General features: G+C 70.8%; 222 protein-coding genes and 2 pseudogenes (2 of these 224 only partly in view). 108 read left to right on the forward strand and 116 right to left on the reverse strand.

All coding sequences use genetic code 11. The annotated features are described in order from the left end of the window. The 4 genes from Hrr1229_RS02775 to aglJ form a co-directional block, all read right to left on the reverse strand. Window positions 1-534: the 5' portion of a hypothetical protein gene (locus Hrr1229_RS02775; protein ID WP_123114303.1), read on the reverse strand. The gene continues 201 nt to the left of window position 1, outside the view; 534 of the gene's 735 nt are visible here — the first part of the coding sequence; it begins with the start codon at window positions 532-534; its stop codon lies off the left edge, out of view. 77 nt (window positions 535-611) lie between these two features. Continuing rightward, window positions 612-1,757, reverse strand: coding sequence for a cell division protein FtsZ (locus tag Hrr1229_RS02780; protein WP_123114302.1), 1,146 nt, complete (start codon window positions 1,755-1,757; stop codon window positions 612-614). Window positions 1,758-1,862: 105 nt separating this feature from the next. Beyond that, window positions 1,863-2,984 carry an AI-2E family transporter gene (locus Hrr1229_RS02785; RefSeq protein WP_123114301.1) on the reverse strand — a complete coding sequence of 374 codons (1,122 nt, stop codon included), beginning with the start codon at window positions 2,982-2,984 and terminating at the stop codon, window positions 1,863-1,865. A 152-nt stretch (window positions 2,985-3,136) separates the two neighbouring features. Next, the gene (gene aglJ, locus Hrr1229_RS02790) at window positions 3,137-4,120 is read right to left on the reverse strand and encodes an S-layer glycoprotein N-glycosyltransferase AglJ (protein ID WP_123114300.1); all 984 of its coding nucleotides are present in this window, start codon (window positions 4,118-4,120) and stop codon (window positions 3,137-3,139) included. 213 nt (window positions 4,121-4,333) lie between these two features. Between aglJ and Hrr1229_RS02795 the strand changes: the two genes are divergently transcribed. After that, on the forward strand, window positions 4,334-4,714 hold the full coding sequence (locus tag Hrr1229_RS02795; protein ID WP_123114299.1) for a hypothetical protein: 381 nt from the start codon (window positions 4,334-4,336) through the stop codon (window positions 4,712-4,714). A 45-nt stretch (window positions 4,715-4,759) separates the two neighbouring features. On the opposite strand, the gene Hrr1229_RS02800 is transcribed toward Hrr1229_RS02795, so the two are convergent. Beyond that, window positions 4,760-5,119: a response regulator gene (locus tag Hrr1229_RS02800; RefSeq protein ID WP_123114298.1), complete on the reverse strand. Its 360-nt coding sequence runs from the start codon at window positions 5,117-5,119 to the stop codon at window positions 4,760-4,762. Window positions 5,120-5,264: 145 nt separating this feature from the next. On the opposite strand from Hrr1229_RS02800, the gene Hrr1229_RS02805 reads away from it, so the two are divergent. Both Hrr1229_RS02805 and Hrr1229_RS02810 read left to right on the forward strand, forming a co-directional pair. Next, the gene (locus Hrr1229_RS02805; protein ID WP_123114297.1) at window positions 5,265-6,296 is read left to right on the forward strand and encodes a phosphate uptake regulator PhoU; all 1,032 of its coding nucleotides are present in this window, start codon (window positions 5,265-5,267) and stop codon (window positions 6,294-6,296) included. Window positions 6,297-6,449: 153 nt separating this feature from the next. Continuing rightward, window positions 6,450-6,632 carry a hypothetical protein gene (locus tag Hrr1229_RS02810; protein ID WP_123114296.1) on the forward strand — a complete coding sequence of 61 codons (183 nt, stop codon included), beginning with the start codon at window positions 6,450-6,452 and terminating at the stop codon, window positions 6,630-6,632. An 11-nt stretch (window positions 6,633-6,643) separates the two neighbouring features. On the opposite strand, the pseudogene Hrr1229_RS02815 reads toward Hrr1229_RS02810, so the two are convergent. Further along, a pseudogene (locus Hrr1229_RS02815) lies at window positions 6,644-7,979 on the reverse strand (transposase). Window positions 7,980-8,194: 215 nt separating this feature from the next. Between Hrr1229_RS02815 and Hrr1229_RS02820 the strand changes: the two are divergent. From Hrr1229_RS02820 to Hrr1229_RS02840, 5 genes are all read left to right on the forward strand, one after another. Next, window positions 8,195-8,422, forward strand: coding sequence for a hypothetical protein (locus Hrr1229_RS02820; protein WP_007998354.1), 228 nt, complete (start codon window positions 8,195-8,197; stop codon window positions 8,420-8,422). 94 nt (window positions 8,423-8,516) lie between these two features. Continuing rightward, on the forward strand, window positions 8,517-8,945 hold the full coding sequence (locus tag Hrr1229_RS02825) for an SRPBCC family protein (RefSeq protein WP_123114295.1): 429 nt from the start codon (window positions 8,517-8,519) through the stop codon (window positions 8,943-8,945). After that, complete coding sequence (locus tag Hrr1229_RS02830) at window positions 8,942-9,748, forward strand: carbon-nitrogen family hydrolase (RefSeq protein ID WP_123114294.1); 807 nt, start codon at window positions 8,942-8,944, stop codon at window positions 9,746-9,748. The genes Hrr1229_RS02825 and Hrr1229_RS02830 overlap by 4 nt, the downstream gene beginning before the upstream one ends. A 561-nt stretch (window positions 9,749-10,309) precedes the next feature. Continuing rightward, a complete protein-coding gene (locus Hrr1229_RS02835; RefSeq protein WP_123114293.1) occupies window positions 10,310-11,302 on the forward strand; it encodes a presenilin family intramembrane aspartyl protease PSH in 993 nt (330 codons plus the stop codon). 70 nt (window positions 11,303-11,372) lie between these two features. Next, a complete protein-coding gene (locus tag Hrr1229_RS02840; protein WP_123114292.1) occupies window positions 11,373-11,804 on the forward strand; it encodes a VOC family protein in 432 nt (143 codons plus the stop codon). Between the two features lie 24 nt (window positions 11,805-11,828). Here the strand turns inward: Hrr1229_RS02840 and metG are convergent, their stop codons facing one another. The 10 genes from metG to Hrr1229_RS02890 all read right to left on the reverse strand — a co-directional run bounded on the left by metG (window position 11,829) and on the right by Hrr1229_RS02890 (window position 21,817). Continuing rightward, a complete protein-coding gene (gene metG, locus Hrr1229_RS02845; protein ID WP_123114291.1) occupies window positions 11,829-14,024 on the reverse strand; it encodes a methionine--tRNA ligase in 2,196 nt (731 codons plus the stop codon). A gap of 209 nt (window positions 14,025-14,233) precedes the next feature. Continuing rightward, complete coding sequence (locus Hrr1229_RS02850) at window positions 14,234-14,686, reverse strand: pyridoxamine 5'-phosphate oxidase family protein (protein ID WP_123114290.1); 453 nt, start codon at window positions 14,684-14,686, stop codon at window positions 14,234-14,236. Window positions 14,687-14,766: 80 nt separating this feature from the next. Further along, window positions 14,767-15,666, reverse strand: a complete 900-nt coding sequence (locus Hrr1229_RS02855; protein WP_123114289.1) for a thiamine-phosphate synthase family protein — start codon at window positions 15,664-15,666, stop codon at window positions 14,767-14,769. Continuing rightward, a complete protein-coding gene (gene dcd, locus Hrr1229_RS02860) occupies window positions 15,663-16,295 on the reverse strand; it encodes a dCTP deaminase (RefSeq protein WP_123114288.1) in 633 nt (210 codons plus the stop codon). Before dcd ends, Hrr1229_RS02855 begins: the two co-directional genes overlap by 4 nt. Before the next feature lie 120 nt (window positions 16,296-16,415). Next, window positions 16,416-17,159 carry a Yip1 family protein gene (locus tag Hrr1229_RS02865; protein ID WP_123114287.1) on the reverse strand — a complete coding sequence of 248 codons (744 nt, stop codon included), beginning with the start codon at window positions 17,157-17,159 and terminating at the stop codon, window positions 16,416-16,418. A gap of 106 nt (window positions 17,160-17,265) precedes the next feature. After that, window positions 17,266-17,940 carry an NfeD family protein gene (locus tag Hrr1229_RS02870; protein ID WP_123114286.1) on the reverse strand — a complete coding sequence of 225 codons (675 nt, stop codon included), beginning with the start codon at window positions 17,938-17,940 and terminating at the stop codon, window positions 17,266-17,268. Between the two features lie 87 nt (window positions 17,941-18,027). Beyond that, window positions 18,028-18,312 (reverse strand): hypothetical protein, encoded by a 285-nt coding sequence (locus tag Hrr1229_RS02875; protein WP_123114285.1) that lies wholly within the window; start codon window positions 18,310-18,312, stop codon window positions 18,028-18,030. A gap of 68 nt (window positions 18,313-18,380) precedes the next feature. Further along, the gene (pyk, locus tag Hrr1229_RS02880; RefSeq protein WP_123114284.1) at window positions 18,381-20,138 is read right to left on the reverse strand and encodes a pyruvate kinase; all 1,758 of its coding nucleotides are present in this window, start codon (window positions 20,136-20,138) and stop codon (window positions 18,381-18,383) included. 127 nt (window positions 20,139-20,265) lie between these two features. After that, complete coding sequence (locus tag Hrr1229_RS02885) at window positions 20,266-20,778, reverse strand: metal-dependent hydrolase (protein WP_123114283.1); 513 nt, start codon at window positions 20,776-20,778, stop codon at window positions 20,266-20,268. Window positions 20,779-20,881: 103 nt separating this feature from the next. Next, window positions 20,882-21,817 (reverse strand): sulfide-dependent adenosine diphosphate thiazole synthase, encoded by a 936-nt coding sequence (locus Hrr1229_RS02890; protein ID WP_123114282.1) that lies wholly within the window; start codon window positions 21,815-21,817, stop codon window positions 20,882-20,884. Between the two features lie 390 nt (window positions 21,818-22,207). On the opposite strand from Hrr1229_RS02890, the gene Hrr1229_RS02895 reads away from it, so the two are divergent. From Hrr1229_RS02895 to Hrr1229_RS02925, 7 genes are all read left to right on the forward strand, one after another. Further along, window positions 22,208-22,474 (forward strand): hypothetical protein, encoded by a 267-nt coding sequence (locus Hrr1229_RS02895; protein ID WP_007994537.1) that lies wholly within the window; start codon window positions 22,208-22,210, stop codon window positions 22,472-22,474. Window positions 22,475-22,478: 4 nt separating this feature from the next. Continuing rightward, window positions 22,479-22,613, forward strand: a complete 135-nt coding sequence (locus tag Hrr1229_RS02900) for a DNA-directed RNA polymerase subunit P (protein WP_004049526.1) — start codon at window positions 22,479-22,481, stop codon at window positions 22,611-22,613. 18 nt (window positions 22,614-22,631) lie between these two features. After that, window positions 22,632-22,895 carry a KEOPS complex subunit Pcc1 gene (locus tag Hrr1229_RS02905; RefSeq protein WP_123114281.1) on the forward strand — a complete coding sequence of 88 codons (264 nt, stop codon included), beginning with the start codon at window positions 22,632-22,634 and terminating at the stop codon, window positions 22,893-22,895. A gap of 128 nt (window positions 22,896-23,023) precedes the next feature. Continuing rightward, window positions 23,024-23,410, forward strand: coding sequence for a prefoldin subunit beta (locus tag Hrr1229_RS02910; protein ID WP_123114937.1), 387 nt, complete (start codon window positions 23,024-23,026; stop codon window positions 23,408-23,410). A gap of 7 nt (window positions 23,411-23,417) precedes the next feature. After that, window positions 23,418-23,660, forward strand: coding sequence for a DUF3194 domain-containing protein (locus Hrr1229_RS02915; protein WP_123114280.1), 243 nt, complete (start codon window positions 23,418-23,420; stop codon window positions 23,658-23,660). 142 nt (window positions 23,661-23,802) lie between these two features. Then, window positions 23,803-24,000 carry an HVO_0649 family zinc finger protein gene (locus Hrr1229_RS02920; RefSeq protein WP_123114279.1) on the forward strand — a complete coding sequence of 66 codons (198 nt, stop codon included), beginning with the start codon at window positions 23,803-23,805 and terminating at the stop codon, window positions 23,998-24,000. Window positions 24,001-24,021: 21 nt separating this feature from the next. Beyond that, complete coding sequence (locus Hrr1229_RS02925; RefSeq protein WP_123114278.1) at window positions 24,022-24,468, forward strand: universal stress protein; 447 nt, start codon at window positions 24,022-24,024, stop codon at window positions 24,466-24,468. 11 nt (window positions 24,469-24,479) lie between these two features. Here the strand turns inward: Hrr1229_RS02925 and Hrr1229_RS02930 are convergent, their stop codons facing one another. From Hrr1229_RS02930 to crtI, 5 genes are all read right to left on the reverse strand, one after another. Beyond that, window positions 24,480-25,034 (reverse strand): GMP synthase subunit A, encoded by a 555-nt coding sequence (locus Hrr1229_RS02930; RefSeq protein WP_123114277.1) that lies wholly within the window; start codon window positions 25,032-25,034, stop codon window positions 24,480-24,482. Window positions 25,035-25,178: 144 nt separating this feature from the next. Further along, window positions 25,179-26,687 (reverse strand): tRNA pseudouridine(13) synthase TruD, encoded by a 1,509-nt coding sequence (gene truD / locus Hrr1229_RS02935; RefSeq protein ID WP_123114276.1) that lies wholly within the window; start codon window positions 26,685-26,687, stop codon window positions 25,179-25,181. Then, entirely contained in the window at window positions 26,688-27,026 is a 339-nt protein-coding gene (gene pth2, locus Hrr1229_RS02940) for a peptidyl-tRNA hydrolase Pth2 (RefSeq protein ID WP_123114275.1), read from the reverse strand. Between the two features lie 118 nt (window positions 27,027-27,144). Continuing rightward, the gene (locus Hrr1229_RS02945) at window positions 27,145-27,945 is read right to left on the reverse strand and encodes a bacteriorhodopsin (RefSeq protein ID WP_123114936.1); all 801 of its coding nucleotides are present in this window, start codon (window positions 27,943-27,945) and stop codon (window positions 27,145-27,147) included. Window positions 27,946-28,236: 291 nt separating this feature from the next. Further along, entirely contained in the window at window positions 28,237-29,760 is a 1,524-nt protein-coding gene (gene crtI / locus Hrr1229_RS02950; RefSeq protein ID WP_123114274.1) for a phytoene desaturase family protein, read from the reverse strand. A 136-nt stretch (window positions 29,761-29,896) separates the two neighbouring features. On the opposite strand from crtI, the gene Hrr1229_RS02955 reads away from it, so the two are divergent. The 5 genes from Hrr1229_RS02955 (at window position 29,897) to Hrr1229_RS02975 (ending at window position 35,661) form a co-directional block, all read left to right on the forward strand. After that, window positions 29,897-30,649: a helix-turn-helix domain-containing protein gene (locus Hrr1229_RS02955; RefSeq protein WP_123114273.1), complete on the forward strand. Its 753-nt coding sequence runs from the start codon at window positions 29,897-29,899 to the stop codon at window positions 30,647-30,649. 132 nt (window positions 30,650-30,781) lie between these two features. After that, complete coding sequence (locus Hrr1229_RS02960; protein ID WP_123114272.1) at window positions 30,782-31,210, forward strand: plastocyanin/azurin family copper-binding protein; 429 nt, start codon at window positions 30,782-30,784, stop codon at window positions 31,208-31,210. 130 nt (window positions 31,211-31,340) lie between these two features. Then, complete coding sequence (locus Hrr1229_RS02965) at window positions 31,341-32,177, forward strand: sulfite exporter TauE/SafE family protein (RefSeq protein ID WP_123114271.1); 837 nt, start codon at window positions 31,341-31,343, stop codon at window positions 32,175-32,177. Between the two features lie 22 nt (window positions 32,178-32,199). Then, entirely contained in the window at window positions 32,200-34,746 is a 2,547-nt protein-coding gene (locus Hrr1229_RS02970; protein ID WP_176329331.1) for a cation-translocating P-type ATPase, read from the forward strand. Between the two features lie 126 nt (window positions 34,747-34,872). Next, complete coding sequence (locus tag Hrr1229_RS02975) at window positions 34,873-35,661, forward strand: aldo/keto reductase (RefSeq protein ID WP_123114935.1); 789 nt, start codon at window positions 34,873-34,875, stop codon at window positions 35,659-35,661. A gap of 53 nt (window positions 35,662-35,714) precedes the next feature. Here the strand turns inward: Hrr1229_RS02975 and Hrr1229_RS02980 are convergent, their stop codons facing one another. Together Hrr1229_RS02980 and Hrr1229_RS02985 are read right to left on the reverse strand one after the other, a co-directional pair. Then, window positions 35,715-37,109, reverse strand: coding sequence for a PAS domain-containing sensor histidine kinase (locus Hrr1229_RS02980; RefSeq protein ID WP_176329332.1), 1,395 nt, complete (start codon window positions 37,107-37,109; stop codon window positions 35,715-35,717). 171 nt (window positions 37,110-37,280) lie between these two features. Continuing rightward, window positions 37,281-39,134 (reverse strand): S9 family peptidase, encoded by a 1,854-nt coding sequence (locus Hrr1229_RS02985; protein ID WP_123114270.1) that lies wholly within the window; start codon window positions 39,132-39,134, stop codon window positions 37,281-37,283. Between the two features lie 129 nt (window positions 39,135-39,263). On the opposite strand from Hrr1229_RS02985, the gene Hrr1229_RS02990 reads away from it, so the two are divergent. After that, window positions 39,264-40,310 (forward strand): glycosyltransferase, encoded by a 1,047-nt coding sequence (locus Hrr1229_RS02990; RefSeq protein WP_123114269.1) that lies wholly within the window; start codon window positions 39,264-39,266, stop codon window positions 40,308-40,310. A 66-nt stretch (window positions 40,311-40,376) separates the two neighbouring features. Here Hrr1229_RS02990 and Hrr1229_RS02995 read toward each other — a convergent pair whose 3' ends face one another. After that, window positions 40,377-41,006: a halocyanin domain-containing protein gene (locus Hrr1229_RS02995; protein WP_123114268.1), complete on the reverse strand. Its 630-nt coding sequence runs from the start codon at window positions 41,004-41,006 to the stop codon at window positions 40,377-40,379. A 129-nt stretch (window positions 41,007-41,135) separates the two neighbouring features. Here Hrr1229_RS02995 and Hrr1229_RS03000 point away from each other — a divergent pair, with 129 nt between their 5' ends. The 6 genes and pseudogenes from Hrr1229_RS03000 to Hrr1229_RS03025 all read left to right on the forward strand — a co-directional run bounded on the left by Hrr1229_RS03000 (window position 41,136) and on the right by Hrr1229_RS03025 (window position 45,419). Next, window positions 41,136-41,639 (forward strand): hypothetical protein, encoded by a 504-nt coding sequence (locus tag Hrr1229_RS03000; RefSeq protein WP_123114267.1) that lies wholly within the window; start codon window positions 41,136-41,138, stop codon window positions 41,637-41,639. An 82-nt stretch (window positions 41,640-41,721) separates the two neighbouring features. Then, window positions 41,722-42,045 (forward strand): hypothetical protein, encoded by a 324-nt coding sequence (locus Hrr1229_RS03005; RefSeq protein WP_123114266.1) that lies wholly within the window; start codon window positions 41,722-41,724, stop codon window positions 42,043-42,045. 78 nt (window positions 42,046-42,123) lie between these two features. Continuing rightward, the gene (gene mch, locus Hrr1229_RS03010; RefSeq protein WP_123114265.1) at window positions 42,124-43,062 is read left to right on the forward strand and encodes a methenyltetrahydromethanopterin cyclohydrolase; all 939 of its coding nucleotides are present in this window, start codon (window positions 42,124-42,126) and stop codon (window positions 43,060-43,062) included. A gap of 21 nt (window positions 43,063-43,083) precedes the next feature. After that, window positions 43,084-43,566: pseudogene (locus Hrr1229_RS03015) on the forward strand (hypothetical protein); the annotation flags it as partial. Window positions 43,567-43,860: 294 nt separating this feature from the next. Next, entirely contained in the window at window positions 43,861-45,066 is a 1,206-nt protein-coding gene (locus Hrr1229_RS03020; protein ID WP_123114264.1) for a potassium channel family protein, read from the forward strand. Then, entirely contained in the window at window positions 45,063-45,419 is a 357-nt protein-coding gene (locus tag Hrr1229_RS03025; protein ID WP_123114263.1) for a nuclear transport factor 2 family protein, read from the forward strand. Before Hrr1229_RS03020 ends, Hrr1229_RS03025 begins: the two co-directional genes overlap by 4 nt. 21 nt (window positions 45,420-45,440) lie before the next feature. Here the strand turns inward: Hrr1229_RS03025 and mfnA are convergent, their stop codons facing one another. From mfnA to Hrr1229_RS03050, 5 genes are all read right to left on the reverse strand, one after another. Beyond that, window positions 45,441-46,508: a tyrosine decarboxylase MfnA gene (gene mfnA, locus Hrr1229_RS03030; protein WP_123114262.1), complete on the reverse strand. Its 1,068-nt coding sequence runs from the start codon at window positions 46,506-46,508 to the stop codon at window positions 45,441-45,443. Between the two features lie 130 nt (window positions 46,509-46,638). Next, window positions 46,639-48,996, reverse strand: coding sequence for a phosphoenolpyruvate synthase (gene ppsA, locus Hrr1229_RS03035; RefSeq protein ID WP_123114261.1), 2,358 nt, complete (start codon window positions 48,994-48,996; stop codon window positions 46,639-46,641). 393 nt (window positions 48,997-49,389) lie between these two features. Continuing rightward, window positions 49,390-50,019, reverse strand: a complete 630-nt coding sequence (locus Hrr1229_RS03040) for a hypothetical protein (protein WP_123114260.1) — start codon at window positions 50,017-50,019, stop codon at window positions 49,390-49,392. 155 nt (window positions 50,020-50,174) lie between these two features. Beyond that, entirely contained in the window at window positions 50,175-50,861 is a 687-nt protein-coding gene (locus Hrr1229_RS03045) for a hypothetical protein (protein WP_123114259.1), read from the reverse strand. After that, window positions 50,858-51,625, reverse strand: coding sequence for an AAA family ATPase (locus Hrr1229_RS03050; RefSeq protein WP_123114258.1), 768 nt, complete (start codon window positions 51,623-51,625; stop codon window positions 50,858-50,860). Before Hrr1229_RS03050 ends, Hrr1229_RS03045 begins: the two co-directional genes overlap by 4 nt. 115 nt (window positions 51,626-51,740) lie before the next feature. Between Hrr1229_RS03050 and Hrr1229_RS03055 the strand changes: the two genes are divergently transcribed. After that, complete coding sequence (locus tag Hrr1229_RS03055; RefSeq protein ID WP_123114257.1) at window positions 51,741-53,036, forward strand: rhodanese-like domain-containing protein; 1,296 nt, start codon at window positions 51,741-51,743, stop codon at window positions 53,034-53,036. 15 nt (window positions 53,037-53,051) lie between these two features. On the opposite strand, the gene Hrr1229_RS03060 is transcribed toward Hrr1229_RS03055, so the two are convergent. From Hrr1229_RS03060 to Hrr1229_RS03085, 6 genes are all read right to left on the reverse strand, one after another. Then, entirely contained in the window at window positions 53,052-53,333 is a 282-nt protein-coding gene (locus tag Hrr1229_RS03060; protein WP_123114256.1) for a hypothetical protein, read from the reverse strand. 15 nt (window positions 53,334-53,348) lie between these two features. Further along, a complete protein-coding gene (locus Hrr1229_RS03065; protein WP_049906210.1) occupies window positions 53,349-53,621 on the reverse strand; it encodes a hypothetical protein in 273 nt (90 codons plus the stop codon). A gap of 143 nt (window positions 53,622-53,764) precedes the next feature. Beyond that, a complete protein-coding gene (locus Hrr1229_RS03070) occupies window positions 53,765-54,697 on the reverse strand; it encodes an endonuclease V (RefSeq protein ID WP_123114255.1) in 933 nt (310 codons plus the stop codon). Then, on the reverse strand, window positions 54,698-55,669 hold the full coding sequence (locus tag Hrr1229_RS03075) for a rhomboid family intramembrane serine protease (protein ID WP_123114254.1): 972 nt from the start codon (window positions 55,667-55,669) through the stop codon (window positions 54,698-54,700). It abuts the gene before it with no gap. Window positions 55,670-56,110: 441 nt separating this feature from the next. Further along, window positions 56,111-56,815 (reverse strand): type I 3-dehydroquinate dehydratase, encoded by a 705-nt coding sequence (locus tag Hrr1229_RS03080; RefSeq protein WP_123114253.1) that lies wholly within the window; start codon window positions 56,813-56,815, stop codon window positions 56,111-56,113. 84 nt (window positions 56,816-56,899) lie between these two features. Beyond that, window positions 56,900-57,874 carry a transcription initiation factor IIB gene (locus Hrr1229_RS03085; RefSeq protein ID WP_123114252.1) on the reverse strand — a complete coding sequence of 325 codons (975 nt, stop codon included), beginning with the start codon at window positions 57,872-57,874 and terminating at the stop codon, window positions 56,900-56,902. Window positions 57,875-58,096: 222 nt separating this feature from the next. Here Hrr1229_RS03085 and Hrr1229_RS03090 point away from each other — a divergent pair, with 222 nt between their 5' ends. The 3 genes from Hrr1229_RS03090 to Hrr1229_RS03100 all read left to right on the forward strand — a co-directional run bounded on the left by Hrr1229_RS03090 (window position 58,097) and on the right by Hrr1229_RS03100 (window position 59,932). Beyond that, complete coding sequence (locus Hrr1229_RS03090) at window positions 58,097-58,879, forward strand: cobalamin-binding protein (protein ID WP_123114251.1); 783 nt, start codon at window positions 58,097-58,099, stop codon at window positions 58,877-58,879. A 75-nt stretch (window positions 58,880-58,954) separates the two neighbouring features. Continuing rightward, window positions 58,955-59,509 carry an inosine/xanthosine triphosphatase gene (locus tag Hrr1229_RS03095; RefSeq protein ID WP_123114250.1) on the forward strand — a complete coding sequence of 185 codons (555 nt, stop codon included), beginning with the start codon at window positions 58,955-58,957 and terminating at the stop codon, window positions 59,507-59,509. Between the two features lie 168 nt (window positions 59,510-59,677). Continuing rightward, window positions 59,678-59,932, forward strand: coding sequence for a hypothetical protein (locus Hrr1229_RS03100; protein WP_123114249.1), 255 nt, complete (start codon window positions 59,678-59,680; stop codon window positions 59,930-59,932). Between the two features lie 32 nt (window positions 59,933-59,964). Here Hrr1229_RS03100 and Hrr1229_RS03105 read toward each other — a convergent pair whose 3' ends face one another. The 4 genes from Hrr1229_RS03105 to Hrr1229_RS03120 all read right to left on the reverse strand — a co-directional run bounded on the left by Hrr1229_RS03105 (window position 59,965) and on the right by Hrr1229_RS03120 (window position 64,482). After that, complete coding sequence (locus Hrr1229_RS03105; protein ID WP_123114248.1) at window positions 59,965-60,582, reverse strand: MarR family transcriptional regulator; 618 nt, start codon at window positions 60,580-60,582, stop codon at window positions 59,965-59,967. Window positions 60,583-60,709: 127 nt separating this feature from the next. Further along, complete coding sequence (locus Hrr1229_RS03110) at window positions 60,710-61,846, reverse strand: SPFH domain-containing protein (protein WP_123114247.1); 1,137 nt, start codon at window positions 61,844-61,846, stop codon at window positions 60,710-60,712. 175 nt (window positions 61,847-62,021) lie between these two features. Next, window positions 62,022-62,462, reverse strand: coding sequence for an SRPBCC family protein (locus Hrr1229_RS03115; RefSeq protein ID WP_123114246.1), 441 nt, complete (start codon window positions 62,460-62,462; stop codon window positions 62,022-62,024). A gap of 16 nt (window positions 62,463-62,478) precedes the next feature. Beyond that, window positions 62,479-64,482, reverse strand: coding sequence for a bacterio-opsin activator domain-containing protein (locus tag Hrr1229_RS03120; protein ID WP_123114245.1), 2,004 nt, complete (start codon window positions 64,480-64,482; stop codon window positions 62,479-62,481). Between the two features lie 121 nt (window positions 64,483-64,603). On the opposite strand from Hrr1229_RS03120, the gene Hrr1229_RS03125 reads away from it, so the two are divergent. Together Hrr1229_RS03125 and Hrr1229_RS03130 are read left to right on the forward strand one after the other, a co-directional pair. Then, window positions 64,604-65,647 carry a Brp/Blh family beta-carotene 15,15'-dioxygenase gene (locus Hrr1229_RS03125; RefSeq protein WP_123114244.1) on the forward strand — a complete coding sequence of 348 codons (1,044 nt, stop codon included), beginning with the start codon at window positions 64,604-64,606 and terminating at the stop codon, window positions 65,645-65,647. Window positions 65,648-65,726: 79 nt separating this feature from the next. Continuing rightward, complete coding sequence (locus Hrr1229_RS03130) at window positions 65,727-66,479, forward strand: protein sorting system archaetidylserine synthase (protein WP_123114243.1); 753 nt, start codon at window positions 65,727-65,729, stop codon at window positions 66,477-66,479. A gap of 132 nt (window positions 66,480-66,611) precedes the next feature. Here Hrr1229_RS03130 and psmB read toward each other — a convergent pair whose 3' ends face one another. Together psmB and Hrr1229_RS03140 are read right to left on the reverse strand one after the other, a co-directional pair. Next, on the reverse strand, window positions 66,612-67,343 hold the full coding sequence (gene psmB / locus Hrr1229_RS03135) for an archaeal proteasome endopeptidase complex subunit beta (protein ID WP_123114242.1): 732 nt from the start codon (window positions 67,341-67,343) through the stop codon (window positions 66,612-66,614). A gap of 186 nt (window positions 67,344-67,529) precedes the next feature. Then, a complete protein-coding gene (locus Hrr1229_RS03140) occupies window positions 67,530-67,703 on the reverse strand; it encodes a hypothetical protein (protein ID WP_176329333.1) in 174 nt (57 codons plus the stop codon). 317 nt (window positions 67,704-68,020) lie between these two features. On the opposite strand from Hrr1229_RS03140, the gene Hrr1229_RS03145 reads away from it, so the two are divergent. Beyond that, a complete protein-coding gene (locus Hrr1229_RS03145; protein ID WP_123114241.1) occupies window positions 68,021-68,758 on the forward strand; it encodes a uracil-DNA glycosylase family protein in 738 nt (245 codons plus the stop codon). A gap of 399 nt (window positions 68,759-69,157) precedes the next feature. Here Hrr1229_RS03145 and Hrr1229_RS03150 read toward each other — a convergent pair whose 3' ends face one another. The 4 genes from Hrr1229_RS03150 to Hrr1229_RS03165 form a co-directional block, all read right to left on the reverse strand. Further along, entirely contained in the window at window positions 69,158-70,372 is a 1,215-nt protein-coding gene (locus tag Hrr1229_RS03150) for an asparagine synthase-related protein (RefSeq protein WP_123114240.1), read from the reverse strand. A 5-nt stretch (window positions 70,373-70,377) separates the two neighbouring features. Further along, on the reverse strand, window positions 70,378-71,061 hold the full coding sequence (locus Hrr1229_RS03155) for a PHP domain-containing protein (RefSeq protein WP_123114239.1): 684 nt from the start codon (window positions 71,059-71,061) through the stop codon (window positions 70,378-70,380). A 502-nt stretch (window positions 71,062-71,563) separates the two neighbouring features. Further along, the gene (locus Hrr1229_RS03160) at window positions 71,564-71,830 is read right to left on the reverse strand and encodes a hypothetical protein (RefSeq protein WP_123114238.1); all 267 of its coding nucleotides are present in this window, start codon (window positions 71,828-71,830) and stop codon (window positions 71,564-71,566) included. Beyond that, entirely contained in the window at window positions 71,827-73,446 is a 1,620-nt protein-coding gene (locus Hrr1229_RS03165; RefSeq protein ID WP_123114237.1) for a Na+/H+ antiporter NhaC family protein, read from the reverse strand. Before Hrr1229_RS03165 ends, Hrr1229_RS03160 begins: the two co-directional genes overlap by 4 nt. A 354-nt stretch (window positions 73,447-73,800) precedes the next feature. On the opposite strand from Hrr1229_RS03165, the gene Hrr1229_RS03170 reads away from it, so the two are divergent. The 4 genes from Hrr1229_RS03170 (at window position 73,801) to Hrr1229_RS03185 (ending at window position 76,575) form a co-directional block, all read left to right on the forward strand. Then, a complete protein-coding gene (locus tag Hrr1229_RS03170; RefSeq protein WP_123114236.1) occupies window positions 73,801-74,271 on the forward strand; it encodes a 30S ribosomal protein S15 in 471 nt (156 codons plus the stop codon). A 140-nt stretch (window positions 74,272-74,411) separates the two neighbouring features. Then, window positions 74,412-75,623 (forward strand): exonuclease RecJ, encoded by a 1,212-nt coding sequence (locus Hrr1229_RS03175; RefSeq protein WP_123114235.1) that lies wholly within the window; start codon window positions 74,412-74,414, stop codon window positions 75,621-75,623. After that, complete coding sequence (locus Hrr1229_RS03180) at window positions 75,620-75,931, forward strand: KEOPS complex subunit Pcc1 (RefSeq protein WP_123114234.1); 312 nt, start codon at window positions 75,620-75,622, stop codon at window positions 75,929-75,931. The genes Hrr1229_RS03175 and Hrr1229_RS03180 overlap by 4 nt, the downstream gene beginning before the upstream one ends. Further along, the gene (locus Hrr1229_RS03185) at window positions 75,928-76,575 is read left to right on the forward strand and encodes a 30S ribosomal protein S3ae (RefSeq protein ID WP_123114233.1); all 648 of its coding nucleotides are present in this window, start codon (window positions 75,928-75,930) and stop codon (window positions 76,573-76,575) included. The genes Hrr1229_RS03180 and Hrr1229_RS03185 overlap by 4 nt, the downstream gene beginning before the upstream one ends. 488 nt (window positions 76,576-77,063) lie before the next feature. Here the strand turns inward: Hrr1229_RS03185 and Hrr1229_RS03190 are convergent, their stop codons facing one another. Then, complete coding sequence (locus Hrr1229_RS03190) at window positions 77,064-77,603, reverse strand: GNAT family N-acetyltransferase (protein WP_123114232.1); 540 nt, start codon at window positions 77,601-77,603, stop codon at window positions 77,064-77,066. 114 nt (window positions 77,604-77,717) lie between these two features. Between Hrr1229_RS03190 and Hrr1229_RS03195 the strand changes: the two genes are divergently transcribed. Beyond that, window positions 77,718-77,996, forward strand: coding sequence for a DNA-directed RNA polymerase subunit L (locus tag Hrr1229_RS03195; protein WP_123114231.1), 279 nt, complete (start codon window positions 77,718-77,720; stop codon window positions 77,994-77,996). 133 nt (window positions 77,997-78,129) lie between these two features. Then, window positions 78,130-79,158, forward strand: a complete 1,029-nt coding sequence (locus Hrr1229_RS03200; protein ID WP_123114230.1) for a glycosyltransferase family 4 protein — start codon at window positions 78,130-78,132, stop codon at window positions 79,156-79,158. 33 nt (window positions 79,159-79,191) lie between these two features. On the opposite strand, the gene Hrr1229_RS03205 is transcribed toward Hrr1229_RS03200, so the two are convergent. After that, complete coding sequence (locus tag Hrr1229_RS03205) at window positions 79,192-79,512, reverse strand: hypothetical protein (RefSeq protein WP_123114229.1); 321 nt, start codon at window positions 79,510-79,512, stop codon at window positions 79,192-79,194. 132 nt (window positions 79,513-79,644) lie between these two features. Between Hrr1229_RS03205 and Hrr1229_RS03210 the strand changes: the two genes are divergently transcribed. The 4 genes from Hrr1229_RS03210 to Hrr1229_RS03225 are packed head-to-tail and all read left to right on the forward strand — an operon-like array spanning window position 79,645 to window position 84,100. Continuing rightward, window positions 79,645-80,919, forward strand: coding sequence for a Single-stranded DNA binding protein (locus Hrr1229_RS03210; RefSeq protein WP_123114228.1), 1,275 nt, complete (start codon window positions 79,645-79,647; stop codon window positions 80,917-80,919). Beyond that, window positions 80,916-82,667 carry a hypothetical protein gene (locus Hrr1229_RS03215; RefSeq protein ID WP_123114227.1) on the forward strand — a complete coding sequence of 584 codons (1,752 nt, stop codon included), beginning with the start codon at window positions 80,916-80,918 and terminating at the stop codon, window positions 82,665-82,667. Before Hrr1229_RS03210 ends, Hrr1229_RS03215 begins: the two co-directional genes overlap by 4 nt. Beyond that, window positions 82,667-83,482, forward strand: a complete 816-nt coding sequence (locus Hrr1229_RS03220; RefSeq protein WP_123114226.1) for a metallophosphoesterase — start codon at window positions 82,667-82,669, stop codon at window positions 83,480-83,482. The genes Hrr1229_RS03215 and Hrr1229_RS03220 overlap by 1 nt, the downstream gene beginning before the upstream one ends. A 39-nt stretch (window positions 83,483-83,521) precedes the next feature. Next, complete coding sequence (locus Hrr1229_RS03225) at window positions 83,522-84,100, forward strand: putative phosphothreonine lyase domain-containg protein (protein WP_123114225.1); 579 nt, start codon at window positions 83,522-83,524, stop codon at window positions 84,098-84,100. Window positions 84,101-84,126: 26 nt separating this feature from the next. Here the strand turns inward: Hrr1229_RS03225 and Hrr1229_RS03230 are convergent, their stop codons facing one another. The 4 genes from Hrr1229_RS03230 to Hrr1229_RS03245 all read right to left on the reverse strand — a co-directional run bounded on the left by Hrr1229_RS03230 (window position 84,127) and on the right by Hrr1229_RS03245 (window position 89,963). Further along, window positions 84,127-84,597, reverse strand: a complete 471-nt coding sequence (locus Hrr1229_RS03230) for a hypothetical protein (RefSeq protein ID WP_123114224.1) — start codon at window positions 84,595-84,597, stop codon at window positions 84,127-84,129. After that, window positions 84,594-85,754, reverse strand: a complete 1,161-nt coding sequence (locus tag Hrr1229_RS03235; RefSeq protein WP_123114223.1) for a thiolase family protein — start codon at window positions 85,752-85,754, stop codon at window positions 84,594-84,596. Before Hrr1229_RS03235 ends, Hrr1229_RS03230 begins: the two co-directional genes overlap by 4 nt. A gap of 74 nt (window positions 85,755-85,828) precedes the next feature. Next, window positions 85,829-88,156: a DNA mismatch repair endonuclease MutL gene (mutL, locus tag Hrr1229_RS03240; protein WP_123114222.1), complete on the reverse strand. Its 2,328-nt coding sequence runs from the start codon at window positions 88,154-88,156 to the stop codon at window positions 85,829-85,831. Between the two features lie 673 nt (window positions 88,157-88,829). Continuing rightward, window positions 88,830-89,963 (reverse strand): ABC transporter ATP-binding protein, encoded by a 1,134-nt coding sequence (locus Hrr1229_RS03245; RefSeq protein WP_123114221.1) that lies wholly within the window; start codon window positions 89,961-89,963, stop codon window positions 88,830-88,832. A gap of 276 nt (window positions 89,964-90,239) precedes the next feature. Here Hrr1229_RS03245 and Hrr1229_RS03250 point away from each other — a divergent pair, with 276 nt between their 5' ends. From Hrr1229_RS03250 to Hrr1229_RS03260, 3 genes are read left to right on the forward strand one after another with little or no spacing between them, the layout of a single operon-like run. Next, a complete protein-coding gene (locus Hrr1229_RS03250; protein ID WP_176329334.1) occupies window positions 90,240-91,529 on the forward strand; it encodes an extracellular solute-binding protein in 1,290 nt (429 codons plus the stop codon). 21 nt (window positions 91,530-91,550) lie between these two features. Then, complete coding sequence (locus Hrr1229_RS03255) at window positions 91,551-92,546, forward strand: sugar ABC transporter permease (protein WP_123114219.1); 996 nt, start codon at window positions 91,551-91,553, stop codon at window positions 92,544-92,546. After that, entirely contained in the window at window positions 92,543-93,604 is a 1,062-nt protein-coding gene (locus Hrr1229_RS03260; RefSeq protein WP_123114218.1) for an ABC transporter permease subunit, read from the forward strand. The genes Hrr1229_RS03255 and Hrr1229_RS03260 overlap by 4 nt, the downstream gene beginning before the upstream one ends. Window positions 93,605-94,148: 544 nt before the next feature. Here Hrr1229_RS03260 and Hrr1229_RS03265 read toward each other — a convergent pair. After that, on the reverse strand, window positions 94,149-95,180 hold the full coding sequence (locus Hrr1229_RS03265; protein ID WP_123114217.1) for a glutathione S-transferase family protein: 1,032 nt from the start codon (window positions 95,178-95,180) through the stop codon (window positions 94,149-94,151). 108 nt (window positions 95,181-95,288) lie between these two features. Here Hrr1229_RS03265 and Hrr1229_RS03270 point away from each other — a divergent pair, with 108 nt between their 5' ends. After that, on the forward strand, window positions 95,289-96,539 hold the full coding sequence (locus Hrr1229_RS03270; RefSeq protein WP_123114216.1) for an FAD-dependent oxidoreductase: 1,251 nt from the start codon (window positions 95,289-95,291) through the stop codon (window positions 96,537-96,539). A 32-nt stretch (window positions 96,540-96,571) separates the two neighbouring features. Here Hrr1229_RS03270 and Hrr1229_RS03275 read toward each other — a convergent pair whose 3' ends face one another. Together Hrr1229_RS03275 and Hrr1229_RS03280 are read right to left on the reverse strand one after the other, a co-directional pair. After that, window positions 96,572-97,000 (reverse strand): Hsp20/alpha crystallin family protein, encoded by a 429-nt coding sequence (locus Hrr1229_RS03275; RefSeq protein WP_123114215.1) that lies wholly within the window; start codon window positions 96,998-97,000, stop codon window positions 96,572-96,574. A gap of 3 nt (window positions 97,001-97,003) precedes the next feature. After that, window positions 97,004-97,159, reverse strand: a complete 156-nt coding sequence (locus tag Hrr1229_RS03280; protein ID WP_176329335.1) for a hypothetical protein — start codon at window positions 97,157-97,159, stop codon at window positions 97,004-97,006. Between the two features lie 56 nt (window positions 97,160-97,215). Here Hrr1229_RS03280 and Hrr1229_RS03285 point away from each other — a divergent pair, with 56 nt between their 5' ends. Continuing rightward, complete coding sequence (locus Hrr1229_RS03285; protein WP_158606082.1) at window positions 97,216-98,193, forward strand: DUF429 domain-containing protein; 978 nt, start codon at window positions 97,216-97,218, stop codon at window positions 98,191-98,193. Window positions 98,194-98,216: 23 nt separating this feature from the next. Here the strand turns inward: Hrr1229_RS03285 and Hrr1229_RS03290 are convergent, their stop codons facing one another. Next, window positions 98,217-98,666 carry a hypothetical protein gene (locus tag Hrr1229_RS03290; protein ID WP_123114213.1) on the reverse strand — a complete coding sequence of 150 codons (450 nt, stop codon included), beginning with the start codon at window positions 98,664-98,666 and terminating at the stop codon, window positions 98,217-98,219. Window positions 98,667-98,758: 92 nt separating this feature from the next. Here Hrr1229_RS03290 and Hrr1229_RS03295 point away from each other — a divergent pair, with 92 nt between their 5' ends. Then, window positions 98,759-100,636, forward strand: a complete 1,878-nt coding sequence (locus tag Hrr1229_RS03295) for a radical SAM protein (protein ID WP_123114212.1) — start codon at window positions 98,759-98,761, stop codon at window positions 100,634-100,636. A 4-nt stretch (window positions 100,637-100,640) separates the two neighbouring features. Next, window positions 100,641-101,522 (forward strand): MBL fold metallo-hydrolase, encoded by an 882-nt coding sequence (locus Hrr1229_RS03300; protein WP_123114211.1) that lies wholly within the window; start codon window positions 100,641-100,643, stop codon window positions 101,520-101,522. A gap of 42 nt (window positions 101,523-101,564) precedes the next feature. Here Hrr1229_RS03300 and Hrr1229_RS03305 read toward each other — a convergent pair whose 3' ends face one another. Further along, on the reverse strand, window positions 101,565-102,185 hold the full coding sequence (locus Hrr1229_RS03305) for an HAD family hydrolase (RefSeq protein ID WP_123114210.1): 621 nt from the start codon (window positions 102,183-102,185) through the stop codon (window positions 101,565-101,567). Window positions 102,186-102,319: 134 nt separating this feature from the next. Further along, a complete protein-coding gene (locus Hrr1229_RS03310; RefSeq protein WP_123114209.1) occupies window positions 102,320-102,802 on the reverse strand; it encodes a hypothetical protein in 483 nt (160 codons plus the stop codon). A gap of 141 nt (window positions 102,803-102,943) precedes the next feature. Between Hrr1229_RS03310 and Hrr1229_RS03315 the strand changes: the two genes are divergently transcribed. The 7 genes from Hrr1229_RS03315 to Hrr1229_RS03345 all read left to right on the forward strand — a co-directional run bounded on the left by Hrr1229_RS03315 (window position 102,944) and on the right by Hrr1229_RS03345 (window position 107,299). Continuing rightward, window positions 102,944-103,798 carry a hypothetical protein gene (locus Hrr1229_RS03315; protein WP_123114208.1) on the forward strand — a complete coding sequence of 285 codons (855 nt, stop codon included), beginning with the start codon at window positions 102,944-102,946 and terminating at the stop codon, window positions 103,796-103,798. A gap of 95 nt (window positions 103,799-103,893) precedes the next feature. Then, complete coding sequence (locus Hrr1229_RS03320) at window positions 103,894-104,544, forward strand: plastocyanin/azurin family copper-binding protein (protein WP_123114207.1); 651 nt, start codon at window positions 103,894-103,896, stop codon at window positions 104,542-104,544. Next, window positions 104,541-104,930: a hypothetical protein gene (locus Hrr1229_RS03325; RefSeq protein ID WP_123114206.1), complete on the forward strand. Its 390-nt coding sequence runs from the start codon at window positions 104,541-104,543 to the stop codon at window positions 104,928-104,930. Before Hrr1229_RS03320 ends, Hrr1229_RS03325 begins: the two co-directional genes overlap by 4 nt. A gap of 7 nt (window positions 104,931-104,937) precedes the next feature. Continuing rightward, on the forward strand, window positions 104,938-105,747 hold the full coding sequence (locus Hrr1229_RS03330) for a cytochrome bc complex cytochrome b subunit (protein ID WP_123114205.1): 810 nt from the start codon (window positions 104,938-104,940) through the stop codon (window positions 105,745-105,747). A 4-nt stretch (window positions 105,748-105,751) separates the two neighbouring features. Beyond that, window positions 105,752-106,540, forward strand: coding sequence for a cytochrome bc complex cytochrome b subunit (locus Hrr1229_RS03335; protein WP_123114204.1), 789 nt, complete (start codon window positions 105,752-105,754; stop codon window positions 106,538-106,540). Window positions 106,541-106,584: 44 nt separating this feature from the next. Continuing rightward, on the forward strand, window positions 106,585-107,016 hold the full coding sequence (locus Hrr1229_RS03340) for a hypothetical protein (protein ID WP_123114203.1): 432 nt from the start codon (window positions 106,585-106,587) through the stop codon (window positions 107,014-107,016). Between the two features lie 4 nt (window positions 107,017-107,020). Further along, entirely contained in the window at window positions 107,021-107,299 is a 279-nt protein-coding gene (locus Hrr1229_RS03345; protein WP_123114202.1) for a hypothetical protein, read from the forward strand. Window positions 107,300-107,777: 478 nt separating this feature from the next. On the opposite strand, the gene Hrr1229_RS03350 is transcribed toward Hrr1229_RS03345, so the two are convergent. Together Hrr1229_RS03350 and Hrr1229_RS03355 are read right to left on the reverse strand one after the other, a co-directional pair. Next, window positions 107,778-108,212, reverse strand: a complete 435-nt coding sequence (locus Hrr1229_RS03350) for a universal stress protein (protein ID WP_123114201.1) — start codon at window positions 108,210-108,212, stop codon at window positions 107,778-107,780. 25 nt (window positions 108,213-108,237) lie between these two features. Beyond that, a complete protein-coding gene (locus Hrr1229_RS03355) occupies window positions 108,238-109,320 on the reverse strand; it encodes a sulfite exporter TauE/SafE family protein (protein WP_123114200.1) in 1,083 nt (360 codons plus the stop codon). 302 nt (window positions 109,321-109,622) lie between these two features. Here Hrr1229_RS03355 and Hrr1229_RS03360 point away from each other — a divergent pair, with 302 nt between their 5' ends. Beyond that, entirely contained in the window at window positions 109,623-110,177 is a 555-nt protein-coding gene (locus Hrr1229_RS03360) for a hypothetical protein (protein ID WP_123114199.1), read from the forward strand. A 236-nt stretch (window positions 110,178-110,413) separates the two neighbouring features. Then, a complete protein-coding gene (locus tag Hrr1229_RS03365; protein WP_123114198.1) occupies window positions 110,414-110,713 on the forward strand; it encodes a DUF4242 domain-containing protein in 300 nt (99 codons plus the stop codon). Between the two features lie 168 nt (window positions 110,714-110,881). On the opposite strand, the gene Hrr1229_RS03370 is transcribed toward Hrr1229_RS03365, so the two are convergent. From Hrr1229_RS03370 to Hrr1229_RS03405, 8 genes are all read right to left on the reverse strand, one after another. After that, entirely contained in the window at window positions 110,882-111,325 is a 444-nt protein-coding gene (locus Hrr1229_RS03370) for a hypothetical protein (protein ID WP_123114197.1), read from the reverse strand. Window positions 111,326-111,349: 24 nt separating this feature from the next. Then, a complete protein-coding gene (locus tag Hrr1229_RS03375) occupies window positions 111,350-112,120 on the reverse strand; it encodes an NAD(+)/NADH kinase (protein WP_123114196.1) in 771 nt (256 codons plus the stop codon). Window positions 112,121-112,178: 58 nt separating this feature from the next. Next, the gene (locus Hrr1229_RS03380; protein WP_123114195.1) at window positions 112,179-113,495 is read right to left on the reverse strand and encodes a M28 family peptidase; all 1,317 of its coding nucleotides are present in this window, start codon (window positions 113,493-113,495) and stop codon (window positions 112,179-112,181) included. 59 nt (window positions 113,496-113,554) lie between these two features. After that, window positions 113,555-114,217 (reverse strand): DUF420 domain-containing protein, encoded by a 663-nt coding sequence (locus Hrr1229_RS03385; RefSeq protein ID WP_123114194.1) that lies wholly within the window; start codon window positions 114,215-114,217, stop codon window positions 113,555-113,557. Between the two features lie 94 nt (window positions 114,218-114,311). Beyond that, window positions 114,312-115,364, reverse strand: coding sequence for an NAD(P)-dependent glycerol-1-phosphate dehydrogenase (locus Hrr1229_RS03390; protein ID WP_123114193.1), 1,053 nt, complete (start codon window positions 115,362-115,364; stop codon window positions 114,312-114,314). Between the two features lie 126 nt (window positions 115,365-115,490). Continuing rightward, window positions 115,491-116,189, reverse strand: a complete 699-nt coding sequence (locus tag Hrr1229_RS03395; RefSeq protein ID WP_123114192.1) for a LysE family translocator — start codon at window positions 116,187-116,189, stop codon at window positions 115,491-115,493. A gap of 123 nt (window positions 116,190-116,312) precedes the next feature. Further along, window positions 116,313-116,972, reverse strand: coding sequence for a metal-dependent transcriptional regulator (locus Hrr1229_RS03400; protein WP_123114191.1), 660 nt, complete (start codon window positions 116,970-116,972; stop codon window positions 116,313-116,315). Between the two features lie 140 nt (window positions 116,973-117,112). Beyond that, complete coding sequence (locus tag Hrr1229_RS03405; RefSeq protein WP_123114190.1) at window positions 117,113-117,880, reverse strand: DUF2103 domain-containing protein; 768 nt, start codon at window positions 117,878-117,880, stop codon at window positions 117,113-117,115. A gap of 134 nt (window positions 117,881-118,014) precedes the next feature. Between Hrr1229_RS03405 and Hrr1229_RS03410 the strand changes: the two genes are divergently transcribed. Both Hrr1229_RS03410 and Hrr1229_RS03415 read left to right on the forward strand, forming a co-directional pair. Further along, entirely contained in the window at window positions 118,015-118,725 is a 711-nt protein-coding gene (locus tag Hrr1229_RS03410; RefSeq protein ID WP_176329336.1) for a hypothetical protein, read from the forward strand. After that, window positions 118,722-119,375, forward strand: a complete 654-nt coding sequence (locus Hrr1229_RS03415) for a hypothetical protein (protein ID WP_123114189.1) — start codon at window positions 118,722-118,724, stop codon at window positions 119,373-119,375. The genes Hrr1229_RS03410 and Hrr1229_RS03415 overlap by 4 nt, the downstream gene beginning before the upstream one ends. Here the strand turns inward: Hrr1229_RS03415 and Hrr1229_RS03420 are convergent. Then, window positions 119,372-120,574, reverse strand: coding sequence for a TRC40/GET3/ArsA family transport-energizing ATPase (locus Hrr1229_RS03420; RefSeq protein ID WP_176329337.1), 1,203 nt, complete (start codon window positions 120,572-120,574; stop codon window positions 119,372-119,374). The genes Hrr1229_RS03415 and Hrr1229_RS03420 overlap by 4 nt on opposite strands. Before the next feature lie 469 nt (window positions 120,575-121,043). Further along, window positions 121,044-122,435 carry a 3-phosphoshikimate 1-carboxyvinyltransferase gene (gene aroA, locus Hrr1229_RS03425; RefSeq protein WP_123114188.1) on the reverse strand — a complete coding sequence of 464 codons (1,392 nt, stop codon included), beginning with the start codon at window positions 122,433-122,435 and terminating at the stop codon, window positions 121,044-121,046. A 143-nt stretch (window positions 122,436-122,578) separates the two neighbouring features. Here aroA and Hrr1229_RS03430 point away from each other — a divergent pair, with 143 nt between their 5' ends. Then, window positions 122,579-123,112 (forward strand): multiprotein bridging factor aMBF1, encoded by a 534-nt coding sequence (locus Hrr1229_RS03430; protein WP_123114187.1) that lies wholly within the window; start codon window positions 122,579-122,581, stop codon window positions 123,110-123,112. Window positions 123,113-123,141: 29 nt separating this feature from the next. Here Hrr1229_RS03430 and Hrr1229_RS03435 read toward each other — a convergent pair whose 3' ends face one another. Beyond that, window positions 123,142-123,945, reverse strand: coding sequence for a DICT sensory domain-containing protein (locus Hrr1229_RS03435; RefSeq protein WP_123114186.1), 804 nt, complete (start codon window positions 123,943-123,945; stop codon window positions 123,142-123,144). Between the two features lie 129 nt (window positions 123,946-124,074). On the opposite strand from Hrr1229_RS03435, the gene tpiA reads away from it, so the two are divergent. The 5 genes from tpiA (at window position 124,075) to Hrr1229_RS03460 (ending at window position 129,440) form a co-directional block, all read left to right on the forward strand. Beyond that, the gene (tpiA, locus tag Hrr1229_RS03440; RefSeq protein ID WP_123114185.1) at window positions 124,075-124,719 is read left to right on the forward strand and encodes a triose-phosphate isomerase; all 645 of its coding nucleotides are present in this window, start codon (window positions 124,075-124,077) and stop codon (window positions 124,717-124,719) included. Window positions 124,720-124,924: 205 nt separating this feature from the next. After that, window positions 124,925-126,865, forward strand: a complete 1,941-nt coding sequence (gene dnaK, locus Hrr1229_RS03445) for a molecular chaperone DnaK (protein ID WP_176329344.1) — start codon at window positions 124,925-124,927, stop codon at window positions 126,863-126,865. 169 nt (window positions 126,866-127,034) lie between these two features. After that, complete coding sequence (dnaJ, locus tag Hrr1229_RS03450) at window positions 127,035-128,198, forward strand: molecular chaperone DnaJ (RefSeq protein WP_123114183.1); 1,164 nt, start codon at window positions 127,035-127,037, stop codon at window positions 128,196-128,198. Window positions 128,199-128,254: 56 nt separating this feature from the next. Next, entirely contained in the window at window positions 128,255-128,575 is a 321-nt protein-coding gene (locus Hrr1229_RS03455) for a cupin domain-containing protein (protein WP_123114182.1), read from the forward strand. Between the two features lie 100 nt (window positions 128,576-128,675). Then, window positions 128,676-129,440 carry an AMP-binding protein gene (locus tag Hrr1229_RS03460; protein WP_123114181.1) on the forward strand — a complete coding sequence of 255 codons (765 nt, stop codon included), beginning with the start codon at window positions 128,676-128,678 and terminating at the stop codon, window positions 129,438-129,440. A 27-nt stretch (window positions 129,441-129,467) separates the two neighbouring features. Here Hrr1229_RS03460 and Hrr1229_RS03465 read toward each other — a convergent pair whose 3' ends face one another. From Hrr1229_RS03465 to Hrr1229_RS03485, 5 genes are read right to left on the reverse strand one after another with little or no spacing between them, the layout of a single operon-like run. After that, on the reverse strand, window positions 129,468-130,808 hold the full coding sequence (locus Hrr1229_RS03465) for an oligopeptide/dipeptide ABC transporter ATP-binding protein (protein ID WP_123114180.1): 1,341 nt from the start codon (window positions 130,806-130,808) through the stop codon (window positions 129,468-129,470). Next, window positions 130,801-131,841: an ABC transporter ATP-binding protein gene (locus Hrr1229_RS03470; protein ID WP_123114179.1), complete on the reverse strand. Its 1,041-nt coding sequence runs from the start codon at window positions 131,839-131,841 to the stop codon at window positions 130,801-130,803. The genes Hrr1229_RS03465 and Hrr1229_RS03470 overlap by 8 nt, the downstream gene beginning before the upstream one ends. Further along, window positions 131,841-133,025, reverse strand: coding sequence for an ABC transporter permease (locus Hrr1229_RS03475; protein WP_123114178.1), 1,185 nt, complete (start codon window positions 133,023-133,025; stop codon window positions 131,841-131,843). Before Hrr1229_RS03475 ends, Hrr1229_RS03470 begins: the two co-directional genes overlap by 1 nt. A 6-nt stretch (window positions 133,026-133,031) precedes the next feature. After that, window positions 133,032-134,006: an ABC transporter permease gene (locus Hrr1229_RS03480; RefSeq protein WP_123114177.1), complete on the reverse strand. Its 975-nt coding sequence runs from the start codon at window positions 134,004-134,006 to the stop codon at window positions 133,032-133,034. A gap of 38 nt (window positions 134,007-134,044) precedes the next feature. After that, entirely contained in the window at window positions 134,045-135,976 is a 1,932-nt protein-coding gene (locus Hrr1229_RS03485) for an ABC transporter substrate-binding protein (RefSeq protein ID WP_123114176.1), read from the reverse strand. Between the two features lie 226 nt (window positions 135,977-136,202). Between Hrr1229_RS03485 and Hrr1229_RS03490 the strand changes: the two genes are divergently transcribed. Then, window positions 136,203-136,700 carry an NYN domain-containing protein gene (locus Hrr1229_RS03490; RefSeq protein ID WP_123114175.1) on the forward strand — a complete coding sequence of 166 codons (498 nt, stop codon included), beginning with the start codon at window positions 136,203-136,205 and terminating at the stop codon, window positions 136,698-136,700. A gap of 103 nt (window positions 136,701-136,803) precedes the next feature. On the opposite strand, the gene Hrr1229_RS03495 is transcribed toward Hrr1229_RS03490, so the two are convergent. From Hrr1229_RS03495 to dapA, 6 genes are all read right to left on the reverse strand, one after another. Then, the gene (locus Hrr1229_RS03495; RefSeq protein ID WP_123114174.1) at window positions 136,804-138,015 is read right to left on the reverse strand and encodes a M20/M25/M40 family metallo-hydrolase; all 1,212 of its coding nucleotides are present in this window, start codon (window positions 138,013-138,015) and stop codon (window positions 136,804-136,806) included. Beyond that, the gene (dapF, locus tag Hrr1229_RS03500; RefSeq protein WP_123114173.1) at window positions 138,012-138,950 is read right to left on the reverse strand and encodes a diaminopimelate epimerase; all 939 of its coding nucleotides are present in this window, start codon (window positions 138,948-138,950) and stop codon (window positions 138,012-138,014) included. The genes Hrr1229_RS03495 and dapF overlap by 4 nt, the downstream gene beginning before the upstream one ends. Continuing rightward, window positions 138,947-140,323 carry a diaminopimelate decarboxylase gene (lysA, locus tag Hrr1229_RS03505; RefSeq protein WP_123114172.1) on the reverse strand — a complete coding sequence of 459 codons (1,377 nt, stop codon included), beginning with the start codon at window positions 140,321-140,323 and terminating at the stop codon, window positions 138,947-138,949. The genes dapF and lysA overlap by 4 nt, the downstream gene beginning before the upstream one ends. After that, window positions 140,320-141,159 carry a 2,3,4,5-tetrahydropyridine-2,6-dicarboxylate N-succinyltransferase gene (locus Hrr1229_RS03510; RefSeq protein ID WP_123114171.1) on the reverse strand — a complete coding sequence of 280 codons (840 nt, stop codon included), beginning with the start codon at window positions 141,157-141,159 and terminating at the stop codon, window positions 140,320-140,322. Before Hrr1229_RS03510 ends, lysA begins: the two co-directional genes overlap by 4 nt. Window positions 141,160-141,225: 66 nt before the next feature. After that, window positions 141,226-142,020: a 4-hydroxy-tetrahydrodipicolinate reductase gene (dapB, locus tag Hrr1229_RS03515; protein ID WP_123114170.1), complete on the reverse strand. Its 795-nt coding sequence runs from the start codon at window positions 142,018-142,020 to the stop codon at window positions 141,226-141,228. Next, window positions 142,017-143,030 carry a 4-hydroxy-tetrahydrodipicolinate synthase gene (gene dapA / locus Hrr1229_RS03520; protein WP_123114169.1) on the reverse strand — a complete coding sequence of 338 codons (1,014 nt, stop codon included), beginning with the start codon at window positions 143,028-143,030 and terminating at the stop codon, window positions 142,017-142,019. Before dapA ends, dapB begins: the two co-directional genes overlap by 4 nt. 327 nt (window positions 143,031-143,357) lie before the next feature. Between dapA and Hrr1229_RS03525 the strand changes: the two genes are divergently transcribed. Next, entirely contained in the window at window positions 143,358-144,212 is an 855-nt protein-coding gene (locus Hrr1229_RS03525) for an HD domain-containing protein (RefSeq protein ID WP_123114168.1), read from the forward strand. 55 nt (window positions 144,213-144,267) lie between these two features. Here Hrr1229_RS03525 and Hrr1229_RS03530 read toward each other — a convergent pair whose 3' ends face one another. Then, window positions 144,268-145,662 (reverse strand): aldehyde dehydrogenase family protein, encoded by a 1,395-nt coding sequence (locus Hrr1229_RS03530; protein WP_123114167.1) that lies wholly within the window; start codon window positions 145,660-145,662, stop codon window positions 144,268-144,270. A gap of 117 nt (window positions 145,663-145,779) precedes the next feature. On the opposite strand from Hrr1229_RS03530, the gene Hrr1229_RS03535 reads away from it, so the two are divergent. From Hrr1229_RS03535 to Hrr1229_RS03550, 4 genes are all read left to right on the forward strand, one after another. Then, window positions 145,780-149,454, forward strand: a complete 3,675-nt coding sequence (locus Hrr1229_RS03535) for a tetratricopeptide repeat protein (RefSeq protein ID WP_123114166.1) — start codon at window positions 145,780-145,782, stop codon at window positions 149,452-149,454. Between the two features lie 99 nt (window positions 149,455-149,553). Then, a complete protein-coding gene (locus Hrr1229_RS03540; RefSeq protein ID WP_123114165.1) occupies window positions 149,554-150,060 on the forward strand; it encodes a PUA domain-containing protein in 507 nt (168 codons plus the stop codon). A 41-nt stretch (window positions 150,061-150,101) separates the two neighbouring features. Beyond that, window positions 150,102-150,791 carry a 2,5-diamino-6-(ribosylamino)-4(3H)-pyrimidinone 5'-phosphate reductase gene (locus tag Hrr1229_RS03545; RefSeq protein WP_123114164.1) on the forward strand — a complete coding sequence of 230 codons (690 nt, stop codon included), beginning with the start codon at window positions 150,102-150,104 and terminating at the stop codon, window positions 150,789-150,791. Window positions 150,792-151,093: 302 nt separating this feature from the next. Then, complete coding sequence (locus tag Hrr1229_RS03550; protein ID WP_123114163.1) at window positions 151,094-152,017, forward strand: coiled-coil protein; 924 nt, start codon at window positions 151,094-151,096, stop codon at window positions 152,015-152,017. A 141-nt stretch (window positions 152,018-152,158) separates the two neighbouring features. On the opposite strand, the gene Hrr1229_RS03555 is transcribed toward Hrr1229_RS03550, so the two are convergent. After that, entirely contained in the window at window positions 152,159-153,688 is a 1,530-nt protein-coding gene (locus Hrr1229_RS03555; protein ID WP_123114162.1) for a solute carrier family 23 protein, read from the reverse strand. Window positions 153,689-153,928: 240 nt separating this feature from the next. On the opposite strand from Hrr1229_RS03555, the gene sppA reads away from it, so the two are divergent. From sppA to Hrr1229_RS03570, 3 genes are all read left to right on the forward strand, one after another. Then, window positions 153,929-154,864 carry a signal peptide peptidase SppA gene (gene sppA, locus Hrr1229_RS03560; protein WP_123114161.1) on the forward strand — a complete coding sequence of 312 codons (936 nt, stop codon included), beginning with the start codon at window positions 153,929-153,931 and terminating at the stop codon, window positions 154,862-154,864. Window positions 154,865-154,958: 94 nt separating this feature from the next. Beyond that, entirely contained in the window at window positions 154,959-156,086 is a 1,128-nt protein-coding gene (locus Hrr1229_RS03565) for a DUF373 family protein (protein WP_123114160.1), read from the forward strand. Between the two features lie 134 nt (window positions 156,087-156,220). Continuing rightward, window positions 156,221-157,045 (forward strand): shikimate dehydrogenase, encoded by an 825-nt coding sequence (locus Hrr1229_RS03570; protein ID WP_123114159.1) that lies wholly within the window; start codon window positions 156,221-156,223, stop codon window positions 157,043-157,045. A gap of 29 nt (window positions 157,046-157,074) precedes the next feature. Here the strand turns inward: Hrr1229_RS03570 and Hrr1229_RS03575 are convergent, their stop codons facing one another. Beyond that, a complete protein-coding gene (locus Hrr1229_RS03575; RefSeq protein WP_123114158.1) occupies window positions 157,075-157,533 on the reverse strand; it encodes a transporter in 459 nt (152 codons plus the stop codon). 184 nt (window positions 157,534-157,717) lie between these two features. Here Hrr1229_RS03575 and Hrr1229_RS03580 point away from each other — a divergent pair, with 184 nt between their 5' ends. The 6 genes from Hrr1229_RS03580 (at window position 157,718) to Hrr1229_RS03605 (ending at window position 163,898) form a co-directional block, all read left to right on the forward strand. Then, window positions 157,718-158,413 carry a helix-hairpin-helix domain-containing protein gene (locus Hrr1229_RS03580; RefSeq protein ID WP_123114157.1) on the forward strand — a complete coding sequence of 232 codons (696 nt, stop codon included), beginning with the start codon at window positions 157,718-157,720 and terminating at the stop codon, window positions 158,411-158,413. Window positions 158,414-158,484: 71 nt separating this feature from the next. Beyond that, window positions 158,485-160,251 carry an anthranilate synthase component I family protein gene (locus tag Hrr1229_RS03585; protein WP_123114156.1) on the forward strand — a complete coding sequence of 589 codons (1,767 nt, stop codon included), beginning with the start codon at window positions 158,485-158,487 and terminating at the stop codon, window positions 160,249-160,251. Next, a complete protein-coding gene (locus tag Hrr1229_RS03590; protein WP_123114155.1) occupies window positions 160,244-160,894 on the forward strand; it encodes an aminodeoxychorismate/anthranilate synthase component II in 651 nt (216 codons plus the stop codon). The genes Hrr1229_RS03585 and Hrr1229_RS03590 overlap by 8 nt, the downstream gene beginning before the upstream one ends. Continuing rightward, window positions 160,887-161,792: an aminotransferase class IV gene (locus Hrr1229_RS03595; RefSeq protein ID WP_123114154.1), complete on the forward strand. Its 906-nt coding sequence runs from the start codon at window positions 160,887-160,889 to the stop codon at window positions 161,790-161,792. Before Hrr1229_RS03590 ends, Hrr1229_RS03595 begins: the two co-directional genes overlap by 8 nt. A gap of 518 nt (window positions 161,793-162,310) precedes the next feature. Further along, window positions 162,311-162,781, forward strand: a complete 471-nt coding sequence (locus Hrr1229_RS03600) for a Rieske (2Fe-2S) protein (RefSeq protein ID WP_123114153.1) — start codon at window positions 162,311-162,313, stop codon at window positions 162,779-162,781. Window positions 162,782-162,848: 67 nt separating this feature from the next. Then, window positions 162,849-163,898 (forward strand): hypothetical protein, encoded by a 1,050-nt coding sequence (locus Hrr1229_RS03605; RefSeq protein ID WP_123114152.1) that lies wholly within the window; start codon window positions 162,849-162,851, stop codon window positions 163,896-163,898. A 45-nt stretch (window positions 163,899-163,943) separates the two neighbouring features. Here the strand turns inward: Hrr1229_RS03605 and Hrr1229_RS03610 are convergent, their stop codons facing one another. Further along, window positions 163,944-164,390: a DUF5788 family protein gene (locus Hrr1229_RS03610; RefSeq protein WP_123114931.1), complete on the reverse strand. Its 447-nt coding sequence runs from the start codon at window positions 164,388-164,390 to the stop codon at window positions 163,944-163,946. A gap of 137 nt (window positions 164,391-164,527) precedes the next feature. Here Hrr1229_RS03610 and Hrr1229_RS03615 point away from each other — a divergent pair, with 137 nt between their 5' ends. Further along, the gene (locus tag Hrr1229_RS03615) at window positions 164,528-165,337 is read left to right on the forward strand and encodes a YkgJ family cysteine cluster protein (protein WP_123114151.1); all 810 of its coding nucleotides are present in this window, start codon (window positions 164,528-164,530) and stop codon (window positions 165,335-165,337) included. 29 nt (window positions 165,338-165,366) lie between these two features. Here the strand turns inward: Hrr1229_RS03615 and Hrr1229_RS03620 are convergent, their stop codons facing one another. The 3 genes from Hrr1229_RS03620 to Hrr1229_RS03630 form a co-directional block, all read right to left on the reverse strand. Next, complete coding sequence (locus Hrr1229_RS03620; RefSeq protein ID WP_123114150.1) at window positions 165,367-166,272, reverse strand: dihydrodipicolinate synthase family protein; 906 nt, start codon at window positions 166,270-166,272, stop codon at window positions 165,367-165,369. Window positions 166,273-166,365: 93 nt separating this feature from the next. Continuing rightward, window positions 166,366-167,463 (reverse strand): polymer-forming cytoskeletal protein, encoded by a 1,098-nt coding sequence (locus Hrr1229_RS03625; RefSeq protein WP_123114149.1) that lies wholly within the window; start codon window positions 167,461-167,463, stop codon window positions 166,366-166,368. A gap of 55 nt (window positions 167,464-167,518) precedes the next feature. Then, window positions 167,519-169,216 (reverse strand): cytochrome P450, encoded by a 1,698-nt coding sequence (locus Hrr1229_RS03630; RefSeq protein ID WP_176329346.1) that lies wholly within the window; start codon window positions 169,214-169,216, stop codon window positions 167,519-167,521. A 93-nt stretch (window positions 169,217-169,309) separates the two neighbouring features. On the opposite strand from Hrr1229_RS03630, the gene Hrr1229_RS03635 reads away from it, so the two are divergent. The 3 genes from Hrr1229_RS03635 (at window position 169,310) to Hrr1229_RS03645 (ending at window position 172,707) form a co-directional block, all read left to right on the forward strand. After that, window positions 169,310-169,960, forward strand: a complete 651-nt coding sequence (locus Hrr1229_RS03635; RefSeq protein ID WP_123114148.1) for a helix-turn-helix domain-containing protein — start codon at window positions 169,310-169,312, stop codon at window positions 169,958-169,960. Between the two features lie 101 nt (window positions 169,961-170,061). Further along, complete coding sequence (locus Hrr1229_RS03640; protein ID WP_123114147.1) at window positions 170,062-170,478, forward strand: TRAM domain-containing protein; 417 nt, start codon at window positions 170,062-170,064, stop codon at window positions 170,476-170,478. Window positions 170,479-170,628: 150 nt separating this feature from the next. Next, window positions 170,629-172,707: an AAA family ATPase gene (locus tag Hrr1229_RS03645; protein WP_123114146.1), complete on the forward strand. Its 2,079-nt coding sequence runs from the start codon at window positions 170,629-170,631 to the stop codon at window positions 172,705-172,707. Window positions 172,708-172,743: 36 nt separating this feature from the next. On the opposite strand, the gene Hrr1229_RS03650 is transcribed toward Hrr1229_RS03645, so the two are convergent. Together Hrr1229_RS03650 and Hrr1229_RS03655 are read right to left on the reverse strand one after the other, a co-directional pair. Then, a complete protein-coding gene (locus Hrr1229_RS03650; protein WP_123114145.1) occupies window positions 172,744-172,968 on the reverse strand; it encodes a hypothetical protein in 225 nt (74 codons plus the stop codon). Window positions 172,969-173,032: 64 nt separating this feature from the next. Next, entirely contained in the window at window positions 173,033-173,719 is a 687-nt protein-coding gene (locus Hrr1229_RS03655) for a bacteriorhodopsin (protein WP_255212579.1), read from the reverse strand. A gap of 334 nt (window positions 173,720-174,053) precedes the next feature. Here Hrr1229_RS03655 and Hrr1229_RS03660 point away from each other — a divergent pair, with 334 nt between their 5' ends. Then, the gene (locus Hrr1229_RS03660; RefSeq protein ID WP_123114143.1) at window positions 174,054-174,431 is read left to right on the forward strand and encodes a hypothetical protein; all 378 of its coding nucleotides are present in this window, start codon (window positions 174,054-174,056) and stop codon (window positions 174,429-174,431) included. Window positions 174,432-174,563: 132 nt separating this feature from the next. Here Hrr1229_RS03660 and Hrr1229_RS03665 read toward each other — a convergent pair whose 3' ends face one another. Continuing rightward, window positions 174,564-175,280 carry a class I SAM-dependent methyltransferase gene (locus Hrr1229_RS03665; protein ID WP_123114142.1) on the reverse strand — a complete coding sequence of 239 codons (717 nt, stop codon included), beginning with the start codon at window positions 175,278-175,280 and terminating at the stop codon, window positions 174,564-174,566. Between the two features lie 76 nt (window positions 175,281-175,356). Then, a complete protein-coding gene (locus Hrr1229_RS03670; protein WP_123114141.1) occupies window positions 175,357-175,749 on the reverse strand; it encodes a PPOX class F420-dependent oxidoreductase in 393 nt (130 codons plus the stop codon). A gap of 151 nt (window positions 175,750-175,900) precedes the next feature. Between Hrr1229_RS03670 and Hrr1229_RS03675 the strand changes: the two genes are divergently transcribed. The 5 genes from Hrr1229_RS03675 (at window position 175,901) to Hrr1229_RS03695 (ending at window position 179,522) form a co-directional block, all read left to right on the forward strand. Next, a complete protein-coding gene (locus tag Hrr1229_RS03675) occupies window positions 175,901-176,173 on the forward strand; it encodes a winged helix-turn-helix transcriptional regulator (protein ID WP_123114140.1) in 273 nt (90 codons plus the stop codon). Window positions 176,174-176,255: 82 nt separating this feature from the next. Next, a complete protein-coding gene (locus Hrr1229_RS03680) occupies window positions 176,256-177,257 on the forward strand; it encodes a glycosyltransferase (RefSeq protein WP_123114139.1) in 1,002 nt (333 codons plus the stop codon). Between the two features lie 44 nt (window positions 177,258-177,301). Continuing rightward, window positions 177,302-178,120 carry an imidazole glycerol phosphate synthase subunit HisF gene (gene hisF / locus Hrr1229_RS03685; protein WP_123114138.1) on the forward strand — a complete coding sequence of 273 codons (819 nt, stop codon included), beginning with the start codon at window positions 177,302-177,304 and terminating at the stop codon, window positions 178,118-178,120. A gap of 118 nt (window positions 178,121-178,238) precedes the next feature. Continuing rightward, window positions 178,239-178,421, forward strand: coding sequence for a hypothetical protein (locus Hrr1229_RS03690; RefSeq protein WP_123114137.1), 183 nt, complete (start codon window positions 178,239-178,241; stop codon window positions 178,419-178,421). Between the two features lie 201 nt (window positions 178,422-178,622). Next, complete coding sequence (locus tag Hrr1229_RS03695; RefSeq protein WP_176329348.1) at window positions 178,623-179,522, forward strand: bile acid:sodium symporter; 900 nt, start codon at window positions 178,623-178,625, stop codon at window positions 179,520-179,522. Between the two features lie 20 nt (window positions 179,523-179,542). Here the strand turns inward: Hrr1229_RS03695 and Hrr1229_RS03700 are convergent, their stop codons facing one another. Next, the gene (locus Hrr1229_RS03700) at window positions 179,543-181,672 is read right to left on the reverse strand and encodes a glycoside hydrolase family 15 protein (RefSeq protein ID WP_123114135.1); all 2,130 of its coding nucleotides are present in this window, start codon (window positions 181,670-181,672) and stop codon (window positions 179,543-179,545) included. A gap of 103 nt (window positions 181,673-181,775) precedes the next feature. Here Hrr1229_RS03700 and Hrr1229_RS03705 point away from each other — a divergent pair, with 103 nt between their 5' ends. Further along, window positions 181,776-184,010, forward strand: a complete 2,235-nt coding sequence (locus Hrr1229_RS03705; protein ID WP_123114134.1) for an alpha-amylase family glycosyl hydrolase — start codon at window positions 181,776-181,778, stop codon at window positions 184,008-184,010. Window positions 184,011-184,090: 80 nt separating this feature from the next. Next, on the forward strand, window positions 184,091-185,191 hold the full coding sequence (locus tag Hrr1229_RS03710; protein ID WP_123114133.1) for a TrmB family transcriptional regulator sugar-binding domain-containing protein: 1,101 nt from the start codon (window positions 184,091-184,093) through the stop codon (window positions 185,189-185,191). A gap of 42 nt (window positions 185,192-185,233) precedes the next feature. Here the strand turns inward: Hrr1229_RS03710 and Hrr1229_RS03715 are convergent, their stop codons facing one another. From Hrr1229_RS03715 to Hrr1229_RS03755, 9 genes are all read right to left on the reverse strand, one after another. After that, on the reverse strand, window positions 185,234-186,262 hold the full coding sequence (locus Hrr1229_RS03715) for a hypothetical protein (protein WP_123114132.1): 1,029 nt from the start codon (window positions 186,260-186,262) through the stop codon (window positions 185,234-185,236). Between the two features lie 24 nt (window positions 186,263-186,286). Continuing rightward, the gene (locus tag Hrr1229_RS03720) at window positions 186,287-187,096 is read right to left on the reverse strand and encodes an FAD-binding protein (RefSeq protein ID WP_123114131.1); all 810 of its coding nucleotides are present in this window, start codon (window positions 187,094-187,096) and stop codon (window positions 186,287-186,289) included. A gap of 148 nt (window positions 187,097-187,244) precedes the next feature. Next, window positions 187,245-187,421 carry a hypothetical protein gene (locus Hrr1229_RS03725; protein ID WP_176329349.1) on the reverse strand — a complete coding sequence of 59 codons (177 nt, stop codon included), beginning with the start codon at window positions 187,419-187,421 and terminating at the stop codon, window positions 187,245-187,247. Beyond that, window positions 187,422-188,660: an ABC transporter substrate-binding protein gene (locus Hrr1229_RS03730; RefSeq protein ID WP_123114130.1), complete on the reverse strand. Its 1,239-nt coding sequence runs from the start codon at window positions 188,658-188,660 to the stop codon at window positions 187,422-187,424. It abuts the gene before it with no gap. Window positions 188,661-188,741: 81 nt separating this feature from the next. Further along, window positions 188,742-189,647 (reverse strand): ABC transporter ATP-binding protein, encoded by a 906-nt coding sequence (locus Hrr1229_RS03735; RefSeq protein WP_123114129.1) that lies wholly within the window; start codon window positions 189,645-189,647, stop codon window positions 188,742-188,744. Further along, window positions 189,648-190,820 carry an iron ABC transporter permease gene (locus Hrr1229_RS03740; RefSeq protein ID WP_123114128.1) on the reverse strand — a complete coding sequence of 391 codons (1,173 nt, stop codon included), beginning with the start codon at window positions 190,818-190,820 and terminating at the stop codon, window positions 189,648-189,650. Further along, window positions 190,817-191,800, reverse strand: a complete 984-nt coding sequence (locus tag Hrr1229_RS03745) for an FAD-dependent oxidoreductase (protein WP_123114127.1) — start codon at window positions 191,798-191,800, stop codon at window positions 190,817-190,819. The genes Hrr1229_RS03740 and Hrr1229_RS03745 overlap by 4 nt, the downstream gene beginning before the upstream one ends. Further along, on the reverse strand, window positions 191,797-193,059 hold the full coding sequence (locus tag Hrr1229_RS03750; RefSeq protein ID WP_123114126.1) for an ABC transporter substrate-binding protein: 1,263 nt from the start codon (window positions 193,057-193,059) through the stop codon (window positions 191,797-191,799). Before Hrr1229_RS03750 ends, Hrr1229_RS03745 begins: the two co-directional genes overlap by 4 nt. 192 nt (window positions 193,060-193,251) lie before the next feature. Beyond that, entirely contained in the window at window positions 193,252-194,166 is a 915-nt protein-coding gene (locus tag Hrr1229_RS03755; protein ID WP_123114125.1) for a serine/threonine-protein kinase RIO2, read from the reverse strand. 146 nt (window positions 194,167-194,312) lie between these two features. Here Hrr1229_RS03755 and Hrr1229_RS03760 point away from each other — a divergent pair, with 146 nt between their 5' ends. From Hrr1229_RS03760 to Hrr1229_RS03785, 6 genes are all read left to right on the forward strand, one after another. Further along, window positions 194,313-195,236 (forward strand): lipoate--protein ligase family protein, encoded by a 924-nt coding sequence (locus tag Hrr1229_RS03760; RefSeq protein WP_123114124.1) that lies wholly within the window; start codon window positions 194,313-194,315, stop codon window positions 195,234-195,236. Between the two features lie 74 nt (window positions 195,237-195,310). Continuing rightward, the gene (locus Hrr1229_RS03765) at window positions 195,311-196,186 is read left to right on the forward strand and encodes a deoxyribonuclease IV (RefSeq protein WP_123114123.1); all 876 of its coding nucleotides are present in this window, start codon (window positions 195,311-195,313) and stop codon (window positions 196,184-196,186) included. Window positions 196,187-196,280: 94 nt separating this feature from the next. Further along, window positions 196,281-196,763, forward strand: a complete 483-nt coding sequence (locus Hrr1229_RS03770; RefSeq protein WP_123114122.1) for a hypothetical protein — start codon at window positions 196,281-196,283, stop codon at window positions 196,761-196,763. Between the two features lie 66 nt (window positions 196,764-196,829). Then, window positions 196,830-197,636 carry a class I SAM-dependent methyltransferase gene (locus Hrr1229_RS03775; protein WP_123114121.1) on the forward strand — a complete coding sequence of 269 codons (807 nt, stop codon included), beginning with the start codon at window positions 196,830-196,832 and terminating at the stop codon, window positions 197,634-197,636. Between the two features lie 69 nt (window positions 197,637-197,705). After that, window positions 197,706-198,434, forward strand: coding sequence for a glucose 1-dehydrogenase (locus tag Hrr1229_RS03780; RefSeq protein WP_123114120.1), 729 nt, complete (start codon window positions 197,706-197,708; stop codon window positions 198,432-198,434). A 299-nt stretch (window positions 198,435-198,733) separates the two neighbouring features. Beyond that, on the forward strand, window positions 198,734-199,126 hold the full coding sequence (locus Hrr1229_RS03785; RefSeq protein ID WP_123114119.1) for a permease: 393 nt from the start codon (window positions 198,734-198,736) through the stop codon (window positions 199,124-199,126). Window positions 199,127-199,236: 110 nt separating this feature from the next. Here Hrr1229_RS03785 and Hrr1229_RS03790 read toward each other — a convergent pair whose 3' ends face one another. The 5 genes from Hrr1229_RS03790 to Hrr1229_RS03810 form a co-directional block, all read right to left on the reverse strand. Further along, the gene (locus tag Hrr1229_RS03790; RefSeq protein ID WP_123114118.1) at window positions 199,237-200,391 is read right to left on the reverse strand and encodes a pyridoxal phosphate-dependent aminotransferase; all 1,155 of its coding nucleotides are present in this window, start codon (window positions 200,389-200,391) and stop codon (window positions 199,237-199,239) included. An 80-nt stretch (window positions 200,392-200,471) separates the two neighbouring features. After that, window positions 200,472-201,122 (reverse strand): hypothetical protein, encoded by a 651-nt coding sequence (locus tag Hrr1229_RS03795; RefSeq protein WP_123114117.1) that lies wholly within the window; start codon window positions 201,120-201,122, stop codon window positions 200,472-200,474. An 82-nt stretch (window positions 201,123-201,204) separates the two neighbouring features. Beyond that, window positions 201,205-201,789 carry a Mut7-C RNAse domain-containing protein gene (locus Hrr1229_RS03800; RefSeq protein ID WP_123114116.1) on the reverse strand — a complete coding sequence of 195 codons (585 nt, stop codon included), beginning with the start codon at window positions 201,787-201,789 and terminating at the stop codon, window positions 201,205-201,207. Further along, window positions 201,790-203,562 carry a DNA polymerase/3'-5' exonuclease PolX gene (gene polX / locus Hrr1229_RS03805; RefSeq protein WP_123114115.1) on the reverse strand — a complete coding sequence of 591 codons (1,773 nt, stop codon included), beginning with the start codon at window positions 203,560-203,562 and terminating at the stop codon, window positions 201,790-201,792. It lies immediately after the preceding gene. A 95-nt stretch (window positions 203,563-203,657) separates the two neighbouring features. Beyond that, window positions 203,658-204,971, reverse strand: coding sequence for an MFS transporter (locus Hrr1229_RS03810; RefSeq protein WP_123114114.1), 1,314 nt, complete (start codon window positions 204,969-204,971; stop codon window positions 203,658-203,660). A gap of 170 nt (window positions 204,972-205,141) precedes the next feature. Between Hrr1229_RS03810 and Hrr1229_RS03815 the strand changes: the two genes are divergently transcribed. Further along, window positions 205,142-205,615, forward strand: a complete 474-nt coding sequence (locus Hrr1229_RS03815) for a DUF2237 domain-containing protein (RefSeq protein ID WP_123114930.1) — start codon at window positions 205,142-205,144, stop codon at window positions 205,613-205,615. Window positions 205,616-205,630: 15 nt separating this feature from the next. On the opposite strand, the gene Hrr1229_RS03820 is transcribed toward Hrr1229_RS03815, so the two are convergent. Then, window positions 205,631-206,041: a DoxX family protein gene (locus Hrr1229_RS03820; RefSeq protein WP_123114113.1), complete on the reverse strand. Its 411-nt coding sequence runs from the start codon at window positions 206,039-206,041 to the stop codon at window positions 205,631-205,633. Beyond that, window positions 206,038-207,090, reverse strand: a complete 1,053-nt coding sequence (locus Hrr1229_RS03825; protein ID WP_123114112.1) for a sialidase family protein — start codon at window positions 207,088-207,090, stop codon at window positions 206,038-206,040. The genes Hrr1229_RS03820 and Hrr1229_RS03825 overlap by 4 nt, the downstream gene beginning before the upstream one ends. A 150-nt stretch (window positions 207,091-207,240) precedes the next feature. Between Hrr1229_RS03825 and Hrr1229_RS03830 the strand changes: the two genes are divergently transcribed. Next, window positions 207,241-208,248, forward strand: coding sequence for a TatD family hydrolase (locus tag Hrr1229_RS03830; protein ID WP_123114111.1), 1,008 nt, complete (start codon window positions 207,241-207,243; stop codon window positions 208,246-208,248). A gap of 510 nt (window positions 208,249-208,758) precedes the next feature. Here the strand turns inward: Hrr1229_RS03830 and Hrr1229_RS03835 are convergent. Continuing rightward, window positions 208,759-209,652, reverse strand: a complete 894-nt coding sequence (locus Hrr1229_RS03835; RefSeq protein WP_123114110.1) for a fumarylacetoacetate hydrolase family protein — start codon at window positions 209,650-209,652, stop codon at window positions 208,759-208,761. Between the two features lie 41 nt (window positions 209,653-209,693). Then, complete coding sequence (locus Hrr1229_RS03840; RefSeq protein ID WP_123114109.1) at window positions 209,694-211,049, reverse strand: amidohydrolase family protein; 1,356 nt, start codon at window positions 211,047-211,049, stop codon at window positions 209,694-209,696. A gap of 101 nt (window positions 211,050-211,150) precedes the next feature. Between Hrr1229_RS03840 and Hrr1229_RS03845 the strand changes: the two genes are divergently transcribed. Continuing rightward, on the forward strand, window positions 211,151-211,765 hold the full coding sequence (locus Hrr1229_RS03845; RefSeq protein WP_123114108.1) for a TetR/AcrR family transcriptional regulator: 615 nt from the start codon (window positions 211,151-211,153) through the stop codon (window positions 211,763-211,765). A 23-nt stretch (window positions 211,766-211,788) separates the two neighbouring features. Here Hrr1229_RS03845 and Hrr1229_RS03850 read toward each other — a convergent pair whose 3' ends face one another. The 4 genes from Hrr1229_RS03850 to Hrr1229_RS03865 form a co-directional block, all read right to left on the reverse strand. After that, entirely contained in the window at window positions 211,789-213,015 is a 1,227-nt protein-coding gene (locus tag Hrr1229_RS03850) for an MFS transporter (protein WP_123114107.1), read from the reverse strand. A 143-nt stretch (window positions 213,016-213,158) separates the two neighbouring features. Then, the gene (locus Hrr1229_RS03855; protein ID WP_123114106.1) at window positions 213,159-214,553 is read right to left on the reverse strand and encodes a signal recognition particle protein Srp54; all 1,395 of its coding nucleotides are present in this window, start codon (window positions 214,551-214,553) and stop codon (window positions 213,159-213,161) included. 85 nt (window positions 214,554-214,638) lie between these two features. Next, a complete protein-coding gene (locus Hrr1229_RS03860; protein ID WP_123114105.1) occupies window positions 214,639-215,406 on the reverse strand; it encodes a DICT sensory domain-containing protein in 768 nt (255 codons plus the stop codon). Between the two features lie 31 nt (window positions 215,407-215,437). Further along, window positions 215,438-216,397, reverse strand: a complete 960-nt coding sequence (locus Hrr1229_RS03865; RefSeq protein ID WP_123114104.1) for a sugar kinase — start codon at window positions 216,395-216,397, stop codon at window positions 215,438-215,440. 125 nt (window positions 216,398-216,522) lie between these two features. Between Hrr1229_RS03865 and Hrr1229_RS03870 the strand changes: the two genes are divergently transcribed. Next, a complete protein-coding gene (locus tag Hrr1229_RS03870; protein WP_123114103.1) occupies window positions 216,523-217,026 on the forward strand; it encodes a DUF6677 family protein in 504 nt (167 codons plus the stop codon). Window positions 217,027-217,037: 11 nt separating this feature from the next. Here the strand turns inward: Hrr1229_RS03870 and Hrr1229_RS03875 are convergent, their stop codons facing one another. After that, window positions 217,038-218,288 carry an RNA-guided endonuclease TnpB family protein gene (locus tag Hrr1229_RS03875; RefSeq protein ID WP_123114102.1) on the reverse strand — a complete coding sequence of 417 codons (1,251 nt, stop codon included), beginning with the start codon at window positions 218,286-218,288 and terminating at the stop codon, window positions 217,038-217,040. A 219-nt stretch (window positions 218,289-218,507) separates the two neighbouring features. Between Hrr1229_RS03875 and Hrr1229_RS03880 the strand changes: the two genes are divergently transcribed. The 3 genes from Hrr1229_RS03880 to Hrr1229_RS03890 all read left to right on the forward strand — a co-directional run. Then, window positions 218,508-218,936: a pyridoxamine 5'-phosphate oxidase family protein gene (locus Hrr1229_RS03880; protein ID WP_123114101.1), complete on the forward strand. Its 429-nt coding sequence runs from the start codon at window positions 218,508-218,510 to the stop codon at window positions 218,934-218,936. A gap of 180 nt (window positions 218,937-219,116) precedes the next feature. Beyond that, the gene (locus Hrr1229_RS03885; protein ID WP_123114100.1) at window positions 219,117-219,833 is read left to right on the forward strand and encodes an SDR family NAD(P)-dependent oxidoreductase; all 717 of its coding nucleotides are present in this window, start codon (window positions 219,117-219,119) and stop codon (window positions 219,831-219,833) included. Window positions 219,834-219,906: 73 nt separating this feature from the next. Continuing rightward, window positions 219,907-220,087: the 5' end (the start) of an SDR family NAD(P)-dependent oxidoreductase gene (locus Hrr1229_RS03890; protein WP_123114099.1), read on the forward strand. Its footprint extends 731 nt past the window's final position; the window shows 181 of its 912 coding nt (coding positions 1-181); it begins with the start codon at window positions 219,907-219,909; its stop codon lies beyond the right edge, outside the window.

Consider the following 220,087-nt stretch of genomic DNA (forward strand, 5'->3'; position numbering starts at 1 on the left):
GTCGCCGTCGACGCGGGCGGTGTAGGTCCCGTAGTCGTCGCCCTCGTACCGGTGGATCTCGCCGGCCATGACGGTGCAGGCCTCGCGGATCGCGTCCAGCACGCGGTCGCGCTCGGCGACGACCCCGTCGGTCGAGGCGGGCTCCGGAAACTCGGCGCTCACGCCGTCGAGGACGCCCGACAGCGACGCGACGTACTCGTTCCAAGCGACGACGAAGTTCGCGTAGTCGTCGAGGGCGGCCGCGAGGTCCTCCGGGTCCGGCGGCTGCTTCGTCGAGATGACGTATACGTCGGAGCCGGACTTCGGCGAGAACAGCAGGAACTCCAGCTCTCCGGCCTCGTGTTTGACGGTCCACGTCCCGCCGGGCGTCGACAGCTCCCGACGGCCGTAGTCGCCCCCTTGGAGCTTGGCGAGTTGGTAGGCGATCGTTCCGGCGTGGTCGCGGACCGCGGCGACGAGCTCGTCGCGCCGGTCGGCGACCGCGTCCGTGTCGCGCACGTCGAGGTCGAGCCCGAGGTCGGCGTGGGTGGTCACGACCGATCTGGGCGCCACAAGCGGTTAATCGGTTCGGGTGGATGAAGTCCCCGCCGGCCCCGCCCGACGGGATGGGGTCACGCGATCGACTCCCGGATCTCCCGGATCCGCGCCGGTTCGTCGATCCCCGAGCGCAACACGACGGCGAACACCGCCTCGCCGTCCGGATCCGGCGCGTCCCCGCTCAGTATCGCGTCCGACCCGGTCTCCTCCGCGATCCATCGCCGGCCGTCGGCGATCGCCTGGCGGTTGAGCCACGGCGGCGGCCCGCCGACGACGAGCAGGGTCCGGTCCGCGCGCCCCTCGCGGACCTCGACCGTCGACTTCCCGCGGGTCGCCTTCCGGATCGCCGTCTCGATCGCCGACACCGCGGCGCTGGCGTCGACCTCGGCGGGCTCGTCCGAACCGAACAGCCCGAGCCCGAACCGCGACCCCGACTCCGGCGGGTCGACCGCCTGCGCGGCGTGGCCGACCGCGGCGAGCTCCCCGTCGTCACCGAGCACGCGGGCGACGTCGCTCGCGTCGAGCACCTGCTGCGGGGTCGACGTCCCGGCGTCCGACTCGCCGGCCCCGAACAGCGCCGCGGTCCGCTCGACGACGACCTCGTTCAGCCGGTCCCGAGCGTCGGCGAGGGTCTCCCCCGGGCGGAGCCACGCGTCGTTGTCGAAGGGGAACACGGCCGCACAGCGGTCGGAGAGGGCGTCGAGCGTCCGGGCCGCGTTCTTCTCCGCGAGCGGTCGCCGGGGCTCGCGCTCCCCGGGATCAGTCGCGCTCCCGCGGACGGGGTCGACCTCGCTGGCCGCCGACTCCGCCGGCGTCGGGAGCAGCCCGACGGCGTACACCGGCGCGTCGTAGAGACGCGACAGTTCCTCCGCGAGCGCGGGTGCCGCGCCCGCGCCCGCGGCGCCGCCGAGGCCGACGACGAGCACGAACGCCTCCGCGATCGACGGGTTCTCGTCGTCCATGACGCGACCGAGCTCGCTCGCGTGGGCCTCGCCGAGCCGGCGGCCGGCGTGGAGATCGCCGTCGAGGCCGCTCCCGTCGGCGGCATCGCCGAAGCGGTAGCGGCGCGACTCGTCGAGCGACCGGAGAGAGTCGAGGGCCGCCGCGTCCGTGTCGAACGCGTTGATCCCCTGCAGGAACCGGTCGCCGCCGTGGTCGGCCGCGAGCCGGTCGGCGATCCGGCCACCGGCGCCGCCGAGACCGATGACGTGAAGGCGCATACGTCACCCCGGTCGGCGAGCGGGGGCTTATCTCTTCGGCTCGACGGCGCAGGCGTCCCTTCGGCTCGGTGACACGGGAGACCCGCGCGCCAGCGCCGCCGTCGGTCAGAACTCGTCGAGCCGCCGTTGGCCTCGAGAGACCGCGGCGGAGCGACCGTCTGTACCGGTCTCGTCTGGGTCGGCGCCGAGCAACCGGATCAGCGCCGTGTCGGCGAACGTGAGCGCGAGCACCAACACGATCGGCGCGAGGAACAGGCCGTGGAAGCCGAAGACGACGGGGCCGAAGATGTACGCGAGCATGAGCAGCCCGACGTGAGTCGTCTTCCCGCTGAAGTACGGCCGGAGCACGATGTCGGGGATCGTGTCGACGACGACCGCCGCGACGACGAGGAAGCCGGCCACGTAGGCGAGCAGCGCGAAGTCGCCGCCGAGCACCGTCGGCACCGAGGCCGCCGCCGCCAGCGGGAGGTACACGATCTTCATCCCGATCACCGGAATCAGGCTCGCGATTCCGGTGAGCGCGCCCGCGAGCGCCGGGTACGGGACCTCGACCGGCGCCGGCGCGATCACGTTGTAGGCGGTGTACGTGACGACCGCGATGATGGAGATGGCGATGACGTTGAGCAGGTTCCCGTACAGCACCGCCTCCAGCTCGGCGTCGACCGTTTCGAGATACTCGCGGACCACCGCGTCGTCGTCGAATCTGAGCAGCCACTCGTGGAACTTCGACCCGTCGAGCAGCAGGTAGTACGTGACGACGACGACGATCAGGAGGTTGAGCGCGAGCCCGCCGAGCGTGCTCGCCAGCAGCCCCGCCTGCTCTGAGACGAACTCGATCAGCGGGTCGAGCTGGCCGGAGCGGTAGGCGGCGACGACCCCCTCGAGCGTCGGATTCGAGAGCTGTGCCAAGTCCCCGACCCAGGAGTTCTCGGCGCCGACCGTCTCGGCGACCGGATACCGCTCGATGAACCGGCGTGCCTCGATCAGCGACAGCAGTACGGTGTAGCTCAACAGGCCGATCAGCGGGACCCCGATGAGCGACAGGGAGACGACGGCCCGGACGCGTGCGGGGAGCCGAAACCGTTCCAACCGGTGAAAGAGCCGCCGCGTCGAGTAGTAGAGAAACACGGCGACCGTGAGCGGGGCGACGAACCGGTATCCGATGAATCCCACGATAAGCGCGACCGCGAGACCGAAGAGGGCGATGACGAACCGCTTCTCGTCCATGGCCGCTCGTCTCGGTCTCCCAACATAAACCATGCGCCTGATCCCGGACGAACCCCAGTCGCGGTCGCGGGCGACCGGCGGTCGGTCCCGGTCTTGTCGGACGATCGGCGGTCAGCCTCGGTCTCGTCGGACGATCGGCACCCGACCGGTCGTCAGTCGTCGTCGGCGTCTGCCGACCGCCCGACCTCGTCGCCGTCGCGCCGGTCGTCGACCCCGCGGGCCTCGATCGCCCGCTCGAATCGGTCCACCTGTTCGCGGTGCAGCGAGAGGATCATGTCCGCCAGGAAGCCGAAGATCAGCAGTTGGACCCCGAGGATCGCCGCGCCCACGGCGCCGATGGAGACGATCTCGTGGGTGATCCCGTACGCGAACCACTCGTAGAGGACGTACGCGGTCATGAGCGCGCCCGCCGCCGTCGACACCACACCGACGCTGCCGAAGTAGAACAGGGGGTTGTTCGTCTTCGCCTTGCGGTATAGCTCGAGGAAGATCACGCCTCCGTCGCGGATCGGGTGGAGGTTGGTCGCGGAGCCGCCAGGGCGCTCGCGGTAGGTGATCGGGACGACGGCGACGGGGACTTGATTCTTCACGCACTCGACGGCCATCTCGGTCTCGATCCCGAACCCGTCGGCGGTGAGGTGGAGCCGGAGGAACGACTCCCGGGTGAACGCCCGATATCCGGAGAGGATGTCTCGGTAGCCCTCGCCGTGGATCGTGCGGAAGGCGACGTTGATGATCCGGTTCCCGATCCGGTTCAGCCGGGTCATCGCTCCCGGGCGCATGTCGGCGAACCGGTTCCCGATGACGTGCTCGGCCTCGCCGTCGAACAGGGGGTCGAGCATCGCGTCGACGTCGCCCGCGTCGTACGTCGCGTCGGCGTCGGCCATCACGACGTACGGCGCGTCGATGTGGTCGCGCACCGCCTCGCGGACGGCCTGCCCCTTCCCGCGACCGGACTGCTCGGCGACGCGGGCGCCGGCCTCGCGGGCGGCCGCTCGCGTCCCGTCGGTGGAGCCGCCGTCGATCACGAGGACCTGCTCGATCCCGACGTCGCGGAAGGCGTCGACGACGCGCGCGACCGTCTCGGCCTCGTCCATCGTGGGCAGCAGGACGCAGACGTCGTCGTAGTCGCTCATGGCGGGTTGACGGTGGGGGAGTTCCTAAACTCTGCCCTTCCGACGCGAGGGACCCGCCGACCGAGCGGACCGTTCGGCGCGACGGACCCACCGACCGAGCGGACCGTTCGACCTATCGCCCCCGCGGGGAGCGCTCGGGCCGGTCCGTCGACCCTCGTGGCCGGTCCTGCGGCCACCCATACGCTCATGTATCCGACGATAGATCGTGTGACTATGTCGCAGCCACCCGACTCTCACGTCGACGAACTGCTCAGTGCGACGCGGACGGCGATCGGCGACGAACTCCGGAGTCTCACCTACTTCACCGAGGAGGACGTCACGCAGCTGTACCTCCGCAGCGATCTGAGCCGGACCGCGGACCTCGTCGGCTTCGCTGAGAACGAGCGCCAGGGGTTCCACTCGCAGTCGCTGTACGCCAACACGCAGCTCGGGGACTACCAGTTCACCGTTCGCGTGTTCGAGAACGGGTACCTCACGCGGGTCATCGCCGGGGAACACGGGGTGTGGGTGACGACCGACTCGATGGAGATGGACCGGTTCGAGGAGCTCACCAGCGCGCTCTCCTCAATCCTCCAGTCGTTCGACCCCGCCTAAGCGGGCGGCGCCGGATCCGGGCCCGCACCCGGCGGAGACGAGCGGTCACTGGAGGTGACTCCGCAGCTCCGGGACCAACTCGTCGGGGTCGACCGGCTTGGTGACGTAGCCGTCCGCGCCGGCCTTCACCGCCTCCATCATCTTCTCTTTCTGGTCGACGCTCGTGCACATCACGACCACGGCGTCCGGCCACCGGTCTTTGATCGCCTGCGTCGCCTCGATGCCGGTCATCTCCGGCATGACGACGTCCATCGACACGGCGTCCGGTTCGTACGCCTCGAACAGGTCGACCGCCTCTGCGCCGTTCTCCGCCTCGCCGACGACGTCGAACGACCCCTCAAGCGCGTCCCGGACCACGGTCCGCTGGAACGAGGAGTCGTCGACGACGAGCACCCGCTCGGTCATGGCGATCGATCGGGGGGTGGACGGCATAAGCGCGCGGATCGATCGGCGATCCCTGGCGTGACCGTTTGGAATCCCTTGTATATTCGATCAAGCGTATAATGAACATAGGAACAACGTTAAGGTGGATCCCGCGGTACCGTCTTCCATGGAAACGCGGAAGGTCCAACGGCTGGGTCCGTCCACGCTGGCGATGACGCTCCCCGCCGAGTGGGCACAGGAACACGGCGTCAACAAGGGCGACGAGGTGTCGCTGCGGATGGGTGGAAAGGGAACGCTCACCGTCCTCCCCGAGTCGGTCAGCACGGAGGAGTCGGAGGCGGTCATCAACGCCGACGGGCTCGACGCGAGGTCGCTGGAGCGGGCCATCGTGGCGCAGTACGTCCTCGGGCGGCGCGTGATCCACGTCCGGAGCGAGGGCACGCTCGACAGCGAGCACATCAACGCCGTCTACAAGGCCGAGACGCAGCTGATGGGACTCGGCGTCATCGAGGAGACGCCGGAGGACATCTCCATCCGCTGTTCGGTCGACCCGGAGGACTTCACCCTCGACAACCTGCTCGAGCGGCTGGAGAACACGGGGTCGACGATGCGCGGCGAGGCCGTGAAGGCGCTCGCCCACGGCAACCCCGACCTCGCGCAGCGCGCGCTCAACCGCGAGCGGCAGGCGAACAAGATCTTCGTCCTCCTGCTCCGGCTCATCTTCACGGCGTACCAGAACCCGAACCTCGCCCGCGCGGTCGGCTTAGAGGAGGGGTTCCCGCTCATCGGCTACCGCTCCGTGGCGAAGAACCTGGAACTCACCGCCGACAACGCGGAGGACATCGCCGACATCGTGATGGAGGCCGACGGCCACACGCTCGACGTCGACAGCGCGACGATGCGCCAGATCCGCGAGTTCACCGACCAGGTGGACGAGCTGACGGCGCTCGCGGTCAGGGCGGTCGTCGAGCGCGACTACGACCTCACCGTCGAGTGCCGCGACCTGTTCGCCCGGCTGGAGGACCGCGAGCAGGAGATCCTCGGCGAGCTCCCGGACGACCTCGACAACGAGACGCTGCTGATGACTCGGGAGGTGCTCGTCAGCCTCCAGCACACCGCCGAGTACGCGATGCGGAACGCCGAGATCGCCGCGAACCTCGCCCTGAACGAGGAGTCGGAGCACGTCGAGATCATCTGAAAACGGTCGGTCGCGTCGGCGCGTTCACGTCGGTCGCGTCGCCGGGTTCTCGTCGGTCGCGTCCCCGCGTTCCCCCCGACGGCGTATCCGTCGCTCGATCGGCCGCATCGCGGGCTTCGCATGAACTAAGTAGTCGCCCGCGAAGCGTCAGGTATGAGCGAGGCATCTATCGACTCTGACATGGAGATCGGCGTGGCGCTGGCGCTGGGAGCCGTCGCGCTCGTTGGCACGGTGTTGATGTTCGGGTACCCGTCGCAGCTCGGCCGCGCGTGGGGGTTCGCGGCGGCGTTCGTCTTCGCCCTCGGGGCGGTCGTCGCCGTGCAGGTGTTCGAGTAAACTACCCTACCCTACTCGCTCACGGCGTTGCCGTTCGCTTCGTTGAGGGTAGGGCTTTCGCGTGGACTCCCGTTCTGGCCATCGCTGGCAGGCTCGTAATCGCCGTTCACGTTCAACGTCCCGCGATTCAAGCGCACGTTTACGGGTGCGCCTCCGCCCGACGACGTTTGCGCCGAGCGGAGATGCTTCAGGCCGATATTCTTCGCCGTCGCAAAGTCGCTACGCGACTTTGCTGCCCGCCGGACGCAGTCCGGCGACCGCGTTGTAGTCTGCGTGCGGTGAGTATCCGCACTTGAGACACGCAAACACGTCCTGTCCGTTCGAGGTAGGGCGGTTGTCCTCGTGAGTGAACCCGCACTTCGAACACCGCTGACTCGTGTACGCAGGACTTACTTGTTCGACCGAGATGCCGACGACTTCGGCTTTGTACTCGACGTACTCGAACAAGCGTCGGAACGCCCATGCGTGGAACTTCTTGGCGTTCGGCATCCGATCACGAATTCCCGTCAGGTTCTCGAATACGATCACGTCACAGTCGTGTTCGACGGCTTCTGCAACGAGTTCTTTCGAGACGGTGTGCAAGAAATGGTCGTAGCGTCCCGTCTCAGTCCGTCCAACCGACTGGATGGTTTCGTGAGCGGCCCGTGTCCCACGCTGTTGGAGCGATCCGCGTCGCTTCTCAAACTCGCGGTGCCAATGATTCAGCTCCGAGCCGTTCCAGAATGTCCCCGTTGACGTGACAGCGACGTTTTCGATGCCGAGGTCAACGCCGAGGACTGTGCTGTGCTCGGCGTTGCCTTCGTCGGCAGTCTCGAACTCCATGTCCGCCTTTGTGCGGACGTGAAGGTAGAACTCACCGTCGCGGTAGTGGAGTTCTGCACCCGTCACGTCGTAGTCGTCGTTGAACAAATACTCCGAGTGAGGCGTCTCGCGGTCCTCGTCGGGGAGAATGTATCTAGCGGTGATACGTCCTTCAACGGTCGAAAGCGTCGCGTGGTCGTCGTTGAACGTGGCACACCGTTTGTCGTAGACGAGCGTCGGAGCGGAGAAGCGCGGCTTTCCCGCGTAGTCGCCCTGTTTCCAGCGGGCGACGACGCTCTGGACAGCGTCAGCAGCCTTGTTGCGGGCGTTCTGGACGAGGTTCGCTTGAAGTCGCGTCTCGGCTCGCACGTCGTCGTAGGTCTCGCGTTGGAGTTGGGCTTTGCTCGTGGTCTTGTACTCGCCTTGCCACGCGTGGTCGACGACGTAGTTGGCGGCCCACAGGAACTCGGAGATGGTTTCGCGGAGAAGGGCAGCGTCGCTGTCGGCCACGTCGAGTTTGACGGGGACCGTGCGACGTACCTCCATCCGTACTTCAGACGTGTTTCTTATTTTTATATTAATAACGGTTCGGTGGGAGCCGGTCAGCCATCGAACGAGGAGCGTGCCATCCCATGTCGATTTCCTCCCCGACCTACTCGCTCCCTGCGGTCGCTCCTTGAGGTCGGGGGCTCATCTTGAATTGTGCTGAGCGACCGACAAACGAGAAACCGTTAAGGACGTCTGACACCTACCTTCGCGGTATGAGCGAGTACACCGAGGAGGAGCAGCGCATCCTCGCGTACCTCACGGACAGCGTCACCCGTGGCGAGCGGTACGTCCGCTCGAAGACGATCGCCGACGCCATCGGTCTCACGGCCAAGCAGGTCGGCTCGCGGCTCCCCCGGCTCGCCGAGAAGTCCGACGACGTCGACATCGAGAAGTGGGGGCGAGCCCGGTCGACGACGTGGCGCGTGACGCCGCAGGGGTAGCGGCGGTTCGGACCGCGGTACGAGGCCCGCGTTCCGCTCGGTCGGCCCTGCCGGACTCGCGTGTTTTTAACCCCCGTGGCACCAACGGACGGGTATGACCGTCCGAGTCTCCCGGACGTTCGAGTTCGACGCGCCCGCCACGGACGTGTGGGCGTTCATCTCGGACGCCGAGAAGCGCGCCGGAGCGATCAGCGTGGTCGAGTCCTTCGAGGTCCACGACGAACGGCGTGCGACCTGGCACGTCGCGCTCCCGATCCCGATGATCCGTTCGACGATCTCCGTCGAGACCGAGGAGGTCGAGCGCGACCCGCCGAACCGGGTGAAGTTCGTCGGCAAGTCGAAGGCGTTCCGCGTGACCGGCGAGCACACGATCACCGAGACCGACGGCGGCTGTCGGCTGGCCAACGAGTTCGTCGTCGACGGTCGGCTCCCGGGGGTCGAGTCGTTCTTCGAGCGCAACTTCGACGCGGAGCTCGACAACCTGGAGGACGCGCTCCGCGCCTCGCTGGGCCCGACGGCATGAGGGTCGCCTGCGTCCAGCTCGGCGTCGAGGGTGGCGCCGTCGCGGCCAACGTCGAGGGCGCGATCGAGCGGGTCCGAGCGGCCGCCGCCGACGGGGCGGACCTGGTGGTCCTCCCGGAGCTGTTCGACGTCGGCTACTTCGCGTTCGACTCGTACGCCCGGGCGGCGGAGAGCCTCGCCGGCGACCGGCTGTCGCGGTTCGCTGCGGTCGCCGCCGACGCCGACGTGAACGTCCTCGCAGGCACCGTCGTCGAGGACCTCGCGGCCTCCGCGGCGGACGGGGTCGACGTCCCGGCGCCGGAGGGGCTCGCGAACGCGGCGGTCCTCTTCGACCGCGATGGGGAGCGCCGGCTCGTCTACCGGAAGCACCACCTGTTCGGGTACGGCTCCGAGGAGACCGACCGGATGGTCCCCGGGGAGCGGGTCCCGGTCGTCGAGCTGGAGGGCGTGCGGGTCGGCGTCACGACGTGTTACGACCTCCGCTTCCCGGAGCAGTTCCGCGACATGGTCGAGGCCGGCGTCGAGTGCGTGCTCGTGCCGAGCGCGTGGCCGTACCCGCGCGTGGAGCACTGGCGGACGCTCGGTCGGGCACGGGCGATCGAGAACCTCGCGTACGTCGCCGCCGTCAACGGGAGCGGGGCGTTCGACGGCGACGCGCTCTGCGGCCGGACGACCGTCTACGACCCGTGGGGCACCACGCTCGCGTCCGCGGGCGAGGAGCCGACGACCGTGACCGCCGAGGTCGACCCGGAGCGGGTCGCGGCGGTGCGTGACGAGTTCCCCGCGCTGCGGGACCGACGTTGACCGCCGGTCCCGATACTGCCCCGCCGTCCGAGCGCGGACCGTCTGGTTTATACCGGAGAAGCGACTAGCGTGTGTTGCCGAAGTCCGACGCTTTTCTCGTTGGAGTTCGGCGACAACACAACGCGCCCGTCCCGACCGCTCGGGCGGCGACGCCGACGACAGCCCGGGGGTCCGCTGTCCGGCCGCCGCCCGCCCGCCTCTCGTCCCACCTTCGCCTTTCGCCGCCTCTTCCCTTCCGTTTCATCACTTCCCTTCCGTTTCATCACTCACAACCGCACCCGCTGCCGGTAGGGTTGAGTATCGGCTGCGATAATTCGGGCGATAGCTTCTTATTTCGGATCGGGCTGGTGGAAAACGCCGCGGACGAACCCGGCCGGCTCGCCCGGTTTCGGACGGGCCGGCGGGACACTCGCTTCCACCGTCCGTCGTCCGTCGGCTCTCGGGTTCGGGTCCGACCCGCTCCCACACCGTACCCGAACCCGTTTCTGCGGCGCGCGGCCGCGACTCCCCGCCGAGCCGAAGCGCAAGCGAAAAACCCCCTGACGCCGAACCGTCGGTCGAATGTTCCCCCGCGAGTACCGCGGCGTCGCCTTCGTCGTCGGCCTGTTCCTCGCCGTCCAGCTCGGTGCGCTGGCGCTGGTCCCCGAGTTCGCCGAGAGCGGGTATCAGGCGGTCGAGAACCCGGACGACCCGACGAACAGCGTCGTGTACGTCCTCGCAATCTTAGTCATGACGGGCGTGATGCTCGCGGCGTTTAAGTACAACTTCGACGGCGCGATCCGGCTCCTCATCGTCGGAACCTCCGCGTGGCTCTCCTGGTACGTCTTCTCCGCGCTGGTGTCGCCGCTGGCGGCGGCCGTGCCGGCGGCCGCGGTGGGCGTCGGGCTGCTCGTCTACCCCGAGTGGTACGTCATCGACACGGCTGGGGTGTTGATGGGGGCCGGCGCGGCCGGGCTGTTCGGCATCTCCTTCGGGCTGCTCCCCGCGCTGATCCTGCTCGCGTTCCTCGCCGTCTACGACGCGATCTCCGTCTACGGCACCGAGCACATGCTGTCGCTCGCGGAGGGCGTGATGGACCTGAACATCCCCGTCGTCCTCGTGATCCCGCTGTCGCTGTCGTACTCGCTGCTGGGCGCCGACGGGGAGGAGGCGGACGACGGAGGCGGCGACGGGGACGACGAAAGCGACGAGGCTGCCGACGCCGACGAAGACGGGGATGTCGACGTCTCGGACCCCACGCCCATCGAGGAGCGCGACGCGTTCTTCATCGGGCTCGGCGACGCCGTGATCCCGGCCGTGCTGGTCGCGAGCGCGGCGACGTTCTCCCCCGCGGCCGGGCTCGCGGTCCCGCTCGTCGGCGTCAACCTCCCCGCGCTGCTCGCGATGGTCGGGAGCCTCGCGGGGCTCCTCGTGCTGATGAGCTGGGTGATAAAGGGCCGACCGCACGCCGGGCTCCCGCTGTTGAACGGCGGCGCCATCGGTGGCTACCTGATCGGCTCCGTCGTCGCCGGCGTCCCGCTCGCGGACGCGATGGGGCTCGCCGCGTTCCTCTGAGTCGCCCGCCGAGCGGGGGCGACGGGTACAGGCCGACACGGTTTTTAAAACGGTCGCCGTGGGTCGAACCGTGTCCGATCCGACTCCCCACCACGTCGGCGTCACCGTCTCCGACCTCGACCGCGCCGTCGATTTTTATACCGAGACGTTCGACCTCACCGTCGCCGCCGAGTTCGCCGTGGGCGGCGAGGCGTTCGCGGACGCCGTCGCCGTCGACGGCGCGGCCGCCGACTTCGCGCACCTCGTCGCCGGCGGGGAGGGCGCCGAGACGATCGTGGAGCTCGTCGCGTACGAACCCGAGGGCGAACCGACGGAAGACCCGGCGCTGAACCGTCCGGGAGCGATTCACCTCGGGCTCTCCGTCGACGACGTGGAGGCGTTCTACCGCGGTCTCGACGACGGCGTGGAGACGCTCAGCGAGCCGCGAACGACCGAGAGCGGCACCACGATCCTGTTCGTCGTCGACCCCGACGGTAACCTGATCGAAGTGCTGGACGCCTGAGAACGGAGGACAGCGGACGAGTTCTTACTTGACTTTCGTGCCCGGGCCGGCGTCCTCGTAGGTGGTGAGGAGGTCGGCCTCGTCGCCCGCGGCGAGCACCATCCCGTTCGACTCCACGCCGAACAGCTCCGCCTTCTCCATGTTGGCGAGCACGACGACCTTCGTTCCGGGCAGGTCGTCGACGTCGTGAAGCTGCTTCAGTCCCGCGACGATCGTTCGGGTCTCCGCGCCGAGGTCGACCCGGAGCTTCAGGAGGTCGTCGGCGCCCTCGATCCCCTCGGCCTTCTCGATCCGGCCGATCCGGATGTCCAGTTCCTGGAAGTCGTCGAAGCCGATGCGGTCGTCGCTGAGGGGTTCGATGTCGGTCATGTCGGTGTCGTCGGTGGTGTCGGGGGTGTCGTCCGTGGTTTCGCCGTCCGCTTCTCCGCCGCTGTCGCCGTCGGCGTCGGCGTCACCGGTCTCGCCTTCCGCGGCCGCCTCCGCCTCGGCGACCCGCGACTCCAGCTTCTCGTTGAGCGCCTCGACGCGCTCGTCTTCGATCTGCTCGAACAGCTCGGTCGGCTCCGCGAGGTCGCCGGCGGGTCCTTCGCGGGCCGCGTCGACGGTGACCTCGTGGACGGAGCCACTCTCGCCGAGCTGGGCCCACAGGCGCTCGCACTTCTCGGGGGCGATGGGCTCGAAGAGGACGGCGATCGCCTTCGCGATCGCGACGCAGTCGTGGATGACCTGCGCGGCCTCGTCCGGGTCCTCGTCGACGAGGTTCCACGGCTCGCTGCGCTGGATGTACTCGTTGCCGAACCGCGCGAGGTCGGTGACGGCGTCGCCAAGCGCGCGCACGGAGTAGTCGTTGACCGCGGCCTCGACGTCGGCGATCGCCTCCTCGATGCGCGATTCGACCTCGTCGCTCGTCGCGTCCGCAATAGGCGCGTCGTCGTAGTTGCGGTGGGCGAACAGCAGGGAGCGGTAGAGGAAGTTGCCGACCGTGCCCACCAGCTCGGTGTTGACGCGGTCGCGGAACTTCTCCCACGAGAAGTCGACGTCCTGCTGGAAGCCGCCGTTGGTGGCGAGGTAGTAGCGCAGCGGGTCGGGGTGGAACCCCTCGTCGAGGTACTCGTCGGCCCAGACGGCGCGGTCGCGGCTGGTGGAAAAGCCCTTCCCGCCGAGAGTGACGAACCCGCTCGCCATCACCGCGCGCGGCTCGGCGTGGCCCGTCGCCTCCAGCATCGCGGGCCAGAAGATCGTGTGGTGCTGGATGATATCGCGGCCGATCACGTGGACGATCTCGCCGCCCTCGGGATGGGCGTCGCTGGCGCCCTCCAACCAGGCCGCCTCCCAGTCGAAGGCGTCCGCGCCGACGCGCTCGGAGTACTGCTTCGTCGAGGAGATGTACTCGATCGGGGCGTCGACCCAGACGTATAAGACGAGGTCGTGGCCGGCGGCTTCGCCGCCTTCCCGAGGCGACGGAGTCGCCTCGCCGCCGGGGTAGTCGATCCCCCAGTCCATGTCGCGGGTGATACACCAGTCTTGGAGCCCCTGCTCGATCCACTCGCGGGGCTGGTTCCGGGCGTTCGAGGTGCCCTCCAGCCGGTCGAGGAAGCCGGAGAGGTACTCCGAGAACGCCGAGACCTCGAAGAACTTGTGGGTGCGCTCGCGGTACTCGGCTGGGTTGCCGGTGATCGTCGACTCGGGATCCTCGACCTCGCCGGGCTCGAGGTGGCGCTGGCATCCCTCGTCGCACTCGTCGCCGCGGGCGTGCGCGCCGCAGTACGGGCAGGTGCCCTCGACGTAGCGGTCGGGGAGGTACTGGTCGTCGACCGGGTCGTACGCGACCATGATCTCCTTCTCGTAGACGTGGCCGCCGTCCGCTAAGTCGCGGACGAGCTCCTGGGTGACCGCGGTGTTCGTCTCGTCGTGGGTGTGGCCGTAGTTGTCGAACTCGACGTTGAACTTCGGGAACGTCTCGGCGTACCGCTCGTGCCAGTCGAGCGCGAAGTCCTCGGGGGAGACGCCCTCCTGCTCGGCGTTGACCGCGACCGGCGTCCCGTGCATGTCCGAGCCGGAGACGAACGCGGTCTCCTGCCCGAGTCGTTCGAGCGCGCGGCTGTACACGTCGCCGCCGACGTAGGTGCGCAGGTGGCCGATGTGGAGGTCGCCGTTGGCGTACGGCAGTCCACAGGTCACCACCGCCGGGTCGTCGGTGGGGAAGTCCTCGTGGCTCATGTGGTGTGTGTATCGAGTTGTCGTGGATACGGGCCTAAAGCCCGCTGGTTTTCGGGTGAGATCGAGACGGACGGATCGCGTCGGCGGAGCCACTCCCGCTCGCCCGAAACGGATTTCGCACGGGGCCTCTCGGCGACGGCCCGGAGGAGGACCTCCCGGCGACGGCCCCCGAGGAGGACCTCCCGGCGACGATTCCGAGGGGACGCCGCTCAGGGGTCCATCGACCGCTCGACGCGGCCGGTGAGCCGGTCCGGGTCGAGCCGGTAAAACTCGAACTCCACTCGGCTCGTCGGCTCGCCGAACACGTCGACTATCGGGATCTGCTCCGTCCGTTCGAGCCCGGCGAGCGACTCGGTTGACAGCGACTCGTCGGTCGTCGCCGTCAACCGCCCGCTCGCAACCACGCTCCGCCACCGCCCGTCGCGCTCGCCGTAGGTGACGAACGTGATTCCGCGATCGGTGGGATTCGCCTTTCCGCTCTCTTGTCCGACGGCGAGACGGAAGTAAAACGCCTCCTCGACCGGGTCGTACCCGTACGACACCGGGACCGAGTGCGGGGGGTCGTCGCCGGCCGTCGACAGCGAGAGCACTCCCGTCCCCGACCGCCCGAGGAACTCGTCGCGCTCGTCGTCCTCCATCCGAACCGCGTCGGGACCCGTCATACGCGACGTTGGACCGCCGTGGTAATGAATACCTGCCACTGACCGGGACTGGAGCGACCGCGTCGGGCCGTGCGCCTCGCCTACACGATCTCGCGGACGATCGCGGCCGCCTCCGACGCCGTCGGCGCGAGGACGTACACGATCGGTTCGATGCCGACCGCGCCGGTCTGGTAGAGGACGAGCGTGTCGTCCGGATCGGCGCCCGCGACCGCGTCGGCGACCGCCTCCTCGGTCGACCGCTCGGCGTCGAACTCGACGGTCGGGTGCGACTCGGCGAGCGCCGCGACGGTGTCGGGCTCGTATCGGACGTTCACGGCGCCGCGGGCGGTCGACCCCGCCTCCCGGGCCACGAGCAGCACCGTCGCGACGTGTTCGCTTACGCCGAACTCGGGCTCGCCGGGGACCATCGCCTGCCCCTTCACGTCGACGAGGCGACCGGGGACGGCCGCCACGTCGTCGATCGTCCGCGCGTCGTCGAGGCACTCGGCGACGTTGGCACCGACGTTCGGGATGAGCGCGGCGAAGCCGGAGGCGTTCGTCAGGGTACGGAGCCCGCGCCGCACCGAGCCGAGGACGCGCTCGCGCTCGCGGAGCCCGCTGTCCGGGTCGTGGACCGAGAACTCCACGTCGGCGTCGGCGAGCGCCGGCATCGCCTCCTCGTGGAGGTCCGCGAGGAGGTCGCCCTCCTCTAACCGCCGGATCAGCACCTCGATCTCGACGAGCGCGGCGACCGGGCTCAGGTCGCCGGCGGCGAGGCCCGCGCCAACCCGGTCGACCAAGTCGCGGACGCGGTCGTCGGCGACGATCCGCTCGTGGCGCGCCACGTCGCCGTGGGCGTACTTCGAGACGGCCGACTGCGAGATGCCCAGGGCGTCGGCGACCTCCCGCTGGGTGAAGCCGCGGTCGCGCAGGTCCTCCGCCAGCATCGAGCGGACCGTGGGGAGGAACTCGTCGACGACGACCTCCTCGATGAACCTCACGGGCGGTCCTCCGCGGGGGGGTCGCCCGCATCACTCGACGCGTCCGCCTCCCCCGCGAACTCCGGGTCGTCGCCGATCTTGGACGCCTGCGGGCCGTCTTGTTCCTGATACTTCGAGCCGCGCTCCGCGCCGTACGGGCGGTCGGCGGGCGACTTCAGTTCCGTGAACGTGAGCTGGGAGACGCGCATCCCCGGCGAGAGCGCGACGGGCGCGGTGCCGAGGTTCGACAGCTCGAGCGTGATTTGGCCCTTATACCCGGGGTCGCACAAGCCGGCGGTAGCGTGCACGACGATCGCGAGCCGCCCGAGCGACGAGCGCCCCTCGACGTGCGCGACGAGGTCGTCCGGAATCTCGACGCGCTCGGTCGTCGTCCCGAGCACGAAGTCGCCGGGGTGGAGGATGAACTCGTCGCCCTCCGAGACGGTCGTCTCCGTCACGTACTCGCCGACCTCGTCGGCCTCGGTCGGGTGGATGCAGGGGATGTTGGTGCGCTGGAACTCCAGGAAGCGCTCGCCGAGCCGCAGGTCGACGCTCGCGGGCTGGACCTGCTGGTCGATGTCGTCCAAGGGCTCGACCACGAGGTCCCCGTCCGCGAGCCGGTCGAGGATGTCCGCGTCCGACAGGATCATGTCGGGAGACGGAGCCCGCTCGGCTTAAAAACTCCCGAATGCGGCGTCGAGCCTCTCCCGGCCGTCGACGCCGCGGTCGCGACAACACGACTCACACCGCCGCGGTCGCGACAACACGGCTCACACCGCCGCGAGCAGGAACCCGAGCACGGCGAACGCGCCGGCGACCGCCCCCGCCGTCCCGCGATCGAGGTCGTGGGCCGCTTCCAGGCCGCCCACCACGATCACCCACTGGACCGCGATCACGAGCGCCGAGGCGACGATCAGGGGGACCTGCATCGTCCCGATCGCCGCGACGATCTCGTTCGCGATCGCCCGGATCGTCTCGCCGCCGACCGTCGCCGTCGAGAGCGCGTACCAGACCGCGGCGAGCCCGGTCGCCAGCCGGAGGATCTCCGGGACGAGCGCCCACGCCGCGATCACGAACGAGTCGCCCACGGAGCCGTCCCCGCCGGCGAGGCGCGCGCCGCCGTGGAGCGCGAGCGCGAAGATCCCCCACCAGATCGGCACGCCGAACAGGCCGTACGCGACGTAGTCGCCGGTCGCGCGACGAAGCTCCTCGCCGACGTCGACGTCGATCCGCTCCGGCCGGTCGCACTGCTCGCCGATGAGCGAGTCGTCGCCGAACGACTCGCAGGTCGTCTCGGACGGTCGGTCGGGGTTGTCGACGGTGACCTCGCGGTCGATCGTCGCGTCGAAGGCCGCGCCGAGCCCGACGATCCCGCCGACCGTCGCCAGAGTGACGAGGAGGACGAGCCCGACCGCGACCGCGCCGGACCGCGAGCGCGACGTCTCGAAGTGGCGGCGGGAGCGGTCGAGGAGCGACCCGACGGCTGCGGAGAGCGCGGCGAGCGGGGAGGGCATCATCGGGGTATCCGCGAGACCGCACAAATGTCTTATTCATCCGAACCGCGCCGGAGTCGGATCGGGTCCCGCTCGTTCGGACCGCGGTCGACTCCGCCGTGCGCGGTCACTCGCGTTCGGTCTCAGTCTCGGGGTCGGCCTCGCGTTCCCCGCCGGTCTCCGTCTCGGAGTCGTCACCGTCAGGCGCCTCGGCGGCCTCTGCGGCCTCCGCGGCCTCCTTCCGAGCGCGGTCCGCCGCGAGTTCCCGGTCGATATCGTCCTCGACGTACCCCATCGACTCCACGGTGACGACGTTGCCGCCGCCGGGGTCGACGACCATCACCTCCTCGCCCTCTTCGATCGTGCCCTCGATCGAACGCGCGGAGTAGTTGGGGTTGAACCCGCCGCCGGTGAGTTTCACCTCGCCGCCCGAGGTCGTCACCGTCTCGGTGACGGTGCCGGTCTTCCCTTTTAACGAGTCGCTGTCGCTGGTCTGCTGTTGGCCCTTCCCGCCGTAGAGGTCGAACTCGTGGTAGCCGTAGAAGGCGGCCGCGCCGAAGGCGAGCGTCAGGAGGGCCATGATCAGCGTGAGACCCGCCCCCGCGACGCCGAGCGACGCCAGCAGGAGCCCGCCGAGCCCCGCGCCGATCAGCGCGATGCCGACGACGATGAAGTTCGCGCCCGGGGCGAGCGCCTCCGCCATCGAAAGCAGCAGACCGGCCGTCAACAGCAGGAGCGGCAGCGTGTCCGGCCCGATCAGCCCGGACTGGAGGAGCGACCCGAACCCGAAGAGCAGATCCATGTCCGGACGTACGGCCGCGGCGGTATAAGTGATGGTACGAGCGCGGTCGGGCGGGAAGACCGACTCGGAAACCGAACGGGGACCGACTCAGAACCCGAACAGCAGCACGCCGACCGTGATCGCGACGCCGAGCGCGACGAGGGCGGCGTTCTCGAAGTCGATGGAGCCGGGCTCGATCGGTTCGTCTTCGGGAGTGCCGCTGTCCTCCGTGATGCCGTCCGGGCCGACGTCGTCGACGGCGAACCGCCACTGGCGCTCGTCGCTCTCCTCGGCGTCGGCCCGGGTCTCGTTCGCCCGGATACGCGTGTCGCCGTCGGCGGCGTCGGCGCCATCGGTGACGTTGGCGTCGTCGTCGGCCTCGTCGCTCTGCATACCCGAGGGTAGGCGCGTCGTCGGTAAATGGCTGGCGGGTGCGGAGGGCGGGAGGGCGAGAAGGCGGGTTACCGCTTGCGCGTCGCCGCGATCACGTCGCCGTCGTAGACGACGCCGCGCTCGCCGTCGAGCGTGATCACGTCGCCGTCGGCGACGCCCTCGGGGAGCGTCGCGTCGGAGACCATCGGGACGCCGATCTCGCGGGCGACGACCGCGGGGTAGCCGGTCATCCCCTCGTGGGCGTCGACGATGCCGGCGAGCACGTCGAGGTCGCCCGAGAACTCGCCCTCGAAGTCGGGACCGAGCGCGACGATCGACCCCGCGGGGATCTCGTCTAAGTCGCCGTCGTCGGTCCGATAGACGGGCGCCGCGACGCGGCCCGCGACGGTCGCCTTCCCCGTCACGAGCGTCTCGGCCGCGACGTGGACCTTCAGCGTGTTCGTTGTGTTCGTCCCCTCGAACTCCGTCAGCATGCCGGAGAGCACGACCAGCGTGTCCCCGGAGGAGGCGCCGCCGGTGTCGAGCGCGGCGTCGACCGCGTTGTCGAGGATCGTCTCCATGTCGTGGGCGTACTCCGTCAGGACGGGGCGGACCCCCCACGAGAGCGCGAGCTGCCGCCGGACCCGGTCGTCCGGCGTCGTCGCGACCACGGGGACGCCCGGCCGGAACATCGCGGTCTTGCGAGCCGTGAAGCCGGACTCGGACACCGCGACGACGGTCGACGCGCCGATGTCGCGGGCGAGGTAGCGCGCCGAGCGCGCCAGCGCCTCGGTCCGGGAGCCCTCGGCGGCGGCCGGGACGCGCTGCTCGCGCGTCTCCGCGTACTCGTCGCTGGACTCGATCTCGCGGACGATGCGGTCCATCGTCTCCACGACGTTGACGGGGTCGTCGCCGATCGCGGTCTCGCCGGAGAGCATCACCGCGTCGGTGCCGTCGAGGACGGCGTTGGCGACGTCGGAGGCCTCGGCGCGGGTGGGGCGGCGCGAGTGGACCATCGAGTCGAGCATCTCCGTCGCGGTGATGACGGGGACGCCCGCGTTGACGCATTTCCGGATGATCCGCTTTTGAACGACGGGGACGTCCTCCAGCGGGCACTCCACGCCGAGGTCGCCGCGCGCGACCATCACGCCGTCGGCGGCGTCGACGATGCCGTCGAGGTTCTCGACCGCCCCGGCCCGCTCGATCTTCGCGACGACGGGGATGTCGTCGCCGCCGCGCTGCTCCAACTCGTCGGCGATCTCGTAGACGTCGTCGGCGTCGCGCACGAAGGAGGCCGCGACGAAGTCCGCGTTCGCCCGGACGGCCAGGTCGAGCTCGGCCTCGTCTTCCGGCGTGATCAGGTCGACGTCGATGGCGACCCCCGGGAGGTTGACGCCCTTTCGGGAGCTGAGCTTCCCGCCGGAGACGACCGTGGCGACGACCTCCTCGCCGTCGACCCGCTCGACGCGACACTCGATCCGCCCGTCGTCGAGGAGGACCGTGTCGCCCGGGCCGGCGGCCGCGATGGAGTGGGTGAGCCCCACGCGTTCGGGGGTGGCGTCGTCGCCCTCGACGAACGTCACCTCGGAGCCCGTCGCGAGCGAGATCGGGTCCTCGAGCTCGGCGGTGCGGACCTCCGGGCCCTTCAGGTCGACCATCACCGCGAGCGGGTCGTCGATGGCGTCGTCGACCGCGCGGGCCCGCTCGATGACCTTCTCGCGGTGGGCGGTCGTCCCGTGGCTGGCGTTCAGCCGGACGACGGACATCCCCGCGTCGGCGAGGGCGCGGATCGTGTCCCGGTCGTCCGAGGCGGGACCGATCGTACAGACGATCTTGGCGTTGCGCATACCGCCGCGTTCGACGCACGGGCGCAAAAAGGCACACGGTTGAGTCGGGATCGAGTGAACGTTCGTGACGTTCGCCGGGCGTCGGACGCGATCGCGTAGCCGGCACGCGACGCGACCTTGCGCCCGATCAGGGGGTGAGCCCGACCGAGAGCGCGATCGCGGCGACACCGATCCCGAGGAACAGCCGGTTCGCGCTGGGGTTCGCCGCCGGCGTCAGGTCGAGCGTGAGGTGCCACCCCGAGAAGGGGCGAAACGGTCGGATCCCCATCGGCGTGATCGCGTCGCCGGCGACGTGCGAGCAGAGGGCGAGGGCCGCGACGCCGCCGGCGAAGACCGGGGTCCACGGCGGGAGGGCGGTGCCGGCCGGGGTGGCCGCGGCGAGGGCGAGCCCACCGCCCGCGAGGGAGGCGACCGCGGCCGCGAGCGCGACGAACGCACCTCCCACGACCGCGAACGCGACCGTGTGCGTCGGGCCGCGGTGCGCAACCGGCAGCCGGTGGTCGAGGTGGGGAAGCGTCGAGAACGCGACGGCGACCGCCGCGCCGAGGACCGTCAGCTCGGGCTCGCCGGCGAGGCGGACCGCGCCTGCGACCGGCGCGTACGCGAACAGGGCGATCCCGACGTGGCCCCGCCAGTACATGCGCGACGCTCCGGGGATACGGATAATAAATCCGTCGGGGGAGGGAGGAGGAAGAGCCGTCAGCGAGGGCGGCGGCTCGCGCGCAGGCCGGGCGGTCAGCGCCTCAGTCGTCGGCCGGCGCCGGCGCGTCGCCCGCGGAGAGCCGGACCTCGGGGCCGTCGACCTCCAGCTCGTCGAGCGCGGCCTGTGCGGCGCGCTTCCCGGAGACGAGCATCGCGCCGAACGTCGGCCCCATCCGCGGGAGACCGTGGGCCGTCGCGACCGCCATGCCGGACGCGATCAGCCCGTCGTGGACGACGCCGGTGTGCTCGACGACCGCGTCCTCGCTCTCGCCGACCCACATCGAGTCGTGACCGGGCGAGTCGTGGCCGGGGGCGCCGTACTCGCCGTCGGCGGTCTGGTCCATCCCGGTGTTGTGCTCCTTCGCGTGCTCGATGCCGGGCGCCGAGAGGACGCCGCGCTCGTCGAGCTTGCTGATCGCGACCGCGTCGTGGCCGGTCGCGTCGATCACGAGGTCGGACTCGACCGCGATCGGGTCGACGCAGGTGATCTCGCGCGGGAGCGCGTGGACCGGCGTCCAGTTCATCACGATCCCGCCGACGCGGTGGTCCTCGCGGACGACCAGATCGGTGAACTCCGTCATGTTCTGGACGCGCGCGCCGGCGTCGCAGGCCGCCTTGATCAGCCCGGAGCAGGCCTCGGGACCGGGCGCCGTATAGAGCCCGTCGACGTCCTCGACCGGCTCGTAGTCGACGTCGAGGTCGTCGAGGATCTCCTGTGCGGGGTCCCGGACCGTCACCGTGTTCATCAGGAAGCCGCCGAGCCAGAAGCCGCCGCCGAGGTAGTTGTTCTTCTCGACGATCATCACCTTCACGCCGCGCTCGGCCAGCTCCTTGGCGGCCATCAGCCCGGAGGGGCCGCCCCCGAGCACGATCACGTCGGAGTCGGTGAACTCGAGGAAGCCGTCGGTCCACTCGTTGCCGATAGCGCGGGTCACGTCGGTCTCGCTCACGTCGCTGAAGCCGTCGAATCCGTGCATACAACTTAGTGATATTACTTAGTTGTGAAAGGCGTTGCGGTCGATACGCGGAGTACGGACCCGGCGATCCGGTCGATTATTTATAAATAGTACCCGCTGGAACGGCAGCGAACGCCTCCAAAGCCCCAGCCACTCGGCTAGACGTGACTGGTACCGGATCGCCGGCGAACACCGCCAAAGCCCCAGCCTCGCGGTCGCCGATTGCGACCGCTCGGCGGCGCGCCGCCGCTTCAGTGTCGTAGTCGACCACCGACGCCAGACTCGCGAATCGAGCGCCCGAAGCGGGGTCGAAGCGTCGATATCTCCGCGCCTCTAGCTCGGTCGGCCCGTCCCCCTCGACGCCCCCGACTCGTAGCCTTTTTACCCGCGCTGGCGGTAGACGGACTCACTATGGCTGAGGACAAGGCACGAAGCACCGGTAGTGCGGGCCGATTCGGCGCTCGCTACGGCCGGGTCTCCCGCAAGCGGGTCCAGGACATCGAAGCAGAGATGCGCAACGCGACCGTCGACGGCGACGACGTCACGCGCAAAGGCACCGGCATCTGGGTGAACGAGGAGACCGGCGAGACGTTCACGGGCGGCGCGTACCGCCCCGAGACGCCCGGCGGTCGCACCGTCCGCCGCTCCATCCGCGCCGCGCTCGCCGACGAGGAATAGGACGATGAGCTACAAGTGCTCCCGCTGTAAGCGCGACGTCACCCTCGACGAGTACGGCGGCGTGCGCTGCCCGTACTGCGGCCACCGCGTCCTCCTGAAGGAGCGCGGCGGCGACGTGAAGGAAGTCAACGTCGAGTAACGTTCGGTTTCACCGACCGTGACGGCGTCCCGCGCACACGAGACCGTCCTCTCGTTCGCCTACCCCTCCCAGCGGCGCGCACGGCTCGTCGCCGACGCGCTCGCGCCCGAGATCGGCGAGATCGACGACGCCCGCTCGGCCGCGACCGTCTCCCGCGACGGCGACGCCGTCAGGGTCCGCGTCGCGGCGGACGACCTCGTCGCCCTCCGCGCCGGGATCAACAGCTGGTCCCGGCTCGTCGAGGTCGCGGAGCGAGTCGCGGCCGCACCCGGTCGCGGGTAGCCGCCGACTCGATTCGAGGATCCCCTGCGGCCCGCCCGCTCGCGGTCCCTCTCCGACGGTACGGCCGACGGGGACGAAGACGTGGGTTTTTCCGTCCGGGTCGCCTCGCTTCGCCCATGCAAGGGAACATGCCGCCCGAGGCACAGGAGAAGATCGAGGAGCTGCAGGAGCTGCAGGAGACCGCACAGCAGGTCGCCGAGCAGAAGGAGCAGGCGCAGTCCGCGCTCAACGAGTCGAAGACGGCGCTCGACGCCCTCGAGGACGTCGACGAGGACGCTGGAATGTACCGCGAGATCGGCGAGGTCCTCGTCGAGACGGACTACGAGTCCGCCTACGACGACCTCGAGAACAAGGTCGACTCGCTCGAGGTCCGCGTCGAGCAGCTCCAGAAGCAGGAGGAGCGCGTCGAGGAGCAGTTCGACGACCTGCAGGGCGAACTCCAGCAGATGCTTCAGGGCGGCGCCGGCGGCGGCGGTCCGATGGGCCCGGGCGGTCCGGGCGCGGGCGGCGCGTAAGCGAGCGATGAGCGACGAGCCGACGGACGACGAAGTGGTCCGCACCGCGGCCGAGGCCGCGGAGGGCGTCGTCTTCGCCCACTACGACCAGTCGGCGGTGACCGACCTCGACGTCACGGTGACGTTCGAGGAGGGCGTGCTCGACGTCGACGTCTACCTGAACGCCCCCGAGGACCCCGACCCCGACGCGGTCGCCCGCGAGGCGGCCGAGACCGCCGGCGAGGCGGTCGACGAGCTGTTCGCGGAGTAGGCGGCCGTTTCCTCCCGTTTTTCGACGCCCCCAGCGACAGCGTCGTCCGTACCCGACTCGCTACCGAGGGGTCTCCGGACGAGCGGGCCGCACAGATCCCCCACCGATAACTATTAATCGTGCTATTGTGTACCGTTAGCACATGTCCTCTACCAGCGGCGGCAGGTCGGCGTTCGAGCGCCTTCGCGCGCGGCTGGACGAGCGGCCGCACGCCTGCGAGGAGTGCGGATTCGTCGACGACGCGAGCGAGTGGGAGGCGGCCACCACCGGCGCGACCGTCGAGTACCGCCGGGAGTGCCCGAGCTGCGGGACCGAGCACGTCCGGCGGTACCGGCTCTGAGTTGAGACCGGGGGCGCCGCGATGTACGACGAGATTCTCTGTCCGATCGACGGGAGCCCAGGGAGCGACGCGGCCGTGGAGCACGCCTGTTATCTCGCCGAGCTGGCGGACGCTCGCGTCCACGCGCTGTTCGTGGTGGACGAGACGATCGCGGGCGCCGACGGGTGGGACGTGGTCGTCGAGCGCGAGGAGGAGCGCGGCGAGGAGGCGCTCGACGCCGTCGCCGCGACCGGGGAAGCACGCGGCGTCCCGGTCGAGAGACACCTCCGGCGCGGCCGTCCGCACGAGGAGATCCTCGACGCGGCCAGCGACTACGAGGCCGACCTGATCGTGATGGGGACTCACGGTCGGACCGGGGTCGGCCGGTTCCTCGCGGCCGGCTCCGTCGCGGAGCGGGTCGTGCGACACAGCGAGGCGCCGGTGTTGACCGCGCGGCTGGGAGGGCGATCGGGGGGGCCGGAAGCGTAGAGCGGGCGGTCCTACGCCGACTCGCAGATTTCGACGAAGTTCTCGAAGACCTCGTCGCCGCGCTCGGTGTGGGCGACCTCCGGGTGCCACTGGACGCCGTACAGGTCCGCCTCGCGGTTCGACATCGCCTCGATGCCGCAGACGTCTGAGGTGGCGGCGCGGGTGAACCCCTCCGGGAGCTCCTTCACCTCGTCGGCGTGCGAGGCCCAGACGCGGGTCGACGGCGCGAGCGACCCGACGAGGGGGTCCTCGTCGTCGACGATCTCCACGTCGACGTCGGCGTAGCCGCCGTAGTCGCCGCCGCCGACCGTGCCCCCGAGCTCGGTCGCGATCAGCTGCATACCGAGACAGATGCCGAAGACGGGGACGTCCCGCTCGAGGTAGTCGGGCGCGTTGCCGACGCGGTCCATGTCGGGCCCGCCCGAGAGGACGACCCCGTCGGCCTCGACCTCGTCGGCGGGCGCGTCGGCGTCGACGATCTCGGTGTCGACGCCGAGGTCGCGGAGCGCGCGCCGCTCGAGGTGCGTGAACTGGCCGTGGAGGTCGACAACGACGATCCGAGTCATGGCCCCATTTGACGGCACCCGCACAAAAACGGCTCGGAATGGAACGCAGTATCGTGGTGGTTTCGGAATTTATAACGGTGGTTTAATGCACGAATGCGGATCGGACGGCGTTCGACGGTCCGAATCGGGCGCGCCGCGCCCCGCTCACAGGTCGAGCGGTCCTTGCTTGAGGAACTCCCGGAGCAGCGCGGTCGCGTACGAGCCGCTCGGGAGCGCGAACGCGAACCGCGGGTCGCCGTCCGCGAACGTCACGTCGAGGTCGGTCCGCAGGAGGACCGCCCGCCGGGTGCCCGCGGAGTCGAACTCCCCTGGGAGCGCGAAGTCGCCCGGTTCGATCCCCGCGTCCGCGAGGACCTCGCGCTCGATCTCGCCGGGCTCGCCGTCGCCGAGCTCGGTCTCCGTGCCGACGAGCGGGGCGGTGACGAACGCCCGCCCGCGCTCGCAGTGGCGCGAGACGACCGAGACGCGGTCGGCGTCGACCCGCTGGAGCCGGTCCGTGTCCGGCGCGTACAGCTCGTCCGGGGCGTCGGCGTCGGCGAAACAGACCACGTCGCCGGCGACGGGGCGATCGAAGGGGAGCCCGCGGCGGAGCCGCTCGCTGGCGATCCGGTTGAAGAGGAACGACTGGGCGGCGTTGACGAACAGTCGCTGGAGGTTCGACGGCACCGCCTCCAGCGCGTGCCACCAGTCGTCGTGATCGGGCGGCGCGTCGGGGGCGACGCCGCGGTCGGCGAGCCGGTGGACCATCGAGCGCTCGAACCGGAGCTTGCCCGGGATCGCGTCGAGGCAGGCGCCCCAGTCGCCGTCGCCGGTGCCGTCGGCGGCGGAGCGCTCGGCGCCGGCGGCGGTTCCCCCGCCGGTGACGCCCTCGCCGGCGACGTCGGCGTCCACCCCGAACGCGGCGTCGACGCGGTCGCGCGCGGCCCGGGTGTCGTCCGGCTCCGTCTCCGCGGGATTGCCCGCGTACAGCCGGACCGCCTCGCGCGGGTCGTTCCGAGCGATCGCGAGCCCGACGACGTGGGTGACGGGCCGCCGGCTGCCGAAGCGCTGCTGGCCGAAGTAGTTCGGGACGCCGACGGTCGCGTCGGTTGCGAGGTCGCCAGCCGTCGCTTCCGCGTCGTCGCCTCCCTCGCTGCCCGCGAACGCCCGGAGGTCGCGCACCGCGTCGGCGACGCGTTCGGGGGCCTCCTCGACCGCGTCGGCGACCCGGATCTCGAAGGCGTTGCCGGCGAGGTCGCCGAAGGAGAGCCGCCGGCCGGCCCGACCGAGCGGCTCGATGTCGGCGCCGCGGATCGCGGGGAGCTCGTCGGGGTCGACCTCGCGGAGCGTGAACAGCTGCGTGGTGACCGCCCGTTTGTCCTTCGTCCCGGCCCAGGAGACGCGCTCGCGGCTGATTCCGAGCGCGTCCGAGATCCGGCGTGCGAAGTCGTTCGTGTCCCAGTCGCGCAGCGTGACGCGGACGACCAGCTCGGGGTAGCTCCCGCGGTCGGCCCCGAACGGCTCCGGATCGAACGCCTCCAGCTCGCGGACCCGGAAGTCGTCGGGGGACTCCCGCAGTCGGCCGCCGATCCCTTCAGCGTCGGTGGCGTAGTACGCCATGCCGACCGCGCGCTCGGTCGGGTGCGCCTCGCGGAGGGCGTGCTCGGAGGCCATTTAATACAGCGAGAGGTCGCCGGTCACCCGGTCGACGCTGTCGTCGCGGGCGGGACCGACCGCGAGCGCGGTGACGGTCCCCGGCTCCAGTTGGGTGTGACCCGCGTCCCGGACGATCGCGTACGGGAGCCCCTCCGTCTCCGCCTTGTCGGCCAGCGCGAACAGCTGGCTCTCGGAGTCGCCCTTGAGCACGACCTTCTTCTGTCCCTCCCCCTGCCACTTCTTCCGGGCGCGCCGCCCCGCGTCCTGATACGCCGACAGCGACGCGTGCGCGACCTGCGCGGCGAGCTTCCCCTCGCCCATGCCGATGTCCGTCCGGGCGACGATGGCCTGTTTCATGTCCCGTTCCACCGCCGCCGCGGGTTTAGCGCTTTGCTCTCGGGCGCCGCGCCGGAGGCTGACCGGCGTCGGCACCGATTGAAAAGAGACGGGTGAACGGGGAGCTTCGACCGCGTCGTCAGTCGTCGGCCGGGGCCGCGCCGCCGCGGGAGGCCGAGCCGAGGCCGGACGCCATGTCGGCGATCGTGCGCTCGTTGTCGACGACCCAGCGCAGCAGGAGGAACGCGAAGAGGTACTTCGCGATGATGTCCATCCCGCTGTAGGCCCACGAGGTGATGGCGACGTCGAGCACCGCGAGCCCCTCGGCGCCGAGCGCCCAGAAGATCGGGTAGCCGAGCCAGAGGACCACGGTGAGCACCTTTAGCGTGTTGAAGATCTCTGCGGTGCCGGCGACCTCGGCGTCCTCGGCCCACTCGGCGAGCAGGATGTAGAGGACGACGACGAAGAACGCGCAGCTGATGACGTACCAGACCCAGCGGAGCATGTAGGAGGACGTGGTCAGGGCGGCCGCGAGCCCGGTGACGCACATCCCGATGTCGGCCGTGACGGCGGTGAACAGCTTCGTCACGTTCGTTCCGGCCAGGAGGCCGAGCGCGATGAGGATCATCGGCGTCGACAGCGCCCACGTGAGATACCGGCCCCACGGGGTGAGCACTTCCTGCCCCGCCAACGCGTGTCCGGCCGGCATCTCGAGGAAGCTGACCGTGAGCCCGGAGATGAGCCCGGTGTAGCTCGATATCGACACCAGCGGCACCATCAGCGCGGCGACGAAGATCAGCTGAGCGCGGGGGTCCTCCACGTTCCGCCCCATGTACACGAACAGGAGGATCGACAGGCCCGCGAGGGCGATGTTGATCCAGAGCGACGCGCTCAGAAGCGAGTCAGCTTGGATCGCCTGGAACACTTCGGTTTGAGTCATTTCGAGCGGGACCATACCGCTTGCGAGTACGTCGGCCGCTGCTGTTTCGATCATGCGACGGACAGGAGTACGTGGTAATTCAATTAAAGGTCCAAACCTGACAAGTAAGGGTTTTTTGACGGATTGGGGTCTCGCGACGGATCGTTGGAAAGTTTTCGATTCTCCCTGATGAGGGTGAACGATCGTTTTTTGCGTGTCGTCCGCAGCGCTCGATCGACGGAATCGGCTCTGCATCGCCCAAACGGTGGGATCCACGCCTCACCGTCCGACCGGCGGGATCCGCTCTGCACCTCACCGTCCGATCAGCGGGAGCCGATCGAGGGGGCCGCCGGCGACGTCCGCCGCGACCGCGTCGGCGCAGTGCTCCCCGCTCAGCAGGCACATCGGGACGCCGATGCCGGGGTTGCTGCTCCCGCCGACGTAGTAGAGCCGGTCTACCCCTCTGACACGCGGGCCAGGTCGGAGCGGTCCCGTCTGAGTCACCGTGTGGGCGAGTCCGAGCGCGCTCCCGCCCGGCCGGTCGAACCGGTCCGCGAACTCGGAGACGCAGGCGGATTCCTCGACAACGATCCGGTCGCGGAGGTCGGACCCCGTGTACGACTCGACCGCGTCGAGGACGCGCTCCCGGAACGCGGCCCGGCGGTCCGGACCGTCGTCGAGTCCGGGCGCGAGCGGCACGAGCGTCACGACCGCCTCGTGGCCGTCGGGCGCGACCGACGGGTCGGTGCGCGAGGGGACGTTCACGTACACCGTGGGGTCCTCGGGCCACGCGGGCGACTCGAAGATCGCGTCGAAGTGCGGCTTCCAGTCCGTCGGCAGCGCGAGCGTGTGGTGCGCCAGCGAGTCGAGCGACCCCTCGACGCCGAGGTACAGCAGGTACGCGCTCGGGCCGTACGTCCGGCGGCCCCAGTAGTCGCCGAGGCGCGACACCGCGCCGTCGGGGAGCAGCTCGCGCTCGACGTGCTCGGGCGGGGCGTTGCAGACGACCCGGTCGTGGACGTAGCGGTCGCCGCTCAGCTCGACGGCGACCTCGTCGGAGCCCGGCTCGATGCCCGTGACGCCGACGCCGGTGTGGACGTCCGCCCCACGCTCCGTCGCGACCGACTCGATCGCCTCGATCACCTCGTACATCCCGCCGAGCGGGTAGTACACCCCGAGCCCGAAGTCGACGTGGCTCATCAGCTGGTACAGCGCCGGGGTGTTGTACGGCGACCCGCCGAGGAAGACGAGCGTGTACTGGAGCAGCTGGCGGAGCTTCGGGTGCTCGACGTACGACGCCACGTGCTCGTCGAGCGTGTCGAGCAGGTCGAGCTTCCGCCCGCCCGCGAGGACGTCGGACGACAGGTAGTCGCGGAGCCGCGAGCGCCCCGGGAGCACGAACCGGTCCATCCCGATCTCGTAGGCCGTCTCGGCGTCGTCGAGGTACCGGCGGAAGGCGTCGCCCGCGCCGGGCTCGTACGACTCGAACAGCTCCGCGGCCGCGTCCGGGTCGGCGGGGACGTCGGCCCGGTCCCCGTCGTCCCAGAACACGCGGTAGTGAGGGTCGAGCCGCTTCAGCTCGTAGAAGTCGCTCGGCTCGTGACCGAAGCGCTCGAAGAAGCGCTCGAACACGTCCGGCATCAGGTACCACGAGGGACCGGTGTCGAACCGGAACCCGTCCCGTTCGAGCCGGCCGGCTACCCCGCCGACGCGCTCCCGGCGCTCGTACAGCGTCACCTCGGCCCCGGCGTCGGCCAAGTGGGCGGCCGCCGAGAGCCCGCCGACGCCGCCCCCCACGATACCGATCGAGACCCCGTCGAGCCCTCGCGCTGTCATCGTCGGACCAACGGCTCCCGAGGGGGAGAGTCGTGTCCATCCCACGACGGGACTTTATAACCCGGCCTGGCCGTGCGACCGGGGGACGTACTCGTTCGGGACCGTTCTTTTACCGATCCGTGGGCTAGATTCGAACATGTCGCGGGGGTCACGTCGCTCGTCGTCGTCAGCGGAGGACCTCGCCGATCCGTCCGGGGACGACGCCGCCGACTCCGCCGTCGACGACGAGTCGGACGAGGACGGCGCGGTCGCCGCGGGCCCCGCGGGTCGTTCTCGCGGCGTCCGCGCCCGCCTCGCCGTCCGCGACCCCCCGCACGCCCCGGTCGCGGAGGCGCTCCCCGACGGGTCGGTCGCCACGGACGTGGAGCGGGTCCGCCTCGACGACGCCGTGGTCTCGGAGTTCCGCACCGACCGGCTGATCGGCGCGGAGCCGGTGTTCGCGGCCGACGGCGAGTACGTCTACCGGGTCCGGAGCTCCCCCGCGGAGCCGTACCCCTGTCGATCGATCGAGTCGCTCGGTCACCCGGTCTCCGACGTCACGGTCCGGACGGCCCCCGACCGGATCCTGCTCACGCTCTCGCTGCCCTCGGTGGACCCGATCGACGAGATCGTCGAGACGGTCGAGGCCACCGGGGCGTCGGTCACGCTCGAACGGCTGACGCGCTCGGGCGCGTCGGGGAAGGGCGACCCCGTCGTCGTCGATCGGGGGCGGCTCACCGACCGACAGCGCGAGGTCGTCCGGACCGCCCAGCGGCTCGGCTACTTCGAGTACCCTCGAGAGACCGACGCTGAGGCGGTCGCGGCCGCCGTCGGGATCGCCCGCTCCACGTTCGCCGAGCACCTCGCGGCCGCGCAGCGCCGGGTGTTCGACGAGCTCGTGGACCCGTGACCGATGGCCGGGAGCCGAGGCGGGGACTCGCGACCGATGGCCGGGAGCCGAGGCGGAACACCGCCGCCCTCGCGATTCCCGCGCGATGAGGCGAACCGCGGTATTGAAACGACCGAAGCCCCGAGTTGACGTATGCACCGCAGACGGTTCCTCGGGCGGGTCGGCGCGGCCGGAATCGGTACCGGGGCGACGGCGGTCCTCGCCGGCTGCGTGGGCGTCGGCGGCGACCCCGACTACGACGTCGGAATGCTCGCGGCCGCGTACCAGCCCGCGGAGCTGACCGTGTCCGTCGGCGACACCGTCGTCTGGGAGAACACGAGCTCGCGAGCGCACACGGTCACGGCGTACGAGGGGGCGATCCCCGACGCGGCCGACTACTTCGCCTCCGGCGGCTACGACGACGAGCAGACCGCCCGCGACGCCTGGGAGTCCGACTTCGGCGGCGGGTTGGAGAGCGGCGACCGCTTCTCGCACACCTTCGAGGTCGCCGGCCGCTACGACTACGTCTGTATTCCCCACGAGACGGGCGGGATGTACGCGACCGTCCTCGTGGAGGAGTGACGTGTGCCGGCGGCGACGCGGGCGGTCGGTCTCGCTTCCGGCGAGCCAGTTCCGCGCCCGGCGAGCCAAACCCGCTCCCGACGAAACCCATTAAGCGCCCGCGACCCCAACTCACGGTAACAGACAGCTAATGAACGTCTCGACGCTCCTGGGGACCGACGTCCTCCTGTTCCTCGCCATCGGGCTGCTCGGCGGCGCCCACTGCATCGGCATGTGCGGCCCGCTCGTGACGGTGTACGCCGGCCGGATGCGCGAGGGGAGCCGGACGGACGGCGGGGGCGCGACGGACGGCGGCGCCGCGTCCGCGACCGCCGACCGCCGCGGGAGCCACCTGACGACCTACGAGGTCCGCCAGCACGCGCTGTTCAACCTCGGTCGCGCGGCGAGTTACACGGTCATCGGCGCGGCGCTCGGCGCGCTCGGCGGGGTCGTCCTCGTCACGACGGCGACGCTGACGGGCGCGGCGGAGGTCGTCCGCGGCGTCGTCGGTCTCGGCGTGGGCGCGGCCGTGATCCTCGTCGGCGTCCGGTACGCGCTCGGCGGCGCCACGGGCGGGGTCCACCTCCCGGGGCTCGAACGGGTCACCGGGTGGCTCACCGGGCACGTCGACCGGCTCGCGAACGGCCCCGGCATCGTCGGGCTCGGCGCGGTCCACGGGCTGCTCCCCTGCCCGATCCTCTATCCGGCGTACCTCTACGCGTTCGCCAGCGGCTCGGCGGTCAGCGGCGGGGTCGCGCTCGCGGCGCTGGGAATCGGTACGATGCCCGCGGTGTTCCTCTACGGCACAGTGATCGAGGGGATCGACGCCGTCCACCGGCGCCGGGTCCACCGGCTGCTCGGCGTCGCGTTCGTCGCGCTCGGCTACGTCCTGTTCGCGCACGGGCTGATGTCGGTCGGGATCCACGTCCCCCATCCGCGGCTCCCGTTCTGGAACCCGCTCGACGCCGGGATGATGGGGGGGATGTGACGATGACGGAGGCGATCGACCGATGAGCGCGCCCGACTGCACCCTCTGCGAGCTCCCGACCGACGGCGTCGACGTGGTCGACGACGAGGGCAACGAGTTCTGCTGTCCGGGCTGCCGCGACGTGTACGCGGCCCTCGGCGACGTCGACGTCGACGCCGACGCGGTGCGCGAGCGGCGGCGCGCCGACGGCGAGGACGGGGACGACGCCGACGACTCCGACGACGTGCCCGCCGACCACGAGGCGACGTTCCTCGAAGTGGACGGGATGCACTGCGCGACCTGCGAGGCGTTCATCGAGACGGTCGCCACCCGGACCGAGGGCGTCAGCGCCGCGAGCGCGAGCTACGTCACGGACACCGTCCGGATCGACCACGACCCGGATGGGGTCTCCACCGACGACCTCTCCGAGGCGGTGAGCGGGCTCGGCTACAGCGCGTACCCCCGCGACGACGCCTTCGCGCGCCGGCAGGCCGACAACATGGCGACGGCCCGGCTCGCGGCCGGCGTGCTCGTCGGGATGGCCGTCATGCTGCAGTACATCGTCATCATCTACCCGACCTACTTCGCGTTCCCCTTCTACAACGAGCGCACCCTGGAATACCTCAACCAGGCGATGTCGTCGACCTCGGGGACGTACTTTTTCATCGTGATCGCGGTCCTGACGACCGTCGTCCTCCTGTTCACCGGCAAGCCGATACTGCGGGGCGCGTACGTCAGCGCGAAGACGCGGTCGCCGAACATGGACCTCCTCGTCGCCATTGCGGCGGTGAGCGCCTACGTTTACAGCACGCTCGCGGTGATCTTCGTCGAGTCGCCGTCGATCTACTACGACGTGACGGTCGCGATCATCGTGATCGTCACCGTCGGCAACAGCTACGAGGACGCGGTGAAAAAGCGCGCGACCGAACTCCTCTCCGACCTCACGGCGGTGCAGGTTGACAGCGCGCGGCGACTGACTGCCGAGAGCGACGCGGCCGGCGAGGCGAAGGCCGGCGAGACCGAGGAGGTCGCCATCGACGACCTCGCCCCGGGCGACCGGCTGCTGGTGCGGGCCGGCGAGCGCGTTCCGGTCGACGGCGAGGCTGTCGCGGGCGACGCGGCCGTCGACGAGTCGGTCGTCACGGGCGAGTCGATGCCGGTCCGGAAGACGCCCGGAGACGAGGTGGTCGGCGGCTCCGTCGTCGCGGACGGCTCGCTCACGGTCGCGGTCGGGCCGGACGCGAGCTCCAGCCTCGACCGCGTCGCGGAGCTCGTCTGGGACCTCCAGAGCGGAAACCACGGTGTCCAGAAGCTCGCCGACCGGCTCGCGACCGTCTTCGTCCCGGTAGTCCTCGGGGTCGCGATCGTCGCCGCCGCGGCCAACCTCGCGCTCGGGAACGGCGTGACGGAGGCGATGCTCGTCGGGCTCACGGTGCTCATCGTCTCGTGTCCCTGCGCGCTCGGACTCGCGACCCCGCTCGCGGTCGCCGCGGGGATCCGCGACGCGCTCGAACGCTCGATCGTGATCTTCGACGACACCGTCTTCGAGCGGATCCGCGACGCGACCACCGTCGTGTTCGACAAGACGGGGACGCTCACCACCGGCGAGATGGAGGTGGTCTCGGCCGACGTCGACGACGACCTGCTCCGGCTCGCGGCCGCGCTGGAGGAGCGCTCGGCGCACCCGGTCGGGCGGGCTATCGCCGCGGCCCGAGCGAGCGCGGGCGGGGGGCCGGGAGACACCGACGCGTCACCCGCTCCGTCCGCGGTTGCCGACGGCGGGACGGCCGAAGCGGCCGAGACCGGTGGCGGGCCCGAGGCGACCGCCGGAGACGACTCCGGCGAGCCGCTCGCCGTCGAGGGCTTCGAGAGCCACGCCCGCGGCGTCTCCGGGATGGTCGACGGGACCGAGATCGTCGTCGGCCACCCCGCCCTGTTCGACGAGCGCGGCTGGACGGTCCCCGACGCGATCCGCGAGGCGGTCGCCGAGGCGCGCGACGTGGGTCGCGTCCCCGTCGCGGTGGGGCGCGACGGCGCGGCCGAGGGCGTCGTCGTGGTCGGCGACGAGCTGCGCGAGGGGTGGGAGGAGACGGTGACCGCGCTCGACGACGAGGGCGTCGACGTGGTCGTCCTGACCGGGGACGACGAGCGCGCGGCGACCGTCTTCAGCGAGCACGACGCGGTCTCGTCGGTGTTCGCCGGCGTTCCCCCCGAGGGGAAAGCGGAGACCATCGAGCGGCTGAAGGCGAGCGGGCTCACGGTGATGGTCGGCGACGGGACCAACGACGCGCCGGCGCTCGCCGCCGCGGACCTCGGCATCGCGCTCGGCGGGGGGACGGCGATGGCGGCCGACGCGGCCGACGTGGCCATCGTCGACGACGACCTCGGCTCGGTCGCGACCGTCTTCGAGCTCTCGCGGGCGGCGGGCCGCCGCGTGAAGGGGAACATCGGCTGGGCGTTCCTTTATAATGCGGTCGCCATCCCGCTCGCGGTCACCGGCCTGCTCAACCCCCTGTTCGCCGCGGTCGCGATGGGCGCCTCCAGCCTGCTCGTCGTGACGAACTCCTCGCGGGCGCTGCTGGACGATTAACGCGGGCGTCGGGGTCGTCGGTCCCCCGCCCGACGCGCCGCGACCGCAACCGACTTTCCCCTCACGCGACTACCCTCAACCATGTCACAGCGACAGCAGTCCTTCGACGTTCCGACCCGCGACGGGATGCCCGTGCTCGGGCTCGGCACGTGGGAGAACGACGACCCCGCGCAGTGTACCGAGTCGGTGAAGACGGCGCTGGAGACCGGCTACCGCCACGTCGACACCGCCCAGATCTACGGCAACGAGGCCGCCGTCGGCGACGGGATCGCCGCGGCCGACGTCGACCGCGACGACGTCTTCCTCGCGACGAAGGTGTGGATCGACCAGCTCGCGCCCGAGGACGTGGCCGCGTCCACCCGCGAGAGCTTAGAGAAGCTCGGCACCGAGTACGTCGACCTGCTGTACGTCCACTGGCCGGCGGGCGCGTACGACCCCGAAGAGACGCTGCCCGCGTTCGCCGAGCTCCGCGACGACGGGCTCGTCGACCGGATCGGCGTCTCGAACTTCGAGCCGCACCACCTCGACGCCGCGACCGACGCGCTCGGCGAGGCGCCGTTCGCGAACCAGGTGGAGATGCACCCGCTGCTCCGACAGGAGGAGCTGCGCGAGTACGCCGACGCCAACGGCGTCGAGCTCGTCGCCTACTCCCCGCTGGCCCGCGGGAACGTGCTCGGCGACCCGGCGATCACCCACATCGCCGAGAAGCACGGCGTCAGCGCGGCGCAGGTGAGCCTCGCGTGGCTCCGCGAGAAGGGCGTCACGGCCATCCCGAAGGCGACGGGCGAGGACCACATCGCCGACAACTGGGCGAGTCTCGGGCTCGAATTGGACGCCGAGGACGTCGAGGAGATCGACACGCTCGGCCGGACCGACCGCCAGCTGAACCCGGACTTCGGGCCGGACTGGGAGTAGGGTCCGCTGCGGTCGGGTCCGACCCGCGACCCCGGCGGGATCCCGCCGTCAGGTCACTCGCTCGCCGCCGGGAGGACGATCGTGATCTCGTTCCCGCGGTCGGAGGCCGAGTCCACGTCGATCCCGCCCTTCGACATCTCCACGGACCAGTAGACGAGCCAGAACCCCAGCCCGCTGCTGTGGTAGACGTCGGTCATGTCGTGGTCGCCGGTGAGGACGTTCGCCTCCACGGTCGGGATCGGCGCGTGGTCGTCGCTGACGACGAGCTCCGCGCCGCGGTCGGTCCGACTCAGGGCGACCCGCACCGTGGGTCTCCCGCCGGCGGCGTGCCGGACCGCGTTCTCGAGCAGCTCGATCACCGCCGACCGAAGCTCCGCGCGCCCCTCGATCGTGACCGCATCGAGGGAGGAGACCTCGATCGAGGCCTCCGGATGACGCTCCCGAACCGCCTCGACGCACTCGGCGACGGCCTCGCGGAGCTCGATACGCTCGGTTCCCTGTCGCTCGGTGATCAGGTCGATGATCTCGCGCTCCTTCTCGGCGGTCTCGAGGAGCCGTTCGCCCACCCGCCGGATCACGGCGGTGTGTTCGGTCGACTCCGGCGCCTCGGACGCGATGAGCTCCGCCGTCCCGAGGATGACGTTGAGGTCGTTCCGGAGGTTGTGCCGGAGGAGGTTGTCCATTACGACCAGCTGGCGCTCGCGGCGCCGCCGGTCGGTGACGTCCTTGGCGAACCCCGTGATGCGGACGACCTCGCCGTCGCTTTCGATCGGTTCCGCCTGCACCCACACCCACCGATTGTAGTTCTCGTCGGGGTTCACCCGGTACTCCATGTCGACCGAGGTCCCGGCGGCGAGCCGCTCCATCGCCGCCTCGACGGCCGGGACGTCGTCCGGGTGGATCGCGTCGAGAAACGTCCGCGGATCGGCTTCCAGCCCGTCGATCGATCCGCCGTATATCTCCTCGTAAGCGGGGTTCACGAAGAGCAGCTCCGTCCAGTCGGCGTCGAACATCCACAGCACGTCGCTCGAGACGGCCGCGATCTCTCGGAGGTACGAGGCCGTCTCCTCGTGATCGCGCTCGGCCCGCACCCGGTCGGTGACGTCGCGGGAGCTGACGACGTACCCCTCGATCAGGGCGTCGGTGAGGTTCGACATCCGGCTCTCCAGCCAGACCCACGAGCCGTCCGCGGTCCGGTGCCGGTACTCGACCGACTCCTCGGTGAACTCGTCGTTCTCGACGGTGCGGTAGAACGCGTCCTCGACCGCCTCCCGCTCGCTCGGGTGGACGTACTCGAAGGCGATATCGCCGAGGAGCTCCGACGGGTCGAACCCGAGGATCCGTTCCGCCGCTCCGTTGACGTAGGTGAACCTCCCCTCCTCGTCGAGGAGGGCGATCTTGTCCTGCGCCTGATCGAGCAACAGCTCGAGCGGCTCGGACTCGTTCATTTTCCCGTACTTACTTACGCGGAAACATAACGGTCACGAAGTTTCACGCCCGTGTTTTGCGGCTTTTCGACCGACTCCGGGGCCGTCGGGTTCGGCGGCTTTTCGACCGACTTCGGGGGCGTCGGGTTCGGCCGCGGTTCCGACGGCTTCGTTCCGGGGCTCCTCCCGACTTCAGACGTGCTCCGCGAGGAAGTCGACGATATCGCGGTACGCCTCGATGCGGTTCTCCAGCTTCGCGAAGCCGTGGCCCTCGTCATCGAAGATCAGCTTGCGGACCGGGACGCCCTGCTCGCGCGCCTCCTCGACGATCTGCTCGGCCTCGCCCACGGGCACCCGCGGGTCGTTCTCGCCGTGGAGGACGAACAGCGGCGCGGCGATCTGCTCGATGTTGTTGATCGGCGAGATGGACTCGAGGAACTCCCGGTCCGCGTCGAGCGAGCCGTACTCGGCCTCTCGGAGCTCGCGACGCCAGTCGCCGGTGTTCTCCAGGAAGGTGACGAAGTTCGCGATGCCGACGATGTCGACGCCGGCCGCCCACAGGTCGGGGTACTCGGTCAGCGCGGCGAGCACCATGAACCCGCCGTAGGAGCCGCCCATCGCGACGACGCGGTCGGGGTCGACCTCGGGGTGGTCGTGGAGCCACTCGACGCCCGCCTCGATGTCGGCGACCGAGTCCATCCGCTTCTCCACGTCGTCGAGCGCGGAGTACGCCTTGCCGTACCCCGAGGAGCCGCGGACGTTCGGTTCGAAGACGGCGTACCCGTTGTTCAGCAGGTACTGCTTGACCGAGGCGAACGAGGGGCGGCGCTGCGACTCCGGCCCGCCGTGGATGTCCACGACGACAGGGTAGCCGCCCGCGGGCGGTTCCGTCTCCGGGACGGAGAAGAACGCGGGGATCTCCCGCCCGTCGAAGGTGGGGTAGTGGACGAGCTCGGGCTCGACGAACGTGTCCGGCGGGATCCCGGCGGTCGAGGCGGCGGTCCAGCGCTCGGTCTCGCCGGTCATCGTCTCGACGACGTAGACGTTCGCGTTGTGGGTGCTCCCGGTCGCGGTGATCGCGAACCGGTCGCCGTCGGGCCCGAAGCTCACGCCGCCGGCGACGCCCTCGGGGAGGTCGGGGGCCGGGAAGGGGTCGATCCGGTCGGGCTCGACGAGCTCGCCGACCGTGATCTCGGTGTAGCCGTCGACGTTCCGGGAGTAGACGACGCGGCGGGACTCCTCGTGGACCGCGACGCCGTCGACGTTCCACCCGTCGTCGCCGCCCGGCTTCTCGGGCACATCGCTCGCCTCGCTCTCGTCATCGCCGGACGCGATCACCGAGAAGTCGCCGGTCTCGAGGTCGAGCCGCTCTAAGCGGAGCGTGTCGCTGTCGCGGTCGGTGACGAGGTACAGCGACTCCCCGTCCGGCCCCCACTCCGGGCTGCCGTACCGCACGTCGCCCTCGTGGGGCGTGTGGTGGGTCAGGTCGCCGCTCGCGACGTCGAGCGTGTACACGTCGTGGTCGAACGAGGACTGCGCCTCGTGGACGATCAGCCGGTCGTCGCTCGGCGACCAGCCGGCCACCGAGAGCCAGCCGTCGCCCTCGTACACCAGCTCCGCGTCGTCGCCGGTCGCGTCGCGCTCCTGCACGTACACGTCGAACACGGACTCGTCGCGCCGGTTCGAGGCGAACGCGAAGCGGTCGCCCTCGGAGTCCCACCCCCCCCAGCGGTGCTTCGCCTCGGGGCGCTCGGTGAGGTCGACGATCTCGCCGGACTCGTAGTTGAGCCGGTACAGCTGCGCGCGCTCGTTGCCGCCCTCGTCCATGCCGAAGACGGCCTCCGCGCGCTCGGGCGAGGAGTCGGCGAACGAGACCGACTCCTCGAAGAACGTGTGCTGTTCGGGCCACCCCAGCGGCTCGTCGACCGACCACACCTGCCCCGTGCCGGTCGTGTTCAGCAGGAAGGAGAGGCGACCGTCGGGGCCGAGGTCGGCCCCGCCGGCGTTCCGCACGTTGAGGTACCGTTCGATGTCGTATCGGTGCATGAGGTCCGATTCCGGCCGCGGTGGGAAACCGTTTCGGGTGGTGGAACGGGCGGTTCCCGACCGTTTCCGTCCGCCCGACCGCGCCGCGATGCCGTGTCTTTTTATCCGGGCCCGCCGTCCGGTCGGCGTATGCGCGTCGCGTTCGTCTCGCTTCTCGCCCCGGGTCACGGCGTCACGCCGGCCCGGGAGCGAACGCGACGGGTCGCCAGCGGGCTCGCCGACCGCGGCCACGAGGTCGTGTGGCTCTGCGCGCGGTGGTGGGGCGGCGACCACGACGTCTTCGAGGAGGACGGGATCGAGTACCGGTCGGTGGCGGCCGACCCGTCGCCGACGGCGTTCGCCGCGCGGCTCCCGCTCGCGCTCCGCCGGGTCGCCCCCGACGTCGTCCACGCGGTCAACAGCCCGCCGACGCCGGGGCTCGGCGCGACGGTCGCGGGGACGCTCGCGCGGACCCCGGTCGTCGTCGACTGGTGGCGCGACCACCCCGCGGACGCCGCCCGGCGGTACCGCTTCCTCGCCAAAGGCGCCGACAGGGTGACGACGCCCTCGCGGACGACGAAGACGCGGGTCCGCGAGCACGGGGCCGACGGCGACGACGTGCGGGTGGTCCCCGAGAGCGTCGACTTCGACCTCGTCGAGGCCGCCGACGTCGACGACCGGTTCGACGCGGTGTACGCGCGGCGGCTGGACCGCCACGCCAACGTCGAGACGTTCCTCCTCGGGCTCGCGGAGCTCCGCGGGCGCGACTGGACCGCCGCCGTCGTCGGCGACGGCCCCGAGCGCGAGCGGATCGAGGCGACCGCGAGCGACCTCCGGATCGCCGACCGGGTGTCGTTCCTCGGCGACCTCCCGCGCCGCGAGCGCGTCGAGTTATTTAAAGGGACCCACGTCGTCGCCGCGACGGCGACGTGGGAGACGTTCGCGACGGAGCTGTTGTGGGCGCTCGCGTGCGGCTGCGTCGCCCTCGTCGAGTACCAGGCGGACTCCAGCGCCCACGAGCTGGTAGAGGGCCGCGAGCGCGGGCGCCTCGTCACGAGCCCGGCCGAGCTCGCGGACGAATTCGTCGCCGTCGGCGACCTCCCGCGGCGGACCGTCGAGCCAGACTTCGCGGGCTACGACCACGACGCCGTCTTGGACCGGTACGTCGAGACGTATCGGGAGCTCGTCAGCGACTGATACGTAGAGAACGGAAGCGAACGGCTCGAAACCGCGGGCCGCACCGCCGGAACCGCCGGACGCCGACTACTCCTCTTGGGTGATCGTGCCGCCGTACTTCATGAAGACGAACGCCAGCCCGAGCGTGCTCACCATCGCGATGAACGTCGCGACGCCGAGCGCGCGGGCGCCCTGCGGGACGAAGACGGCGTTCGAGCCGCCCCCGCCGCCGGTCGACTCCGTCTCGATGTCCTCGCCGACGGCGAGACCGGCGTGCATGCCGACGGCGGTGTGGGGCACGCAGTGGTAGTGGGTGATACCGACGTCCTCCTCGCTCGTCTCGTACTCGTAGGTCGCCCCCTCCTCGCCGACCGGGTCGCCGCTGTCGAGGGCGGCCGGGCCCTCGACGTTCTGCACGTTGTGCGCCCCGCCGTTCCCGGTCCACTCGAACGTGATCGTCGTGCCCGTATCGACCCAAAGCAGGGTCGGGTCGAACGCGAGCCCCTGGTCGCCGGCGCCGACCGACACGGTCACCTCGCTCTGCCCGCGGGCGTCCTGGTACGACCCGACGTTCCCGCTACTGGCCCCGCTCGGCCAGACCGGCTGTTCCTCCTGTGCCGCCGCGGTCCCCGCCGTCACCGTCGCCGCCCCGGCGGCAGCGGTCGCGCCGCCTGCGGTCCGCATGAACGCGCGCCGGGAGACGTCGTCCGAGCTCATACCCCCCGGTTTGTGACGGGCTGTAGTGAATATGTTGATCCGGTCGCGGGCGGCGTCGCCGTCCCGCCCCGCCCGCGAGGACCGACGTGTCGCCGATGAGCGTATAAAAACAGCGCCCGTAACTCCCGCATGAGCTACCCGGTCACCTACTACTGCCCGCACTGCGGGACCCTCGTCGAGCTGGAGCGCGACGGCTACCTCGCGGACAAGTCGGTGACGCCGTACCCCCTCGACGGGTGGACGTACGTCGCCCCTGCGGAGCCGTTCGAGGACGCGGCCGACGTCGACGGCGTCCGGTTCGTCTGCGGCGAGAGCGACGGGGTCGTCTGGGACCCCCACGACGGAGTGCGCGGGACCGACGTCGGCGGCGAAGTCAGTGACGGCGGACAGACCGGCGAGGGCGCCGGCAGCGCCGGAGACGGTGACGACGGCGCCGCTGACGGCGAGGACCCCGGCTGCGGCGAGCCCTTCTACCTCTCGTTCGTCCGGTACGACGAGGGGCGCGAGATCGACCCGCGCGCCGAGAGCGAGCTGGTCGAGATCGACCCCGACCCGCGCCCGAGCGGGCCGCGGGGGCCGAGCGGACCGAGCGGCGTCGGGGACGACGGCGGCTCCGACGGCGGGTTCTGGTAGCGCGACGCTGCGGGGCGGCGCTCGGAAGCAATCTGCCACGATCGACCGTACTATTATCTTCGCGAGGCGCGACGGGACAGGTATGCCGGACACCAAGTCGGGACGTGACAAGCAGGCACGCGACGAGGAGCGCCGACGTATCGAGCGGGATATTACCGAGGCCCGCGAGCGCGGCGACGAAGCGGAACCGCCGGACAACGGTCCGGAAGCGTGTTATCGGCGGGGCTGCGACGAGCCCGCCGCGTTCAGGGTCACCGAGCGGTATCAGGAGGACACCGGGAAGGGCGCCGTGGAGGCGACCGCCCTCCTCTGTACAGACCACACGGTCGCGGAGGGGCCGGCCAACCTCGACAGCGCGTACGATGAGTACGTCTTCCGCATCGAGCCGATCTCGGCCGGTGACTGACCGGAGCGGGCGACGGCGTCGCTCGCCGAACGACGCCAACAGACAAGCCCCTTAATGCGGGAGCGAGAAGGCTCGGGTATGGAAAGCATCAATCGGACCGCGATCGAGCTCGTCGACGAGGCGCTCGACTTCGCCGGCGAGCTCGACGTCGTCGGGTACGAGCTGGACAACGGCGCTACCGTCGTCGACTTCGGAGTCGACGCCGCCGGCGGCGTCGAGGCGGGGCTGCTGCTCGCCGAGATCCAGACCGCCGGCCTCGCGAACCTCCGCACCCGCATGGGCGAGGTCGCAGGCGCGCCGCGCCAGTACGTCGAGCTGTCGACTGACCACCCCGCGATCGCCCTGCTCTGTTCGCAGAAGGCCGGCTGGGAGCTCGCCTTCGAGTCCGGCTACGAGGGGCTCGGCTCCGGGCCGGCCCGCGCGCTGGTCGGGCAGGAGGCGGAGTTCGAGCGCGTCGGCTACTACGACTCCTCGGAGTTCGCCACGCTCGCGGTCGAGTCGACCGCGCTCCCGACCGAGGAGGTCGCCGAGCACGTTGCCGACCTCGCCGAGGTCGACGCCGAGGGCGTCTTCCTGCCCGCGTACGCGACCGGCTCGACCGTCGGCTCGGTCGCCACCGCGGCCCGCGCCGCGGAGCTCGCCGTCTTCCGCCTGCTGGAGCTCGGCTACGAGCCGACCGACGTGCTCCACGCCTCGGGCGCCGCGCCCATGGCGCCCGTGACCCGCGACGAGGATCTCGCGATGGGGCGGACGAACGACGCCCTCGCGTACGGCGGCGAGGTCCACCTGCAGGTCGCGCGCGACGACGACCGCTTCGACCAGATCGTCTCGACCGCCCGCGAGGAGTACGGCACTCCCTTCGTCGAGGTGTTCGAGGACGCCGGCTGGGACTTCTACGAGGTCGACGAGCGCGTCTTCGCGCCCGCGAAGGTCACCGTCGACGTCGTCGACGGCCCCGTCTACGCCGTCGGCGAGACGGACGAGGAGCTGCTCGCCGAGTCGTTCGACTACCGCTGATCCGGTCGCGGAGCGACTTCGATGCGACTCAAACCCGTCCCCGACCCCCCGGCCGCCGTCGACGACCTCCGCGAGCTCCAGCGGGCGGTGCCGCTCGTGCCCGGACGCACCGACGACTGCTGCGCCCGCCTCCGCGACCGGTGTGACCTCCCCGACCGGCAGGTCGCGAACGACTGGCTCGCGTTCCTCCGCGCGCTCGGGCTCGTCCGAGAGACGTCGCGGGGGTTCGTCAGAACCGACGCCGAGCCGACCCCCGAACTGGTCCGCGAGGGGCTCCGCGAGGAGGTCCTGCTCGTGCCGGAGGCGCTCGCGGCCCTCGGGGCGGCGACGCCCGAGGACCCGCTCACGCCCGACGGGCTGTTCGAGGCGACCCGCGGGTCGGTCCCGCGGCACGACCGCGCCCGCGACCCGGAGTGGGAGGCGACGTGGCGCGACCGGGCGGCCCGGCTGTTGGCGTGGCTCGCGCTCGTCGACCTCGCGGAACGGGTCGAGCGGGAAGGGGACGACGACCGGGAGCGGGACGACGACCGGGAGCGGGACGACGACCGGGAGCGGGACGACGACCGGGAGCGGGACGACGACCGGGAGCGGGACGACGACCGGGAGCGGGACGACGACCGGGAGCGGGACGACGACCGGGAGCGGGGCGACGACCGAGAGCGGGACGGCGCCCGAACCGGCGAGCCCGCCTACGTCGCCGGCGACGCGGCCGGAACGACGGACTGAGCGCGTCTCGGGCGGAATCGGGGGAAACACCCCGTAACAAGCCTTTTACTCGGCGCCGGAGAGGGTGTTCCCATGGGACGATTCGACCGGCGTGAGTCGCCGCTGTCGGTCACGTACGAGCCGACGAGCGTGAAGGATCTGCTCGTGGAGATGAAAGACACCGCGGAGCTGCTTATCGACCTGTCGTACTCGGCGGTGCTCCACGGGAGCCCGACGATCGCCGAGGAGGTCGTCGAGCTCGAACACCGGATGGACGTCCTCCAGATGCGCGCGCGGATGAGCCTCATGCTCGCGGCCCGGAGCCCGGACGAGGCGGAGACGCTCGCGCCGGTGCTCGGCGTGGTCGGCGCGGCCGACAAAATCTCCGACGCCGCGGGGGACATCGCGAAGATCGTCACCGAGGAGATCGGCCTCCCCGACGCGATGCGCGGCGCGCTGACCGAGGGCGTCGAGACGCTCGTCCGCGGCACCGTCTCGGCCGACTCCGGCTACGCCGGTCGCACGCTGAAGGACATCGACCTGGAGTCGAAGACGGGGGTCCGGGTGATCGCGATCCGGCGCGACGACGACTGGATCCTCAACCCCGGCCCGAAAACGCGGATCGAGGCCGGCGACGTGTCCCTCCTCCGCGGGCCGGAGACGGGCGTCGCCGAGGCGTACCCCGAGCTGGCGGGCGAGCCGTTCGAGCCGGACGAACCGGTCGAACCCGCGATCGACGACTTGGAGCGCGCGGTCGACTCCGTCGTGCTGATGAAGAACCTCTCCGAGCTCGCGGTCGATCTCGCGTACGGTTCGGTCCTGTTCAACAACGAGGAGCTCGCCGAGGAGGTGCACAACTTGGAGATAGAGGTCGACGCGCTCCAGTCGCGGTTCGAGGCGTGGACCCTCCGGGCCGCGCGGGAGGCCGACGACCCCGTCTCGCTCCGCGGGCTGATCCACCTCGGCGTCGCGACCGAGGAGATCTCCGACGCCGCCGTGGAGATCACCGAGGGCGTCGCCCGCGACCTCGGCGTCCACCCGGTCGTGGAGATGGCGGTCCAGGAGTCCGACGAGATCATCACCCGGACCGTGGTCCGGGAGGGGAGCGACCTCGCGGGCACGACCGTCGAAAACGGGATCCCGACGACCGACGTCTCGACGAGCGTGATCGCGATCCGCCGCCCCGACGAGGGGTGGCTGATCGGCCACGACATCGACACCGTCCTGCGCCCCGGCGACGCCGTCATCTCGAAGGGGACTCGCACCTCAGCCGAGGAGTTCGAGGCGCTCGCGTCGTGACCGCTCCCTCGACCGCGGACCGGGAACGCCTCGTCCGCGACTACTACGACGCGCTCGACGCCGGCGACTACGAGCGGCTCCGCGGCCTGCTGGACCCGGCGTTCGTCCAGCACCGCTCGGACCGGACGTTCGAGGGCCGCGACCGCTTCGTGGCGTTCATGCGCGACGAGCGGCCGATGACGGACACGACCCACGCCGTCGACGCGGTGTATCCGAAGGGCCCCGGCGTCGCGGTCCGCGGCCGGCTGCTGGACGCCGACGGCGACGAGCTGTTCGCGTTCGTTGACGCCTTCGACGTCGTCGACGGACGGCTCGCCGCACTGGAGACGTACGCCGCGGGCGGCGGGGAGTGACTCGTCGCTACGAAGCCGCTCTCACGCCCGGATTCGGTCGAGATCGCCGACGAACGCCCGGAGCGCGTCGCGAGTCACGTGCGGCATGCAGACGACGCGGAGCTCACCCGCCGCCGTGCGCGACACCTTCCAGCCGGCCTCCCGGAGCGCGTCGAACTCGGACTCGGGGAGCGCGGCGGCGACGAGCGGGAGCGTCGGCTCGACGACGTCGCAGCCGCGGTCGGCGAGGGCGTCGGCGAGCCACGCGGCGTTCCCGGTCGCTCGCTCGGCCGCCCCGCGGTAGCCGTCGGGCCACAGCGCCTCCATCGCGGCGACCGCGCCGGCGACGCCCGCACCGCTTCGGGTGCCCGTCAGGGTCGCCTGCGACCGGGTCTCCAGGTAGGGCGTGTCGACCGCGAGCGCGTCGAGCGCGGCCGACTCGCGGGCGAGGAGCCCGCCGGCCGGCACCGGCGCCTGCCCGAACTTGTGGGGGTCGATCGTCAGCGTGTCGATCGGGGCGTCGCCGAACGACCACGCGCGGTCGGCGAAGGGGAGCACGAACCCGCCCCACGCGGCGTCGACGTGCATGCGCGCGCCGGCGTCGTGGGCGATCTCGGTCAGCGCCGGGATCGGGTCCACGCGGCCGTACTCCGTGCTGCCGGCGACGCCGACGACCAGCGCGGTGGCGTCGTCGACCGCGGCCGCGACGGCGTCCGTCCGCGCCCGATAGTCCTCGTCGACCGGGACCGTCCGGAGCTCGACGTCGAGCAGCTCGGCCGCCTTGTGAAACGAGAAGTGGCCGCTCTCGGGGACGACGACGTTCACGTCGCTCCCGTCGTGGCGGTTGCGGGCGGACCGGACCGCCTGCACGTTCGCCTCGGTCCCGCCGGAGGTGACGTAGCCCGCCGCGTCGGTCGGCGTCGGGTGGTCCGCGAGCGTCGCCAGCAGCTCGACCGCGCGCTCCTCCAGCGACGCGACCGCCTCGTAGGTGGCCGGGTCGCCGGGGTTCGTCGCGAGGTAGCGCTCGGCCGCCTCCCGGGCCGCGGGATGCGGCTCGGTGCACATCGACGAGAGCACCCGGTCGAACGACTGCGGCTCGGGCTGCTGCATTCGACGGAACGTCGCCGCGGAGGGTCTTACCCGTTCCGCTCTCGGGTGTCGGGCGAGAGAGAGCGACCGCTCCGTCGGTCGAGTAAGCCGAAACGCGTCGCGTCCGAACCGGAACGCGTCCCGTCCGCGGTCAGCGCACCGAGTCGAGGAGGAGCCGCTGTTCGGTGCGCTTCACCTCGTGTTGCACGTCGCGGACGGCGTCGATGTTCGCCGAGATGGAGGAGACGCCCTCCTCGACGAGGAAGTCGACCATCTCCGGCTTCGAGCCGGCCTGCCCGCAGATGCTCGTGTCGACGCCGAGCTCGCGGCACGTCTCGATCGTGTCGCCGATCAGCTGGAGCACGGCCGGGTGGAGCTCGTCGAACCGGTCGGCGACGTGCTCGTTGTTACGGTCGACCGCCAGCGTGTACTGCGTGAGGTCGTTGGTGCCGAAGGAGGCGAAGTCGATGCCCTCGTTCGCCAGCTCCTCGATCTGCAGCGCGCTGGCGGGCGTCTCGATCATCACGCCCCACCGGTGCGTCTCAGGGTCGATGCCGGCGTCGCGCATGTGGCCCTTTATGCCCTCGAGGTCGGCCGCGTCGTTGACTAAGGGGAACATCACCTCCAGGTTGTCGTACCCCATGTCGAAGAGGCGGGCGAACGCCGCGAGCTCCTGGCGGAACGGGTCGGGCTTGTCGAGGCTGCGGCGGATCCCGCGCCAGCCGAGCATCGGGTTGTGCTCGTTCGGCTCGCCCTCGCCGCCCTCCAGCTCGCGGAACTCGTCCGTGGGCGCGTCGATGGTCCGGACCCGGACCGGCCGCGGGTAGAACTCGTCGGCGACGCGGCGGACGCCCTCGATCAGCTCGTCCTGGTACGCGCGGGCGCCGTGCTCGTCGATGTACCGCTCCGGCGTCTTCCCGAGCGAGAGCACCATGTGCTCGATGCGGAGGAGCCCGACCCCGTCGGCGCCGGTCGCGGCCGCGCGCTCGGCCGCCTCGGGGATCGAGACGTTCACCTTCACCTCCGTCGCCGTCATCGGCTTCACCGGCGTCTCCGGGCGGGCCGCCTCCACGGGCTCGAACTCCTCGCCGGGCTCGGCCTCGTCGTCGACGCCGGCGCGGACGGTCCCCTTGTCGCCGTCGATCGTGACCTGCTGGCCGTCCTCGAGGAGCCGCGTCCCGTTCCCCGTCCCGACGACGGCCGGGACGCCGAGCTCCCGCGAGATGATCGCGGCGTGGCTCGTCATCCCGCCCTCGTCGGTGACGATCCCCGCGGCGCGCTTCATCGCCGGGACCATGTCGGGCATCGTCATCTCCGTGACCATCACGTCGCCCTCCTGGACCTGATCGAGGTGGTCGAGCTTGTGGACGATCCGGACCGCGCCGGAGACGACGCCGGGACTCGCGCCGAGCCCGTCGGCGAGGACGTCCTCGTCGTCTCCGGTGGATCCGCCGCCGGCCGCGCCGGGCTGGCCCGACGCCGCGTCCCCGACGGCTGACTTCCGCGGGGTCTCGCCGCCGGTTCCGCCCGCGTCGGCACCGTCTCCCTCGCCCGCGTCCTCCTGAATCGTCGTGATCGGGCGCGACTGGAGCATGTAGATCTCGCCCTCGTGGATCGCCCACTCGACGTCCTGCGGGGCTCCGTAGTGGTCCTCAACGCGCTCGCCGAGCGCGACCAGGTCATCGATCTCCGCGTCGGAGAGCACCCGGGCGGTGCGGCGCTCCTCGTCGACGTCGAGCTGGACGGTCTCGCCGGTGTCCGGGTCCTTCACCATCTCCACCTTCTTGTCCGCGACGGTGACGTCCTCGACGGCGCCGGCGCCGCGGTCGTACACGTAGTTGTCGGGTGAGACCGTGCCGGAGACGACCGCCTCACCGAGCCCCCACGCAGCCTCGATGGTGATCTGCGGGTCGCCGGTCGAGGGGTGGCTGGTGAACATCACCCCGGACTTCTCGGCGTCGACCATCCGCTGGACGACGACCGCGATGTCGACGTCGGCGTGCGGGAACCCCCGCTGCTGGCGGTAGTAGATCGCCCGCTGGGTGAAAAGCGAGGCCCAGCACTCCTTCACCCGGCGGAGGAGATCGTCCTCGCGGACGTTGAGGAACGTCTCCTGCTGGCCGGCGAACGAGGAGTCGGGGAGGTCCTCGGCCGTCGCGGAGGAGCGCACGGCGACGAACGCCTCGTCGTCCTCGTCTCCCATCTTACGGTACCGCTCTACGATCTCCTCGCGGACCTCGTCGGGGAACGGGGTCTCGAGGATGAGCTCTTCCGCGCGCTCCTCGGCGGCGCGGAGCGCGGCGGAGTCCTCGGGGTCGACGTCGACGGCCGAGAACAGCTCCTCGTCGATTCCCGCCTCCTCGATGAAGGTCCGGTACGTGCCGGCGGTGACGGCGAATCCCGGCGGTACCGGGAGTCCGGCGCCGATGAGTTCACCAAGCGAAGCGGCCTTCCCGCCGACGGTCCCGACGTCGTCGGCGTCGACGTCCTCCAGCCAAAGTACTGCCATTCGTGTACCCGGAGGATCCGCGAGCCGACCTATGAAGCTTCCGGCCTATGCAACGCTGAATAAAAGATTACTCAGTCGCGAGTTACGGGTCGGCCGGGGACCGTCGGATTCGGACCTCGCCCTCCTCGGGGCGACCAAACGCGGGAGAAGCGTCGAAGCAACCGAACGCGGCGAGGATGCCGAAACAACTGAACGGAAGGAACGCCGAAACGACCGAACGCAAAGCGCGTCGAAACGGTCAAACGTAGAGAGGGCCGAAGCAGCCGGAACGACGAACCGTCCGTCGGTTCGTACACCGACGTACGCACCTATTCAGTGTATACTTACTTTCTGACAGACGAAACCGATCCGGTAACGTGTTACAGCAGCTGTAACACCGTTCACCGCGAGCGGTCACTCGGCGGCGAGCCGCTCGCGCTCCGCGCGGAGGAGCCGCTCCCAGACGCCGAACAGCCGGCTGTTCAGGCCGTAGCGGTCGTTCACCCGGCGGACCCACGCGTCGTCCGCGAACAGGAGGCGCTGGAACCGCCGGACGCGCGGCGAGAGCGACTCACGGTCGCCGCCGTAGTACGACAGCGACTCCTCGCGCGTTTGCTCGACGAGAGCGGCCGGGACGTCGATCCCGTCGGCCGCGGCGGCGTGGGCGAACCACTCCAAGTGGAGCAGCGCGTCGGCCAGCAGGAAGCGGTCGCGGAACCCCGAGACGCCGGCGAGCGCCGGCCGCCCGTCGATCGTCACGTCCTGTGGTCGAGAGAACCGGGGCGCCGTCGCCGTCACGCCGGCCGTCCCCGCGATCACCGCGGCGACGCGTCGGAGCCGCCAGTCGCCGTACCGCACGGGCGGGAGCAGCGCGAGCTCGTACCACGTCGGAAGCCACTCGCAGTACGGTTCGGAGAAGGCGCCGTCGGCGAGGAGCGTCGCCGTCACCGACCGCGCCTCGGCCGGCGACAGGGTCGCGTGGTCGGTCCGGAGCCGGTCGGCGACCCGCACGCCGTCGAGCGCGTCGACGCCGTCGAAGCCCATGCCCTCGGCGACGTGACGGGTGTACGCGCGGCTCGCCGCGTACCAGTCGGCGAAGTCGGCGGGCGCCGTCAGCCGGAGGAGTTGAAGGACCGTGATGCTCGCGGTACGCCCGCGAGCGGCAAAACCGCTCCGTTCAGCGATTCGGCCCGCCTGGTTCAGCGGTCGAGTTCCCGGTCGGTTTCGGCCGCGAGGTCGGCGTCGGTGCCGCGAGCGGGGTCGTCCGCAGGGTCGGCGTCGCCGTCGGCGGGGTCGTCCGCGAGCGCCCCGTCGAGCCCCCACTCGTCGGCGCGCTCGGCCGCCTCCGCGCGGGCCTGCTCGCGGATCGCCTCGATCCGGTCGTCGTCCGCGAGGAACGCCGCGACGGCGTCGGCGTCGTCCGCCTCCAGGTCGGCCAATCGCTCGTCGGGCGCCGCCTCGCGGGTGCGGTCGGCGAGCGTCGGGTCGTCCGCGAGCTCCGTCGCCGCCGCGCCCGGCGCGACGCGGAGCGCGTCCGTCTCGTGGGCCGCCTCGAGGCCGTCGCCGTCGACCGCGTACAGCTCGACGCGGTACGGGCCGGGCACCGCGAGCTCCGCCAGCGCGTCGGGGCCACCGCTGTCGGTCACCGTGTTGTACGCGAGTACCGGGACCCCGTCGGCGAACGTGAGGACGCCGCGCGCGTCCCCCTCCAGGAGGAGCGTCTCCTGCGGGACGAGCGTCGCGTACCCGGTCAGCCCGCGGTCCAGCGCCCGCGAGAGCGTCGTGGCCACGTCGGAGACGACCCGCGACCGGAGGAGGGTGCCGCGGGGGATCCGGAGCTCGGGCGCCTCGCCTGCCCCGCTCGTCCCGCCGGCTGGGCCGGTCATGGCGTGTCGGGCACGACCGCGCTCCGAAAGCGGTCCGCGACCGCGTCGCCATCGCCGTCGCGCACGTCGAGCCGGGCCGCCGCCCGCCGGTAGCGAGCGGCGGCGTCGCTCTCCGGCGCGTGCGCGAGGAGCGGCTTCCCGGCGCGGCGCGCCTCGCGGACCACGTCGCTGTCGGGAACCCGCGCGAGCACCGGCCCGCCGAAGTGACGCTCTGCCTGCTCGGCCACGTCGGCGGCGTCGTCCCGGACCTTGTTGAACAGGACGCCGGCGGTCTCCGTGCCGTACGAGCGGGCGTACTCCTGAACCTTCAGGCCGTCCGAGAGCGCCGGGATCGTCGGCTCGACGACGACGACGACCCGGTCCGCGAGGACGACCGGGAGCACCGCCGACTTCGAGCCGAGCGCGGCCGGCGAGTCGAGCAGGAGCACGTCGGTGTCGCTCGCGAGCTCGGCGACCACGTCGCGGAGGCGACTCGGCTCCGCGGCCTCGAAGCCCGCGAGCGACGTGCCGCAGGGGACCACGGAGAGCCCGAACCGGTCGTACGTCGCCTCGGCGACGTCGGTCGCGGTCCCCTCGACGAGCAGGTCGTGGAGGGTGACCGCCGCGTCGTCGAGCCCGGCGTGAAAGAGGAGGTTCGCCATCCCGGTGTCGGCGTCGACGACGGTGACGTCGTGCTCGTCGGCCAACGCCAATCCGAGCGCGAGCGTGCTCGTCGTCTTGCCCGTGCCGCCCTTTCCGCTGGCGACCGCGAACGCCTCGACCATGCGCCCACCTGACCGGGCGCTCGGCTAAAGCCTGTCCATCGCGGGAGCCGATCGCCGCGGAGCCGGTCCGGATCCCACGGGACAGCGTTTTGCCGTTCGGCACCGACGATCGACCATGTCGACCGTCATCGACGCGGACGCGTTCCGCGACAGGATCGACGAGCGTCGACGCGGCGAGCGCTCGTTCGCCCTCGTCGACACGCGGCCCCGCGAGAGCTACGAGAGCTGGCGGATCGCCGACTCGATCCACTACTTCTACAAGCCGTTCCACGAGTTCGACGTCGACGACTTCGAGGCCGAGACCGGGCTCGGGCCCGACGACGCGATCGTCACGGCCTGCGCGAAGGGGAAGGCCTCGCTCGACTTCGCCGAAAAGCTGGAAGCGGCTGGCTACGACGACGTCACGGTCGTCGCGGACGGGATGCGCGGCTGGTCGGGCGTGTACGACCGGACCGAAGTCCCGCTCCCCGACGCGGGCGACGACCCGCTCGATATCGTCCAGATCCAGCGGCGCGCGAAGGGGTGTCTCGGCTACCTCGTGGTGGGGGGACGGTCGACTGATGCGGAGGTAGGCTCCGATGGCTCCGACCGCGTCGCCATCGCCGTCGACGTCTCCCGGCACGGCGACGAGTGGCGGGAGGCGGCCGCCGAGCGCGACGCGACGATCGCGGCGGTCCTCGACACGCACGTCCACGCCGACCACCTCTCCGGCGGCCGGGACCTCGCCGACGAGCTCGGGGTGCCGTACCACCTCCCGGCGGCGGCCGCCGAGCGCGACGTGGCGTACGACTTCGAGCCGCTCGCGCGCAACGAGACGCTCGACGTCGGCGGCGTGGACGTGAAGGCGCTCGCGACCCCCGGCCACACCGACGACGGCGCGAGCTACCTCGTTGGCCGGTCGGCGCTGCTCACCGGCGACACGCTGTTCACTGACAGCGTCGGTCGAACGGAGCTGCAGTTCGCGGCGGGCGGCGAGGAGGAGGACGGCGACGACGCAGCGGGAGGCGGAGAGAAGGGCGGAAGCGAAACCGCCGGCGCGGCGACCGGCGCCGAACGCCTCTACGACTCCCTGCACGGGACGCTGCTCGCCGAGCCCGACGCGGTCGTCGTCTGTCCCGGTCACTTCGCGGTCGCGAACGACGGCACGACCGGCGACGTCGTGCCCGGCGAGCCGGTGACGACGACGGTGGGCGCGGCGCGCCGGGGGCTCGACGTGCTCGGGCTCGACCGCGAGGCGTTCGTGGAGCGCATTACGGCGACGCTGCCGGAGAAGCCGCCGAACTACGAGTCGGTTATCGCCGCGAACCGCGGCGTCGAATCGCCCCCGGACGAGACCGCGGCCATCGAGTTAGAGCTGGGTCCGAACCGGTGCGCGGCGGACGCCGGCGGCGAGTCGACGGCGGACGACTGAACCGTCGGTCGTCAGTCACTCATCGTCCGGCCGGTTCGCGATCCGGTCCGCGAGCTCCCTCGCGGCGGCGACGTGGTCGTCGGCCTCGGCGTCGTCGGTCCCGTCGACCTCCGCGAGCAGCGTCCGGATCTCGCCCGCCCGTCGGACGACGGTTTCCTCGTCGGCCCCGGCGGCGATCTCCGCGGCCAGCGCCTGCGCCTCGCCGATTCGCCAGCCGGCCTCGCGCTCCACGGGGCGCTCCTCGGTGGCTGCGAGGTGCTCGTGTAGCGCCGCGACCGGATCGAACTCGTCGGTCACTGCACCGTCACCACGCTATTCGTCGTGGATGAAGACGAGCCGCTTCGTCTCGGTGTTACAGAGACAGAGGTCGATCCCGTCGCGGGTGGCGCCGATCTGCTGCCAGCCGTGGTCGCTGACGAACAGCGTCTGGAACACGCCGCGGTCACAGTCGGGGTTCGGGCAGCCGACGCCCGCGGCGTTCTTATAAACGGTCGTCCCCCCGCCGGAGCTCTGGCGCACCAGGCCGTCGCGCAGCGAGCGGAACTCCTCGGCAGACATCGGTCCGTCCGTGTCTTCGTCTCCCATACGTTCGCGTTCGCGGGCCACGATATATAAACCGACGGGCCGCGACGACCGGAGTCACAGCCGACGAGGAGACAGTCCGCCTCACCGACGAGGAGACAATCCGCCTCACCGACGAGGGGACAGTCCGCCTCACCGACGAGGGCTCAGTCGCGCTCGCGCTTCGCGACGTCCGCGTACGCGTCCGCGATCCGGGTCGGCTCGGGCAGCTTGTACCCCGCACACAGCGCCTCGACCAGGTCGGCGGCCGTCTCGGCCGAGACCCGGTGCCCGGGGCTCACGTACAGGGGGTTCACCCGACGGCTGTTCGGGTACTGGCGCGACTGGACGGCGTGGCCGATCACGGTTCCCGCGTCCGGGTCCGCCGTCTCCACCGACTCGTCCGCGCGGATCGGCGTCCGCCACCCCGCCGGCCGCTCGTCGGTCGGCTCGTCGGGCTCGCCGCACAGCAGGCTCTTCGCGACGCCGACGCTCGGGACGTCCAGCAGGACGCCGACGTGCGTCGCGATGCCGGCCTCCCGGAAGTGGATCCGGCCGGAGCCGTCACAGACCAACAGGTCGGGGTCGGCCTCCAGCGCGTCGAGCGCCGCCAGCATCGGCTCCCCCTCGCGGAACGCGAGGAGGCCCGGAACGTACGGGATCGAGAGCGGCGTGGTCGCGCTGGCGTACTCGATCACGTCGCCGTCGCGGATCGCGACCGCGGCGGAGACCGCCTCGTCCGCGCCGTCGTCCGGCGTCAGGAACGCCTGATCGATGCCGACGACCACGGGGGCGTCCGGGTCGGTGCCGGCGGACAGGCCGGGGTCGATCCGCGACTGCGATCCGGCGTCACTCGCGCCCGCTTCCGGACGGACGGGCGGGAGACCGTCCGTGAGATCGGCGGGCTCGTCGACCGCGACCGCGGCCGGGTCGACGGCGTGGTCGTCCGCGAACGTCGCCGTCGCGGCCAGCTCGCGCTGGAGCGACTCCATCTCCGTCCGCGAGAGCGCGGGGTCCGGGAGGAACTCGGGGCGCGCGACGGCGTCCGGGTCGTTCGGCGTCGAGCGCGACGGAGTCGGCGACGAGTCCGGCGGCGTCATTTAAAAACGACCGCCGGGACCGCCCGGCCCGCCAGGCCCGCCGGGACCGCCCGGTCCGCGCACGCCGCCCATATTCATCCCGCCGGGACCGCCCGCGGACCGCGCGAGGCTCTCGTTGCGCTTCCCGAACGCGAGCCCGATCGCGAAGCCGATCAGGTGCGCGAGATGCGCGATGCCGCCGACGCCGCCCGTGCCGGACTGGATCACGAGCACCGCCGAGACGATCGCGATCCCCCACGTCAGGTATTTGATCTTCATCGGAATCACGAAGAAGAGGAGGACCTGCATGTTCGGGCGCCACACGGTGAGCACGCCGAGGATCGCGAAGCCGGCGCCGCTGGCCCCGAGCACGCCCGTCGTCGGGGCGTTCGTCGCGATCGCGAACAGGACGTGGCCGAGGCCGGCGAGGATCCCGGCGCCGAAGAAGAACCCGACGAAGCGGCGGGAACCGACCGCGCGCTCGACGAGCGGGCCGAAGAACAGGATGACGATGCTGTTTCCGATGATGTGGAACAGCTGTATCCGGGAGTGGGAGAGGACGGAGGTGAACCACGTCCAGACGTTGCCGATCGCGTCCGACCGGAGGACGAAGATCTGGCTGTGGGCGGCCTCGCCGAGCGTGAGCGTCACGACCCACTGCGCGAGGAAGGTGATCCACATGGCCGCCAGCAGAGCGTACGTCGCGTTGCCGCGGACGTAGCTCACGATCCCGCCCGTGCTCGTCTCTCGGTCGATGCGTCGCTTGACGCGGTCCGTGATACCCGCGGACGCGTCGCCGGAGGCGCTCGCCCCGCCGGATTCGACGCTCTCGTCGAACCCGCTGTCGAACACGCCGCCCGGGTCGTTCCACTCGGCGAGCCCGGGGCAGTCGTGGTTCTCCGGCAGTCGGTGCTCGGCGCAGAACGTCTGGCCGCACCGGTCACACTGGTACGGGAGGTTCTCGTACTCCCCACACACGTCGCACGTCGCCATTACCTCCCCTTACGGGGGCGCTCCTAAAGCGGTTTGGCTCTCGGACTTGGTCTGCGGAAAGTCGGACGGTGAGCGAGGCGCCCATTTATAAATCCAGTACGGTGTTGCGTCGGCTGCTACTGGCGCGGGGCCGCCTCATCATTTATGAATCATCGATGACGCGGTGGACACCTCCAAAGCCCCAGCCGCGAGGGCTCGCGCGACTCGCTGCGCTCCTCGCTCGCTCGTTTCACTCGCTCTCTGCGGTGCTTACGTCGTCGTGCTTCGCCCTCGCAGCTGCCCCTTTGAGTCCCACCCCGCACGGCACCGCAGCCTCACGCCTCCCCAGCCTCGTCGGTGGTCCTCCGCTTCGCTCCGGACCACCGACTCCCTCGCGCGGGCGGTTCGCGCCGCTTCGCGGCGCTCACCGGCGCACGCCACCGCGGTCTATTTATAAATAGTTCACTCGCCAGTCCCGCCCTCTCGCAGTCCGTCGACGAGCCGACGGAGCGTCGCGAGCGGGTACTGGCCGGGCGCGGTCGCGTTCGCGGGGTCGACGGGCGCGTAGCCGATCTTCGAGCCGTAGAGCGGCGTGACGGCGCGGGTGTGGCGGCCGGGCTCGCCCATGCACATCGTCGCGACGCGGTGGCCGGCCTCGGTCGCCTCGTGGGTCGCCTCGATCATCGCGAGCGCGTCCGTCGGCGCGCTCGCGGTCGTCGCCAGCTTCCCCACGTCGCCCTCGCTCGCCGCGTCGGCGAGGAGGTCGACGAGCGCCGCGGGCTCGGGCGTGGACTCGAAGTCGTGGACCGAGACGACGACGCTGACGTCCTCCTCGCGGGCCGTGTCGCGGAGCGCGGTCGCGTGCGACCGCTCGCCTTCGGGCGCGTTACCGCGGAGGGCCGCGAGCTCGACGTCGACCGCGGCGACCGCGTCGTCTCCGAGCGCGGTCGAGAGCGCGTCGTACCGCCCCAGGTCCGCGGCCTCGCCGCCCTCCCACGACGCGCGGTTCGTGACGAGCAGCGGGAGCTCGCCGTCGTACGCGTCGAGCTGGACGAGCGGGGCGTCCGCGAGGTCCATCCGGAACTCCACGGCGTCGGCGTGCTCGCGGGCGCGCGGCTCCTCCGAGAGGTCGGCCGTGCTCGCGGTCAGGACGAACTCCTCGAACATACGCGAGGCTTCCGGGGGCGGGGAGTTAACTGTGTGCGTCCGGGGCGGAAACGGGGTCGCCGGACGAACGGAGAACGCGGGGCCTTACGCGACGAGGCCGTCCTCGGCCTCCAACAGCTCGTGGTACCGGTTCCGGATGGTGACCTCGGAGATGTCGGCGACCTCCGAGACGGCGGCCTGCGTCGTCTTCTCGTTGGTGAGGAGGGCGGCGGCGTAGACGGCGGCGGCCGCGAGGCCGACCGGCGACTTGCCCGAGTGGACGCCCTTCTCTTTGGCGTTGCGCAGGAGGCTCTTCGCGCGCATCTCGGACTCCTCGGAGAGCTCCAGGTCGGAGGCGAAGCGGGGGACGTACTGCTCGGGGTCGGCCGGCTTCACTTCGAGCTTGAGCTCGCGGACGACGTAGCGGTACGTCCGGGCGATCTCGGCCTTCTCGACGCGGGAGACGTCGGCGATCTCGTCGAGGCTGCGCGGGACGCCGGCCATCCGGGCGGCGGCGTACACGCAGGAGGTGGAGACGCCCTCGATGGAGCGACCGGGGAGCAGGTCCTCGTCGAGCGCGCGGCGGTAGATGACCGAGGCGGTCTCGCGGACGTTGTCCGGGAGCCCCTGCGCGCTGGCCATGCGGTCGATCTCGCCGAGCGCCTGCTTCAGGTTCCGCTCCTTGGAGTCGCGGGTGCGGAACCGCTCGTTCCACTTGCGGAGCCGCTGCATCTTCTGGCGCTGGCGGGCGCCGAGCGACCGGCCGTACGCGTCCTTGTCGCGCCAGTCGATGTTCGTCGAGAGCCCCTTGTCGTGCATCGTGTTGGTCGTCGGGGCGCCGACGCGGCTCTTCTCGTCCTTCTCGCGGGAGTCGAACGCGCGCCACTCCGGCCCGCGGTCGACCGAGTCCGCCTCGACGACGAGCCCGCAGTCGGCGCAGACGCTCTCGCCGTGCTCCTCGTCGTTGATGACGTTCCCGTCGCATTCGGGACAGCTGAGCGTCTCGTCGGTCTGTTCCGATTCCTCCTCGTCCGTCTCGGTTCGGGAGCGACTCCCCCGCGTGTGTAATCGTTCACTCATGGCTAAACCCCCTCTCGGTAACTGAACACGGGCCGAGAGCGATCTTGTCCGATAGACGGCGGAACCGAACTTAAAACGACCGGAACGTGTCGCCCGAAACCCGACGAAAGGACACGATCTATCACGCGGTTTCGGGCAGTGACACGATCGCCGAGCGACGGGTCGTCGGCATCGCCGCGCCGACCGAAACGCTTGGGCCGCCGGCGTCCCGAATGGAGGGCGATGACCGCTCCCCGCGTCGTCTCGCTGGCTCCGAGCGCGACCGCGACCGTGACCGCCCTCGGCGCCGCCGAGACCCTCGTCGGCGTCACCCACCTCTGCGACCCGTCCGCCGCGGCGGGGTCGGCGCACGGGAGGGAGTCCCCGCTCGCCGTCGGCGGCTGGCTGAACCCCGACCTCGACCGCGTCGCCGACCTCGACCCCGATGTCGTCCTCACGAGTGACGGGCTTCAGGCCGACCTCGCCGACGAGTGCAGCGAGCGCGGGTTCGACGTCCGTCACCGCGAACCGGCGACGCTCGACGAGGCGGTCGAGGCGTTCGCCGCCCGCGGCGCCGACGTGGGTCGCCCCGAGGCGGGCGAGCGGCTCGCCGAGGAGTCCCGAGCGCGACTCGATCGAGTCGCCGAGGCGGTCGCGAACCGCTCGCGCCCGACGGTCTACTGCGAGGAGTGGTCGGACCCGCCGATGGCCGCCGGGAACTGGGTGCCCGACGCCGTGCGCGCCGCCGGCGGCCGCTACCCCTTCGTCGACCCGGGCGAGCGCTCCCGCGAGGTCGACCCCGCGAGCGTCGAGGCGGCCGACCCCGACCACCTCGTCGTCCACGTCTGCGGCCACGGCGACCGGATCGACCCCGCGACCGTCGCGGAGCGCGACTGGGCCGTCGACGCGCCCGTGCACGTGATCGACGACTCCCTGTTAAATCAGCCCAGCCCCGCGCTGATCGACGGCGTCGAGCGGCTGGCCGGGCTGTTTCACCACGAGGCGTTCCCGGAGACGGCCCCGTAGCCGCGCTGAGACGGCCCCGTAGCCGCGCGGAGACGACCCGACGCCTATTCGTGCCCCCATCTCCCAACCCCCGGTATGCGAGTCGGCGTCGGCAGCGGCAATCCGGTGAAGCGGCGCGCGGTCGAACGGGTCCTCGAGTCGTCGCGGGGGATCGACCTCGCCGACGAAATCGACGGCGACCCCGCGACCGTCGCAGTCGAGTCGGTCCCCGTCCCGTCGGGCGTGAGCGAGCAGCCGACGGGCCACGCCGAGACGGTCGCCGGCGCGGAGAACCGCGCCGAGGCGGTCCTCGACGCCGGCGACTACGACCTCGCGGTCGGGATCGAGGGGGGCGTGGCGCGGTTCGAGGGCGCCGACGGGCTCTTCCTCGTCATGTGGGCGGCGGTCTCGGACGGGTCGCGCACGGGACGCGGGAGCGGGCCGAGCCTCGAACTCCCCGCAGACGTCGCCGCGCGGATCGAGGACGGCGCGGAGCTCGGCCCCGTAATGGACGACCTCCTCGACACGACGGGAGTCGCGAGGCGCGGGGGCGCCGCGGGGGCGCTCACGGCCGGTCGCGTCGACCGCGCCGACGCGCTGTCGACGGCGGTCGCCGGGGCGCTCGGGCCGTTCGTCTCCGGACTGTACTGAGCCGGAGGGCGTCGGGCGGGCTCGGGGCGCCTCGCGGTTCGGTCATCGTACCGAAAGCGGGGACTGGGCCGGTATTCGGCGGGGCGCTCGTCGGCGAAAATCGCCCGACTGCGGCGTGTTAATCTGGTCTACCAACCCGCTTATGCACGGACACCGCCTGTATCGGGTATGAGCACAGTCCAACCCGACGCGGTCGCTGCCGAGCCCGCCGGCCTCTCCGGGAAACAGGCGCGGATCCTGGGGTACCTGCGCGAGAACGCCGGCGACCGGACGTACTTCAAATCGCGACTGATCGCCGACGACCTCGGACTCTCCGCGAAGGAGGTCGGCGCGAACATGGGCGCCGTCGCCGACGCGGCCGTCGACATCGACGTCGAAAAGTGGGGGTACTCCTCCGGAACGACGTGGATGGTCACGGAGTGAGTCGAGACGACGCGTAGGGGCGGCGTCGCCGACTACGGGTCGTACGCGACGAGGTCGGCCGCGTCGTCCGCGAAGGCGACGGCGTCGGCGTCGAACGAGTCGGCGTACCGGACCACGAGCGTGAGCAGCCGCTCCGGCTCGGTCAGCGCGTAGCCGTCGGTCCGGTCGAGCAGTCCGGCGTCGTCGAGCGCGGCGGCCGCGGCGCTGATCGTCGGCCGCGAGACGTCCAGCGCGGCCGCGAGCTCCGCGCCCGTCGCGTCCGGGTCGCGAAGCAGCGCGAGGACCATGCCGCGGGGGGTGTCGCGGCGGAGGTAGCCGAGCGCGCGCTTGTCGAGGTCGTCGAACCGGTCAGCCGGGAAGTACCGGCGGTAGTCGGCGTCCTTCGTCGACTCGATCTCGCCGGCCTCCGCTAACTTCCGGAGGTGGTACTGCGCCTCGCCAGTCCCGAGCCGGAGGTCGTCGCGGAGCTTCGAGAAGTGGGCGCCGGGGGTCGTCGGCACGTACCCGCGGATCGCCTCGCGGGTCTCGTTGGCGTCTTCCCCGCCGCTTCCGTCGTCCGCGCTCGCGGTCCCGACGAACGGCGCGGCCGCTCCGATGGCGGCGAACCGCCGGAGCGTCTCCCGCTTTCGTCCGTCGAACCCCTCAGTCACGCGAAGGAATAGTCGGTGCCGCGACAAAAACACTTCGCTCGGGGCAGCGTCGGAATATCCGGTCGTTCGGGCGGCGATACGGGAAGATACGTATCGCGAGCGGCGGCGGTATCGGCGTCGCGGCCGATCAGGTCTCTCGCTCGACCTCTTCGTCGACCGGCTCCTCGTCCATCTCCTGGATGACCTCGTCCGCGGACTTGATGTCCGCGCCGGCGCCCCCGGCCTTGACCGCCTCGGCCTCCTTCTCCAACTCCTCGACGTCCATCTCAGCGGACTCCTCGATCTGGCCGAGGATCTCGTCGATGTCGTCAAGACCGAGCATCTTGCGGGTGTCGTCGTCGAACTCCTGTCCCTCCAACCCCTCCATCTGCTGGACGTCGGAGCCGGACAGCGCCTTGCCGTAGCGGCCGACGAGGCTGGTGAGTTCCTGCGGGAGGACGAACGTGGTGGACTCGCCTTTGCCGATCGCTTCGAGCGTCTCCATCCCGCGCTCGATGATGGCGCGCTCGCCCATCGACTCGGCGGAGCGCGCGCGCAGCACCGTCGAGATCGCGTCCCCCTGCGCCTCGAGGATCTGGCTCTGTTTCTCCCCCTGCGCGCGGATGATGTTCGACTGCTTGTCCCCCTCCGCCTGCTCGACCGCGGAGCGGCGTTCCCCCTGCGCCTCGAGGATCATCGCGCGGCGGCGACGCTCGGCGGAGGTCTGTTGCTCCATCGCCTGCTGGACGTCCTTCGAGGGGTTGACCTCGCGGACCTCGACGCTCTCGACGCGGATCCCCCACTCGTCCGTCGGCTCGTCCAGCTCCTTCCGGATCTTCGCGTTGATCTCCTGGCGCTTGTTGAGCGTGTCGTCGAGCTCCATGTCGCCGAGGACGGCGCGAAGGGTGGTCTGCGCGAGGTTCGAGACGGCCTTCTTGTAGTCGTCCACCTCGAGGAACGCCTTCTTGGCGTCCATCACCTTGATGTAGACGACCGCGTCCGCCGTCACCGGCGAGTTGTCCCGCGTGATCGCCTCCTGACGGGGGACGTCGAGCGTCTGCGTCCGCATGTCGAACGCGTACGTCCGGGAAACGAACGGCGGAATGAGGTTGATACCCGGTTCCAGCAGCTTTCGGTACTCGCCGAACACCGTGAGCGTCTTCTTCTCGTAGGCGTCGACGATCTCGAACGACTGCCAGAGCGTGACGACCACGAGCAACAGGAAGAGCAGCCCGACGCTCACCAGGCCGAAGCCGAGACCGAACTGGAGGGAAATCGGATCCATGCCCCGAGGTTAGGCCATCCCGTTCTTAATACTTCGCCCGAGCGAGCGTTCGTTCCACCGATTTCGGCGGGCGACGGCGAGCGGCCGCGGGCGGCGACGTCGTCCGTCACCCGGCGGCGACGTCGTCCGTCACCCGGCGGCGATGTCGTCCATCACCCGGCGGCGACGTCGTCCGTCACTCGGCGGCGCCCTCGAACCGCTCCGCGACGGCGTTGAGCGTCGCCCGGACCTGTCGCTCGTTGAAGCGGCGGACGACCGGCTCGCCGAGAGCGGTGAGGGCATTCTCCGGGAGGTCGTACTCCGCCGCGTACGTCAGTCTCGTCCCCCCGTCCACGGGCTCGAACGTCAGGTCGATCGTCCCGGTCAACCGGCCGCGGAGCTCGAAGGTCATCCGCTCGGTCGGCTCGTGGACGGTCTGGACGATCTCCCCGTCGACGCCGAGGCCCGCCATCCGGTAGGTGTACGCCAGCCGCTTCCCGCCGTTCGGGAGCCGCTCGACGTCTCTCACGTCCTCGAGGCGGGGCGTGACGGCGGCGTGGTTGCGCGGGTCGTCGAGGAAGGCGAAGACCGATTCCACGTCCGCGTCGATCTGGGCGGAGTCGCGTGCGGTAAACATTAGGCGGGACGACGACTCAGTTTCGCGACCGCGGGTCGACGTACGCCTCCACGAGCTTGCGCTCGGCCGCCCGGAGGTGCTGGTGGAACGTCTGTCGGGTGATCCCCATCCGCTCGGCGATCTCCGAGCCGTCGACCGGGCGGGGCCACTCGAAGTAGCCGTTCAGCTCGGCCGTCTTCAGGGCCGACCGCTGGCGGTCGGTGAGCCGGTCGTCCACGGCCGCCGCGAACTCCGTCAGGCTCCGATCCCGGCTCTCGCGCTCGACGCGGGAGCGGAGCTCGACGCCGTCGTACTCCGCGCGGAACACGTCGAGCATCCCGCGCACGTCCTGCTCGGGCGGCGCCTCGATGGTCAGGCTCGCGCTCGACGCGTCCGCCGTGGCCTCGACGACGACGCCGCCGTACTCCGCGAGCCGCGTCAGCGGCGGCGACTCGGTGGCGGTCACGGCGATGGTGACGTCGTCGTCCGTCTCGGAGACCAGCCGGACCGACTCGACGAACGGCAGCGCCTCGACGGCGCTCACGTCCTCGGTCGGGTCCGTCACCCTGAGATACAGCTCGCAGGCGTCGTCGTCGAGGCGCGTGGTCCCGAGGTGCTCGATCGGGCCGTCGAGCGCGTCGGCGACCCGCGAGAGCGAGAACGAGCGGTCCCGGATCGCGACCTGCAGTTCCACGACGCGGTCGGTCGTGAGGATGCGCGTCGTCTCCACCGAGTGCATCCCGTTGGCGATCATCTTCCCCACCGACTCGCAGACCTTCCGCTCGCGGCGGTCGAGGGCGTTCCCCTCGCTGCTGTAGATGCCCAGCAGGCCGTACCGCCGGTGGCCGTAGGTGATCGGAACGACGAGGAACCGCGGGGCGCCGACCGCGCTCGGAGAGAGCGGTCCGCCGGGGGCGCTCCCGGCTGAGCACCCCTGGATCTCCTCGGTCTCGATCGCCTGACCGATCTCGCGCGGCGTCTCGTCGAGGGAGAACGACGCGTCCGCCTCGACCGAGACCCCGCTCGCCGCGGTCACGTCCAGCCGCCCCGTCGCCGACGAGACCTCGGCGATCCAGCCGCCCTTGTACCCCGGCTCGTCGGCGATCTCCTCGCAGACGCGCTCGGCGATGGTCTCCCGGTCCCGGCTCTCGACGAGGATCCGGCTGATCTCGCTGAGCAGTCCGTTCACCCGACCGAGGACCCGGTCAAGTGCCCGTCGCTCCGTCGCGAGTTTCTCCGCGCGCTCCTCGGCGAGCTGCTCCGCGCGCTTGCGGTCGGTGACGTCGTTCTGGAACCCGACGTAGTGGGCCACGTCGCCGTCGGTGTCGTACACCGGGGCGACCGTCAGCTCGTTCCAGAAGGGCGTCCCGTCCCGTCGGTAGTTCCGGATCTCGACGGTGATCTGCTCCTCCTCCGAGATCGCCGTCGAGAGCCGTTCGACCGTCTCGGGATCCGTCCCGGGCCCCTGCAGGAAACGGGGATTCCGGCCGAGGGCCTCCTCGACCGGGTACCCGGTGTGCTCTTCCCACGCGTCGTTGACGTACACGAGGGGCAGATCGGGCAGCTCCGGATCGCTGAGACTGACGCCGACGGGCGCCTCGCTCACGGCGCGACTGACCTCCTCGGCCGTGGGCTCGTGCCCAGAGATGTCCTGCTTTGCACCCGGTGCGCCCTCCGCGGAACAGACCGTCGAGACGTCTGTCACCAGCCGGTCGATCGACGCGGAGCCGTTCTTGTGGAGGAACTCGTCGACGCCGCTCTCGAAGGCGGCCTCCAGAACGTCCTCGTCCTCGACCGCGGAGAACATCACGACCGGAACCTGTGCGTCGGACTCCTCGATCGCCTCCGCCAGCGCGAGGCCGTCGTCCCCCGGCAGAGAGTACTCGCTCACGATGCAGTCGTACTCGCCAGTGGTCACCTTCGCGACGGCGGACGTGGCGCTGTTGACCGTCGTCACGTCGAACCCGGCGGCGCCGAGCGCCGACGTGATGCGATCGCTCCCCTCCTCCGGATGGACCAACAGGGCCCGGGAACCCGGCATGGCACTCCCTTGGTCGTCCGACGGATTAAGCGTTGATACCGACGAACCCCCGTGGGAGGATCCGTGAAAATCGACATAGTATGGGTGAGCACACAACGACCAGGCGCCCGTACGGTCACCCATGTCGACGGGATCCGTGAGCCACGCCGGTGGTCGTCGTCTCGAACGACCCGAGCGAATCGCCGTGAACGCCTCGCGCGCGGCGCTGCTGCTTCTCACCGTCGCGTTCGCCGGGCTGTACGCAACCGGAACGGAGCTGTCCCTGCGGACGCAGATGCTCGCGTACCTCGTCGGGATGGTCGCGCTGAACCTCCCGCACGGCGGCTACGAGCACTTCTCGAATCTCAGGCGGCGCGGGCTCCCCTTCGGCGCGCGCTACGTCGGGCTCTACCTCGCGTTCGTCGTCGGCTTCGTGGGGCTGTTCGTCGTCGCCCCGCTGCCGGCGCTCGCGCTCGCGTTCGGCACGGCGGTCGCGAAGGGGGGACACGGCGACCTCCACGTGATGGACGCGCTCGTCGGCACCGACCACCTCGTCTCCCGGCCGCAGCGCGCGCTCGCCTCGCTCGTCCGCGGCGGCGCCGTGATGATCGTCCCGGCGGTCGCGTGGACGGAGACGTTCTACGGGTTCACCGGCTACATGCTGAACGTGTTCGACGGGCAGCTCGTCGGCCCGGCGGCGAGCTCGCCGGAGGCGGTCACGACGGCGCTCGGCGCGATATACGGCCTCGGCGTCCTCCTCCACCTCGGCGGGGGGCTCGCGACGGGCGGCGGCGTCACGCGGTCGTGGCTGCTCGACGCCGCCGAGACGCTCCTGCTGGTCGCCTACTTCGTCTTCGTGCCCGTCGTGGTCGCCATCGGGCTGTACTTCCCGCTGTGGTACTCGCTGCGGCAGTCCGCGCGGAGCATGGTCGTCGAGGAGGCGCGACCGAGCCGGACCGAGGGCGTCTCCGTCGTGATGGCGTGGGGCGTGCTCGTCGTCGGCGCGCTGGTGACCGCGCTCGTCGCGACCTCGCTGTGGATGGTCGCCCCGAACCCGCTCGCGGGCGCCTCGCTGCTGCCGGGGGCGGTCGCGTTCTACACTATCTTCGTCTGCGTCATCGCGCTCCCGCACGTCGTCGTCGGCGAGTGGCTCGACTTCGGGCGGGGGATCTGGTACGTCCCCTGAGGCCGCGACCCCGCCTCGCCGCGGTCCGATCGCTCGTCGGATAACAAACCCTAAAACCCGCCTCGTCGACCGATCCGGTATGCGTTTCCGGTTCGTCGGACAGCTCGGGCTCGCAGACGCCGTGACGGTGACGAACGCGGGCGTCGGCTTCCTCGCCGTCGTCGCCGCGGCCGTCGACCTCGAGCTCGCCGCCCGACTGGTGCTGCTCGCCGCCGTCGCCGACGGGCTCGACGGCGTGGTCGCCCGGCATCGCGGCTCGACGGAGGCCGGGCCCTACCTCGACTCGCTGGCCGACGTGGCCTCCTTCGGCGTCGCGCCCGCGACGCTCGTCGCGGTCGTCGTCCTCGACGCGGCGTCGTTCGCGACCGATCCCCTCCTCGTCGCCGGCGGGGTCGGCGCCGGCGCCCTGTTCGTCGCGACGGCGGTCGCCCGGCTCGGCCTCTACACGGCGTACGACAGCGGCGCCCGCGAGACCGTCGGCGTGCCGACCACGCTGGCGGCGACGATCCTCGCGGCCGCGGTGATCGCCGGCTACACCGACCCCGCCCTCCTCGCGGCGGCGACCGCTGCGTTCGCGGTGCTCATGGGGACGACGATCACGTACCCGGATCTCCACGCGCAGGACGCGCTCGTGATGGGCGTCGTGCAGGCCGCCGTCATCCTCACGCCGGCCGGGCACATGGCCACCGCCGCCCTCCCGGCGTGGATCGGCGAGGGATTCGCGTTCGCGCTCCTCTTCTTGGCGTGCGGCTACCTCCTCCTCGGCCCGCGGTTCTACTGGGGCGACGGGATCCGGTCGCCGCCCGACGACGCGGACGAACGCGGAGTCTAACTCTCGGCGACGCGAGAGAACGCGATGTTCGAGTACCGACAACGCGAGAGAACGCGACGAGCCGGCGGCTCGGGGAGCGGGTCGAGAACGGAATAAAAAGCGAGTCGCCGAAGGCGCCTCCGACGGAGCCGTTTACAACAGGTCGTCGAAGTCCTTGTGGCGGGTGATGTCGACGCCGTCCTCGGTGACGACGGCGACGTTGATCCCGTTGCCGGACGCGAGGTCGCGCTCGACGGCGGACTGGATCGCCTTGGCGGCGATGGTCTTCGCCTCGTCGACGGTGACCTCGTCGTGGTACTCCTGTTCGAGCACGCCGAGGGCGTACTGGGAGCCGGAGCCCGTGACGGTGTACTCCTCCTCGGTGGTGCCGCCGAGGGCGTCGATGGAGTAGATGTGTGCGCCGTCGTCGTCGACGCCGCCGAGGATCGGCTGGACGATGAAGAACGCGCCCGTCCGGAGCAGGTTCCCGGTGAGCGTCGACAGCGCCTCCATGGACATGTCCTGGCCGCGGCGGGTCTCGTAGAGGCTCGTCTCGGCCTTGAGCGTGGAGATGAGGTTCTGCGCGGCGGAGACGGAGCCGGCGATGGTCAGGGCGCCGCGGGGGTGGATCTCCTCGACCTTCTGGACGTCCTTCGAGGAGACCATGCCGCCGAGGGAGGCGCGCATGTCGGTGGCCATCACGACGCCGTCCGCGGTGCGGATGCCGACGGTCGTCGTCCCGGTCTTCATCTCGCCCTCGCCGTCGGCCTGCGCCGCGCGGCGCTCGCTGTGTTCGAACTCGCCGAGCTCGGGACCGAAGACGGGCTGGTCGCGGCCCAACTCGTCAGCCGGTCCCTCGGAGAGGTCGCCAGTCGGTGTTCGCATTACGACTCCGTTGGCTCGGCGCGCTGATAAAGGCAACCCTTCGCGGACCGCCCGCCGGTTCCGACGGGCCTATTCGTCCCGGACGGTCGCGGCCCGCGCGTCGCCGTCGCGTCGGTCGATCGTCTCGCCGTCGATATCGCTGTCGCTCGGCGGTGTGGACGAACGGTCCGGGTCGAAAACGGTCGCCTACTCCTCGACGCGCTCGTACACCTCACCGGTCGTCTCGACGAGCCGGCCGATGGGGACGTTGATGCCGAGGCGCTTGCGAGCGAAGACGGCCATCGGGAACAGCGAGATACCGATCGCGACGGTCGCTTGGTGGATCCCGAAGAGGGCCGCCGAACGGATGCGGTCGAACATGGATCTTCGAACGACCGGAACGGAGGTGTATATAAATACTTTCCGGGGGACGGGTTTCGAGTACCCCGACGCTGTCATGCGATTTCGAGTCGTAGATTAACGATTATGAAATATAATCGGAGGGCTGTCACGATCGGGATATCCACGGGGGTGTGAACCCCGCTCGTTTCCATAAGTTATGCGTAGCCTTCGCGCCTCGTGCGCCTCGCATCGGGGCGCCGCGGCGGTCCACGTGAGGGGGTTCGGGACGGCGACGCGGGGCCGCCTCCGACCGCAGACCGAACGGGATTTATCCGGAGCGTCGCGTACGGTGAGACGTGCAGAACGTTACGGACCGGACGCGCAACCCCTTCGGGATGCGGCCGGACTGCCGGTCGTTCGTCCCCGGCTACGGCGACGCCAACGCCGACTTCCACGTCGTCGGCGACCACCCCGGCGTCCACGGCGGCGTCGAGGCGGGCGTCCCGTTCACCGGCGAACCGTGGTCACCCGCGTTCCTCTCGGCGCTGGCCGAGGGAGGACTGATCGCGGGGGTCGCCGAGGGGACGGCGCCGGACGGGACGGCGGCGACCGGCGAGACCACGGCGGCGACGAGCGACGAGACTGCCGCGGCGAGCGACGGAGGCGGTGAGGGCGACCCCGTCGCCGAGCCGATCCGCACCGAGCGCACGTACTTTTCGTACCTCCACATGTGTGTGCCAGACGGCGACCCGACCGCGGCGTCGTACGACGACATGGAGCGGTTCTTCGACGCGGAGCTGCGCGCGATCGCCGCGCACGTTCTCCTGCCGGTCGGCGCCCGGGCGACCGAGCACGTCCTCGAACAGTACACGGCGCGGGCGTGGAAGACCGAGGTCGACATGGACGCGCTCCACGGCGAGGAGATCCTCGGCTCCGGGTGGCTCGTCCTCCCGATCAAGGACCCGGCCGAGTGGGAGGCGGGTGACGCCGACCGGCTCGTCGACGGCCTTCGGGAGCTGCGGTCGACCGACTTCCGTCGCGAGAGCGACCTCGGGCGCTTCATCGCGGGCAGCGACCCGTACCTCGTTCGGTGATCGGTCGGCCTGCGAGGCGCGGATGCGCCGTTTCGACCGCGCGTCGACCACGGGCGCCGTTTCGACCGCACGTCGATCAACTAGTCGGATGCGCGTGCGGTTTCCTCCCGCCTCCGGCCCGCGGATCGGTGTATCGAGATCGAATACGCCAGTTCGGTGCCTGATCGTCAGCAATAGCCCGACTGCGACAGTCATATTTGTCACTACTCCCCGAATTTTATACCGGTCCCCGCTTTTCGTCACCGGACGCCCGAACGATCGGGCGTCGGCCGTAGGACTGGTACTCCATACGGCGGCTTGGTCAGCAGCGGCCCTCACGGGCCGTTTCTCGTCGAAACGCGTCGAGCGCGCAGCGGCGGCGCCGGCGGCGAGAGCCGACCGGTGAGGACGGGGGTTGCGTCAGTCGGTCGTCAACAGGTCCTCGAGGTACCGCCCGACGTGGTCGTCCATGCGCCGCTTGAACCCGGCTTGCCGCGCGAGCCGGTCGAGCTCGCGGGAGACGTAGGTGCCGTACTGGACCGCTTTCTTGTCGGCCGTCCGGACCGACTCCGGCACGCGCCCGGCCGCCGCCCGCCGGAGCGCGACCTTCCGCTCCCCGTCGCTCGCGAGCAGCTCACCCGGCAGCGCGAGCGCGGCCGCGACGACCCGGTCGTCGAGCAGCGGCGCGACCGGCTCGACCCCGGCCGCGCGGAGCGCGAGCACGTCGCGTTCGAGCTGGTCGGGGAGCGTCCGGACGGTCTCGGTCCGGGCGCCCCGCACGGTGTCGGCCGCGACCCGGTCGTCGGTCGCGGGATCGACGACCTTGCTGTACCCGCCGAACAGCTCGTCGGCGCCCTGTCCGACTGCGAGCCGGTCGATCCCGTCGGCGGCGGCCGCCTCGCCCGCGAGGTACAGCGGCACCGCGATCGCGAGGTCCATCGGGTTGCGCCGCTCCGTCGCGTCGGCGACCTCGCGGACCGCGCGCAGCAGCTCGCCGTGGGTGATCTCGACGACGCGCAGGTCGCGGTCCATCGCCGCGGCCGCCTCGCGGGCGGCCGCGACGTCGTGACACCCCTCGAAGCCGGCGACGTAGCAGGGCGCGTCCGGGTCGCCGGCCGCGACGAGTCCGGAGTCGACGCCGCCGGAGAAGGCGACCGCGAGCCGGCCGGACCCCCCGGATCTCCCGAGGCCGCCGGACTCCTCCGCGAGCCCGCCGAGCGCGGCGTCGACCGCGGCGTCGACCGCCGCCTGCGCGGCCTCCGGCTCGGCCGGCGGTCCGTCGGGAAGGGTCCAGACGCGGTCGACCCCGGCGGCGGACGCGACGCTTCCCGCCGGGACCGGAACCGGGTCGTCGAGGGCGGTCCGGTCGAAGCCCCACGCGCCCGGATCGATCGGTGCGCGACCGCTTGCGGCGGCCGAGTCGCCGCCGGTCGCCGAGTCGATCGCCTCGCGCTCGGCGAACAGCGGCTGGCGGCCGAGCGCGTCGCGAACGAGGACCGGTCCGTCGCGGGCGGGCGGGTCGGCGAGCAGCCCCGCGAATCCGCGCCCGCCGGGGAGGGGATCGCCGTCGCTGAGGGCGTCGCGGACGCGGGCGGGAGGCGCCCCGCGCAGGTCGGTGGGCGAGGAGCCGGCCATCGTGGTCAGCGGAGCGCGTTGAGCGCGCGGAGCGCGCGGCGCTTGGCGCCGCCGCCGAACTGGCGGAGCGAGACGCGCCACGGGGTCCGCTTCCCGACGACGCTGGTCCGGCCGTCGCGGATCGCGGAGAGGATCGCGTCCGCCGTGGGCTCGTCGGCGTCGACCTCGGTCACGGCCTGCCCGACCATCTCCGAGATGTGGGCGTCGCTGCCGGCGGTCATCGGGATTCGGTTCCGGAGCGCGAACTTCTCCGCCTGTCGGTTCGAGCGCCCCGTGAACAGCCGGGAGTTGTACACCTCGAGGGCGTCCGCGCCCGCGAGCTGCTCGTCGGTGATGTGGGCGGCGACGCCGTGGCGGGACTTCTGGAAGGGGTGGGGGACGACCGCGATCCCGCCCTGGTCGCGGATCCGGTCGAGCGTCTCGTCGAAGGGGAGCCCGCTCTCGACGCGCTCGTCGATGCCGAACGCGAGCACGTGGCCGACCGCGCAGGTCACCTCCATGCCGACGATGCCGACGAGCCCGTAGTCGGGGGCCTTCTCGGCCGCCTCGAGGCTGGCGTCGATCTCGTCGTGGTCCGTGACGGCGAGCGCGTCCAACCCGACCGCCGCCGCCTGCTCCAAGAGCAGGTCGATCGGGTCGCGCCCGTCGTAGGACAGCGCGGAATGCGCGTGGAGCTCGACCGATAGCACGCCTCCCGTTTCGGTAGTCGTCTTAAAAAGCGCCCCGGTCCGCCGACGCCGTCAGTCCGAGCGCCGCGCGTGTCTCCGGCGCCGGCGACGTGGTGGTTAAAACCCAGCGCGGCGGCGCGCCTCCGAGCGGCCGCCCTCGGCGGTCGCGAGGAGCCCGCGAGGGAGTCGGTGGTCCGGAGCGAAGCGGAGGACCACCGACGAGGCTGGGGAGGCGTGAGGTGCGGTTGCGGGTGGGACTCAAAGGGGCAGCTGCGAGGCGGGCGCAGGCGACGTAAGCACCACAGGGAGCGAGCAACGCGAGCGACCGAGGAGCGCAACGAGCGTGCGCCCGCCTCGAAGCTGGGGCTTTGGAGGAGTTCGCCGTCGATCAGTCGTCAGCGACGTATAGCCGAGCGGCTGGGCGTATGCAGGCGATCACCGCCGATCCGAGCGAGGTCATTTATAAACAAACGAACCGATTTCCGGCAAAAGAGTCCAACAGCGCACTCTCGCCGACTCTCGTTCAGAACGCGCTCTCGCCGACCGTCTCCCGGTAGGTCCCGGTGCCGCGGTGGGCCGTCTCGTCCCACGTCTCGACCGCGACGCGGACGCGGGTGTTCAGGGCGTCGTCGGGAGCGCCTTCGATTCGGAGCGTCGAGTCGCCGATGCGGGCGACCGTCTCGCCGCCCGCGTCGCCGGTGACCATCACCTCGATCACGTCGCCGGGCTCGTAGCTCGGGGTCGAACTCCGGAGCGACCAGCCGGCGAGGAACTTCTCGAAGCGGCTCATGCGCGCGACACCTCCTCGGAGATCCGGTCGGGGATGTACTCCCGCCCGAAGCCGGTGATCGCGGCCAGCAGGAAGACGATCACGAGGAACCAGCCGTGGAAGACGTACGGCACGACCTCGACCGGGTTGACGACCATCTCGGGGCCGTACTGCTCGCCGAGCCCGCCCGGTCCGACCATCACCTGATAGCCGACGAGGACGCCGCCGGCCCACGGGAAGATGTACCCGAGCGCCGAGGTGTTGGCGTCGAGGATGTTCGCGCGCCGGTAGCCGTTGATGTTGAACTTCTCGCCGATGCGCGCGATGTACGGCGCGATCGCGATCTCGGCGGCCGTGTTGATCGTGATCATCCCGTTGATCGTCGCCGTGCCGAGGACCATCGTCAGCTCCGCGCGACGGACGTTAGTCGCGACGGAGTCGAGCAGGAACTCCTGGATCGCCGCAAAGCCGCCGCCGCGGATCATGATCTGCGCCATCGCCACGATCAGCAGGGTCAACACGATGAGCGGGAAGAAGCCGATCGCCCCGGAGTAGAGGCTCCCGCCCACGCCCGCGGTCTCGCCGACCTGCACGAACGGGAGCGCGGTCGCGGGGGTGGGGTCGGTGGTCGTGAACACGAGGATGTCGGCGACCGACGAGAGTCCGAAGGCGAGGTTGAACGCGACGGCGACGATGAGCCCCCACGAGATGGCCTCGACGATGTGGCGGCCCGCGACCGCCGTCGCGATGACGACGCCCATCGAGATCAGGTGGACCAGCCCGGGCGCGGTCGCCGTTTCTCGAAGCGCGGCCGCGCCCTCCAAGCTCGCGCCCGAGAGGACCGATCCCATGATCAGGTAAGCGACGAAGGCGGGCACCGCGGCGAGGATCGCGTACTTGAACCGCGAGGCGACGACGCCGCCGATGTCGGCGTCCTGCGTCACCGCGCTCACGATCGTGGTGTCGCTCACGGGCGCGAGGTTGTCGCCGAAGACGGCGCCCGAGAGGATCGCGGCGAACAGCAGCACCGGGTTCGCGCCGATGAGGACGCCGGCCGGGAAGAACAGCGTCACGAACGCGACGGTCGCGCCGTACCCAGTCCCGATCCCGGTCGCGAGCAGGCCGCAGAGGACGAACGCGGCCGCGGGGAAGGTGGACGCCCCGACGCTCAGGGCGTCGGCGGCGAAGATGAGCCCCTCGACGAAGCCGCCGACCTGCAGCGTCTCGGCGAACATGCCGGCCCACAGCCACGCCACGATCGCGGTCGCGGCGACGCGCTGGGTCATCCCCTCGAAGATGGTGTCGGCGTACGTCTTCCAGTCGCCGCGCACGAGGAACATCCCGAGGATGGTCCCGACGAGCGCGCCGATGACGAGGCCGTTCGTGTCGCCGATGCCGAGGACACCGCTCTGGACGATCGCCCAGAGGATGAAGAAGGCGATCGGTACCGTGCTCGCCCACTTGCCGCCGTAGAAGCTGATCCGGGGCTCGTTCGGCTCCGCCGACTCGTCGCCGAATCCGCCGTCGGCGACGGGCCTCCGGTCGCCGGGCGACCCGCGGTCGCTCTCGGGCGGGGCGTCGTCCGGTCGTTCGCCGTCAACTCGATCCGCCGAATCGTCGTCTGGTGGGCCGGTCATATGTCTCTCCTACGCAGGCGGTGACAGACGACCCACCTAAAGCCTCGTTTTTCGCGTCGGCCGTCCGACAGTCGATCGATTTCGGCCGGGAGGCGGCGCGAGTCACAAGAACACGCTTAAGAGCCCCGACGGCGACAGCACGAACGGGAACAGCACAGCTGCAGATCCGACTCGCCGGGGCCTCTTTCGCCCGCGGCTTGGGAATGTAGCAGTGCACCGACGCCTCCGGCGTCGCGGCTCGGGCCGATCCGCTCGCGCGGACCGCCCCCTCGGACCCGCTCGACGCGAGCGGCCGACAGCCGCGCCGCGCGGAGTCGCGGTCACGTTGTGGTTGTGCCGTTCCAATTTCAGATAATGGCACGAATGCACACGCGCCGTCGCGGTTCGTCCGGTTCGGACAAGCCGGCGACGGACGAGAACCCGGAGTGGAGCGACGTCGACGCCGAGGACATCGAGTCCCGCGTCGTCGAACTGGCGGAGCAGGGCCACGACCCCAGCGTCATCGGCCTCAAGCTCCGTGACGAGGGCGTCAAGGGCGTTCCGGTGCCCGACGTCAAGCTGGCGACCGGCAAGAAGCTCACCGAGATCCTCGAGGAGCACGACGCCGCCGACGACTACCCCGAGGACCTCCGCAAGCTGATGGAACGCGCCGTCCGCCTCCGCGAGCACATGGCGGAGAACGATCAGGACCACCAGAACAAGCGCGCGCTTCAGAACACCGAGTCGAAGATCCGCCGCCTCGCGAACTACTACCGCGGCGACGAAATCGACGAAGAGTTCACGTACACGTACGAGCGCGCCGCCGAACTGGTCGGCGACGAGTAGCGACGACGTCAGTAGCGACACCGACGAACAGACGCGCAACCGAAGACGACGCGCAACCGAAGACGACGCGACACGCGACACACACGACGAACAATCCACGACCCGCGAACCGCCCACGACCGCACTCGACACGCCACAAAATGACCGAAGCGACGTCCGCCACGCCCGCCCCCGACGCCCTCGCCGACGTCCTCGCAGACGCGCCGTTCGCCCGGCTCGTCGCGACCGACGACGGCGACGCGCTGGCAGCCGCGGGGCTGCTCGCCCGAGCGCTGCGAGCCGTCGGCACGCCGTTCCAGGTCCGAGTCGCCGCCGACCCGGTTCCCGACGACGCCGACGACGGCGTCGCGGTGACCGTCGGCGCCGCGCGCGGCCCGCACGCGATTTCGGGCGCCGGACGCCCGGCGAGCACGGACGCGTTTGCGGTCTCGCGCGCGCTCGGCGTCGAGCCGGACCCCGTCGTCGCCCTCGCGGGCGTCGTCGCGGCCGGCTCCGTTCCCGGCACGGACGGCTCGGGCGACGCGCTCGACGCCGCCGAGGCGTCCGACCGCGTCCGCCGACGGCCGGGCGTCGCGATCCCGACCGCGGACCTCGCGGACGGGCTCGCGGCCTCGACGCTCGTCCGGACGCCGTACTCCGGCGACCCCGAGGCCGCGCGCGCCGCGCTGGCGGAGCTCGGGCTCCCGGCCGACCTCGACGACGACGCCCACCGACGCCTCGCGTCGCTGGTCGCCGTCGACGTCGCCGACGCGGACGGCGCGAGCGCGCGAGCGGCCACGGCGGTCGAGCGCGCGCTCCGCCCCTACGCGACGGACGGCCCGTTCGAGACGGTCGGCGGCTACGCCGACATCCTCGACGCGCTCGCCCGCGAGGCCCCCGGCACGGGGGTCGCGCTGGCGCTCGACGCCGACCCGAGCGACGACCTCCGGACCGCCGCACTCGACGGGTGGCGGTCGCACGGGCTGGCGGCGCACCGCGCGCTCGACGCCGCGACGACCGGCCGATACGACGGCTGCGTCGTCGCCCGCGTCGACATCGCGGGAGGCGACCGTCCGGACGAGGGCGACGCCGACGACGGCGACGCCGCGCGCGACGCGGCCGCCGTCCTCCCGACCGTCGCCCGGCTCGTCCGCGACTTCCGGTCGCCCGAGCCGGTCGCCATCGCGGTCGACGAGTCGGCCGGTCGGCTGGCCGCGGCGGCGGTCGAGCCCCTCGGGCTCGGCGACGCCTGTCGGTCGGTCGCGACCGCGACCGGCTGGGGGACCGCCGAGCGCGGCGGGCTCGCAGTCAGGGCGAACGAAACCAACGGCGGTATCACGGGCGCGCTCGCCGCGCTCAGGGAGGCGCTATGAGCGGGGAGTCCGCCCGGGGCGACGGGGCGACCCGGACGGCGACCGTCCGGACGACTCACGCCGACGCCGCCCTCGTCGCCGCCGCGCTCGCCCCGGACGAGACCGACTCGATGGCCACCCGCGTCGACGGCGACGCGATCGAGTGCGCCGTCGAGCGGCCGACGACCGGCGGGCTGCGGTCGACCGTGGACGACCACGTCGTGAACCTGCGCGTCGCGGACCGAATCGTCGAGCGCGCGAGGGCGCACCTCGCGGCCGACGACGGAGGGCGCCGCTCCGACACCAACGGCGACACCACCAACACATGAGCGAACGATCCGTATCCAAGAGCAGAGAACAGAAGCGCTGGTACACCGTGCTGGCGCCCGAACAGTTCGACCGGCAGGAGCTCGGCGAGACGCTCGCCGAGGAGCCCGACCAGGTCGTCGGCCGCACGATCACGACGACGCTCGGCGAACTCACCGGCGACTCCGGCGCGAACAACACCAAGCTGACCTTCAAGATCACCGACGTCGGCAGCGACACGGCCTACACCGAGTTCATCACGTACGAGCTCACGCGGGACTACCTGCGCTCGCTCGTCCGCCGCGGCGCCTCGAAGGTCGAGGCGTCGATCACGGTGCTGACGACGGACGACTACCGCATCCGCGTCCAGCCCGTCGCGCTGACGACCAAGAAGGCCGACCGCTCCCAGGAGAAGGCGATCCGCCGCGTCATGATCGACAAGGTCCACGCGGCCGCCGAGGAGCGCACCTTCGAGGCGTTCGTCGACGCCATCGTCGAGGGGAACCTCTCCTCGGCCATCTACGGCGAGGCGAAGCTGATCTACCCGCTGCGCCGCGTCGAGGTCCAGAAGCTGACCCTCGAGGCGCGTCCGCGCGAGGTCGCCGCCGAAGAGGAGACCGCCGTCGACGTCGACGCCGACGAAGTGGCCGTCGACGCCGACGAGTAACGCCTCGTCGAACGCGCCGACGCGACTTTTCCGTTTATCAGCCGCGTAGCGGCGGCATCGCTGTGAATTCCCGCGAGCGAAGCGGACGCGACGGTTCTATTTATAAATAGAGACCGTAAGAAGTCGGTGCGAATGCGGTGGCGCGTGCCTCCGAGGCCGCCTCGCGGCCGAGGAGCGCGCGCGAGGGAGTCGGTCGCCCGGAGCAACGCGGAGGGCGACCGACGAGGCTGGGGAGGCGTGAGGTGCGGGGCGGCGCTGTGCGGGGTGGGACTCAAAGGGGCAGTCGGGAGGACGGCGCAGGCGACGGAAGCACTGGAGGGAGCGAGCAACGCGAGCGACCGAAGCGCGCAACGAGCGTGCGCCGTCCTCCCGACTGGGGCTTTGGAGGTGTTCAGCGCCGATCTGTTGTCAACAAAGTATACCCGAGCGGGTGGGGCTTTGGAGGCCGTCACCGACACATCTGCGATACGCTATTTATAAAACGCCACTCACTCTACTGATCGCGTCAACTGCCGTCGATACGGCTCGAACCCCTGTTTCTCGTAGAACGCCATCGCGCGCTCGTTGTCGACGTCGACGTCGAGCCGCAGCCGGCCGCAGCCCTGCTCTCGCGCGTCGCGCTCCGCGCGCTCCATCAGCCGGTCGGCGAGCCCGCTCCCGCGGTGCGCCTCGGCCACGTAGAGCTCCCCGACGACGAGCCGGTCCGGGCGGTCGAACGGGTCGGGACACTCGTCGACGCTCGTCAACAGGAGGCCCGTCAGCTCCAGGTCGGGGTGCGTAATGGCCGCGGTCGCGGGGTCGACATCGGCGTCGTCGGAAGCCGTCGCTGCCACCCACCCGCGGTCGCCCGCTTCCTCGAGCCGGGTCCGGGTGAACGCGACGTTGCGCTCGACGAACCGCTCGTCGGGCCAGTCGGCGAGCGCGTGCGCGTCGACCCGCTCGGCGAGCTCGCGGTGATAGGGGAGCCACAGCTCGGCCGCGTAGCGGCGGAGGGCGTCCTCGACGGGCGGGAGGCGTCGGATCTCCACGCGGCCGACTGCGTCCACGCGGCTTAAAAAGGCTGCCGTGGCGTGCGGGTCGTCCGCAACCCCCGATATCCGGGAGACGAAAGCTTGAAACGCCGTTCGCCCGACCGAACGAGTATGGAACTGCGGGTCATCGAGAAGACCGACACGGAACTCCGCATCGAGATCGCCGGCGAGGACCACACGTTCATGAACGTGCTGAAGGGCGTCCTCCTGGAGACGGACGGCGTCGCGGCCGCGACCTACGACATGAACCCCGAGCAGTCCGGCGGCCAGACGGAGCCGGTGCTGACGGTGAAGTCGGAGTCCGACGACCCGCTCGACCTGCTCGCGGACGCCGCCGAGGCGATCACCGACCGGACGGGCGCGCTGCGCGACGCCGTGCAGGCGGCCTGAACCGAGGCTCAACCGGAGCCGCCGAGCGACTTTTATACGCTCCCACGCCCTCGCGAGCCGCTCGGCCGGCCGAACGAGGGGCATACCTAAGTGCCAACTCCAGAAACGGGGTGGTATGCCACCGAGCGTACTCATGCTGGGATGGGGATACCCGCCGAACATCACCGGCGGGCTCGACGTCCACGTCGGCGAACTGTTCTCCGGGCTCCGCGACGACCTCGGGGTGGAGGCCACCCTCGTGTTGCCCGCGGAGTTCGCGCCGGACGACGAGCCCGGGCTCGAACCCGTGGAGACGGGCGACGGCGACGTCGCCGCCCGCGTCGAGCGACTCAGCGACCGGTTCGCGGAGCTGGCGCCCGACCACGACGTGATCCACACGCACGACTGGTTTGGCTACGCGCCGGGGCGACAGGCCGCCCGCGCGTCGGACGCGACGTGGGTCTCGTCGTTCCACTCGCTGGCGAGCGACCGCAACATCGACCCGCCCAAACGCGAGGTCGAGACCGAGCGCCGGCTCGCGAACGCCGCCGACACGAACATCGCCGTCAGCGAGATCGTCCGCGGCGACATCAGGGAGCTGTACGACGCCGACTCCCGGGTCGTCTACAACGGCTTCTCGACGCCGGAGTTCTCCGGGAAAGACATCCGCGAAGACCTCGGTATCGACGGCGAGATGCTGTTTTTCGTCGGCAGACACACCGACCAGAAGGGAATCTCCCACCTGCTGTACGCGATGAAGAAGCTCCGCGGCCGCGACGTCACCCTCGTCGTCGGCGGGTCGGGCCACCAGACCGAGCAGCTGAAGCGGTTCGCCGAGCTCCTCGGCATCGACGACCGCGTCGAGTTCGTCGGCTACGTCCCCGAGGCGGAGCTCGGCGACTACTACGCCGCGTCGGACGCGTTCGTCTCGCCCTCGTACGCGGAGCCGTTCGGGATCACGATCACGGAGGCGCTGGAGGCGGGGACGCAGGTCGTCGCGACCCCCGCGGGCGTCGCCGAGGTGCTCCCCGAGGGCTGCCTCGTCGAGGTCGAGGTGGACTCGGAGTCGATCGTCGACGGGCTCATCGAGGCGCTCAACCGCGAGGAACCTCCGCAGTACGAGCGCCGCGAGTGGCTGGACGTGGCGGAGGACACGCTGGAAGTGTACGAAGACGTCGCGTAGAGGCCGACGCTCGGTCCGACCGCGTACCCGGTTCTACTCCTCGTCGGCGCGGTACACGTCGAACTCGGTCGCCGTCTCGGGATGGCTGATCCGGAATCCCTCGGCCGTCTCGACCACGCCGCGGGTGCTGCCGGAGCCGCCGCCGTACGGGCTCTCCTCGCCGTCGACGCCGCTCCCGCCCTGATACGGCGAGGTGTACGGCGACCCCGAGACGGGCTCGTCGAACCCCTCCGGCGGGAGGTAGATCCGCTCGCCGCCCGCGGACCGAACGACGACCGCGATGTCTCGAGTCCCGGTGACGTCGATAACGGTTCGCTCCCCGGTGACGCGCGCGTCGACATCGATCTCGTCCATGCCCCACGTTGCGGACGGGGACGGTTTAGCACTACCGGCCGTCGCGGAGCGGCGGACCGGCCGCGTCGCCGCGCGCGCCGCGATCACCCCGGTGGTGAATCCTTTTGTGCGGTCGCGTCGAAGTCGATTCCGATGGACGTCAACAGCCATGCCGAGGAGCTCGCCTCCGACCTCGGCGTCGACAAAGAGGAGGTCAAAGCCGACTTAGAGAACCTACTGGAGTACAGCGTCCCGATCGACGAGGCGAAACAGAGCGTCCGCCGGAAGCACGGCGGCGGTGGCGGCGGCTCGACGCCGACCCCAGACGCCGTCGACGTGGGCGAGATCACCACCGACCACGACGGCGTGACGGTCACGGTCAAAGTGCTCACGCAGGGAACGCGGACGATCCGGTACCAGGGCGATGACCTCACGATCCGCGAGGGGGAGATCGCCGACGAGACGGGCGTCATCTCCTACACGGCCTGGCAGGACTTCGGGTTCGAGCCCGGCGACTCGCTGACGATCGGCAACGCCGGCGTCCGCGAGTGGGAGGGCGAGCCCGAGCTCAACCTCAACGACTCCACCACCGTCGCCATCGCCGACGAACCGGTCGAGGTCGACCGCGAAGTGGGCGGCGACCGGAACCTCGTCGACATCAGCGCGGGCGACCGCGGGCGCAACGTCGAGGTCCGCGTGCTGGAGGTCGACGAGAAGACGATCTCCGGACGGGACGGCGAGACGGAGATCCTGGAGGGCGTCGTCGGCGATGCGACCGCCAAGCTGCCCTTCACGGACTGGCAGCCCCGCGCCGAGTTGGAGCCGGGCGCCGACCTCCGGATCGAGGACGTGTACGTCCGCGAGTTCCGCGGCGTCCCCTCGCTCAACCTCACCGAGTTCTCGGCGGTCACGCCGCTCCCCGACCCCGTCGAGGTCGCCGAGGACGCCCCCCGCCTCTCGATCGGCGAGGCGGTCGCCTCGGGCGGGATGTTCGACGTCGAGGTCGTCGGCAACGTCTTAGAGATCCGGGACGGCTCCGGGCTCATCGAGCGCTGTCCCGACTGCGGCCGCGTGGTCCAGAACGGCCAGTGCCGGAGCCACGGCGACGTCGACGGCGAGGACGACCTCCGCGTGAAGGCCATTCTGGACGACGGCACCGACACCGTCACCGTCGTGCTCGACGACGAGCTCACCGCCGAGGTGTACGGCGGCGGGCTCGACGACGCCCTCGACGCCGCGAAAGAGGCGATGGACAAGGAGGTCGTCGCCGAGGAGATCGCCGACTCGCTGGTCGGGCGCGCGTACCGCGTCCGCGGGAACCTCTCGGTCGACGACTACGGCGCCAACCTCGACGCGAGCGAGTTCGCGCTCGCGGACGACGATCCGGCCGACGCCGCCCGCGCCGCGCTCGCGGAGGTGGGCGAATGAGCGACGACGGGCCGGGCGCCCGCGAGGTCGCCCACCGCGTGTTCGCCGCCGAGTTCGACGACGCCTCCCTCTCGTACTCCGAGAGCGACGAGGAGCGCGCCCCGAACTACGTCGTCACGCCGACCGGCGCGCGCGTGAACCGGCTGTTCGTCGCCGGTGTGCTCACCGAGGTCGAGCGCGTGAACGACGAGACGCGCCGCGGCCGGGTCGTCGATCCCTCCGGCGCCTTCGTCACCTACGCCGGCCAGTACCAGCCCGAGGCGCAGGCGTTCTTAGAGCGCGCGGACCCGCCGTCGTTCGTCGCGCTCACGGGGAAGGCGCGCACCTTCGAGCCGGAGGACTCCGACCGCGTGTTCACTTCCGTCCGCCCCGAGAGCCTCAACGAGGTCGACGCCGACACCCGCGACCGCTGGGTCGTCTCCGCCGCGGAGGCGACGCTCGACCGCCTCGCCGTCTTCGCGAAGTCGCTCGACTCGGACCTCCGCGGCGACGAGCTCCGCGCGGCCCTCGAGTCGGGCGGCGCGCCCGCGTCGCTGGCGGCGGGAGTCCCGAAGGCGATCGCCCACTACGACACCTCGACGGCGTACGTCGAGGCGGTCCGGCGGCTCGCCGTCGACGCGCTGGAGCTGATCGCCGGCGACCGCGACGAGGTCCGCCCGCTCGACCTCGCTCCCGACGCGGGCGACGACGCGGCGATCGGCGCGCTCCCTGAGACCGACGTAACGATCGAGGCGCCGACCGGAGCCGCGGCGCCGGGGGACGGCGTCGAAGCCGCCCCCGATTCCGAGACCGAGGCGACTGCCGGTGCTGAGGCCGAAACGGCCGACGATACCGAGGCCACGGCAGACACTGACACCGAGGCCACGGCAGACACCGGAGCGACTGCGGATCCCGACGCCGAGGCCACGGCAGACACCGGAGCGACTGCGGATCCCGACGCCGAGGCCACGGCAGACACCGGAGCGACAGCGGATCCCGACGCCGAGGCCACGACAGACACCGGGGCGGCCGCGGCGGTCGACGCCGGCGGCGACTCCGAATCTGGTGGAACGACCGAGACTGCCGAGGGCGACGCGGTCGACGGCGCCGGGGAGCCCGCAGCGGACGACGGAGACGGCGGACTCGGCGACTTCGAGACCGGCGGCGACGACCTCGACGCAGCGGACGACATCGGCACCTCCGAGGGAACCCTCGACGCCACCGGGGGAGACGACGACGCTGTCGTCTCGGCCGAGCCCGACGATGTCGACCCCGACGATGTCGACCCCGACGACATCGACCCCGCGGCCGACGAGATGTACGAGCTCGACGAGGAGGAGCGCGAGGAGATCGAGTCCGAGTTCGGCACCGACTTCGCGACCGGCTCGGAGGTCGACGAGCCCGGCGAGGCTGACATCGACGTGCCGGACCCAGAGGAGCTGCAGGAAACGCCCGAGGACGCGGCAGCTACCGACATCGACGCCGACGCTGCCGAGACGGTCGACACGAGCGACGACTCCGCCGGATCGGACGTCGACGACGGCGCGGACGAAACACCCGACGAGGCCGCCGACGTCGACCTCGAAAGCGCCGTCATCGACGCGATGGGCGCGCTCGACGACGGCGACGGCGCCGACCGCGAGGCGGTCGTCGACCGCGTGGTCGCCGAGCACGGCGTCGCCGACGACGACGTGGAGGACGCGATCCAGGACGCGCTGATGAGCGGGAAGTGCTACGAGCCCGGCGACGGGGTGCTCAAGCCGATCTGATGGCGTCGGGCGCGTCGCCGAGCGTCGAGCCGGTCGTCGGCGAGCCGGCCGCAGTGGCCGACCTCGGCGGTGAGCGCGCGCTGCTCGTCGCCGACGTCCACGCCGGCATCGAGGTCGGCCTCCGCTACGAGCGCGGCGTCGAGCTCGACGATCGAGCGGACGAGCGCCGCGAGCGGCTCTGCGACCTCCTCGCGGAGACCGGCGCCGACCGGCTCGTCGTTCTCGGCGACCTCGCGCACCGTATCGCGGCGCCCGAGGGCGAGGAACGCGAGGAGCTGAAGGCCCTGATCCGAGCGGTGACCGACCGGGTCCCGATGACGCTCGTCGAGGGGAACCACGACGCCGGCGTCGCCGAGGCGTTCGCCGCCGATCTCGACGTGATCGGGACCGGTGGGGGCGTGCTCGACGGTGGTGAGGGCGACGACGACAGCAGAGCCGAGACCGGCGGCATCGGCGTCTGCCACGGCCACACGTGGCCGGACCCGGCGCTCCTCGACGCCGACGTGGTGTGCATGGGCCACGAGCACCCGCAGGTGCGGCTGGAGGACTCCGTCGGCGGCTCCCGCGTTGAGCGCGCGTGGCTCCGCGGACGGATCGACCCGGGGGCGTTCGTCGAGGGAGGGGATCCGGACGCGATCGGCGCCGGAGACCCGCCCGAACTCGTCGTCTTCCCCGCGTTCAACGAGCGCTCCGGCGGGACGTGGATGAACGTCGACGGGCAGTCGTTCCTCGCGCCGTTCCTCCCCGACGCGCTCCCGGCGGGCGACGCGTACCTGCTGAACGGGACGCGACTGGGCGATTTCCGACGTATCTGAGGGCGGGAGCGTTTTCTCCCGCGGGACGAAACGGAGTCTATGGTCACCGACCGCGCGCCGACCGAGATCGACGAGGCGGGGTGGCACTGGCTCCGGGTCAAACACGTGACCGGGTTCCCGCGGAACGCCCGCGACGGCTACTTCCCGAGCCACGGCGTGACGCGGCCGGCGGCGACGACGGAAGCGGACCTCCCGGCGGTCGACGAGGATCGGGACGGGGCGCTCCCGGTCGACGCCGAGACCGTCGCCGACGCGGACCGGCTCGCCCTCGAAACGACCTACTTGAGCGGGAAGTGGCTGATCGAGCGCCCGCCGGAGGCGGTCGACGACCTCTGGGAGGCGGTCGTCGAGGACGTCGCGGCCGAGCGGTTCTGGGACGCGAAGGTCTCGACTCGCGCGGGCTGCGAGGCGTTCGGCGAGACGGAGCACGCCGTGCTCGTGTTCACGCCGAACTACTTCGACCGCGAGGACGTCGACCGGGTCCGACGCCGGCTCAGAGAGGTCCACGGCGTGACCGAGGCGATCCGGTACCGGCCCGACGTGTACACCCTCGACGGGGTCCACCGAGAGACGCTCGGCGAGCTCACCGACTCGGAGGCGTCGCGGTTCCGGGACTGAGCGGCGTTTAAAAACGGGTCGCCGCGTTACTCGACCGGTCGGAACCGGAAGCCGTCCCAGTCCTGGCTCTCCGGCTCGCGGATCCCCGCGCCCGGTTCCCTGAGGTCGTCGGCGTAGACGGGTTCGACGCGGTCGCCGATGTCGACGTCGACGTCGCCCGACTCGTCGGTGTCGTCCGAATCGCCGCGCGGCGCGACCTGCCCGAGCGCGCGGACCACCGGCCCGTCGTAGTCGTCGCCCATCTCGAACTCGACGATCGCGAGGGTGTTCGGCTCGCGGACGCCCGGGGGCGTCGCCGTCGACGTCGTCCACGTGACGACGCGGCCCTCGTGCTCGCGGAGGTCGACCGTGCCGACGCGCTCGGCGCCGTTCGGGCTCACGGTGTGCGGCGGGTAGGTGACCGTCCCGTCCGCGTACTCGGCGGCCTCGAACGTCGGTTCGGCGCTGTTCGACCCGTCGGCTCCGGTGTCGGTCGTCTCCGTGGTCTCGTCGCTCATTGGCTTCCCTCCAGGATCGCGGTGGTCACGCAGTTCCCGAACCCGCCGACGTTGCAGGCGAGGCCCGTGTCCGCCTCGACCTGCCGCGGACCGGCGTTGCCGGTGACCTGCTCGTATATCTCGTACACCTGTGCGACGCCGCTGGCCCCGAGCGGGTGCCCCTTCGATTTGAGCCCGCCGGAGGTGTTGATCGGGAGCTCCCCGTCGCGGTCGGTGACGCCCTCCTCGACGGCCTTCCACCCCTCGCCCTTCTCGAAGAAGCCGAGGTCCTCGCTCTGGAGGAACTCGAGGATGGTGAACATGTCGTGGAGCTCCGCCACGTCGACGTCGTCCGGGCCGATCCCGGCCATCTCGTAGGCGATCTCCGAGGAGTCGACGACCCCGCCCATCGTCGTCGGGTCCGCGCGCTCGTGGACGACGTGCGTGTCGGTCGCGCCGCCGATCCCCGATATCACGGCGTACTCGTCCTCGGGGACGTACTCTTCGGCGACCGACTCCGGGCAGAACACCAGCGCCGCGGAGCCGTCCGTGATCGGACAGAAGTCGTACAGCCGGAGGGGGTCGGCGACGATCGGCGAGTCGAGCACCGTGTCGAGGTCGACCTCCTTCTGGAACTGGGCGTGGGGGTTGTCCACGCCGTTCCGGTGGTTCTTCACCGCGACCTTCCCCAGGCTCTCGCGCGGCGCGTCGTACTCGTCGAGGTAGAGCCGCGCCGTGAGCCCCGCGAAGGATGGGAGCGTGACGCCGTGCTTGTACTCGACCGGGTGCGTGAGCGACGCGATCACGTCGGTCGCCTCCGACGTCGTCCGGTGGGTCATCTTCTCGCCGCCGACGAGCATCGTGAGGTCGCTCGCGCCGGAGGCGACCGACTGCCACGCGGCGTACACGCCCGCGCCCCCGGAGGAGGAGGTCTGGTCGATCCGGGCGGTGTACGCAGGCGTGGCCGCCAGGTCGTGGGCGAGCGCGTTCGGGACGCCGGTCTGGCCCTCGAACTCGCCGCTGGCCATGTTCGAGACGTACAGGTGGTCGATGTCGTCGCCGTCGACGCCGGCGTCGCCGAGCGCGGCCGCGCCCGCCTCGGCCAGCAGCTCGCGCACCCAGGCGTCGCGCTGCCCGAACCGGGTCATCGACGCGCCGATGATCGCTACGCGTTCCATACCCGTGCGTCCACGGCGCCCGCCTAAAGCGTATCTCTCTGCGGTCGGCGGGACGGGGGGGAGTCTCCCCGCCGTCACTCCGCGCGCCGGCCCGCGTGACCGGGGTAGTCGCGCTCGAACCGCGACCCGATCTCGTCGCGGTCGAGCCGGATCACGACCGGGCGCCCGTGCGGGCAGGCGTACGGGTTCTCGCAGGCGTCGAGCCGGTCGAGCAGGTCGACGACCCGCCCCTCGGTCAGCGAGGTGTTCCCGGTCACGGAGGGGTAACACGCCAGGTCCGCGAGCAGCTCGTCGACGACGTCGGTCACCGGCTCGTCGCCCGCGGTGGCGTCGCCGACGAACGCCGAGAGTACGTCCCGGAGGATCTCCGGGTCGAGCGCGGCGTCGAAGACGGCGGGAACCGAGCGGACGGCCACTTCGCGCTCGCTCGCGCGCTCGGCGCGGAACCCGATGTCGGCGAGGTCGTCGGCGAAGTCGTCGAACAGCGCCGCTTCGCGGGCGGTCAGCTCGACGCGGACCGGCTCCGCAAGGGCCTGCGCGTCGGCGCCGTCGGCGAAGGCGGCCTGCAGGCGCTCGTAGTTTACCCGCTCGTCAGCCGCGTGCTGGTCGATCAGCACGAGTCCGTCCGGGGCCTCCGCGACGACGTACGTCTCGTGGAGCTGCCCGAGCACCCGCAGCGGCGGGAGGGAGTCGTACGTTCGCTCCGCGGCCTCCGTCGTGTCGCCGGCGAGGGTCCGCTGGGCGGTCGCGGTCGAGCGCGGCGGGGATCCCGACGCTCGCCCCTCGTCCGACTCGGCGGCGACGTCGTCTGAGACTTGACCGGAGTCCGTGACCGGGCCGGAATCGGCGTCACGCGCGGAGTCGTCGGCGACGGCCTCGTCGGCGACGGCCTCGTCGGCGACGGCGGCTCTCGAGTCGTCGAACCGATCGAGTCCGTCCGCCCTCTCAGCGTCGGTCCCGGCCGCGGCCGCGCGTCCGTCGTCGTCTCCCTCACCACCCTCGGCCTCGTTCGGAGCCGACTGCCAGCTCCGCGGCGACGGGCGGTCCGCAGTCGCGGCGTCCGGGTCGGCCGGGGACGGATCCGGGTCGGCCGGGGACGGATCCGGGTCGGCGTCGTCCGATCCCACGTCACCGACCGCCCACGCGTCCTCGTCGGTCGGGTCCAGTTCGGACGCGCCGGCTTCGGCACTCCCGCCGGCCTCGTCGTCCCCGCCGACCTCATCGCCCCCGCCGGCCTCGTCGTCCCCGCCCTCGCGGTCGCGGAGCGCCGCGCGCTCGTGGTCGGTCCCGGAGCCGCCGACGGCCTCCGATCCCGGGTCCTCGGGGCTGATCGCCGTCTGGTCCGGGGCCGACTGCCCTCGCGGCGCGGTCGAGCGGATCAGCCCGTGGTCGAGCAGGGCCGACGCGACCGCCTCTTCGACGGCGTCGCGCACGGCCGGCTCCTCGTCGAAGCGGACCTCGAGCTTGCGCGGGTGGACGTTCACGTCGACGTCGCCGGGCGGGACCTCGACGAACAGCACGGCGAACGGGTAGCGGTCGGGGGCGAGCTGGCCGCCGTACGCCTCTAACACCGCCTCGCGAAGCGCGCTCGCGGTGACGTACCGGTCGTTGACGTAGGTGGCGAGGTACTCGCGGGTCGAGCGCGTCGTCTCCGGGTGCGAGACGAGACCGGTGACGCGGCGGACGGGCGGGTCGGGTTCCGAACTGTCGGGTTCCCACTCCACGTCCACCATCGCCTCCGCGACCTCGCGGCCGTACACGGCCAGCACGGCCGACCGGAGGTCGCCGTTCCCCTCGGTCGCGAACGTCTCGCGGCCGTCGTGCTCCAGCGAGACGGCGACGTCGGGGTTCGCGAGCGCGTAGCCGGTGACGACCGTGTTGACCCGGTCGAACTCGGTGCTCGTCCGCTTGAGGAACTTCTTGCGCGCGGGAGTATTATAAAAGAGGTCCGCGACCTCGACGGTCGTCCCCTCGGGACAGCCCGCGGGTCGGACCTCGCCGACCTCGCCGCCCTCGACGGTGATCTCGGCGCCCGCCTCGGCACCCGGCGGGCGCGACCGGACGGTGAGCCGCGAGACCGCGCCGACGGTGTACAGCGCCTCGCCGCGGAAGCCGAGGGTGCCGACCCCGCGGTCGAGGTCCTCGATATCGCCGATCTTCGAGGTGGCGTGCTCCGCGACGGCGGCCTCCAGCTGGTCGGCCGGGATCCCCACGCCGTCGTCGCGGACGCGGACTCCCTCGGTGCCGCCGGCCTCGACCGAGACGGCGACCCGGCTGGCGCCCGCGTCGAGGCTGTTCTCGATCAGCTCCTTGACGACGCTCGCCGGGCGCTCGACGACCTCGCCGGCCGCGATGCGCTGGACGGTGCGCTCGTCCAACCGCTCGATGTTCGGCGGCTCCATTACTACTCTCCGGTCGGACGAGCGCGCACTTGAAGCCGTTGTCGGCGACGGCGACGTGGGGCGGGTGACATGTCAGACAGCGACGCTATTTATAAATGAACCGACGGTGCGGTGGCGCGCGCCCGTGAGCGGCCGAAAGGCCGCGAACGGCGCCGCGCGAGGGAGTCGGTCGTCCGGAGCAACGCGGAGGACGACCGACAGTGCGAGAGCGAAGCTCTCGCTTGCAACCGGACGTAGTCCGGTGACGAGGCTGGGGAGGCGTGAGGCTGCGGTTGCGGTGCGGTTCGGGGTGGGACTCAAAGGGGCAGCCGGGAGGGCGACGCACGGCGACGGGAGCAGCGGGGCGCTACGCGCCACGGGCAGCCGGCGGCAAAGCCGCCGGCGACCCCACAGCGAAGGAGCGGTAGCGACTGAGCGAGGAGCGTGGTTCGAGAGAGCAAAGCTCTCTCGTCATCACGAGACGCCGAAGGCGTCTCGAACGACACCGAGCCGCGCGAGTCCTCACGGCTGGGACTTTGGACGTGTTTCCGGTCACAGTGATCGCAACGATCGATCGTCGAGCGACTGGGGGTTTGGCGGTGAACACCGACGGTCTGCGATCACTTATTTATAAACGAGCCGTCGGAGCTCCGGAAGCGCACACCGCCAACGCAACCGAGTATACGTAACCGTCTCAGGCGATCGCGGCGTCGATCTCCTCCTCGGTCAGGAAGACGTCCTCGCCCGTCTCGGCGTCGAACAGGTGGATCCGCTCCTCCTCGAAGACGACGCCGACCTCGTCGCCGGTCTCGGGCTTGACGTCCGCCGGCGCCCGCGCGAGGAAATCGTCGTTCACGGAGAGGTGGACGTAGTTGTCGGAGCCGATCGGCTCGACGACCTCGACGGTGGCCGTGAGCGTCTCCTCGCCGGTCGGGTCCTCGACGATCCCGATGTTCTCGGGGCGGATCCCGAGCGTGTACGGCCCGCTTTCGAGGTCGTGCCCCGCCACGTAGTCGCGGCTGAGCGCGAGCGCGAGCCCGGAGTCGTCGTCGCGGACCGTCGCCGCGGTGCCGTCGGTCTCCACGTCGACGTCGATGAAGTTCATCGAGGGGGAGCCGATGAAGCCGGCAACGAACTCGTTGACCGGGTTCTCGTACACCTCGGTCGGCGCGCCGACCTGCTGGAGCTCCCCGTCGTTTAAGATGGCGAGGCGGTCGCCCATCGTCATCGCCTCCTCCTGGTCGTGGGTGACGTACATCGCCGTGACGCCGAACTCCTTCTGGAGCTTCTGGATCTCCGCGCGCATCTCGGTGCGGAGCTTCGCGTCGAGGTTCGAGAGCGGCTCGTCGAAGAGGAACACCTCTGGCTCGCGGGCGATGGCCCGGCCGAGCGCGACGCGTTGCTTCTGCCCGCCGGAGAGCTCGTCCGGCTTGTCGTCGAGCAGGTCCGCGATCCCCATCATTTCGGCCATCTCCGTCACGCGCTCGTGGCGCTCCGCTTTCGTCATGTCCGTGCTCATCTTGAGCCCGAACGCCATGTTCTCCATCACCGTCTTGTGGGGATACAGCGCGTAGTTCTGGAACACCATCGCGACGGGACGGTCCGTCGCGTGGATCTCCGTGACGTCCTCGTCGTCGAAGCTGACGGTCCCCGACGTGGGCTCCTCGAGCCCCGCCACCATCCGCAGCGTGGTGGTCTTCCCGCAGCCCGACGGCCCGACAACGGTCACGAACTCGCCGTCCTCGATCTCCAAGTCGAGGTCGTCGACGGCGACGATGGTTCCCCGGTCGAACTCCTTCCGGAGCGTGTCGAGCGTTACTCTTGCCATTTACTGGCAAAGGGTGCTTCCCGCATATTAGTTCTTCGCTGTTTTCGCGATATGTGAGGAATAATCTCATCTTAAATGTGTCGGAGGACGAACTCCGACGTGAACCCGCGGGGTGTCCGTCCCGCGATCGCGAAGCGTTCGACGGTACCGACGCGAGTGCCGACGTGACGAGCTACCCAGATCAACGGGGCCGCCGCGAGGGAGGCGGACGCCGCCGCCCCGGTGATCCCAAAAACTAAATGTATGAATATGTAATTCATCGTTTGTTGTAGCCACATGAACGAGAAACGCAGAACGCTACTGAAGACGATGGGAGGAAGTACCGCGCTCGCGGCGCTCGCGGGCTGTATCAGCACGGGCGGCGACGGCGGGGATGGCGGCGACGGCGGTGACGGCGGTGACGGCGGGTCCAGCGACGGGTCCGACTCCTCGGGCGACGAGAATCAGGGAACCGCGACGCTGTGGACCGACCTGTCCGACGGCGAGGACGAGGCCATGTCCTCGTACGTCGACGAGTTCGAGTCGGAAACCGGATTCACGATCAACAAGGAGGCGCCCGGCGGCGAGCTCGACCAGCAGCTCGAGACGGCCATCCCGTCCGGGGAGGGCCCCGACTCGTGGATCTGGGCGCACGACTGGGTCGGTCGGTTCGCGGTCCGCGAGGAGCCGCCGTTCCTCTACGACGCGAGCGACGACATCGACTCGCTCGGCGCCTACACGGAGACCGCACAGCAGGCGGTCCAGTACGACGGCGCGGTCCACGGGCTCCCGTTCGCCTCCGAGACCGTCGCCCTGTTCTACAACGAAGATATGGTCGACGAGGCCCCGGAGACCCTCGAGGAGATGGTCTCTACCATGGAGGAGTTCCACGACCCCGAAAGCGGCGAGTACGGGCTCTCGTACCCCGTCGCCGACCCGTACTTCACCAGCGGGTTCATCCAGGCGTACGGCGGCGACATCTTCGACGAGGAGAACCTGGAGGTCACGCTCGATAGCGACGCCTGCAAGCGGGGGATGGACGCGCTCGATACCGTCTCCGACTACGTCCCGGCCGACCCGGGCTACGAGTCGCAGATCGTCGCGTTCGCGGACGGCGCCGCCCCGTTCGCGATCAACGGCCCGTGGGAGCTCGCGAACCTCCAGAGCGAGATCGACAACCTCGGAGTCGCGCCGCTGCCGACGATCGACGGCAACAACCCGCGCACGTACTCCGGGATCCAGACGTTCTACTTCAGCGCCATGCTGAGCGACGCCGACCAGTCGACGGTCGACGCGACCACCGGGCTCGCCGAGTGGTACACCACGAACGAGGACGTCATCGAGACCAACGCGGCCGAGCAGGGGTACATCCCTGTGCTCAGCTCCGTGGTCGAGGACGGGGACCTCTCGGCGGAGGTCGAGGCGTTCGCCCGACAGGTCGACCACGGCGTCCCGATCCCGACCCATCCCGACATGAACAGCGTCTGGACGCCGCTGACCGAGGCGCTGACTCGCGTCTTCAACGGCAACCAGGAGAGTGGCCCCGCCCTCGATCAGGCCGCCTCCGAGATCCGGGAGAACCTGTAGGCGCTTCTCCACCCAGTTATTATGGCTTCCCCACACACCGGTACCGGCGCGAGCGGCCTAGCGCGGCTCCGAGCAGCGGTCCCGTTCTCTAACCGCGACTGGGGACTGCTGCTCGTTATCCCCGGCGTGGTCCTGTTCTCCAGCTTCATGCTGTACCCGATCGTCTACCTGTTCTACATCTCGCTGACCGACGCGACGTTCGCCGGGTCGGTGATCGGGGGCGGCGCCGAGCTGATCGGGCTGGAGAACTACGTGCAGCTGCTCGGCGACTCGCAGTTCTGGACGTCGATGTCGACGACGTGGCTGTTCGTCGCCGTCTCGCTCGTGATCAAGGTGTTCGTCGCCGTCGGCATCGCGCTCCTGTTGAACCACGCCCGCGTCGTCGGCAAGCGCTACATGCGCGCGGCGGTGATCGTGCCGCTCGGGTTCCCCGGGATCTTCACGATCACCGTCTGGCGCGGGATGTTCAGCGACGCCCGATTCGGCGTGTTCAACACGATCCTCGGACGGTACAACGGCGTCATGTCGTCGCTGCCGGCGCCAGAGTTCCTCCTTTTCGACGTCCCGATCGGCTTCCTCAGCGGCCGCTGGGAGGCGTTCTTCGCGTACGTCACCACGGAGGTGTGGCTGGCGTACCCGTTCATGGTGATCATCATCGTGAGCGCGCTCCAGGACGTCCCGCGCGAGCTCCACGAGGCGGCGATGGTCGACGGGGCGGGACCCCTTCAGCGGTTCCGCACCGTGACGCTGCCCGCGATCAAGCGGCCGGTGCTGTTCGCGTCGATCCTCACCGGCGCGACCTCGTTCCAGCAGTTCCTGATCCCGTGGGTGTTCAACCAGGGGGGCCCGGCGCGGCAGAACGAGCTGATCATCGTGTACGGCTACCGCGAGGCGATCAGCTTCAACGAGTTCGGGCTCTCGGCCGCGATCCTCATCGTCGCGATCGCCGTCATCGGCCTCTTCATGTACGCCGCCGTGCGCTACGGCGGCCTCGCCGAGGGGGTGGGTGACGAATGAGCGCCCTCGGAGCCGTCCTGGCGCTGATCCGCGCGAAGCTCGTCGGACTCGCGACCGCGCCGAAGCGGTTCGCCGTGACGATCCAGCGGGCAATCTACGACCTGCGGACCGGCAAGCGCACGCCATGGGACGTCGCCAAGAGCGTGCTGATGACGGCGTTCGGCCTGTCGATGGTGCTGATCCTGTTGTTCCCGCTGTTCTGGATCTTCACCGCGTCGCTCGCGGAGGGGACCCGGCTGTTCAACACGAGCGGCATCTTCCCCGACCCGACGACGTACAACCTCGACGCCTACCGGTGGGTGTTCTTCGAGTCCAACTTCTTCTTCGTCGACGGCGACTGGGGGTACCCCCAGCTCGTCCTCGGCGGGAGCGGGGGACTGGTGAGTTTCCGGTGGGCCGGAACCGAGACCGGGCCGGGCGCGGTGTTCAACAGCCTCTATCTCGTGAGCGTGACGATCGTCGCCGGCTTCGGGATGATCGTGCCGGCGGCGTACGCGTTCTCGCGGCGGAGCTTCGTCGGCCGCAAGCGGATCCTCTACGGCTACGTGCTGTTCACGCAGATCGGCGCCGGCCTCTCGATCGCGACGCTCGTGGCGCTGTACTCGCTGTTCAGCTCGTACGGGCTGACGAACAACCTGTTCATCCTCGGGCTGTTCTACGCGGCCGGCGCGATCCCCTTCAACACCTGGCTGCTGAAGACGTACATGGACAACATCCCCGTCTCCTACGAGGAGGCGGCGATGGTCGACGGCGCGAGCTTCCTGGACACGATCCGGGAGGTGATCCTCCCGCTGACGAAGCCGGGGCTCGCCGTCGTGCTCATCTTCGTCTGGCTCGCCGGGTGGAACGAGTTCATCATCGCGCAGACGCTGCTCTCGCCGGAGAACTACCCGCTCTCGGTGGAGCTGTACAACCTCGCGACCGAGGGGCGGTTCTCGACGCCGTGGACGCGGTTCGCGGCGTTCGCGAACCTGTTCGCGCTCCCCGTCGCGATCGTCTACTTCGCGGCGCAGCGCTCCGTCGAGGACGGCCTCTCGTTCGGCGGGATGGAGGGATAAGTCGGAGTTCGGTCCGTCGTATTCCGTACTGCGATTTTCTCGTTCCGCGGTTTCTTTTTTTTTAAGCGTTTCTCGTTTCGCGCGTTCTCCGAAATTGGTGGCCGACGACAGCTCTGCAACGAACACCTCCAAAGCCCAAGCCGCGAGGACTCGCGCGACTCGCTGTCGTTCGAGACGCCTTCGGCGTCTCGTGATGACGAGAGAGCTTTGCTCTCTCGAACCACGCTCCTCGCTCAGTCGCTACCGCTCCTTCGCTGTGGGGTCGCCGGCGGCGAAGCCGTCGGCTGCCCGTGGCGCGTAGCGCCACGCTGCTTCCGTCGTCGTGCGTCGTCCTCGCGACTGCCCCGTTGAGTCCCACCCAACCGCACAGCGACCGCACCTCACCCCTCCCCAGCCTCGCCGCTCGCTCGGGGGCTCCCCCCGGTCGCCCCCGTCGCTCGCGGCGTCCCTCGCGCGTGCGACTCGCGGCCTGTCGCCGCGCTCGTCGGCACGCGCCGCCGCAGTCGGTTTATAAATAGTGCCCCCAGACGCGGTCGTTCGACTCTCAGTCGTCCGCCGTCGGCGTCGGCGCCTCGCCGCCGAGCCGGGCGCGGTCGTGGTCCGCCTCGAAGTCGAGGTCGGGGCCACGCGCGACGATCCCGGAGGGCGTCACGTCCGGGTGGGTCGTGTAGTAGTGCTCCTTGATGTGGCTCATGTTCACCGTCTCGGCGACGCCCGCGGTCTGGTAGAGGTCGCGGAGGTACGGCCAGAGGTGCTCGTACTGGTGGATGAACTTCCGGTTGCACATGAAGTGGGTGTGGTACACCTGGTCGAACCGCACCAGCGTGGTGAACATGCAGATGTCGGCCTCGGTGAGCGAGTCGCCGACGAGATAGCGCCGGTCCGCGAGGTGGTCGTTCCAGTGGTCGAGCGCGCCGAACAGGTCGTCGATCGCCTCGTCGTAGGCGCCTTGGGACTTCGCGAAGCCGGCGCGGTAGACGCCGTTGTTGACCGGTTCGTAGATCTCGGAGATGACCTCGTCGACGTCCGCGACGGTCGCCTCGTCGTCGGCGTCGGGCAGCAGCGAGACGTCGTTGCCGAGGTCGTCGAACGCGGTCGAGAGGGTGCGGAGGATCTCGCGGGACTCGTTGTTGACGATCGTCTCCTCGTGGGTGTCCCACAACACGGGGACCGTCACGCGACAGGTGGCGTCGGGGTCGGCCTCGACGTACAGCTCGCGGAGGAAGTCGCTGTCGTGCAGGTGGTCGGGTGTACACCCCTCCTTCTCGGGGGTGAACTGCCAGCCGTCCTCGGCGCGGTACGGGTCCACGACCGAGACGCCGATGGCGTCCTCCAAGCCGAGCAGCGACCGCGCGAGCAGGGTGCGATGCGCCCACGGACAGGCGTAGGAGACGTACAGGTGGTACCGCCCCGCCTCGGGCTGGAACCGGTCGTCCGGTTCGGCGTCGACGTGCTCCGGGACGTCGCTGCCGGCGATCCAGTTCCGGAAGGTCGTCTCGCCGCGCTGGAACGAGCCGTCCTCGTCCGTCGCCTCGTACGTGTCCGTCCGCCACTCGCCGTCGACGAGCTGATTCATACTCGATCAAGGGGCTCGACGCCCATAACGTGGGCGGGGACGCGCATGTCACCCGGCCGCTGTCCGGGCGGCGCCACCGTTAACCCCCTTCTCGTGGGAGGCGATCACATGACCAGATCCGCGCGGACCGACACGCAGGACCCGCCCGCCGTCGCGGTCGTCGGCGGCGGCGCAGTCGGCGTCACGGCGGCCGCCGACCTCGCGGCCCGCGGCGCCGACGTGACCCTCTACGAGCGCGGCGAACTCGGCGCCGGGAGCTCCGGCCGCGCCGCCGGCGTGCTGTACGACGCGTACGCCGAGGACGTCGACGCCGCGCTCGCGGCCCGGGCGATGGAGCGGTTCCGCGCCTTCGACCGCTCGCTGCCCGGCTTCTCGTTCGCGCCGTGTCCCTACGTGATCGCGGTCCGCGAGGGCGACGCGGACGCCGACGCCGTCCCCGAGATGGTCGAACGGATGCGCTCACACGGCCGCGACGTCTCCGTGATCGACCCTGCGGCGCTCGCCGAGCGGTTCCCGATCGCGACCGACGACCTCGCGGTCGCCGCGGTCGCCGAGGGCGCGGGCTGGTGCGACCCCGCGAGCTACGTCGCGGCGATGGGCCGGCGGGCGCGCCGCGAGGGAGTCGCCGTCGAGACCGAGACGCCCGTCTCGCTGTCCGGCGACCGACCGGAGCTGCGCGTCGGCGGGACGCGGGGCGACGCCACCCGCGAGTTCGACGCGGTCGTCGTCGCCGCCGGCGCACGCACCGCCGACGTCCTCGCAGACGTCGGGATCGCGGTCCCGGTCGTCCCCTACCGCGTGCAGGCCCTGACGTGCGCGGTCGCCTACGACGGCCCGATGGCCTACGACGCGACCGCCGGCGTCTACCTCCGGCCGCACCCGACCGGGCTGCTGGCCGGCGACGGAACCGAGCCGGTCGCGGCCGACCCGGACGAGTACGACCGCGAGGGCGACGACTGGTTCGTCGACGCCGTCACCGAGACGCTCCGCGAGCGCGTCGACGCCGTGAGCGACGGAGACGCCGACGTCGAGCGCGCGTGGGCCGGGCTCTGCACGGCGACGCCCGACGGCGACCCGCTCGTCGGGCCGGTCGGCGAATTGGCGGGGGCCGCACGTGGGAGCGACGACGGCGACGGAGAGCGCCTGTTCGTCGCCGCCGGCTGGCAGGGCCACGGCTTCATGCGCGCGCCGGCGGTCGGGGAGCTCGTCGCCGAGGGCGTGCTGGCGTCGCTCGGCGGGACCGACGCCGACGCTCCCGAGTCGCCGTGGATCGAGCCCTTCGATCCGGACCGGTTCGACGGGACCGAGTCGTTCGAGATCTCTGAGGGGATGTCGGTCGAATCGCGGGCCGGGGAGTGAGAGAAGCGAGGCCGCGTCGGAGGTCGCCGAGCTCAGCGCTCGTCGGCGTCGTCTTCCTCGACGACCGCGACGTCGCGCGCGTCGTCGTTCTTCGGGATCTCCACCTGAAGCGTCCCGTTGCGAGTCAGCGTCGCGTTCGCGCCCTCCGGCGTGACGCTCGCGTCGCGCGGGAGGTCGGCGCTCCCGGAGAGCGAGACGCCGCGCCCGGGGAACACCATCTCGTAGCCGTCGTAGAAGTCGCGGAACCGGTCGAGCTCGACTTCGACGGTGTGGTCGAGGAACGTCACGTTCAGGTCTTCGCCCCGGACCCCGGGGGCGTCGAAGACGACGAGGTACGCGTCGTCGCTCTCGAGGAGGTCGTGCGAGAGCGAGCGGCGCTCCTGCATCTTGCTCCATCCGCGACCGACGCGTTCGAGGACGCGGCGGGCGGCCGACCGGCCCGCCTCGACGAATCCGCTCACGGGTTACACCTCGATCTCGGCGAGCTCGCTCCCGCCGCAGTACGGACACGTGAGGTCCCCGACGGCGTGATCGTCGGGCACGTCGTACGTGTAGTGGTTCTCGAACATGTCGAGCTCGCAGTCGTCGCTCTCACATTTGACCTCCATCGTCGATGGCATATACATCACCGTTGTGTCGGCGAGGGCTTAAACGGCGTGGCGGCGGCCGTCCGTGTATGGACGGCATCGGCGACGGAGACGGTCGCGTCCGGGCGGGCGACGACCCGGTCCGCGTCCACGGCGTCGACTTCAGCGCGGCGGCGAACGACGCGGGACGGAAGACGTGGATCGCGAGCGGGAGTGTAGACCCGAAGGGCGGCGAGCTGCTCGTCACCGATCTCCGCCCGCTCGCCGAGCTCGCCGGCTTCGACGACGGCGGCGGCCGCCGAACGGTCGGCCGCGAGGACGCCCTCCCGGCGCTCGCGGCGTGGATCCGCGCTCTCGACGAGGGCGCGGTGGTCGGCCTCGACTTCCCGTTCGGGCTCCCCGGGTTCATCGTCGAGGAGAGCGGCTCCGACTCGTGGCGGTCATTTATAAGCGGCTTCCCGGAGTCGATCGGCGTCGACGGGGGCGGCGGAGGCGACGCCGACGAACGGAGCGACCCGGTCCGCGCGTTCGCCGAGCGCTGCGTCGGACTGACCGAGCGCCGCGGCGAGGGGACGTACGACAAGCGGGAGACGGACGCCGCCGTCGGCGCGCGATCGCCGTACGGGTTCATCGCCGACACAATCGCCTTTCACGGCATGCGCGACGTGCTCGCCCCGCTCGTCGATCGCGTCCGGGTCGCGCCGATGGACCGGACGGAAGAGGGGTGGCGGCCCGCGGCGCCGTCGGGGCCGACGGTCGTCGAGACCTACCCGGCCGCGGTGTTGGACCGACTCGGGCTCTACCGGACGAACTACAAGGGCGGTGGCGAGTCGGAGGCGACGCGCCGCCGCCGGAACGCCGAGGGGCTGGTCGAGGAGAGCGCTGTCGCGTATAAATCGGAAGACGAACTGATGGACGCAATAGTCGCGAACGCGGGCGGCGACGCCCTCGACGCCGTCGCCGCCTGCGTCGGGGCGTTCGCGGCGTGGCGAGGGGACTACGAGACCGACACCGCCGGGTTCGACGACTCCGGCGCGGTCGCGCTCGAGGGATTCATCTACGTCTGAGAGATGCCGGCGGCCGTCAGAATTCACAAACCCGTTCCGCGGAGCCGCTCCGGAACGACCGCGCGCTCGGCGACGGAGACGACCGCGGTGCCGAACGCGACGCCGGCGAGGAAGCCGGGACCGTACGGGAGATACGGGACCTCGAACGCGAGCACGGCTCCCAGCCCGACGGAGATAGCCAGGATCGCGGCGCCGAAGGCGACGTACGTGAGCGTCTCGTAGCGATCCGGCGAGAGTCGGTCGCGGGCGAGCCACGCGACCGGCCCGATGGCGACCGCGGTCGCCGCGGCCCAGCCGACGGCGAGCCCCCACGGCCGGGGGTCGGCACCGAAGAACTGCACCGCGGCGAGCCCGCAGAACGCGGCGAACGAGACGTAGTTTCCGGCTCGCTGCCAGCGAGAGGACTCGTCGGCGGCCGGGGGTGAACCGTCGCCCGAGCGCGTTTCACCGGTCGGGGGCGTCTCGGAGGGCACAGTCGGCGCTTCCGCGCGTCCCGGCATAAGCGATCCGGCGTCTCCCGGCGTTCCGCACGCTTTTCCCGTCTCGGCCGACTACGGACGGTAACATGACCGATTCGCCCGCGTCGGGCCGGGGATCGCTCCCGCCCGACCCGAACGACCTCTCCGTCACGATCGTCGACGGCTACGTCGACGAGCCCGCGCACTTCGGCGTCCCCCCGTACATCTCGACGTACCCGCGGTACACCGCCGGCGCGCTCGTCGACGCGGGCGTCCCCGAGTCGCGGATCACCTACCACACCATCGACGAGCTGCGCGACGACCGGAGCAAGCGGGCCGACGTCGCCGACGCCGACCTCATGGTGTACGTCGGCGGGATGACGGTGCCCGGCAAGTACGTGGGCGGGACCCCCGCCGAGCCCGACGAGGTCCGCGAACTGGGCTGGACCGCGGACGGCGTCACCCTGCTCGGCGGCCCCGTGCGGTTCGGCGTCGGCGAGGAGAACGCGGGCGCGACGGAGACCGAGCGCGACGACCTCGACTACGACTTCGTCGCCATGGGCGACGTGGAGGCGGCCGCGTATGATCTCGTCAGCGAGGGGTTAGAGGGGTTCGGCAACCGGATGCGCGACAACGCCGAGATCGACCAGTGGGCCGAGAAGGGGTCGTTCGTCGTCGAGCAACACCCAAACCACCCGGACTACCTCATCTGCGAGATGGAGACCTCCCGCGGCTGCGCCTACCGCTGCTCGTTCTGCACGGAGCCGCTGTACGGCGACCCGGCGTTCCGGGAGGCGCGCTCCGTCGTCGACGAGGTCGACGCGCTCTCGGACCGGGGAGTCAGGCACTTCCGGCTCGGGAGGCAGGCCGACATCCTCGCGTTCGGCGGCGACGGCGAGGCACCGAACCCGGACGCGCTTCGGGAGCTGTACGCCGGGATCCGCGAGGTTGCGCCCGACCTCCGGACGCTCCACCTCGACAACATGAACCCGGTGACGATCACCGACTACCCCGAGGCCTCCCGCGAGGCGATCCGCGTCATCGCCGCGCACAACACGCCCGGCGACACCGCCGCGTTCGGGCTCGAATCGGCCGATCCGGTCGTGCAGGAGCAGAACAACCTGCTCGTCACCGCCGAGGAGTGTTTAGAGGCCGTCCGCGTCGTCAACGAGGAGGGCGGCTGGCGACCCGGCGACACGCCGGAGACGACGCCCGGCCCCGACGACCGAGTGACCGGCCCCTCGACCGGGCCCGACGCCTCGCCGCGGCTCCCGAAGCTCCTCCCGGGAATCAACCTCGTCCACGGGCTCGCGGGCGAGCGCCCCGAGACGTACGAGCACAACAAGGAGTTCCTCCAGACGGTGTACGACGAGGGCCTGATGCTCCGCCGGATCAACATCCGGCAGGTGATGGCGTTCGCCGGCACTGAGATGGCCGAGACGGGCGCCGACATCGCCCAGGAGCACAAAGACCAGTTCCAGGCGTACAAGCGCGAGGTGCGCGAGACGGTCGACAACCCGATGCTCGACCGGGTCGTCCCGCCCGGGACGGTCCTCCCCGACGTCCACCTAGAGTACCACCAGGACGGGAAGACGTTCGGCCGGCAGCTCGGCACCTACGCGCTCCTCGTCGCCGTGCCCGGCGAGCGCGAGCTCGGCACCGCCATCGACGTGGCGATCACGGACCACGGCTACCGCTCCGTGACGGGCGTTCCCTACCCCCTCGACGTCAACGCGGCGTCGATGGACGAGCTGACCGCGATCCCGGGAATCAACCGGAGCAAGGCCGGCGATATCGTCGTCGGGCGCCCGTACGGCTCGGTCGAGGCGGTCGACGCCGGCGTCGCCGACCTCTCGCGGTTCGCCGTCGCCGACGACGTCGACGTGCCGATCCCGGGCCGCGAGCGCGCCGGGTCCGGGCCCGGGCCGGCCGCGCGCTCCCTGCTCGACCGGCGCGAGGGCTCCTCGGCGGGCCGCGGGGACTGAGGCGATGGCGGCGTCGGACCCGAGGCCGCCGGTCGCCCGCGTCCCGGCCGCGGTCGACACCCGGGCCCCGGGCGGGACGACGAACGCCTACGTCGCCGGGGGGCTCCTCGTCGACCCCGCGGCTCGCACCGACGCGCTCGACGCCGCGATCGGGCTCGACGGGGCGGGCAGCGAGAGGAGGGACAACGGGGAGCCGAGGTCCGCCGCCGTCGACGCGATCGCGGTCACGCACACGCATCCGGACCACGTCGGCGCGGTCGCCGAGTACGCCGACCTCGCGGCCGTTCCCGTCTTCGCGCGCGATGGCCACGTCGACCGGTTCGCGGAGGCGACCGGCGTCGAACCGGACGCGACGTTCGCGGACGGGGAGACCGTTGGCGACACCGCCGTCCGGGCGGTCGACACGCCCGGCCACGCGCCGGACCACGTCGCCTTCGCGGTGGCGGAGGGGAACGGGGAGGGGGAAGCGGACGAGGGAGCCGCCGCCCGTGCGCTTCTCTGCGGCGACCTCGCCGTCGCCGAGGGGAGCGTCGTGGTGGGCGCGCCCGAGGGCGATCTCCGCGAGTACCTCGACAGCCTCGGACGCGTCCGCGACGCCGGCTACGACCGGCTCTACCCGGGGCATGGCCCCGCGATCGACGATCCGACGGCGGTCTGCGACCGGCTGATCGACCACCGGCTGGACCGCGAGCGGGCGGTCCTCGCGGCGGTCGAGGCCGGTGCGAGCGACGTCGACGCGGTCGTCGGAAGCGCCTACGAGAAGGACCTGACCGGCGTCGCGGACCTCGCGCGGGCGACGGTCGTCGCGCACCTAGAGAAGCTCCTCGAAGAGGGGCGGCTCGGCGAGGAGTGGTCGGATCGGCTCGCCCGCGAGCGAGACATTTAAAAATAAACCGGGGCGGCTCGCCTCCAGCTTAAAAAAACGACGCTACGGCTCGGCCTCGAGCTCGGCCGCGATCCGCGGGAGCGGCGTCTCCGTCACGTCGACGAAGCGGCCGCCGACGTCCGCGACGCCGCCGTCGGTGGCGGGGTCGTCGCCGACGTGGACCAGCGTCTCGGGGGCCACGCCGAGCGCGTCGGCCGCGGTCTCGAACGCCTTCGGGTGGGGCTTCCGCCAGCCGCAGCCGACGCTGGTCGTGACCGCGTCGAACTCGCCGCGGAGGCCGGCGCGGATCAGCGTCTTGGAGACGAGCTCGGGCACGGCGCAGTTCGAGAGGAGCCCGACCGGCCCCTGCGCGGCCACGTCGCGGACGGCGTCTCGGGCGCCGTCGCGCCTGGTCACGTCCGGGTCGAACGCCGCGACGACGGCGTGCCGGACGACGTTCTCCGCGGCGTCGACGCCGCGGGACTCGAGCGCGTGCGCGACGTGGGCCGGGAGCGGGACCTCCGCGCCGGCCGGGGCGTCCACGTGTCGCTCGCCGTACGCGACGTGCCAGTCGTCGGGCACGGCGACGTCGCGGGACTCCAGCTCGCGCGCGACGATCTCAGCGGGGTCCGAGGGGTACTCGACGTCGACGAGGGTCCCGAACAGGTCGAAGGTGACTGCCACGATACCCCCACCTTAGGGCAAAACGGGATTGAAGCTGTCGGTCGGTGAAACAGCGGCGGCGTTCACCGCGAGTCGGGCGAAAAGCGGCGAGTCGGGCGGAGAGCCACGGGAAGGGAGACGGGCGACCCCGAGCCTCACATCGTCGGGGCGACGTGGATCGAGTAGAACCGGTAGAGCCCCGTCACCCACGCGCAGAGCCAGAGGAGCATGAACCCGGCCACGCCGACGCGGAGCCGGGCGCGCCAGTGACCCATGTCCTCGTGGATCTCGTCGATGTCGACGTCGGGGTCCTCGTACGCGTCGGCGTTCCGCTTGGCCTGCAGGATCCGGACGATGCCGGTGAGCGCGAACGCCAGCAGCGCGTACGCCTGCAGCCCGAGGAACGCGTGGATGACGGCGAGCCCGGTCAGTCGTCGGAAGAGGCGGGGGATCATCCAGCCGACGATCGGGACGGTCGTCAGCGCCAGCCCGACCCCGATGTACCGGAGGTGGTGCGTGAGGACGTTCCAACTCACGGTCTCGGCGTCGATCATGATCCACGCCCCGTACAGCAGGAAGGGGAGACTCGTCGTCACCGACAGCCCGGCGAGCGCCGCGAAGACCGACTCGTCTACCATCGATCGACGGTTCGGGCTCCGGCGCGTAAAACTCCCCGATCCGTCCGTCGCAGCGACGCCGGCCCCTCGAAGCGGCCGGCCGCCGTCACTCGTCGACAACGGACGAAAACAGTTAGCGTCCGGAGCCCGTAGGGCCGGACGATGGAGGACACCTCGACGGGATCGGAGCCGGAGCCGAGACCGGACCGAGAGCCGGAGACACCGGGCGGTGACGAGGCGTCCCCGGGCGGGGAACCGCCCAGTGACGAGGGAGGACCGACCGTCGGGGACGACGCCGCGGACGACCTCGACGAGCTCAGGCGCCGCGTCGAGGAGGAGTACGACTTCGACGACTTCGGGCCGTCGGACATGGCCCGGATGAGCGCCGAGGAGTGGGACGCCGCCTTCGACCCGGACTCGTGGATCACGGGCGACCGCCTGCTCGAACGCGCCGAGGCGGAGCTCAAATCGCGGATCGCCCGCCGGGAGGTGTTCGGCGTGTTAGAGCGGGTGCGCGCCGACGGTGAGGAGCGGATCTTGGTCTACTCCGACGAGGGGTACGCCATCGTCCGCCCGACCGGCGAAGTGACCGGACAGGGAACGGTCCTGCGCGACATCGAGCCGATCGTCGCGCTGGCGGCGATGGAGTCGTACGACGTCCCGGAGCCGCCGGACGACTGGTCGCTCCCCCACCCCGACACCGTTCCCGAGGGGTCCGGCGAGTTCGGCAACCTGATGGTCCAGGTGATCGCGGTCGTGCAGGTGCTCGCCGGCGCGGCGCTGCTGGCCGCGACGTTCCTCACCGACCTCGACACGATCGTCGCGCCCGCGATGGGGATCGTGTTCCTGCTCATCGGTCTCTTCCTGTTCGTGATGGTGGCGAACGCGCGGCTCTCCGACCGGTTCCGCTCGGAGGAGTACCGCGAGCGGCTGCGGGCCCTCCGCGAGGCGAAGGAGCGCCCCGACTTCGTCCCGGTCGAAGGAGGGGTCGTGGACGAGGAGCAGCTCGACGAGTAAAGCGCCGATATCGAGGGATAGAGGCCCTGTAAACGCCCCCACGTCGACGAGTTCAGTCGGTGGGTTTAAGCGGACGCCGTCCTGAGTGAACCTGTATGAAAAGGCGGGAATTCGTGCGGACGGCCGGCGGTGCGACCGCCGCGGCCGCGGCCGGTGCCGGGGCGACCGGGACGGCCGCCGCACAGGAGCAACAACCGGACTGGCCGAGCGGGGTCACGAGTGGGAACTTGGGATCCTATCAGGACGCCCGCGGCGAGAGCGAGGTGACCGTGCAGGTCGGCGCTGGCGACAGCGGGCTCGCGTTCGATCCGACCCAGCTGTGGGTGGACACGGGCACGACGATCACGTTCGAGTGGACCGGGAACGGCGGGGCGCACAACGTGCAGACCGTCGAGGGCGGCGGCCCGGCCAGCCTCGACAGCGGTGACCCGATCGGCGAGGAGGGGCACACCTACGAGTACGAGGTGACCGAAGAGGACGTCGGCATCACCCACTACCACTGCGTTCCCCACACCGCCGTCGGCATGCACGCCGGCCTCGCCGTCGGCGAGGACATCCCGACCACTGAAGTCGGTGGCGGCGGATCCAGCGGCTGGCCGGAGAACATCGCCCACGTCGGGGTGCCGCTCCACGCCCACTGGGTCGGGATCGCCGCGATCTTAGGCATCTCGCTCACGTTCGTCTTCACGTTCTACCTGCTGAAGTACGGCGAGTCGGCCCACACCGGTCACGGAGGGAGACAATGAGCTCCGGCGGCTCCTCGTACGGAGACATCCACCGGTACGAGCCGGCTCGCGAGAGCACGGCGGCGGCGATCGCCATCGTGCTCCTCACGGTCATCGAGGTCGTGTTCGTCGGGCTGTTCGTCTTCGGGCTCATGTCCGCGTGGGCGTCGACGGAGTTCGGCAACATGTACACCGGCGCGCTGCTGGCGATGATCTTCATCGACCTCGCCTTCATCCTCCTGTTGTACCGCAAGGAGTTCCTCCCCGACGTGATGATCGTGAAGAAGCGTCGTCGCAAGTGGGAGGACCTCTACGTCCGGGAGGACGAGAAGGACGGCGTCGGGATAGACACCGGCAGCGCGATGGACACCATCAAGCGCGCGGTCTACCCCTACTACAAGAAGTGATCCCACAATGAGCCTCAAAAAACAAGACGAGATGGACCACAACGCGTGGCTCAAAAAGCAGGACCTGACGGTCATCGAGACCGCGTTCCTCACCACGCTCATCTGGCTGGACAAGCGGCTCCGCATCGTCGACTACCTCGAGCTGCTGGAGACGATGTACTACCGCGCGAACCTCCAGATGCCGAAGAGCCACACGGAGCAGTACGACCTCGACAACAAGTTCTGGTACTGGTACCCGCTGTACTCGCTCGGGTCGCTGTCGATCATCGCATACTTGGTCGCGGCGGTCACCGGGGCGCTGCTCGGGTTCTACTACGCGCCGTCGACCGCCGGCGCCGCCGCGCAGGGCGACCCGACGGCCGCGTACGACTCCGTCGTGATGATCATGACGGACGTCCAGTTCGGGTACATGCTCCGCTCGATCCACCGCTGGGCGGCGCAGTTCATGGTCGCCGCGGTGTTCCTGCACATGCTCCGCGTGTACTTCACCGGCTCGTACAAGGAGCCCCGCGAGGTCAACTGGATCCTCGGGATCGTCCTCATCGGCCTGACGCTCCTGTTCGGCTTCTCCGGGTACGTGCTCCCGTGGAAGCAGCTGTCGTTCTGGGCCGCACAGATCGGCGTCGAGATGGCGCTCGCGACCCCCATCGTGGGCGAGTGGGCGGCGCAGCTCCTGTTCGGCGGCTTCACCCTCGGACAGGCGACGCTCGTGAGAATGTACATCCTGCACGTCTTCGTGCTGCCGTTCGTGGTGACCGGCCTCATCGCGCTCCACGTCGGCATCGTCTGGGTGCAGGGGATCGCCGAGCCGCACTAATCCAATGACCGACGACACCACCCCCATGACGGACGGAGGCACCGACGAGGAAGCGCGCACCGACGGCGGTCCGCCGGCGACGGTGCCGCCGGACGACGAGACGCCGACCTGGACCGAGCGCAAGGAGCACTCCAGCGGGCTCGCCCAGCTCACCTACCAGTACTTCGAGCGCTCTCGCCGCGAAGACGAAAACCTCCGCGCGGAGTCGACGTACGTCGAGCGCGACGTGCTCGGCTTCCCCACGTGGCCCCACGAGACGATCCGGAACCTCGCCATCACGAGCTTCTTCGTCGGGATCATGATCCTCATCGCGGCGGTGATGCCGGCGCACTACGGGGAGCCGGCGAATCCCGGGGCGACGCCGGCGATCATCCTGCCGGACTGGTACCTCTACTGGTCGTTCGGGCTGCTGAAGCTCAACCCCATCAACCCGAGCCTCGCGGTGCTCGACGGCAACATCGCGATAGGGAACGAGTTCCTCGGGATCATCGCTCACGGGATCGTCTTCGGCGCCATCGGGCTCGTGCCGTTCCTCAACAAGGGGAGCGCGCGGCGTCCCGTCGAGCAGCCGTTCTGGGCGGCCGTCGGCGTGGGCGGCGTCATCCTGTCGATCACGCTCGCGGCGCTCGCGATCCAGAACTTCTTCCCGATCTCGCTCGACCTGCTGCTGCTGCTGACGTTCATGCTCCCGATCGCCGGCGGGATCATCACCTACGCGGTGTTGAAGACGATGCGTGAAGGGTACATGTACGACCTGAACCGGCGGTACTACATGTTGCGCCCGCCGAAGTAAGGCCTGAACTCCCGTCTCCGTTTTCCCCGCCGCACACCAGTTCGATGTCATCATCCACCGACCACGACGACGCACAAGCGTTCGACGAGACGGGCGATCCGATCGCCGCGGACGAACAGGAGGATCCCCGCAGCGAGCCGACCGGCCCCCGATCCGGGGCCGACGGGCGCGAGATCGTCGTCCCGTTCCGCCTGTACAAGGCCGTCACCGTCTTCTCGACGCTGGCGGCCGTGGTCGCGTATCTGATCGGGTTTACGCTCGTCGACGCCGCGACGCTGCAGATCAGCTTCGTGCGGACGACGATCGTGTACCTCCTGAACAGCGCCGGGCTCTACCCCTCACAGGACACGCTGGTCGCCGCGCTGGCGATCACGGGGATCGCCTTCATCGTCGCGGGGACGGCGGTGTACGTGTTGGGGACGCGGTTCCGCGGCCAAGGGATGGGAAAGTCTCAAGACGGCTCCGACGAATCGTGAGGTAATGGCAGACGAGTTCATGAAGGGGTTCGCCCTGTTCACGCTCGGTGGCCTCGGCTGGCTCACCTTCGGTGGATGGTATCGAACGCCCTCGTACTACGACGTCGTGCAGCTGGTTAACCCGGCCGAAGGCATCGAGACCGCCTACGGTGAGATCGGTCTCGTCGCCGGCGACGCGTTCTTCTGGGTGATGATCCTCGGCGCGCTCACGTTCTGGGTGCTGATTCCGGTGAGCCGCGAGCTGCGCGACGTCCTCAACGACGACGCCGACGCCGCGAACTGATCCGCCCGCCGGACTCGTTTTACCCGGTTGCGTCCGGGGCCTTCGTGAACCCCTCGATCGGTGAGGTGGTTCAGCGGCCGCGCCGAACACGGCGCCCATATCTCGCACGGCGTTTTTTTTTTGGCGATCTGGCTGACTTAGTCGACCCAGACACCGCATGGTGGACGTGGCGACTGGCGGTACTCGTTCCCTATCCGGAGGTGACCCATCGTCGGCTACCTTGGCGGTGAACTCCAGAAATGTCTGAACTCGAGCGGGTCCGTCGAGGCCCGCGCCGTCCGCCACGCCTTGCGGTCGAGCGACCGCCCTCCGGAGGCCACGGACGCCTGTCGTTCGCGCTGGTCGTCATCGCGGCGACGCAGACGCCCACGTCGCTGGAAACGCCGGCGGTCGCGGCCGCGGCGTTCGGTGGTTCAGAGACGGCGAGACCGACGCCACGGTGTCCGGTACCGGCCGCCGAGACGCCCCCGACCCCGGCCTAGTCAGAGAGACGGACCGTGACGACCGGCACCGGCGACCGACGAACGACCTTCTCGGCGACGCTGCCGATGAGGTAGTGGTCCAAGCCGGTCCGGCCGTGAGTGCCCATCACCACCATATCCATCCGCTCGTCCTCGACGTAGTCGAGGATCGTCGCCTTGGGTACGCCCTCGACGGTCGCCGTCTCGACCGGCAGGTCGTCGTGCAGCATGGCGACCGCGTCCTCGACGGCGCGTTCGGCCCGGTCGTGCTCGGCGTCGGTCCACGCCTCCACCGAGAGGCCGCCGGTCGGACTCTCGAAGCGATTGCGCGTGTCGACGACCGAGAGGACGTGAACGGTCGCGTCGAAGCGGTCGGCGATGGTCTCGGCGTGGTTCGCGGCCGCCGCGATGCCGTCGTTGCCGTCGGTCGGGAGCAGGATGTCGTCGTACATAGTCGAGTGAAGTGCGCCCGTCGACTTAGAAGCCCCCGACCGCCATCACGAACAGCGCGGCGGCGATGACCGCGAAGAGCACGCCGACGCCCTGCTTGATGAGAGTCGTGTCCAGCGCCGCCGAGACGTACGGCGCGATCTGGCCGCCGGTGACCGTCGCCGGCACCGTCCAGACGACCATGTTCCACGGGGTTGACGCGAGGCTGATGCTGTGGCCGCCGGGGACGAACTGGCCGCCGAAGACGTGGACCAGCGACGCCAGCACCGCGGTCAGCGCGACGACGATGTGGTTGGTGCCGATGGCGACTCGCACGGGTACCTCGGTCCGAAGCATCGAAATGATACCCAGTTCCCCGATACCGAAGCCGGCGAGTCCCTGAAAGACGCCGCCGACGCTGTAGTTGGCGAAGCGTTCGAGGTACCCCCGGCGGGAGTAGCTGTAATCGTTGCCGTCGCGGTCGACCCGCGTGACGATGCCGTCCGCGGCCGTCTCGACGCCGGCCGGTCCGAGTTTGTCGGCGTCGTTCGGCATCGAACCGCCGTCGGTCGAAACCTCGGCTCCCGCGCCGCTCTCACTGGGTCCCTCGTGGTCCAGATCGGCCTTGAACAGGAGATACGAGGCGACCATCAGCGCCAGTCCGAGCAGGAGGTGAAACACCGGCGCGGGGATGACGAAAGAGAGCAGCGCGCCAGCGACGACGAATGGCACTCCACCCGCGACCAGTGTGAGCGCGAGGCGTCGGTCGACCAGCCCGTACTGAATGAACGCGAGCGCGGAACTGGAGAGGCCGAACGACTCGCTGATGAGTCCGACCTTCACGAGCGTCTCCGGCGTGAGCGTCTCGCCCGCGATGAGCGGGAAGACGAAGATGAGGAAGGGGACGAAGAGCGCGGACCCGCTGATACCGACCGTGTTGACGATGGTGGCGCCGACGATGAAGGCGAAGAAGAGCCACCAGTACTCCAGCCAGTAGCTCGCCCCCGACCCTTCTGTCGGCGCCCCGAAATAAACGCCCACCACGAACAGTAACGGGGCGAGGAACACGAACACGTGCTGATACTTGAGGAAGGCCTTCTGGACCGTATCCGACCGTGAGGACGCGCTCATTGCGGATTGACGCTTCGTTAGAAATTCTGGTACAAATGCGTTTTCTTCTGTGAGATGTGTTTCAATAATTCGTGTAAGATTTCCGGGAGTGTCGTGCGTGCCGCCGCGGTGAACTCGCGCTCTGTATCGGTTACGTCGGCTCTGACAGAGAGCAGGAAGTTCGTTCGGAAATTGCTGAATATAGAGCGCGAATCCTTCAGACTCCACACTCACGCGGTTTTGTGAAGTGTATAGTATGGGCTCCACGTTACGGCCGCGTCGAGGCAGTCAAACGTTAACTGATTCAGACCTGACGTGCCTGTATGGTCCCCGTCCCTCGACTCGCTGTTTCCCCCTTCAAGCACCTCGATCGGCTCCCACGTGGCGGAGATCGTGACGTTGGTGCGGGATACGTGATGGCGATTACGGCAGTCGGGGTCACGACTTTCTACTATCTCGTTGTCGGGGTTGGGATCCTACTGATCGGGGTAGGTTCGGGTGGTGCTCCGTTCGTTACCAACGCTGTAGTAGGACGCCTGTTTGTAGTTGGACTCCTGTCGGGTGCGATCAGTCTCTCCGCTGTCGTTGCCCCACTGTTGTTCGTCACCGGGATCGCGGCGTGGCGACTCGTCCCTCCGTCACAGCGCTATGGGGGTGCGATCGGCGGTCTGCTGGCGATGGCGCTGGCCTATCTCGTCGCCGGCACAGTTGTAGTTGGCCTCGCCCCGGTTTACACCGTAGCCACCGGCAGCTCCCTCCTCGACACCGTCATCGGTGGTATTGGTATCATCGTCGTTGCGTTCCTCGCTTCGTCGTGGATCGCGTTGCCGGCCAGCGTCCTTACTGGAACGCTATACGAGCGCTCGCTTGATGAGTGAGTCGGGGATCTTTCCGATGACCGTCTGGTAACTTTCTGAAACCGTTGACCCGAGACGGCTGTCCGGTGAGCGATGACTTTCGGTTGAGCTCACCACTTCTGTCTCTTATGTATCCATCCTCTGTCTCTCGTGCCTCACTACTAACAGAAATCGAGGAGTTGCTGATTACAGTGCGCGTAGCTCTCCTCAGACCCCACCCAAAAACATTAATTTCTACCAACTTCACCGGGGGAACGATGTCGGGACAAGAGTTGGAGGACTTCCTCATCCTCCGAGAGCTGGGTGAGCCGATAAGTACGGAAGAACTCGAAGCGGCGGGCGAACAGTCGGGCGAGGCTCTCAAGGAGCTCCGGGAGGAAGGCGTCGGAATTCGCTGGGTAGAGTCCGAGGTCCTAACGAACGACGCGGGTCAGGTGACCGGGACGTTCTGTCACTACCAAGCCGAAAGCGAGGACGCCGTTCGCGAACACGCCGATCGCGCCGGTCTCCCCGCGACACGGATCGACCGCCGCGGGCAGCCGCTCGACGGCGAGTGATGGAGGAAGTCGGGAGGTGAGCGAATTATAAGGACGGCGGCTCGCGGTCGCCGCTCACGTAGTTCGTCGGTCCGGGAGCAGGTCTCGAGGAGACGCGAAACGACGGCGAGAAGCGGGATTCCGACGAGAAACGGAACGTGGACGGTCGTTCCCTCTCGGACTCCCGGACTACGCGATGACGTACTGGTTCCAGAGGCCGGCGACGAGGAACCACAGGGCGTAGTAGGAGGCGAACACCAAGACGAACAGCGACGCGGCGATCGAGCTCTTCGGCGCCTCGATCGGCATGTCGTTGCGGGCCTCGACGTTGCGCGCCTCCAGCTCGAAGAGGTCGGCGATCAGCATCGTGATCACGAGCACCGAGAGGATCACGCCGCTCACGGGTGCGTCGAGCACGAAGAGGAAGCTCAACAGCACGAGCCCGATATTCGTGAACGCGTGTGGCGTGTACGGTTCGACGCTGTCACCGTCGGTTCCCTGTTCGACGTGTCGCCGGTGCGCGATGTGACGCGTCGCGAGGTTCGCCACCGCCATCGTCAGTATCGCGTACGGCAGCACCGGTCCGACCGCGGACAGCCAGCCGAGGGGAACGAGGAACTGCAGTGGATCCATATCGACACATCCGGTCACGAGTTATTAGAGTGTTTCCGATCGTCGCGCTCGGCGCGCGCCCTCGAACGTCACGAGCGCGACCCGGTCGGTCGCCTCGATCGCGACGGGTCGGTGCGGCTCGACCGTGCCGCGCTCCCGACCGTCGACCACGAGCGTGACCGATTCCGTCTCGCGCTCGACCGAGAGCGAGAGGCGGTCCGCGGCGACCCACGCGTCCGTCCGGGTGCTGAACGGGGCGATCGGCGAGACGGAGAGCCCGCCGCCCGGCTCCACGACCGGACCGCCGACCGCGTTGGCGTACCCGTCGCTGCCGAACGGGGTCGCGACGGCGACGCCGTCCGCGCGGATCAGCCTGTCGGCGCCGCCGACGAAGTCGATCGCGAACTCGGAGATACGAGCGGGCTCCGCGGTAACTAGGGCGACGTCGAAGGCGGCGCGCCGCGTCTCCCCGTTTCCGGCGTCGACCGCGAGGACCGGGTGCGCGACGCGCCGGACGCCGTCAACCGGACGGTCGCCGTCGCCGGACTCACCGCGGAGCGCCGCGTCGAGCAGCGTCCGGAGGCGCCGCTCCGCGACATCGGTGTCGACCGCGAGCCGCCGCGACCCGACCGGGATCACCGGCGCGTCCGGCGCGTCGACGATCGCGTCGCGGATGGCCTCGTCGCCGACCGCGACGACGGCGTCCGCGTCGGACCGCTCGGCGGAGCGATGCGGGAGCCCCGTGAGAGCGTGCCGGAGCGCCGCCGCCGCCCGATCGCCGCCGACGACCGCGACGCGTCGTTCCGACGGTTCCATACGCGGGAGGTGTGGCCGGGGCGGGTGAAAACCTCCCGGTTCGCGACGGGGGGCGTCCCTAGAACGGCCAGTCGCCCGTGATCTTCATGCCGGTCGCCTTCCCCTCGCGTTCGAGCGCCGCCGCGAGCTCGTCGCGGTCCTGCCGCGCCGCCGTCACCGACTCGTCCGCGAGCTCGGCGACGAGCTCGGTCAGCAGGATCGCCTGCTCTCGGAGGTTCCGGGACTCCAGCTTGTCGAGCGTGTCGGCGCCGGTGTGCCCCCAGCCGCGGCCCCGCCCCTCCGTCTCGCCCGAGACCATGTACCCCGGGATCCCGCGCTCGACGAACGGCCAGTGGTCGCTGTGGGGGACCAGCTCCGCGCCGAGCGAGATCGGGTGGTCGAAGCGGTCGCTCACGCGCTCCGCGGCGGCCTCCAGCGCGTCGAAGCCGTGGTGATCGAGCTTCAGGGTACGGCCGAACACGTTGCTGTCGACGTTGACGACGGCCGCGACGCGCTCGGGGTCGACCGCCTCCGCGTACAGCGAGGATCCGACGAGCCCGACCTCCTCGGCGCCGAAGGCGACGAACCGGACTCGCCGGTCGAGCTCGTCCTCGCGCGCGGCGAGCGCGTTCGCGACCTCGACGATCGTCGCCGTGCCGGCGCCGTTGTCCATCGCACCCTGCGAGATGTCGTGGGCGTCGACGTGCGAGGAGACGACGAGGTACTCGTCCGTATCGGGGCCGAGTTCGGCGACCGCGTTCCCGCTCGTCGCGTCCGGCGTCTCGCAGTCGACGGCGACGGTCAGCTCGTCGCCCTCGTGCCGGCGGGCGAGCCGCGCGCCGGCCTCCTTCGAGACGCCTACGGCCGGGATCTCGCCCACGGGCGCGTCTGCCGTGCCGACGCTGCCGGTCGGGGGGAGCGTCCCCTCGACGTGGTTCGCGAAGACGAAGGCCGCGGCGCCGGCCTCGACGGCGTGGTAGTACTTCTCTCGGCGGTGGACGAACCGGTCGACGGAGTCGGGCGTGTCCGAGGAGACCATCACGACCGTCCCGTCGAGGTCGGCCTCGAAGTCCTCGGGGACGCCGTAGCCGAGGTCGACGAACTCGCCGGTCGCCTCGCCGCTGGGACTCCGGGGGAGCGCGATGCAGGCGTTCATCCCGGCGGCGACCGGCTCGTCGCCGGCGCGGACCGCGCTGTCGCCGCGCTCCCAGCCCTGAATGTCGAACTCCTCGATCCGGGCGTCCCGCGCGCCGGCGTCGGCGAAGGCGTCGCGCGTCAGTTCCAGTCCCGCGCGCTCGCCGTCGGTGCCCGCCATGCGGCTGCCGACGTCGACGAGCGCTTCGAGGTGGCTCCAGCCGGCATCGCTCGTGAAGGTGTCGCCGATCCAGTCGGTCATGCGTGTCGGTGCGGCGGCGGCGAGTCAAGCGTTTCGGTGGCGGCGGCCGGTGCCGGAGCTTATAAACCCGGCACGAGCGGGAGCAGCGCCGTCGCGGCCTCGGCGGCGGCGAACGTCGAGTCGTACAGGTGATTTAAGAGGAGGTAGGTGACGACGCCGAGCACGAGCGAGAGGATCCACGCGCTCGCGGCGATCCGCCCGACGCGGCGGTGGGGCGTCTCGGTCCGCAGCTCGTGCTCCGTGTGCGTCAGCCCGAGGACGATGGCGTAGAGGACGACGGGGACGGAGACGACGGAGAGGATGATGTGAATCGCGAGCATGATCAGGTACGCCGGGTACACCCAGTCCCACAGCGGGACCCACGCGTACGCGGAGTCGAGGACGAACTCCTTCGTGCCGCCGCCGGCGACCTTCGGGAGGTACATGCCGAGGAACACGAGGATGAGGGCGAACGAGGTGGTCATCGCCGCCGCGTGCTTTTTCACCTCGTCGTTGCGGATCCAGTACCAGCCGAGCGAGAGCGTGACGACGGTGACGGTGTTGACGGCGGCGATGCCGTGCGCGAGCAGGTCGACGGTGCCGCGGGAGAGCGTCGGGAACAGCGCCTGGAACTCGGGGACTAAGAAGACGCCGCCGACGGCTCCGTAGCCGACGATCGTGAGGAGCACGGTGATCGCGCCGGCCCGCTCTTTCGCCCGGTCGCGAACGCTGGCGGTGGACATACAGGGGGTTGTCTCGGGACGGTTATTTCGCTTTCGAGGACGAGACGCGTCGCCGCCCGACGCGGCCGGGGACCCGTCGGCGCCGAGGAGCGGTTCAGCGCTCGATGACGCCGGTCGCCGTCGCGACCTCGATCGCGGCCTCCTCGTTGATCCCGCCCTGGAGGATCGTGTAGCGGTCGCGGATCTCGTGGGCGGTCGTCAGCGCGGCGAGCAGCTCCTCGTCGTCGACGCCGAGCTCGGCCGCGGTCGTGGGGGCATCGAGCTCGGCGAGCGCGTCGCGGATCGCGCTCCATCGTCCGTTCTCGCCGCTGTGGAGGTACTCCGTCATGATCGAGGCGACGCCGACCTGGTGGCCGTGGAGCGCCTTCCCGGGGGCGATCCGGTCGAGCTGGTGGGAGATGAGGTGTTCCGCGCCGGAGGCGGGCCGCGAGGACCCCGCGATCGACATCGCGACGCCGGAGGAGACGAGCGCCTTCACGACGACCCACGAGGACTCCTCTAGGCCGGGCCGGATCATGTCGGCGTTCTCGACGAGCAGCTCCGCGGTCATCTCCGAGAGCGCGCCCGCGTACTCGCTGTACTCGACGTTCCGGAGCCGACGGGCGAGCCGCCAGTCCTTCACGGCGGTGTAGTTGGAGATGATGTCGGCACAGCCCGCGGTGGTGAGCCGCCACGGGGCGTTCGCGAGGAGCGTCGTGTCCGCGACGACCGCCAGCGGCGGGTCGGCGGCGACCGAGTGCCGCGTGTCGCCCTCGGGGATCGAGGAGCGCCCGGAGACGATCCCGTCGTGGGAGGCGACCGTGGGGACGGAGACGAAGCCGACGTTGAGGTGGTCGGCGGCCATCTTCGCGATGTCGATCGGCTTCCCGCCGCCGAGGGCGATCAGGTAGCCGGGATCGATCTCCTCGGCGGTCTCGGTGAGCTTCTCGACGGCGTCGAAGGAGGCGTCCTCGACGACGGCGGTCGCGGGGTCGTCGAACTGCGCGCGCACCCGGTCGCCGGCGATCTCGTTCGGCGTCGGGCTCGTGACGATGAGCGGCCGCCCCGTGAGGTACAGCTCGCCGACCGCCGCGCCGAGGTCGTCGATCACCTCGTGACCGACGAGCACGTTGCGCGGGAGCTTGATCCACGTGGACTTGTCGAACATACGGGTTGGTCTCGCTCGCGGGGCAAAGCCGTTGCCCATATCGGCCGCGGGTCGAGGGGGCGTGACGCCGACGACCGCCGACCGTACTGTTCTCCGCGGTCGTCGACGCGACGCTCTCGCGGTCGCCTACGCGATGACCGCCGAGAGCGTGGTCGCGGCGTCGTATAAGAAGAAGACGCCGAACCCGGCGAGCACGACCGCCGAGGCCACCGCGACGACCGGCGCGAACGTCTCGGTCCGGTTCTCGGCGGCGACGAGCCCCGCGGGGAACCCGACGATCCACGTCAACACGCCGAGGAAGAAGCCGCCGATCAGCGCGGGGGAACCGGTGGAGACCACGAGCGTCCCGGCGAGGTCGGTACCGACGACCGGGAGGCGGGCCAGCACGTCGAGCTCGCCGGGACGCAGCAGGCCGACGCCGACCGTGAGCCAGAACAGCACTTGGTACGGGTTCGTCAGCGCGAGCACCAGCGCCTTGCGGAACCCCTTCCCCGCCTCGATCGACGGCTCGTCGCCCGAGGTCGGCCGGAACGACGCGCGGGCGCCGCGGGCCGCCCCGACGGCGAAGTATAACATGAGGACGCCGCCGGCGGCAACCATGCCGGCGCGGAGGAGCGGGAGCGCGTCGACGACGGCGACGACGCCGAGGTACGCGAGCACGAAGAAGATCACGTCGGCGGTCGCCGCGCCGAGCCCCGCGCGGAAGCCGGCGAACCGGCCGCGCAGCACCGACTCCTCTGCGATGACCGCGTTCATCGGACCGGGCGGGGCCGCGAGCGCGAGGCCGAAGACGACCCCCGCACCGAGCGTCACGAGGAGGTTCACACCGCTCCGAACGGTCGGTTTCGTGAAAAAGTCCGCGAAGGAGGGGTGGGCGTCAGGGCCGGAAACCCGACACCGATGAGCGAAGGTGGGGAGCGATGCGGCCGGCGGCGCGTCCCGGACGCGTCAGTCCGCGTCCTCGACGCGGATCGACCGGGCCACCGGCGCCGGCAGGCTCTGCTCGCCGGTCGGCGTCGCCACGGTGACCATCCCGAAGGGGGCGACGTCGACGACTTCGAGCTCGGTGCCGGGGGTGATCCCGGCGTCGGCGAGGTAGTCGAGCTCCGCCTCGTCGCGGTCGGACACCCGCGCGACGACCACGCGGTCGCCCTCGGCGCGGTCGGAGAGCCGCAGGCCGCTCCCCTCGTCGACGGGCTCGAGGTCGGCCCCGGGGATTGGGTCGCCGTGGGGGTCGACGGCGGGGTCGCCCAGCGCCTCCGCGACGCGGCGCTCGAACTCCTCGGAGATGTGATGCTCTAAAGCGTCGGCCTCGTCGTGGACCTCGCTCCAGTCGTAGTTGAGCCGGTCGGCGAGGAACGCCTCCAGCAGCCGGTGATGACGGACGACCTCCAAGGCGACGGCCTCGCCTTCCGCCGTGAGCTCCGCGCCCTGGTACGGCTCGCGCTCGACGAGGCCGCGGCCCTCCAGCTTCCCTAGCATGTCCGTGACCGACGGGGAGGTCTTGTCGAGGTACTCCGCGATCGCGGACGTCGAGACCGGGGGGCCCTGCTCCGACTGGAGGACGTAGATCGCCTTCAGGTAGTCCTCCATGACGTCGCTCAGCATTTATAAGCGATCGCGGCCGCTGTCGGAAATACCTACCGGGAAACGCCGGCTGCCGGGCCCGCGAGCGCGAGGCCGAAGCGACCCGTTCGACCGTCGCTCGTCTTCCGGCCACCGCTCACTCGTCCTGTAGCTCCGCCCGCTCACTCGTCCTGTAGCTCCGCCTCCCGCAGCGCCTCGTTGAGGTCTTCCCGGACCCGCTCGCCCGTCTCGCGGTCCATCGCGGTAGTGACGATCCGGTTCTCCTGCACGCTGGAGCCGTCGCGGAGGAGCAGTCGGACGTTCCCGTTGGTCCCCGCGCGCGTCGCCTTCGCGCGGAGCCCGGTCCGCGATCCGGTGCCGCCGGCGTCGATGGGGCCCGGGACGATCTTCTTGACGTGGGGGTGTTGCGCGACCGTGCTCACCGCCTTCCGCCCCTTGCGGTCGCCGATCAGCGTCGAGTGGGAGCCGCCGATCTTCTCGCGCGGCGGGGTCTCGACCACCTCCAGCGCGCGGTCGCCGCGCCGGTCGAGGACCCACGAGACGACCGGGCTCGCGCGCTCGCCGTCGTCGTCGGACTCCTCGTCGACGCTCGCGTCGGGCACCCGGTAGAACTCGTGGTGGACCTGCGCGCGGGTCTCGCGGAGCGGCTCCCGCTCGCCGGCGGCGTAGACGGTGTCGGGTCGCTTGCGGCGGATCTCGTCGGCGACCCGGCCGGCGAAGTTGCGGAGTTGGATCTCGGTGAGCTGCTCGTCGTGCTCCGGGCGGGTCGTCACCGTCGTCTCGCCGACGACCTCGTCCTCGTCGAGCATCGTCAGGCGGGCGCGGTCCTCGGCGAACTCGGCGACGACGGCGTCGGCGTTGGCGGTGTTACAGGTGAGACAGTAGTCCCCGGGCTTGCGGAGCGGGGTGCCACACCGCCGACAGTTCATACCGGACGGAGGCGCGTGGCGGGTAAAAGCGCGTCCGTTCTCCCGCCTCGAAGCGCCCGTCCGTTCGCCCGCCTCGAAGCGCCCGTCCGGTTCGCGGCAGCAACCCATATTAGTAGGGGCCGGCCAGAGTGGGTATGGAAACCGACCGATCCGCGTCGGACGCCCCGGACGAAGATTCTGGGGGCGAGACCGAGGGGGACGACCCGACCGGCTCGATCGACCCCGGTCCGGCGGTCCCGGACGGGGACGCTATCGAAGACCGGTTGGCGCGGCTGTTTCAGAGCGGCCGGACGAACGCCATCGTCGCGTGGTCGATGGTGGCGGTGCTCGTCGGCGCCTTCGTCGAGAGTCTGCTCGGGGGCGACTTCCTCTCGATAGTCCTCGTGGCCGCCATCACCGCCGTCGTGGTCGCGCCGGCGGTCACGGCAGGCGACCCGCTGGTGATTCCCCCGTGGGAGGTCCTCGGACTCGCGCTGTTGCCGATACTCGTGCGCACGCTTCTCGGGGGCGAGCTGGGGACGTTCGCGACGTACCTCGCGATCGCCGCGTTCGCGCTGATCGTCACGGTCGAGCTCCAGATGTTCACCACGCTGCGGGTCACCCACTGGTTCGCAATCGTGTTCGTCGTGCTGGCGACGATGGCGACGGCGGCCGCGTGGACGGTGCTCCGGTGGAACGCCGACCGACTGCTCGGCACGGGGTTCCTGACGACCAACGAGGCGCTGATGATCGAGTGGATGTACGTGACGCTGGCCGGGATCGCCGCCGGCGTCACCTTCGACGCCTACTTCCGTCGCCGCGGGACGCGGCTGCGTCGCGCCATCCGATGGGTGGTGCGCCGATGACCGTCCGCGGGGCCCTCCGGGTCCGCCCGTCGCTCCGGACCCAGCGCCGGCTGACGAGGGGGATGCAGGTCCTCCTCGCCGCCATCGTGGTGTACGGCGCGGTCTTCGGCCAGCCGAAGGCGATCACCAACGGCGGCCTCGGTCTCTTCGTTACCTTCGTGCCGGCGATTTTGGAACGCAACTACGACATGCCGCTGGACCCGTGGCTCGGGGTGTGGATCACGAGCGCGGTGTTCCTCCACACGCTGGGATCGGCGTGGTTCTACGCACAGATCCCGTGGTGGGACCACCTCACCCACGCGCTCTCGGCGTCGCTGATCGCCGGTGCCGGGTACACGACGCTGCGAGCCGTCGACCTCCACAGCGACGAGATCTCCATCCCCTCGCGGTTCGCGTTCGTCTTCATCCTCGTGGTGGTCCTCGCGTTCGGCGTCGTCTGGGAGCTGTTCGAGTTCGCGCTCGACATCGTCGCCGACGAGACGGGGATTTCGATGCCGCTGGCTCAGTTCGGGCTCGACGACACCGTGCTCGACCTGATGTATAACTCCGTGGGGGCGCTGATCGTGGCGACGTTCGGACAGGCGCACCTCACGGGTGTCGCGGAGCGGGCTCGGGAGGCGCTGTACGGCGCGATAGACGACCGGTCCTAGCGCAGACACGCCGCCACGACCCGCAGCGCCGCCTCGCCGCGGACCTCGTTCGCGAGCAGCGGCACGCGCTTCACGTCGCGGCCGCGGAACAGGTCCGTGGCCCGCCGGAGCGCTGCCTGCTGGACCTCCCAGCGCCGCGCGCAGAACTCGCAGGTGTCCGGGTTCGGCTCGACGATCCACGCGGGGTCGACGTCGGCAACGTCCCCGACGCCCTCCATCACTCGATTGACGACCAGCGTGTTCACCGGGATGCCGAACTCGTCGAGGCGGGCGACCAGGCGCTCGGACTCGACGACGCTCATCTCCTCGGGGATCGTCACGACGCGGAAGTCGGTCTGTGCCGGGTCCCGGAGGACGCTTCGGAGGCGCTCGATCCGCTCCTGCAGTTCGTCGAGGTCCGCGGTAGGGTCGGCGTCGTCGCCCCCGCCGCCGAACATCCCCTTAAGCCCGTCCATCATCCCGGAGAAGCGGTTCCGGAGCTTCATCACGCGGCCGATCATCGAGTCCATGATCTCGGGGAGCTGGAGGAGTCGGAGGGTGTGCCCGGTGGGCGCGGTGTCGACGATCACCCGGTCGAAGCGCGGGTCGTCGAGGTACTCGAGGAGCTGGCGCATCGCGGCCGCCTCGTCGGCGCCGGGCATCGTCCCGCCGAGCAGCGAGCCGAGCCCCTCCTCGGCCCCCCCGTCGTCGGGGGCGCCCATCCCGCCCATCCCGCCCATCGCGTCGCCCATCCCGCCCATCGCGTCGCCCATCTCGCCCATCCCGCCGAGCGGGTCGCCGTCGGCGCCGAACATCCCCTCCTCCATCGCGTCGTCGGGGTCGATCTCGGCGGCGTACAGCGGCATGTCCTCGCGGATGCGGCTCGGCTCCGCCGGAATCTCCGTCTCGTAGGTGTCGGAGAGCGAGTGCGCGGGGTCCGTGGAGACGACGAGCGTGCGGACGCCGCCCGCGGCCGAGGAGAGCCCGGTCGCGGCCGCCATCGTGGTCTTCCCGACCCCGCCCTTCCCGCCGTAGAGGACGTACTCGGGGGCGTCGATTCCCTCCGGGAGGTCCGTGGCGGCGTCCGTCTCGGCCGGCAGGTCGGCGTCGGGGTCGTCGGTCTCGTGACCGCCGGCTCCGTGCTCGCCGTCGTCCGCGGCCTCGTCGTCGCTCTCGGGCTCCTCGACGCGATCCACGGGTTCGACGTCGATGTCGTCCATACGGGGTCGTGCGTGCGGCGCGTTTGTGTACCCGTCGGTATTACGAAGACGACCGGTGGGGGTCAGGTCGTGGAAAATAGACAATCAGAGTGACCGTCGCTATCTGGGCGAATGACGCCAAAGCCCCAGCCGTTCACTTATAAATGGCCGACCGCGGATCGGCGGTGAACACCTCCAAAGCCCCAGCCGCGACGACTCGCGTGGCTCGCTGCGCGCTTCAGTCGCTCGCGTTGCTCGCTCCTTGCAGTGCTTGCGTCGCCAAGCGTCGTCCTCGCGGCTGCCCCTTTGAGTCCCACCCGCCCCGCACGGCAACGCACCTCACGCCTCCCCAGCCTCGTCGCTCACTTTGTTCGCGACTCCCTCGCGCGTGCTGCTCGGCCGCGAAGCGGCCTCGCAGGCACGCGCCACCGCACCGCCGTTCGTTTATAAACAATCGCCGCTTCCGTCTAGCGTCATTTTTATATCGCGTCTACTCGCCCGCGCCCTCGCGCTCCACGGCCATCCCGAGGTCAGCCATCGCGTCGAAGAAGTCGGGGAAGGAGACGTCGACGTGCTCGCCGCCGCGGATCGTCGTGGTGCCCTCGGCGGCGAGCGCAGCCACGGCGAGCGACATCACGATCCGGTGGTCGGCGCGGCCGTCGACGGTCGCCCCCCGCAGGTCACTCTCGGAGCCGTGGATCGTCAGGACGTCCGGCTCCTCGGTCGTCTCGGCGCCCATCGCTTCCAGCTCCTCGGCCATCGCGGCGACGCGGTCCGTCTCCTTGTACCGGACGTGCTCGCAGTTGGTGATGCGGGTGTCGCCGTCGGCGACCGCCCCCAGCGCGGCGATGGTGGGGAGCAGGTCGGGCGTGTCGCCCACGTCGACCTCGACGCCGGAGAGGTCGGAGCGCCGGACGGCGATGACGCCCCCGCGGCGGTCCCACTCGACGTCGGCACCCATGCGCTCCGCGATGTCGACGATCGCGGCGTCGCCCTGCGCGCTCGGGCGGGCGCCCTCGATCCGGACCGCCTCGCCCGGCTCCGCGGCGACCGCCCCGGCCGCGACGAGGTACGAGATGGAGGAGAAGTCGCCGGGGACGGCGTAGCTCCCGCCGGCGGGCGCGTACGACTGGCCGCCCTCGACGACGAACCCCGCCGCGCCCGCGGCGCCGTCGAGCGCCTCGCCGTCGTCGCCCACGGGCGTCGCCTCGACCCCGAAGTCGTCGAGCAGCTCGAGCGTGATGTCGACGTACGGCGCCGACTTGAGCTCGGTCGTCAGGTCGACCTCGATCCCCCGATCGGTGACCGCGCCGGCCATCAGCAGCGCGGTGACGTACTGCGAGGAGACGTCGCCCGGAATGGCGACCTCGCCGCCCGCGAGGGGGCCGGAGACGACCAGCGGCGCCTGCCCGTTGCCGCGAGTCGACTCCGCGCGGACGCCGAGGTCGGCGAGGGCCGTCAGAAGCGGTCCCTGCGGGCGCGACCGGAGCGACCCGTCGCCCGTCAGCACCGTCGCGCCGTCTGCGAGCGCGGCCGCGGCCGTGACCAGCCGCATCGTCGTGCCGGAGTTCGCGCAGTCGATCACGTCGTCGGGGACCGCCGGGCGGCCGTCGAAGCCGTCGACGGCGAGCGCCTCGGCGTCGTCGGGGACGAGCGGGTCGGCATCGGCGCCATCGCTCTCGGACTGAGGGTCCGGCTCGACCGAACCGCCGAAGGCGGTCACGGCGCGGGCGGTCGCCCGCGTGTCCGCGGAGACGAGCGGGGACCGCACGGTCGCGCCGTCGCTGTACCCCGCGGCGAGCAGCGCGCGGTGCGTGTAGCTCTTCGAGGGGGGCGCGCGCGTCGCGCCCCGCACGGTCGAGTTGGTGACGTGGACGTCCATACCCCTTCTGCCGACCGCGGCGACAAGTCGGTACCGGACGCGGCACGATTGGGCGGGCGTAACTGTCGCGGACGCGCGGTCGATCGGTCCCGCGATAGCGCCCCGGCGCACCCTTTATACCACCGGGAGCGTTACCGTCGCGTATGCCCCAGTGTGAGATGTGTGGCGCCGACGAGGCCTCGCTGACGACGACGAAGGTCGAAGGCGCCGAACTGGAGCTGTGTAGCTCGTGTACGGACTTCGGCACCGAGGTCCGCGACGAGTCCACCGGCTCCGGCGGCGGCAAGTACTCCACGAGCTCGAGCACCGGGAAGTCGTCTTCCTCCGCGTCCGGTTCCTCGGGCGGGTCGTCCGGCTCGTCGGGCAGTTCGACGCGACCGCGCGACATGTTCGACGACATGGACGAGATCGCCACCGACTACGACGACCAGATCCGGAACGCCCGCGAGTCCCGCGGGCTCAGCCAGGAGGAGCTGGCCGACCAGCTGAACGAGAAAGCGAGCCTCATCCGCAAGCTCGAACGCGGCGACACGCTCCCGACCGACGAGGTCCAGCGGAAGCTGGAGCGCGCGCTCGACATCTCCCTCGTCGAGGGCGAGTCCGTCGAGGACGCCGACTGGGACAGCGGCGACTCGGGAACGATGACGCTCGGCGACGTGGTCAAGCGGAAGGACTGAGCGCGCACGCGGCTGCTGCTCTCCTCACCTCACTCCCGGTCTTCTCCGGTGTCGTCGGTCGGCTCGATCTCGCCGTTCCCCGTCCCGTACTGCTCCGTCAGGTAGTCGATGATGTAGTCGACGGTCTCGGGGTCGTAGCTCCAGAAGCCGAAGAACTCGCCGGGCGCGCGCTCCTCGGCGAGCAGCGCGCACTTCGCGTCGTCGTAGCCGCCGCCGTCGTACGCGACGAACCAGGTCTCGCGGATTTCGGCGGTCTCCCCGACGTGGACGGTGTAGTGCTCCACGTCCGGCGGGTCGCCCTCGTTCGCGGCGTACGCGTGGACGCTGAGCCGGTCCTTCTCGCCCAGCAGGTCGTACGTGTCCGTCTCCCCGGTGAGGACGTCGAGGGTCTGGAAGCCGGCGTGGAGCTCACCGTCGCCGACGCGCCACGCGCGGTCCTCGATCTCCCGGGACGCGGCGACCATGTCGGCGTGGGAGTAGGAGGTGAACATCGTCTCGTCGAGGTGGTCGAGGATCGGCTCGCCGACCTGCCCCCGGGCGCCCGCGCCGACCTCCTCCGGCGTCCCCTCCTCGAGCGGCCCGTCGTCGGCCGCTCCGGTCTCGTCGCCGACGCCGGGGAGGAGCTCGTCGACGGTGACGGCCGTGACGAACTCCCCGTCGCGCGAGAGGACGGCGTACCCCTCGGGCCCCGCGTCGGTCCGTTCCTCGGCGATCCGGACGTTGCGGTCGGCGAAGTGCTCGCGGAGCTCCTCCGTGACCGCCGAGTCCGCGTTGAAGACGGTCAGCGTGGGCTCGCGGGCCTCCACGCCGGCGATGAGCTCGATGAGGGACATGCTCGTTCCGACCCACAGTACCGGGGTATAAGGTCGTTTATGCTCCCGCGAAGGGATCTCGGCCGAAATCGGCGGGGGAGCGTCGCCGGAGCATGAAGCTATTTGCGCCCGCGGCCCCCGAGTGCGGGTATGTTCATCCTGGTGAACCTCAAGGCGTACCCGTGCGATCCGATCGAAGTCGCGACCGCCGCCCGCGACGTGGCCGAGGCGTCCGGCGCCCGCATCGCGGTCTCCCCGCAGGCGGCCGACCTCGCGCGCGTCGCGGACACCGGCGTCGAGACGTGGGCACAGCACGTCTCGCCGAACGAGCACGGCTCTCACACCGGGTCGACGCTCGCGGAGGCCGTCGCCGCCAACGGCGCCGAGGGGACGCTCATCAACCACTCCGAGAACCGCCTGAAGCTCGCCGACGTCGACGGCTCCGTCCGCGCCGCCGAGCGCGCCGACCTGGAGACGATCGTCTGCGCGAACAACCCCGCGCAGGTCGGGGCGGCCGCCGCGCTCGGTCCCGACGCGGTCGCCGTCGAGCCGCCGGAGCTCATCGGCGGCGACGTCTCCGTCTCGACGGCCGACCCCGGGATCGTCGAGGACGCGGTCGCGGCCGCGGAGGCGGTCGACCCCGCGGTCGACGTGTTCTGCGGCGCCGGCGTCTCGACCGGCGAGGACGTGGCCGCCGCGGGCGATCTGGGCGCGTCCGGGATCCTGCTCGCCTCCGGCGTGGCGAAGGCCGACGACCCGCGGGCGGCGCTGGAAGACCTCGTCTCCGGGCTCTGAGCCCGGCGAGCGCCGTCCGAGCCGCGCGGTCGGCCTCCCGCCGTCGACCGACGCGCGCTCCTGCGCTTGCGGATCTGTATAAAGACACCGATGCGACCGGTTCACACGATTGCCGAAACCGCACGACGTGGGAGGGATCGACTGTCCGTCGAGATCGCGCCGTCTAGTAACCTTTAACCGACACAAGCCGCTAACTTTGGGCAAGATGGCGAGCAACAAGATTCTCGGTATCGACCTCGGTACCACCAACTCCGCGTTCGCGGTGATGGAGGGCGACGAGCCCGAGATCATCGCGAACGCGGAGGGCGACCGGACGACGCCCTCGGTCGTCGCCTTCGCCGACGACGACGAGCGGCTCGTCGGGAAGCCGGCGAAGAACCAGGCCGTCCAGAACCCCGACCGCACGATCCAGTCGATCAAGCGGCACATGGGCGAGGACGACTACGCGGTCGAGATCGGGGACGACGAGTACACGCCCGAGCAGGTCTCGGCGATGATCCTCCAGAAGATCAAGCGCGACGCCGAGGAGTACCTCGGCGACGACGTCGAGAAGGCCGTGATCACGGTCCCCGCGTACTTCAACGACAAGCAGCGGCAGGCGACGAAGGACGCCGGCGAGATCGCCGGCTTCGACGTCGAGCGCATCGTCAACGAGCCGACCGCCGCCTCCATGGCGTACGGCCTCGACGACGAGTCCGACCAGACCGTCCTCGTCTACGACCTCGGGGGCGGCACGTTCGACGTATCGGTCCTCGACCTGGGCGGCGGCGTCTACGAGGTCGTCGCCACGAACGGCGACAACGACCTCGGCGGCGACGACTGGGACGAGGCGCTCATCGACCACATCGCCGACGAGTTCCAGAACGACCACGGGATCGACCTCCGCGAGGACCGGCAGGCGCTCCAGCGGCTGAAAGACGCCGCCGAGGAGGCGAAGATCGAGCTGTCGAACAAGAAGGAGACGACGGTCAACCTCCCCTTCATCACCGCGACCGACAGCGGCCCGGTCCACCTCGAGCAGTCGATCACCCGCGCGACGTTCGAGAACCTCACCTCGGACCTCATCGAGCGCACCGTCGGGCCGACGGAGCAGGCGCTCTCCGACGCCGGCTACGACAAGGGCGACATCGACGAGGTCATCCTCGTCGGCGGGTCGACCCGGATGCCGCAGGTCCAGGAGCAGGTCGAGGAGCTCATCGGGCAGGAGCCGAAGAAGAACGTCAACCCCGACGAGGCGGTCGCGCTCGGCGCGGCGATCCAGGGCGGCGTGCTCTCCGGCGACGTCGACGACATCGTCCTGCTTGACGTCACCCCGCTCTCGCTCGGGATCGAGGTGAAGGGCGGCCTCTTCGAGCGGCTCATCGAGAAGAACACCACCATCCCGACCGAGGAGTCGAAGGTGTTCACCACCGCCGCCGACAACCAGACTTCGGTGAACGTGCGCGTCTTCCAGGGCGAACGCGAGATCGCCGAGGAGAACGAGCTGCTCGGCGCGTTCCAGCTCTCCGGCATCCCGCCGGCGCCCGCGGGCACCCCGCAGATCGAGGTCTCCTTCAACATCGACGAGAACGGCATCGTCAACGTCGAGGCCGAAGACCAGGGGTCGGGCAACGCCGAGTCGATCACCATCGAGGGCGGCGTCGGCCTCTCCGACGAGGAGATCGAGGAGATGCAGGAGGAGGCCGAGAAGCACGCCGAGGAGGACGAGGCCCGCCGCGAGCGGATCGAGGCCCGCAACGAGGCCGAGACGACGATCCAGCGCGCCGAGACCCTCCTCGAGGAGAACGAGGAGGAGCTCGACGACGACGAGCTCGTCGCCGACATCGAGGCGGCCATCGAGGACGTCGAGGAAGTCCTCGAAGACGAGGACGCCGACACCGACGAGATCGAGTCCGTCACCGAGGCGCTCACGGAGGAGCTCCAGGAGATCGGCAAGCAAATGTACGAGGGACAGCAGGCCGCGCAGGCCGGTCCGGGCGGCGCCGGCGGCGCGGCCGGCCCCGGCGGCATGGGCGGCGCAGCCGGCCCCGGCGGTGCGGCCGGTCCGGGCGGTGCAGCCGGTCCGGGCGGCGCGGGCCCCGACGGAGACGACGAGGAGTACGTCGACGCCGACTTCGAGGACGTTGACGAGAACGACGACGAGTAGTCGTTCTCGTCAGCCAACCGGGACTGCGACGCAGTTCTGGTGACATGGACGACGAAGACGAAGCGTAGCTTTCCGCGTCGGCCTCGATTCGCCCCGTCTCGGGCCTCCGCCCGCGGACGGACCCCTTAACACGACCCAGCCACGAACGACTCAACAACGAACGTAACGCATGAGCGAGAACTTTTACGACGTCCTCGGTGTGTCGCGGGACGCCAGCGAGGAGGAGATCAAGAAGGCGTACCGCAAGAAGGCCGCCAAACACCATCCCGACGTCAGCGACGACGACGACGCCGAGGAGCGGTTCAAGAAGATCCAGAAGGCTAAGGAGGTGCTCACCGACGAACAGAAGCGCCAGCAGTACGACCAGCTCGGCCACGACCGCTTCACCGAGGCCGACAAGCGCGGCGCGACGGGCGGCGGCGGTCCCGGCGGCGCCGGCGGGCCCTTCGGCGGGGCCGGCGGCGCCGGCGGCGCCGGCGGCTTCGAGGACATCTTCAACCAGTTCTTTGGCGGGGGCGGCGGCGGCCGCGGCGGTGGCGGCGGCAACCGCCCCCGTCAGGGGCGTGATCTCCGGACGGGCCTCACGATCGACCTCGAGGAGGCGTTCGAGGGCGCGACCAAGGAGGTCACGCTCACCCGCCCGACGACCTGCGACACCTGCGACGGCGCGGGGCACCCCCCGGACGCCGACGTGCAGACCTGTTCTCAGTGTAACGGGCGAGGACAGGTCCAGCAGGTCCAGCAGACGCCGCTCGGCCGCGTCCAGCAGACGTCGACGTGCCCGCGGTGTGAGGGCGAGGGCGAGCTGTACAGCGAGGACTGCCCCGACTGCGGCGGCGACGGCGTCGTCCGCGAGGAGGCGACGCTCTCCGTGGAGATCCCGGCCGGGATCCGCTCCGGACAGAGCCTCCGGATGGAGCGCGAGGGCGCCCCCGGCGAGAACGGCGGCCCCAACGGCGACCTGCTGATCGAGGTCGACGTCGACGTCGGCGACCGCTACGAGCGCGACGGCGACGATCTCCGCGTCAGCGAGGCCATCTCCTTCCCGCAGGCCGTCTTCGGCGACACGATCGAGGTCGAGACGGTCGACGGCAGCGTGGAGATGGATATCCCCGCCGGCACGCAGAGCGGCGAGACGTTCCGGCTCGAAGGGAAGGGGATGCCCCGGCTGCGGCGGCGCGGCCGCGGCGACCTCTTCGTGCAGGTCGGCGTCGTGATCCCGGACTCGCTCAACGAGGAGCAGCGCGAGGCGCTGGAGGCGTTCGCCGAGGCCGGCGGCGAGGACATCGACGTCGGCGGCGGCTTCTTCGAGCGGTTGAAGAGCTCCTTCTAGCGCCCCCGGCTTCCCCGACCCGTAGCTTTTCCGGCGCGCGTCGCGTATCGGAGCGCATGGGCTACGACACCACCGCCTACGACGACGTCGAACCGCGCGCGCCGGGGATGTACTTCCTCCGCGACGCGCTCGACTGCGAGAAGCTCGGCGTGACCGTCGTGGAGGCCGACGACGGCTGGGAGGGCATGGAACACGACCACGCCGACGCCGGCCACGAGGAGGTGTACGTGCTGCTCCACGGCGCGGCGACGCTGACCGTCGACGGCGAGGCCGTCGAGCTCGCCCCCGGCGACGCGGTCCGGGTCGACGGCGACGCCACGCGCGACCTCTCCTTCGCCGCCGACGGCTCGAAGATGGTCATCGCCGGCGCTCCCTGACGCCGGTTCGATGATAGTCATCGCCGGCGCGCCCTGAGAGCGGAGTTCGACGAGCGCCGCACGCCTCGTTTTTAAGTCTCGCCCGCTCCGAGCCTCCGGCATGGACGTCGTCGGCGATCTCCTCGCACGCGATCGGCGGAGCCGCGACATCGCGCTCGTCACGCCCGACGGGCGCGAGCGCACGTATCGCGACCTGATCACGAACGCGTACAAGGCGGCGAACGTGCTCCGCTACCTCGGCGCGCGCGAGGGGTCGACCGTCGCCGTCGAGCCGGCGCCCGGACTCCACACGACGCTCGCCTTCCTCGGCGCGGCCGGGCTGGGCGCCCCGGTCCGGTTCGACCCCGCGGCGGGGATCGGTCGCGGCGACCGCGTCGTCCTCGTCGACGTGGCCGACGAGTCGGCGACGGAACCGGCGCCCGGAACCAGCCTCGCCGCCTTCGGCGGCCCGCCGGAGCGGCCCGAGACGACCCACTGGGAGCAGGAGCTGTGGAGCGAGAACCCCGGCATGCCGCCGAGCGCGGTCGGCCCAGATGACCCCGTCCTGCGGGCGCTGGGAGACGGCGAGCCGGACGGAACCGGCGACGTCGCTCACCGCGCGCTCCTCGACGCGGCCGCGGCGGTCGTCGACGAACACGGGCTCGAACCGGGCGACAGGGTCGCGCTCCGCGGCGGACTCGCGGACCCGCGGGCGCTGGCCGCGGGCGTCGTCGCCCCGCTCGCGGCCGGCGCGACGGCCGTCCTCGCGGGCGATAGCGCGGAGCGCGACGAGCCGACCGCCACGGGTGACGAGCCGACCGTGACCGTAGGGGAAGCGGGGAGCGACCCGCGACCCGTGACGCTCCCGACGGTCGGCGACCGGTAGACGGGAAAAACGGCGACGGCCGCCGACTCAGTCGTCGGCGGGGTTCGGCGGCGCCGAGCGCTCCCGCTCGTGGCGGAGGCACGCCGACTCGTGGTCGGCCGCGTGACTGGTCCGCTCCGGAACGGTCTCCTCGCAGGGCGTGGTGACTCGCTCGGAGAGCGTCGCCGCCGCCCCCTCGAGGTCGCCGCCCAACGCCTTGTCGAGCGCCTCGTCGAGCAGCGCCTCGATCTCGGCTGCGGACACCGCCTCCGCGACGTCGAACTCGCGACGGATCTGCCCTTTCACCGCCTCCGGCGTGGCGTCCGCGTCGCTCCCGGTCCGGAAATTCTCGCGGATCTGGTCGACGTCGACGCTCCCGGCGGCCAGCGCGTCGCGGAGGTTTAAGAGTCCCCGCCAGTTCGACTGGTCGAGGTCGACGCCGTCCGGCTGGATGACCTTGTGACACCGGGTGTGGAACCGGCAGCCGGAGGGCGGGTCCGTCGGGCTCGGGACGGTCCCCGTCAGCTCGATCCCCTCGGCGGTCGAGCGCGGGTCGGGCGTCGGGATCGCCGAGAGCAGCGCCTCCGTGTACGGGTGCTGCGGGTCGGCGAAGATCCGGTCTGTCGGCCCGATCTCGACTATCTCCCCGAGGTACATGACGGCCACCCGGTCGCATATCTCGCGGATGACGGACATGTCGTGGCTGATGAACAAAAGCGAGAGGTCGAACTCGTCTTGTAGATCGGAGATCAGACTGAGGATCTCCGCCTGAATGGAGACGTCGAGCGCGGAGACCGGCTCGTCGGCGACGATGAGCTCCGGGTTCAACACGAGGGCGCGCGCCAGCGCGATGCGCTGTTTCTGGCCGCCGGAGAACTCGTGCGGGTACCGGTCGTAATCCTCCGGCGAGAGGCCGACGCGCTCAAGCAGGTCCTCGACGATCGCCCGCCGTTGGTGGCGGTCCGACATCCCGTGGATCTGGAGCATCTCCGCGACCGCGCTGCCGACCGACATCCGCGGGTCGAAGCTGGAGGAGGGGTCTTGGAAGATCATCTGGGCGTCCCGGCGGAACGCCTTCAGCTCCCGGTCGTCGAAGCGCGTCACGTCGTTCGGGTGCGTCCCGTCGGCGTTGCGGGCCGCGCCGGCCCGCCCGCCGCCGTTGAAGATCACCTCGCCGCCCGTCGGGTCCTCCAGTCTGACGATGGAGGTCGCGGCGGTGGACTTCCCGCAGCCGGACTCGCCGACGAGCCCGAGCGTCTCCCCGGGCGCGATGTCGAAGCTGATCCCGTCGACGGCCCGGGCGGCGCCGACCTGCCGATTCAAGAGCCCCTTCCGGATCGGGTAGTGCTTCTCGAGGTCCCGCACCGAGAGGAGCGGCTCCTCAGTCATCGGCGGAGCTCACCCCCTCGCCGTCGGCGCCCGCGTCCGGGATCCCGTCGCGGACGACCGAGTCGTCGCGCCCGGGGCGGTAGTGGACGCACGAGGCGCGCTGTCCCGGGTTCACCTCGATCTCCTCCGGCTGGTCGCCGGTCACGCAGGCGTCGACCGCGTGCTCGCACCGCGGGGCGAACCGGCAGCCGTCCGGGGGATCGAGGGGGTCGGGGAGCGTACCGGGAATCCCTCCCTTCCGTCCCCCGATCTCGGGGAGGCAGTTGAGCAGCCGCTGCGTGTACGGGTGCGCGGGGCGCTCGAAGATGTCGAGCACGTCGCCGCGCTCCATCACCTTGCCGGCGTACATCACGACGATGCGGTCGGCGATCTCGGCGACGACGCCGAGATCGTGCGTGACGAACAGGATTCCCATGTCGAACTCCTCTTGGAGGTCGTCGAGGAGCCGGAGGATCTGCGCCTGCACCGTCACGTCCAGCGCCGTCGTCGGCTCGTCCGCGATCAGCAGGTCCGGGTCGCCGACGAGCGCCATGGCGATCATCACGCGCTGCTTCTGTCCGCCGGAGAACTCGTGGGGGTAGTCGTCGAACCGAGAGCTGGCGTTCGCGATGCCGACCTTGTCCAGCAGGTCGATCGCCTTCGCGCGCGCCTCCTCGTCGGAGACGTCGCGGTGGATCTGCAGCGCCTCGACGATCTGCCACCCGACGGTGTAACAGTGGTTCATCGCCTCCTGCGGGTTCTGGAAGATGTGCGCGATCTCGTACCCCCGGATCTCGCGGAGCTCGGGCTCGCTCATCTCCAGCAGGTCGCGGCCATTGAACCGAACCGACCCCTCGACGCGGCCCGGCGGCTCCTTGACAATCCGCGTCACCGACTCCGTCGCGACCGTCTTCCCGGATCCCGACTCGCCGACGATACAGACGGTCTCGCCCTCGTTGACCGAGAAGTCGATCCCGTCGACCGCGGTGAGCTCTCCGTTGTCGGTGCCGAACGTCGTCGTGAGGTCGTCGACCTCGAGCAGTGGGGTGGACATTATGCGCTCTCCGGCTCCGCTTCGGGGTTCAGGGCGTCCAGCAGCGCGTCGCCGATGAAGTTGAACGCCAGGATGGTCAGGAACAGCACGATACCGGGCGCCAGCACGATCCACGGCGCGAACGAGAGGTCGCTCCGGCCGGCGGAGATCAGCTGTCCCCACGAGGGGACCGACGAGTCGCCGATCCCGAGGAACGCGAGCTGCGCCTCCGCGAGCAGGAAGCCGGGGATGAGCAGCGTGAGCTGCGTGATGATGCTGCTCGCCACGTTCGGAACCACGTGTTTCCGCACCACGCGGTAGGTGCTCGCGCCGCTGATCCGCGTCGCCTTGATGAACTCCTCCTCGGAGACGGACAGCGACTTACTGCGCACGTACCGCGCGGTGCCGCCCCACGCGAACGCCGAGAAGACGAGGATGAACATCCCGAGCCCGGCGCCGTAGATGTACAGGATGAGCAGGAACATCAGGAACGTCGGGAACGAGAGGATGATGTCGACGAACCGCATCATGAGCTCGTCGACCCACCCGCCCGCGTACGCGCTGACGGTGCCGAACGTGATGCCGATCGCCGCGACGATCGTCGTCGTGATGAAGGCGATCTGCATGCTGATCGTCATCCCGTAGACGATGCCGGCGAAGACGTCTTTCCCGCCGCGCGTGGTCCCGAGGGGGTGCTGCCACGTCCCCTGACACCGTCCGTTCACGACGTCGCCGACGCAGGTCGCGACGTTCGCCTCGTTGATCGAGAGGAACACCGGCGGCTGATGGCCGGTGAGGATGCTCTGTTCCGGCGCGCTGATCACGAGCGGCCCGAGGAGCCCGCCGACGAACACGACGCCGAGCCAGCCGAGGCTGACGACCGCGGGGCGGTTCCGCCTGAACTCCTTCCAGTAGTACCGGGTCATCCGCGGGTTCTGGTACAGCGGTAAGACCAGGTAGAAGAAGAACAGGAACAGCGTGAAAATGAAGAAGTAGTCCAGCGGGTCGAGGTTCCTGCTGAGGCCGATCGCTTGGAACGTCGCCTCCCGCTCGCCGACGAACAGGTAGTCGTACAGCCAGAGGAGCGCCAGCGGCAGCGTCGCCGCCAGCATCCCGATCGAGTTTATCGACAGGTCGAACCGGCTCGACTGGGAGAGCTCGCTCCAGTCGACGCGGTCGAACTGCTCCGGTTTCTTGGTTGCCATGGTGTGTTATCTGTCGTCGTAGTTGATCCGCGGGTCGAGCACGGTGAACACGAGGTCCTCCAACAGGTTACCGACGACGGCGACGAACGTGAACACGAGCGTCGACCCCAACACGAGGTTGGTGTCCTGCGAGAGCAGCGCCTCGTACGTCAGTCGGCCGAGCCCGGGGATGCCGAACACGACCTCCACGAGCAGCGACGAGCCGATGAACAGCGCGAGCAGCTGCCCGACGAGGGTCGTCGACAGCGGCACCATCGTCGGGCGCATCACGTGGTAGGCGTACGCGCGCAGCGGCGAGACGCCCTTCGCCTTCGCCGTCTTCATGAAGTCCGAGTTCTGGAACTCCGCGGACTCGTTCCGGGAGACGCGCATCGTCGCGCCGATCGAGCCCGTCACGAGTACGAACACGGGCAGGATCAGCTGTCTGGCGTTTTCGAGGCTGAACACCGCGACGCTCGTGTCGTACGAGATCGGGACGACCTCGAACCAGACCCCGAAGATCAGAAGCAGGATGATCCCGAAGAAGAAGTTCGGGATCGCGTACCCGAAGAAGGCGAAGCCGGTCGCCGCGTGGTCGCGCCAGCTGTACATGTTCGCCGCCGAGTAGACGCCGACGAGCGGTCCGAGGGTTATCGTGAGGATCGTCCACGGGATCGAGTACTGCGCGGTGTAGTAGAGCGCCTGCCCCAGCGCCTCGATCACCGGCTGGCTGCGGCTCTGTGACCAGCCCCAGTCGAGCGTGTAGACGCTCCGGATGAAGTCCATATACCGGACGTACAGCGGCTGGTTGAGGCCGCGGAGCTCACGCTCCCGCTCGACCGCGGCCGACGGGTCGCCGCCCTGCAGCGCGGCCTGCGTCGCCGCCTCGCGGATCGCCGGATTGGGCGCGGCCGCGAGCAGGAGGAACGTGATCGTGGTGATGATCAGCGAGACGACTACGGCCCACAGCACGCGTGCGCCGACGTACTTTCCGAATCCCATTATGATGGTTGAGGAGGTGTGGTGGAGAGACGGGGACTCTACTGCTCGTATCTCCACGCCGGGAGGTTCCAGCCGTTCGAGAAGTCCTCGACGGGGCCTTCGAGCCCCTCGCGGTAGCCGACCGTGCTGTCGGGGAACGCGAGCATGATGTACGGCTGCTCCTCCGCGAGGTTGACGAAGATGTCAACGAGCGCGTCGGCCAGTTCCTCCTCGCTCGTCGCCTGTTCGGCGGTATCGAACAGTTCCCGCGCGTCGAATTCGGGGTAGTAGCCGACCGGATTGTAGGACCCGGTCGGGCCGTCGAAGAAGACGCTGTTGGTGAGCGGGTTCCGCGGGAACGTGTTCAGTCCGTACACGATCTCCATGTCCCAGTCCTCGTTGCCGGTGATGTTTCGCGGTCCGGGATTCGTCGCTGTCGGGGACGTCCACTCGACCTCCTCGCCGTTCACGGTGTCGACGAGTTCGTCCGGGACGTTGGTGACCTCGCCCTCCTCGTTTCGCTCGGGCGTGGGAAAGTCCGTCGTGGTGTAGTACTCGGTGTCGAACCGCGTGCCGTCGATGGCCTCGAGGCTCACGTCGATTCCGAGGTTGCTGCCGAGCTCCTGCGCGATGAACTCGCCCATCAGTTGCTCGGTCTCCTGCCCCGCGCTGTGGTAGAGGCTGAGCTGGACCTGGTTGCCGTCGGGGTCGACCATCGTCTCCCCGTCGAAGCCGTAGTCGTACTCCGACTGCTCGAACGCCTCCTCCGCGAGGCCGCGGGCGTACTCGCTCCCGTAGTTCTCGCCGACGCCGAACCGGGGGATGTCCTCTTCGGGCGGGTAGAAGTTACTGAAGCGGGGCTGCCACGTGAAGTGCGTCTCCGCGAAGTCGCGAAAGACGCCCTGGATCAGGCTCTGCTTGTCGATCGCGGCGGCCATCGCCTGCCGGAACGGGATGTGCCGGAACATGTTTCCCGGTCCCGTCGTCCAGCCGTTATCGCGCATGTTGACCGAGAGCTTCTCGTTGTACGGCTGCGGGACCCGGTTGACGTAGATCCCGTCTTTCTCCCGGTACTCCTGAACGCGCTCCGGCGGGATGGCCGCGGAGTCGACCGCGCCGGTCTCCAGCGCGCCGAGCCGGGAGGCCTGTTCGCCGAGTACCTGGATCTCCGCCTCCTCGAAGTACGGGGCCTCGTTGAACACGTCCGGGAGGTCGTCGGCGTCCTGGAGGTAGTAGTCGTCGTTGCGGCTGTACTGGGTACCGCCGTCGCGCTGCCACTCGTCGAGCACGTACGGGCCGAGGTTGCCGGAAAAATGGAGCTCGAGCAGCTCCTCGTCCTGCCGGAGCCCCTCGGCGTCCTCCTCCTCGACGTACGGTTGGAGGAGGTCCTCCGGGATCGGGTAGAGGAGCGGCTCGTAGCTTTCCGGCCAGAGGAGCGACGGGCTCCCGAGGGTGGCCTGGAACTCGTACTCGCCGGTCTGTTCGACTTCCACGCCAGTCCAGTACGTCGCGCTGACCGAACTGGCCCATCCCCCCTGGTGGATCTCCTGGATCAGGTAGACGAAGTCGCTCGCGGTCACCTCGCCGTACGGGTCGCTGAACTCCAGCCCCTCGCGGACCTCGAACGTCCACACCTCGCCGTCCTCGGTGGACATGTCGTAGAGGAGCGGGACGTACTCGTTGTCCGCGTTGAACGTGTACCCCTGGTCGAGCGCTCGAGCGATCGCGTTACCGGCGCCGTTTTCGTCGTTGTAGATCGGGTTGAGCGTCGTGAAGGAGGCCGCGGCGGCCGTCGAATACGTGGAACGGTCGGTGCCGCCGTCCGAGCCGTCCGAGCCGTCGGTCTCGTTGCCGTCGCTTCCATCCCCGCCGTCGCCGCTTCCCGAGCAGCCGGCGAGCGCGGTCGCGCCGCCGACGCCGAGCATGGAGAGCCACTGCCGACGTCCGAGACGCCGACCGTCGGTACCGCCGTCAGTGTGTCGCCGTGACATACCACGATCCAACGAGTCTATCTACTAAAAACCCCCGATGTCCAGACGGCACCGGGGTTCGTCCGCCGAGACCGGCCGTATATCGGCTGTAAACCCTCCACTCAAAAAAAGTTTATAAACGGACTCCCACATCGAATCGGAATCACACAACGTTTGGGCAGTGCGAGTCGATCGGACGACGCTCCGGATCCCAAAGCCCCTAAGCCAGGCCGGTGAACGGGGCGGTATGACCGATATCCATCCCGACCAGCGCGTCGCGGTGCTCGCCGACTCACAGAACCTGTACCACTCCGCCCAGAGCTTTTACTCGCGGAATATCGACTACTCGGGGCTGCTCGAGGCCGCCGTCAACGACCGGGCGCTCGTCCGCGCCATCGCGTACGTGATCCGGGCCGACTCGCCGGAGGAGGAGAGCTTCTTCGAGGCGCTCCGCGACATCGGGTTCGAGACGAAGATCAAGGAGATCAAGACGTTCGCCGACGGCTCGAAGAAGGCCGACTGGGACCTCGGAATGAGCCTCGACGCCGTCTCGCTCGCCAGTCACGTCGACACCGTCGTCCTCTGTACCGGCGACGGCGACTTCGCCCGCCTCTGCTCGCACCTCCGCCACGAGGGGGTCCGCGTCGAGGCGATGGGGTTCGGGAACTCCGCGGCCGACGAGCTGATCGAGGCCGCCGACGACTTCGTCGACCTCGCGGACGAAGAGGAGACGTTCCTCTTATAAGCGGCGGCGTCGGCCGGACCGGTTTCTCGCCGCTTCCGGGCTCTCTCCCCGCACCCGAATTAGCCCCTCCCCGCAGCCGAATCAGCCCCTCCCCGCACCCGAATCAGCCCCTCGATGCGGCGTCGCCCAGCAGCTCCGCGATCGCCCGTTCGACAGTCAGCGCGGCCGCTTCCACCTCTCTGACGCGGACGTACTCACGCTCGGCGTGCGCGACCGCCCCCGCGTCGTCGGCGAGGTCGCCGGGACCGAAGACGACCGTCGGCGCCGGCGCGAAGTACGACGCCTCCGTCGCCGCCCCGAAGGGCCGCGCGGACCCCCCACGATCGGCGGGGAGCCCGGTCGCGTCGGCGGCCGCCCGCGCCGCGCCGGCGACCGCCTCGACGAGTTCGTGGTCGGGGGGTGTCGAGAACGCCTCGAAGAAGGGCGACTCCCGGTCGGTGAGCGCGACGTCGACGCCGACGTCGTCGGGGACCCGCGCCCGCACCGCCGACGCGAGCGACGAGCGGAACCCCACGGCCGTCTCCGGCGGGACGCTCCGCCGGTCGACGGTGATCTCGCAGTCCGCCGGCACCTGGTTCGTCGCCGCGCCGCCCTCGATGACGGTCGGCGTGAGCTTCGGTGGGCCGAGCTGCGGGTGCTCGTCGGCGCCGTCGTCGAAGGTCCGGATCGCCGCGAGCGCCCCCTCGGCGGCCGCGACCGCGTTCGCGCCGGCGAACTCCGCGGCGTGGGCGGCGACGCCCGACAGCTCGACAGTCCCTTGGAACCGCCCCTTCGCGGCGGTGCACGCGTCGAGCCCGGTCGGCTCGCCGACAAGGAACAGGTCGCCGTCGAGCCGGTCTTCGGTCCCGGGCGAGCGCCCGGTCAGCGCCGCCGCGCCGAGCGACAGCGTCTCCTCGTCCGGCGTGAGCGCGAGCGTGAGCCGGCCGCGTTCCGGGTCGGCCGCGAGGAAGCCCGACAGGAGCGCCGCGAGCGGCCCCTTCGCGTCGCAGGCGCCGCGGCCGCGGATCACCTCGTCGGGGGCATCGCCCTCTCGCGCGGCCCCCGGCCGCTCGTCCGCGCGCGCTTCCCCGCGCTCGAACGGGACGTGCGGCGTCACCGTGTCGAGGTGGGTGTTCGCCACGAGGTGCGGCCCCGCGTCGGGCGCGGGCGAGCGCTTCGTCGCGAGCACGCAGCCGCCGGCGACGACCTCGCTCTCGACGCCGCGTCGGTCCAGCGTCTCGACGACGAGCTCGCGGGTCTCGTCGACGGACTCGTGTGAGGGCGTCCGGACGGCCGTTTCGAGGAAGGAGACGGGGTCGAACGACCGTCGGCTCATCGCGGGTCGGCGGGGAGGCTCCCGGCGAACTCGCGGGCGACGGGGCCCGTCAGCGTCGCGTGGCCCGCGTCGGGAACCGTGATCTCCAGCTCGCCGCCCGGCGGGCGGCTCACGGCCGACTCGCCCTCGATCAGGCCGAGTCGGCGCGCGGCGGCGACGACCGCCACCGCGCCGGTGCCGCACGAGCGGGTCTCGCCCTCGACGCCGCGCTCGAAGGTGCGCTGGTCGATGACCGCGGGCCCGTCGCCGCTCCCGTCGTCGACCACCGCGGCGAGGTTCACGTTCGCGCCCTCGGGGAAGACGTCGGCGTGGCGGACCGGCGGGGCGACGGCGTCGAGGTCGACCGCGTCGATGCCGTCGGGGTCGTCGCGCCCGCTGTCGACGAACGCGACCGCGTGCGGGACGCCGGTGTTGACGGCCGTGACGGTGAGCCCCGCGACCGACTCGTCGATCAGGGGCTCGTCACGGGCGACCGGGACCCAGCGGGGATCGAACGTCGGCTCGCCCATCTCGATGGTCGCGGCGGTCGCGTCCGCGTTCACCGAGGCGCGGCGCGTCCCCGCCTGCGTGTCGATCATGAACTCGCGGTCGCCGGTCCGGTCGTGGGCCCAGCGCGCGACGACGCGCGCGCCGTTGCCGCACATCGTCGCCGTCGAGCCGTCGGGCTGGACGAGCGTCATCACGACGCGGGTCGGGTCGAACCGCTCCGAGATACTTAAAAAGAGGACGCCGTCGGCGCCGCGGCGACCGGCGGACGCGCCGTCTCCCGTTCCGTCTCCGGCGCCGAAGTCCGCCCCGTCGACGCCCGTCTCGCGGTCGCAGTGGGCGCGCGCGAACGCCGCGCGGTCGCCGACGCTCTCCGCGCTCGCGTCGACGACGAGGAAGTCGTTGCCCGTGCCGTGGTACTTCTCGACCGGGACGGCGTGGGTGCTCATCGGTCGCCCCCCGTCGGTCCGGTCGGCGTCTCGGCCTCCCGCTCGACCGCCGTCAGGTCGGCGAGGCGCTCCCGGCGCCGGGCTATCGTCGCGGTTCCGTCGTCGAGCGCGACCTCCGCCGGTCGCGGTCGTGAGTTGTATTGGCTCGCCATCTCGTATCCGTACGCGCCCGCGACACCGACCGCGAGGAGGTCCCCGCGTGCCGGGTCGGCGAGCGCTCGGTCTCTACAGAGGGTATCGCCGGTCTCACAGATAGGTCCGGCGACTGTGACAGGGGTTGCCTCCCGCTCGTCGGGGGCCGGGGCGTCGCCCCCGTCGCCGCCCCGTCCGCCGCCGAGGTTGCGGATCGGGTGGTACGCGTCGTACATCGCCGGCCGGAGCAGGTCCGTCATGCCGGCATCGGCGCCGACGACCCGCTCCTCCGGAGTCGGTTTCACCGTGTTCACGCGCGTCAGGAGGACGCCCGCGTCGGCGACGACGTACCGGCCGGGCTCGATCGCGAGGTCGACGCCCGCGGGGAGCGGCGCGACGGCCTCGCGGGTCGCCTCGGCGACCGCCGAGAGGTCGAGCGGCGGCTCGTCCTCTTTATAAGGGACGCCGAACCCGCCGCCGACGTCGACGTACTCGAGGTCGAGAGGAGCGGCATCGTCACTCGGGTCGGTCAGTTCGCGCGCCAGCTCGCCCATCCGAGCGACCATCTCGCGGTGGCTGTCGAGCTGGTCGGGGTCGATACCGGAGCCGGCGTGGGCGTGGATCCCGACGGCGTCGAAGCGCTCGGCGGCCTCGCGGGCCGCCTCCGCGGCGCGGTCGTACGGGACCCCGAACTTCGCCGCGCCGCCGGTCCGGACCTTCTCGTGGTGGCCCGCGCCGACGCCGGGGTTCACCCGGAGGCAGACCCGGCCGTCGTAGCCGCGCTCGGCGAGGCGGTCGAGGGTGTCGACCGCGCCGACGGTGACCGTCAGGTCGGGCTCCGCCTCGGTGACGCCGACGACGTAGTCGAGGTCGCGGGCGGGCGGGTTGACCGCGGTGTAGTGGAGCCGGTCGCCGCCGAAGCCGGCCGCGAGCGCGCGGTCGACCTCGCCCGCCGAGGCGCACTCGGCGTCGAGCCCGGCCTCGCGGACCGCTTCGAGGACCGCCCGTCCGGTGTGGGCCTTCACGGCGTACCGGACGTCGGCGTCCGGGAAGGCGTCGCGCAGGCGCTCGCAGTTCTCGCGCACGCGGTCGAGGTCCTGCACGTAGAGGGGCGTGCCGTGCTCGGCCGCGAGGTCGGCGAGCCGGTCGGCGTCCCAGTCGCTCACGCGCCGGACCGGGGGGTTGCCGTCGGCGGTGTCGACGCCGGCGTCGGCCGCCGGTCCCGCGTCGCGGTCGCTCATTCGCGGAGGGCGTCCTCGCGCCGCGTCGCCTCCAGCGTGTCCTCCTCGACGTGGGTCGCGACGACCGCGGGCTTGTACGCGCCGCCCTCGAACAGCTCGTGGTCGCCGACGGACGACTCCACCATCCGGGTGAACGCCCGGCGGTCGGCCGGGAGGTGGCCGTAGATTATCTCCTCCTCGACGAGGTCGTAGACGGGGATGCGGGGGGTGAGCAGGGTGTTCTCGCCGACGATCGAGTTCTCGCCGACGCGGAAGCCCGAGGTGACCCGGCAGCCCGCGCCGAGCGAGACGCCGTCCTCGACGACGACCGGCGCGTCCTCGACGGGTTCGAGGACGCCGCCGATCAACGTGTTGGCGCCGAGCTTGACGTTCTCGCCGAGCTGCGCGCAGGAGCCGACCGTGTCGCAGGAGTCGACGAGGGTGCCGTCGCCGACGTGCGCGCCCATGTTGACGAACGAGGGGCTCATCATGATGCAGTCGCTCCCGAGGTACGCGCCGCGGCGGATGACGGTGCCGTCGGGGGTGTTCCGGGTGCCGCGCTCGCCGAGGTCGGCGGTGTCGCGCAGCGGGAGCACGTCGTAGTAGGTGACGCCGCCGTGCTCGCGGGGCTCGGTCTCGCGCAGACCGAAGTTCAGCAGGATCCCCCGCTTGACCCACTCGTTGGCCTCCCAGGTGGTCACGTCGTCGCCGGTCTTCTCGGCGGCGCGGACCTCGCCGGCCTCCAGCGCCGAGAGGAACGACTCGAGGACCTCGGCGTCCTCGGCCGTCGCGTCGGCGGCGGTCAGCCCCTCCTGATAGCGGTCCCACAGGTCGGATACGTCGGATTCGAGCGTCATTAGGTTGTGTATGGATGAGTGTCGGTATTTATTCGTCGATATACGTATGTCCGGAGGTTATCGGAGCTATTCGCTCCCGCCGTCCAACACGTCGTCGAACCCGTACCAGCCGGGGTCGCGGCCGGCGAGCCAGTCGGCGGCGTCGAGCGCGCCCTCCGCGAACACCCCGCGGTCGCCCGCGCGGTGCGTGAGCTCGAGCGTCTCGCGGTTCCCGGCCACGAGCACCTCGTGCTCGCCGGTGACGTCGCCCGCGCGCCGGGCGTGGACCCCGATCTCGCCGGCCTCGCGAGGCGCGTCGCCCTCGCGGCCGTGGACGCGTCGGTCGAGGTCGTCGCGGACCGACTCCACGTCGTCGAGGATCGACTTCGCGGTGCCGGAGGGTGCGTCGCGCTTCCCGTTGTGGTGCGTCTCCGTCAGCTCCACGTCGTAGCCGGGGAGCGCGGCCGCGGCCTCGCGGACCGCGCGGCGGAGCGCGGCGACGCCACGCGCGAAGTTCGACGCCTTGAGCACCGGTACCGCGTCGCTCGCGGCCCGGAGGCTGTCCAGCTGGGCGTCCGCGAAGCCGGTCGTGCCGGTGACCATCGGAACGCCCGCGTCGGCGCAGGCCTCCGCGTACGCGACCGCCGAGGCCGGGCCCGTGAAGTCGACGAGCACGTCGGGAGACTCGGCCGCGAGCAGCTCTCCGAGCCGGTCGGCGGCGTCGACCGCGACGCCCGCGACGGGCTCGGTCGCGGTGCGGTTGACCGCGACGGCGACGGCGACGGCGTCGCGGTCGGCGGCGGCCTCGATCACCTCGCGGCCCATCCGGCCGCCGGCGCCGGTGACGGCGATCCGGAGCGGGTCGGTCGCGCCAGCGCTCATTCGCCGTCCCCCGCCGCGGGCCCGACGGTCTCCGGATCGACGGCCGCCGGATCGACGGTGCCGGGCGCGGCCTCGTCGTACTCGGCGAGGAGCTCGCGCAGGACCGCCCGGCGCTCCTCGGAGAGCCGCGAGAGCGGCGACCGAACCAGCGGACCGCCCCGACCGCGGATGTGCATCGCCTCCTTCACCGGGATCGGGTTCGTCTCGGCGAACAGCTCGCGGACGAGCGGCGAGAGCTCGTGGTGAAGCGCGCGGGCGCGGTCGTAGTCGCCGGAGAGCGCGGCGCCGACCATCGCGCAGGAGCGCTCGGGCTCGACGTTGCCGACGACACTGATGGTGCCGGTGCCGCCGATCGAGAGCACCGGGAGGGTGAGCCCGTCGTCGCCGGAGAGCACGGAGAACGCCTCGTCGCGGGTGCGCTCGATCACCTCGCTGATGAGGTTCAGGTCGCCGGACGCCGCCTTATACCCCTGGATGTTCGGGTGCTCGGCGAGCTCGACGGTGACGTCGACGGGGATCGACTGCCCCGTCCGGCTCGGGACGTTGTAGACGATCTGCGGGAGGTCGACCTCGTCGGCGATCGTCCGGTAGTGGTTCAGGAATCCCTGCGGCTCCGGCTTGTTGTAGTACGGGGAGATGAGGAGCAGACCGTCGGCGCCCGCGTCGGCGGCGCGCCGGGAGAGCGAGAGCGCCTCGGCGGTGTTGTTCGAGCCGGTGCCGGCGATCACGGGGATGTCGTCGAGCGCGTCGCGGACCGTCTCGATCACGTCGACGTGCTCGTCGTGGGTCATCGTCGCCGACTCGCCGGTGGAGCCGACGGGGACGACCCCGTCGACGCCCGCGCGCTCGAGGTAGCGGGCGTTGTCGGCGAGCTGCTCGTGGTCGACCTCGTCGTCCTCGGTGAAGGGAGTCGTCATCGCGGGATACACCCCCTCGAAGGGCTCGTCGGTCGAGCGTCGGTCCGTCTCGGTCTGTGCTCCGTACGGCGTCGTGGTGGTCGCGTCTGTCATGGGTGCGCTGTGGGTGTCTGCGGTCGGTCGGTGTCTGCGGTCGGTCCGGAAACGAACGGTGCGCGCGGGTCGGGGGTCGTCCGGGACGGGGTCGCCACTCCCGCCGGCGGACGGCTCACGCGCGTTTTTTCGAGAAGAGCCGCGTCGCTGACGGCGTCGGCGGGCCGCGTCCGGACGCGGGTCGGTTCACACCCGTACTGGACGCCTGTACCGCTTATAAGTTGTGCCCGTGGTGGTAACTGCCGGTCGACCGAGCGCGCCGACGCGGTCGCCCGCGGGCCGACACGCCACACCCTTTTAAATCGCCGAAGCCTCTTCACGGATCTCATGACCGATCCCGCCGAGTCGCCGGTCGATCCGGACCTCGAGGCCGACACCGACGCCGACCGCCACGAGTACGACCCCGACGCCGACCACGCCTTCCCCGACGGCCGCCTCAACGAGGTGCTCGACCGGATCGCGTCGGACGCCGAGATCACCGCGTACCTGGAGGCGCAGAACGTCAATCCCGTCGACCGGAAGGGGTACAACGACCACGGCGCGAAACACGTCGAGATCGTCCGGGACCGCGCGCTCCGGCTGTACGACCTGCTAAAGGCGGGCGGCGTCGAGTTCAACGGGGCCCGCCAGCAGGGGCTCGACGAGGCCGACGAGCCGGTGATCATCGCGCTCGCGGCGACCCTCCACGACATCGGCCACGTCGTCCACCGCCACGACCACCCGTACTACTCGATCCCGCTCGCCGCCGACCTGCTCGACGAGCTCCTCCCCTCCTTCTACGGCGTCCCCGAGCAGGTGCGCGTGAAGGCGGAGGTGCTCCACGCCATCCTCTGTCACCACACCGAGGAGCAGCCGCTGACGCTGGAGGCCGGCGTCGTCCGGATCGCCGACGGCCTCGACATGGAACGCGGGCGCTCGCGGGTCCCCTACGAGGAGGGCGGTCGCGGAATAAACACCGTCTCCTCGCAGGCGATCGAACGCGTCTCGCTGCGGGAGGGCGAGACGACCCCCGTGCAGGTCGTGATCCGGATGAACAACGCCGCGGGCGTCTACCAAGTGGACTCCCTGCTGAAGGCGAAGATGGAGGAGTCGCTGCTGGAAGACCGGATCCAGACGATCGCGATCAACACCCACAGCGACGAGGACGGGACGACGTCGATCGTCGACCGGATCGAGCTGTAGAGGGCCGGACGGCGGGGGCGCGAACGGGAGCAGCCGAGCGACCGACCCGCCGCCGTCAGGGCCCGCGGAGCGTCTCGCCCGCCCCGTCGAGGCGCGGGTCGCGATCGGACGCGGCCGTCACCGACACCGTCGTCGTCTCGATCAGGTCGGTCGGAGAGAGCCCGCCGGAGAGCTGGCTCCCGTCGGCGGTCCCGCCGCCGAGGATCGGGGCGAACCGGTACCCGTTCCGCCGGGTCCCCACCGCCTCCGTCCCCGGCTGGTTGACGACGAGCCGCCCGGGACGGAGCCGCTCGGCGGCCCGCCGCACGCGCCCGTGACGGGTCGTGTGGACCGCGGCCGCGTGCGGCCCGCCCAGTTCGGCGGCGAGCCGCAGACACGCGCCGAACCCCTCGCGGTCGTGAACCGCGACGGCCGGGATCCCGGGGAGCGTCGCCAGCGGGTCGTCCTCCCCGTCGAACTCGTCGGCGATCACGAACGCCGCCCGTCCCGCCGCCGGGGGGAGGTCGAGCTCGGCGGCGAACCACCGGGGCGAGTTGCCGACGATCCGGTCCGGGGGATCCCCCCCGGCGTCGAGCAGGTCGCGGAGCCGCCCGCGCTCGGCCGCGTCGAGGACGTAGCCCCCCTCGTCCTCCAGCCCGGCGACCAGCTCGTCGACGGCGGCCGTCGGGATCGCGACGGCGGCGTCGGCCGCGGGGTGCGCGCCGAAGTCGTACGTCGCGCCGACCGCGACGCGGGGCGCGACGGCCGACGGGTCGGCGTCCGCGTCGGCGACGGCGACGAGGCCGTCGGCGCTCGCGCACGCGTTGGGCGTCCCGCAGCGCTGGCCGGCGGCGACCGTCGCCTCGGAGCCGGCGGCGACGACGCGGTCGACGCGCTCGAACAGCGAGTCGGTCTGCGGCTTCGAGGCGGGCGCGGGGAGCGTCGCGACCGCGTCCGGCGGGGCGCCCGCGTCGTCGAGCGCCCGGCGGATCCGCTCGACGACGACGTCGCAGGTCTCGACCGCCGACGGCGACGGCGCGAGGACGATCGCGTTCCGGCCGGCGAGGGCGTACAGCGAGACGGCCGCGGGGACGACGACCGGGTGCGTCGCCGGCACCGCCGCCCCGACGACCCCGACCGGGTGCGCGACGGTCAGCGCGCCGGCGGAATCGTCTCGGTCGACCGCCCCGACGGTCGCCGCCTCCCGCGACGCCGCGAGCGAGCCGTCGAGCGCGGTCGCGACCTTCTCCGCCTTGCTCCCCGGATGTCCGCGTCCCGTCTCGGTCGCGCCCGCGAGCGCGAGCCGGGCGATCGCCTCGCGCCCGCGCAGCGCCGCTCCCACCGCGTCGACGATCCGGGCGGTCGCGTTCGCGTCCCGCTCGGCCAGCCGCGACCCGGCCGCGCGGGCGCGCTCGACCGTCGCCGCGATCTCGTCCCGCTCGTCCGTCCCCGTCGCCGTGCCCCGCTCCATACGACGCCGTGTCTCGCCCGGCTTCATATTCTCACCCGGTGACACAGTGTGCCGGCCCGCGACGGGAAGTGTGATCGAGGAAACAGTTATTCCGGTGGACCGCAACGACGGGGACGCATGGCGGGGGCGTCAGAACTCGTCGACGTCGTCGAACGCCGGCTCGACTTCCTCGAACGGCTCCTCGAGGACCCGCTTCGGAAACACGAACTGGTCGACGAGCTCGGCCACTCGCGCTCGACGGTCAACCGGGCGATCGACGAGCTGGAGGCCGCCGGGCTCGTCGCCGCCGCGACCGACGGCTACCGGGCCACGCTGACCGGCCGGCTGCTCGCCCGCGGGTACCGCCGGTTCCTCACCGTCGCGGACGACGTCGACGCCGCGAGCGAGGCGCTCGCCCCGCTCGGCCCCGACGCGTCGATCGAGGCGGTCGCGCTGCGGGACGCGGACGTGTTCCGCGCCGCCGCCCCGGACCCGTACAGGCCCTTAGAGCGGCTCGACGAGGCGCTGGCCGGCGCCGACGCGGTCGCCGCCGCGCTCCCGGCGCTCCCGTACCCGCGGCTGCTCGACCGCTGCCGCCGGGCGGCCGCCGGCGGGCGCGTCGACCTCGCGCTGTCCGACTCGACGTACCGGCACGCCAGGGACCGCTACGCCGACACCCTCGCCGGGCTCGCGCGTCGCGACGCCGCCGTCTCGGTCGTCGACGAGGTCGACGTCGGCGTGCTCGTGGCCGACGACGCCGCGCTCCTGCTGGTGTTCGACGGTGACGGGCGCGTCCACGGGGTGATCGAATCGACGGACTCCGCAGCGGTCGCGTGGGCCCGCGACCGGGTCGACCGGCTCGCCGCCGCCGGGCGCGACGTCGGCGAGGAGCTCGCGGCGATGGAGGCCGTTCGCGACGACTCCGCCGGCGAGGCCGGCGCCTTCGACGGTCGGTTCGGGTCGACCGACGACGGGGGGGACGCGCTCGGCGACCAGGGGTTCGCGACGCTCGACGACGACCTGCTTGACCGCGAGCCGGACCCGACCGCGCCGCTGCGCGCGACGCCGTCGTTCGCGGAGGTCGACGCCGGCTACGCGCTCGACAGGACGGCGCCCCGCGACGGGGAGCGGCGGTCGGTCGCCGACGAGCTGATCGAGGGGCTCGCAGCGGGCGAGGACCGCGCCCTCGTCGGCCCGCCCGGAAGCGGGAAGAGCACGGTCTGCCGGCTCGCGGCCGTGCGCTGGTACCGGTCCGGACGGGGGCCCGTGCTGTACCGCGACGGCGACGGCGGGGAGGCGTTCACCGCGACCGAGCGGCTCCGCGAGCGGGCGGCGGCGGCCGACGGCCACGCCCTCGTCGTCGCCGAAGACGCGGTCGATCCCGGCGCCGCCGAGGCGGTGAGCGCCGCCCGGACGCTGGCGGAGCGCGACGACGTCTCCTTCCTGTTCGACGCCCGCGCGGCGGCGTACGACGACCCCGACTCGCTCCCGCTGAGCCCGGCCGACCTCGGCTACCGGCGGCGGATCGAGACGATTCGGATGCCGCGCCTCGACGAGCGCGAGGCCGAGCGCTTCGCCGAGCACGTGGCCGACCTCGTCGGCGCGCCGCCGGCTGCCGACCCGGCCGCGCTGCTGGACGGGATCCGCGGGTCGGGTCCCGGTCCGTCGGTCCTCGACGGGGCAGAGGACACCGGGACCGGAACCGCGGCGGCGGAGGCGGACCGTCCCGGCGAACTGCTCTGTCTCCTCCACCACCTCGTCCGGGCCGGCGACCGGGCGACCGGAGACGATGCAGTCCGGAGCGCGGGTCGGAGCGATGACTCCGGGAGAGGGGCCGACCCGGAGAGCGGATCCGGGCCGTCCGGCGTCGCCGAGACGGGGTTCGAGGCGTCCGTGGAGGCGGCGATCCGCGACCTCGTCGACCGCCCGCCGCCGACCGCGGACGTCGCCGTGCTGGTGAACCTGCTCAACGTCGCCGGCGTCCGGGAGGTGCGCGAGCTCGCGTACGCGCTCGTCGGCGACGGAGAGGGGGGGCGAGACGCGTCGCCCGAGGCGGTGCGCCGGGCGCTCGGAGGGCTGGAGGGCGCGGTGTTGGTGCCCGCTCACGGGGAGCCGGACCGGACCGTCCACGAGGAGTGGTCCGTGCTGTTCCTCGAACGGCTCCTCGACCGGGAGCCCGAGCCGGTGGTCGCGCGGCGGGTCGGCCGCGTCGCGACGCGGCTGCTCTCGCTCGCCGACGACCCGGCGCGCCGCTCGCGGGTCCGGCGCGCGGTCGGCGGCGACGCCCCCGCGATGGGTCGGATCGAGCGTAACCCGGAGGAGTGGGCGAGCGAGACGACGCGACGCCTGTACGGGGTCGGCCGGCGGTACCCGCGGCTCGCCGGGCTGTACGGGCGGGTCCGCTACTCGTGGATCGACCTCCCGGACGCCTGCCCGGCGGAGCTCCGCGACCGCGCCCCCGAGTGGGTCGCTCGGATGTACGTCGACGCCGGCGACCTCGACGGGGCGGTCGAGGCGCTCGACGCGTGGCGCCCGGCGGACGAGGGCGGCGAGGCGGAGCGCCAGCGCGGGCTCGGCGACGTGGCCCGCCGCCGGGGCGAGCACGACGCGGCGCGCGAGCGGTACGAGCGGGCGACCGAGCTGTTCGAGTCCGCCGGCGACCGGCGGGGGCTCGCGGCCGCGATCCGGGGGTGCGCGCAGGCGGCCCACTTCGCCGGCGACTACGAGGCGGCCTACGAGGACGCCTCGCAGGCGTACGCCGTCGCCGCCGCGATCGACGACCCGATCGCGACCGCGAAGGCGCTCATGGACGTCGGCAACGCGCTCGACGCCCTTGACGCGACCGACGCGGTGGTGGACCACTACCGCGTCGCCGGCGACCTCTTCCGGGCGTACGACGACCTCCACGGCGAGGCGAACGTGCGGGCGAACCTCGCGGTCGCCCGCCGCCGGCGCGGCGAGCTGACGGCCGCGGAGCGGGCGGCCGAGCGCGCCCTCGACGGCTACCGGACCGTCGGGGACGAGCACCGCGAGGCGGTCGTCCTCCTGAACCTCGGCGCGATCGCGGAGCAGCGCGGGGAAGTGGACGAGGCGGTGGCCCGCGCCCGGGAGGCCCGCGACGTCGCCGAGCGCGTCGGCGCCGACCTCTACCGCGCGCTCGCCGTGAGCAACCTCGGGTCGGCGGCGCAGCTCGCCGGCGACCTCGACCGCGCGGAGCGGCTCCTCCGCGACGCGCTCGGCTCCTTCGAGGCGCTCGACGCCGACGACCGGTGCGCGATGGCCGCGGCGACGCTCGCCGACGTCGCCGTCGATCGCGGCGACCTCGAGGCCGCCGAGCGGTGGATCGACCGGGCCGAGGTGGCGCTCGGCGACCGAGCCAATCCGCGCCGTCGGGCGATACTGGACCGGGTCCGGGGCGCCGTCGCGCTCCGGCGCGGCGACCCGGAAGCTGCCGAGCGCGCCGTCGCGGACGCGATAGAGCGGGCCCGAGAGGGCGGGTTCACCGACGTCGAGGCCCGGGCGCTCGCCGACTTCGGGGCGGTCGCGGCCGAGCGCGGGGACGCGGCGGCGGCCGCCGACCGCCTGACCGAGGCGATCGACCTGGCCCGCGAGGTCGAGTGTGCGCGCGCGCTCGCCGAGGCGGCCGGCGGGATGGCGGACCTGCTGTCGGACCGCGACGCGCGCGCACTCGACCCGACCGCGCCCGACCCGGTCCCCGAGGGTTCGGCCGCCGACCCGACGGCGTACCGCGAGCTTGCCGACCGGTGGCGCGCCGACGGGGACGGGGCCGCCGTCGAGTTCGGAGAGGGGTAGCGCCGGCGGCTCCCGACGGGGAGCGCCTGACGATACGCTCCGGCCGAGGGCCGCGGCCGCGTTCGTAACGGCTTTGCGCGTGGCCGGGACAGTGCGGGTATGACCGACGCCGACGCGCTCGCGGACCTGCGGACCGGCGCCGACTACCAGTTCGGCGCCGGCGCGGGCCGCGCCCTCTTCCCCCCCGACGAGCCGCTGACCCTCCGGCGATCGAGCGGCGGCCGCCCGCGACAGGTGATCGTCGGCGACGTCGACGACACGCCCGGCAGCTCCGAGGGAGACCGCCTCGTCTCGTACGGCACCGACGGGCGGTTCACGCTCGGCGTCGCCGGCGGCCGGCGGGTGCGCGAGGCGTTCGACCCGCCGCGGCACCGGGTCGTCGTCGGCGAGGAGAGCGAGCCGTTCGTGCGCGAGGGGCGAAACGCCTTCGCGAAGTTCGTGACCGCGGCCGACGACGGGATTCGCCCCGGCGACGAGGTGCTCGTCGTCGATGAGACGGACGCGCTGTTCGCTGTCGGCCGCGCGGAGCTCTCCGGCGCGGAGGCCGAGGCGTTCGCGAGCGGCGTCGCCGTCAAGGTGCGGAACGGGGTCGGCGACGCGGAGTAGTCGACCGAAACGATCATTTCCCGCCCGCGAGACGGGCGCGTATGCACGTCGTCGTCAACGCCGCCCAGAGCGTCGACGGGAAGCTCGCGACGCGGCGCCGGGAGCAGCTCCGCATCTCGGGCCCGGAGGACTTCGACCGGGTCGACCGCGTCAGGGCCGCCGCGGACGCGGTGCTCGTGGGCGTCGGGACGGTGCTCGCCGACGACCCGCACCTCACGCTCGACGAGGAGGACCGCCGCGTCCAGCGCCTGCGGAACGGCCGCTCCGGGAATCCCGCCCGCGTCGTCGTCGACTCGGCGGGGCGGACGCCGACCGACGCCCGGATCCTCGACGACGCGGCGACGACGTATCTGCTCGTCTCGGAAGCGACGACCGCGGAGCGTCGCGAGGCGCTGACCGCGGCCGGCGCGGAAGTCGTCGCGGTCGAGCGCGGGCCCGACGGGAATCACGTCGACCTCGCCGCCGGGGTCACCGAGCTGTCCGACCGCGGCGTCGACCGCCTGATGGTCGAGGGGGGCGGCGAGGTGATCTACTCGTGTTTCGCCGCGGGGCTCGTCGACGAACTCCACGTCTACGTCGGCTCGATGGTGATCGGCGGGCGCGAGGCGCCGACGCTCGCCGACGGCGAGGGGTTCACGGAGGCGTTCCCGCGGCTCGATCTGGTCGACACCGAGCGGCTCGACGACGGGGTCGTGCTCTCGTACGAGGTCCGCGACGGCGACGCGTCGTGAGATCCGCGACGGCGACGCGTGAGAGGCCCTCGGCGACCCCGTCCGACTCCCCTGCCGGACGTTTCATAAATGACGAGGGGTGTGTGATCGTTCGCCACGGATCGGCGGGTATACGGCCCGTGCTACCGGGTTACACCCGATTCACCGAAGTCTTTATATGTCGGCTAGTGGTATGTTCTGGTACCAGAACGCCTCCGGCGCTGGTGGGATCGCACGCTGAAATGAACGGGAGCTCTTGTGAACGGCCCGACGCACGACGGCGAGCGACTGCCACCCCCGGAGCGGTGATGGAGAGATAAAAAATGGTAACGAAAGACGAAGTCATCGAGCAGTACGAGATCGAACCGATGGACGAGGCGGACAACGTGGACCTTTCCGAGGACGACCTCGAGAACGGGTCGAAGGGACAGCTCATCAAGCGCGCCGGTCAGCTGCGAGACCGACGCAACGAGCTGAACCAGATGGCCTCCGAGCGCGCCTCCAAGCGCGACGACCTCAACGCGAAGACGCGGGAGAAGGTCGACGAGGCCCAGGAACACCGCGAGAAGCGCGACGAGCTCAACGAGCAGGTCCAGGAGCACAAGGACAAGCGCAACGAGCTCAACGCCGAGGCCAACGAGCTGTTCGACGAGGTCGAGGAGCTCAAACAGGACATGGAGCTCGGCTCCGGCAAGTCCATCGAGGAGCTCAAAGAGGAGATCGAAGACCTCGAGTTCCGACAGCAGACCGAGGTTCTCGACGCGGAGGACGAGCGCGAGCTCATCGAGAAGATCGACGAGAAGCGAGAGAAGCTCGCCGAGAAGAAGGAGAAGGTCGACGACACCAGCGAGCTCGACGAGCTGGTCGAGGAGGCCGAGGAGGTCCGGTCCGAGGCGTCCCAGCACCACCAGAAGGTGACTGAGCTCGCCGACAAGGCCCAGGAGCACCACAACCAGATGATCGAGGCCTACCGCGAGGCCGACGACATCCGCGACGAGGCCGACGAGATGCACGAGCTGTTCGTGGAGGCCCAGGAGGCTGCCGACCAGCACCACGAAGACTTCGTGCGCGTCCAGAAGCGCCTGCGCGAGCTCGACAAGGAGGAGGAGCGCGAGCGCAAGGACGAGCGCGCGGAGAAGCGCGAGGAGGAGAAGGAGGAGGCCGAGGAGATCTACCAGAAGTTCAAGGAGGGCGAGACGCTCGACACCGAGGACCTGATGAAGCTCCAGAAGACCGGCCTGCTGTAGTTCGGTCGAACCGACGTTTCTGCGGATCTTTCGCGACGCGCCGAGCCTCGGCTCGGCACGAGGCCGACGGTCAGAGACGCCAGTCGCGTATCGCGAGCGGGTCGCATCGACTCCCGTTCGAGAGACCCGCTCCGAGAGCGCTCAGTCGTTGCGGGCCGGTTCCTCCTCGGAGACGAAGCGGTCGTACGCCGACGTGAACTCCGCGTCGGCTTCGGTCGCCTCCTCCCACGCGGTGAGTCCGCGTTCCGCGGCCGTCCCCGCGATCGAGTTGTCGAGGAGGAACGCGACGAGCCCCCCCACCGCCATGCCCGTCGACCCGATGACGTAGATGGTGTTCGCGACGACGTCGGCACCGAGGAGGGGACCGAGCAGGAAGCTGTCGGCCAGTCCCTGTTGCAGGGCGTTCGCGCTCCCGACGCTCCGCAGGTACTCCGGGACGGCCAGCCCGGAGAAGAGCGCGATCCCGATGATGAAGATGTTACGCGACGAGTCGAGGTCCACGTACTTGAGGTTCGAGAGGCCGACGCCGACGATCTGGGCGAACATGGCGACGTAGAGGCCGCCGATGATCGGGCTCGGAATAGTGGCGACGAGCTGTCCGAAGTAGCCGACGAACCCGACGAGGATCATGAGCGCGGCGCCGATCTGGACGACGTACCGCGAGGCCACGCCGGTGAGGCCGATGGCGCCGACGTTCTCGGAGTACGAGGTCGACCCGCCGGTGCCCATCACCCCGGAGAAGACGTTCATGAGTCCCTCCATGCCGATGCCGTGGGTCATCCGTTCGCTGCTGGGAGCGCCCATGCCAGAGAGGCGGGCGACCGCGTGGTAATCGCCGATGGATTCGACGATGGAGGCGGCGACGCCGGCGAGCATACCGACGACGAACGCGGCCGTCACGTTCGGAACGCCCCACTGGAGCGGGTAGATGAAGTGGACCGGGTCGGCCGCGGCGACGCTCGCCAGATCGACGTATCCGGGCGTGTCCGGTCCGAAGACGCCGAGGACCGACAGAGCCGCGGCGAATATCCACGCGACGACGATCCCGAGGAGGACCGGAAACAGCTGGAAGATCTGCGATTTCCCCCCGAGGTACTGCGAGAACAGGACGATCATGAACAGCGTCAGACCGAGGAGCCACCAGTTCTGCGTCGTCGTGGTGATCTCGGGCGCGTTGAACAGCGACAGGCCGATGAGCACGATGACCGGCACGATGACGACCGGCGAGAGGTGCCTTCGCAGCCGGCCGACGAGGCCGAGGTAGCCGATCGCGACCTCGGCGAGCGCGGCGACGATGATCGCGCCTTGGAGTTGGAGCAGCGCCGCCCGCCAGGCGACGATGCCCTCCGGCGGGTTCGCCGTCACGACGCCGATGACCGCGAGCGCGGGCGCGAGCATCGAGAACGGCGCTCCCTGCACGATCGGATAGCGGTTCCCGAACGTCGTCTGCGCGAGCGTCGCGATCCCCGACACGACGAAGAACGTGCCGACGAAACGCGGAATGACCGCGTCGGGCATCCCCATCGCGCCGGCGAGAAGAAGCGGCACGGCGATGTTCGCGCCCACCATCGTGAGATAATGTTGAGCGCCGAGGAGAAGCGACTTCCCGAGCGGGGGTTTGTCGTCGATGCCGTACTGAACGAACGCGTCCTCGTCCTCGTTCCCTGCCATCCCTGTGGCGTCAATCAGCGTAAGGCCACAAAAACGCAGCCTTTGGAGGGCGTCGGACGGCGGAGTTCGGGCGCCCCGTTCCGGGCCGGAGTCGGATCGGGGGAGCGAGCGGTGAGCCGCCTGCGAGTCGAAGCGTTGCGACGGAGTGACGGGCGACGGGGTCCCGGCGGCGTGTGCGGTCCATCTGCCGTCGGCGACGGCCGACAGCATATATAAACGGCCGCGCCCCCAACCGGCGGTATGGAGAGCGACGCGCGTACGGACGGACGGACCCTCCTCGCGGCCGCCGTGGTCGGCGCGACGGCGACGGTGGCGGGCAAGCGACTCCTCGGCCGACTCACCCGCGGTCGGTTCGGCGAGACCGAGGAGTACAACGTCGGGAAGGTGACGGTCTCGGGACCGATCACCCGCGACACCGGCCGCCCGTCCCCGCTGTCGGGACCGGGCGGCACGACGGCCGACGACGTGGTCGAGCAGATCGAGGCGGCCGACGAGGACGAGGACGTCGAGGCGCTCGTCGTCGAGCTCAACACGCCCGGCGGCGAGGTGCTCCCGAGCGACGACATCCGGCGCGCGGCGGCCGACTTCGACGGCCCCACGGTCGCGTACGCGACCGACACCTGCGCGTCCGGCGGCTACTGGATCGCGAGCGGCTGCGACGAGCTGTGGGCGCGCGACGCGAGCCTCGTCGGCTCGATCGGCGTCGTCGGCTCCCGGCCGAACGCGGCCGGGCTCGCGGACAAGCTCGGGATCTCCTACGAGCAGTTCACCGCCGGCGAGTACAAGGACGCCGGCGTGCCGCTGCGCGAGATCGAGGAGGACGAGCGGGAGTACCTCCAGGGGATCATCGACGGCTACTACGACCAGTTCGTCGAGACCGTCAGCGAGGGGCGCGACATGGATCCGGAGGCGATCCGAGAGACGGAGGCGAGGGTCTACCTCGGCACCGACGCGGCCGAGATCGGGCTCGTCGACGAGCTCGGCACCGAGGACGACGTCGAGGACCGGCTCGAACGGCTGATCGGCGCGGAGCCGGAGGTCCGCGAGTTCACGCCCGATCGGGGGATCGCGGAGCGGCTCGGCCTCGGCGCGGAGCGCGTCGCGTTCGCCGCCGGCAGCGGCGTCGCGAGCGCCTTCACGAGCGAGGGCGGCGAGGTCGACGTCGAGCTGCGGTAGGCGAGGGGCGACATCGGCGACCGGCCGGGGATCGGCCCCGGTGAACCCCTCGCCGACGGGGAGCTTTTTATTCGGGCGGAGCGAGAGTCGAGGCGTGACGACGCTGGTCATCTGCATCGACCGCTCCGGGGCGATCGGGCGGGCCACGAACGTCCCGATGCCGGTCGCCGGCTGGGAGGCGGTCCGCTCGCTCGTCACCGACGCCGGGCTCAGCGACCCGGAAGACGCCAGCGTCAACTGTCTGCTCGAGTCGCTGCGGGTCGCCCGCGACCTCCGCGACGAGCGCGAGGAGGCGGTCGTCGCCGTCGTCTCGGCCGAGAGCGACACCGCCGTCGGCGCCGACCGGTCGATCGCGGCCCAGCTCGACGACCTCGTGGACCGGTACGACCCCCGCGCCGCGATCGTCGTCGTCGACTCCGCCGAGGACGAGCAGGTGCTCCCGATCGTGGAGTCGCGGATCCCGGTCGACTCCGTCGACCGCGTCGTCGTCCGGCAGGCCCGCGACATCGAGTCGACCTACTACCTTCTCAAGCAGTTCCTCGCCGACGAGCAGCTCCGGTCGACGATCCTGGTCCCGTTCGGGGTCGCCCTGCTGCTGCTGCCGGCGCTGTTCTACTGGTTCTCCGCCGCCGAGGCGGTCGCCGGCGTCGCCGGGCTGCTCGGCGCGGCGCTCCTTTATAAAGGACTCGCGATCGACCGGTTCGTCGCCGGGATGCCCGAGCGGATCCGGGAGGCGCTGTACGCCGGCCAGGTGTCGATCGTCACGTACGTCGTCGCCGCCGGGCTCGCACTCGTCGGCGGGTTCTTCGGCGTGCTGGCGGCCTCGGATCTCGGGAGCGCGCCCCGCCTCGTGGAGGCGATGGAGTTCACCTACACCGCCGTCCCGTGGTTCGCGGTCGCGGGCGTGACCGCGGCCGTGGGCCGGCTCCTCGACGAGCTGATCCGCGACGAGGGGATCCGGACCCCCTACCTCAACCTCCCGTTCGTCATCGTCGCCGTCTCGCTCGTCGTCCGCGGGTTCGCGGGCTACTTCCTCGCGCAGGAGGCGGTGATCGAGCCGTTCGACCCGATCGGCGTCGGGGTAACCCCCGTCCAGCGGCTCGCGGGGTTCATCGTCGCGGGGATCGTCGTCTCCCTCGTCGGCGTCAAGCTCGCGAGCGACGTGGGGACGGAGACGCTGGAGGACGTCATCGACGCGGACCGGGAGACGGACGGGGAGTGAGCGCAAGGAGCGACGCGGTCTCCCCGCGTCGACCGCGCTCTCCCCGTGGTCTCCTCACGTCGACCACGCCCTGGTCCCGTGGTCTCCTCACGTCGACCACGCCCCTTTTGTCGGTCGCGCCCGCGTGAGCGCTCATGGACGTGTACGGACTGATCGGGAACCCCGTCGAGCACTCGCTGTCGCCGCCGCTCCACGAGGCCGGCTACGAGGCGCTCGAGATCGACGCGCGCTACGTCACCTTCGAGCCGGACGCCGACGCGGCGGCCGCGGCGGTCGCGGGCGCCGCCGACCTCGGCGTGGCCGGGCTCAACGTCACGGTGCCGTTCAAGCGCGACGTCCTCGACGCGGTCGACGCCGCCCCCCTCGCGGAGCGCATCGGCGCGGTCAACACGGTCGACTTCGGCCCGGTGCGCGCCGGCGAGGCCGACCGCCCCCGCGGCTACAACACCGACGCGGCCGGCGTGAAACGCGCCTTCGCGCGCCACGACGTGGAACTGGACGGCCGGGAGGCGGTCGTCGTTGGCGCCGGCGGCGCGGGGCGGGCCGCGGCGTTCGCGCTGGCCGACGCCGGCGCGAACGTCCACGTGGCGAACCGCACCGCCGAGCGCGCCGTCTCGCTGGCCGAGGCGGTCCGGGGGGCGACCGGCGGCGGCCTCGACGACCTCGGCGACCGCATCGCGGGCGCAGATGTGCTGGTCAACGCGACCAGCGTCGGCATGGAGGCGCCCGACGAGACGCCGGTGCCCGCGGACCACCTCCACGGCGACCTCGCGGTGCTCGACGCGGTGTACGCGCCGATCGAGACGCGCCTCCTGCGGGAGGCGGCCGACGCGGGCGCGACGACGGTCGACGGCGCGTGGATGCTGCTGTTCCAGGGCGTCGAGGCGTTCGAGATCTGGACCGGGCGAGAGGCGCCCGTCGACGCGATGAACGCGGCACTGCGGGCGGAGTTGGAGTAAGAGCGGACGACCGGTGCGGTTCGGCCTTTTTAAATAAGCCCGGGCGTCGCCAGCAGCCCGGCGGTGACGACGAGCGCCACGGAGAGGCCGGCGGCGGCGTAAAGGAACGGCTTCGCGTCGCGGGCGGGCTCGCGGAGCTTCCCGGCGTCGAGCCCGTCGGTCAGCTTCCCGCTCGCGACCTCGACGAGCCCGGTGATCAGGAACCAGAGCGCGATCATCGTCAGGACGAGGTGGCCGCGGCCGGTCCCGGTGAGCGACTCGAACGTGTACAGCGTCCCGGCCATGTGGCCGCCGGAGGCGAGGAAGGCGAGGGCGGCGATCCGCGTGATCCACCGGAGCCGGCCGACGATCGCGCCGAGGGCGTCGCCGTCGACGTCGCCGCGGAGCGCCGACGGGAGCACGGCGAGGGTGACGAATAACACGCTGCCGGTCCAGAGGACCGCGAAGCCGACATGGACCGACCACATGACCGGGTTGATGACGTCCATATCCGTCGAAGGGACTGACGCACCTTATACATCGGCGAGACGGAGCCGTCCGGGGATCGGGACGAGAGGAGCGGCGAGGTCGGCCCGCGGCGACCGCGGATACCGAGTCAGCGGCGACGACAGGGAAAGCGAGAGCGGCCGACGGCGAGGGCTTTTAAATATCCCACGGGCGTATACCACGTCGATGGCCCTACTGCAGAAGATCAAGGAGAAACTCGGGTTCGGGACCGGTTCCGCCGAACGCGACGAAACGGACACGGAAGTGACCGTCGAGAGCGATCCGGCGGCCGACGCGGACGCCGGGACCGACGACCGCGAGGAGGCGGAGCCCGCCGCCGCCGGGACCGAGGCGGCGGCCTCGACCGAGTCGCTGGTCGACGAGGAGGGCGCCGACGAGGACCCGGCCGAGGCGGCCGAGCCGGCGGAGGCCGCGGGGATGGCCCACGAGGAGATGGCGGACGACGACATCGAGACGGGCGCGGGCGAGAAATCCGCCACCGACGAGGAGTCTCCCGAGGACGAGGAATCCGCCACCGATGAGGAATCCGCCGAGGACGACCCGGCCGCCGCCGAGACCGAGGCGGCGGCCTCGACCGAGTCACTGGTCGATGACGACGAGGGTGCCGAGGAGCCGTCCGAGGCGGCGGAGCCGGCGGAGGCCGCGGGGATCGCCGACGAGGAGGTCGAGACCGACAGCGAGACGGGCACGGACGTCGAGGAGCTCAAGGGGATCGGCCCGGCCTACGCCGAGCGGCTCGCCGAGATCGGCATCGGCAGCGTCGAGGACCTCGCGGCCGCCGACCCCGAGGCGGTCGCTGAGGGCGCCAGCGTCGGCGAGAAGCGCGCCGCGACGTGGATCGACCGAGCGAAGGAGTTCTGACACCGCCGACCGCGACCGTTTCTGGCACCGCCGACCGCAACTGTTTCGTCGCGCCCGCCGAACCGAGTCACATGCAGCGATCGCCACACACCGACCGGGACCGCTTCCGCGAGGTCGCCGCCGCGGCGCCCGCTGGGGCCCGCGTCCCGGTCGAGCGCCGTGTGGCCGTCGACGACCCCTTCGCCGCCTACCGCCGGGCCCGCGACGGCCCCGGCGGGTTCTGCTACGAGACCACCGGCGGACAGGCCGGCTGGGGCTACTTCGGCGTCGACCCGGTCGAGCGGCTGACCGCCTCGGACGAGGCGGTCGTCGCGGAGCGGGGCGGAGACGGGTCGGCCGACGGCTCGGACGCCGACGGCGAGAGCCCGACCGGCGACTACCGCCGACCGAGTCCGACGCTCGCGGCACTCCAAGGGCTCCTCGACGGGGAGATCCTCGTGCGGGGCGACTGCGAGGTCCCGTATCCCTGCGGCGCGTTCGGCTGGCTTTCCTACGACGTCGCCCGCGAGCTAGAGTCGTTTCCCGCGACCGCGCCGGCGGGGCCCGGCGCGGTCGACGACCGCGGGCTCCCACGGCTCCAGATCGGCGTCTTCGACCGGATCGCGGCGTGGAAGTGTCCGGTCGACGACGGCGGCGACGCCGAGGCCGCGGACGCGGCGCCGCCCGTCACCCTCCGCGTGACCGCTTGCCCCCGCGTCCCCGCGGGGCTCGACGACCCGACCGCCGACCGCGATGCCCTCGACGCGCTGTTCGACGAAGGGGCGAAGCGAGCCGGCGAGCTGATCGACCGGATCGAAACGGGCGACCCGGCGGTCGGGCCGGCGCCCGACCCCGAGGCGTCGACGGCGTCCTTCGAGAGCGACGTCGGCCGCGAGGGGTACGCCGAGGCGGTCCGGCGGGTGAAGGGGTACGTCCGCGACGGCGACACCTTCCAGGCGAACGTCTCGCAGCGCCTGCGGGCCCCGGCCGCGGTCCACCCGGTCGAGGCGTACGACGCGCTCCGGGGCGTGAACCCGGCGCCGTACTCCGGGCTGATCGAGTTCTCGCGAGGGGACGGCGGGGACGGCGGAGTCGGCGGGAGCGTGGGCGCCGGAGGCGGGGACGACGCGTCGAGCGCCCCCGCCGGCGTCGACCTCGTGAGCGCGAGCCCGGAGCTCCTGTTGGAGCGCGTCCCGACCGACGACCCCGACCGCGGCGCCCGCCTCGTGACCGAGCCCATCGCCGGGACGCGGCCGCGCGGGGCGACCGCGGAGGACGACGCGACGCTGGAGGCAGAGCTGACCGACGACGCCAAGGAGCGCGCCGAACACGCGATGCTCGTCGACTTAGAGCGCAACGACCTCGGGAAGGTCTCCCGGTTCGGCACGGTCGACGTCGCGGAGTACCGCCGCGTGGACCGGTACAGCGAGGTGATGCACCTCGTGAGCGTCGTCGAGGGTGAGGCGCGCCCGGACGTGGGGGTCGCCGACGCGGTCGCGGCGTGTTTCCCCGGCGGGACCATCACGGGCGCGCCGAAGCCGCGGACGATGGAGATCATCGACGAGTTGGAGGAGACGCGTCGCGGCCCGTACACCGGCTCGATGCTCGCCGCCGGCTTCGACGGCCGGGCGACCCTGAACATCGTCATCCGGACGCTGGTGCGCCGCGCCGCGGAGTACCACCTGCGCGTCGGCGCCGGGATCGTCCACGACTCCGAGCCCGACGCGGAGTACGAGGAGACGCTCGCGAAGGCCCGCGCGCTGGTGACGGCCATCGACGAGGCGCTCGCGGCCGGCGAGATGGCGGTGAACGGACACGAGAGCGCGAGCGACCCGGAGGGGGAGGCGAGCGATGACTGACTCGTCGTCTCCCTGCGACGACCCCGCCGACGCCGGCTGGCGACCGGGCGTCGGCGATTCGGACGCCCGGGTGCTCGTCGTCGACAACTACGACTCGTTCGCGTACAACCTCGTCCAGTACGTGGGGGAGGTCGCCGGCGCGGTCGCGGTCCGCCGCAACGACGCGGTCGACCTCGACGGGATCCGCGCGCTCGACCCCGACGGCGTCGTCGTCTCGCCGGGGCCGGGCACCCCGGCCGAGGCGGGCGTCTCGACGGCCGCCTTCGACCTCGCGATCCCCGTCCTCGGGGTGTGTCTCGGCCACCAGGCGTTGTGCGCGAACCGCGGGGGCCGGGTCGGCCACGCCCCGGAGGTCGTCCACGGGAAGCCGTCGACGATCGCCCACGACGGGTCGGGCGTGTTCGCCGGGCTCCCGGACCGGCTCCGAGTCGGGCGGTACCACTCGCTGTGCGTCGAGCGAGGCGACCTCCCGGACGATCTCGTCGAGACGGCCCGCACCGAGGACGAGCGGGAGGTCGTGATGGGCGTTCGGCACCGCGAGCGGCCGCATATCGGCGTGCAGTTCCACCCCGAGAGCATCCTCACGCCGCGGGGGAAGGCGATGGTGGCGAACTTCGTGGAGGTGTGCGAGACGCATGAGTGAGGAACTTCGATACCACGTCGACGGCGAGGTCGTGCCCGCCAGCGAGGCGACCGTCTCGGTCGAGGACCGCGGGTTCGCCTACGGCGACGCCGCCTTCGAGACGATGCGCGCGTACGGCGGCGACGTCTTCCGCTGGGAGGACCACGCGGCGCGGCTCGCCGACACCTGCGAGACGCTCGGGCTCGACCACGGGATCGCGGACGAGGCCCTGAAAGGCCGGATCGACGAGACGCTCGCCGCGAACGGCCTCGGGGACGCCTACGTGAAGCTCTCGGTCACCCGCGGGGTCCAGCCCGGCACGCTCGACCCGAAACCGGAGGTCGACCCGACCGTCGTCGTCATCGCCAAGCCGCTCCCGCGGGGCGGCGTCGACTCGGAGCCGGTCCACGACGGGCCGGCCGCGCTCCAGACGACGAAGACCCGAAAGCCGACCTCGCGGGCGCTCCCGGCCGACGCGAAGACGCACAACTACCTCAACGGGATCCTCGCCCGCCTCGAACTCAGGGTCACCGGCGCCGACGAGGCGCTCATGCTCGACGCCGACGGCAACGTGGCCGAGGGCGCGACCGCGAACGTCTTCTTCGCCGACGGGACCGCCCTCAAGACGCCCTCGCTCGACGGCCCGATCCTCCCGGGCGTCACCCGCCGGACCGTGATCGAGATCGCCGAGGAGGAGGGGATTCCGGTGGAGGAGGGCACGTACGCGCCGGACGCGGTCCGCGAAGCCGACGAGGTGTTCCTCACCAACTCGACGTGGGAGGTCCGGCCCGTCGAGACGGTCGACGGCCTCGCGGTCGACGGGGACGGCGACGGCGTCGAGGGGCCCCTGACGACCCTCATCTCCCGGCTGTTCGACCGGCGCGCGGAGGAGCGGTACTACGACGGCGAGCGGCTGTGAGTCGACGACATTCGTTTATAAATAAAGATGCGGTCGGCGCGCGCCTCCGAGCGCCCGACAGGGCGCGAGGAGCGCCGCGCGAGGGAGTCGCTGGCTCCCGAAGCGAAGCGGAGGGTGCCAGCGACGAGGCTGGGGAGGCGTGAGGCGCGGTTGCGGTCCCGCGAGCGAAGCGAGCGGGAGCACGGAAGTCGCAGCCCGCGCAGCGAAGCGAGCAGGAACGTCTTCCGGCGGCGCCGTGCGGGAGGGACTCAAAGGGGCAGCCGCGAGGTCGGCGCAGGCGACGCAAGCACCGCAGGGAGCGAACGGAGTGAGCGACTGAGGAGCGCAGCGAGCGTGCGGCGACCTCGCGGCTGGGGCTTTGGAGGCGTTCGCCGTCGATCCAGTATCAATCATTTATAAGCGATTGGTTGGAGCTTCGGGGGTGCTCTCTGTGGGTCACCGCTCGGCAACACCCGACGTTCGAGCCCGGTCCCAGCCGCTATCACAGCGTTCAAGCCCGGCGCAGGCCACGAAAATATATGAACGCGGACCGTCGGATCGCCGCCGTCGACGAGATTCCCGAGGACAGCACGCTGCTCGTGACGCTGCGGCCCGTCGACGCCGAGGCGGTCGACGAGGGCGATGGCGACGTGGGCGAGTCCGAGGACGGGGCGCCCGAGGCGGAAGCGATCCTCACCCGGGCGGCCGGCGAGGTGCGCGCGTTCCGCAACTACTGCCAGCACTGGACCGACGTGCGCCTCGACAAGGACGACGGGGCGTTCGTCCGCAACGGCGAGGTGTTCTGCCAGAAGCACGGCGCGACGTTCGAGGCCGACGGCGGCTACTGCAACTTCGGCCCCTGCGAGGGCGCCGTACTGGAGGGCGTCGACGTGACCGTCGACGGCGACGGCGTCTACCTCGCCGACGACGCCTACGAGTTCGTCCGGCTCGGCCACTCCAACCGCGACGGCGACAGCGGCGACTCGCGGATCGACTTCACCGGGAACTGAACCCGGAGACCAAAACGGCTCTTTGGGTAACGACGGCGCATTTATATAGGGCCGACGAACGCCGCGTATGACCGATTCGAACCCCTCCCGACGCCGGCTGCTCGCCGGCGGTCTCGTCGCGGCGGCGGGCGCGGTCGCCGGCTGTCTCGACGGATCCGTAACCGGCGGCCCCGCGGACGACGGCGACGGCGACGACCGCGTCCTGGCGCTCACGCTCGAGGACGCCGGAGAGACGCTCCGAGACACCGCCGTGGTCGATCCCGCGGAAGCGGGTCCGCGGTGGGACGCGGCGGCGTTCGCGGCCGCTCGCGACGGGGAGCGGTACACCACACAGTACCGGAAGCCGTTCCCGTCCGCGACCGACCACCCGACGTACGCCGTCCACGAGGGCACGTACTACCGGCCGGGGTCCGTCGTCGTCGACGAGGCGGAAGCGACTCGCCCCGTGCTCCGGCTGTTCGAGGTCGACGAGGCCGACAGCGGTGAGGAGACCGGCACCGGGAGCGAGAGCGACGCCGGTGACGGAACCGAGGCCGTCGAGCGGGAGGCGCTCCCCGGGGGCGACCGCCGCGCCGTCGAGATCGCGCACTTTTCGGCGCGGGCGCGGGGGAACCCGGGGGGCGTTCCGGTCGGCCTGGTGGAGCGCGGCGGCTACGTCTACCGCGACGAGGAGGCGGTCGACGCGAGCGACCTGCTCGCGGCGGACGGCCCGGACCGCGTCGCGTACCGCGGGACCGTCTACCGAGTCGAGGTCGCCCGCGAACGGTTCCACGAGCGCGTGTACCGCGCCGTCGCCGAGCCGGTGGCGGAGTCGCCGGAGCGGATGGAGGCGATCCTCCGAGCGCACACGGTCGGCGCGCGGCTCGGCGACGACGACCTCTCGGCCGACGCGCGAGAGGTTATCGAGGCCGCCAGATACGGCGGATACGAGGAGACGCACCCGTACTCGGACGGGTACGCGGAGGTGCTCCGAGCGTTTCACGAGCGGCCGTACCTCGACGGCAACGTTCGGAAGGACGCGGGGTGGTCCGAGTCCGGGTCGGAGCGGATCCGCTACGGGAACCGGTACTACGACTATCGGCTCCGATTCAAATCCCCCGACGGCGATGCCCCCTAACGAGAGTCATCGACTGCCCGGTGCGGCCAGGCGCGACTGCCCCCGTCAGAACCGCGTGCGGCCGCTCGCCCCGCCGGCGTCGTCGCGTCCGAGCGCCTTTTTTAAGAAGCTCATCCAGCGCTTGCGGTCGGCGGCCTTCTGGCGCTGTGCCTCCGTCTCCGGGTCCGGGGCGTCGAGCCCCTCCAGCGCCTCTAGCGCGCGGTCGATGCCGATGATCGACGCCGCGAGCTCCTCGCCGCGCTCGTAGCTCACCTCGTTCTCCTCGATGAGTTCGAGCCGCTCGAGCCGCTCCCGGCGGAGGTTCCGCTTCGCCCGCTCGACGCGGTCGCGCTCGCCGGGCGGGACCGAGTCGCGCCGCTTGATCTCGAAGACGAACGACCGGAGGTCGATCTCCTCCCCCTGGACCTCGATCTCCTCGGGGATGTCCGCGCCCACCGTCGCACCCTCGCGGCTCACCCGTTCTAAGAGCCCCTTCCGCTCGTACTCCTTCACGCCCGACACGTAGGGGGCGGTCGCACTTCGCTCCTTCGGCGCGGAGGGGAGTCGCACCCCGTGTCACCCTCCCGCGTCACGCCCCACGCACCCCGCGAAGGGACGAGGTTAACCCGACCGCGCCGCAAGCGACCCCCATGGAACCGCTCGAAGCCGAGCGCTCGCGGGCCCGCGGGCTCGCCGTCGCCGACCTCGCCGACGCCATCGAGGCGATGGGCTTCGAGTGCACGCGCTGCGGCGGCTGCTGTACCGGCTACGCGCCCGACGAACCCGGCGGCGCGCCGGACGGGGAGGGAGTCGGCGAGAGCGACGCCGGCGACGAGAGCGGCGGGGGCGACGAGAGCGACGCCGGATGTCACGGCGGCGACGCCGACCCCGCAGACCGCGAGCCCCACACGGCCACCGTCTTCCCGGACGAGGTCCGCGAGGTCGCCGCCGCGGCTGAGGAGCGCTACGGCGAGTCGTACGACTGGCGCGACGTGGCCCGCCCGATGCCGTTCGGGCTCTCCGAGGGCGACGACGGCGAGCCGGCCGGCGAGACGTTCGAGTGGGCGCTCGCGACCGACGACTGCGGCGACTGCACCTTCTACGAGGAGTCGGACGGGCAGGGGGCCTGCGCGGTCCACGACTCCCGACCGCTCATCTGTCGGACGTACCCGTTCAGCGTCGCCTTGGAGGGGACGAGCCAGCCGATGGGCGAGGCGGTCGACGAGTCGGGAATCGTCCGCGCCCACGAGTGCGAGGGGCTCGGCCGCGACATCTCCCGCGAGGACGCCGAGGCGCTCGCCGCGTCGCTCAAGGAGCGCGCGGTCCGCGAGCTGGAGGAGGCGATCGGCGTGCGCGACGGCTACGACCCGGCGGCCGGCGAGCGCGCCGACGGCGACGTCGTCGTCTTCGACTCGGAGGGGCCGAAGGAGGCCGACGGGACGCCGGTCGACGGGGCCTGAGCGCGGGGCCCGTCGCCGGGCGACCGCCTTCAGACGACGTCCAGCGCCGCGTCGACGTCGGCGGCGATCGCCTCGCGCGCCGCCTCGTCCGGGAGCGTGAGCGGTGGCCGGACCTTCGGATCCGGAATGAACCCACGGTGCGCCGCCGCGACCTTCGCGACGGGCGCGAACCCGTGGTCACCGCACCGGTCGAACAGCGGGGTGATCGCCCGGCGGTGGAGCGCCAACGCGCGGTCGTCGTCGCCCGCGCGGAGCGCCTCGCCGAGGGCGACGAAGACCTCCGGCAGCACCTGCGAGAGCGCGTGGATCCCGCCGTCGACGCCGAGCGACGCGCTCGGGTACAGCAAGGCGTCGACGCCCTGGAAGACGGTGAACTCGTCGGGGGTGCGGTCGACGGCGACGTCAACCGCCGAGATGTCGGCGCTGGTGTCCTTCAGCCCGACGATCGCCTCGCGCTCGGCCACGGCGGCGAGGACGTCCGGGTCGATGGGCTCGCCGACCGTCGACGGGATGTCGTAGAGGAAGAGGGGGAGGGGCGTCTCGTCGGCGACCGCGTCGAGGAAGGCCCGCTGTCCCGCCGGCGCCGTCGAGTTGTGGTAGTACGGGAGGGTGACCAGCCCCGCGTCCGCGCCGGCCTCGTCCGCGGCCCGGAGCCGGTCGAGGACGCCCGAGACGGTCGTGTCCGCGGCGCCCGCGATCACGGGGACTCGGCCGTCGGCCGCCTCGACCGTCGTCTCGACGACGGTCCGCCGCTCCGCGTCGGTGAGGCTGGCGAACTCCCCCGTGGTGCCGCAGGGGACCATCCCGTCGAGGCCGGCGTCGACGAGCGTCTCGACGTGGGCAGCGAGCGCCTCGGCGTCGACGTCGCCGTCGGCGTCGAAGGGGGTCACGATCGGGGGCGAGACGGCTCCGTACTGGAACTCGATATCGCGCATGGTCCCCGGTTCGGCGGGGGGCGAGAAAGGTCTTGGTCCCATGGCGTCGGTTGCCGGAAGCGGACGCGGCGGGACCGTTCCCGAGCACCGGGATCAGTCCGCGCCGACGGCCTCTCGTTCGGAGACCGCTCCGGAGCCGCCTCGGTACCGGTCGCGCACCCCGAGCGCGAGCGCACCGAGTCCGAGCAGGAGCACGACGAAGTCGACGAGACCGCCGATCCACGGAACGAGGGCGATCACGGCGACGCCGAGGACGCCGAGAAGGAGCGCGACCCACCGGTTCGGCCGGCCGACCCGCCCCAGGACCCACGACCCGAGGGCGTACCGACCGTACACGGAGGCGACCCAGATCGCGACGACGTACGCCGCGACCCCGACGAGCGCGAGCGGGATCCCGACGATCGTGACCGCCACGAGGACGAGGAGGATCGGAGTCCCGATCAGCGCGAGCAGCCCCACGCCGCCGCTGCGGAGCGCGTCGCCGCCGACGCGGTCGGCGACGTCGCGCGAGAAGCGGGGGAAGGCGAGCAGGAGCACGGCGCCCAGCGCGAGGTTGACGGCGACCCCGTACGCGGATCCGACCCACGACGGCGCGAGGTCGGAGCCGAACGCGACTCCGGTGTCGCCGCCGAGGCTGTCGTCCTCGACGACGCCGCCGGCGACGGTCGCGTCCGGGCTCTCGGAGAACGTCTCGGCGTCGTACCGGAACTCCCCGCCAACGTCCGCGTTCGGGCCGAGGACGACCGAGTCGGCGGCCGCGCGAACGTCCCCGCCGACCGCGCCGTCGACGGTTATCGAGCCCGCGCCGACGTCGAGCGAGCCGTCGATCCGACCGGCCTCGGTCAGCTCGAACGCGCCGGCGCCGGCCTCGACGCTCCCGCCGACCGCGCCGTCGACGACGATCGTCCCGGCGGCCGCACGCACGTCGCCGGCGACGCGACCGGTCTCGGCGATACGGATCGACCCGGCCGCGCCGGAGAGGTCGCCGTCGACGGTACCGCGGACGACGACCGTTCCGGCGACGCCCTCGATCCCGTCGACCGTCTCCCCTTCGTCAACGACGACCGTTCCGGAGGCGCCTTGGACCGACTGAGCCGTTGCGACCCCCGTCGCGAGCGGGAAGAGGAGCGCGGCGAACGCGAGGGCGAGGGCGATACGACGACGACGAACCGCGTCGGAGGGCGAGTCCATGGCGGAAGAACTATCTTTGAATGACATATAGCTATGTGGTGTTCGGTAGCGAGGGTCAGTCCCGAGCCGACGGCGGGCGAGCGCCGTTTCGAGCGTCGCGATCGGCGCGTCCGTCTCCGTGATCGGCGCGTCCGGCTCCGTGATCGGCGCGTCCGGCTCCGTGATCGGCGCGTCCGTCTCTGGAGTCGACGCTCCGTGACCCGTCGCCACGCCGGGCGGCCGCGTCCCGCCCCTCTCTCACGTGGACGCGCAGTCGCACCGGGTGCGTCGGTCGCGTGTTCGCGCTCGCCCGCAGCGACAGCTCCGTCGTCACCGGTTCGAACCGCAGTCGCCGGAGCAGCGTCGCGGTCGCGAGCCGGAGCTCCTGTCTCGCGAAGCGCATCCCGATACAGTGGCGTGGGCCGCCGCCGAACGGGAAGTAGGCGTACTCGGGGCGGTCGCCGACCGCCGGGCCGGCGCCCTCGTCGCCGCGAACGGTCTCAGTAGCGTCGGCCTCGTCGCTGTCACGCCCATCGCTGGCGGCCTCGCCGCCGCCGACCTCCCGGAGCCACCGCTCGGGGCGATACGTTTCGGGGTCGTCCCACCACCGCTCGTCGCGGTGGACCGCCCACGGCGAGAGCGTGAGCACGACGCCGGCCGGGACGCGGTAGCCGCCGAGGGTCACCGGCTCGGTCGGCTCTCTGAAGAAGGAGTGGACGGGCGGGTACAGCCGGAGCGCCTCGTCCACCGCCGCGGTCAGCGCCGGGCATTCCCGGACGTCCGCCGGCGTCGGGTCGGCGTCGAGCGCCGAGACCTCCGCGTGGACCCGCTCTTGGAACTCGGGGCGCCGGGCGAGACAGTAGAGCGTGTACGTCAGTCCGAGCGCGCTCGTCTCGTGGCCGGCGAACAGGAACGTCACCGCGTTGTCGACGAGCTGGTCGTCGTCGATCGCCCCGAGCTCCGCGGCCGCGACGAGCGTACCGAGGAGGTCGTCCGCGGCGCCCGGGTCCGCGGGCGGGCCGGCCGCGCGGCGCTCGGCGACGAGGTCGCGGACCGTCTCCCGGAGCGCTCCGAGCCGCCGCCGGTAGCGCCGGTTCGTCGGGAGCGGGAGCCACGCCGGGAGGAAGGAGGCGATCCGGCCCGTGTCGAACCGCTCCGTGACGCTCTCGGCGGCCACCCGGACGGTGTCGCGCTCGCGCTCGACGTCGCTCCCGAGCAGGCTCTCGGCGAGGACGGCGAACGCGTAGTCGGTCGCGGCGCCGTGGACGTCGACGACGTCGCCGTCGTCCCACGAGGCCGCCGTCCGGCGGGCGTGCTCGACCATCGCGTCCCCGTACGCGGCCACCCGTTCGCGGAAGAACGCCGACCGCATCGCCGTCCGCTGCTCGCGCCACGCCTCCCCCTCGGCGAGGAACAGCCCGTCACCGAGGAGGCCGCCGAGCCGCTCGCGGGGCATCTCTCCTTTCACGAACCGGTCGTGGTCCTCGACGAGGATCGACGCGATCGCGTCGGGATCGGTCACGAGGTAACTCTCCGTGCCGAACACGTTGTACCGGACGACGCCGCCGTGTTCGGCGGCCCGGCGTTCGTAGAACCCGAGCGCGTCGCGCGCGAGCTCGTGAACGTTTCCGAGGACCGGGAGCCCGCCGGGGTCGGGAGGCGCGACACCCGTTTCGGCGCCGTCGGTCGCGTCGGTACTGTCCGAGGCGTCGCCGGGAGAAGTCGCATCGGTACCGTCCGAGACGTCGCCGGCGGATCGTGTCGTCTCGCCCATACGGATCGATCGACGCGGCGAACCGCTGACGTTTCGCACGGATTCATCCGTGTATTTTTAAATGTCAAGCGGTCGGACGTCGTGATAACTACCATGCGATACGTTCGCGTGCAGTTCGCGTTTCCGCCGTCGGTCCGGCATCCGATGCACGGGTACCTCGACGAGGGGGACGGCTGGCGGACAGAGCTGTTGACGTGGCGGCGGCTCCCCGACGAGACGCTCGTCACGCTGTTCCGCGTCCTCGCACCCCGAGAGCCGTATCTCGACCGGCTCCGGGAGGTCGACTCCATCGATCGGTTCGAGACGGCCCCGGGCGACGGCGCCTTCTACCTCAAGGCGTACGAACGGCTCGGTGGACCGCTGGAGGCGTTCCTCGGCGCGTTCGTCGACACGGAGTTCCTCTCCGTGCCGCCGATCGTGTACCGGTCCGGGGGCCGACTGTCGTTCGGGCTGATCGGCCCGCCAGACCAACTGCGGGACGTCTTCGCCGCCGTGCCGGACCCGATCGACGTCGATATCGACCGGATCGGCTCGTACGGCGGCGGTCGGCGGCTGGCCGGCGTCGAGCTCACGGAGCGCCAGCGAGAGGCCCTCCGCGCCGCGCGCCGCGTCGGGTACTACGACGTGCCTCGGACGGGATCGGTGGCCGACGTCGCCGAGGCGCTCGGCTGTTCCTCGTCGACGGCGGGAGCGCACTTGCGCAAGGCCGAGGCGGCGCTGGTCGAGGCGCTACTCGACGGGTGAGTCCCCGGCTCCACGGGGCGCTCCGCGAGCGCCGTCCCGCCCGACGAGGAGGCGGCGGTACAACTATACTGGTCCGTCGCCACTTACCGGTGAACTCTACTATGGAGATCTCAGAGAAGCTCCTCTGTCTGTTCAGCACCGACGTTCGCGAGGAGGACGGCGAGTACGTCGTCGACGTCCCGGGCCGCGAGATCGAGACCGGATCGCTGGAGCCCGGCGAGACGTATCGGGTCGCGCTCATCTCCCGCTCGGCGGCCGAGGCCGACGACGAGGCCGGGGGCGACACCGACGTCTCCGCGTCCCGCGCCGACGACGGGCCCCAGCCACCGGTCGAGCCGGGCGAGATGCGATACGTCGAGATCGAGGACCTCGGCAAGCAGGGCGACGGGATCGCCCGCGTCGAGCGCGGCTACGTGATCATCGTCCCCGACACGGAGGTCGGCGAGCGCGTGAAGATCGAGATCACGGAGGTCAAGTCCAACTTCGCGGTCGGCGAGGTCGTCGAGGAGTCGGCGTGACGACGAGACGAAACGGCGGTTGACGACGCACGGCCCGTCGCGGATTCTCTCGCGTGTCGTCGTGGCTTCTTAGTGCGATCCGCGCGTAGCGGATCCCATGGAGTCGACGAGCGTCGCCGACGAGCGGATTCCCCCACGACCATGCCCCACATGAGCGTTCGACTGCCGGTCGCGAACGCCCCCGAGTCGGTCGGTGACCGCCGGGTCGGGCTCTCCGCGTCGGTGCTTTCCGACCTCGGCGTCGACCCCGGCGAGACCGTGAGCGTCCGGGGCGGCCGGACGACCGTCGCGGTCGCGGCGCGGGTCGACGGCGACCCCGGCGGGGCCTGCCTCCCCGAGCCGATCCGCCGGAATGCGGACGCCGAGCTCGGCGACTCGGTGACGGTCGAGCCCGCCGACGCCGTCCCGGCGTCGGCCGTCACCCTGCGGCTCGACGAGTCGATGGACCTCGCCCGCGCGGCGGCCGCCCTGCGGCGGCGCCTCGACGGGACCGCCGTCTCCGTCGACGACGCGGTGGAGGCGACCCTGCTCGGCGGCGCGCTGACGCTCACGTTCGTCGTCGAGGACGTGGCGCCGTCCTCGCCCGGGATCGTCGGGGAGGGGACCGAGATCGACGTCACGACCGACGAGGGGACCGGGGCGGTGGTGAGCGAGCCTGACCTCCCCGACGGCGACAGCGTCGTGCCCGCGGCGACGTTCCGCGAGCTCCGCGAGGCGGCCGCGACCCGGCTCGACGGCCGGGAGTCGTTCGCGGCGGCCGGCCGGCCGACGACGCTCGGGCTCCTCCTTCGGGGGCCGCGCGGGGCCGGCAAGACGACGCTCGTCGAGGCCGTCGCGGCCGCGGTCGACGCGACCCTCGTCACGGCCTCGGCCGCGCGGCTGCGCGGCGAGAGCGCCGGCGACCGCGAGCGGCGGCTCGACCGCGTCGTCGAGGCCGCGAGCGACGCCGACCGGGCGGTGGTCCTGCTCGACGACCTCGAGGTGCTCGGCGACGACGGCGCCGCCGCGACGCTCGGCGACCGGCTCCGCGAGACGCTCGACGAGCTGCGGGCCGCGGACGGGACCGTCGTCGTCGGGGTGACGACGGACGCCGAGCGCGTCCCCGAGGCGCTGCGGCGCGGCGGGCGGTTCGATCGCGAAGTCGAGCTCGCACCGCTGAGCGTTGAGGACCGGGAGGCGGCGTTAGAGAGCGTCGCGCGCGACGTCCCGCTCGCGATGGACGTCGACTTCGCGGAGACGGCGACCCGGATAAACGGATTCGTCCTCGCCGACATCGCCGTGCTCGTCGACGCCGCGTTGGAGCGGGCGGTGCGCCGCGAGGGCCGGACCGCGGTCCGGCAGGCCGACCTCGACCGAGCGATGGAGTCGATCGACCCCGGCGGGCTCCGGGACGTCGCCGTCGAGTTCCCGTCCGTCTCGTGGGACGAGGTCGGCGGGCTGGAGGCGGCGAAACGCGAGATCGTGCGGGCGGTGTACTGGCCCTTAGAGTACGCCGACCGCTTCGAGCGCGCCGGCATCGAGCCGCCCTCGGGCGTGCTGCTGTACGGTCCGCCCGGCACCGGGAAGACCCTGCTCGCGCGGGCCGCCGCCAGCCTCAGCGACGCGAACTTCATCTCGGTGAACGGTCCGGAGCTGTTGAACCGGTACGTCGGCGCGAGCGAGCGGGCGGTGCGGGACCTGTTCGCGACGGCGCGAGAGAACGCCCCCGCGGTCGTCTTCTTCGACGAGGTCGACGCCATCTCCCCGAAGCGGAGCGGCGACGACACGGGCGCCGGCGAGCGCGTCGTCTCCCAGCTGCTGACGGAGCTCGACGGGCTCGAACCCCTGACCGACGTGGTCGTCGTCGCGGCGACCAACCGCCCCGACTCGATCGACGAGGCGCTGTTGCGCCCGGGTCGGATCGAGAAGGCCGTCGAGACGCCGCTGCCGGACGAGGCGGCCCGGCGGGAGATCCTCGCGATCCACACGCGGAACACGCCGACGACCGCGGCGGTCGACCTCGACGCGTTGGCGGCGCGGACCGCGGGCTACAGCGGCGGCGACATCGCCGCCCTGGTGCGCGAGGCCGCGATGCTCGCCATCGAGGAGACGATCGTCGACGAGGGCGGCGGCGCCGACGGGCCGAGCGAGGCGATCGCGGTCGGCGTCGACCACTTCGAGCGCGCGCTCGCCGAGACCGCGCCCTCGGTGAAAGAGCGCGGGGAACGGCCACCCACGCCACAGGACTGAGGCGCCGCCATTAGGGGACGGCGCTCCGAGACCGGGCTACCCGCGCTCCTCGTGGAGGTTGAGCACGAAGTAGGCGATCCCGAGCGCCGTGACCAGCTCGACCGCGGAGACGATCCAGAAGGCGGTGTCGAAGCTGACCCCGCGGGACTGCACCGTCGGCAGCGCGAACAGCGCGGCGACGGCGAGGACGAAACAGACGGCGATCCCAACGACCGACGTGGTGTTCAGTACGGCGACAGTTTCGGTTGATTCGTCGGACATGGATAGTATGAGTGTGAAAAGTGGTACGGCGATTCGACAGTCGGTGCGAGGGGTCGGGGGTGCCTCAGTCGGCGGCCGACGCCTCGCCGGCCGACGGCTCCGGTGCCTCGGTGTCACCGATGATGGCGCGGCTGCGCAGGAGGATGAACCCGAACCCGACCTTCGCGGTCACGTCGAGCACCATGAACAGGAGGGTCTCGACGCCGAGGCCGACGACGCCGGCGCCCTCGGTACCGACAATCCACAGGATCGGGTAGGCGGTCCAGAGGACCAGCACCAGCGCGGTCAGCGTGTTGAACGTGCTCGCGACCTCGGGGCCGCGCTCCTTGGCCGCGCTACGGAGGCTCGTGGCGAGGAAGTACAGCACGACGATCATGCAGATCGTGCTGAACAGCCACCAGGAGTACCGCGCGAGCGGCGTGTGCGAGAGCGCGCCGATGAGGCCGGTGACGATCATCAGCGCGTCGACGCCGATCAGCGTGCCGATGCTGACCCGGTCGACCTTCGCGAGCAGCGCGAGGTCGAGCAGGAGCAGCGGCGTGGTGAACAGCCAGTCGGCGTACCGGGCGTAGTAGATGTCGAGCACTTCGCCCGCGACTTCGACTTCGGTCAGGCCGATGCCGAAGAACATCGACAGGTACGCGGCCGACGCGATGCCCGGCACGAGGATCGTGATCGCGTAGTACTCACGGGCCTCCTTGTCCGTGACCCCCCAACCTTTCACGATGAAGTAGAAGGTCCCGATGAGCATGAATAACGTCCCGATACCTAGCCACAGCGTTTCGGGCCGACCGTCCCCGAGGACGTCGAACCCTGCCTGCAGTACTGTCGGATCCATACGCAACTACACGTACCGTCTATGGAACAATCAACTTCGACACAGCATAGTTAGGTATCCGCTACCGGCCTGTCGAGGCGGGTTTTTCTATCAGTCTTAAATATGCGAAACGAATTGCGGTTCGACGGGTTCTGTGGCCGTCGGCGTGCCGAGCGACGGCGGTTTCGATCCGGTATCGGCCGCCGTTGACTGAACGGACCTTACTGGTGACCCAAAACGACACTACTCTGGCGACCGTACTGCCCGTATGGCGAACGAGGAGACCGAGACGGAGACCGAAACGACCGACGAGGCCGAAGCGACGACGGAGCGAGAGACGGAGGCGGAGGCGACGGCCCTCGATATGGAGGCGCTCGACACGTACGAGGACCGCGTCGAGGAGCTCTCGTCGGCGCTGGAGGAGCGAGAAGAGACGATCGAGGAGCTCGAGTCCGTGGTCGAGGCCCAGTCCGAACAGATCGAGAAGCTGGAGAACCGGTTCTTGGATCTGTCCGCGCGCGTCGCGGACGGGCGCAACCTCGGTGTCTGCCCGGAGTGTAACGGGCCGACGGAGAAGAAAGAGCGGCTGTTCCGAAGCGACACGATCGAGTGCCTGCGGTGCGGTGAGATCATCCACACGTACTGATTCGCGCACGTTAGCGCGCGACGATTCCGAAACCGGCGAGTGGCATCGCCGGATGGACGGGAGACGCAGCCGCGGAACGGTGCGGTCGACGAGGAACGCGGTCGATGAGGAACGCGGTCGACGAGGGAGTCGTCAGTCGTCGGCGACGCGGGCGTCCCAGTAGGAGACGGAGGCCACGTAGTCGCCCGGGACCGTGTTCCCGACGAGCTCGTCGAGGACGCGGAAGGGGTTCGCAACGGGGCCGGGGAGCTCGCGGTAGAAGCCGTACGGCAGCACGAAGTCGTGCTCCTCGCCGGCGAGCGTGAGGTCCGCCGCGCGGAGCATGTCGACGACCTGCCGCTCGGAGTAAAGTCGGGACCCCATCGGGAGCAGCCAGGTGTACAGCGTCCGGAGGCTGCGGCTGTTGAACGTGTCGAAGAACACCTGGTCGGCGCTGACGCGGCGCAGCTCGCGGGCGAACGGCACCGGGTCGTCCATCAGGTGGAAAAAGCGCATCGCGACCACCGTGTCGAAGTGGTCGTCCGGGAACGGGAGCCGGGAGGCGTCGCCGCGCACGAACTCGACGGTGTCGGACAGCCCCGCCTCGGCCGCCTTCTCGCGGCCCTGTTCGAGCATCTCCCGAGAGATGTCGAGCCCGACGATATCGGCGCCCTGATCCGCCAGCATGGTCGTGAACCGGCCGGTGCCGCAGGCGACCTCCAGCACGCGGTGGCCCTCCTCCATCGGTCCGAGCGCCGAGAGGACCGCCTCCTTCTCGCGCCGATCGATGAGCTCCCCGCCGCCCGAGAACCGGACGTCCTCGTACTCTTCCGCGACCTCGTCGGCCTGGTACCAGTCCTGTCCCTTCACGTTGTCCGTACTGCACGCCCGACCGACAAAACCGTACTGGATGCGGTCGGGGACAACGCCGGGACGGGTGGCGTCCCTACCCGCTCGTCGAAACCGTCTCGGTCGAGATCCTGACGATGACCCGCGGCCCGGACTCCTCGCCGTGGTGCGGGTACTCGTCGACGTCGAAGTACCGCCGCGCGAGCTCGTCGATGTGTTCGTTCGCGCCCTCCTCGGTCAGTTCCGCCTCGCCGCGGACCGAGACGTAGCGGTAGGGGTCGTCCGGGTCGAGCACGCTGACGCCGACCTTCGGATTCCGCCGAATGTTCCGCTCCTTTCGCCGCCCGCGAGCCGTGTTAACGAGGACGTACTCGCGGTCCTCGTGGTCGACCCACACCGGCGTGACGTGCGGGGTACCGTCGGGCGTCACGGTCGCGAGGTGAGCGAACGATTCGCGCTCGAAGACGTCGACGTGGGACTCGGGGATCACGCCGACTCGTATGGACGGGACGGGCGTAAACCCACACGATCGATCGAGATAATTATACGCCGAGACGTGATATTAACACATTATATTATCCCAATCGGATTCCCCAATATGTAGCTAACCTTTACCAATAGGCAGAGGGTTCGAAGGTAGTATGAGTACCAGTCCAGCGGAGACCGCCGACCAGGACCGCCTCTCAGAGAGCGAGTACCGCGATCGCTTACGCGAACTTCCCCCCAGCGCCAAGCTCGTCGCGAAGGTACTGGAGGGCGACTCGCCCCTCTCGCAGGGCGGGCTCGCCGATGAGTCGCTCCTGCCCGACCGGACCGTCCGCTACGCGCTCAACCGCTTAGAGGAGGAGGGGCTCGTCGACTCCCGCTACAGCTTCAAGGACGCGCGCAAGCAGGTGTACTACCTGACTATTTAAACGGACGCCTGACAGCTTAAACAGAACAGTCGTCGACGCCGCACGGAGTCCTTTTTAATCCCTCGCCCCGATACTCGGGTGTATGGAGCTCTCGGTCGTCGTGCCGACCCTCAACGGGCGAGACCGACTGGCCGCCTGCCTCGACGCGCTGGCGGCGCACGCCCCCGAGGCGGAGGTGGTCGTCGCCAACGGCCCCTCCGCGGACGGGACGACCGGGATGGTTCGCGACCGCGACGACGTCGACGTGCTCGTGGAGATCTCCGACCGCACGGTCAACGTCGCCCGCAACGCCGGCATCGAGGTCGCGACCGGCGACGCGGTCGCGCTGGTCGACTACGACAACCGGATCGGCGAGGGCTGGCTCGACGCCGTCCGGGCCGGGCTCGCCGACGCCGACGCGGTGACGGGCCCGGTGACGCCGATCGAGCCGTCCCGCGGGACGGAGGCGGCCCCGGACGGGTCGGCCGCGGTGAACTCCGACGCCGACGAGAGCGACGACGCCGACGCGGACGACACCTCGGCGGGCCCCGAACGCCGGACGATCAGGGGCCGCGACGTGACCTACTTCGCGGGCGGAAACGTCGCTTTCCGGCGGGAGACGCTCCGGGACCTCGACGGCTTCGACGAGTACCTCCGGACCGGCGGCGCGCGCGACGCGGCCCACCGGCTCGCGCGGATGGACCGCGAGGTCGCGTGGCGCGACGACCTCGCGGTGACCAAGGAACTGCCGAGCCCGACCGCCGCCGACGGCGGACGCAGCGCCCGCGAGTGGGGCTGGAAGTACCGGGCGCTCGCGTACCGCCTTTTAAAAAACTACGGCGTCCGGCCGGAGCTGGTGGCGCGGATCGGCTCGCACGCCGCGACGGACGCGGTCGGGGCGGCCGCCGACGTGGTCCGCGGCGAGTCGACGCCCTCGCGGTGGGCCGCGACCGGTCGCGACGTGCTCGTCGGCCTCGCCGGCGGGGGGTCGGACGGGCTCGTCGCCCGCGGCCGCGACCGGAGCCCGGCGCGGAACCCGAACGGGCTCTCGGAGCGCGCCGACCGCGCCGTCGCGAAGTACGACCGACGCGAGCGGGAGGAGTGACCCCGCGCCTTTTAACCTCCGCCGTCGTCTACGGTCGGTAACGAATGGGACTCACGAAGCGGATCATCCCCTGTATCGACGTCGACCTCGACGACGACGGGGACGCGGCGGTGTACACGGGCGTCAACTTCGAGAACCTGGAGTACACCGGCGACCCGGTCGAGCTGGCGAAAAAGTACAACGCCGCGGGCGCCGACGAGTTCGTCTTCCTCGACATCACCGCGAGCGCGGAGGGACGCGAGACGATGCTCGACGTGGTGAACGCGGTCGCCGACGAGTGTTTCATCCCGCTCACCGTCGGCGGCGGCATCCGCACGAAGGCGGACATCAAGGAGACGCTCCGCGCGGGGGCGGACAAGGTGTCGATCACGACCGGCGCCCTGGAGCGTCCCGAGCTCATCGAGGAGGGCGCCGCGGCGTTCGGCAGCCAGTGTATCGTCATCTCCGTCGACGCGCGCCGGCGGCACGACGACGCGGGCGAGCACTTCTACGAGGACGACGACGGCAAGACGGTGTGGTTCGAGTGCACCAAGAAGGGCGGCCGCGAGGGCACCGGCATCGACGCCGTCTCGTGGGCGAAGGAGGCCGAGGAGCGCGGCGCCGGCGAGCTGTTCGTCAACTCCATCGACATGGACGGGACGAAGGACGGCTACGACATCCCGCTGATGAAAGCGGTGTGCGACGCCGTCTCGACCCCCGTCATCGCCTCCTCCGGCTGCGGGAGCCCCGAGGACATGTACGAGGTGTTCACCGAGGCGAACGCCGACGCGGGGCTCGCCGCCTCCATCTTCCACTTCGGCGACTACTCCATCGAGGAGACGAAGAAGTACCTCGACGAGCGCGGCGTTCCCGTCCGATTGTAGGCGAACGGACGCCGATCCTACTCGGATATGAAATAATGTGCGTTCACAACTGCCGTAGTTTCCAATAGTAGCGATCGAAACCAACAATTATTATATGATGGCGGTCGAATCGTGACGTATGTCCACGTCATCGACGCGTGTCCGTGCCGAGCGCCCGGAGCTCGTCTGCAAACGGACCGACGACGGCTCGGGAGACGGGGAGGTGACGTTCTTCGAGCGGGAGCGGGACCCCGACGAGCGGACGACGCGGTGGATCACGGTCCGCGAGGCGGACTGCGTGCCGCGCGACGAGTGGCGGTAGGGGACCCGGAGCGGTGCAGGCGGCCCCTTTTTACGACTCCGTGAGTCCGGGGCGGGAGTACGGGAAACGAAACGCGGGTATCGCGGACGGCCGCCAGCGACGCGGTTCCTGAGCCGGCCACGCGGTGGCTGAAGGGACGAGCGGTCACCACCGATTTATTACCCCCCGTCGGCAACCCCTCACCCTGCGTCGGATCCACAGATGACACGGGCCCTCGTCGCGCGGTTCTCGAACCTGCTCCTCGTGCTCGGGGCCGTCGCCGTCGGCGTTCTCGTTCCGGGGCCGTCGCCGTATCTCGATCCGCTGATCACGCCGCTCGTCGTGTTCCTCGTGTTCACGTCGCTCCGAGGGGCCCGGTTCGCGGCGATCGACTACTCGTCGTACGCCGCGGTGGTCGCCCTCTCGCTCTGTCTCTCGTACGTCGTGTTGCCGCTCGGGGGGATACGCCTCGTCGAGTTCGCGTTCGCGGACGCGGCCGGAACCGGGGCCGTCCTCGGGTTCGCGATCGCGCTCTCGGTGCCGACGACCGCGGGAAGCGCGATAATCTGGACGCGGCTCGCGCGCGGCGACGTGCAACTGGCGACGGTCAGTTCGATCGCGTCGCTGCTCCTCGCGCCCGCGGCGACGCCCCTCGTGCTCACGCGGCTCGTCGGCTCGCGGATCGCCGTCCCCACCGCGTCGATCCTCACGGATCTGGCCGTGATCGTGGGCGGCGGAGCCCTGCTCACGGCCGCCGTTCCGACCGACGCGCTGTCGACCGACGCGGTCGAACGGGGGTCGACGCTCGCGATACTCCTCCTGATCTACACGGCCGTCGCCGGCGCGGGCGTCGTCGGGATCGACGCCGCGACGCTGCTCGCCGTCGTCGGCGTCGCGGGCTGCCTCTTCGGCGTCGGCGCGGCGCTCAGCGCGTGCTGTCAGCGCGCGTTCGGAATCGAACGAGACCGGGCGTTCGCCCTGTTTTTCACCACGAATCTGAAAAATCTCGGAATCGCGCTGCTCGTCTCGCTCCCGTTCGCCGACCCGCTGGTCACCGTCTCGATAATCGTCTACTACGTCGTCCAGCAGACCGGGGGCGCCGCGCTCGCGGACGCGACGTGAGGGAGACAGACCCCTCCCGGTCAGTCGTCGACCGCGACGGGATCGGGCGTCGGCAGGTCGCGGTCGTGTAACAGCGCGACCGTCGCCAGTCGGATGGCGTGCGGCCAGCCGAGCGGGGTGGCGCTGTCGGGCGTCCCGTCGTCGAAGAACTGCTCGGGGAGGTAGCTCGTCGACTCGCACAGCGTTCCGCCGGGCGAGACGTGCGCGAGGAGCTCGCGGGCGCGCTCCGCCAGCCGGTCGGCCCGCGGGTCGTCGTGAGCCGCGAGCAGGGCCGCGAGCTCGGCGCAGGCGTTCGCGCCCCACGCCGTCGAGACGGTCCACACCTTCTCCGAGAGCTGGCCGGCCTGCCGCCACGCGTCGCCCTCGTAGCGGATCAGCCCCGCGATCTCGTCGCTCTCGTGGGCGAGCCCGTCGACGACCGTCTCCACGTGCGAGACGAGCCGGTCGAGCCGCTCCGCGTCGACGGCTCCGTCGTCACCCTCGCCGTCAGCGCCGCTCTCGCCGAGGGCGTCGAACGACCGGTGCGCGCTCGCCAGCGACAGCGTCGAGGAGTCGAGCCGGTCGTCGATCGCCCCCTCGGGCGTCTCTCGGAGGGCGTAACAGCCGCGTTCGGGCACCCAGAGGTCGTCGAGCGCCTCGTATACGCGGGTCGCCTGATCGCTGGCGTGGCCGGCGAGGTCGTCCGGGAGGGCGGCGGCGTCGAGGTCGGCGGCGTTGAGGTCGCCGGCGTCGAGCCCGTCGCCGTGGAGCGCGAGCTCGCTGTACGCCTCCAGGAACGTCGCCGCGGTGTGGGCGAACCGCCCGGCGCTGTCCTCCCACGCGTTCTGACAGACGACGGGGCGGCCGTCGTCCTCCAGCGTCTCGTCGAGCCCGGCGAGCGCGGCGACGAGAGTCGCGTCGAGGTCGGCGACGTCCACGCCGGCCTCACGCGCCTGCGCGAGGTAGGCGATGACGCTGCCGGTCTGGTCGGCCTGGTAGTCCACGTCGGGGCCGTCCTCGATGCGGGCGTTCGCCCAGCCGGGCGCGAGCGCGCCGTTCCGCGGCCACACGCGGTGGGGCCACGAGCCGTCCGAGCGCTGGGTGGCGACGTACATCTCGGCCGAGCGGGCGTGCCAGTCGCCGAGCCCGAGCCCGAGCCGGTCGTCGGCGCCGAGCAGGAACGCCGATATCTCCGCGTCGTCGCGGAACCAGGTGTAGCCGTAGCCGCCGGAGGTCGCGTAGAAGGGGTCGAAGTCGGGGCCGGCGATCCGGAGCCCGGACTCGGCCGAGAGCAGGGAGAGCACGCGGAGGTCGGCGATCACCGACTCGCGGGCCGGCGCCGACTCGGGGACCGAGGGCGTCGTCTCGCCGGCGGCCGCGGCGAGCGCGTCCACGGAATCGAGATCGGCGAACAGCTCGTCGAGCCGGGCGCGGGCCGCCTCGCGCGTCGTCTCGGCGCGGTCGGTCAGGAGCGAGGCGACCGCGGCGACGCCGTCCTCGAAGGGGACGTCGGCGATGACCTCGCCGGAGAGCCGCTCCTCCTCGTAGCGGTCGCCGTCGCGGTCGCGGGGGAGGTCCGTCGGCGTCTCCTCGAGGAGCTCCGGGAACGTCGCCGGGAGCTGGCCGCGCAGGTCCGAGAACCCGGTGTCGCTCGCGAGGAAGTCGTGCTCGTCGGCGTGGTACACTTCGACCGCGTCGTCGTACCGGAGCTGGCCGACGCGGTCGTCGCGGCCGTCGGGCGCGAACCGGGCGTAGACGACGAGCGAGAGCGCCTCGGGGTCGACGTTCGCGTGCCCGTCCTCCCCAACGTCGACCGTCGCGCGGGTGAGGTGCGCGTCGCCGAGCGTGACGTCGTGGCGGGTCACGGTCGCGGCGTCCGCCTCGTGGACCGTCTCGATCACCGTCGTGTCGCCGACGTACCGCTGGGCGGTGTCGACCTCGTCGAGCCAGGTGACGTCGCCGCCGACGGCGAGTCCGAGCCGCGATCGGACCAGCCCGGTCCGGCCGGTCAGCGGGTAGCCGAAGTCGCGGAGCTCGCCGTCCTCGTCGACGTGGACTAACCGCCCCTCGCCGCCGGAGAACCGCCCGGTAACGGTCCGGCGCTCACCGGGGAACCGGGTGGCGTGTCCGGTGTTGCGCTTGTAGTCGTCGAGCGCGTCGCGGAGTTGCATTACGCTGGTAAACGCCCCCTCCGTGTATGAAGTTTTGGTGTAATCTTCATTCGTATCTTTGGAGAACGGAAACGCTCAAGCCGGGGGACGCCCGGGTACCGGCATGCACGAACCCGGGCCCCCGCGGACGACGAGCGTCGGCGAATCGGTCGAGCTGGCGCCGCGCTCCCCGGATCCGGACGGGACATACGAGTGGACGGTCCGCGACGCGCCCGACGGGAGCGCCGTCGGCGCCGGCGACGGGCCTGAAAAAGGTGGATCGGAGGCCGAACGGCGGGAGCCGGTCCTCCGCCGCGGCGAGACGAGCCGATCGGACGCGCCGGTCGTCCACCTCCGGCCCGACGCGCCGGGGACCTACGTCCTGACGCTCGACGCGCCCGACGGGACGCACCGCCAGCGGGTGCGCGCCTTCCCGGACGAACGCCGGGAGGCGGAGCTGCGCGTGCCCGCTGCGGACCTCCCGGTGGACGACGCCGACGTCGACCGCGTCTCGCTGATGTGGGCGCACAACGAGCGCCTCCTCGCCCGCGACCGCCCCGAGCGCGACGGCGACGACTGGGTGGTCGAGGCCCGCGTGCCGCCCGGGCGTCACGGGTTCAGCTTCGTCGCCAACGACGACCCGAGCAACGAGCACGGCGACGTCGTCGAGGTCTCCGGACCGGGCCGCCCCCGCCTCTCGCTCGACGCGTGCGTGGAGGAGAGCGAAGGCGGCGGAGGATATGGCTCGACGGTCGTTCTGACGGCCGACGTCGACGCCCCGCCGAGGCTGGGCGACGGCGACGCGTCGGACGAGCCCCGCGTCGACGTCGAGTTCCTCGTCGACGACCGCGACGCGGATCCCGAGACGGTCGCGCGGATCGAGTCACTCGCGGACGGTGCCACGCTCGCGGTTCCGCTCGATGAAATCCCCGACGAGGCCCTCGGCGGCGACGGCATCCGGGTCCACGCGGTCCCGCGCGCGGAGCGGTACGGGGCCGCCGAGACGGTGCGGATCGGGCCCGACGACGACGAACGGACCGCCGAAGACGGCGGCGACGACGCGTCGCTCACGGTGAGCGACCCCCACGCGCCGCCCGAGTGGACCGACTCGCCGACGATATACGAGGTCTTCGTCCGGTCGTTCGCGGGCGACACCCTGCCGACCACGTTCCGCGAGATCGAGCGCCGCGTGCCGTACTTGGAGAGCCTGCGCGTCGACGCGCTCTGGCTGACGCCCGTGCTGGCCTCGCCGACGGAGCACGGCTACCACGTCACCGACTACTACGAGACGGCGAGCGACCTCGGCTCTCGGGAGGCGTTCGAGTCGCTGGTCGAGACCTGCCACGACGCCGGCATTCGGGTGGTCTTCGACCTCGTCATCAACCACACCTCCCGCGATCATCCCGCCTTCCAGCTGCACGCTGCCGGCGTCGACGAGTACGCCGACCACTACCGGCGGGCCGACGGCGCGTTCGACGTGACCGGCACCGACTGGGCGGAGCTCGCTCCCGGCGACATGCCGGAGTACTACTTCAACTGGCGGCGGATCCCCAACCTCAACTTCGACAGCCCGACGGTCCGCGCGTGGCTGCTGGACGTGGTCGACGAGTGGGCCGCCGTCGTCGACGGCTTCCGCGCCGACGTGGCGTGGGGGGTCCCGCACGGCTTCTGGAAGGAGGTCGCCGACCGCGTCCCCGACGACGTACTCCTCCTCGACGAGACGCTCCCGCACGACCCCTTCTACGGCGAGGGGGAGTTCGACCTCCACTACGACACCTCCCTGTACGAGGTCCTCTGCGACGCCGGCGCGGGCGAGGCGCCCGCGGACGCGGTCGCCGACGCGTTCGACCGCGCCGCGTGGCTCGGCTTCGACGACCCGGCCGCGCAGCTGCGCTACGTCGAGAACCACGACGAGGAGCGGTACCTCGCCGAGTACGGCCGGGACGCGCTGAAGGCCGCCGCCGCGACCGTCTTCGCGCTCCCCGGCGCGCCGATGATCTACGCCGGGCAGGAGCGCGGCAACGAGACGTACCGGGGCCCGATCCGGTGGCACGACGGCGACAACAACCTCACCGACTTCCACCGCGACCTCGCCGCGCTCCGCGAGCGCGAGCCGGTCCTCCGCGAGGGCGCCGTCGACTTCGAGGCCGCCGACGTGCGCGTCGTCGACGGCGACCCCGAGCGGGTGACTGCGTGGGTCCGCGCCGCGGAGAATCGAGACGACCCTCTCCTCGTCGTCGTCAACTTCGCGAGCGAGCCGGCGACCGTCGCGGTGCCGGAGCGAGTCGAGACCGACCTGTTCGCGGACCGGGCGGTCGGTGCCGAAGTCGACGTCGAAGCCGTCGCGGTTTTTAAATAATCGGCCGCGGCGTCGACCGAGCGGCCGGCGCGGGTTGCGGTCTCCGGCGTTTATAAGTGGGCGCCTCGTCCTCTTCCCGTATGGACGACCGGACGCTGAACGACCTCCTCCGCCGGTTCGGGCTCTCGGACAAGGAGATCGACACGTATCTCAGTCTCTTGGAGCACGGCGAGGCGAAGGCGAGCACGATCGCGGACGCCGCCGGCGTGTCGAAGCGCTACGTCTACAGCGTGAGCGAGTCGCTCGCGGACCGCGGGTTCGTCGAGGTGAACGACCACGTCGTGCCGACGACGATCCGCGCGAACCCGCCCGACGAGGTGATAAACCGGCTCCGCTCCGACGTCGACGCGATCCGGCCCGGGCTGGAGGAGCGCTTCTCGCGGGTGGAGCGGTCCGTCGAGCAGTTCGAGGTGATCAAGTCCCGCGTCACCGTCATCAAGCGGATCCGCTCGCTGCTCGGCGACGCCGAGTCGGAGGCGGCGCTGTCGATCACGGCCGACCACCTCCCCGAGATCCGCGAGTCGCTCTCGGACGCGGTCGACCGGGGCGTCCTCGTGCTCCTCGTCGTCTCGGACGCCGAGGACGACCTCGCCGAGGAGGACCTCGACGTCGACGCGTTCGAGGGCGTCGCCAGCGTCGTCCGGACGTGGAGCGAGGCGATGCCCACGCTGCTCACCGTCGACTCCGCGGCCGGCGTCGTCGCCCCGCCCGAGCTCCTCCGCCGGTCCGACACCGACCGACAGGCGATCCACTTCTCGCAGGAGCAGCTCGCGCCCGTCATCGTCGGCTCCTTCCTCGGGAACTACTGGCCGGCCGCGACCGAGGCCGCGACCGCGCCGCCGGCGCCGCTGCCGGCGGAGTACGCGAACTTCCGGCACACCGTCCTGCAGGCGACCCTGCGCCTCCGCGCCGGACAGCTCCCGCGCGTGACCGTCGGCGGGCGGTGGACGGAGAGCGACGAGCCGGTCGAGCTCGACGGCCGCGTCGTCGAGGCGAAACAGGGGATGGTCGAGCCGACGAACAACGAGTTCCCGGTCCAACACTCACTCGTCGTGGAGACCGACGACGGCACCGTCACCGTGGGCGGCAAGGGCGCGTTCGTCGAGGACGTCGAGGCCGACCTCGTGCGGATCGAGGCCGGCGACGACGACGAGTCCGGCGGCACCGCCGACGCCGAGTAGGTCCGCCCCGAGTGGATCGACGCCGCGCGGGTCGACGCCGACCTACCCGCGGATCGGGGCGCTCGCCAGTCCGGCGGGCTCCTCGTCGGCGGCGGGCTCGATTCGGAGCCGCCAGCCCCCTTCCGCGGCGTCGACGCGGATCGCACTCGGGGGCGACCGATCGCCGTGTCGGCAGAGTTCGAGGACGATGGGTAGCGTCGGGAATCGCCCGTCCTGGGGGCTCAGCGCGTAGTCGGACACGTGGACGACCCTCGACGCCGCTGGCGGCTCGTCGCCGCTCGGGTCGGCCGCGTAGCTCCCGACGACCCCCGCTCCGGCGAGGCGCTCGAACGCCCCCGCCACCGGGTCCGCGTCGGGCGCGGCGGGGAGCCGCGACGCGGCGTCGGCCAGCACCGCGGCCTGTTCGGTCGGCTCGAGGCCGCGGCGAAGCTCGAACGCCACCGCCTCGAGGAGCCGGAGACAGAGGCCGTCCGGGTCCGACCGCTCCTCCGCGAACGCGAAGTACGCGTCCATGACCGCCGACTCGACCGCGTCGTGGTCGCCCGCCGAGAGGGCCTCGAACACCGCCGCCGCCGCGTCGTGGCAGAACCCGACGAGGTCGCGGCTCGGAGCGGGAGTTCCGTCCGAGCGGCCGTCCCGACCCGGGCTCCGACCGCGATCCGAACGGTCGTCACCGTCTCGGCTCACGACTGGGTCGGAGAGCGACCAGGCCGCCGCCTCGGCCGCCGAGAACCGCCGCACGTCGTGCTCGCCGCCGGCGGACCGACCGCTTCCGGCGTCGCCGTCGGCGCTTCCGTCGCGGGCGCCGAGGCCGACGCCCTCGTCGCCAGCGTACTCCTGCCGCACGATCACGTCGTAGTACGGGACCTGCGGGTCGTACCGACGGAGCGCGTCGCGGTACTGCTCGGTGGCGCGGGCCGCGGCGCGCGCGGCGGTCCGGCTCTCGAAGCGGAGCCCGGCCGCGGGGACCGGTCGGTCGCCGTAGCGAGCGCAGACGAGCGAGTACTCGCCGTCGGTCGAGGCCAGCGACTCGATGTGGTCGCTGATCGCGGCCAGGGTCGTCCCGATCACGTCGGGGTCACGCTCCTCATGGGGTCACTCCTCCAAGCTCGGGTGCGTCTCCTGCGGGTCGGGGTGCGGGTCCGCGAACCGCTCGCGCGTCGCGTCGAGCGAGGCGGCCTCGCGCTCGCGGCGCTCCTCGGCGTCGATCTCCTCGCAGCCGGGCGGCAGGTCGCGGCCGCGGTCCGTGAAGTACCCCTCCGGCGCCACCCAGTCGTGGTAGAACGGCGCGTCGTCGTCCTCCAGCAGCGTGACCGCGACCTCGGCGCCGTGCCCGGCGCACACCGCGGCCTGATGGGGCTTCTCCGCGAGCCGCCCCGCCGCGTACAGCCCGTCGACGCCGGTCCGGCCGCGTTCGTCGACGTCGACGTACGCCTTCCCGCGGTCGAGGATCCCGACGCCGTCGATCCCGTCGAGGTAGCCGACCTCGTTCTTCGTGGCCGCGACGACGTACCGCGTCCGGACCCGGTCGTCGCCGTCGGTCTCGACGGCGAAGCGGGCGCCGTCGTTCGGGTCGTCGCCGTTCGAATTGTCGCCGTCCGAGTCGTCGCCGTCGACATCGCCGGACCCCTCGATCGCCGCGACCCGCGTGACCCGCGCGTCGAGCCGGTCCGCCCCCGCGGTCTCGGCCTGCTCGCCGAGGAGGTCGAGCAGTTGTCGGGCGTTGACGCCGAGCGGGAACCCCGGGAAGTTCTCTAGGTGGGCGTTCCGCCGGAGGATCGACTCGCCGGCGTCGACGACGAGCGTGTCGAGCCCCTGCCGCGCCGTGAACACGGCCGCCGAGAGCCCGGCGACGCCGCCGCCGACGACGACGGCGTCGCGCGAGTCGGTCGGTCCCTCGGTCATCGGTCGGCCTCCGGCCCGCACCGTCGGTCGCGGTCCGCGGTCCGTCCGTGGTTCGGATCCATACCCGGTGACGCGGGCGAGACGAAGTATGAGCTTCGGTCCCGCGGGTCAGGCGCGATGCGCGGTCGACCGGCCGGCCTCGCCTCGCTCATCGCCGCACTCGAACCGGGTTGGCGGCGGCGATGAACGGCTCGTCGCCGTCGGCCGCCGCGAACGCGATGTCGCCGGCGTCGCCGCGCTCGACCCGCCACGCCGGCAGCGCCGGCACGTCGTAGTCGGTCGGGTCGCCGTACGTCGCCGCGACGGCCCACTCGCGGGCGCGCATTTATACCTCCCCGTTGATGACGTCCGCGACGCGCTGGCGGTCGAACAGCCGCTCTCCATCCGGGATTTCCGGGTACGGACCCTCCTCGTAGCGCGGCCACTCGCCGAACGTCTCGGGGTACAGCTGCTTCGCCGTCATCTCCAGCTGGAAGAGGTTGAGGACCGGCCCCTGATAGCGGGCGCCCTGCGGGTGGATCCGGTCGTTCTGTACCGCGGTGACCTCCGAGCCGACGGGATCGTCCTCGAAGGCGGCCCGCCGCCCGGCCATGTCAGTCCCCGGCTCCATCCCGCCGAGGTAGAGGATTACGTCCGGGTCGGCCTCGAGTATCGTCTCGAAGTCGACGACCGTCCCCGACTCGACGCTCCCCTCGAACGCGTCGCGCGGGCCGAGCGGGCGCGTGTGCGACGTGAGGAAGCCGGGGTTGCTCAGCGTGTACGCGTAGATGCTCTCGATGTCGGCCGCGGCGATCATGATCGCGGTCGGTCGCTCCTCCTCCGGCGGCAGACCGCCTTCGATCGTCGACAGGAGGTCGTCGCGGACGCCCGCGAGTGCCTCGTAGCGCTCGCGCTCTCGGAACGCCTCGGCGACGATCTCGAACTGCTCCCAGAGCCCGTAGTACTGGTACCCGTCGGCCCACTCGTCCGCCGGCTCCTGACGGCGGTCGCTGAGGGAGTTGCCGAACCACGGCGAGACGTTCTCGGCGATCTCGTCGACGTCGGCGCGGTCCCACGCGTCCTGCCGGGTGATCCACGCGGGGTCCGCGAGGTGGACGTCGCTGTCGAGGCCGTACAGCTTCTCCTTGTCCGGCTGCCACGAGGAGTAACGCCCGGACCAATCGAGCGAGACGCCCGGGAGCCGCTCGACGAACTGGTTCCAGAGGCCGTCGTAGTAGTCGGGCGCGTGCAGCGCGGTGACGTCGTTCCCCCGGCCCAGCGCGAACGCCATGCCCGCGTGGTGGGTGAGGCGCGTGAACACCGTCTCCGGCGGCGACTCGAAGGCCACCTCGCCCATCGGCGAGATCGACGCCGTGTAGCTCCCGTCGTCGGCGTCGGTCTCGGACTCCGCCGACTCGCCGCCGTCGGACGAATCGGAATCCGCCGCGCCGCCGTCCGGCGACTCGGGGTCGGCGTCGCCGCCGCCGACACAGCCGGCGAGGAGGCCGCCGAGCGCGACCGTGCTGCCGTACTTCGCGAACGCTCTGCGGGTCGGGTCTCCGCGTGCCGCGTCGTCTCTGCGCATGTTTTTAGGCTAGCCTAAAACAATTTAACCGCTTCGGTTTTTAGGCCGGCCTAAACAAGTCGCGGAGACGGACGGACCGATCTACTCCGACTCCGCGTGACGCGCGCGCAGCGGCGTGACGCGCGGTCCGTTCTCGGTCTGCACCACGTCGGCGTCGACGCGGAACACGTCCGCGAGCAGGTCCTCGGTGACGATCTCCTCGGGGGCGCCGCGGGCGCGGATCTCGCCGTCCTTGAGCGCGACCATCCGGTCGGCGAGCCGGGCGGCCTGCTCGATGTCGTGGAGCACGACGACGACGGTCACGTCGCTCTCGTCGCGGAGCGTCTCGATGATCTCCATCACCTCCATCTGGTGATGGAGGTCGAGGAACGTCGTCGGCTCGTCGAGGAGGAGCACGTCGGTGTCCTGTGCGAGCACCATCGCGATCCACGCGAGCTGCTTTTGCCCGCCGCTGAGGCTCCCTACCTCGCGGTCGCGCAGGTGACCGCAGCCGGCGAGCTCGATCGCCTCCTCAACCGCAACCGCGTCCTCGTCGGTCGTCCGCTCGAAGAAGCCGCGGTGGGGGTACCGTCCGTGGTACACTAGATCCTCGACCGTGATGCTGTTCGGCGAGGTGCTCTCCTGCGAGAGCAGCCCGAGCTTCCGGGCGAGCGCCTTCGTGTCCATCGCGTGCACGTCGCGGCCGTCGACCAGCACGGAGCCGTCCTCCGGCGCGAGCTGCGTCGCCAGCCCCTTCAGCAGGGTGCTCTTTCCCGAGCCGTTCGGACCGACGAGGGCCGTGACGGCGCCGGGTTCGGCCGCGATCGACTCGCCGTCGATGACGGGCCCCGGGGCGTTCGGATACCCTAAGACGAGGTCCTCGCCGTCGAGGTCGCTCGCGTCCGTCGCGGGCTCCCCTCGGGCCGTCGCCGAGGCGCCCGCGTCGTTCGATCCGTCCGGTCCGTCCGTCGCGTCGATCTCCGTCGCGTCCGCGTTCTCCGTTGACATTTAGAGTTCACCCATGTTCTGCTGTCGCCGCATCAGGTACAGGAAGTACGGGCCGCCGATCAGCCCGGTGACGATTCCGACCGGGATCTGCGAGGCCGCGCCCGTGATCACGCCCATCCCGAGGCGCGCGCCCACGTCGGCCGCGACCATCAGCGCGGGACCGACGAACAGACAGCCGACGATCACCCGCTTGTAGTCGCTGCCGACGAGATTCCGCACCATGTGGGGGACGATCAGCCCAACGAAGCTGACGATGCCGGCCACCGCGATGCTGGCGGCGGCCGCCAGCACGGCGACGCCGGAGAGCGCGAACCGCACCTTCTCGATCGACATCCCCAGCGACTTCGCCGTCTGCTCGCCCAGGAGGAGGAGGTTCAGCTGTCGCGACCCCGCGAGCGACAACGCCACCGCCACGGCCGTCCACGGCAGCGCCATCCGGACCTGCTCCCAGTCGGTCCCCGTCAGCGACCCCGTCGTCCACTGGATCGCCGACTGGACGACGCCGATGTCGTCCGCGAAGAAGAACAGCCCCGTCTGGAGGCTGTTGAAGACGGTCCCGACGATTACGCCCGCGAGCACGAGCCGGACCGGGCTCGTCCCGTTCTTCCACGCGATGGCGTAGACGACCAGGAACGCGACCGCGCCGCCGAGCGCCGCGATCAGCGGGAGGAACGCCGAGAGCCCCCCGAACACCACGAGCGTCAGCAGGATCATCAGCCCCGCGCCCGAGGAGACGCCGAGGATGAACGGGCTCGCGAGCTCGTTCCTGGTGACCGCCTGGAAGATGGCTCCCGAGACGCCGAGGTTCATCCCGACGATAGCCGCGACGAACACCCGCGGAAGCCGGATGTTCCAGACGATGAGCGTCTCGTGTGCCAGCTCGGGGAGCTCCCCCTGAAAGCCGGTGATCGAGCGCATCAGCCCCTCGCCGACGACGAAGTTCAACAGCCACCGCGGGTCGAGGAGGACCGCGGGATCGAGGACAGCGCGCCACGCCTCGCCGATCGTCATCGAGTACGCGCCGAAGCTCACCTGCACGAGCCCGCCGGCGACGACGACCGCGACGCTGGCGAGCGCGACCGAGACCAGTTTGGGGTCGAACAGCGCCCCGATCCGCCCCTCTGACGCCCGGCGCGCGGCGCCCTCACCGGCGACCGACCTCCCGCCGCTCATCGCGTCCCCTCGGCGTACGCGGCGATGTCCTCGTCGTCCATGGCGTCGAGCAGCGCGTCGGCCCCGTGGGCGTCGACGGCGGCGTCGGGGTCGATGTGGCCGGCGAGCGCGCGCCGTCCCTCGGCGGTCCGCGCCTCGACCTCGTCGGCGTCGACGTACGCCGACAGCGCCTCGTCGATCGCCGCCTCGCGGACCCGGGCGAACCGCTCCCCGTCCGGGTCGACGGGAGCGTCGGCGTGGCGATCGTCGAACCACTCGACCCACCGCTCGCGGTCGGCCCACTCCTCGTCGCGCTCGGCCTCGCGGCGCACCCAGTCGACGCCCTCTGCCGCCGCGGGCCACCAGCCGTCGTCGATCCGCGCGTCCGTGACGACCCGCCGGGCGACGCGGGCGCCGCGCCCGGCCGCCGTGACCACCTGTCGGTCGGCCTCGGAGGGAGTGGCGACGTAGAGCCCGTCGACCGGCGTCGCCCCGTCGGGGTCGGCGTACTCCCGGTCGAAGTGCTCGTGGACCTCGCCGCCGTGGTCGTGGGTCTCGAACATCGCGTCGTCGTCGTCGAGCCCGCGGAGGTACTCGTCGCCGTACCGCGTCGCCGCCACCACGCGGCGGGCGGTGACCGGCTCGCCCTCCTGCGGGGTGACGCGGAACCGCGTCTCCGCCTCGCCTCCGTCCCGTTTCTCGGCCGACTCGACGAGGTCGTCGACGAGCTCGGCGCCCGCGCGCTCGACGTGCTCGTGCGCGAGGTCGTAGAACGTCTCGACGTCGATCCCGCCGGGGAACCCGAGGTAGTTCCCGAGGTGCGCGCAGCGCGCGATCGACGACCGGCCGCGGTCGAACACGGCGACGTCGAGCCCCTCGCGGGCGGCGAAGACCGCGGCCGAACAGCCGGCGGGACCGCCGCCGACCACGACGGCGTCGTAGTCAATCTCCTCGGCGCCCTCGCCGCGGTCGGTCTCCTCGCGATCGTCGCCGTCGCTCATTCCGCATCACCGGCGACGATCGCCGCAACCCGGTCGCGGTCGAAGAGGTGCTCTGACTCCGGAATCTCCGGGTAGTCGTCGCCGTGCTCGTAGCCCGGCCACTCGCCGAACCGCTCCGGGAACAGCTGTTTGGCGGTCATCTCCAGCTGGAACAGGTTCATGATCGGTCCCTGCACCGGATGGCCCGAGGGGTAGAACCGGTCGCTCTCGACCGCGGAGAGCTCGCCGGCGACCGGGTGGTCGGCGAGCTCCTCGCGGATCGCCCCCACGTCGTAGTAGGAGGCGATACCGTACTGGTGGAGGACGACGTCCGGGTCGACCTCCAGCAGCCGCTCGTGGTCGTACGCCGTCTCGTAGGTGACGTCGTCCGCGGCGAAGGCGTCGGGGACGTCGAAGGGCCGGACGTGCGCGTTCGCGAATCCCGGCTCGTCGGTCCGGGAGGGGTAGTACGTCCCGTCCATGTAGATGAGCGCGGCGACCGTCGGGCGCTCCTCTGCGGGCGGGAGGTCGCCGCGGATCGTCTCGACCAGGTCCTCGCGGACGGTCTCGAGCGCGGCGAAGCGCTCCTCCTCCCGGAACGCGGCGGCGACGCGCTCGCCGATCTCCGGGAGCGTGTAGTACGCGTACTCGTCGCGACACGGCTCCGGCGGCTCGGAGTGCCGACGGCTGTAGACGTTCCCGAACCACGGCGCGACGTTGTCGCGGACCTCGGCCACGTCGGCCTCGCTCCAGCCGTCGAAGGACGCGAACAGGCAGGGGTCCGCGAGGTGGAGGTCGCTGTCGAGCTCGTAGAGGAGCTCGCGGTCGACGGAGACGCCTCCCGAGCCGGAGTTGAGCTGCGCGAGCCCCTCGCGGTCGAAGGCGACGCCGTCGAGGCCGGCGTAGTAGGCGTCGAGCGTGTTCCCGCCGGCGTCCGCGTCGAACCCGAGGGAGTTCACCGCGTCGCCGTGGCCAAGCGCGACGGCGAGGTCGGCGTACAACAGGCTGTACACCATGACGTCCTCCGGAACGGCGTCGAACGCGACCTCTCCGACCGGCGCCAGCTCGGCCGTGTACGATCCCGTGCCCGCGTCCCCGCTCGCCGAGCCGTCCCCCTGATCGGCAGCCCCCGAACCGTCGTCCCCGGATCCGGTCGACGCCGACCCGTCCGTCGGCTCGATCCCGGCACACCCCGCGAGCAGTCCCGCGCCGGCGGCGGCGCCGCAGTACCTGATCGCGTCGCGGCGCGTCGCGGCGGGTCGGTCCGCGTCTGGCTCCATGGATTTTAGGCGACCCTAAAGGATTAAATCGGTTTCGAATCTTAGGCAGACCTAAACGATCGTCTCACGCGACGAGCTCGTTCGGAGACGGTCGGTGCGGGCGGCGAGGCGACGAATGAGAGCTGATGCAGGCGGCGAGGCGACGAGACGGGGACCACCGCAGAGAACGGAATTCGTATCGCGATATGAGATTTATTCCGCCGCGAACGCGCGAACCGTCTCGAACGAGCCGTCGGCGATAGCGGCCGCGATACCGTCGGTATCGGCGTCTCTGGGGACTTCGTGGGGGTACTTCCGGCTGAAGTAGCGCAGGAGGTTCGCGACGTCGCGTTCGAGGAACTCGCGAGCGTTCTCGTGGTCGACCGGGACCGCCTGCGGCCAGTCGAAGATCGTGACGCCGCTCTCCGCGACCGCGACGTTGTGCTCGGACATGTCGGCGTGGACCCAGCCGAGGTCGTGGGCGGTCACCAGCTCCCGGAGGACTAAATCGAGGACCGCGGAGGCCTGTTCGGGGTCGAGTTTCGCGCGAGAGAGCTCCGCGCCGTCGAACTTGTCCATCACGATGGCGTGCCGGTTGTGATCGACCGGCCGCGGCACGCTCACGTCGGGGTACATCGCCTCCATCGCCTCGTACTCGCGTTCGGCCGCCTTGCGCGCGGTGTACATCCAGGAGACGTGGTCGCGGTCGGCGGTGTACTCGCGCTCGCGGTTCACCTCGCGGAAGTTGGTGTACCCCTCCCGGTGGTACTTCAAGGCGAGCGGCTTGAACGACTGCGCCTCGTACACGTCTCCCTCCTTGCCGAACCCCAGGGGCGAGCCCACGCCGTCGATGGTCTCGCGCTCGGCGAACGTCCGGAGCGCCAGGGCGTCGTACCCCTCGAACGTGAGCTGGTACCCCTCGTACTGGATCGTCTTCCGCTGGATCAGCTCGCGGTCGAGACACCGGTCGATCCGGTAGTCGACCTCCTCGCGCGTCAGGTCGGCGTAGTCGGGGAGCTTGTCGCGACGGACCCACTCGGAGAACCGCATCCCCTGCTCGACGCCCGAGAGGAGATAGAAGTCCTCGGGGTCGAGCTCCGCCATGTCGCCGGCGACGTTTCGAACCATACGCCCCCTACTCCGGCGATTCCTAAAAGGGGAGCGCGTTCCGCGAACTAGGCTGATAAATCGCATTCCGCGATAGCAAATCCGGTTTCGGCGGTCGCATCCCGCCGAGCGCAACGGCTTTCGGGGCGGCGGGCGGAGTGGCGCGCATGACCGCGCCGACGGGGGACTGGCGACTGATTCGAGAGGAGGCCCGTCCGGGGCCGATGCAGATGGCGCTCGACGAGGTCGCGGCGGAGACGGCGGCGGCCGGCGGGCCGGCGACGGTTCGGACGTACCGGTGGGAGCCGAACTGTCTCACGCTCGGCTACCGACAGGACCCGGCGACGGTCGACTGGGCGTTCTGCGAGCGCGAGGGGATCGACGTGACGCGCCGACAGACCGGCGGCGGCGGGATCTACCACGACGGGCGCGGCGACGTGGCCTACTCGATCGCGGTGCCGGCCGCCGACGTGCCCGGCGAGCTGCTCGACTGCTACCACCTGCTCTGTCAACCGGTCCTCGACGCGTTCGACCGCCTCGGGATCGACGCCGGCTACGTCGAGGAGTCCGTGCCGGAGCTGTATCACCCCGCCTGCTACCTCCGGGAGCTGCATCCGGCGCACGACGTGGTGGCGGGCGGGTCGACGGAGAGTGGCGGCGCGACGGGCGGTGACGGCGCGACGGACGGTGACGGCGCCGAAGGCCGTCGGAAGATCGCCGGTAACGCGCAGTACCGCAAACGCGACGCCGTGATCCAGCACGGCTCACTGACGTTCTCTGTGGACGCGGAACGCCACCTCGGGACCTTCGCCGACCCGCCGGTGACGCCGGGCGAGTTCGGGGAGCGCGTCGTCGGAATGGACGAGCTGGCCGACGTCGACCGGGCGGACGCCGTGGCGGCGGTCGAGGCGGCGCTCGTCGAGTGGGTGGTCGGGGCGGGCGACGGTGACGACCCCGAGGGCGACGGAGTCTCGCTCGACCGCGACGGGGCGTGGTCGAGCGCGGAGCTCGCGCGGGCCGAAGAGCTCGTCGAGGCGAAGTACCGCGACGACGGGTGGGTCCGGACGCGGCCCGGGAACGACGACGCGTAGTCACCCGAAGGGGAGAGGAGACAGACCGGCCGGCGTTCCGAAGGGGCTTTTTCAGTCGCCCCCGTGGTGTTCGTATGAGTCTCAAGGTCGGCGCACACGTCTCGATCTCCGGTTCGCGGGCGTCCAACGATCCCGAAACGCCGCCGTACGGGAACATCGCGAACGCGGTGTTCAGACAGAAGCAGTTCGGCGGCAACTGCGGGCAGATCTTCACCCACTCGCCGCAGGTGTGGCAGGACCCGGACATCGGCGACGAGGAGGCGAAGCTGTTCCGCGAGGGGACCGAACGCGATCTGGTCGGGCCGTGGGTGATCCACACCTCCTACCTCGTCAACCTCTGCACGCCGAAGGAGGGGCTCCGCGAGAAGTCGCTCGACTCGATGCAGAAGGAGGTCGACGCGGCCGCGAAGCTGGACATACCCTACGTTAACGTCCACCTCGGCGCACACACGGGCGCCGGCGTCGAGGGCGGGCTCGACAACGCCGCCTCGGTGATCGACGACGTCGACGTGCCCGACGACGTGACGATCCTCATCGAGAGCGACGCCGGCGCGGGGACGAAGCTCGGCGACGAGTTCGAGCACCTTGCGGGGATCATCGACCGCACCGAGACCGACATCGACGTCTGCGTCGACACCGCCCACGCGTTCGCGGCGGGCTACGACCTCTCGACGGCCGGGGCGGTCGACGAGACAGTCGACGAGTTCGACGACGTCGTCGGGTTAGAGCACCTCGAGTACATCCACCTCAACGACTCGAAGCACGCCTGCGGCACCAACAAGGACGAGCACGCCCACATCGGCGAGGGGCACATCGGCGAGGCGGGGATGGAGCGGATCGTCAACCACCCGGACCTGACGGACGTGCCGCTGGCGCTGGAGACGCCGACCGAGGACGGGAAGAGCTTCGCGTGGAACATCGAGCGCGTCCGCGAACTGCGGGCGGACTGAGTTCGCGGGGCGCCTCGTCGGGGGCGGTAACGCGTCGATTTCGTTTAAAACCGTCCGACGCGCCTTTATATACCCGGAGCCGCGATCCACGGATATGACCACCACGAAGGCGCTCCTCATCGGTCAGCGGCGTCGCTTGGCCCTGACGATGGTCGGCGGGTTCGCCGGTCTCGTAGCGTTCTCGCTGGCGGTCGCGATAGTCGCCGAGCGCGCGGACCTCCCGACCGCGGCGGCGCTGACCGATCGGCTCGTGCCGCTGCTGGTGTTCTACGCGCCGGCGCCGATCGCGGCCGTCGGCGGGTACGCGCGCTGCGGCGGCCCGGCGTGTCTCGCGGTGGGCGCGGTGCCCGCGGTCGTCTTCGCCGCGCTCGTCGTCGTCGGGACCGTCTTCGGCGTGCCGGGCGTGGGCGCCGGCGACTCCCCGATCGGGGGAGTGACGATGGCGTTCGCGGCGGTCGGACTGAGCGGCGCGTTCGTCGGCTACTGCGCCGGCGTCACCGCCGCGCTCCTCGCGGACCTCGCCGGGTACGGGAGCGACGACGGCGAGGGCGAAGATGGCGAAGGCGACGCGGAGTGAAAGTCGGACTCCGTCACGACGAGCGAGTTCCTCACGTTTAATTCGTCCCGCGTCGAACGCGGGGCCGTGCGACGCTTCTCCGCGGAGTACCTCGAACACACCCGACAGGGGATGTGGGCCGACGACCGGGCAGCCCTCGCGGACCTGAAGCTGTCGGGCCGCCGCCGCGTGCTCGACGTCGGCTGCGGCACCGGCGAGCTGACCCGCGTCCTCGACGCGGAGGCGGCCCCGGACGCGACCGTGATCGGCGTCGACGCCGACCCCGACCTCCTGGCGGTCGCCCGCGAGGAGACCGGGCTGCCGTACGTCGCCGGCGACGCGACCCGGCTCCCCCTCCCGGACGACGCCGTCGACCTCGTCGTCTGTCAGGCCCTCCTGATCAACCTCCCCGACCCGGCCGCCGCGGTCCGGGAGTTCGCACGCGTTTCCTCGGACCTCGTCGCCGCGATCGAGCCGGACAACGGCGACGTGACGGTGACGTCGACGGTCGACGCCGAGGAGCGCCTGGAGCGGGAGGCCCGCGAGGCGTATTTAAAAGGCGTCGACACCGACGTCGCCCTCGGCGACCGCGTGCGGGACGCGTTCGCGGCGGCGGGGCTCGGCGACCTCCGGACGCGCCGATACGTCCACGAGAAGCGGACCGCCCCGCCGTACGCGGAGTCCGCGCTCTCGTCCGCGGCACGAAAGGCCTCCGGCGCCGGCCTCGCCGACCACCGCGAGGAGCTGATCGCCGCGACCTCCCTCGACGCCTACGACGACCTCCGCCGACGCTGGCGGGCGATGGGTCGGGAGGTGGTCGACGCCATCGGCGACGGCGAGTACGAGCGCGTCGAGCGCGTCCCCTTCGACGTGACCGTCGGACGGGTGACGTAGGCGGGCTAGCGGCTCTCCCGCATCGCCGCGTCCCGAAAGACGAAGTCGACCCGGAGCGACCGGTGAGACATGCCAGCCGCAGTCGTGACGGGGTCTTCTCGGGGTATCGGACGGGCGATCGCGCTTCGGTTCGCCGCCGACGGCTACGACGTCGCCGTCAACTACCACACCGGGGACGAGGCCGCCGAGGCGGTCGCCGAAGGAGTCCGCGACCGAGGCCAAGAGGCGGTCGTCGTGGGGGCGGACGTCTCCGACGCTGACGCGGCCGCGCGGCTCGTCGAGACCGCCGCCGACGCGTTTGGCGGGGTGGACCACGTCGTCAACAACGCCGGGATCGACCAGCACGTGTACACCGCCGAGCTCGATCCCGACGACTTCGACCGGGTGATGGACGTCAACGTCAACTCCGCGTTCAACGTCACGAAGGCGGCGCTCCCGCGCCTCCGCGAGTCCGAGGACGACCCCTCGGTGACGAACATTTCCTCCATCCTCGCGCACACCGGCGCGCCGATCGAGTGCCACTACGCCGCCTCCAAGGGAGCGCTCCTCTCGCTCACCCGGAGCCACGCCGAGGACTTCGCGCCCGACGTGCGGGCGAACGCGATCGCGCCCGGCCACGTCGAGACGGACATGACCGGCGACCGGACCCCGGAGGAGAAGCGCGAAGAGCTGGCGCGGATTCCGGTCGATCGATACGGCCAGCCCGAAGACATCGCCGACGCTGCCGCCTATCTCCGGGACGCGACGTTCGTCACGGGCGAGACGCTGAACGTGAACGGCGGGGAGCTGATGCGCTGATCGGAGCGAAACGGAGATCGGACCCTTCGAGCCTCTCGATGACTGAGATGTGCGCTCCCGACCCGGTTAGCGCCAGGAGGATATATGCCGGTCAGTCCGGTAAATTGCTACTACCCGTCAAGAACGCCGTGCGAGATACAGAGAGGAGATCGAGCACGCGGGGGCCGCTGCACTCGCCTCTCTCAGTGAATTGATAGAATAGCTACACGCGGGCACGTCTCGTCCTCACTGTGAGTGGGCATCTTGGCTCCAGAGAACCGACTGCGGGCTATATGCTCTCTAAGTTCGATGCGTTACCTATGAACGCACGTACGATCGCCCTCGGATTGGGTGCCGCCGTCGCTACGTTCCTGCTGGCGGGTGCCGCGACCATAGAGCTGCTGGGCGCCGGGGAGGCCCCCGGTATCGGTATCATCGGCGTTGTTGTCGGCGTCGCCGCCGGATTGCTGGCAGGCGGGCTTGTCAGCGTGTACGCTGGACGGCTCTCCGGGATCGCCGCGTCGGCCCTCGTCGCCTACGCGACGTTCGGTGTCGCGTTCATCGCGATCGCGGGACTGCGCTACGTCAACGTGCCGTATGCCGACGACACGTTCACGTTCCCCGTTCATCTCGGCGTGAGCGTCGTGGCTGCTGTCGTCGTCGCCCTGCTGATCGACCGTGCGGGGTCGGATGGCCGGACTGCGACCGCCTGAATACGACCCCGAACCGGCATCGAGGGCTGAGCGATACGCGCGGTGTCTCTCGCACGGCCATCGGGATGTGCATTACCCCAAGTTAAAACGGAACTCGACGGAGCCGGCGGTCAGTACTCCGCCAGCCCGGCCTCGATCCGATCGAACCCCTCCTCGAGCCGGTCGACGGAGTTCGCGAAGGAGAGCCGGAGCCGCCCGGGGGCCGTGTCGCCGAAGCCGTCGCCGGGCGCGAGCACGACGCCGTGCTCTTGGAGGAGGTACTTCGCGACGTCGATGGCGGGCGCGTCGAGCCCGGGGTCGAGGAAGGCGTAGAACGCGCCCTCCGGCCGGGGACACGAGAGCCCGTCGATGGCGTCGACGCGGTCGACGACGAGGTCCCGACGCTCCTCGAACGCGCGGTACATCTCCTCGAACGGCTCCTGCGGGCCGGTAAGGGCGGCGATCGCGGCGTGCTGTGCGACGCTCGACGCGCAGGCCGTGGTCGATTCGCGGACCGTCGTCACCTCGTCGATCACCTCCCGGTCGCCCGCGAGCCAGCCGAGCCGCCAGCCGGTCATCGCGTACCGCTTCGAGCAGGAGCCGACCGTCAACACGTGGTCCGGGTGGCCCGTGACGGCGGCGATCCCCCGGGCGGGGCCGTCGTACGTGAGCCCGAGGTACACCTCGTCGGCGATCACGTAGGCGTCGTGGTCGGCCGCGGCCTCGACGACCGCGCGGCACTCGTCGGGGTCGAAGACGCGGCCGGTCGGGTTCGAGGGCGTCGTGAGCACGACCGCCGCGGTGTCGTCGCTCATCGCGTCGATCACGCGGTCGGCGTCGAGGGCGAAGCCCGTCTCGGCCGGCATGGGCACCTCGCGAAACGTCCCGTCCGCGAGCGTCGCCTGCGTCTCGTAGTTGGGCCACGTGGGGCCCGGGACGAGCAGCTCCTCGCCGGGCGACACCGTCGCGAGGGTCGCGAGGTGGAGCGCCTCCATCCCGCCGACGGTGACGACGATCTCGTCGGGGTCGTGCTCGACGCCGTACTCGCCCGCGAGCGTGTCGCTGATGGCGCGCCGGCACTCGGGGAGTCCCGCGTTGGAGGTGTAATGCGTCGCGCCGCCGCGGGCCGCGCTCGCGGCCGCGTCGATCACGTGCTCCGGCGTGTCGAAGTCCGGCTCGCCGACCTCCAGCCTGACGAGGTCGCCGTCGTGACGCTGTGCGAGGTCGAACATCACGCGGATCCGCGAGCGCTCCGCGCGCCGGACGCGGTCGGTAGGCGTGGGCATACCGTCCACACGGCGAACCGGTCAAAAAGCGGTCCGGTGGCGGCCAAACGCGGTCGGCGGGCGGACCACTCGCCGGGCTTTTAAATCATATCGCCGCGAACCGACGCCCCCTCCTGCTCGGCCCGCCGGCGTGTGAGCACGTCCGCGGCCTCGCGCGCCACGTCCTCGTCGGCGCCGAGCATGCCGAGCGCGGCGGGGAGCGTCGGCATCGCGAGGGAGGCCTCGCGGAGCCGGTCGAACGCCTCCGCGTCGCGGGTGCCGTCGACCCACAGGCAGACGCCGCGCGGGTCGAGCACCTCCTCGTAGGCGTCGCGGGCCAGCGCTCCTTTTAAACGCTGGCGCACGTTGTCCTCGAAGCTCGCGTTACACACCTCGAGGTGAATCGGCTCGTCATCCGCGAGGAGTTCGGCCGCGAGGCACTTCTCGGGGGCGGCGTACCCGTTGTCGCTCGCGCGCACGCGGTCCGGGTGCGCCTCCGCCCACTCGGCGCGCACCGAGGTGCCGACGCCCTTCACGCCGTACTCGGCCTCGAAGTCGGCGGCGGCGTCGGCGTCGGCGTCGCCGCCCATGATCACATCCTTGGTGAGGTAGACATCGAGGCGCTCGACGGGGTCGAGCCCGAGCGCGACGTCGCCGAACGCCCACACCTCACGGACGGGGACCGGCATCGTCTCGTTCTCGACTCGGTCGACGAGGGTCGCCAGCCGGTCGACGGCCTGCTCGCGGTTCATTACCGACCCGTACGCGGGTCGCGGGCAAACCGGTTACGCTCGGCGGCGGTCGCCGGGGGAGGGTCCCGCGGCGACCGCCGGGTCACACCTCGTCGAGCCGCGACGCGACCGACTCCCAGTGACCGCCCTTCCAGAACCAGCGCCCGCAGTCGCGACAGCGCCACGCGGGGCGGGCGCCGGCGTCGGGAGTGCCGCCCGTCGCCACGTCCGTCGCGTCGCCCGCCGGCGACGCGCCCACGTCGTCGGGCACGTACTCGGGGTAGTCGTCGGGGTCGACCTCGACGCCCTCCGGGCCGACCCGCTCCACCGGCCCGTTGCAGGCGCCGCACCGCGTCGGCGACGCGGCGAGTTCGACCGGGAGCCCCGCCGCGGCGACCTCCCGGAGTTGGTCGAGCACGTCGCGCTCGGTCAGGCAGAGCGCGTCGTCGGCGCGGGCGGCGAGCTCGCGGTCCCGGGTGATCAGGGTCCGGTCCTCGGCCGCCGCGAGCGACAGGAGCCGGTCGTCGGCCTCGACCCCGCGGTCGAGCGCGTACGCCGCGTCGTACCCGCACATCCGGAGGTACGTCGCGAGCTTCCCGCACATCGCGTCGCAGAGGACGGGAGGGCGGTCGGGAGCCGGCGCGTCCGGTTCGGTGGCCCCACCGCTGTCGCCCGCCGGCCCGGTCATTTATAAAAGGAACGAGCGGAGCCCGTTGAGCGACCGGGCGTTGAGCACGTCGGCGGCCGCGGCCCAGCCCCGACGGGCGGTGTGGACCCCGTACCTGGCGTTGTCGAGTTCGCGAGGCGCGTGCGCGTCCGTGTTGACGGCGATCGTCGCGCCCGCCTCGACCGCGGCGCGGACGAACTCCCCGTCGGCGTCGAGGCGCGCGGGGTTCGCGTTCACCTCGATCGCGGTGTCGGCGTCGACCGCGGCGGCGACGACGGCCTCGACGTCCGGTTCGAGGCCCGGCCGCTCGTTGATCAGCCGTCCGGTCGGGTGACCGAGAACGTCGACGTGCGGGTGTTTGACGGCGCGGACCAGCCGGTCCGTGGCCGCCTCGGCGTCCTGGCCGAGCGCCGAGTGAGGCGACGCGACGACCAGATCGAGGGCGGCGAGCGTCTCGTCGTCGGTCGAGAAGTCACCGTCGGCGTCGATGTTCGCCTCGATCCCGTGGAGCACGGGAATGTCGACGCTCTCGGCCGCTTCGGCGACCGCCGCGGCCTGCGATTCGATCTCGTCCTCGTCGAGCCCGGTGTTGCCGAATATCCCCGGGCCGGCGGCGTGGTCGGTGACGACGTGGTAGTCGTACCCCCGTTCGGCGGCGGCCCGCGCCATCTCGGCGATCGAGAACCCGCCGTCGGACCAATCGGTGTGGGTATGGAGGTCGCCGCGCAGGTCGTCCGGGTCGACGAGAAGCGGGAGCTCGCCCGCCGCGGCCGCCTCGACCTCGCCGTTGTCCTCGCGGAGCTCGGGCGGGACCGGATCCATGTCGAGCGCCTCGTAGACGCCGGCCTCGGTCTCCCCGGCGACGCGCTCGCCCACGCGCCGGGCGTCGGCGTCCGCGTCGTCGCCTCCGGCATCCGCGTCGTCGACGTCGCTGATATCGAACAGGCCGTACTCGTTGAGCTTCAGGTCGCGGTCGATCGCGCGGTTGCGCACCGCGACGTTGTGGGCGCGCGAGCCGGTGAAGTACTGGAGCGCGGCGCCGAACTCGTCCGGGTCGACGATCCGGAGGTCGACCCGGGTCCCGCTCGCGCGGACGCTCGCCTTCCCGGTGCCCGCCTCGATCGTCGCGTCGGCCTCGGGCCAGTCGGTGAGCGCCTCGACGATCGGCTCGCGCGCGTCGCTGGCGACGAGGAGGTCGATATCGCCGATCGTGTCCTTCCAGCGCCGGATCGAGCCGCACACCTCGACCAACTCGACCGCGTCGCGGTCGGCGAGGTAGGAGAGCGCCGCGTCGGCGACGGGCCGCGCGTCGCCGAGCCGGGTGCGCTCGCGGGCCTCGCGGGCGAACGGGATGTTGTCGAGGATGTTCTCCTCCGTCTTCGCGCCGAACCCGGAGACCTCCTGAATCTCGCCGGCCTCCGCGGCCGCCTCCAGCTCGTCGAGGGTGGTGACCCCGAGCGCCTCGTAGAGGCTCCCGACCGTCTTCGGGCCGACGCCCTCGACCGCCGTGAGCCCCGCCATGTCGACCGGGAGCTCCTCGCGCAGCTCCTCTAACTCCTCGATCTCGCCGGTCTCGACGTACTCGACGACCTTCGACGCGATCGCGTCGCCGACGCGGTCGATCTCGGCGACGGCGTCCTCGCCCTCGGCCGCGAGGCCCTCGATCGGAGCGGCGTGCTCGCGGACGTTCTCGGCGGCGCGGCGGTACGCGGTCGGCTTGTACTCCACGCCCGTCGCCTCGAGCAGGTCGGCGAACTCCTCTAAGAGGGCGGCGACCTCGTCGTTCCGGCTCATTACCTCGGCGTTCGGCCGGGCTCTCCTTATACTACCCGGCGACCGGTGTCACGCGCGTCGCGGTCGGACGGTCAGGGGGCGACGTGGTCAAGCGATCACGAGGCGGTGCGGTCGATCGGCGGCGCCGACGCGACGTACCGCCGGACGAAGAGCACGACGACCGCGCCGAGGAGGACCAGCCCGCCCGCGGCGCCGAAGGCGACCGCGTAGCTCGCGGCGGCGAGCCGGCCGCCGACGACGCTCCCGACCCCGCCGGCGAGCGCGCCGAGCGCGGCGTAGGTCCCGAGCGCCTCCCCCCGGATCGAGAGCGGCGCGAGGCGGGCGACGAGCGTCCCCGCGGTCACCGCGATCACCGCCCACGTCAGCCCGACCACGGCGAAGGCGACCGCGGCGGCGCCGAACCCGAGCGCGGTCGCGCCCCACACCGCGCCGACGAGCGCGACCGCGGGGAAGGCGATCCCGCGGGTCGAGAGCGAGGCGACTTGGAGGATCGCGGCGTCGCGGTCGGCGGTCAGCCGGCCGGCGGCGCCGAAGAAGGTCGCGGCGGCGAGCCCGTTTATCAGGTACAGCGCGAACACGCCGTCGGAGCCGAAGCCGACGGAGGTGAGGAACGCCGGCAGCGGCGCGAAGAACACCGCGAAGCCGGCGAACGCGCAGAAGACGGCGGCGAAGTACAGCGCGAGGGCGGGCGTGAACCGCTCCACGAATCGGCGGGGATGGAGCCCGCGGAAGTCGGCCCGCCCCACGGTGAACGGGAACGCGGCGGTCCGGACGCTGAACCGGTCGGCCGAGCGGATGGCGCGTCGGAGGCGGTTTCCCGACGCCCGACGGTCGCCGCCGGGGCCTGGGTCCGCGGGCAGCGTCCGGACTCCGAGGCCGAGTCCGAGCACGGCGGCGGCCGCGAGCGGGACGAACAGCCACCGGATCACCGCTTCGGCCGAGAGGAACTGCCCGCCGACGCTCGTCCAGACCGCGCCAAGCAACAGTCCGATCGCCCAGCCGATGCCCTGGTACTGGTTCAACAGCGCGATCCGTTCGCTCCAGGCGCTCTCCGGGACGTCGGCGACCGCGAGCAGCGTCAGGACGGGCGTCGCCGCCGCGAACGCGAACCAGATCGCGCCGTTCGCGACGATCACCGGCGTCACCCGGTCGGTGAGCGGAACCACGGCGATGCCGGCGGCGGTGAGCGCCAGCATCGCGAGCACGATCGGGCGGCGCTTCCCAGTTCGGTCGGCGATCCGCCCGGCGCCCAGCGCGGCCGGGACCCCGACGACGGCGGCGACCGCGGCGAGCACGCCGAGCACGACCGGTCCCCCGCCGAGCTCGACGACGTACAGCGGGACGACGAGCGAGGCGCCGCCGAACGCGACCGACCCGAGCCCCCAGCCGTACAGCCAGCGTTCGGCCATGCCACCGAGTGGCGGAGGCTGTCGGATAGACGCACCGATCCGTCACGTGCCGGTCGGCGGCGCGGGGTGCCGGTCGGCGGCGCGGGGTGCCGGTCGGCGGAACGCACGCCCGAGACACGGGGAGCGCCACCGGCGTCATCGATAAGTCCCGCAGGCCCCGAACGGTGGACGTGTCCATCGACGAGACCGACGGCGGCGAGACCGACCGCAACGTGTTCGGCGGCGAGCTGGCGCCCTGCGGCGGCGAGCCGACGACCGGGTACCTCCGCGACGGCCGCTGCCGGGACGTCGACGGCGACGTCGGCGAACACACCCTCTGTGCGGTCGTGACCGCCGAGTTCCTGACGTACAGCCGCGAACGCGGCAACGGCCTGATCACGCCGCGGCCGGAGTTCGACTTCCCCGGGCTGGAGCCGGGCGACCGCTGGTGCCTCTGCGTGGGCCGGTGGGTCGAGGCGGCCGACGCGGGGGTCGCGCCGCCGGTGGTGTTGGAGGCGACGAACGAGTCCGTACTCCGCGCCGTCGACCCCGACCGGCTCCGTGAGCACGAGTTCGACCCGGAAACGTTCGATTCGGACGGGTTCGAGCCGGACGGATTCGACCCGGACGGGGTCGGTGCGGACGGGGTCGGTACGGACGAGTAACCGCCGACGCGGCGGCTACTCGGCGTCTTCGGCGGCCGCGTCGAGGAGCATGACCGCGCCGCCCAGCAGCGCGACGTTCTTCAGGAAGTTGATCTTGTTGCCGTGGCGCTCCTTCCCTTCCATCGTCCAGAAGTTATGGATCGAGGGGGTCGTCCCGAGGAAGAAGACGATCAGCGCCCCGGCGGACGCCCGCGGGAACTTCCAGAAGACGACGCCGAGGTTGGCGACGAACAGCATGCCCGTGACGAACGGGACGAGCACGTCGGGCATCGGGACGCCCTTCTCCTCGGCGACCGAAACCCGCTTCTCGTTGTTCTTGAACCCGTCGACGGCCATGTACGCCAAGATGCCGCCGTAGAGGGCGCGACCGATCGCGGACGGCGGGGAGGCGGACTCCCCTCCAGCGGCCGCCTCGTCGTCGCTCACGCCGACACCACCTCGATGCGGCTGACGTTCGCGTCGACGCGCCCGACCGTCTCGTAGGCGCCGTCGTCGCTCCGGCGCATGATCCGGCCCTCGACGTCGTCGCGCTGGTCGGGCACGTCGAACAGCCCGGAGCCGCAGATCACGTCGCCGTCGTGGACGGCCCACGTCTCGACGATCTCGTGAGGCTCGCCCGGGAACGGGACGCGCTCGAAGTCGCGGCCGAAGTTCGTCGACTCGAACAGCGCGACCTCGTGGTCGTCGTTCACCCACGCCGGCGGCGCCTCCTCGCCGCCGCAGAAGAAGACGGTGCCGTCGTGGACGAACACCCGCCGGATGTACGAGAAGTCGTTTCCGGCGTCGATCCGGCTCCACGACTCGCCCGCGTCGGTCGTCCGCCAGAGCCCGCCCTCGCCGACCGCGTGGCCGAGGCCGAGGTTCTCCAAGTCGTGGTCGAGGTAGCCGGTCGCCGCGAGCCACACGTCCTCGGAGATCGGCAGGACCTGGTGGACGTCGTCGACGATTGTGTCACGCCGGTCCGCCCACGTCTGTCCGGCGTCGTCGCTGAGGTGGATCCCGCCGGCCTCGACGCCCGCGATCAGCCGCTCGGGTCGCCCCGGGACGGCCTCCAGCGCTCGGAGCCTGGCGTAGTGGGGGTCGATCGGCGACTCCCAGCGGCCGCGCGAGGGCAGGTCGCGGAACCCCTTCAGCTCCGTCCACGTCTCCCCGTCGTCGACCGAGCGGAAGATGTAGGGGTCGTTCGTCCCGGCGTACAGCGCGCCGTCGGCCGTCGCGAGGATCGACCAGACCTCGCTCTGCCCGGCGTGCCAGAAGCGGTCGCCGAGGGGGACCTCGAGGTCCTCCCACGTCCGGCCGCCGTCGCGGGAGCGGTACGCGCCCGTCGAGGAGGCCACGAAGACGCCCTCCGCGTGGTCCCACGACTTCACCGCGGTGACGACCTCGCAGTCGAGCACCCGCTCCGCCTCCTCGCGCTCGAACGGCACGTCGTCGACTCGATAGAGCCCGTCGTCCGTCCCGATCAACAGTGTCATACACGGATACGTGGGTCGGACGCCTACTAAAGTTTTTACCAAGCTGTAAAACGCTAAGTGGCCGGGGGTGTAATCGGAGAGCGACGAGGGGTCGCCGGCGGCGTGACCGCGCTGCCGCGGCGCGGCGTCGGCGGACTCATGAGACCACCTATGACCACACCGCACCCGACCAAGCGACCGACCGACGCGGCGCACCTCGACGACGACATCGACCCCCCGCGGGAGCTGCTGAACCTCCCGTGGATCGACATCCACAACCACGCGCACACGCTCTCGTGGGACGACCGCGAGCGCTACGCGCTCTCCGGGTGTCGCTCCATGCTGATGGTCGCGTCCGGCTACCACTGGACCCCCTACAAGCCGGTCGAGGCCGACGACATCCGGTTCCTCTGGGACGACGCGATCAACCGCCGCGCGGCCATCGAGCGCAATCACTTCTTCGAGGCGAAGCTCGGGCTCGGCGTCCACACCGGCGTCCGCATCGAGAACCCCGACGAGCTGATCGAGGCGATGGACGACTACTGCGCGCTCGACGAGGTCGCCGCCGTCGGCGAGACCGGCGTCGTCCCCGCCGGCCACGTCGAGGGGTGGGCCCTCGACGAGCAGCAGGCGGTCGTGGGAGCGCAGATGGAGCTCGCCGAGAGACACGACCTCCCCGTGATCCTCCACACGCCGAACACGTCGACGGAGTCGAAGCGCTCCTACCGGGACGGGCTCGGCGTCACTCCCGGCTACGAGAAGAACGCGGGGCTCGGCACGGACCCTGTCCTCGACGGCGAGAACCCCGCGCTCGACGCGGTGCGGCTCGACGTCGAGGCGATGCGCGACGCCGGGCTCGACGACGAGCGTGTCGTCGCCTCCCACGCCGACCGCAACAACACCGAGTACCTGATGAAACAAACCGACTGCTACCTGAGCTACACCATCGGCCACTCGTGGCTGGTCGGCGTCGACGCCGCAGATGTCGCCGACGCGATCGACGAGTACGGGCCCGACCGGATCATGGTCGACACCGACTGCGCGAACGTGCTCCGCACCGACCCGTACGCCCTCAAGCGCGCGATCTTCGAGCTGTATCGGTACGGGATCGACGTCGACGATATCCGAACTGTCGTGCTGGAGAACCCGCGAGAGGTCTTCGACTTCGAGCAGGAGTAAGCGCGATCCCGCCGGGGCGACCCGCCTAAACCACGTTCTTCAGGCAGATCCCTGAGCGACGGCGACGATCGCTTATAAATCGACACCGTGCAGTGGCGTGCGCCTCCGAGTGGCCGCCACCGGCGGCCACGAGGAGCACGCGCGAGGGAGTCGCTGGCGCCGGCGGCGCCAGCGACGAGGCTGGGGAGGTGTGAGGTGCGGTGCTGTGCGGGTGGGACTCAAAGGGGCAGTCGCGAGGACGACTTAGGCGACGAAAGCACCGCAAGGAGCGAGTGAAACGAGCGACTGAGGAGCGCAGCGAGCGTAAGTCGTCCTCGCGACTGGGGCTTTGGAGGTGTTCACTGCCGATCCGTAGTCAGCGATTTATAAGCGAGCGACTGGGGCTTTGGAGGCGTTCACCGCAGCGTCAGCGACCACGGATAAACAGCCGACGGCAACACCACTCGACCGCTTATAAAAGTCGCGAGCCGACTCGGCTCACGTACTCCCGTGAGAGTCGTCGCGTCGCTATTATTTGTCGTACGCGAACTCGCTCGTGAGTTCGCCGACGCCCTCCACGCCGACCGTGACGCTGTCGCCGTCCTCCAAGAGGACCGGCGGCTCGCGGTAGACGCCGACGCCCGGCGGCGTGCCGGTGAACAGCAGGTCCCCCGGCTTCAGCGTGAACGCCCGACTGCAGAAGGAGACGAGCTCGTCGATCCCGAAGATCAGGTTCGCCGTCGTCGACTCCTGGAGCCGCTCGCCGTTCACGTCCGCCCAGATGTCGAGGTCGTGCGGGTCGTCCACCTCGTCGGTGGTCACGATATCCGGGCCGATCGGGGCGAACGAGTCGAGGCTCTTGCCGCGGACCCACTGGCCGTCGCCGTGCTGGAGGTCGCGGGCGGACACGTCGTTGCCGACGGTGAAGCCGGCGACGTACTCCAACGCCTCCTCGGGGTCGACGCGGCGGGCCTCCTCGCCGATGACGGCGACGAGCTCGGCCTCGTAGTCGACCTTCCCCGTGAGCTCCGGGTCCCACGAGACGGTGTCTTCGGGCCCCGTCACCGAGGTCGGGAACTTCGAGAAGAGGACGGGCTCGTCCGGGATCGGGTTGTCGCCCTCCTCCGCGTGGTCGCGGTAGTTGAGCCCGACGCAGACGACCTTCTCCGGGTCGGAGACGGGCGCCGCCCGCGAGACGGCGTCGGCGTCGTAGCGCCCGACCCCCGTCTCCGCCGCGTACTCGACCGCCAGTTCGGCCTTCCGGCGCCACTCCCAGTCGGCGAGCAGGCCGGTCGTCGATTCGTCGATGTGGACCCCGGTGGCCGCGCCCGCTTCGGGGAGGCTGACGACCGCGTCGCCGCCGTCGATCAGCGCGCCGCACCAGGGCTCTGCCGCGTCCGTCGTTCGGTATTGTCCGATTTTCATGTGAGATGAGGGAATGAGGGTGGTGAAATCGATCGCGGGGGCTACAGGTCGATGCCGGCGTCGTCGAGCAGGCGCTCGCCGGAGGCGACGAACCGGTCGAACTCCTCGCCGAGCTTCGGGTTCGTCAGCTCGCCGTCGCGCTTGACGACCTCGCCGTCGACGAGCACCGTGTCGATGTGGGAGGGGTCAGACTGGAAGACGACCGTCTGGACCGGCGAGTGCGAGGGCGCCGTCAGGAAGTCGGTCGCGTCGAAGAGAACGAGGTCGGCGCGCTTGCCGGGCGTGATCGTTCCGATCTCGTCGTCCAGGCCCAGCGCCTTCGCGCCCTCGATCGTCGCCATCTCCAGCGTGTCGCGCGCGGAAATGCTCACTTCGGTGACCTCCTCGTCGCCCTCTAAGACCGCCTGGTTGTCGAACATCCGCTGGAGCTGCATCCCGATCCGCATCTGGCTGCCCATGTCGCCGCTGACGTTCGAGCAGACGTCGACGCCCCACGCCGGGCGGCCGCCCGCCTCGAGCACCTTCCCGGTGACGGGGATGCCGTGGCCCATCTGCATCTCGACCTCGGGCGTCGAGGAGAAGGAGACGCCCTGCTCGACGGCGTGGTCGACGTCCTCCTGCGAGAAGTGGTTCCCGTGGGCGACGTTGATGTCGGGCCCCAGCATGTCCTCAATAGCACCGAAGCCCTGGTAGTCGTCACCGTACACCGACGACGGCCACAGCGCGGCGCCCATGTGGATCGTCGAGAGCACGCCCAGGTCCCGTGCCAGTTCGAGGTCGCCCCGGGCGGTCTCGTCGGTACAGAAGTCCGGCCCGCGGAGCCCGAGGGCGAGGCTGAGCAGGTCGTCGTCGCGGATCTTCTCCTCGTAGAGGCTCCGGACGTTCTCCTCGGGGAGGCCGACGTCGCTCTCGTACCACCACTTCGCCGCGTCGTCGCCTGGCGGGCCGTAGGTGTACACCGCGCGCAGGCCGGTGTCCTGCAGCGCGTCGACGGCGCGTTCGCCGTGTTCGAGCGTGTTCGGGTACGACCAGTCCAGGGCCGTCGTCGTCCCCGTGTGGAGCTTCTCGAACGCGCCGAAGAGCCCCCCGAGGTACATGTCCTCGGGCTGGTAGAGCCCGGTGATGTTGCCGAGCATGTGGTCGAAGTACTCGCCCATGAGCGACCAGTCCCCGGCGATCCCCCTGACTTGGGTCTGCGCGAGGTGGATGTGCGAGTCGACGAAGCCGGGAACGACGATCTGGCCGGACGCGTCGATGACCTCGGCGTTCTCGGCCGAGAGTCCGTGACCGACGTCGACGATCTCGCCGTCCTCGATCAGCACGTCCGCCCCCTCCAAGTCCCCGATATCGGGATCGAGAGAGACGACCGTCCCGTCCCGAATGATCTTTCGTGTCATGTCCGACTGTACCGTTTGACCATGAGGTTAAAAATTTACTGTATGGTAAATCGAGCGGATCGGTGGGATCGCTTATGTATCTCACCGTCGGAGAGGGCCGTATGAGCGAATCCCGCGAGACCGTCTCCTCCAAGGACACCGAGGAGGTGATCATGGAGGCGACGTTCCGTGCGCTGAGCAAGCACGGGTACACCGACCTCCGGATGCGCGACATCGGCGAGGAGATGGACCTGACGCGGCAGGTGATCCATTACCACTTCGACGGCAAGTACGACCTGCTGTCGTCGTTCCTCGAGTACGTCATCGACCAGTACGAGGGGAGCGTCGAGGTGGACGCGGACGACGATCCCCGCACGGAGCTCGACGCGCGGATCGACCAGTGCTTGTTCGGACCGGAGTTCGAGGAGTTCTCGCACTGGGAGCGCATGAAGGTGTACCACGAGCTGTACACCCACGCGCAAAACGACGGCGACCACCGGGAGATCTTCAACGAGCACTACGACCGCGTCCGCGGGAGCATCGTCGAGGTCGTCGAAGAGGGGATCGAACAGGGCGAGTTCGAGCCCGTCGACGCCGAGCGGATGGGCCAGCTCATCACCGACATCATCCACGCCGCCCGCGGCCGCCGGATGGCGCTCGGCCACGAGGACGCGCCGGCGGAGGCGCGGAAGGCGATCGACCAGTTCGTCCTCGACTCGCTGTACGCCGACGACTGACGGGAGCGCCGGCGGTCACGGCGCTACGCCGTCGCCCACAGTCCGGCGGCCACGAGGGCCGCCGCGCCCACCGAGCCGGCGAGCAGCGCGAAGGCGGGGCGGAATCCGGCGACGTCGGCGAGCGCGCCGACGAAGGCGGGCGCGACCGCGCCGGCGCTCATGGTCAGCGTCCGGACGACGCCGAGGCCGCCGCCGGCCAGCCGCTCGGGGAGGGCCTCGACGAGGTAGGCGGCGCGGACGGGGCGGAGCCCGTGGGACCCGACCCCCAGCGCGACGACGAGCACACCGAGGACGACGGCGCCCGATCCCGCGAGCGCGACGATTCCGACGAGGGCCGCCGCCGCGAGCCCGAGCGCGGCGACCATTACCGGGAACCGACCGAGTCGGTCAGAGAGGTCACCGGAGACGAGCTGCACGAACGTGACCGCGAACAGCGCGGAGTACAGCAGGCTCGCGGTCGTCGTGTCGAGGCCGGCCGCCTCGGAGAGGTACAGCGGGAGGAACGCGACCGTCCCGTTGTACGCGAACGAGAAGGCGATCGTCACGAAGACGAACGCTCCGATCCGCCTGTCCTCGAACAGCGCGAGGTAGTCGCGGGCGCTCGGTTCCGGGCCGTCGCGCACCGGGCCTCGGTCGGCGTCGACCGGGAGCCGCCCCGGGACGCGAACGAGGAAGGTCGCGGCGAGCGCGAGCGCGACGATACCGGTGACGACGAAGAGCGCGCGCCAGTTCGCGCCCGGCAACCGCGAGAGCGGGGTCGCGAGCGCGGGGGGCGGGGAGACGAACAGCACCACGGCCGCGGGCGCGACCACCCCGCCGAACGCGCCGACGGTGTCGAGAATGCCCAGTGCGCGCCCGGTTCGAGCCGGATACACTCGTGCGAGCAGCCGGATCGCGACCGTTTTGTGCACGCCCGTCCCCACGCCGATAACGAGCATCGCGCCCACGAGCGCGACGAAGGGCGCGTCGAACAGCACCGCGAGCGACCCGAGGCCCGCGACGGCCGCTCCCGCCGCGATCACCCGGACCGCACCGACGCGGTCGGCGACCGTTCCGCTCGGGAACTGCAGCAGCGCGTAGGCGGCCATGAATCCCGAGAACGCGGCGCCGACGGCGGCGTTGCTCACGCCGTAGCTCGCCTGTAACGGCTCGAAGAGGGGCGGGAACGCGTACCGAACGAACTTCCCGAGAAACCAGATCAGGGCGGTCAGCGCGAGCACTTCGTACTCCCTGACTCGCCCGAGGTTCATCGAGCGAACGTACTCCGGTGGCACGTATAAGCGTCGTGAAGGCCCCGAGCGGAGTCAACGAACCCTGTTGGCGTTGGGTGAGAAGCGGACGGGCGGGGGTGGAGAGGCGATCGCAGCCGTCGGCGAACCCCTGCTGGCGGCGTTCAGAACGGGCCCTTGCCGCCGCCCATCATGTCGCCGAGGCCGCCGCCGCCGTCGCCGCCCATCTTCTTCATCATGCGCTGCATGTCGCCCTCGCCCATCCCCTGGAACTGGCTGATCGTCTGTTCCATCATGGAGTGCTGCTCTAAGAGCTGCTGGACCGTCTCCTCGTCGGTGCCGGAGCCGCGGGCGATCCGCTCGGTGCGCGACTGGCCGACGACGCGGGGGTTCGTCAGCTCCTCATCTGTCATCGAGTCCATGATGCGCTCGAACTTGCGCATCCGGTCCTGCGTCACGTCCATCGCGTCGTCCGGGAGCTGGTCCATCATCCCGCCGCCCATGCCGGGGATCATGTCCATCACCTGGTCGAGGGGGCCCATCCGGTTCATCGCGTCCATCTGCTTTTTCATGTCCTTCAGGGTGAACTCCCCCTGCAGCATGTCCTGGGGGTCCCAGTCCTCGTCCTCGTCCTGGGCCTCCTGCATGGCGCGCTCGACGCGCTCGGAGAGCTGTTTGAGGTCGCCCATCCCGAGCAGCCGCGAGATGAACCCGGAGGGCTCGAACCGCTCGATGTCCTGGACGGTCTCGCCGGTCCCGAGGAAGGCGATGGAGGAGTCGGTCTCGTTGACCGCCGTGAGCGCGCCGCCACCTTTCGCGGTCCCGTCGAGCTTGGTGATCATCACGCCCTCGATGCCGATCGACTCCTCGAACTGGCGGGCCTGCTCCTTCGCGCCCTGCCCGATCGCGGCGTCGAGCACGAGGAGGGAGCGGTCGGGGTCGACCGCGCGCTCGATCTCCTCGATCTCCGCGATGAGGTCGTCTTCGAGCGCGTGGCGCCCGGCCGTGTCCACGATGTGGACGTCGGCGTCTTCGGTCTCCGCTAAGCCCGTCCGAGCGATGTCGACGGGGTCGTCGTTGTCGGGGTTCCCGTAGAAGTCGACCTCCGCGCGCTCGCACATCTGCTTGGCCTGGTCGTACGCGCCGGGACGGAAGGTGTCCGTCTGGATGACCGCGGGGCGGAGTCCCTTCTTCGAGAACCACCACGCCATCTTCGCGGCGGAGGTGGTCTTCCCCGACCCTTGGAGGCCGGCGAGGAGGATCGTCTGGTTTTCGAGGGGGAGCTCCGTCGAGTCCCCGACCAGCTCGACCATCTCCTCGTAGACGATCTTGAGGACGTGGTCTTTCGCCGTGGTGCCGCCCGGCGGCTCCTCTTCGAGGGCCCGGGACTTGATCGAGTCCGACAGCTCCATGACGAGGGAGACGTCGACGTCGGCCGAGAGGAGCGAGCGCTGGATCTCCTTGACGATCTCCTCGACGTCGCTCTCGGAGAGCCGGGACTTCCCCTGGAGCTTGTCGAGGCTGCCCCGCAGGGACGAACCGAGGTCGTCGAGTACCATTTGCCGGAGATAGGCGGTCGACGCGGTAAAGCTTTGTTCGTCGGCGTCGCCGAAGGCGGCCGCGGGATCGCGCGGGCCGCCCGCCTCAGAGCTCCTCGGCGATGTGCCGCTCCAGTCGGGTCACGAGCTCCGGGCGAAACGTCCAGAAGCCGTCCCAGACGTTGGGTTCGTCCTCGAGCGCGAGCAGCGCGACGTGGTCTCCCTCGGAACCCCTTGGCGGCGTGAACACGACGAACCACGACCGTCGGTACGGGTACGAGGTGCCGGTGTGGACCGTCAGCGGGAGCGCCGAGAGCTCCTCGGGGTCGCCGACGCCGTAGACGTGGACGTCGACGCCCGTCTCGGCGACCCGTTCGTACACCGCGTTGGTCCCGCGTTCGTCGTTGATCCGCGAGAGGCGCTGGAACGAGGCCCGGAGCGTTCCGTCGCCGCGCTCGGCGGCGATCCGCTCTATCACTCGCGAGACGAGGATCAACAGGAGCTTCTCTTTGTCCGACGCGGGGTATCCGCGGACCCGAAACGGGACCTCGTCGAGGCCGCGGAGCACGTCGGGAAGCTCGATCTCGTCGAGTCCGACCGTCCCGGTCTTGTACAGGTCGGAGTTGATGAGCAGCACCGACTCGAGGAGCTCGTCGAGCGTCGACCGCGCGATCACGTCGCCATCCTCCACCAGCGCGACGACGTCGGCGTCGCTCGCGGCGTCGGATTCGACCTCTGAAACGCTGACGGGCTGGCCGTCGAGGAGCGAGTCGATCAGATTTCGCACTGGGTCCGGCGACGACCGGTTCACCACGACGAGGTGTCGGTCCGGTGATTCGAGCTCGTCGAAGAACGAGCGGAGCGATTCGATCATACCTGAACAACGCCCTACCGAGTCAAAACGGTTACTCGACACCGCCGCCGACGAGCCGCGCGCCGGCGGCGTCGATCCGACAGGCCTCGGGGTCGTACCCCGCGTCGGAGAGCCCGGTGTCGAGCGCGAAGACGGTGCGACCGAGCATCGCCATCGCAGCGCCGGAGTCGGCTCTGCCCCCGCCCGAACCGTCGCCCCTACCCGAACCGTCTCCCCCGCCCTCCGCGTCGTCGACCGCCGCGATCGCCTCGGCGACCTCGGGGACGAGGAGGTCCGCCTCGCGGGCGAACGCGCGGGCCGCGTCCATCAGGGTCGGCAGCCGCGGGTCCGCGCGGAGCCGGTCGAGCGCGTCCGTCCCGGCCGCCGAGAGCGCGGTCGTGTCGCCGCCCAGCACCGCCTCGGTCGACAGCTCGCCGAAGGTGACGTACTCCACGCGGGCGGCCGCGGGGACTCCGTCGAGTTCCCCGACGCCCGGCGCGCCGGGCTCCAGCCGGACCGGGACGCCGCCGCGCGCCTGCGCGACCACGTCGCCGAGGCCGGTGCCGCGGCCCACCTCCGCCTCGTGGGCGATTCGGACGAGCTCGTTCTCGGAGCGCCCGCGGTCGAGGGCGTCGTTGGCCGCGAGCGCCGCGCCGAGCGCCGCGGCGCCGGAGACCCCGAAGCCGGCGCCGATCGGGAGGTCGGTCTCGATCGCGACGTCGACGGGTGCCCCGTCGGCGCCGTCCACACCGCCCGCACCACCCGCACCACCCAGCTCCGCGAGCACGTCCTCGACTGCGCCGATCGTCCCGGACTCGCCGTCGATCGTGCGCGATCCGGCGTCGGCGTCGCTCTCGGCTCGGTCCGCCGCCGACACCCGGACCGTCACCCCGTCGGTAAGCGTGAGTCCGGCCCCGCGCGACCCGGCGGCCGCGGCGCGCTCGGCCGGATGCGCGCTGAAGAAGGCGGTGACGTGCCCGGGGACGAACGCGGTCGCCCGCTGCCTGCTCATGGCGAACCGGAGGATCGGACATCGATTAACGGTTGTTATCCGCGGCGGACGGAGCGCCGATGCCCGGGACCGGGCGCCCCGCCGACACCGCAGGCCTAAATATCCCCCACCCAAATCCGGGCCGTATGCGAGACCAGTTGCGCCCCCTCCTCGCCGCCGTGCTGGCGCTAACGTTCCCGGGACTCGGCCACCTCGTCTTGCGCCGGTGGGGGCGGGCGCTGCTGTGGCACGTCACGATCGTCGGCGGCGGCGTGGCGCTGCTCGCGCTCTACGACGTCGACCCGAGCGGGTCGACCGGGTCGCCGTTCGAGGCCGCCGCCGCGCTCCCGGACGAGATCGCCCTCCCGATCGTCCTGCTGTCCGTGCTGTCGGCGATCGACGCCTACCTCGTCGGCCGGGCGGACGTCGCCGAGCGGAAGCGCGTCGACGCGACCGCCGAGGCGGTCCGCCGCCGCGCCGCGAGCGCCGACGACGACGTGGGGGCCGCGGGCTCGCCGGTCGCCGAGGTCACCGGCGAGGGCGGCGAGGACCTGCGGGTCGAGTGCCCGAACTGCGGCAAGGAGACCGACGCCGAGCTCGACTTCTGTCACTGGTGTACGGAGCCGCTCCCGTGGGACGAGGCGGAGTGAACTACCCCACCCTACTCAGCCACAGGCGTGGCTTCGTTGAGGGTGGGGCTTCCTGTTTCCACGACGCGCTTTGCAGACACGCGAGTGGTGTCCGTAGGGAGCGCAGTCTCCACAGGCGTGGATTCGGGCCATCCCAGCCCTAGTTCAGCAAACCCTCTCTGCAAGACGTTCATCGCCGCGTTCGCGTCACGGTTACACTTGAACCCACAACTTGGACACGAGTGCTCTCTGACCCAGATGGGTTTCGCTGTCTCCACACCACATGTCGCACACTCTTTGGTCGTTCCCGCTGCTTCGACTTGCACGACGTGTGTCCCGTACAGCTCACCTTTGTATTCCAGAAGAGTGATGAACTGTCGCCACGCCGCAGCCTGCTTGTTCCGCGCGTTCCCATCGCCTTGAAGCATCTCAGCGACGTTCAGGTCTTCCACGAACACCGCATCGTACTCTGTGACGAGCCATATCGTGAGCTTGTGCTGGTAGTCCAGCACCTTCTGACGGATGTGGCGTTTGACCTTCGCAACCGCTTGGCGCTGGTTTTCGTAGTTGTTTGACCCGTGTTCTTTCCGTGAGAGTTTGCGTTGTTCACGGTCCAGACGCTCATATTCGTCTTCGAGGTCGATCCAGTCCACAGTCGTCCCGTCCGAAGTGTGGATGTAGTTGAGGATGCCGAGGTCAACGCCGACGCTATTGTCCGTGTTGAGCGAGTCCACGTCGGGTTTCTCGGGCAGATCAGCCTCGTCGGTTTCCAGCCCGAACGAAATGAACCAGTCACCGGTCGTCTCTTTTTTCACTGTCATCTCTTTAATAACTGCTTCGTCGGGGATCTCGCGGTGGTAGCGGAGTTTGATCTCTCCGATTTTGGAGAGCCAGAGCGTCGCGCGTCGGCCACTCGTGTTTTTGAGTTTGAAGCCAGACTGCGAATACGTTATACTCTGGAACTCTCTCGGAGACTTCCAGTTGAGCTTCCCGACCTTGCGTCCGTTTTGCTTCCGCTCGGAGAGTCCAGTGAGATTCTGGTAGAACCGAGTGACGGTTCGTTGCAGAGCCTTCGAGTTGACTTCCGAGAAAACGGGGAACTCGTCTTTCCAGTCGGGGAGTCGGGAGTGGTGCTTGTACGCAGAGCCGATGTCGTCGGCGTCAACGTTCTCGTACTCGTACAGGGTGTAGTTGTACGCTTGGCGATGAATGTCGATATGGAAGTCTAGTTCAGCCGCTACCTCTTGTGTCGGGTAGGCATGGTAGCGGTGACTATACTCCATCGCTGTCTATTGATTATCGATATGTTGTATTAATGGTTTGTACTGGTGTGCGGCGATTCATCCCCTCCCTACTCGCTCCCGTTGGTCGCTCCTCGAGGAAGGGGCATTCTCGCCTCACTTCTGGTAAACCCGCCGTGCGTCGGCGGGCCCGGGAGTTCGATCGTGATCGTTGATTGATAGGCGGGGTGTCTATTTGTCCCTCCGTCACGTGTCGGTCGTATGGAACACGCAGAGTACGTGTACACCAGCGGACTGTCCGAATCCGACATCGACGAGTACCTGCGAGCGGGCGATCACGGCGTCCTCGGGCTGGCGGACGGCAACGACGCGTACGCCGTCCCGCTGAGCTATCACTACGACGGCGATCGATTCCTGCTCCGAGTGAGCGAACACGACGACAGCGAGAAGGAGCGGTTCATCGAAACGACCGAGACCGCCACGTTCGTGTGCTACGAGGCGTCGACGGCGGAGTCGTGGAGCGTCCACGTTCGCGGTCCGCTCCGGGAGTGGCGGGCGGACGTCGACGAGAAGACGCTCAACGAATGGTTCCCGCCGTTCCGGCTGTTCGACGAGGCGGTGGAGAGCGTCGGGTTCTCCCTGTACGAGCTGGAAATGGAGAGCATCACCGGTCGGAAAACTGTGGAGTAGGGAACTCGCCGCACGGAGTCGACCCCTTCCCACGATCGGGACCGACCCCAAGCTATCGCGGGGCGGCGTTCCGAACGACTCCGACAGGCGGATGTCGGCGAACCGCTGGCGTGGACCGAACTCGTCCGGGACGTGTCGTCGGCCCCGGGCTTCTTTCCGCGAGGCGGCCGAACGGCCCGTATGGCGAACCCGCCGCCAGCGGTCGATCTCAAGCCCGACCTGACGGACGACGTCGCCCTCGTCACGGGGGCGAATCGCGGGATCGGCGCCAAGATCGCCGCGAGACTCGCCGAACTGGGAGCGACCGTCTACGCCGGCGCTCGGGATCCGAGCGACGTCACCGCGGCCGACCGACACGCGGTCCGACTGGACGTGACCGACGACGACGAGATCCGGGCGGCGATCGACCGGATCGAGCGCGAGCGGGGCTCGCTCGACGCCTTGGTGAACAACGCGGGCGTCTTCCCCCGGTCGGGGCCGCTCCACGAGATGGAGATGGACGCGTTCGACCGCACGACGGCCGTGAACCTTCGCGGGCCGGTCGCGGTGACCAAGCGCGCGCTGCCGCCGCTGCTGGACGGGGACGGGAGTCGCGTGGTCACCCTCTCGTCGGGGCTCGGCCGGTTCACCGAGGGCGAAATGGGCGGTCAGTACCCGGCGTACCGACTCTCGAAGGTCGGGGTCGGCGGGCTGACCGCGTACCTCGACGGCGAGTACGGCGACCGGGGACTCATCGCGAACGCGGTCTCACCCGGCTGGGTCCGAACGGACATGGGCGGGGAGGGCGCTCCCCGGTCGCCGTCGAAGGGGGCCGAGACGCCGGCCTGGCTCTGTCGGTTCGCGCCGGGAAGCCCGAGCGGACGGCTCTGGAAGGACCGCGAGCGAATCTCGTGGTAGCCACCCGGATCGACACCGAGTCGGCCGGCGAGGGCCCGGCGGGTCTCAAGTGCGTTCGGACCCAACGGGCGCCATGACGAAGCATCCGGAGACTATCGCGGGCGTCCATGACGTCGACTGCGCGGGCCTCCAGGCGCTCGTGACCGGGTCGACGAGCGGTATCGGACGCGCCGCGGCGCTCGCGCTCGGTCGGCTCGGCGCCGACGTCATCGTACACGGCCGCGACCGGGAGGCCGGAGCGGCCGTCGTCGACG

The organism is Halorubrum sp. CBA1229 (genome assembly GCF_003721435.2).
GTDB lineage: Archaea > Halobacteriota > Halobacteria > Halobacteriales > Haloferacaceae > Halorubrum.

Coding starts and splice junctions, on each gene's coding strand:
- Hrr1229_RS02780 (WP_123114302.1), bottom strand. CDS start 1,757: ATGCGCCTTCACGTCATCGGTCTCGGCGGCGCCGGTGGCCGGATCGCC.
- Hrr1229_RS02785 (WP_123114301.1), bottom strand. CDS start 2,984: ATGGACGAGAAGCGGTTCGTCATCGCCCTCTTCGGTCTCGCGGTCGCG.
- aglJ (WP_123114300.1), bottom strand. CDS start 4,120: ATGAGCGACTACGACGACGTCTGCGTCCTGCTGCCCACGATGGACGAG.
- Hrr1229_RS02795 (WP_123114299.1), top strand. CDS start 4,334: ATGTCGCAGCCACCCGACTCTCACGTCGACGAACTGCTCAGTGCGACG.
- Hrr1229_RS02800 (WP_123114298.1), bottom strand. CDS start 5,119: ATGACCGAGCGGGTGCTCGTCGTCGACGACTCCTCGTTCCAGCGGACC.
- Hrr1229_RS02805 (WP_123114297.1), top strand. CDS start 5,265: ATGGAAACGCGGAAGGTCCAACGGCTGGGTCCGTCCACGCTGGCGATG.
- Hrr1229_RS02810 (WP_123114296.1), top strand. CDS start 6,450: ATGAGCGAGGCATCTATCGACTCTGACATGGAGATCGGCGTGGCGCTG.
- Hrr1229_RS02820 (WP_007998354.1), top strand. CDS start 8,195: ATGAGCGAGTACACCGAGGAGGAGCAGCGCATCCTCGCGTACCTCACG.
- Hrr1229_RS02825 (WP_123114295.1), top strand. CDS start 8,517: ATGACCGTCCGAGTCTCCCGGACGTTCGAGTTCGACGCGCCCGCCACG.
- Hrr1229_RS02830 (WP_123114294.1), top strand. CDS start 8,942: ATGAGGGTCGCCTGCGTCCAGCTCGGCGTCGAGGGTGGCGCCGTCGCG.
- Hrr1229_RS02835 (WP_123114293.1), top strand. CDS start 10,310: ATGTTCCCCCGCGAGTACCGCGGCGTCGCCTTCGTCGTCGGCCTGTTC.
- metG (WP_123114291.1), bottom strand. CDS start 14,024: ATGAGCCACGAGGACTTCCCCACCGACGACCCGGCGGTGGTGACCTGT.
- Hrr1229_RS02850 (WP_123114290.1), bottom strand. CDS start 14,686: ATGACGGGTCCCGACGCGGTTCGGATGGAGGACGACGAGCGCGACGAG.
- dcd (WP_123114288.1), bottom strand. CDS start 16,295: ATGATCCTGTCGGACGCGGACATCCTCGACCGGCTCGCGGACGGGGAC.
- Hrr1229_RS02865 (WP_123114287.1), bottom strand. CDS start 17,159: ATGCCCTCCCCGCTCGCCGCGCTCTCCGCAGCCGTCGGGTCGCTCCTC.
- Hrr1229_RS02870 (WP_123114286.1), bottom strand. CDS start 17,940: ATGGATCTGCTCTTCGGGTTCGGGTCGCTCCTCCAGTCCGGGCTGATC.
- Hrr1229_RS02875 (WP_123114285.1), bottom strand. CDS start 18,312: ATGCAGAGCGACGAGGCCGACGACGACGCCAACGTCACCGATGGCGCC.
- pyk (WP_123114284.1), bottom strand. CDS start 20,138: ATGCGCAACGCCAAGATCGTCTGTACGATCGGTCCCGCCTCGGACGAC.
- Hrr1229_RS02885 (WP_123114283.1), bottom strand. CDS start 20,778: ATGTACTGGCGGGGCCACGTCGGGATCGCCCTGTTCGCGTACGCGCCG.
- Hrr1229_RS02890 (WP_123114282.1), bottom strand. CDS start 21,817: ATGCACGGATTCGACGGCTTCAGCGACGTGAGCGAGACCGACGTGACC.
- Hrr1229_RS02895 (WP_007994537.1), top strand. CDS start 22,208: ATGGCTGAGGACAAGGCACGAAGCACCGGTAGTGCGGGCCGATTCGGC.
- Hrr1229_RS02900 (WP_004049526.1), top strand. CDS start 22,479: ATGAGCTACAAGTGCTCCCGCTGTAAGCGCGACGTCACCCTCGACGAG.
- Hrr1229_RS02910 (WP_123114937.1), top strand. CDS start 23,024: ATGCCGCCCGAGGCACAGGAGAAGATCGAGGAGCTGCAGGAGCTGCAG.
- Hrr1229_RS02915 (WP_123114280.1), top strand. CDS start 23,418: ATGAGCGACGAGCCGACGGACGACGAAGTGGTCCGCACCGCGGCCGAG.
- Hrr1229_RS02920 (WP_123114279.1), top strand. CDS start 23,803: ATGTCCTCTACCAGCGGCGGCAGGTCGGCGTTCGAGCGCCTTCGCGCG.
- Hrr1229_RS02925 (WP_123114278.1), top strand. CDS start 24,022: ATGTACGACGAGATTCTCTGTCCGATCGACGGGAGCCCAGGGAGCGAC.
- Hrr1229_RS02930 (WP_123114277.1), bottom strand. CDS start 25,034: ATGACTCGGATCGTCGTTGTCGACCTCCACGGCCAGTTCACGCACCTC.
- truD (WP_123114276.1), bottom strand. CDS start 26,687: ATGGCCTCCGAGCACGCCCTCCGCGAGGCGCACCCGACCGAGCGCGCG.
- pth2 (WP_123114275.1), bottom strand. CDS start 27,026: ATGAAACAGGCCATCGTCGCCCGGACGGACATCGGCATGGGCGAGGGG.
- Hrr1229_RS02945 (WP_123114936.1), bottom strand. CDS start 27,945: ATGACTCAAACCGAAGTGTTCCAGGCGATCCAAGCTGACTCGCTTCTG.
- crtI (WP_123114274.1), bottom strand. CDS start 29,760: ATGACAGCGCGAGGGCTCGACGGGGTCTCGATCGGTATCGTGGGGGGC.
- Hrr1229_RS02955 (WP_123114273.1), top strand. CDS start 29,897: ATGTCGCGGGGGTCACGTCGCTCGTCGTCGTCAGCGGAGGACCTCGCC.
- Hrr1229_RS02960 (WP_123114272.1), top strand. CDS start 30,782: ATGCACCGCAGACGGTTCCTCGGGCGGGTCGGCGCGGCCGGAATCGGT.
- Hrr1229_RS02965 (WP_123114271.1), top strand. CDS start 31,341: ATGAACGTCTCGACGCTCCTGGGGACCGACGTCCTCCTGTTCCTCGCC.
- Hrr1229_RS02970 (WP_176329331.1), top strand. CDS start 32,200: ATGAGCGCGCCCGACTGCACCCTCTGCGAGCTCCCGACCGACGGCGTC.
- Hrr1229_RS02975 (WP_123114935.1), top strand. CDS start 34,873: ATGCCCGTGCTCGGGCTCGGCACGTGGGAGAACGACGACCCCGCGCAG.
- Hrr1229_RS02980 (WP_176329332.1), bottom strand. CDS start 37,109: ATGAACGAGTCCGAGCCGCTCGAGCTGTTGCTCGATCAGGCGCAGGAC.
- Hrr1229_RS02985 (WP_123114270.1), bottom strand. CDS start 39,134: ATGCACCGATACGACATCGAACGGTACCTCAACGTGCGGAACGCCGGC.
- Hrr1229_RS02990 (WP_123114269.1), top strand. CDS start 39,264: ATGCGCGTCGCGTTCGTCTCGCTTCTCGCCCCGGGTCACGGCGTCACG.
- Hrr1229_RS02995 (WP_123114268.1), bottom strand. CDS start 41,006: ATGAGCTCGGACGACGTCTCCCGGCGCGCGTTCATGCGGACCGCAGGC.
- Hrr1229_RS03000 (WP_123114267.1), top strand. CDS start 41,136: ATGAGCTACCCGGTCACCTACTACTGCCCGCACTGCGGGACCCTCGTC.
- Hrr1229_RS03005 (WP_123114266.1), top strand. CDS start 41,722: ATGCCGGACACCAAGTCGGGACGTGACAAGCAGGCACGCGACGAGGAG.
- mch (WP_123114265.1), top strand. CDS start 42,124: ATGGAAAGCATCAATCGGACCGCGATCGAGCTCGTCGACGAGGCGCTC.
- Hrr1229_RS03020 (WP_123114264.1), top strand. CDS start 43,861: ATGGGACGATTCGACCGGCGTGAGTCGCCGCTGTCGGTCACGTACGAG.
- mfnA (WP_123114262.1), bottom strand. CDS start 46,508: ATGCAGCAGCCCGAGCCGCAGTCGTTCGACCGGGTGCTCTCGTCGATG.
- ppsA (WP_123114261.1), bottom strand. CDS start 48,996: ATGGCAGTACTTTGGCTGGAGGACGTCGACGCCGACGACGTCGGGACC.
- Hrr1229_RS03040 (WP_123114260.1), bottom strand. CDS start 50,019: ATGGGCTTCGACGGCGTCGACGCGCTCGACGGCGTGCGGGTCGCCGAC.
- Hrr1229_RS03045 (WP_123114259.1), bottom strand. CDS start 50,861: ATGACCGGCCCAGCCGGCGGGACGAGCGGGGCAGGCGAGGCGCCCGAG.
- Hrr1229_RS03050 (WP_123114258.1), bottom strand. CDS start 51,625: ATGGTCGAGGCGTTCGCGGTCGCCAGCGGAAAGGGCGGCACGGGCAAG.
- Hrr1229_RS03055 (WP_123114257.1), top strand. CDS start 51,741: ATGTCGACCGTCATCGACGCGGACGCGTTCCGCGACAGGATCGACGAG.
- Hrr1229_RS03065 (WP_049906210.1), bottom strand. CDS start 53,621: ATGGGAGACGAAGACACGGACGGACCGATGTCTGCCGAGGAGTTCCGC.
- Hrr1229_RS03070 (WP_123114255.1), bottom strand. CDS start 54,697: ATGACGCCGCCGGACTCGTCGCCGACTCCGTCGCGCTCGACGCCGAAC.
- Hrr1229_RS03075 (WP_123114254.1), bottom strand. CDS start 55,669: ATGGCGACGTGCGACGTGTGTGGGGAGTACGAGAACCTCCCGTACCAG.
- Hrr1229_RS03080 (WP_123114253.1), bottom strand. CDS start 56,815: ATGTTCGAGGAGTTCGTCCTGACCGCGAGCACGGCCGACCTCTCGGAG.
- Hrr1229_RS03085 (WP_123114252.1), bottom strand. CDS start 57,874: ATGAGTGAACGATTACACACGCGGGGGAGTCGCTCCCGAACCGAGACG.
- Hrr1229_RS03090 (WP_123114251.1), top strand. CDS start 58,097: ATGACCGCTCCCCGCGTCGTCTCGCTGGCTCCGAGCGCGACCGCGACC.
- Hrr1229_RS03095 (WP_123114250.1), top strand. CDS start 58,955: ATGCGAGTCGGCGTCGGCAGCGGCAATCCGGTGAAGCGGCGCGCGGTC.
- Hrr1229_RS03100 (WP_123114249.1), top strand. CDS start 59,678: ATGAGCACAGTCCAACCCGACGCGGTCGCTGCCGAGCCCGCCGGCCTC.
- Hrr1229_RS03110 (WP_123114247.1), bottom strand. CDS start 61,846: ATGGATCCGATTTCCCTCCAGTTCGGTCTCGGCTTCGGCCTGGTGAGC.
- Hrr1229_RS03115 (WP_123114246.1), bottom strand. CDS start 62,462: ATGTTTACCGCACGCGACTCCGCCCAGATCGACGCGGACGTGGAATCG.
- Hrr1229_RS03120 (WP_123114245.1), bottom strand. CDS start 64,482: ATGCCGGGTTCCCGGGCCCTGTTGGTCCATCCGGAGGAGGGGAGCGAT.
- Hrr1229_RS03125 (WP_123114244.1), top strand. CDS start 64,604: ATGTCGACGGGATCCGTGAGCCACGCCGGTGGTCGTCGTCTCGAACGA.
- Hrr1229_RS03130 (WP_123114243.1), top strand. CDS start 65,727: ATGCGTTTCCGGTTCGTCGGACAGCTCGGGCTCGCAGACGCCGTGACG.
- psmB (WP_123114242.1), bottom strand. CDS start 67,343: ATGCGAACACCGACTGGCGACCTCTCCGAGGGACCGGCTGACGAGTTG.
- Hrr1229_RS03140 (WP_176329333.1), bottom strand. CDS start 67,703: ATGTTCGACCGCATCCGTTCGGCGGCCCTCTTCGGGATCCACCAAGCG.
- Hrr1229_RS03150 (WP_123114240.1), bottom strand. CDS start 70,372: ATGGCCGGCTCCTCGCCCACCGACCTGCGCGGGGCGCCTCCCGCCCGC.
- Hrr1229_RS03160 (WP_123114238.1), bottom strand. CDS start 71,830: ATGAGCCGCTTCGAGAAGTTCCTCGCCGGCTGGTCGCTCCGGAGTTCG.
- Hrr1229_RS03165 (WP_123114237.1), bottom strand. CDS start 73,446: ATGACCGGCCCACCAGACGACGATTCGGCGGATCGAGTTGACGGCGAA.
- Hrr1229_RS03170 (WP_123114236.1), top strand. CDS start 73,801: ATGGCACGAATGCACACGCGCCGTCGCGGTTCGTCCGGTTCGGACAAG.
- Hrr1229_RS03175 (WP_123114235.1), top strand. CDS start 74,412: ATGACCGAAGCGACGTCCGCCACGCCCGCCCCCGACGCCCTCGCCGAC.
- Hrr1229_RS03180 (WP_123114234.1), top strand. CDS start 75,620: ATGAGCGGGGAGTCCGCCCGGGGCGACGGGGCGACCCGGACGGCGACC.
- Hrr1229_RS03185 (WP_123114233.1), top strand. CDS start 75,928: ATGAGCGAACGATCCGTATCCAAGAGCAGAGAACAGAAGCGCTGGTAC.
- Hrr1229_RS03195 (WP_123114231.1), top strand. CDS start 77,718: ATGGAACTGCGGGTCATCGAGAAGACCGACACGGAACTCCGCATCGAG.
- Hrr1229_RS03200 (WP_123114230.1), top strand. CDS start 78,130: ATGCTGGGATGGGGATACCCGCCGAACATCACCGGCGGGCTCGACGTC.
- Hrr1229_RS03205 (WP_123114229.1), bottom strand. CDS start 79,512: ATGGACGAGATCGATGTCGACGCGCGCGTCACCGGGGAGCGAACCGTT.
- Hrr1229_RS03210 (WP_123114228.1), top strand. CDS start 79,645: ATGGACGTCAACAGCCATGCCGAGGAGCTCGCCTCCGACCTCGGCGTC.
- Hrr1229_RS03215 (WP_123114227.1), top strand. CDS start 80,916: ATGAGCGACGACGGGCCGGGCGCCCGCGAGGTCGCCCACCGCGTGTTC.
- Hrr1229_RS03220 (WP_123114226.1), top strand. CDS start 82,667: ATGGCGTCGGGCGCGTCGCCGAGCGTCGAGCCGGTCGTCGGCGAGCCG.
- Hrr1229_RS03225 (WP_123114225.1), top strand. CDS start 83,522: ATGGTCACCGACCGCGCGCCGACCGAGATCGACGAGGCGGGGTGGCAC.
- Hrr1229_RS03230 (WP_123114224.1), bottom strand. CDS start 84,597: ATGAGCGACGAGACCACGGAGACGACCGACACCGGAGCCGACGGGTCG.
- Hrr1229_RS03235 (WP_123114223.1), bottom strand. CDS start 85,754: ATGGAACGCGTAGCGATCATCGGCGCGTCGATGACCCGGTTCGGGCAG.
- mutL (WP_123114222.1), bottom strand. CDS start 88,156: ATGGAGCCGCCGAACATCGAGCGGTTGGACGAGCGCACCGTCCAGCGC.
- Hrr1229_RS03245 (WP_123114221.1), bottom strand. CDS start 89,963: ATGGCAAGAGTAACGCTCGACACGCTCCGGAAGGAGTTCGACCGGGGA.
- Hrr1229_RS03250 (WP_176329334.1), top strand. CDS start 90,240: ATGAACGAGAAACGCAGAACGCTACTGAAGACGATGGGAGGAAGTACC.
- Hrr1229_RS03255 (WP_123114219.1), top strand. CDS start 91,551: ATGGCTTCCCCACACACCGGTACCGGCGCGAGCGGCCTAGCGCGGCTC.
- Hrr1229_RS03260 (WP_123114218.1), top strand. CDS start 92,543: ATGAGCGCCCTCGGAGCCGTCCTGGCGCTGATCCGCGCGAAGCTCGTC.
- Hrr1229_RS03265 (WP_123114217.1), bottom strand. CDS start 95,180: ATGAATCAGCTCGTCGACGGCGAGTGGCGGACGGACACGTACGAGGCG.
- Hrr1229_RS03270 (WP_123114216.1), top strand. CDS start 95,289: ATGACCAGATCCGCGCGGACCGACACGCAGGACCCGCCCGCCGTCGCG.
- Hrr1229_RS03280 (WP_176329335.1), bottom strand. CDS start 97,159: ATGCCATCGACGATGGAGGTCAAATGTGAGAGCGACGACTGCGAGCTC.
- Hrr1229_RS03285 (WP_158606082.1), top strand. CDS start 97,216: ATGGACGGCATCGGCGACGGAGACGGTCGCGTCCGGGCGGGCGACGAC.
- Hrr1229_RS03295 (WP_123114212.1), top strand. CDS start 98,759: ATGACCGATTCGCCCGCGTCGGGCCGGGGATCGCTCCCGCCCGACCCG.
- Hrr1229_RS03300 (WP_123114211.1), top strand. CDS start 100,641: ATGGCGGCGTCGGACCCGAGGCCGCCGGTCGCCCGCGTCCCGGCCGCG.
- Hrr1229_RS03310 (WP_123114209.1), bottom strand. CDS start 102,802: ATGGTAGACGAGTCGGTCTTCGCGGCGCTCGCCGGGCTGTCGGTGACG.
- Hrr1229_RS03315 (WP_123114208.1), top strand. CDS start 102,944: ATGGAGGACACCTCGACGGGATCGGAGCCGGAGCCGAGACCGGACCGA.
- Hrr1229_RS03320 (WP_123114207.1), top strand. CDS start 103,894: ATGAAAAGGCGGGAATTCGTGCGGACGGCCGGCGGTGCGACCGCCGCG.
- Hrr1229_RS03325 (WP_123114206.1), top strand. CDS start 104,541: ATGAGCTCCGGCGGCTCCTCGTACGGAGACATCCACCGGTACGAGCCG.
- Hrr1229_RS03330 (WP_123114205.1), top strand. CDS start 104,938: ATGAGCCTCAAAAAACAAGACGAGATGGACCACAACGCGTGGCTCAAA.
- Hrr1229_RS03335 (WP_123114204.1), top strand. CDS start 105,752: ATGACCGACGACACCACCCCCATGACGGACGGAGGCACCGACGAGGAA.
- Hrr1229_RS03340 (WP_123114203.1), top strand. CDS start 106,585: ATGTCATCATCCACCGACCACGACGACGCACAAGCGTTCGACGAGACG.
- Hrr1229_RS03345 (WP_123114202.1), top strand. CDS start 107,021: ATGGCAGACGAGTTCATGAAGGGGTTCGCCCTGTTCACGCTCGGTGGC.
- Hrr1229_RS03350 (WP_123114201.1), bottom strand. CDS start 108,212: ATGTACGACGACATCCTGCTCCCGACCGACGGCAACGACGGCATCGCG.
- Hrr1229_RS03355 (WP_123114200.1), bottom strand. CDS start 109,320: ATGAGCGCGTCCTCACGGTCGGATACGGTCCAGAAGGCCTTCCTCAAG.
- Hrr1229_RS03360 (WP_123114199.1), top strand. CDS start 109,623: ATGGTCCCCGTCCCTCGACTCGCTGTTTCCCCCTTCAAGCACCTCGAT.
- Hrr1229_RS03365 (WP_123114198.1), top strand. CDS start 110,414: ATGTCGGGACAAGAGTTGGAGGACTTCCTCATCCTCCGAGAGCTGGGT.
- Hrr1229_RS03370 (WP_123114197.1), bottom strand. CDS start 111,325: ATGGATCCACTGCAGTTCCTCGTTCCCCTCGGCTGGCTGTCCGCGGTC.
- Hrr1229_RS03375 (WP_123114196.1), bottom strand. CDS start 112,120: ATGGAACCGTCGGAACGACGCGTCGCGGTCGTCGGCGGCGATCGGGCG.
- Hrr1229_RS03380 (WP_123114195.1), bottom strand. CDS start 113,495: ATGACCGACTGGATCGGCGACACCTTCACGAGCGATGCCGGCTGGAGC.
- Hrr1229_RS03385 (WP_123114194.1), bottom strand. CDS start 114,217: ATGTCCACCGCCAGCGTTCGCGACCGGGCGAAAGAGCGGGCCGGCGCG.
- Hrr1229_RS03390 (WP_123114193.1), bottom strand. CDS start 115,364: ATGTTCGACAAGTCCACGTGGATCAAGCTCCCGCGCAACGTGCTCGTC.
- Hrr1229_RS03400 (WP_123114191.1), bottom strand. CDS start 116,972: ATGCTGAGCGACGTCATGGAGGACTACCTGAAGGCGATCTACGTCCTC.
- Hrr1229_RS03405 (WP_123114190.1), bottom strand. CDS start 117,880: ATGAACTGTCGGCGGTGTGGCACCCCGCTCCGCAAGCCCGGGGACTAC.
- Hrr1229_RS03410 (WP_176329336.1), top strand. CDS start 118,015: ATGGAAACCGACCGATCCGCGTCGGACGCCCCGGACGAAGATTCTGGG.
- Hrr1229_RS03415 (WP_123114189.1), top strand. CDS start 118,722: ATGACCGTCCGCGGGGCCCTCCGGGTCCGCCCGTCGCTCCGGACCCAG.
- Hrr1229_RS03420 (WP_176329337.1), bottom strand. CDS start 120,574: ATGGACGACATCGACGTCGAACCCGTGGATCGCGTCGAGGAGCCCGAG.
- aroA (WP_123114188.1), bottom strand. CDS start 122,435: ATGGACGTCCACGTCACCAACTCGACCGTGCGGGGCGCGACGCGCGCG.
- Hrr1229_RS03430 (WP_123114187.1), top strand. CDS start 122,579: ATGCCCCAGTGTGAGATGTGTGGCGCCGACGAGGCCTCGCTGACGACG.
- Hrr1229_RS03435 (WP_123114186.1), bottom strand. CDS start 123,945: ATGTCCCTCATCGAGCTCATCGCCGGCGTGGAGGCCCGCGAGCCCACG.
- tpiA (WP_123114185.1), top strand. CDS start 124,075: ATGTTCATCCTGGTGAACCTCAAGGCGTACCCGTGCGATCCGATCGAA.
- dnaK (WP_176329344.1), top strand. CDS start 124,925: ATGGCGAGCAACAAGATTCTCGGTATCGACCTCGGTACCACCAACTCC.
- dnaJ (WP_123114183.1), top strand. CDS start 127,035: ATGAGCGAGAACTTTTACGACGTCCTCGGTGTGTCGCGGGACGCCAGC.
- Hrr1229_RS03455 (WP_123114182.1), top strand. CDS start 128,255: ATGGGCTACGACACCACCGCCTACGACGACGTCGAACCGCGCGCGCCG.
- Hrr1229_RS03460 (WP_123114181.1), top strand. CDS start 128,676: ATGGACGTCGTCGGCGATCTCCTCGCACGCGATCGGCGGAGCCGCGAC.
- Hrr1229_RS03465 (WP_123114180.1), bottom strand. CDS start 130,808: ATGACTGAGGAGCCGCTCCTCTCGGTGCGGGACCTCGAGAAGCACTAC.
- Hrr1229_RS03470 (WP_123114179.1), bottom strand. CDS start 131,841: ATGTCCACCCCACTGCTCGAGGTCGACGACCTCACGACGACGTTCGGC.
- Hrr1229_RS03475 (WP_123114178.1), bottom strand. CDS start 133,025: ATGGCAACCAAGAAACCGGAGCAGTTCGACCGCGTCGACTGGAGCGAG.
- Hrr1229_RS03480 (WP_123114177.1), bottom strand. CDS start 134,006: ATGGGATTCGGAAAGTACGTCGGCGCACGCGTGCTGTGGGCCGTAGTC.
- Hrr1229_RS03485 (WP_123114176.1), bottom strand. CDS start 135,976: ATGTCACGGCGACACACTGACGGCGGTACCGACGGTCGGCGTCTCGGA.
- Hrr1229_RS03490 (WP_123114175.1), top strand. CDS start 136,203: ATGACCGATATCCATCCCGACCAGCGCGTCGCGGTGCTCGCCGACTCA.
- Hrr1229_RS03495 (WP_123114174.1), bottom strand. CDS start 138,015: ATGAGCCGACGGTCGTTCGACCCCGTCTCCTTCCTCGAAACGGCCGTC.
- dapF (WP_123114173.1), bottom strand. CDS start 138,950: ATGAGCACCCACGCCGTCCCGGTCGAGAAGTACCACGGCACGGGCAAC.
- lysA (WP_123114172.1), bottom strand. CDS start 140,323: ATGAGCGACCGCGACGCGGGACCGGCGGCCGACGCCGGCGTCGACACC.
- Hrr1229_RS03510 (WP_123114171.1), bottom strand. CDS start 141,159: ATGACGCTCGAATCCGACGTATCCGACCTGTGGGACCGCTATCAGGAG.
- dapB (WP_123114170.1), bottom strand. CDS start 142,020: ATGAGCGCTGGCGCGACCGACCCGCTCCGGATCGCCGTCACCGGCGCC.
- dapA (WP_123114169.1), bottom strand. CDS start 143,030: ATGACAGACGCGACCACCACGACGCCGTACGGAGCACAGACCGAGACG.
- Hrr1229_RS03525 (WP_123114168.1), top strand. CDS start 143,358: ATGACCGATCCCGCCGAGTCGCCGGTCGATCCGGACCTCGAGGCCGAC.
- Hrr1229_RS03530 (WP_123114167.1), bottom strand. CDS start 145,662: ATGGAGCGGGGCACGGCGACGGGGACGGACGAGCGGGACGAGATCGCG.
- Hrr1229_RS03535 (WP_123114166.1), top strand. CDS start 145,780: ATGGCGGGGGCGTCAGAACTCGTCGACGTCGTCGAACGCCGGCTCGAC.
- Hrr1229_RS03540 (WP_123114165.1), top strand. CDS start 149,554: ATGACCGACGCCGACGCGCTCGCGGACCTGCGGACCGGCGCCGACTAC.
- Hrr1229_RS03545 (WP_123114164.1), top strand. CDS start 150,102: ATGCACGTCGTCGTCAACGCCGCCCAGAGCGTCGACGGGAAGCTCGCG.
- Hrr1229_RS03550 (WP_123114163.1), top strand. CDS start 151,094: ATGGTAACGAAAGACGAAGTCATCGAGCAGTACGAGATCGAACCGATG.
- Hrr1229_RS03555 (WP_123114162.1), bottom strand. CDS start 153,688: ATGGCAGGGAACGAGGACGAGGACGCGTTCGTTCAGTACGGCATCGAC.
- sppA (WP_123114161.1), top strand. CDS start 153,929: ATGGAGAGCGACGCGCGTACGGACGGACGGACCCTCCTCGCGGCCGCC.
- Hrr1229_RS03570 (WP_123114159.1), top strand. CDS start 156,221: ATGGACGTGTACGGACTGATCGGGAACCCCGTCGAGCACTCGCTGTCG.
- Hrr1229_RS03575 (WP_123114158.1), bottom strand. CDS start 157,533: ATGGACGTCATCAACCCGGTCATGTGGTCGGTCCATGTCGGCTTCGCG.
- Hrr1229_RS03580 (WP_123114157.1), top strand. CDS start 157,718: ATGGCCCTACTGCAGAAGATCAAGGAGAAACTCGGGTTCGGGACCGGT.
- Hrr1229_RS03585 (WP_123114156.1), top strand. CDS start 158,485: ATGCAGCGATCGCCACACACCGACCGGGACCGCTTCCGCGAGGTCGCC.
- Hrr1229_RS03590 (WP_123114155.1), top strand. CDS start 160,244: ATGACTGACTCGTCGTCTCCCTGCGACGACCCCGCCGACGCCGGCTGG.
- Hrr1229_RS03595 (WP_123114154.1), top strand. CDS start 160,887: ATGAGTGAGGAACTTCGATACCACGTCGACGGCGAGGTCGTGCCCGCC.
- Hrr1229_RS03600 (WP_123114153.1), top strand. CDS start 162,311: ATGAACGCGGACCGTCGGATCGCCGCCGTCGACGAGATTCCCGAGGAC.
- Hrr1229_RS03605 (WP_123114152.1), top strand. CDS start 162,849: ATGACCGATTCGAACCCCTCCCGACGCCGGCTGCTCGCCGGCGGTCTC.
- Hrr1229_RS03615 (WP_123114151.1), top strand. CDS start 164,528: ATGGAACCGCTCGAAGCCGAGCGCTCGCGGGCCCGCGGGCTCGCCGTC.
- Hrr1229_RS03620 (WP_123114150.1), bottom strand. CDS start 166,272: ATGCGCGATATCGAGTTCCAGTACGGAGCCGTCTCGCCCCCGATCGTG.
- Hrr1229_RS03625 (WP_123114149.1), bottom strand. CDS start 167,463: ATGGACTCGCCCTCCGACGCGGTTCGTCGTCGTCGTATCGCCCTCGCC.
- Hrr1229_RS03630 (WP_176329346.1), bottom strand. CDS start 169,216: ATGGGCGAGACGACACGATCCGCCGGCGACGTCTCGGACGGTACCGAT.
- Hrr1229_RS03635 (WP_123114148.1), top strand. CDS start 169,310: ATGCGATACGTTCGCGTGCAGTTCGCGTTTCCGCCGTCGGTCCGGCAT.
- Hrr1229_RS03640 (WP_123114147.1), top strand. CDS start 170,062: ATGGAGATCTCAGAGAAGCTCCTCTGTCTGTTCAGCACCGACGTTCGC.
- Hrr1229_RS03645 (WP_123114146.1), top strand. CDS start 170,629: ATGAGCGTTCGACTGCCGGTCGCGAACGCCCCCGAGTCGGTCGGTGAC.
- Hrr1229_RS03650 (WP_123114145.1), bottom strand. CDS start 172,968: ATGTCCGACGAATCAACCGAAACTGTCGCCGTACTGAACACCACGTCG.
- Hrr1229_RS03655 (WP_255212579.1), bottom strand. CDS start 173,719: ATGCTCATCGGGACCTTCTACTTCATCGTGAAAGGTTGGGGGGTCACG.
- Hrr1229_RS03660 (WP_123114143.1), top strand. CDS start 174,054: ATGGCGAACGAGGAGACCGAGACGGAGACCGAAACGACCGACGAGGCC.
- Hrr1229_RS03675 (WP_123114140.1), top strand. CDS start 175,901: ATGAGTACCAGTCCAGCGGAGACCGCCGACCAGGACCGCCTCTCAGAG.
- Hrr1229_RS03680 (WP_123114139.1), top strand. CDS start 176,256: ATGGAGCTCTCGGTCGTCGTGCCGACCCTCAACGGGCGAGACCGACTG.
- hisF (WP_123114138.1), top strand. CDS start 177,302: ATGGGACTCACGAAGCGGATCATCCCCTGTATCGACGTCGACCTCGAC.
- Hrr1229_RS03690 (WP_123114137.1), top strand. CDS start 178,239: ATGTCCACGTCATCGACGCGTGTCCGTGCCGAGCGCCCGGAGCTCGTC.
- Hrr1229_RS03695 (WP_176329348.1), top strand. CDS start 178,623: ATGACACGGGCCCTCGTCGCGCGGTTCTCGAACCTGCTCCTCGTGCTC.
- Hrr1229_RS03700 (WP_123114135.1), bottom strand. CDS start 181,672: ATGCAACTCCGCGACGCGCTCGACGACTACAAGCGCAACACCGGACAC.
- Hrr1229_RS03705 (WP_123114134.1), top strand. CDS start 181,776: ATGCACGAACCCGGGCCCCCGCGGACGACGAGCGTCGGCGAATCGGTC.
- Hrr1229_RS03710 (WP_123114133.1), top strand. CDS start 184,091: ATGGACGACCGGACGCTGAACGACCTCCTCCGCCGGTTCGGGCTCTCG.
- Hrr1229_RS03720 (WP_123114131.1), bottom strand. CDS start 187,096: ATGACCGAGGGACCGACCGACTCGCGCGACGCCGTCGTCGTCGGCGGC.
- Hrr1229_RS03725 (WP_176329349.1), bottom strand. CDS start 187,421: ATGCGCGCCCGCGAGTGGGCCGTCGCGGCGACGTACGGCGACCCGACC.
- Hrr1229_RS03730 (WP_123114130.1), bottom strand. CDS start 188,660: ATGCGCAGAGACGACGCGGCACGCGGAGACCCGACCCGCAGAGCGTTC.
- Hrr1229_RS03735 (WP_123114129.1), bottom strand. CDS start 189,647: ATGTCAACGGAGAACGCGGACGCGACGGAGATCGACGCGACGGACGGA.
- Hrr1229_RS03740 (WP_123114128.1), bottom strand. CDS start 190,820: ATGAGCGGCGGGAGGTCGGTCGCCGGTGAGGGCGCCGCGCGCCGGGCG.
- Hrr1229_RS03745 (WP_123114127.1), bottom strand. CDS start 191,800: ATGAGCGACGGCGACGATCGCGAGGAGACCGACCGCGGCGAGGGCGCC.
- Hrr1229_RS03750 (WP_123114126.1), bottom strand. CDS start 193,059: ATGGAGCCAGACGCGGACCGACCCGCCGCGACGCGCCGCGACGCGATC.
- Hrr1229_RS03755 (WP_123114125.1), bottom strand. CDS start 194,166: ATGGTTCGAAACGTCGCCGGCGACATGGCGGAGCTCGACCCCGAGGAC.
- Hrr1229_RS03760 (WP_123114124.1), top strand. CDS start 194,313: ATGACCGCGCCGACGGGGGACTGGCGACTGATTCGAGAGGAGGCCCGT.
- Hrr1229_RS03765 (WP_123114123.1), top strand. CDS start 195,311: ATGAGTCTCAAGGTCGGCGCACACGTCTCGATCTCCGGTTCGCGGGCG.
- Hrr1229_RS03770 (WP_123114122.1), top strand. CDS start 196,281: ATGACCACCACGAAGGCGCTCCTCATCGGTCAGCGGCGTCGCTTGGCC.
- Hrr1229_RS03780 (WP_123114120.1), top strand. CDS start 197,706: ATGCCAGCCGCAGTCGTGACGGGGTCTTCTCGGGGTATCGGACGGGCG.
- Hrr1229_RS03785 (WP_123114119.1), top strand. CDS start 198,734: ATGAACGCACGTACGATCGCCCTCGGATTGGGTGCCGCCGTCGCTACG.
- Hrr1229_RS03790 (WP_123114118.1), bottom strand. CDS start 200,391: ATGCCCACGCCTACCGACCGCGTCCGGCGCGCGGAGCGCTCGCGGATC.
- Hrr1229_RS03795 (WP_123114117.1), bottom strand. CDS start 201,122: ATGAACCGCGAGCAGGCCGTCGACCGGCTGGCGACCCTCGTCGACCGA.
- Hrr1229_RS03800 (WP_123114116.1), bottom strand. CDS start 201,789: ATGACCGGGCCGGCGGGCGACAGCGGTGGGGCCACCGAACCGGACGCG.
- polX (WP_123114115.1), bottom strand. CDS start 203,562: ATGAGCCGGAACGACGAGGTCGCCGCCCTCTTAGAGGAGTTCGCCGAC.
- Hrr1229_RS03810 (WP_123114114.1), bottom strand. CDS start 204,971: ATGGCCGAACGCTGGCTGTACGGCTGGGGGCTCGGGTCGGTCGCGTTC.
- Hrr1229_RS03825 (WP_123114112.1), bottom strand. CDS start 207,090: ATGACACTGTTGATCGGGACGGACGACGGGCTCTATCGAGTCGACGAC.
- Hrr1229_RS03830 (WP_123114111.1), top strand. CDS start 207,241: ATGACCACACCGCACCCGACCAAGCGACCGACCGACGCGGCGCACCTC.
- Hrr1229_RS03835 (WP_123114110.1), bottom strand. CDS start 209,652: ATGAAAATCGGACAATACCGAACGACGGACGCGGCAGAGCCCTGGTGC.
- Hrr1229_RS03840 (WP_123114109.1), bottom strand. CDS start 211,049: ATGACACGAAAGATCATTCGGGACGGGACGGTCGTCTCTCTCGATCCC.
- Hrr1229_RS03845 (WP_123114108.1), top strand. CDS start 211,151: ATGAGCGAATCCCGCGAGACCGTCTCCTCCAAGGACACCGAGGAGGTG.
- Hrr1229_RS03850 (WP_123114107.1), bottom strand. CDS start 213,015: ATGAACCTCGGGCGAGTCAGGGAGTACGAAGTGCTCGCGCTGACCGCC.
- Hrr1229_RS03855 (WP_123114106.1), bottom strand. CDS start 214,553: ATGGTACTCGACGACCTCGGTTCGTCCCTGCGGGGCAGCCTCGACAAG.
- Hrr1229_RS03860 (WP_123114105.1), bottom strand. CDS start 215,406: ATGATCGAATCGCTCCGCTCGTTCTTCGACGAGCTCGAATCACCGGAC.
- Hrr1229_RS03865 (WP_123114104.1), bottom strand. CDS start 216,397: ATGAGCAGGCAGCGGGCGACCGCGTTCGTCCCCGGGCACGTCACCGCC.
- Hrr1229_RS03870 (WP_123114103.1), top strand. CDS start 216,523: ATGCGAGACCAGTTGCGCCCCCTCCTCGCCGCCGTGCTGGCGCTAACG.
- Hrr1229_RS03875 (WP_123114102.1), bottom strand. CDS start 218,288: ATGGAGTATAGTCACCGCTACCATGCCTACCCGACACAAGAGGTAGCG.
- Hrr1229_RS03880 (WP_123114101.1), top strand. CDS start 218,508: ATGGAACACGCAGAGTACGTGTACACCAGCGGACTGTCCGAATCCGAC.
- Hrr1229_RS03885 (WP_123114100.1), top strand. CDS start 219,117: ATGGCGAACCCGCCGCCAGCGGTCGATCTCAAGCCCGACCTGACGGAC.